Genomic DNA, 227126 nt, shown 5'->3' with positions numbered 1-227126 from the left:
CGGGCTCGATCCTGCTCTACCTGGCCGACAAGTTCGGCGCCTTCCTGCCGAAGGCGGTGGCGGCGCGCACCGAGGCCTTGAACTGGCTGTTCTGGCAAATGGGTTCCGGTCCCCTGCTGGGCGGCGGCTTCGGCCACTTCTACGCCTACGCGCCGGAGAAGCTGGAATACCCGATCGACCGCTATGCGATGGAAGTCAAGCGCCAGCTCGACGTGCTGGACCGCCAGCTGGCGGAGCACCGCTTCGTCGCCGGCGACGAGTACACGATTGCCGACATGGCGATCTGGCCCTGGTACGGCAACCTGGTGCTGGGCGAACTGTACGAGGCGGGCGAGTTCCTGTCGGTGCACGAGTACAAGCACGTGCGGCGCTGGGCCGAGGAAGTGGGTGCGCGTCCGGCCGTGAAGCGCGGGCGCAGGGTCAACAAGGTGCGCGGCAATCCGGAGGAGCAGGTGCCGGAAAGGCACGATGCTTCTGATCTGGACTGAGACGGTGCGTAACGTAGGGGCCTTCGTGGCCAATGGCCACGAAGGCGGGTTCACCGGGCTCCCGAGCCCACGCGTTACGCACGGTCGATAGTCGAGAATTAAACAGCGTCCGAACGCGTGGGCACAAGTGCCCACCCTACGTTACGCGACGGTCTCGATTAGATTGAACCGATGCGGTTTACCCGGTCGACCGGACACAATAGTCCGTCATAGCGGCGAGTACCCCCGGGTCCTCGCCGACGGCACCGGCCACGCTCAAGCGCAGCCCCGGATGCGCGGTCCGCAATCCCTCCGCCAACAGCGGCAGATCCCGCAGCAAATGCCCGCCCTGTCCCAAAAACACCGGCACGATCGTCACCTCGTCCACGCCCTCGGCCACCAGCGCAGCGACCGTCTCCGGCAAGCGCGGCTCCATCAACTCCAGGAAGGCCAGCCGCACCGCGCAATCCGGCAGCCGTGCCGCCGTCAGGTCGCGCAATCTCTCGAAGGGCGCGGCCCAGGACGCGGCGCGCGCGCCGTGGGCAAAGAGGACGAGCGCTTTTTTCGTGTGTGCCATCAGTGTCTTTCTACCCAGCGCAGCGCGCCGATTGCCATCAGCAGCATGAGCAAACTCGGTGCCACGGCGGTGAGGAAGGCCGGCCAGGTCGAGAGCAGCCCGATGTGCGAGAACAGCGAATTGATCAGGATGAAGCCGACGCCGATCATGATGCCGATGAAGATCTTGAGGCTCACGCCGCCGCTCCTCGTATGCAGGTAGGCGAAGGGCAAGGCGAGCGCCATCAGGACGAAGATCGCCAGCGGATCGATGATCTTCTTCCAGAAGGCGATCCGGAAACGCTCGCTCTCCTGGCGGTTCTCCACCAGGTGGCGCGAATACACGGCCAGTTCGTTGGCCGACATGCGCTCCGGATCGCGGCGCGAGACCTGCAGGATCTTCGGCGTGATTTCCGAGACCAGGTCCAGGCTGGCGAGTTTACGGGTGGCGACCGCGCTGGTCTCCTGTCCGTAGGTGCTCTGGATGGTCTGGCCCTTGGGTACGGGCGCGCCCGGATCGGGCAGCGTGCGGCTGTTGGAGAACTGCGTTTCGGTGACGTCGGTAAGGCGCCAGGTGCCGTTGCCGCTGAAGCTGGCGCTGGCGGCCGTGATCAGGGCGCGCATGCGCATCGCGTTGTCGAATTCGTAGAGGCGCACGTCGAGCAGCTGGCCGTCCGGACGGATCTGGCGCGCATTGAAGAAGCGCGAGCCGACGATCGGTCCGCGCACGCCGTTCGGTCCCGGCGCGTGCACGTTATCCTTGGTCCACATCCCCGAGCGGAATTCCGAAGCGAGGGTCGAGCCCTTCGCCGACAGGCGCACCTTTTCCGCCAGCGGCGCGGTGCGCGGCGTGATCAGTTCGCCGAAGATGAAGGTGACGATGACGAACACGATGCCGATCTTGAACAGCATCCAGCCTGCCATGCGGGTCGACATCGAGGACGCCCGCATGATCGTGAATTCCGAGCTTTGCGCGAACTGCGCCATCGCGTAGATGGTGCCGATCAGGGCGGCCACGGGCATCACCTCGTACACGTGCCCCGGCAGCATCAGCAGCACGTACAGCAGCGCGTGCTGGAACATGTAGTTGCCCTTGCCGACCGAAGGCAGTTCGGTGGTCAGGTCCATGAAGGCGATCAGGCCGAGGAAGGCGAACAGCACGAAGACGACTGCCTGCGTGATGTTGATCGCGAAATAGCGCTGTAATACTTTCATGGCTGGACTTTCATCGGGCCTCGACCTGGGCATGCGCGCGGTGCAGGCGGCGGCGCTTCCAGGCATTGATCAGGACCAGCGGGTGGTAATGATGGTTCACGTTCAGGCGCCAGGCGAACAGGCCGAAGACGATCAGCGCGGCGAGCAGATGCAGCGGCCACCAGGCCATCGCGAAATCGATCTTGGCCTGCTTGACGCTGGCCTCGGCCATCTTGACCAGGTTGTTATAGGTGAAGAAGATCAGCAGCGCGAGGATCAGGTTGGCCGAACTGCCGGCACGCGGATTGACGAAGCCGAGCGGGATCGCGAGCAGGATCAGCACCAGGCAGATGATCGGCGCCGAGATGCGCGACAGCAGTTCGGAACGCGTCCACTGGTTTTCCACGGCCAGCAGTGCCGTCATGGGGAGCGCATCGAGCGGCACGTCGGCGCCCAATACCGGGACCTTGGTCGCCACGCGCATGCTGTAGCGCTCGAACTCCATCGACTGGAAATCGGCCTTGCCCGGCACGCCCTGGTAGCGCCGCCCGTTCTTCAGCACCAGGTACTGGCCGCCCTTGCCGTCCGCTTCGACCACGCCTTCACGTGCGACGACGATGGAGCTGCCGTCCTTCTGGTTGGTACTCACGAACACGTTCTTGACCACGGTGGAGCCGTTGGTGCTGCCTTCGACGAAGAACACGCGGTCGCTCGACGAGGACTCGCGGAACTGGCCGGGCGCCACGCGCTTGAGGTCTTCGCGCTTCTCGAAGCGCTGGATGAATTCCGTGCTCTTCATCTTGGCCCAGGGCGCGACCACCATCGACAGCGCGCCCACCAGCAGCACCAGCGGCACGCCGAAGACCAGCACCGGACGAATCCAGGCAAGCAGCGACTGGCCCGAGGCGAACCAGACGACCATTTCGGAATCGCGGTAGCTGCGCGTGACCGCGACCAGCACCGAAATAAAGCTGGTGAGGATCAGGACAGTTGGCAGATAATTCAGTGACTGAAACGCAATCAATGCGACGACGTCGCCCGATGCGACGCGCCCGCCCGCAGCCCGGCCGAGGATGGCAATCAGGGTCCAGGTGACGCACACCGTGAACAATACCGTGAAGCTAGCCCCGGCTGCGCTGGCCAGTTCACGATGCAGGGCGCGTTGGAAAATCATTCGATAGTTATAATTGCAGGTTGAGCGGTCGTCGCACAGCGGTTGCACACTAAGCGCACAAAACGAAACGGAGAATCAAATGGACTTTAGCATAAAAGCATTCGACACCAAGAACACCCTGACCGCGGCCAGGACCGGCTGTGTGGCAGTGGCGGTGTTCGAAAACAAAAAACTGTCGCAGGCTGCGAAGACCCTCGATCAAACGGGTGAAATCACGGCGGCGCTGAAGTCGGGCGACATCACCGGCAAGGCCGGTTCGACCCTGCTGCTGCGCGGCGTGGCCGGTGTGGCCGCACAGCGCGTGCTGCTGGTCGGGATGGGCGCCGACGAGGCGGTGAGCGAAAAGAATTTCATGACCGCGGTCGGCGCGATGCTCAAAGCCTTCGCGTCGCTGGGCGCGGCGGACGCCATTATCGCATTTCCAATGACGGAAGTGAAAGAGCGCACGCCTGAATGGGCCATCCGCGCCATCGTCGTGGCCGCCACCGAGAGCGAATTCCGCACCGACGCGCAAAAGAGCAAGAAGGATCCGGTGCCGGCCGGCGTGCGCAAGGTCACCCTGTCCGTCCCGCTGGCCAGCAGCGAAGCCAAGGCCGCGCTGGCGCGATCGGTCGCGATCGCCAACGGCATGAACCTGACCAAGGAATTGGGCAACCTGTCGCCGAACATCTGCACCCCGACCTACCTCGCCACCATCGCCCGCAAGCTCGCCGACGACCACGGCTTCGACGTCGAAGTCCTCGAGCGCAAGCAGCTCGAAGCCCTCAAGATGGGCTCCTTCCTGTCGGTGGCCAAGGGCAGCGACGAAGCGCCGAAGTTCATCGTCCTGAAGCACATGGGCGGCAACAAGAAGGACGCGCCGGTGGTCCTGGTCGGCAAGGGCATTACCTTCGACACGGGCGGCATCTCGATCAAGCCGGGTCCCGGCATGGACGAAATGAAGTACGACATGTGCGGCGCCGGCTCGGTGCTCGGCACCTTCCGCGCGATCGGCGAGATGGGCCTCAAGTTGAACGTGATCGGCATCGTCGCCGCCTGCGAGAACATGCCGTCGGGCCGCGCAACGAAGCCGGGCGACATCGTCACCGCGATGAACGGCCTGACCATCGAGATCCTGAATACGGACGCCGAAGGCCGCCTGATCCTGTGCGACGCCCTCACCTACGCCGAGCGCTTCAAGCCGGCCGCCGTGGTCGACATCGCAACGCTGACCGGCGCCTGCATCGTCTCGCTGGGCCACCACAACAGCGGCCTGTTCACCCGCCACGACGCCGCCCACGATGCCCTGGCCGACGAACTGCTGGACGCCGGCAAGGAAACAGGCGACGGTGCCTGGCGCCTGCCGATCGGCGAGCAGTACAACGAGCAGCTGAAGTCGAACTTCGCCGACCTGGCCAACATCGGCACGCCGGGCGGCGCCTCGATCACGGCGGCCTGCTTCCTCGAGAACTTCACTCGCAACTACACCTGGGCGCACCTCGATATCGCGGGCACGGCATGGAAGAGCGGCGCAGCAAAGGGCGCGACCGGGCGTCCGGTGCCGCTGCTGACGACCTTCCTGATGAACCGCGTGTAATGCGCTGAGCGGGAATGAAAAATGGGCCGCAGATGCGGCCCATTTTTTTGCCTGAAACGGTCGTGTACCGTTGAAATTGATGTCGGCGCGCCTACGCCACCGGCGCAAAGCGCGGCACCTTCTGCCCGTCGACCTCGACGAGTTCGAAGAACACCGATTTCGGCCGCGCCCAGATCGACCCGTCATGGGCGCGGTAGATGATCATCGGCGAGAGATCGGCCTCGAGCGTGGCCTCGCAGACCAGCTCGTAGAGGCCGCCCTTGTAGTGGCGGTACTGAATCACAGCTGATCCTTCAAGCCTGCTCGCTCAGGCCTGCTCGGCCGTGGCCTTCTGCTTCTTCTTCAGGCTCTGGATGACCTTCAGCACGCCTTCGATGCCGGTGTCTTCGTCGAGGTCGCTGAAGGCGTCGAGCACTTCATTGAGCACGCGGTTGCGTACCGCTGCTTCGTCCGGCTGGACGGCCTTGGCCGCCTGCTCGGCACCGGCGAACTTCGACGGGGCGGCGTCGGCGGTCTTGGCGCCGTGCGCCAAAGCTGCCTGCCAGATCACCCAGCGGCGCTGCGTTTCGTAGACGAGGTATTCCTCGGGCTTGTCTTCACGACGGCGAACGATGTGGCCATCACGCTGGGCCCATGCTTCAAATGCACTGCGCATCTCTGTCCTTTTCATATGGGTACAAATTATCGCTATCGAAACAGCAATATTTCGCCATAGTACCATTCCACCACGCGAAGGCTTGCACGACTGCACGCAATCGTGCGCTGCGGGCGATGCGGGCCGCGAATTGCCGCCCAGCCAAGATATTACAGCGCGAGTTATACAAAAACAACTGGATATTACCTATTAGTAACAATAGGTCTGTCACATTTTATCCGGTAATTGTTACATATTGCTAGAACTAACTGCCATCTGTGCGCAACGACAATATATTTTAAACCACAAACTTGTCGCGGAAGCACTGTATTGACGATTTAAGCAAACAAATACAACGCGACGGTTTTTAGCCGCGCGGGATGGGAAAGTTGCAGGAAATGCCCTGAGCGTCGATACTGCGCGCAGTCGCGGCGGACGGTCCGCTGCGCTTATCACTACGCGCCGACATGAAAATAGCAACCTGGAACGTCAATTCGCTGAAAGTCCGCCTCCCTCACCTGCTGCGCTGGCTGGAGACGAACCCGATCGACGTGCTCTGCATTCAAGAGACCAAACTCACCGACGATAAGTTCCCGGTTTCCGAAATTAATGCGGCGGGTTATCAAGTCGCCTATACCGGCCAGAAAACCTATAACGGCGTCGCCATCCTGTCGCGTTTCCCGATCCAGGACGTGGTCAGGAATAACCCGCGTTTCGAAGACGCACAGCAGCGCATCATCGCCGCCACCATCGAAGGCGTGCGTTTCGTCTGCGCGTATGTCCCGAACGGCCAGGCGGTCGATTCCGACAAATACGTTTATAAAATGGCCTGGCTGAAGGCGCTGCACGAATGGCTGGGCGACGAGCTGCGCGCGCATCCGCAACTGGCCCTGCTGGGCGACTACAACATCGCGCCCGAGGACCGCGACGTGCACGATCCAGTCGAATGGGAAGGCAAGATTCACTGCTCCGAGCGCGAACGCGCGGCCATGGTCGCGCTGGTCGACCTGGGCCTGGTCGATTGCTTCCGCATGTTCGAGCAGCCGGAGAAGCAATACAGCTGGTGGGATTACCGCATGATGGGCTTCCGCCGCAACCGCGGGCTGCGCATCGACCACATCCTGCTGTCGCCGGCGCTGGCGCAGCGCTGCACGGCCTGCACCATCGACCGCGAGCCTCGCCGGTGGGAGCAGCCGTCCGATCACACCCCGGTGATTGCGACTATCGAGTAAGGGCAGCGCCTGCCAACAGGTCCCGGGTCGCCTCCGCATCGAGCGCACGCGCAAACAGCCAGCCCTGCACATACTGGCAGCCGTAGTCGCGCAGCAGCGCCAGCTGCGCTTCGGTCTCGACGCCCTCGGCCACCACCTGCAGTTGCAGGCTGTTCGCCAGCGCCATCACGGCTGCGACGATGGCGCGGTCCTCGCTGCTCGCCTCCAGCTCGCGGATGAAGGCACGGTCGATCTTGATCTTCCTGACCGGGAAGCGCTTCAGGTAAGCCAGGCTGGAATAACCGGTGCCGAAATCGTCGATCGACAGGCGCATGCCCATGCGGTTGATCTGGTCGAGGATCTCGAGCGTCTGCTCGCCGTGCTGCATCAAGGCGGTTTCGGTGATCTCGAATTCGACCAGTGACGGGTCGATCCCGGTCTCGTCGACGATGCGCCTGATCGAGGCCACCAGCGCGCGGTGCATGAACTGGCGCGCCGACAGGTTGATGGCCAGCGGCACCGGCGCCAGGCCCGCGCGCTGCCAGGCCATGCTCTGCTCGCAGGCGCGCCGGATCACCCATTCGCCGACCGGCACGATCATGCCGTTCTCTTCGAGCGTCGGAATGAAATCGTCCGGCAGCACCAGGCCTTGCTGCGGATGGCGCCAGCGCAGCAGCACTTCGAGCGCGGCCACGCGCTGCGTCGCCATGTCCATGATCGGCTGATAGAACGGCTCGAACTCGCCATTGGCGAGCGCCTGGCGCAGCTTCGATTCGAGTTCGCGAATGGCAAATGCGCGCGCCACCGCGCCATCCATGCGCTCGTTGAAGAACTGGTAGTTGTTGCGTCCCGCCGCCTTGGCGCTGTACATCGCGGCGTCGGCATGGCGCATCAGGAGGTCGACGTCGGCGCCGTCGTCCGGATAGACGCAGATCCCGATCGAGGGCGAGATGTGCAGGCTGTGACCTTCGAAGCGCACCGGCGCGCCCAGCACCTCGATGATCTTGTCGCCGACCTGGCTGCATTCCTCCAGCGTGCCCGCGCCGGGCACCAGCACCACGAACTCGTCGCCGCCCAGGCGCGCGACGGTGTCGCTGGCGCGCACCGCATGGCACAGGCGGCTCGCGACTTCCTTCAGCAAAAAATCGCCGGTCGCATGGCCGAGCGAATCGTTGATCGTCTTGAAGCGGTCGAGGTCGAGGAACATCACGGCCAGGCGCGAACCCGCGCGCTGGGCGGCGGCGATCGCCCGCTCCAGGCGGTCGGCCAGCAGCGCGCGGTTCGGCAGGCCGGTCAGGCTGTCGTGGTAGGCCATGTGGTGCACGCGCGCCTCGGCCTGGCGCCGCTCGACGATCTCGTCCTGCAGGAGCGCGTTGGCGCCGGCCAGTTCGGCGGTGCGCGTCGCGACGCGCAGTTCGAGCTCGTCGCGCGCGCGGCGCACGGCGTCGGTCGCCTCGCGCTGCGCCGTCACGTCGTCGACCAGCCACAGGCTGCGCCCGCCGGGGTCGTCCAGGTCGAAGGGGCGTCCCGACAAACGGCCCCAGAAGGTCACGCCGTCGCGCCGGCGCAGCAGACGCTCGCTGACGCTCACGCGTCCGGCCGCGAAGTCGCGCGCCGTGTCCAGGCGCGCCGCCTGCCAGCCCTCGGCTTCCGGATACAGCGCGCGCACCGACAGGCCCGTCATCGAGCCCGGCGCGTGGCCGAACAGCTCTTCCATCTTGCGGTTGGCGTGCAGTGTGTGGCCGTTCTCGACGACCGCGATGCCGAGCACCGCGGTATCGAAGATGGCCTGGTTCTCCAGCAGCGCCAGGCGCAGCGCCTGTTCGTCGCGGCGCTGGCGGGTGCGGTCCTCGGCGATCCAGACATAGCCGTGCGACAGGTCGTCCGGATTGACCGGGTAGCCGATCACCTTGCTCCAGATCGGGGTGCCGTCCTTCTTCACCAGCTCGAGCTCGGCCTGGTAGGTGCGTCCCTGTGCGAACAGCGGGTGGGCTTCGGCGACAAGGCGGTCGAACGCGGCGGGACTCGGATGCAGGCAGGCCACCGGCAAGCCCTCGCATTCCCCCGGCGCGTAGCCGAACATCTCGAAGAAGCCCGCGTTGCCGCGCCGGATGGCCTGCTCGCGCGTAAACATGATCGCCAGCGAGGCATTGTTCAGGAGCGCCCGCAGTTCGCGCCGCGCCTGCCAGGTTTCGCTCACGTCCTCGATGATCCAGATGGTGCCCGCTTCGCGGCGTCCGGGCTGCACGGCGCTGGCACGCACGCGGGCCCAGAACAGCGAGCCGTCGCGGCGGCGGAACTGGCAGCCGCTTTTTTCGTAGATCGTGCCCTGCGCGAGCGCCGCGAAGGCCTCGTCGCGGAATGCGTGGTATTCCTCGATGGAGGCGAACATCTCGCCGGCATCGCGGTCAGCCAGTTCGTCGACGCTGTAGCCGATCATCTCCGCCAGGCGCGGATTGCATTCCTTGAGCAGCCCCGGCTTGGTGAAGACGATGCCGATCGGCGCGTGCGCGAGGATCGCCTGCTGCTCGACCATCGTGATACGCAGCGCCTCCTGGCCGCGCTCGTAGGCGCTGACGTTGGTGAAGACGAAGGTAGCGCCCGGCGCGCCGCCATCGCGCGGAAAGGGCTTCGAGCGCACCTCGACGGCGAGCGGCGCGCCGGCCACCGTCAGCGTGCCGCGCCAGTGGCGGTCGGCGCGCACGGATTTGCGCAGTTCGACCGCGGCCTGGCGCGCCGCGCGTCCCTCGAACAGGTCGAGCAGGGGCCGCCCGACGGGCGATTCGCCCGCCAGTTCGGCCATCGCGGCATTGGCGGCCACGACCAGCCCCGACACGTTGCAGGCGCAGGCCGGCGCGGCGACCAGGTCCAGCGCGGCGGCGACGACTCCAGGTGTGCTCGTTATTCTGTCCATTCAGGCCGATCCTCTCCCACGCGGCCTCGGTACGGACCACTCTTTGTTGCTGAATGATAAACCAGGGTGCATGGAATCTCTACCATGTACTGACAAAAAAAAAGCCCGTCCGCTACGGATGCAGCGGACGGGCCCGGGCCGGCAGGTGGCTTAGAAGCTATCGCCCGGCACCCGTACCCAGCCTTCCATCAGCACACGCGCGCTGCGGCTCATCACGGCCTTGGTGACGCTCCATTCGCCCTCAAGCTGCACCGCTTCGGCGCCGACGCGCAGGGTGCCCGACGGATGGCCGAAGCGCACCGCGTCAGGCTTGCCGCCGCCGGCCGCGATGTTCACCAGGGTGCCGGGAACGGCGGCCGCAGTGCCGATGGCGACCGCCGCCGTGCCCATCATCGCGTGGTGCAGCTTGCCCATCGAGAGCGCACGCACCAGCAGGTCGACGTCGGCGGCGGCCACCTGCTTGCCGCTCGAGGAGGTATAGGCCGCCGGACGCGCGACGAAGGCCACCTTCGGCGTGTGCTGGCGCGCGGCCGCCTCGCCTGTGTCCTTGATCAGGCCCATGCGCACGGCGCCGTGGGCGCGGATGGTCTCGAACATGGCAAGCGCACGTGGGTCGCCGTTGATCGCGTCCTGCAGTTCGGTGCCGGTGTAGCCGACGTCTTCCGCGTTCAGGAAAATGGTCGGGATGCCGGCGTTGATCATCGTCGCCTTCAGGGTGCCCAGGCCCGGCACCTCGAGCTCGTCGACCAGGTTCCCGGTCGGGAACATCGAACCACCGCCGCCCTCTTCCTCGGCCGCCGGGTCCATGAATTCGAGCTGCACCTCGGCCGCCGGGAAGGTCACGCCGTCGAGTTCGAAGTCGCCGGTTTCCTGGACCTCGCCATTCGTCACCGGGACGTGGGCGATGATGGTTTTATTGATGTTGGCCTGCCAGATGCGGACCGTGGCCATGCCGTCGCGCGGCAGGCGTTCAGGATCGACCAGGCCTGCAGTGATCGCGAACGAGCCGACCGCCGAGGACAGGTTGCCGCAGTTGCCGCTCCAGTCCACGAAAGGCTTGTCGATCGAGACCTGGCCGAACAGGTAGTCGACGTCGTGGTTGTCGCGGGTGCTCTTCGAGACGATCACCGTCTTGCTGGTGCTGGAGGTGGCGCCGCCCATGCCGTCGATCTGCTTGCCGTAGGGGTCGGGGCTGCCGATGACGCGCAGCAGGAGCTTGTCGCGCGCCGGGCCGGGGACGCGTGCGGCTTCGGGCAGGTCGTCGAGGCGGAAGAAGACGCCTTTCGAAGTGCCGCCGCGCATGTAGGTGGCGGGGATTTTGATTTGGGGAGTGTGTGCCATATTTCAGTTCCAGTTGGTAGCGCGGGCCGTAGGGTGGGCACCCTGTGCCCACGCGGTACGATGCGTCCGCTTAAGCCGCGACCTTCGACGACGCCAGGAAGTCCTGCGCAAAGCGCTGCAGCACGCCGCCGGCCTCGTAAATCGACACCTCTTCCGCCGTATCGAGACGGCAGATCACCGGCACCTCGACACGCTCGCCCGAGCGGCGGTTGATCACCAGCGTCAGCGTCGCACGCGGCGTGCGCTCACCCAGCACGTCATAGGTCTCGGTGCCGTCCAGCCCCAGCGTCAGGCGGTTCACGCCCGGCTGGAATTCCAGCGGCAGCACGCCCATGCCGACCAGGTTGGTACGGTGGATGCGCTCGAAGCCTTCGGCCACGATCGCCTCCACGCCCGCCAGGCGTACGCCCTTGGCTGCCCAGTCGCGCGACGAGCCCTGGCCGTAGTCGGCGCCGGCGATCACGATCAGCGGCTGCTTGCGCTCCATGTAGGTCTCGATCGCTTCCCACATGCGCGTGACTTGCCCTTCCGGCTCGATGCGCGCCAGCGAGCCAGCACGGACCGAACCGTCCGGATTGCGCACCATCTCGTTCTTCAGGGTCGGATTCGCGAACGTCGCGCGCTGCGCCGTCAGGTGGTCGCCGCGGTGGGTCGCGTAGGAGTTGAAGTCTTCTTCCGGCAGGCCCATCTTGAACAGGTATTCGCCCGCCGCGCTGTCCATCATGATCGCGTTCGACGGCGACAGGTGGTCGGTCGTGATGTTGTCGCCCAGGACCGCCAGCGCGCGCATGCCGGAGAGGCTGCGCTCGCCCGCCAGCGCGCCTTCCCAGTACGGCGGACGGCGGATATAGGTGCTCATCTCGCGCCAGTCGTAGAGCGGCGACACCGCTTCACCGTCGTCGGCCACGCGCGCGAACATCGGCGTGTAGACCTTGCGGAACTGCTCGGGCTTGACGCTCTGTTCGATGACGGCGTCGATCTCGGCGTCGCTCGGCCAGATGTCGGCCAGCCTGATCTCCTTGCCCGCCCTGTCGGTGCCCAGCACGTCCTTCTCGATATCGAAACGGATCGTCCCGGCGATCGCATACGCGATCACCAGCGGCGGCGAAGCCAGGAAGGCCTGCTTCGCATACGGGTGGATGCGGCCGTCGAAATTGCGGTTGCCCGACAGGACGGCGGTCGCGTACAGGTCGCGTTCGATGATCTCCTGCTGGATCACGGGATCGAGCGCGCCGCTCATGCCGTTGCACGTCGTGCAGGCAAAGGCGACGACGCCGAAGCCCAGCTTTTCCAGTTCCGGCATCAGGCCCGCTTCTTCCAGGTAGAGCGAGACCGCCTTCGATCCCGGCGCCAGCGAGGACTTGACCCAGGGCTTGCGCAGCAGGCCGAGCTTGTTGGCATTGCGCGCGATCAGGCCGGCCGCGATCATGTTGCGCGGGTTGTTCGTGTTGGTGCAGCTGGTGATGGCGGCGATGATGACGGCGCCGTCCGGCATCTTGCCCGGCTCGTTTTCGACCACACCGGAAATGCCGCGCGCGGCGAGTTCCGAGGTCGGCACGCGCTTGTGCGGGTTCGACGGACCGGCGATGTTGCGCACGACCGTCGACAGGTCGAAGTGCAGCACGCGCTCGTACTCGGCGTTCGCCAGGGAGTCAGCCCACAGGCCGGTTTCCTTCGCATAGTCCTCGACCAGTTTTACCTGCTCGTCTTCGCGGCCGGTAAGCCGCAAGTACTTGATGGTCTGCTCGTCGATGTAGAACATCGCGGCGGTTGCGCCGAATTCGGGCGCCATGTTGGAGATCGTCGCGCGGTCGCCCAGGGTCAGGTTCGAGGCGCCCTCGCCATAGAATTCCAGCCAGGTCGAGACGACCTTGGCATTGCGCAGGAATTCGGTCAGCGCCAGCACGACGTCGGTCGCGGTGATGCCCGGCTGCGGTTTGCCCGTCAGCTCGACGCCGACGATGTCCGGCAGGCGCATCCAGGAAGCACGGCCCAGCATGACGCTTTCCGCCTCCAGGCCGCCCACGCCGATCGCGATCACGCCGAGCGCGTCGACCATCGGGGTATGCGAGTCGGTGCCGACCAGGGTGTCCGGGAAGGCGATGCCGTCCTTCACCTGCACGACGGGCGACATGCGCTCGAGGTTAATCTGGTGCAGGATGCCGTTCCCCGGCGGGATCACGTCGACATTTTGAAAAGCCTTCTTGGTCCAGTCGATGAAGTGGAAACGGTCTTCGTTGCGGCGGTCCTCGATCGCGCGGTTCTTCTCGAATGCGTCGGGATCGAAGCCGCCGCATTCCACTGCGAGGGAGTGATCGACGACCAGCTGGGTCGGCACCACCGGGTTGACCAGGGCAGGATTGCCGCCCTCTTGCGCGATGGCGTCGCGCAGACCGGCGAGGTCGACCAGGGCCGTCTGGCCCAGGATGTCGTGGCAGACCACGCGCGCCGGGAACCAGGGGAAGTCGAGGTCGCGCTTGCGCTCGATGAGCTGTTTCAGGGACGGTACCAGGGCCATCGGCTCGCAGCGGCGCACGAGATTCTCGGCCAGCACGCGCGAGGTGTAGGGCAGCTTGTCGTACGCGCCGGCTTGAATACTGTCGACCGCTTCGCGCGTGTCGAAGTAGTGCAGGTTCGTGCCGTGCAGGGGTTTGCGGTATGCGTTGTTCATGACGAAGTTAAAGATTCATTATCCAGTGATAGTTGTCGGTGCTGCTTGGCGTAATAGGTGCCGTCGTGCAGGAAAGCGTCGGGCTCCGAGCCGAACTGCCTGAAGCCGAAGCGTTCGTACAGGCGCTCGGCCGCCGTATTGCCGTCATGGACGGTGAGCGTGATCTGGCGAATCCCGCCGAGCGAGCGGGCGAAGTCGACCAGGTAGGCGACCAGCGCCGCGCCGATGCCTTCGCGCTGCCGTTCGGGATCGACGACCAGCGCGTTCAGGCTGGCCGAGTGGCGGATTTTCACGCCTTCCTGCGTGCGCAGGCAGATCGCGCCCACCAGGGGCTTGCCTTCAAGCGCGCCATCGAAGGCGCCGAACCAGTACTCGCCCGCTGTCGACAAGCGCTGTTCGGCCCAGGACAGCGGCTGCGCCAGCGCTTCCTCGACAGCGGGCCGGAAGGCATGCGGAAAGGCGCGCAAGCCCGCCAGCCGCAGCGCACGATAGCGTTCGGCGTCGGCTGGACCGAGCCGGCGCAGCATGAGCGCGGGGGCTGGCGAGTCAGTCATTTACTTGCGATCGGCGATCGGCACGAACTGCAGGTCTTCCGGACCGACATAGTTCGCGCTCGGGCGGATGATCTTGTTGTCGATGCGCTGCTCGATGATGTGGGCAGCCCAGCCGGAAGTGCGCGAGATGACGAACAGCGGCGTGAACATCGCCGTCGGCACACCCATCATGTGGTAGGACACGGCCGAGAACCAGTCGAGGTTCGGGAACATCTTCTTGACTTCCCACATCACCGATTCGAGGCGCTCGGCGATCTCGAACATCTTCATCGAGCCGGCGCTCTGCGACAGCGAACGCGCCACTTCCTTGATGACCACGTTGCGCGGGTCGCTGATCGTGTAGACCGGGTGGCCGAAGCCGATGACGACTTCCTTGTTCGCGACGCGGTTGCGGATGTCCGCTTCGGCTTCGTCGGCGTTCTCGTAGCGCTTCTGGACCTCGAAGGCCGCTTCGTTGGCGCCGCCGTGCTTCGGGCCGCGCAGCGCGCCGATGGCGCCGGTGATCGCCGAGTGCAGGTCGGAACCGGTGCCGGCGATCACGCGCGCCGTAAACGTCGAAGCGTTGAACTCATGCTCGGCGTACAGGATCAGCGAAGTGTGCATCGCACGCACCCACTCTTCCGAGGGTACCGTGCCGTGCAGCAGGTGCAGGAAGTGGCCGCCGATCGAATCGTCGTCGGTCTCGGTCTCGATGCGCTTGCCGTTATGGCTGTAGTGGTACCAGTACAGCAGCATCGAGCCGAAGGAGGCCATCAGGCGGTCCGCGATGTCGCGCGCACCGGCGATATTGTGGTCGTCCTTTTCCGGCAGCGCGCAGCCCAGCGCCGAGACGCCGGTACGCATCACGTCCATCGGATGGCTGCCGGCCGGCAGCGCTTCCAGCGCCAGCTTCACCGCCTGCGGCAGGCCGCGCAGCATCTTGAGCTTGGCTTTATAACCCTTCAGTTCGGCGGCGGTCGGCAGTTTGCCGTGCACCAGCAGGTAGGCGATTTCTTCGAATTCGCAGGTAGTGGCGACATCGAGGATGTCGTAGCCGCGGTAGTGCAGGTCGTTGCCCGACTTGCCGACCGAGCAGAGGGCCGTGTTACCGGCGGCGACACCCGACAGGGCGACGGATTTTTTTGGCTTGAAGGCTGGGGCTTGTTCAGTCATCGTGATCTCCAATTTCGGTGTCGATTATTTTTTCTGGGCAGCGAACAGGGCGTCGAGCTTCTGCTCGAAGTCGTGGTAGCCGATGCGCTCGTACAGTTCGGCGCGGGTCTGCATGGTGTCGACCACTGCCTGCTGGCTGCCGTCGCGGCGAATCGCAGTGTAGACGTTTTCGGCGGCCTTGTTCATGGCGCGGAAGGCCGACAGCGGGTACAGCACGATGCCGACGTCCGCGGTCTTGAGTTCCTCGACCGTGAACAGCGGGGTCGAGCCGAACTCGGTGATGTTGGCGAGGATCGGCACGCCGACCGCTTTCGCGAAACGCGAATACATGGCGAGATCGGTCATCGCTTCCGGGAACACCATGTCGGCGCCGGCTTCGACGCAGGCGACCGCGCGCTCGATGGCGGCGTCGATGCCTTCCACGGCCAGCGCATCGGTGCGCGCCATGATCACGAAGTTCTCGTCGGTGCGGGCGTCGACGGCGGCCTTGATGCGGTCGACCATTTCCTGTTTCGAGACGATCTCCTTGCCCGGACGGTGGCCGCAGCGCTTGGCGCCGACCTGGTCTTCGATGTGCATGGCGGCGGCGCCGAACTTGATCATCGATTTCACGGTGCGCGCGACATTGAAGGCGGACGAGCCGAAGCCGGTGTCGACGTCGACCAGCAGCGGCAGGTCGCACACGTCGGTGATGCGGCGCACGTCGGTCAGCACGTCGTCCAGGTTCGAGATGCCCAGGTCCGGCAGGCCGAGCGAGCCGGCCGCGACGCCGCCGCCCGACAAATAGATGGCCTTGAAGCCGGCGCGCTTGGCCAGCAGCGCGTGGTTCGCATTGATGGCGCCGACGACTTGCAGCGGGGATTCTTCTTGTACGGCACGACGGAACAGCGCGCCTGCGGATTGGATCATGGGGTCTCCTGGTAAATCGTGGTGATGAATACACTGTCTTTCGCAAAGAACGTGCCAGCTCTCCTGTCCGTGTTCGACCTCGTAAAAACGACATCGTTTCAACTACTTAGCCAACTGTTGAGCTCAGCCGTGGAACAAGGCCTGTTCCATTATTCGTTCCAAGTGAAACACATGAAACACCTGTTGCATTAAAATTGCAACATGCGCCCTCTTCCTACTGCCCCGCAAGACCCCGATAAACCAGTCATCTGGACCGTCTCCGTGTCGCGCCTGTCCGCCCTGTTCCGCGACATCACGCTCGAGTACGACCACCTCGCCACGATCGAGCCGATCGACCTCGGCTTCGACGAAGCGGCGCGCCACATCCGCGAACGGATGGCAAGCGAGCGCTGCGACGTCGTGATCGCGGCCGGTTCGAACGGCGCCTACCTGAAAGGGCGGGTATCGGCGCCGGTGATCGTGGCGAAAGCAAGCGGCTACGATGTCATGGGCGCGCTGGCGCGGGCGCGCAAGGTGTCGACCCGCATCGGCGTGATCAGCTACCAGCAGCCCTTGCCGGAACTGGCCGGCTTCAGCGCCACCTTCGGCCTGACGGTTGCGCAGCGCACCTATGCGACGCGCGAAGACGCGCGCGCGACGATGGACGAGATGAAGGCGGCCGGCATCGAGGTCATCGTCGGCGCGGGGATGATCACCGACCTGGCCGAGGAAACGGGACTGACCGGCATCCTGCTGTACTCGGCCGGCTCGATCCGGCAAGCCTTCGACGATGCGCTGGAACTGGCGCGCCTGACGAACCTGGAAGCGAACCGCATCCGGCGCGGCCCGGTGAACGAAACGCGGCGCACGCGGCGCGGCCTGAACGATCTGCGCGGCGAGTCGGAGGCCATGGAGCGCCTGCGCCAGACGGTGGTGCTGTATGCGCGCTCGCCCGCCACGGTCCTGATCGAAGGCGAGACCGGCAGCGGCAAGGAACTCGTGGCGCAGGCGATCCACCGCGAGGGACCGCGCAGCCTGGGCGCGAACCGGCCTTTTGTCGCCGTCAATTGCGGGGCGATCGCGGAGTCCCTGCTCGAATCGGAACTCTTCGGCCACGAGGAAGGCGCGTTCACGGGCGCGCGCCGCGGCGGCCACGCAGGCCTGTTCGAGGCGGCCAACCGCGGCACGCTGTTCCTGGACGAGATCGGGGAAATGCCGCTGGCGCTGCAGACACGCTTGCTGCGGGTGCTGGAGGAACGCGAAGTGATGCGGGTCGGCGGCACGCGGCCGGTGCCGATCGACGTGCGGGTAATCAGCGCCACCCATTGCGACCTCGCCACGCGGGTGCGCGAAGGCCGTTTTCGGGCCGACCTGTTCTACCGGCTGGCGGTGCTGCGCCTGGCGCTGCCGCCGCTGCGTGCACGCCTGCCCGATATCGTGCCGCTGGCCGAATGGTCGCTGAAACAGTCGCTGGCGGCGCTCGGCGCCAGGCCGCATCCGAACCTGCACGCGGAGATCGCGGCCTGCGCGCCGCTGCTGACGGCCTACCCCTGGCCCGGCAATGTGCGCGAACTGCGCAACCTGATGGAGCGGCTGGCCCTGTTCCTGGCGGCCGAGCCGCTGCAGGCGCTGACGCCGAATTTTTTATTGGGGATTGCGCCGGAACTGGCAACGCCCGGCGCTGCCGTGGCGGATGCGGCGCCGGACGCGCCGCCAAGCGCGGAAAGTATCGCCGAGGTGCTGGCCCGCTTCGGCGGACAGCGCGATGCGGCGGCGCGCCACCTCGGCATCAGCCGCACGACCTTGTGGCGGCGGCTGAAGGCCGAAACCTGAGGCGTTCTTACAGGCCCAGGGTGCAGGTGACGTAGAGCTTGTTGTCGCTCATGAGCGAAGCGATCGTACCCGTCGTCGTGTCGACCGCCGAGTGGCTCGTGGCCGTGTCGGCCGTTGCGCTCCAGGTATCGCCCAGGGGCCATTCCTGGCCTGCCAGCGCACCCGAGGTGGCAAGCTCCGTCAGTTCCGAGCGGCCGGGCAGCGCCCAGCCGGTCTTGCCCTGGTAGCTGACGGCCTTGCAGTAGGCATCCGCCTCGGACCAGCTGAGCTTGACAGTCGAGCGGGGCGGCAGCCAGCTCAGGCCATTACGCGTGAGGTCGTGGGCAGTGCTGTCGGGCGGAACGCACAGGCCACTCTTGTTGCGGACCGCGCCCGCGACGCAGGTGCGCTCCTTGACGGTCAGCAGCGCACTGGTCGAGGTCGGGTTGTAGCTGCCCAGGCTGCCCTGGCGCGCCGTGATGGTCGTGAAGCCGGCCGCGAGGACGGTCACGATGTTGCCGTTGATGGTCGCCACTTTCGTGTCGCTGCTCTCGAAAGAAAATGCGGCCGGGCTTTTCGAGGTCGGCGCCTTGAGTTCGAAAGGCGCATCGCCTTCGGTCTTGGTCATGGCCGGAAATTCGCCGAGCGGAACGCCATCGCCGCCGCCGCACGCGGCCAGCAGGGTCAGGGTACAGGCAGCGGCAAGGGCAAACAGGCGTTTGGTCATCATCGGATTGGGAGTAGGGAAATAGTGCTTCAGTATAACATTTACATCTGGAAAATTTGACAAGTTTTAGCGCATCGGGGACGCGTGCCATGCTAGCGCCCTGCTCATCCGCACGCATGACAAAGCGCATATTCATATGCGGTTATCTTATTTTTTAAGCAAGGGCTTCCCGTGCTAAGGTGGCCCGAGGGCGAGGCGCGATCACGATACGCGCGCGTGCAAACCATCGCGCCTGAAACCGCCGTACCATGTCTTTTTCACCAAGGCCGGGTGCCCATCTGTACCCGTTATTCGCGTTCGCGGCGCCCATAAGGCGCTTCTCTGGAGGCAACATGCAACGGCATTTGCAACACGCGTCTCAAGCGGCAACTCAGGCTGCCATCTTCTCCCTGATCGGCAATACCCCGCTGGTGCAGGTCACCCGGATGGATACCGGTCCGTGCCAGCTGTTTTTAAAGCTGGAATCGCAGAACCCCGGCGGCTCGATCAAGGACCGCATCGGCCGCGCCATGATCGAGCAGGCCGAACTCGACGGCAGCCTGCAACCCGGCGGCACCGTGGTCGAGGCCACCGCCGGCAACACCGGCCTCGGCCTGGCGCTGGTGGCGCGCATCAAGGGCTACCGGGTGGTGCTGGTCGTGCCTGATAAAATGGCGGCCGAAAAGATCCTGCACCTGAAAGCCCTGGGCGCCGAGATCCACCTGACCCGCTCGGACGTCGGCAAGGGCCATCCCGAGTACTACCAGGACGTCGCGGCGCGTCTGGCGAGCGAGATCCCCGGCGCCTGGTTCGCCGACCAGTTCAACAACCCCGCCAACCCGCGCGCACACGAAACCACGACCGCCCCCGAGCTGTGGGAACAGACCAGCCACGAACTCGATGCGGTCGTGCTCGGCGTCGGCTCCGGCGGCACGCTCACCGGCCTGTCGCATTATTTTGCGCGCGTCCAGCCCGAGCTCGAATTCGTACTGGCCGACCCGAAGGGCTCGATCCTGGCCGACTACATCAACACCGGGCACCTGGCGAAAGAGGCCGGCTCGTGGGCGGTGGAAGGCATCGGCGAAGATTTCATTCCGGGGATTGCCGACCTGTCGCGGGTGAAGCAGGCCTACATCATCACCGACGAGGAAAGCTTCGGCACCGCACGCGCCCTGCTCCAGCACGAAGGCATCCTGGCCGGTTCCTCGACCGGCACCCTGCTCGCCGCGGCCCTCAAATACTGCCGCGCCCAGACCCGCCCGAAGCGGGTCGCCACCTTCGTCTGCGACACCGGCACGCGCTATTTGACGAAGGTGTACAGCGACGGCTGGATGCTCGACCAGGGCTTGCTGCAGCGCCCGCGGCTGGGCGACCTGCGCGACCTGGTCGGACGCCGTTTCGACGCCGGCGAAGTCGTCACGGTGGCGCCGACCGACACCCTGCTGACGGCCTTCAACCGCATGCGCTCGAGCGATCTGGCCCAGCTGCCGGTGATCGAGAACGGGCGCCTGGTCGGCATCGTCGACGAATCCGATTTGCTGCAGCACGTGACCCTGGAACCCACGCGTTTCAAAACACCCGTTGCGCGCACCATGACCAGGACGCTGCAGACGCTGGCGCCCTCCGCCAGCATGGCCCAGCTGCGCGACATCCTCGATCGCGGCCTGACCGCCGTGATCCAGGACGGCGACCATTTCTACGGCCTGATCACCCGCTTCGACCTTCTCAACCATCTGCGCAGGACCCTATCGTGAGCGACCCGACCTATCACCTGTCCACCCGCGTCATCCATGGCGGCCAGTCGCCCGAACCGGCCACCGGCGCCGTGATGCCGCCGGTCTTCCTCACCTCGACCTTCGCCCAGCAGAGCCCGGGGGTGCACAAGGGGCTCGACTACGGCCGCTCGCACAATCCGACGCGCTGGGCGCTCGAGCGCTGCGTGGCCGACATCGAGAGCGGCAGCGGCGCCTTTGCCTTCGCCTCGGGCCTGGCGGCCATCTCGGCGGTGCTGGAACTGCTGCCCGCCGGCTCCCACGTGGTCGCCGGCGACGACATGTATGGCGGCACCTATCGCCTGTTCGAGCGCGTGCGCCGCAAGAGCGCCGGGCATACCTTTACCTATGTGAACCTGGCCGATCCCGACGCATTGGCCGCCGCGCTCACGCCGGAGACGCGCCTGGTCTGGGTCGAGACGCCGACCAACCCGATGCTGAAACTGGCCGACCTGGCGGCGATCGCGCAGCTGTGCCGCGCGCGCGGCATCCTCACTGTCTGCGACAACACCTTTGCCAGCCCGATCAACCAGCGTCCGCTGGAACTGGGCATCGACATCGTCGTGCACTCGACCACCAAATACATGAACGGCCACTCGGACGTGATCGGCGGCGTGGCGGTGGTCGGCAATGCGCCGCACCATGCCGAACTGCGCGAGCAGCTCGGCTTCATCCAGAATGCGGTGGGGGCGATCCAGGGGCCCTTCGACAGCTTCCTGGTGCTACGCGGGATCAAGACCCTGGCCCTGCGCATCGAGCGCAGCAACGCCAATGCGCTGGCGCTGGCGCAATGGCTGGAGCGCGAGCCGAAGGTGCGCAAGGTGTTTTATCCGGGCCTGGAGACGCATCCCCAACACGCGCTGGCGCGGCGCCAGATGGCGGGTTTCGGCGGCATCGTCTCGATCGAGCTGGCGTCCGACCTGCCGGGCGCACGGCGCTTCCTGGAGAGCTGCCGCGTGTTCACGCTGGCCGAAAGCCTGGGCGGTGTGGAGAGCCTGATCGAGCATCCTGCGCTGATGACGCATGCGACCATCCCGCCGGCGCAGCGTGCGGAGCTGGGGATCAGCGACACCCTGATCCGGCTGTCGGTCGGGATCGAGCATGTCGAGGACCAGCGGGCGGATCTGGCACGGGCATTGGCCGCGGTTTGATCGGGCGGTGAGACGCGTGGGCACAAGTGCCCACCCTACGTTACGCCACTGTCGCGTGAAGCATTCGAGATGGTGGTGCACCGTAGGGTGGGCTCTCGAGCCCACGCGTATGCGGCAGCCGAGCAATCGCGCCATCACCGCATCAGGCCAACGCCGGCACCTCGCTCCTCAACTTGAACGTGGCCACCAGCTGCGACAGCGCCGCCGCCTGTTCGCGCATCGAGGCAGCCGCCGCGGCGGCCTCTTCCACCATCGCCGCGTTCTGCTGGGTCGACAGGTCGATCTCGGCGATCGCCTGTCCGACCCTGGCCACGCCCTGGGCCTGCTGTTCGCTGGCGCCATGGATCGCGCCGAGGATGCTGGCCACCTCGTGCACCTTGCCCAGCACGGCGCGCATGGTGGCGCCGGCGCCGTGGGCGATGCCCGTCCCGGCCTCGATCTCGCCGGCCGACTCGCCAATGAGCTTCTTGATTTCCTTCGCCGCCCCGGCCGAGTGCTGGGCCAGGCTGCGCACTTCGGCCGCGACCACGGCAAAGCCGCGGCCCTCGGCGCCCGCGCGCGCCGCTTCGACTGCCGCGTTCAGGGCAAGGATATTCGTCTGGAAGGCGATGCTGTCGATCATGCCGGTGATGTGGACGATCTTGTCCGCCGAGGCTTTGATCGCGCCCATCCGGTCGACCAGCTGGGCGACCGCCGCCGCACCCTCGCCCGCCACCTCGGAGGCCGACTGCGCCAAGCGGTTGGCGTCGCGCGCGCTGTTGTTGTTGCTGGCGATCGCGGCGGTCAGGTCTTCCATCGCCACCACGGTCTGGCGCAGGGCGCCGGCCTGGCGCTCGGTGCGCTCGGACAGGTCCTGGTTGCCTGCGGCGATCTCGCTCGACGCGGCGTCGATGCCGTGCGCGCCCTGCAGCACCTCGGTCACGGTGGCCGAGACGCCGCTTGTCATCCCGTTCAGGGCATCGAACAGGCGGCCGATTTCGTCGGCGCGTTTGTGGCGGATGCTTGGGCGCAGGTCGCCGCGCGCCACGGCTTCGGCCAGCGTCGCGGCCTGCTGCAGCGGGCCGACGATGCTCTTCGTGAGGATCCATCCGAGTACCGCACCGGCAGCCAGCGCGGCGGCGCCCAGCGCGAGCAGCAACAGGCGGCTGAAGCGCGAGCTTGCTGCCGAGTCGGCGGCCAGCGCGTGCGCCTGGCGCGCCTGGTGCGTCAGCAGCGCCTCCAGGCTGGCCGTGTAGCGCGCAAATGCGGGTTCGAGCGAGCGTGCCAGCAGCTCTTCGGCTTCCTGCGTGCGGCCGATGTCCTTGGCGGCGAAAACGGCTTTCGTGGCGTTCGCGAAGGCCGTCTTGTGTTCGTTCGTGGCGCGCAGCAGCGCCTGTTCCGCTTTCGATGCCGGCAGTGCGCGCATGTCTTTTTCGATGCCGGCCGCGCGCTGTTCCCCCTCGATCAGCTGCGCCTTGTAGAGGTCCGCCAGTTCAAGGCTGTCGCTGCGGGCGACCGACATGATGCGCAGGCCGTTCAGGCGCTCGACGCCGAGCAGGTCGGCGGCCAGCTGCTGCCTGGCCAGCTTGTCGTCGACGAGGTCACGTGTGATCGCATCGGCCGCGTGCATGCGCCAGAGCGAGACAGCGGTAATCAGCACGATCAGGAGGGAGACGATGCAGAAGGAGCCGAGGATCTTGGCGCCGGTCCGGAGTTTGGCGAGGAGCATGCGGGTCACGGTGGGTGGAGGTGGCCGCAGTGTAGGTAGGGATTGTGACAACATCATGAACGGGTGACGCCCCCCACCGGCACGCCACGAATCCATGGCGTGCCGCTCCCACGTGACGCTTACCGCTTGATCGCCGGGATCGCCGCCGGCTTCCACGGCTTGACCGGCTGTTCCTGCATCTTCTTCTCGAGCAGTTCGAGCGCTACCTCGAGCTGGCGGTCGCGTCCCGCGAAGGTCTCGTGCGGCAGGTTGTCGACTTCGACGTCGGGCGTGACGCCGACGCCTTCGATCAGCCAGTCGCCGTCGCTCGAGAACTGGCCGTTCTCGGCGACGCGCGCCATGCCGTTGTCGAGCAGGCCGTTGCCGTCGCTGAGCCAGACGCCGGCGCCGGCGCTGCGCTTGCCGACCAGGGGCCCGAGCTTGAGCGCCTTGACGCCGGCCGCGAAGGTCTCGCCGTCGGAATAGGTCAGCTCGTCCATCAGGACCACCAGGTGGCCGCGGAAGGTGTTCTGCATGTTCGAGTACGGCTGCTTGCCGTTCGAGGCCCAGAAGGCCCAGGAGCGGCGCAGCAGCTTTTCGATGATCCAGCTGTCGATGTTGCCGCCGTTGTTGCGGCGCACGTCGATGATCAGGCCCTCCTTATTGATGTTGGCGTAGAAGTCGCGCGCAAAGGCGTTGATGTCGCGCGCCACCATCGCGCGCAGGTGCAGGTAGCCGATCCTGCCTTTCGACATGGCCTCGACCTGCTGCGCCCTGCCCTGTTCCCAGTCGGCGTAGCGCAGGCTGGCGTGGCGCGCCATCGTGGCCGGGGTGACGATCACCGCGCGCGGCCTGGCGCCGGCGCGCTTCACGTGCAGCAGCACCTGCTTGCCGGCCGTGTCGAGCAGCAGGTCGGCGATGTCGCGGGCTTCGACCAGCGATTTGCCGTTCACCGCCGTGATGATGTCGCCTTCCCGGACGTCGACGTCGGGGGCCGCCAGCGGTCCTGCCTCCGACGGCAGCTCCGGCTCGCTGCGGTAGACCCGGTCGACCCGGTAGCCCTCAGGCACGCGGGTCAGCACGGCGCCCAGGCTGGCCGGCACGCCTTCGCTGGCGGCGCGGCGCACGTCGCCCGGACGGATCTGCGAATGCAGCGCCCCGACTTCGCCCACCATCATGCCCAGCACGTCGTCCAGTTCCGCGCGGTCGGTCACGCGCTCGACCAGGGGCGCGTAGCGCGCGCGCACGCCGTTCCAGTCGATGCCGCGCATCTTCGCGTCGTACAGGAAGTCGCGATGCATGCGCCAGGCGTCGTTGAACATCTGCTTCCACTCCAGGCGCGGATTCGAGCTCACCGCCCAGTCGTCGATCCTGACCCTGGACTTGGTCAGGTCAGCGGGCGCCTTGGCCCCGGCGTCGACGATCAGCATGTCGCCTGGCGCACCCTTGGCCCAGGTACGGTAGAAGATGTGCTTGCGGTCGTTCGACAAGCCGAATTCGCGCACGTTGGCGACAAAGGTTTCGGGCTGCGGCGCGCTGCGCGCGATCGCCAGGGTCTTGAGCGTGCCTTTGCCGGGCTCCTCGCCGGCTTCGAGCAGATACAGGCGCTTGTCGTCGACCGCGAGCGCGCGGTAGTTGCCCGAATCGACAGGCACTTCGTACAGGCGCTCGCGCAGGCCGGCCCAGGCGATGGCCGGCGTCGGCTGCTTGGTCTTGTCGGGGCCTGCATTGCTGGCTGCCGCTGCCGCCGTGGCAGCTGCCACGGCGGCACCCTTGTCCCCATCTTCGGCGCCCGGCGCCTTCACCGCCGCCCTGGCCGCGGCTTCCGGCGACTTCTCTTCCGGTTTGGTCAGCTCGTCCTCGGGCTTGAAGGGGAAGCGGACATCCGGCTGCAGCGCCAACGCATACACGCCGACCCGTTTGTCGAACACGGGCCCCATGTTGCGGTCGCCCCAGGGGCCGCTATTGCTCACGTTGAAATTGCGCGCCGAGAGGAAGTACAGCCACTTCCCGTCCGGCGAGAAGGCCGGCGAGTCCGCCTCGTAGCGGTCGGTCGTGACAAAGCTCATGGCCCTGGTCGCGAGATTGAACAGGCCGATCTGCTCGCGGCGCTCCTTGCTGCCGACGCGGACGAAAGCGAGGTTGCGGCTGTCGGGCGACCAGACCACCTGGTTCGACGGGTCGAGGCCGACCTGGCCGGCGTCGTCGACGATGACATTGGTTTTACTCGCCAGGTCGAGCAGCCAGGTGCGGCCCTTCTTGTCGGTATGGGCCAGCCATTTGCCGTCGGGGGACGGATACAGGTTCAGGCGGTGGCTGGCGCCGTCGCTGGTGAGCCGCTCGCCATGGCCCGAGCCGTCGGCGGCATAGCGCCAGATCTCGTTCTCGCCGCTGGTGTCGACGATGGCGTAGACCGATTTGTCGTCGTGGCTGAAGACGGCGCCGCGCGCACGCGCGCCCTCGGGCACCGCGATCTCGACGCGGCGATGGCTGCCGGTGCCGGCGATGGTGACGCGCCCGCGCGCGGTCAGCACGATGCGCCCGGCCTTGTTCGCCACGTCGATACTGGTCAGGGCCTCGAGCGGCGATTTTACCCGGCGCATGCGCTGCTGGTCGAAGTCCGACACCAGGCTCGCTTTCAAGGGCGTGTCGCTGCCACTGCCGATGTCGAACACGCGCAGGTCGGCGCCAAGCTGGTAGACGATGCGGCCGTCGCCGAGCGAGGCGGTGCGCACATCCCATTCCTTGTGACTGGTGAGGACGCGCCGGTCGCTGCCGTCCGGATTGGCCGTCCAGAGATTGTCGGCGCCGCCAGCATCGCTGATGAAGTACAGCCGTCCCTGCCACCACATGGCGCGCCGGTTGTTGGCGAGGTAACTGGCAGAGTCGCCCTTGAACAGCGGCTCGGCCTCGCCTTTGCCTTGCAAGTCGAAGCGCCACAGCTGGGCATGGGCCCCGCCGCGGTAGGACTTGACGTTATCGTTGGTCATGGACAGGCCCATGCGCGTGAAATAGACGATGCGCCCGGTGTCGTCGAGCGCGGCGTCGTTGGCGTCGGCCAGGGGCAGCACGCGGCGCTTGAGGCTGCCTGGGTCGAGCGCGGCGACCACGCGGTGCTTGGCCGGACCGGTCGTATTCTCGGTGCTGACCAGCACCTCGCCCCGGGCGGTCCAGCCCAGCACCGCCACGCCGCCGTTCTCGAAGGTGATCCGCTTCGGCAAGCCGCCTTCCAGCGGCATCACATAGGCTTCCTGTGCGCCTTCGTAGGAGGCGGCAAAGGCGACGAACTTGCCGTCGTGCGAGATCGCGGCATGGGTTTCAGCGGCCGGATGGGTCGTCAGGCGCATCGCCTTGCCGCCGCTCGTGGTCGTGCGCCAGAGGTCGCCCTCGGCGGTGAAGACCACGGTATCGCCGCGCACGGCCGGGAAGCGGAAATAAGGATCGGCGGCCACGGCCTGATTGCCGATCAGGGCCAGGGACAGCGCGAGGATGGTTCTGGGCACGTTCATGGTGGCGCAGGCAAAGGTTGCAAAAGAGCATGAGTTTGCCACAGTGCACATACGAGTTGATGTGCTTACAAGCAAAAAAAAACCGCGCACGGGGCGCGGTTTGTGTGAGCGGATCGAGGCTTACTCGATCTCGACCGTCTCGGCCGGGGCCGGCGGCGGCAGTGCGTCGCCTTCCGGGAACTCGAGCGTGACGTCGTCCTTCTCGTTCAGGTCGACCGTGACGCGTCCACCGTTGACCAGGCGGCCAAACAGCAGCTCGTCGGCCAGGGCTTTCCTGATCATGTCCTGGATCAGGCGCGACATCGGGCGTGCACCCATCTGCGGATCGAAGCCCTTCGAGGCGAGGAACTTGCGCAGCTTCTCGGTGAAGATGGCTTCCACCTTCTTCTCGTGCAGCTGCTCTTCCAGCTGCATCAGGAACTTGTCCACGACGCGCAGGATGATTTCCTCGTCCAGCGCGCGGAAGCTGATGGTCGCGTCCAGGCGGTTGCGGAACTCCGGCGTGAACATGCGCTTGATGTCGGCCATCTCGTCGCCTGCCGCCTTCGAATCCACGAAGCCCACCGAACGCTTGGTCAGGCTTTCGGCGCCCGCGTTCGTGGTCATGATGATGATCACGTTGCGGAAGTCGGCCTTGCGTCCGTTGTTGTCGGTCAGCGTGCCGTGGTCCATCACCTGCAGCAGGATGTTGAAAATGTCCGGGTGGGCCTTTTCGATCTCGTCCAGCAGCAGCACCGCGTGCGGCTTCTTGGTGATGGCTTCCGTCAGCAGACCACCCTGGTCGAAGCCGACATAGCCCGGCGGCGCACCGATCAGGCGCGACACGGCGTGGCGCTCCATGTACTCCGACATGTCGAAGCGAATCAGCTCGATGCCGAGGATAAAGGCCAGCTGCTTGGCCACCTCGGTCTTGCCGACACCGGTCGGACCGGAGAACAGGAAGGAGCCGATCGGCTTGTCCTGTTTTCCGAGACCCGCGCGCGCCATCTTGATGGCGGACGCCAGCGCGTCGATCGCAGGATCCTGGCCGAAGACGACGTTGCGCAGGTCGCGGTCGATCGTCTGCAGCTTGCTGCGGTCGTCCTGGTTGACCGTTTGCGGTGGGATACGGGCGATCTTGGCGATGATTTCCTCGATCTCGGTCTTGCCGATGGTTTTCTTCTGCTTCGACTTCGGCAGGATGCGCTGGGCTGCACCCGCTTCGTCGATGACGTCGATCGCTTTATCGGGCAGGTGACGGTCGTTGATGAAGCGTGCCGCCAGTTCCGCCGCGGTCGACAGCGCCGACGACGAATACTTCACGCCGTGGTGCTCTTCGAAGCGCGACTTCAGGCCACGCAGGATCTGCACGGTCTGCTCGACCGACGGCTCGTTCACGTCCACCTTCTGGAAGCGGCGGCTGAGGGCATGGTCCTTCTCGAACACGCCGCGGAATTCCGTGAATGTGGTCGCGCCGATGCACTTCAGCTGACCGTTGGCCAGGGCCGGTTTCAGCAGGTTCGAGGCGTCGAGCGTGCCGCCCGAAGCCGAGCCGGCGCCGATGATCGTGTGGATCTCGTCGATGAACAGGATGCCGTTCGGCGTGTCCTTCAATTGCTTGAGGACGGCTTTCAGGCGCTGCTCGAAATCGCCGCGGTACTTGGTGCCGGCCAGCAGCGCACCCATGTCGAGCGAGAACACGACGGCGTTCTGCAGGATCTCGGGCACCTCTTCCTGGACGATGCGCCATGCCAGCCCTTCCGCGATCGCGGTCTTGCCGACACCGGCCTCACCGACGAGCAGCGGATTGTTCTTGCGGCGGCGGCACAGGATCTGGATCACGCGGTCCACTTCCTCTTCGCGACCGATCAGCGGATCGATCTTGCCGTCGGCGGCAGCCTTGTTCAGGTTCTGGGTGAACTGGTCGAGCGGGCTCTCTTTCGTCGCGCCTTCGACTTGCGCCTCTTCCACGCCTTCCGACGCCTTCTGGCTGTCGATCTGCTGGTCCTTGCGCACGCCGTGCGAGATGAAGTTGACCACGTCGAGGCGGGTCACGCCCTGCTGGTGCAGGTAGTAAACGGCGTGCGAGTCCTTCTCGCCGAAGATCGCGACGAGCACGTTGGCGCCCGTGACTTCCTTCTTGCCGTTCGAGGCCGACTGCACGTGCATGATCGCGCGCTGGATCACGCGCTGAAAGCCGAGCGTCGGTTGGGTGTCGACCTCGCCCGTGCCGGGCACGGTCGGGGTGTTGTCACCGATGAAATTGGTCAGGGTCTTGCGCAGGTCGTCGATATTGACCGCGCATGCACGCAGGACTTCAGCGGCCGAGGGATTGTCGAGGAGCGCAAGCAGCAGGTGCTCCACGGTAATGAACTCGTGCCGTGCCTGTCGAGCTTCGACAAAGGCCATGTGTAGGGATACTTCAAGTTCCTGCGCAATCATACTTCCTCCATCACGCACTGCAGGGGATGCCCCGCCTTGCGCGCATGCGTTAAGACAAACTCCACTTTGGTACACGCTATATCTTTGGAAAACACGCCGCACACTCCTTTACCATGACGGTGCACGGAAAGCATGATCTGCGTCGCCGTCTCGCGATCCTTGTTGAAGTACTCCTGAATGATGGCCACCACAAACTCCATCGGTGTGTAGTCATCATTCAGCAACGCCACCTGGTACAGGGGCGGTGGTTTTACGACTTGCCGCTCCAGCAGCTGTTCGGTATCGTGCTTGGTTGCCATGGGCGTATTCTAAAGCGTTCCAGGATGATGCAAAGCGGAAATATCAGATCACGAGTTCAGATCGCGTCACTCAGCTCACTTCGATTCGCTTTCATCTTACTTGTTTTCCGTTGAAAGCGCAGATGGCGATCCGATTGCGGAAATCAAGAGCTGGGTTTGCACCCTGCATGCATGACGTATGAAAAAATTAACAACAGTCGCATCAAAGGGCTTGACTTCAAAATCCAGTGCATCAACAATGCAAACATTGACATGTACTTATGTACTTGTTGATAAGAAGTGAGCAGGCTGAGGAGGGGGCAAGAAGCTTCTTGCTTTTATGGCTCGTGTGATTTGTTTATATTTGAAAGTTCTTTTATGGCAACTGGTACTGTTAAGTGGTTCAATGATTCCAAAGGCTTTGGCTTCATCACTCCAGATGACGGCGGCGAGGATCTGTTCGCGCATTTCTCCGCAATCAACATGAACGGTTTTAAGACCCTCAAAGAAGGTCAGAAAGTCCAATTCGAAGTCACGCAAGGCCCTAAAGGCAAGCAAGCTTCCAACATCCAGGGCATGTAATACCGTCCTCGGAAGCGAGAAACCCCGCAGCATGCGGGGTTTTTTTTCGCCGAATAAAAAAGCCCGCCTCGACGAGACGGGCTTTATAGGCCAGGCCCGGCTTATTGCATCTGCTCGATCATGACCTCGCCAAAGCCCGAGCACGACACTTGCGTCGCGCCTTCCATCAAACGCGCGAAGTCGTAGGTCACGCGCTTCGAGGTGATCGCCTTTTCCATCGACGAGATGATCAGGTCGGCCGCTTCGGTCCAGCCCATGTGGCGCAGCATCATCTCAGCCGACAGGATCAGCGAACCCGGGTTCACGTAATCCTTGCCCGCATACTTGGGCGCGGTGCCGTGGGTCGCCTCGAACATGGCCACCGAGTCCGACATGTTGGCGCCCGGCGCGATGCCGATGCCGCCGACCTGGGCCGCCAGCGCATCCGAGACATAGTCGCCGTTCAGGTTCAGGGTGGCGATCACGCTGTACTCGGCAGGGCGCAGCAGGATCTGCTGGAGGAAGGCGTCGGCGATCGAATCCTTGATGATGATGTCGCGTCCCGTCTTCGGGTTCTTGAAGCGAACCCACGGGCCGCCGTCGATCAGCTCGGCGCCGAATTCCTTCTGGGCCAGCGCATAGGCCCAGTCGCGGAAACCGCCTTCGGTATACTTCATGATGTTGCCCTTGTGGACAATCGTGACCGATGGCTTGTCGTGGTCGACCGCGTACTGGATGGCCTTGCGCACCAGGCGCTCGGTGCCTTCGCGCGAGACGGGCTTGATGCCGATGCCCGAGGTTTCCGGGAAGCGGATTTTCCTGACACCCATTTCGTTAACGAGGAAGTCGATCATCTTCTTCGCGCCTTCCGACTCCGCCGCCCACTCGATGCCGGCATAGATGTCTTCCGAATTCTCGCGGAAGATGACCATGTCGGTCTTTTCCGGCTGCTTCAGCGGCGACGGCACGCCGGCGAAATAGCGCACCGGACGCAGGCAGACGTAGAGGTCGAGCTCCTGGCGCAGCGCCACGTTGAGCGAACGGATGCCGCCGCCGACCGGCGTCGTCAGCGGGCCCTTGATCGAGACCACGTAGTCCTTCACGACCTCCAGGGTCTCGGGCGGCAGCCAGACGTCGGGGCCGTAGATGCCGGTCGACTTCTCGCCGGCAAAAATTTCCATCCAGCTGATCTTGCGCCGGCCGCCATAGGCCTTGGCCACTGCCGCGTCGACCACCTTGAGCATCACCGGCGTGATGTCGATGCCGGTGCCGTCGCCTTCGATATAGGGGATGATTGGGTTGTCCGGCACGGTGAGCGAGAAATCGGCATTGACCGTGATTTTCTGGCCGTCGGCAGGTACAGTGATATGTTGGTACATCGTGTTTCTCCCAGGTGGTCGCAGGCGGGCGGCAGGCGCGCCATGCCAATTCCATTACAATAGCGGCGAAACCTGCCAGTCCTCTATAAGACATAAGATGGCGACTTGCATTATGCACCAGTATTTTGACAGATGCCACGACCCGGCGTCCGACGTTTTCGTTGGCATCCCCGCTTCAGCACCACCTTTTATTCATGCCGCTTATTCTCTTCAATAAACCCTTCCAGGTCCTGTGCCAGTTTTCGCCGCAGGAAGGCCGCGAATCGCTTGCGGATTACCTCTCGATTCCCGGCATCTACCCCGCCGGCCGGCTGGACGCCGACAGCGAGGGCCTGATGCTGCTGACCGACGACGGCGCCCTGCAGCACAAGATCGCGCACCCGGACCACAAGGAAGCCAAGACCTACCTGGTGCAGGTGGACGGCGTGCCGGATGCCGCCGCCCTCGCCCGCCTGCAGGCGCCGCTCGACCTGGGCGATTTCGTGACGAAACCCTGCCGCGCGGTACGCATCGCCGAGCCCGAATGGCTGTGGCCGCGCAATCCGCCGATCCGTACCCGCGCCGACAAGCCGACGGGGTGGATTGCGATCACGCTGGAAGAGGGAAAGAACCGGCAGGTGCGGAGGATGACGGCGGCGGTCGGCTTGCCGACGCTGCGGCTGGTGCGCAGCAGTATCGGGCCGTTCAGTCTGGCGACGCATCCGCTGATGCCGGGCGAGTTCGTCGAGGTGCCGGTGACCGCGATAAGGCGATGATTCGTAGGGGTGGGCGAGGCCAATGGCCTCGCCCACGGTTTCATCGGGCGCCCCGTGCCCACCGGACGCCCGAGTTCACGCGGTTCGAATACAAATAAAAAACCCGCCGGCCCTTTCGGGGCGGCGGGTTTTTCTTTACCGGCTGAGACTGCTTACGCGCCCAGCGACTCCAGTGCAGCGTTGAACGTCTTGCTCGGACGCATGATCGCCTTCACCTTCGCCTCGTCGGCCTTGTAGTAGCCACCGATATCGACCGGCTTGCCCTGCACTTCCAGCAGCTCGGCAACGATCCTGGCTTCGTTCTCGGCCAGGTTCTTCGCCAGCGGCGCGAAGTAAGCGGCCAGTTCGGCATCTTCCTTCTGCGCGGCCAGTTCCTGGGCCCAGTACAGCGACAGGTAGAACTGGCTGCCGCGATTGTCGAGCTCGCCGGTCTTCGGCGAAGGCGACTTGCGGTTGTCCAGCAGCTTGCCGGTTGCGGCGTCGAGCGTTTTCGCCAGGACCTTGGCCTTGTTGCTGCCGGTCTTGATGCCCAGGTCTTCCAGCGACACGGCCAGGGCCAGGAACTCGCCCAGCGAATCCCAGCGCAGGTGGTTCTCTTCGACCAGCTGCTGCACGTGTTTTGGTGCCGAACCGCCGGCGCCGGTTTCGTACATGCCGCCACCGGCCATCAGCGGGACGATCGACAGCATCTTGGCGCTGGTGCCCAGTTCCATGATCGGGAACAGGTCGGTCAGGTAGTCGCGCAGGATGTTGCCGGTCACCGAGATGGTGTCCAGGCCGCGCTTGACGCGTTCCAGCGTGTAGCGCATCGCACGCACCTGCGACATGATCTGGATGTCCAGGCCGGTCGTGTCGTGATCCTTCAGGTAGGTCTTGACCTTCTTGATCAGCTCATTTTCGTGCGGACGGTACGGATCCAGCCAGAACACGGCCGGCATGCCCGAGTTGCGCGCGCGCGTCACGGCCAGCTTGACCCAGTCGCGGATCGGTGCATCCTTGACCTGGCACATGCGCCAGATGTCGCCCTGCTCGACGTTCTGCGACAGCAGGACTTCGCCGGTGGCGATATCGGTGATGTTGGCGACGCCGTCTTCCGGCACTTCGAAGGTCTTGTCGTGCGAACCGTATTCCTCGGCCTGCTGCGCCATCAGGCCCACGTTCGGGACGGTGCCCATGGTCTTCGGATCGAAGGCGCCGTGCCATTTGCAGAAGTTGATGATCTCCTGGTAGATACGGGCGAAGGTCGATTCCGGAATGACTGCCTTGACTTCCTTCAGCTTGCCGTTCGCATCGTACATCTTGCCGCCGGCGCGGATCATCGCAGGCATCGACGCGTCGACGATGACGTCGTTCGGCGAGTGGAAGTTGGTGATACCCTTGGCCGAGTCGACCATGGCCAGCGCCGGGCGGTGTTCCTGGCAGGCGTGCAGGTCGCGCTCGATTTCTTCGCGCTGCGAAGCAGGCAGGTTGGCGATCTTGTTGTACAGATCGGCCATGCCGTTGTTGACGTTGATGCCGAGGCTGTCGAACAGGGCGCCGTGCTTCTCGAAGGCTTCCTTGTAGAACATGCGCACGCAGTGGCCGAAGACGATCGGGTGCGAGACCTTCATCATCGTCGCCTTGACGTGCAGCGAGAACAGGACGCCGGTTTCTTTCGCGTCGTCGATCTGCTGCTGGTAGAACTCGAGCAGGGCCTTGCGGCTCATGAACATCGAATCGATGATCTCGCCATCCTGCAGCGACACCTTTGGTTTCAGGACGATGGTCTGGCCGCTCTTGGTGATCAGTTCCATCTTGACGTCGCGTGCGCGGTCGAGGGTCATCGACTTTTCGCCATGGTAGAAGTCGCCGTGGGTCATGTGCGAGACGTGGGTGCGCGAGGCCGGCGACCATGGCTGCATCGAGTGCGGGTTCTTGCGTGCGTATTCTTTCACGGCGCGCGGTGCGCGGCGGTCCGAGTTACCTTCGCGCAGTACCGGGTTCACGGCGGAGCCGATGCACTTGCCGTAGCGTGCCTTGATGGCTTTTTCTTCGTCGGTCTTCGGGTCGGCCGGGTAGTCGGGCAGCTTATAGCCCTTTTCCTGCAGTTCCTTGATCGCGGCGGTCAGCTGGCCGACCGAGGCGCTGATGTTCGGCAGCTTGATGATGTTCGCGTCCGGCTCGAGCGTCTTCTTGCCCAGCTCGGCCAGCGCGTCAGGCACGCGCTGCTCCGGCGTCAGGGCTTCCGGGAAGGCGGCCAGGATGCGGGCCGCGACCGAAATGTCGCTCGACACGACATCGATGCCGGCGGCCTTGGTGAAGGTGCTGACGACAGGCAGGAAGGCGTGGGTCGCCAGCAGCGGCGCCTCGTCGGTCAGGGTGTAGATGATGGTCGGATTACTGCTCATGCGCTTTTTCCTCGGTTCTCGCGAACGGTCGCGATGGTTCAAACTAATAAGTAAGGCGTGTCTTCGTTCGCGCTGAACGCGACGTCCCAGGCGGTCCGCCGTTCATGCTACTCCTCCTTCACGCGAAGGGGAATGGATCGCGAAGGCGCTGCCGGGAGACCTCTGCCGCGCCTCGAGTCTTCTATAAGACATAAGACGAGCGTTTCACATTATGCACCAGTATTTTACTGTGCGCCACAGCTTTAGCAAGCCACAGGCGGCTGCCCGGCGCGCGGGCGCCTGCGAACGCGCTAGGATAGTGTCCAAAGCCGTGATGATTACGAAGGAGTTGCCATGACCGTCCGCCAGTCCGATGCACGGATGATTCCCGAACTGCGCTCCCTCGGCTGGGCCGGCTATCTGCTGGGCTTCGGCCTGGGCGGCTTTTTTGATGGCATCCTGCTGCACCAGATCCTGCAGTGGCACCACCTGCTCTCGCTCGTCACGCGCCCGCCCTTCCAGGACATCCGCATCCAGATCCTGGCCGATGGCCTGTTTCACCTGCTGATGTACGTGATCGCCTTCATCGGGCTGTGGAAGCTGTGGAAGGCGCGCCACCAGTTCGGCGCCGTGGGCGGCGACCGCCTGCTGCTGGCCAACGCGGCGACCGGCTTCGGCGCCTGGCACATCCTCGATGGGGTGCTGTCGCACTGGCTGCTCGGCATCCATCGCGTCCGGCTCGATTCCGACAAGCTGCTGTTCTGGGACTTGCTGTGGTTCGTCGTGTTCGGCGTGGCGTTTGTCGTGCTCGGCTGGTGGCTGCGGCGATCGAACGCCAGCTTTGGAGGCCGCGGCGGCGTGGCGGCGCTGGTGCTGGCGGTGCTGGTAGGCGGCCCGGTCGCGGCGCTGCCGCCGCCGGGGGTGGATACGGTGATGGTGTTCTACAAGCCGGGCGCCAGGCCGGCGACCGTGTTCGCCGGGATCGAGGCGGTCGACGGGCGCATCCTGTGGTCCTCGCCGGCGGGCGACGTGTGGGCGCTGGATGTCAAGGACAAGGAAAAAACGGCCCTGCTCTACCGCCATGGGGCCTGGATGGTCAGCAATTCGGCGCTCGCGGTCGGGTGCCTGGCCTGGACCTCGGCACGCAGTTGACCGTAGGGTGGGCTCTGCCCACGCGGTGATACGTACCGGCTCCGATTTCGTGCTCGACGATCTCGCCGTCGCGTATCACGCGTGGGCACGAGTGCCCACCCTACGGTGCACAACCGATAACGATGTTCGTCAGCGCGAATAATCGACCGAAAAAGCGGAAAAACCCGCCGGGGCTTGCGCCAGGCGGGTCTTTCTTCCACTGTACTGCCAGCGCGGCTTGGGCCGCGCGCCAACCGGTCTATCAGGCCGACAGGGCTTTCAGGGCAGCAGCCAGGCGGCTCTTGTGGCGAGCGGCCTTGTTCTTGTGGATGATTTTCTTGTCAGCGATGCTGTCGATGGTCGACACGGACGACTGGAAGATGCTGGTTGCAGCAGCTTTGTCGCCAGCCTGGATGGCTTTACGGACGGCCTTGATGGCGGTGCGCAGGGTCGAACGCTGAGCGCTGTTGTGTGCGTTTTGCTTAACTGCTTGACGAGCGCGTTTGCGCGCTTGTGCGGTATTTGCCATGGAATTTCCTAAATCGGGGTCAAGTTGCGTTTGCAAACATTAGCGAGTCAAACTGGCCCATTCCAGTGCCTGCCAAAACATTGTGTCTGCTAACAGAATTCAGTACAGCCCACGATTATAGCGAAACAACCCACTCCTGGCAAACCATTCTTCATTTTTACCACGAGAGAAACCGCGAGCGAGGTGTTGCCCAGCTATAATCTCGCCCCATGAATCTGCTCAAGACCCTCGCTGCCATTTCCAGCATGACGATGCTGTCGCGCGTTACCGGCCTGCTGCGCGAAAGCCTGTTTGCCCGTGCCTTCGGCGCCTCCGCCTATACCGACGCCTTCATCATCGCCTTCCGCATCCCCAACCTGCTGCGCCGCCTGTTCGCGGAAGGAGCTTTCTCGCAGGCCTTCGTGCCGATCCTGTCGGAATACAAAACCCAGTACGGCCAGGACGCGACCAAGGGCCTGGTCGATCATGTCGCCACCTCGCTGGTCTGGGCCACGGTGCTCACCAGCGTGGTCGGCATCATTGGCGCGCCGGTGCTGCTGCTGATGATCGCCGGCGGCCTCGAACGTAATCCGGAAGCCTTCGACGCCTCGGTCCTGATGACGCGCCTGATGTTCCCCTACATCGCCTGCATGTCCTTCGTCGCCCTGGCCGGGGGCGTATTGAATACCTGGCGCCAGTTCAAGATCCCGGCCTTTACGCCGGTGTTGCTGAACCTGTCCTTCATCTTCGCCTCGCTGGTGCTGGTGCATTACCTGGATCAGCCGATCTATGCGATGGCGATTGCCGTCTGCGTCGGCGGCCTGCTGCAGGTCGGGATCCAGATTCCGGCGCTCATCAAAATCGGCATGCTGCCGCGCATCTCCTTCAATCCGTTGTCGGGCCTGCGCGACGCCGGCGTGCGGCGCATGCTGAAAAAGATGGGACCGGCCGTGTTCGCCGTCTCGGCCGCCCAGATCAGCCTCCTGATCAACACCAGCATCGCCGCCAGCCTGGCCGAAGGCGCCGTCTCGGCCCTGCAGTACGCCGACCGCCTGATGGAATTCCCGACCGCGATGCTGGGCGTGGCGCTGGGCACGATCCTGCTGCCAAGCCTGTCGAAAGCCAGCGCCGAGAAAGACACCCACGAGTATTCCTCGCTGCTGAACTGGGGACTGCGCCTGACCTTCCTGCTGGCCCTGCCTTCCGCGGTCGGGATGGCGGCGATGGCCGAGCCGCTGATCGCCACCCTCTTCCACTACGGTAAATTCACCGCCGCGGCCATCACCTCCTCGGCCATGCCCTTGATGGCCTACAGCGCGGGCCTGGTCGGCATCATCCTGGTCAAAACCCTGGCGCCCGCCTTTTATGCGCGCCAGGACATCCGCACCCCGGTGCGCATCGCCGTCGGCGTGCTGGTCGCCACCCAGCTGATGAACCTGGTCTTCGTGCCGCTGTTCGGCGTGGCCGGCCTGGCCCTGTCGATCGGCCTGGGCGCCTGCATCAATGCGGCCTTTTTGTATTCGGGCCTGCGCCGGCGCGGCATCTACACGCCGCAAGCGGGCTGGGCGGTCTTCTTCCTGAAGCTGGCCGTCGCGGTCAGCGTGATGGGCGCGGTCGCCTGGTTCAGCCAGGCGCAGTTCGACTGGGCCGCACTGCGCGCCCGGCCGCTGCTGCGTATGGCGGCGCTGTTCGGCATCATCGCCCTCTCCGGCATCACCTATTTCGGCGTGCTGGCCGGCCTGGGTTTCCGTCCGCGCGACTTCAAGCGCCGCGCCAAGTAATCAGGCGCCCGAAGCGGTAGCGGGCGGAGGTGGCGGCGGTTCGTCCGGTTCGGCCGGCTCCTGTGCCGGTTCCGCGGGCGGCGGCTCGGTCGGCGGCGGTTCAGCCGGAGGTGGCTCAGCCGGTGACGCGGGCGGCGGGTCGGCCGGCGACGGCGGCGGCACCGGGGTCAACGGCGGCACCGGCGCCGGCGGCGGTTTCACCGGTGCCGGCGGCGGCGGAGGTACGGGGACGCCCTGCCCCGCCGTAAACTTCCACTCCGACAGATGCTCCTTGTTCTCGAAACCCTGGAAACGCGCGTCGAAGTTCGCCATTTTCAGCGGCTGCGCCTGCGACAGGCTGTAAATCGCCAGCACCCCGACCTTGTCGCCCTGGTACTGGATGCCCCACTCGGTGCCGCCCGTCACCGGGTCCACGAAGATCTTGCGCAGGTGGCGCCGGGTGCCGGGAAAGCGCGGATCCTTCAATAAGTCGTGCAGGGCCGGCGGCACCGGATTGGCCCCCTGGGGCGTGGCGGCGGCATAACTGCGCAGGGCCGCGCTGAAGGCGGCGCCGATCTCGAGCAGCTCCTGCTCGGCGGCCGCGCGCCGCAACAGGCCGTCGACCTTCAGCGTCGCCGCGCCGACCATCCCCAGGATCGCGACGAACACCACCAGCCCGACATAGGTGAAGCCGGCCTCGCGATGGACCGGTTTCGCTACCATTCGGCGTAGGGGCGGCCGTCGCGGCCGTTCCCCGGCGCGCCGCTGCGGATGTTGTAGACGGCGCCCGGCGTGCCCTCTTCTTCCGGCGGCGTGACGATCCAGCCGCTGTCGCTTTCCAGGATCGGATCCATCGGCAGGCGCGCCAGGTATTTTTTCTCGACCAGCTGCTCGAGCGAATCCGGATAGCGTCCGGTATCGGAATGAAACTGATCGATCACCGCGCGCGTGCTGCGCAGGTTATCCATCAGGATGGTTTCCTTTGCACTGTCCACGCTCGGGAAAAAGCGCGGCACGGCCAGCGTCAGCAGCAGCGCGACGATGGCCAGCACGACCAGCAGTTCGATCAGGGTGAAGCCGTTTCTGGAGCGTGGGGTTCGCATCGTCACCACCGCCGGTAAGGTATGCCGCTCAGGCCGACGCGGGTCGACGTCGAATACACGTCGTAGACGTCATCGCCCTCCTTCGGTTCTTCCGCTTCGCTGGCGTAGCTGCGCTTGCCCCAGGTCTGGGCGTCGCCCAGTCCGGGATCGGGATTGAACGGGTCGCGCGGCAGGCGGCGCAGGAAGTAGATCTTCGCGCCCTTGGGACTGCGCAGGTCGCGCACGCCGTCGACCAGCAGCTCGAGCTTTTCCGGATAGCCGCTGGCACCGGCCGCTTTCGCGATGCGGCCTTCATCGGCGGCGCGTTTATAGGCGTCGAGCGCGCCGCGGATCTCGCGCAGGGACTGGCGCAGGACCTGTTCGTTGCGGCGCTGGACGACCGTCTGGCCGACCGGGATGACCAGGGTGGCCAGCAGGGCCAGGATGGCGAGGGTGACGAGGAGTTCGATCAGGGTGAAGCCGCGCAGCCCGGCGCGTGGACGCGGGCGTGCGTTGAACACCTGTGCGGCGAGATTCATTTGGCGGGCGGCGGCGCCGGAACCGGCGTGACCTGGACACCCGGGGGCACCGTGTACGGCGCCGCTGCGGTGCCGACGGGCTGCGAGAGCGGCACGCCGGTCACCGGCGCCGGCGCGGCGGGAACGGGCGGCTGGCTGGCCGGCGCCGCGACGGCAGGCCGTACCGCCGGCTGCGGGACCGGCTGCGGCACCGGCAGGCGCACTGCGGCATCCGGACGGCGGCGGAAGCTCGCTTCGGTGCCGGCGCCGAATTCCGACGCCGTGGCCGGCGGCCTCTGGATCGTGCGCACCAGGTGCGGCGTGATCGACAACACGATCTCGGTCTTGTCGTTGGCATCGTGCGTGCTGCCGAACAGGCGCCCCAGGATCGGCAGGCTGCCGACGCCCGGCACCTTGTTGCCGCTGCTGCGCTCCTCGCTGTTGAGCAGGCCCGCCAGCACCTGGTTCTCGCCATCCTTCAGTTGCAGCATGGTCGTGGCCGAGCGGGTACCGATGCGGTAGGCGATCGAGCCGGTGTCGGTCTTGACCTCGCTGATCAGATTGCTCACTTCGAGCGAGATGCGGATGCCGACTTCGTTGTTCAGGTAGATGGTCGGCTCGACGTTGAGGGTCAGGCCGACGTCGACATAATTGATCGCCTGCGACAGGAAGTTGCCGGTCGTGCCGGGCGAGACCGTGCTGGTGATGTTCGGTACCTTCTCGCCGATGACGACCTTGGCCTTTTCCTTGTTGCGCACGCGGATGCGCGGATTGGCCAGCGTGTTCGAATCGGCGTCGGTCTTGTTGGCGTTGACGGTGGCGCGCACCCCGGCGACACCGATCACGCTGCTGTTCAAGCCGCGCAGTTCGTCGATCGACACCCGGGCGCCGCTGGCCGCGATCAAGGGCGAGAACTCGAGGCTCTGCGGCCAGGCCACGCCCAGGTCCATGATGCGCGAGCGCTTGATCTCGAGCACCTCGACGTCGAGCATGACTTCCGGCTCGGGCACGTCCTGCAATGCCACCAGCTGGGTTGCCAGCTTGACCGCCTCCGGACTGTCGCGCAGGATCACCAGGTTCAGCTTTTCGTCGACCACGACATCGCGCGATTTCAGGATGGTCTTGAAGGTATTCGCGATGCTCTTCGCATCCGCGTTCGCCAGGTAGAAGGTCTTGACCGTCAGCTCCTGGTATTCCTTGAGCTTGGCGGCGCTGTTCGGATAGATCAGGATCGTGTTGCCGTCCATGACCTGGCGTTCGAGCTGGTTGGTCACCAGCAGGAAGTGCACGGCCGCCTCCACCGTGCTGTTCTTCAGGAAGATCGAGGTGCGCATGTCCGAGCGCACGTCCTTGTCGAAGACGAAATTCAGGCCGGAGTGGCGCGCGATGATCTCGAAGACCTGGCGCAAGGGCGCGTCGCGGAATTCGAGGCTGATCGGCTTGCGGAAGCTCGCCGCCAAAGTCGCCTCCGCGGCCGGTGCGGCCGCCTTTTCGTCGAGCTCCGCCAGCATCAGGCGCGCGCCCTCGTGGCCGGGGCGCTCGGTGAGGATGGCGGCCAGCTTCAGGCGCGCCGCCTCGACGTCCTTCTTCTCAAGGTCGGCGCGCGCGCCGTCGAACAGGGCGCTGTGGCGGCGGTCCGCCTCGATCTGGCGCAGGCCGGCGCGGCCACGCTCGTTGGCCGGGTCGATCTCGAGCGCCTCCAGATAAGCCGCGCGCGCCGCGTCGGCCCGGCCGGCGGCCAGCTCGCGCTCGGCCTGTTCCACCAGCCGCGTCGTGCTGGCATCGCGGGCGCGCAGCAGGGCCGCGCGGTAGACGGCATTGCCCGGGTCGGCGGCCACCGCCTCGCGGTACTTGACGAGACCGGCCCCCACCTGCTGCTGCGCGACGAGCGCATTGCCTTCCTGGTAGGCGCGCTGCGCCGTGCAGCCCAGCAGCAGAGCGGTAACACACAGTGCGCTGCCGAGGGCGCGAATCCGGGAAAGAACCATTACTCGAATACTCCAATGTTGAGCTGCTGGACCTGGTTCAGCGGCAGGTAGGTCAGGGTCATCAGGGGCGGCGCGATGCGCTCGATGCGCCAGGCGCCATCGAGCACGGCGCCCTCGTGCGCGATATGCGTGCGCTCGCCGCTGGCGAGATACACCTCCCACTTGCCGTCTTCGAGCGACTTGCCGATGACGGTAAAAGGCAGGGGCGGCGCGCTCGGCGGCGGGGGTGGCGCGGGTTTCGGCGGCGGCGGAGGCGGCGGGGTCCAGTCCTGGCGGCCGAACAGCGCACCCTCGGCACCCTCGGCCGCATTGAAACTGTCCTTGCCGTCGCCGATCAGGGTCGCGCGCGGCACCAGGCGCGCGATCGGCGGCACCGGCTTCGACGCGGCCGAAGTCGCCGAATTCGCCGTCCTGGCAGCCACGGCGCGCGCCGACAGCGGACGCTCGACCGCCTCGGCCACCTCCCCTTGCGGACTGCGGTCGCCGAAGACCAGCAGCCCGGCGGCCACCAGCAGCGCGGCGCCCATCGCGATGTGACGCGGCTTCATCGCGGCGCTCCCGGCGCATCGAGCAGGTAGAGGGTCAGGCGCAGGCGCGCTTCGATCGCGGTCGCGCCGATGCTGTCGCGCTTGAAGCTGACGTCGTCGAGCGAGGCATAGGGCAGCGCGCGCAGGGCCAGCAGCGCGAATCGCCAGACTTGGGCATAGCTGCCCTTCACCGGCAGGTCGATCTGGTAAGTGTGCAGATTGGCGTTGCGGTCGACGCCGCGCTTGTACTCGCCCTGGCGCAGCACCAGGCCGCTCTTCGCCGCCAGCGCAAACAGGGTCTTCAAGCCCGGCTCGACGTCGCGCTGGCGCCCGAGCGCACTGCGGAACAGCGCCAGGTTCTCGAGCGCGCCGCTTTCCGGCGCGAGCGGCACCACCACCACCGGCGGCGGCAGCGCGGCCGCGCGCCGGGCGCGCGCCCTTTCCTGTTCCAGCGCCTCGCGCGCCGGCAGCACCCAGGCCAGGGCGGCCAGGCCGGCGCCGCACAGCAGGAGCGCGGCGATCGTCACCGGGTTCGTCGCGCGCAGCGCCAGGCGCACACGGAGCCACACAGTCGTGAACCTCATGGCGCCTCCCATGCGGCGTCGAGCTGGAAGCGCAGCGGGCGGTTCGGATCCTGCTCGACGACTTCGTGGCGCACCAGCGTGACCGAGCCGAACCACTCCTCGCGCTCGAGCAGGTTCACATAGGCCAGCATGTCGTTGCTGTTCTTCGCTTCGGCGGTAATGCGCAGCACGCGTTTGCGCGCGTCCGGCTCGAGCGCCAGCAGCGCGACGGTCGGCGGCGTGGCCGCGCGCACGGCGTCGTGCAGCGCGCGCCACGGAAGGTTCAATTTCGCGATCGCGGCGTTCACGGCCACCGCTTCCTGCTCGCCGACGGGCGCACGCAGGGCCGCCGGTGCGGGCGCGGCGGACGGCGCCGGCATCGCGGCGCGCGCGCGCAGCGCCGCCAGCTGGGCGTCCACCTCTTCGCGCGCTTCGCGGTAGTCCAGCACCTGCACCAGCGCGAACGCGCACAGCGCCAGCGCGGCGATCGCCGCGACGCGGGCAGCCAGGGGGGCGCGCAGCAGCGTGCGGCGCAGGCCGGACGGCGCGAAATCCAGGCGCACGCGCTTCATGCGGCGCTCCCGGTGCAGGCCAGGCGCACCGCACCGGCTTCGCCCGCCGTGCCATCGTCGAGCAGAATGCAGGCGAACTGTTTTCCCGCGCCTGCCCAGACGCGCGGTGCGGCGCCGCACAGCTGCAGCAGCTTTGGTGCGGCCAGCCCGAGGCGCAAGGCATCGCGCCCGACGTGGCCGTCCAGCCAGGCGCGGTCGGCTCCCGGCGGCACCACGGCCGTGCGCAGCGCGACCAGCACGCGCCCGTCGTAGGCGGCCAGGGTCAGGACCTGGCCGTGCACCAGGCCGAACCAGGCGCCCGGCCGGCGCAGCCGGCGCCAGCCGTTCATCGCGGCGACGAATTGCGGCACCACTTCGACCAGCGGGCAGCGCGCCTCGCGTGCGGCCAGCGCCAGGCTCTCCAGCAGCGGCGCCGGCAGGGCTGCGGCCAGGAAGGGCTGGCTGGCCTGCCAGTCGGCGGCCAGCGTCCATCCGGCCGGCGCGACCCCGAACAGGCTCGTAAAACGCATCGCGGCCGCGGCCTCGAGATCGGCGGGACTGGCGGCCTGCGGCGGCGGTGTCACCTGCCACATGCGGGCCAGTTCGTCGGCCAGCACCACGCTCAGGGGCCAGCCCGCGCATCCGGCGCCGCCCAGCAGCGTGCGCAGGCCGTGCGCCAGCGCGGCCGGCTGGTGGACGTCGACGCGCGCCTCGGCCACGAGCTCGCGCCGCGCGCCGAACAGGCGGCTGGTGCGCACCAGGGCCAGGCTGTCGTCACCGACGCCCAGGCGCAATGCCTGCCCTGGCAAGCGTGCCTTCAATTCAGGCATGCTGGGTCACCCTCCGGATTTCGTCGAGGGTGGTGGCGCCGCGCCGCACCAGGTCGAGCGCGGCCAGGCGCAGGCTGCGGGTGCCGTTGGCCTGCGCGGCGGCCTTGATGCGCCGGATCGGCTGCTTGTCGACGATCAGTTCGCGGATCTCGTCGTTCAGGGTCAGGATCTCGGCGATCGAGCGCCGCCCCTTGTAGCCGGTGCCGCGGCAGTCGCCGCAGCCCTTGCCGCGCATGAAGACATAATCGCCCACCTCTTGCCGTTCGAGCCGCGCCGCCGCCAGCTCGGCGTCATCCGGATCGTACTGCACCGCGCAGTGCGGACAGTTCATGCGCACCAGGCGCTGGGCCCAGATGCCGTTCAGGGCCGAGACGAACGCATACGGGTCGATCCCCATGTGCGTAAAACGGCCGAATACGTCGAACACGTTGTTCGCGTGGACGGTGGTCAGCACCAGGTGGCCGGTCAGCGCCGACTGCACCGCGATTTCGGCAGTCTCGCGGTCACGGATCTCGCCGACCATGATCTTGTCGGGGTCGTGGCGCAGGATCGAGCGCAGGCCTTTTGCGAAGGTCAGCCCCTTCTTCTCGTTGACCGGGATCTGCAGGATGCCGGGCAGCTGGTATTCGACCGGGTCTTCGATGGTGATGATTTTTTCGCGCCCGTTGTGGATTTCGGTAAGCGCGGCGTACAGGGTCGTGGTCTTGCCCGAGCCGGTGGGCCCGGTCACCAGCAGCATGCCGTAGGCTTCCTGGGCCAGCTGGCGCAGGGTCGCCAGCGAAGGCGCGTCGAAACCAAGGGCTTCGAGCGTCAGCGCGCCATAGGCCTCCACCATGGCGCGCTTGTCCAGGATACGGATGACCGCGTCCTCGCCGTGGATGCTCGGCATGATCGACACCCGCAGGTCGATCTCGCGCCCGCCCGACTCGACCCGGAAGCTGCCGTCCTGCGGGACGCGGCGTTCGGCGATATCGAGTTCGGCCAGCACTTTCAGGCGCGAGATGATGTGCTCGGCCAGCTCGATGCCGCCGACGCTGGTGGCGTGATCGAGCACGCCGTCGACCCGGTATTTCACCGCCAGCCCCGTTGCCGTGCTCTCGAGGTGGATGTCGGACGCGCCCGCCTTCAGGGCGTCGTACAGGGTCGAGTTGACCAGTTTGACCGCCGGGCTTCCCGCTTCCGAGACCGAGGCAAACGAGAGCACGGCGGCCATCTTGCCGTCGCGCCGGGCGTTGTCGTTACTCGGCGCAAGCGTGTCGACCGCGCGCGCCGAGGCTTCCTGGCGCGACAGATAGGCCTGGATGTCGGAGGCCAGCGCCAGGCGCAGGTGCAGCGGCGCGCGCGGCGAACTGCCGGCCTGCGCCGCGAGCCAGGTCTGCTGGTCGAGGTCGAAGGGGTCGGCAATCACGCCGGTCAGCTGGCCGCCGGCGCCGCGCAACAGCAGGCAGTGGCGCGCCATGGCCTGGGCCAGCGGCAGCAGGTCGAAGGCCGGCTGCTGGCTCAGCATCTCGCTGGTCTCCATCACGGTGAGGCCGAAGGGTTCGGCCAGCGCCGCAACCAGCTGGCGCGGCTCGAGGCCCGTGAGCGCTTCGAGTTCGGCCACCAGGGTGCGCTGCGACGCGCGGCTCTGGATGCGGGCGCGCGCCAGCAATTCGGCGTCGATCTTCGTCATCAGGACATCGCCTTTCAAGACATATCTCCGGCCAGGTCGAAGATCGGCATGTACAGCAGCACCACGATCGCCCCGACCACGAGGCCGATGGCCGCCATCAGCAGCGGCTCGAAGGTGCGCGTGAAGCGGTCGATCCAGCGGCTGATTTCGCCGTCATAGAAGGCGGCCGATTGCGTCAGCATCGGGCCCATGTCGCCGGTGCGCTCGCCGACCCGCAGCATGCGCAGCGAGATCGGCGTGGTGAGGCCGTTCGTTTCGAATGCATCCGACAGCGGCCGCCCCGATTCGATGGCGGCGCGCGCATTCGCGAGCGCGGTCCGCAAGGTATTCGACACCATCGGCTGCACCGTCTCGATCGCGCTCACGATCGTGATCCCGCCTTCGGTCAGCATGCCGAGCGTGAGATAGAGGCGCGACAGTTCGTAGATGCGGGCGCGTTCGCCGATGCCGGGCAGGCGCCCCACCAGGCGCGCAATGCCACCGCTGCGCAGCAGGCGCCGCACCCCACCGATGGCCAGCGCCAGCAGCGCGACCGCGCACAGCAGGATCGCGCTGCCGTGATTCGACGCGAATTGCCCCCATTCGAGCAGGAGTTGGCTCATCCACGGCAGGTTGCGCCCTGCTCCCTGGTAGACCTCGGCGAAACGCGGCACCACGTAGCCGATCAGGAAGCTGGAGACGCCGCCGCCCACGCACAGCAGGATCACCGGATAGATCGAGGCGCTGACGATTTTCGAGCGCACGGTATCAATGCGCTGCTGGTAGTCGATGTAGCGCGAGAGCGCGCGCGGCAGGTCGCTGGTGCCTTCGGCGGCGCGCACGATGCCGACATACAGCGGCGGGAACAGGGCCGGCTGGGCGGCCAGCACGCTGGAGAAGCGCTGGCCCTCGCGCAGGCCGGCCAGCAGGCGTTCGAGCACGCCGCGCGCGGCCGGATTGGCTTCCTTTTCCAGCAGGGCCTCCAGGCCTTCGACGATGCCGAGTCCCGCGCTCAGCAAGGCCAGCAATTCCTGGCTGAACAGGACGAGCGAGAGTTTCGGTCCGCGCGCGCGCGCCAGGCGCACGCCGCCGCTGGGCTCGACCGCGCTGACGAACAGGCCGCGCGCCTCTGCCTGGCGGCGCGCGTCGGCTTCGTCGAACGCGTCGACCAGGATGTGCGAGATCGACAGGTCGGGCGCGAGGGTGCGAACTGCAAACTGCATGAAGACGTGCCCGGGTGTGTTAGGTGAAGAGTGAAATCAGAGCGAGGAAATGTCGGCGTTGTCGCCGGCGCCGCCGGGCTGGCCGTCACGGCCGAACGACACGATCTCGTATTCTCCCTTGGCGGCGGGCGAACGGTATTGATATGGGTGTCCCCATGGGTCGGGCGGTACGCCTTTTTTCAGGTAGGGACCATTCCACTTGGCGCCGGCGCTCGCGGGCGCCGTCATCAGGGCGGCCAGGCCCTCTTCGCCGCTCGGGTAGCGTCCGACGTCGAGCCGATAGGTGTCGAGCGACTTTTCGAAGGCCTCGATTTGCGCCTTGGCGATCGTCACTTCCGACTTGCCGAGCTGGGAAAAATACTTGGGACCGACATAGGCCGCGAGCAGGCCGATGATAACGATAACGACCAGCAGTTCAAGCAGCGTAAAACCACCCGCGCGCGTACGCGACGACCGGGCATTGCGGGTTACGACATTCATCCAGACACTCCAGAGTTGACCGTTTGATCAAACCCGTGAAGCGTATCACGGCAATATACTTCAGGCAACCAAGATCAGGGCGGGACGGCCCTGCCCGTCTCTGCATGGCGCGGCGCGGCCGGCCAGAGACTAACGGGTCGCCGCAGCCTCCGTCAGTTGGCAGGTATTCGCCCGGCAGGCCGCAACCGGTGTCGGCATCACCTGGCAATTCGAGATCATGCCGGAGCGCTGGTTGCTCGCCTGCTGCTCGCCATGGTAACGCTCGGCCAGTGCTTTGAGTTCGGCGGCGTCCGTACTGGCCGTCGAGTAGGCGAGATGGCTGGCGGGGCCGCCGCAGGGCTTGGCGCCGATCGGCAGCACCTGGCACTGGCTGTCGCTCGTGCACCCGGCTTTGCCGACGAGCGCGTGAATCCGCTCCAGTGTGCCGGATGCCGCGGACCCAAGGCCGGGTGCGGGCGCCTGGACGGCAGCCGCCGGCGCAGCTGGCGTGGAAGGCGGGCCGTCGGCCCGGGTGGCGCAGGCCGTACAGGCCAGCAATAAGAGAATGGCAAGTTGTCGCATGAGCTCATCATACCCGTGCGCTCCCGCGGGTCAAGCGTGCGCTGCCTGGAGCGCCGACATGCGGGAAAGGCGGCTACCGATCCGACCGTTGTGCAGCTGTGGCGAGCACCATGCGCGGGTGGAGTCCGGGTTGCACCTCAGCCGTTCAAGAAGATTCCACACTTAACGCGAACAGCGCAAAAAAAAAGGCACACCTGGCCGCCGCCGGTGTGCCTGTTTGCTGCCTGCGGACTTAGCGCATGCGGCGTTGGCGTGCCATCCCGGTCATGATCGCCAGGCCGAACACCAGCAGGGCCAGGGCCGCCGGCTCCGGCACTTCGGCGACGTTCACGGCTGCCGCATCGAAGGAGACGGCAACTGGCGTGTCCGGCATCAGGTCGAAGGTGGCCAGGTTGCCCGACGCGAGCAGGTATTCGCCGAAGCCCGGGCTGTACAGGGCTACTCCGAGCGTGGTCCCGTCGCCGGCCGGGCCGAGGTCGCCAAAGCGTACGTCGAAGCCGAAGCTGCCCCCGAGATTGACTTCCTGCGTGAACGCATTCAAGCCGGTGCCGTTGCCCAGCACGACACCCGAGGCGAGATCGCCGGCGGCATCGCCCTCGAACATGCTGCCGGCAGCGAAATCGCCGACAAAATTACTCAGCATCGCGCTGGCGGCCGCCGACGAATCGAGCCCGAGGAAGCTGAAGTCGAGCAAGCCCTTGCCTGCCAGCGGCGAGGTATCGACGGTGACGTGGTACATCGGTCCGGCAAGGGCCGAGCCCATCCCGCTAACGAGCATCAGCGCCAGCAGTGCGCGGGAGAACAGGTTTTTCAGGTTGATCATGTTTTTATTCCTTAGAAAGTGCCGCTGAACAGCGTCGGGGTGTAGCCGATGCTCGTTTTCGATGGGTTGGTGAAGGTGGTCGTGACGGTCACCGAGGCGCCGGCTGCCAGCGAGGCGTTCGGCAGGGTCAGGTAAGGGGCGCCGCCCTGGTCGCCGCTCTTGCCGTCGAGCGTGACGCCGGCCGTCAAGCCTTGCAGCACCAGTTGCAGCGGACCGTTCAGTGCCGCGGCGCTCTTGTTGGTGATGGTCACGGTGCCGGTGTACTTGCCGCTGACACGGTTCAGGGTAATGCCCGAACGAGCGATCGTGGTCGAGGCGGTCACGTCGGCATAGGTCGCTGCCAGGTTCAGGCTGACGACCACCGGATCGTGGTCCGATGCGCGGTAAGGGTTGGCCACGTACGGATCCTGGCCGGTCGCCTCGATGTTGTAGTCAATCGCTTCCGGCTCGTCCGCATTGTTGTGCCACTCGGTCACGCCGGCAACCTGGGCAGCCAGGCTGGTGCTCGCCAGTGCATGGTCGAGGTAGCCGCTCTCGCCGCCGAAGACATACGAATACGGGGTGCCGTTCGGACGCACGAAGCGCTCGATCTGGTTCTCGTACCCGGCGGCGTTCAGCACACGGATCGGGTCTTCCATGCCGTAGGCGTTCATGTCGCCCACGATCAGCACGTCGGCATCGTTGGCAGCCGCCTTCACCTGCGGCAGGAAGGTGTCGCGCAGGCGCTCGACCTGTGTCACGCGCGTCGCGTTCCAGCAGCCCTGGCCGTCGCCGCTGTCGGCGTCGCCGCCGCTCGAGCCGCCGCAGCCGCCCTTCGACTTCAGGTGGTTGACCACCAGCGAGAACTTGCCGCCGTTGCCCGCCTTGAAGGTCTGGGCGATAGGGGCGCGGTTGTTGATGGCGTTGCCATCCGACAGCGCGCTGCCGACCAGGCTGACCGCGTTCGGCTTGTAGATCATCGCCACGCGGATCGCGTCGGTGCCGGTTGCGGCCGGCTTCGGCACGACGGCATAGGTACCGGCGCCCATCTTGCCGTTGAGCTGATCGACCAGGTAGCCGACGGCGATGTCGTCGTTGTTCTGGATTTCCATCAGGCCGACGACGTCGGCGTTGATCGCGGCCAGCGAGTTGACGATCTTGTCGCGCTGGCGCACGAATTCCGCCATGTTGTCGGCGCCGCGGCAGTTCGATTTGCTGGTCGTGCTGCCGATCTTGCAGCCCTGGCCGGTGCGGCCCCAGGCATCGCTGCCGTCGGTGAAGGTGGTGAAGAAATTCAGCACGTTGGCGCTGGCGACCCGCACGTTACCCGCTGCCACTTGCGGTGCCGGCAGGCGCTCGTTGGTGCGCGAGAAGCGCGGCGTTGCCGTCGGCTGCAGCTTGAAGGCCGCGCCGCCACCGCCGATGGCGCCGAAATCGAGCACGCCGGTCAGGTCGTCGACGGTGTCGCCGCTACGCACGGTGCCGTCGGCGAACAGGTAAGGAATCGTGGTTGGCGTGGTGAAGATGCCGTCGTCGAGGACGACGATGTTGGCCGCATTTGCCGCCGCCTGGGCGCGCGCCTCGGCGGAACCCGGCACGTAGCGGTTGGTCGGGATCTCGCGGCGGCCGGCGGACAGGGTCAGCTCGCCGCGTTCGCCCAGGTAGGCGTTGCCGTTGACGGTCAGCGGCGTCGTGAAGCGCACCAGCATGCCCTCGAAACGGGCCAGGTCGGTCGGCATCTCGACATTGGTCGGGGCGATGCTGATGCCGCTGCCCAGTTTCGTGAGCGCGCCGATGTCCTTGAACTCGGTGTAGGAACGGGTCGCGCCGCTCGGCGTGTATTCGGTGACGGTGCCGGTGACGCGCACCAGGTCGCCGACGGCGACGCCGGCGCTCGAGCCGAACACGAAGATGCCGTCCGAGGTGGCCGGGTTGCCGTCGCCGTTCTGGTCCTGGATGAAGAAGCCGCTGCCGACCAGGGCCGTGACCACGCCCTGGGTGGTCTGGACCGTGTTGTTGTAGGTCGACTTCGGCTCCGAACCCTGGATCTGCGGAATCGTCAGCTGGCCGGCGACGCGCACGGCGATGCTGCAGCTGGCGCTCTGGCCGTCGTTGTTGCCGAAACCGATCCTGAGGGCATAGCTGCCGGCGGCGACGCTCGCGCCCACGCGCAGGGTGGCGCTGGCGTCCGCGCCGGCGCCGCTGGCGGCGACGACGTTTTCCAGGCCGATGCCCGCCACGCCGCCGGACTCGATGACGATGCTGTTGACGCTGCTGTCGCCGTCACGCGCCGACAGCAGCGCCGTGGTGCCCACGCCCTGCTCGGCCTGCAGGCTGGTCGGACACGTGGCGACGATTTCCTGGACGACCGGGCCGCTCGGCTTGCAGGCGTTCAGCGGCGTGTCCGAGCGGCGCGGCAGGAACACCGCGGCGGCCGTGAAGTCCGCCGCGTTGTTGTCGGTATCGGTGCAGCCGGCCGCCAGGCGCTGGACCGAGGTCGTCGTCGAGGGTGCAGGGGCCGGGGCGGTTTCGCTGCGGTTGGCGGCGCCATAGCCGACCAGGTCGATGATCGTGTTTTCGGTCGCGTCGGTCAGCTTGCTCGTGGTGTTGGCCAGGGCGACCCTGCCGGCCGTCGCCGCCAGCGACATCGCCCAGTTGTGGTCGATGGCGCCGATGTCGGCGCCCGCGGACTGGACATTGCCGGCCACCAGGAAATACTGGCCCGGTTTCAGGGTCACGGTCTCCGGCAAGACGCCGAACGAGGACCAGGTCGTGCCCGTTGCCGACGCATACTGCAGGCTCTTGCCCTTCAGGCTGATGTCCTCGCTGCCGCGGTTGAACAGTTCGATGAAGTCGCGGTTGTAGGTTGCGCCTGCGCTGGCGCCGCCCCCATAGACATGACTGATGACGAGATCGGCTGGCGCGGCGAGCGCGCTTCCCGACAGTCCGGCCAATAAGGCGGCCAGGACCGCGAGGCGGCCTGCCGGTGTGTTCATTGCAACGTGCATGTTCATGGGCTTCCTAGAGAGATGGGAGGGCATATTGTGTTGTCGATGCGGATAGGCATTTTATTATTAGAAATAATTTTATTGTGGAAATTTGACACGCTGATGACGCGCCGTGTTGCGCGACGGGCAACAGATGAGGTAAGGCGACAACATATTGATTCCACTCGGCAATATCAATCCAGGGCGTTCTCATTGTGACGTGGCAAACGGTTCACCAGCTTGTTCAAATCTGACCAAACCGCGCGAGACGACAGGCAAAAAAAAACGAGCGTCGCCGCTCGTTTTTCTTTGTTGCCAACGCGTCTCAGGAACGCTTGTAGATGTCCTCGAAGCGCACGATGTCGTCCTCGCCGAGATAGCTGCCCGACTGCACTTCAATGATGTGCAGCGGCAGTTTGCCCGGGTTCTCGAGGCGGTGGTTCATGCCGATCGGGATATAGGTCGATTCGTTTTCCGATAGCAGGCTGACCTTCTCGCCGCAGGTGACGCGTGCCGTGCCCGACACCACGACCCAGTGCTCGGCGCGGTGGTGGTGCATCTGCAGCGACAGCTTTTCGCCCGGCTTGACGGTGATGCGCTTGACCTGGAAGCGGTCGCCGGCATCGATGCCCTCGTAGTGGCCCCAGGGACGATAGACCTTGGTGTGGTGCAGGTGCTCGGTGCGCTCCTTCGACTTCAGGTGGTCGACCACCTGCTTGACGCGCTGCACCGCGCTCTTGTGCGCCACCAGCACGGCGTCGTTGGTCTCGACGACAACGATGTCGTCCAGGCCGACCACGGCCACGATGCGGCTCTCGGCGCGCACCAGCGAATTCTTCACGCCGTCCAGGTAGACGTCGCCGCGCTGGGCATTGCCGTTCTCGTCCTTCGGCTGCACTTCCCACAAGGCCGACCAAGAACCGACATCGCTCCAGCCGATATCGGCCGGCACGACCACGGCGTTGGCCGTGTGTTCCATGACGGCATAGTCGATCGAGTCCGACGGGCAGCTGGCAAAGGCTTCCTCGTCGAGGCGGCAGAAATCGAGGTCGCGGTAGCCGGTGGTCATGGCCTTCTCGGCCGCAGCGGCGATTTCCGGCGCAAACCTGCCCAGTTCGGCCAGGTATTGCTCAGCCGCGAACATGAACATGCCGCTGTTCCAGTAATAGCCGCCATCGGCGACGAAGGCCTGGGCGGTCGCCAGGTCCGGCTTCTCGACGAAGCGCTCGACCTGGTAGCAGCCTTCGCAGGCAGCCAGGGCGGCGCCGCGGCGGATGTAGCCGTAGCCGGTTTCCGGCGACTGCGGCACGATGCCAAAGGTGGCCAGACCGCCGTCTTTCACCAGGCTCGCGGCGCGGATCACGGCATCCTTGAATGCTTCCGTGTTTTCGATCACGTGGTCGGCCGGCAGCACCAGCATGACCGCCTCCGGATCGATCGACTTCAGGAAGTGCGCGGCCGCGGCCACCGCCGGAGCGGTATTCCGGCCGGCCGGCTCGAGCAGGATCCCCAGCGGCGTGATGCCGGCCTCGCGCAGCTGCTCGGCCACCATGAAGCGGTGGTCGTTGCCGCACACGACCAGCGGCGCCTGCAGACCCGGCAGGCCGGCGACGCGCAGCGCAGTGTCCTGGAGCATGGTCTTGTCGGCCACGATCGGCAGCAGCTGCTTCGGCAGCACGGCGCGCGACAATGGCCACAGACGGGTGCCGGCACCGCCAGAGAGGATCACTGGATAAATTTTCATGCGTTCGCTTTCTTCTATCGACTATTACTTTTCTGGCCTGCGTTTTCTCTGCGGCTGCTGCGGCGGCGATCGCGTGCGTTCAACCACTCCTCGGAACTGTATTCGGAGGCGTGCTTCATTTCCCCTGCGCGGTCCACACTATATTCTTTGAACACGATCATTTCGTTAAGTGTTACATCGTGCAACACACGAGTATATTCAAACAACACGCTGCGGACAACCTCGGCGCCTTCGCAGATGTGGCTGCCGTGGCCGATCCACGTCGGTCCGACGATGTGCACGCCCGCTTCGATTCGTACGCCCGAGCCGATATAGACCGGACCTTCGATCGTGGTGCCGTTCCAGTCGATGCTCGTGTTCAGGCCGACCCACAGGCCCGGCTCGATCTGGGTGCCGGGCACGTCCATGTGGCTGACTTCGCCGGTCAGCACGGTCTGCAGCACTTCCCAGTAGTCGGACATGGTGCCGATATCGAGCCAGTTGAACGGACGGCCCTGGGCGTAGAACGGCAGGCCGCGCTCGGCCAGCAGCGGGAACAACTCGGAGCCGATGTCGAAGGACACGCCGGACGGGATCAGGTCGATCACTTCGGGTTCGAAGATATAGATGCCGGTACTGATGAAGTTCGACTTCGCTTCTTCCTGGCTCGGCTTTTCCTGGAATTCTGTGATGCGCCCTTCTTCGTCGGTGACCACCACGCCATACGAGGACACTTTGTCCCACGGCACTTCCTTGGTGATGACCGAGGCCATTGCACCCTTGCGGCGGTGTTCGAGCAGGGCGGCCTTCAGGTCGAGGTCGATCAGCGCGTCGCCGCACATCACGATCGTGGTGTCGTCGAAGAACTGGCCGAATTCCTGGATCTTCTTCATGCCGCCGGCCGAGCCGATCGGCTCGGGCACGATGGTGCCGTCATCGGTCGTATAGCCTTCGAAGGAATAGCCGATCTGGACGCCGAACTGCTCGCCCTCGCCGAAATACTCTTCGATCTTTTCGTGCAGCCAGCTGACGTTGACCATGATTTCGGTCACGCCGTGTTTCTTCAGATGTTCGACCAGGTAAGCCATCACCGGTTTACCCAGCAGGGGAATCATCGGTTTCGGGAGGTCGTACGTGAGCGGGCGAACGCGCGTGCCCTTGCCTGCCGCGAGAATCATAGCTTTCATTTAACCCATCCTTTGGTGGGGCCTTGATAAAACCTACTGCGCGTCGGTTTCTCAAGGCCCTGTTACGTTAGTGATTGGAAGTCTGGTAGCGCCAGGTGTCGGCGCACATCTGCGCCACGTCGCGCGTGGCAACCCAGCCCAGTTCGTCGCGCGCACGCGCCGGATCGGCATAGCACTTGGCGATGTCGCCCGGACGGCGGTCGACGATCTGGTACGGGACCGGGCGGCCGCTGGCCTTCTCGAAGGCGCGCACCATTTCCAGCACGCTGTTGCCATGGCCGGTGCCGAGATTGTAGGTGACCAGGCCAGGGCCTTGCGCCAGCTTGTCAAGGGTCTTCACGTGGCCGATCGACAGGTCGACGACGTGGATGTAGTCGCGCATGCCGGTGCCGTCCGGGGTCGGATAGTCGCCGCCATAGACCGACAGTTTCTCGCGCTGGCCAGTGGCGACCTGGGCGATGTAGGGCACCAGGTTGTTCGGGATGCCGGACGGCGATTCTCCGATCAGGCCGCTTTCATGGGCGCCCACCGGGTTGAAATAGCGCAGCAGCGCGATGCGCCAGTCCGGCGCGGCCTTGATCAGGTCACGCAGGATGTCTTCGATCATCAGCTTGCTGCGGCCGTAGGGATTGGTGGCCGACAGCGGGAAGTCCTCGGTGATCGGCACCGAGGCCGGGTCGCCATAGACCGTGGCCGAGGAGCTGAACACGAGCGTCTTGACGCCGAATTTCGCCATCGTCTCGAACAGCACCACGCTGCCGGAAACGTTGTTGTCGTAATAGCGCAGCGGCTGCGCCACCGATTCGCCGACGGCTTTCAGGCCGGCGAAGTGGATCACGGCGTCGACCTTGTGGGCGGCAAAGGCCGCTTCCATGGCCGCGCGGTCGCGGATGTCGGCTTCGACGAAGTCGAAGGCCTTGCCCGTGATCTTTTGCACCTGGTCCTGGACCGAGCGCTGGGCGTTGGAGAGATTGTCGACCACGACCACGTCGTACCCGGCATTTTGCAACTCGACGACGGTGTGGGAACCAATGTAGCCCACGCCGCCCGTAACCAGAATCTTCATTGTCGTCACTCTCTTAAACAGTTGATGCGCACCTGTTTCGGCGCTCCAGAACGGCGTTCATCGCCGTCCCCCTCTTGTCCTTTGGCAGCGGTTCTATGACCGCGTCTTCCCTAATTCGGCGCGTCCCGCAAGACGCTCCGCAATTCTTTACTGCCGGCGCATCTGCGCCGCTTCCTTGATCAGCACCCAGATAAACGCCATGTCCTCGATGAAGTAGCGCCGGAACATGCGGCGCGGCTCCTGCAGGAAGCGATAAAACCATTCCAGGCCGGCCCGCTGCATCCAGCGGGGGGCACGCTTGACGCGGCCAACCGCCACGTCGAAGGTGCCGCCCACGCCCATCGCAAACGGATACGCATCGTTTCCTGCCTCCGCCTCGCCCTGCCAGTAGCCGTCGCGCCAGCCGCGCTCGCTCGAGCGGCGCATCGGCGCCTCGAACAGGTCGACCCCGGCGACGCGCTCCCTGAGCGGCTTGCCTGATAAACGCGAAGCCCATACCACCGGCATGCCGTCGACATTGACCAGGGCGCGGTCGTTGATGATGCGCCGCAGTCCTTCGTCACGGCTGGCCTTGACCAGCTTGTCCACGTTCACCACCACGTGCTGATGGGGCTTGCCGGAACGGATGAATTCCCCGATACGTCCAAGGGTTTCCTCCATCGACAGGTTGTCGATCCTGCAGCCCATCATCGTGATGGAAGGGCTCATTTCCTAGGCCCTGGCCAACTCGCGTGCCAGTACTTCCACGATGCGTTCGGCGGCCTTGCCATCCCACAGGTGCGGGCGGCGGCCCTGCTTGCCCTCGCCGCGCAGGACCTTGCGCGCTTCCAGCATGATTTTTTCCGGGTCAGTGCCGGCCAACACGTTCGAACCCTCTTCGACCGTGACCGGACGCTCGGTGTTTTCGCGGATCGTGACGCAAGGCACGCCGAGCGCCGTCGTTTCTTCCTGCAGGCCGCCGCTGTCGGTCAGCACCACGGCCGCGTCCTTCCACAGGTTGAGGAAGGCCATGTAGGCTTGCGGACCGGCCAGGGTCACGTTCGGACCGAGGTCGATGCCGAATTTTTCAATATTGGCGCGGGTGCGCGGGTGCACCGGGAAGATCAGCGGCAGCTCATTCGCGATTTCCTTCAGCGCGCCGGCGATGCGGGCGAACATGACCGGGTCGTCGACATTGCTTGGACGGTGCATGGTGACGACGCCGTATTGACCGCCATTCTTCTGCGCCGCGGCTTTGAAAGCGGCGGTCTCGAAATCGGAGGTATCGGCGCGGGTCAGCTTGTCGGCCTGGAACAGGACGTTGTCGACCATCACGTGGCCGACATAGTGCACGGCCGAGTCCGGCTTGCCTTCGCGCTTCAGGTGTTCGACGGCCGCCGGTTCGGTGGCGAAGAACCAGTCCGAAATGCTGTCGGTGACGAGGCGGTTGATTTCCTCGGGCATCGACATGTCGCCGCTGCGCAGGCCGGCCTCGACGTGGGCGACCGGGATGTTCAGCTTTTTCGCGACGATCGAGCAGGCCAGCGTGGAGTTCACGTCGCCCACGACCAGCACGGCCGCCGGACGCTCGGCCATGCACAGTTCCTCGAAACCGACCATGATCTTGGCGGTCTGCTGGGCATGGCTGCCGCCGCCGGCGGCCATGAAGACGTCCGGTTGCGGAATGCCGAGTTCCTCGAAGAATACGTCGTTCATTTCGCGGTCGTAGTGCTGACCGGTGTGGATGATCTTGAACGACAGCGCCTGTTGTGCCTGCAGTGCACGCACGATGGGGGCGATCTTCATGAAATTGGGCCTTGCGCCCGCGACCAGATAAATGAGCATTTTCAGACTTCCCTAAACAGCTATAGTAATTATGGCTACTTGTTAAAAAAACGTTATTGTAAACTTACATTCGACCGGAACGGCGGACGATACGGTCGAGATACGAAGCACGTCGCTCGGCTCCTTCGACTGGTAGCAGCGCGAATACCAGCCCAGGGGCGGGTTTTCGGCGCCGCGCACGAGTTCGAGCTTGAGGTCGGGCCCGGTCGTGTGCATCTGCAGCGCGAAGCGCTTGCCGCGTACGTGCAGGCCGGTGCTGGTGAGCCGGACGTTCAGTTCTGGAGCGAAATGCCAGAACAGCTCGATCGCATGGGACTTCTTCGCAGCAACTTCGTCGCGCACGACCAGGGTACTGGTGGCGGCGTCGTAACGTACGCTGCGCAGGTGGCGCACCGGGTCCGACAGGCGGCTGTAGCCGTCGTGCGAGCCGCGGAAATCGAATTCATGGGGAGAAGCAGGCATGCGTTCGATGCTGGCGCGGGCCTTGCGCAGCCACATGAAACGTCCGCCCGAGACCGACTGGTCGCGCCCGTCCACGCGCACCGTGTTGTGGGCCGAGGTGCCGCGGAAGTAATCGCGCCACTTCTGCCCCTGCCAATAGGAATAGGTGCCGGAATCGACCAGCACCTGTTCGCCCGCCACCGACAGCGTCAGGGACAGGGCGTCGGCATGGCCGTGGGCGGCGATGCCGAGGTAGCCGAGCGGGCCGCAGTCGAGCATGCCCTTGATCTCGTTTTCCTCGCCGAACTGGGAACCGAACAGCAGGTAGCCTCCGTCCGGGAAGGCCCAGCCGGTGTCGGACTCGTGGGGATCGGCGTCGGGCCGTCTGCCGGGCAGCGCATGCAGCAGCCAGCGCACGCCCGGGTGGCTGGCCGGCTGGGCGCCGAACACGCTCTCGCCCAGCGCCAGCAATTGCGCCGCGCGGTCACTGCCGGCCGCGTCCAGGCGGAACACGCTGCCGTCGTCGCTGTCGCCCACGTTCGGCACATGGCCGTTGATGTCGCGCACGGAACGCAGGAAACGCAAGGCGCGCTGCAGCACGCTCCAGTAGGTGCGCGAAAAACCCACGTCGCAGGCCTGGCCTACCAGTCCTGCGACAAACAGGAACTCGGCCGAAAACACATGGTAGCCGAAGGCCTGCTCGCGGTTCACGCCGTCGAGCGAATACTGCAGGCGCGCCTGCTGCTCGAGTTCGCGCCTGGCCTGCTCCATCCAGGCGCTCGATGCTTTCCAGCAGGGCCAGACCGAGCTGGCCACGAACAGGCCGGTCAGTTCGCCGATCAGGTGGTTGTTGGCCGAGGAGTGGCGCGACAGGTTGCGCGAAATCGTGCGGCAGTGGGCGTGGATGCTATCCAACCAGTCGGCGCGCAGGCGCTGGCCCGATTCGCCGGCGAAGAGCAGGCTCGCCTCGCCGCCCACCAGTTGCCACAGCAAGGCCCAGTTGACCAGGCGGATACCCAGCTCCATCGGGCTGGTCCAGTTGGGACCCAGCAGCGGCGGGCACTGGTCGAGCCAGCTGCGCAGCTGCTGCTCGAGCGCGTGCAGCCAGCGCACGTCGCCGCTCACGCTCCAGGCCTGGGCCAGGCGCACGAGGTGCAGGTGGCGGTTCAGTTCCCAGACGTGCTTGATGTCGCCGACCAGCTCGGGATTGTCGATGGCGATGTTGTCGGAGAATATGGAAGGGCCGGTCACGCCGCTGTACGGATCGCGGTTCCAGACGGTCGGCACGCCGACGTCGAAACTGCGGTCGGCGAACAGGACTACGTGGCCGGCGCAGATGCGGTCGGCTTCGGCCAGCAGGGCATCGACCTCGCCCGGATGCATGGTGGGGGCGCCCTGGACGTTGAAGGTGCGTGCCCGCGGCAAAGGCGCCGAGGTCGGTGCGGATACCGCGCGCAAGGTGGCCCCGCGCGCCATTTTCGCGCGTGCCGCCCGGCGCACGCGGTAGCCGATTTCGGCCACCGACATGCAGCGCAGACGATTCACCCACCACACCATGCGTACTGTTGCGTTCATCAAGCCCCCGCCAAATCGTTATAGATCGCGGCCAGGCGGCCGCAGATCGCTTCTGTTGAATAGTGTTGCACCACCGTGTCGCGTGCCCGCGTCCCGAGCCACACGCAAGTTCGCATCGTCCAGCATCCGCGCCGGCGCCGGCGTAGGGCGCGGCAGCGCCGCCACGCCGCGCGCGTCGTCTCCTGGCGCCTCGGGAATCCGGCCGACACGGCTGGCGAATCCCGCCTTGCCGGCCGCTGGCGCGTCGAGCGGCTCGGCCATGTCTGTTGCTTGTGCCAAGGGGCCGGGGAGCACGCCACGTCCGGGCTGGCATGGTCGATGATGACTTGCGGCAGCGGCGCCACATTCGGCACCACCGCGCGCACGCCGGCCGCGCAGCCGCGCACGAAAGCGGCCCAGCCGTCGGTAAGGGCGACCAGGAGCGAACTGCGCTCGAGGATGCGGGCAATGACCTGCCGGAATCCGCGCGCCGCCCCTCCCAGGCTGGCAAGGACCTTCCCTTGGCAGTGGACGCCGACATGACGCACACGCTTCTGTTCGGACAGCTCGCCGGCCCGCAGGATCGCCACCAGCGCCGCCACCCCGTCGTACCCTTCCACGGCGATACCATGCATCGTGACGCGCGGCGCGCGCGCTGTCATGCACGCACTCCGGCGCTCGGGAGCACAGCCAATCTGTTGGAGAGGAAGGGTTTCACTATTCTTGATAAAGGCACAATATTTCGATCATACATCAACTGTTGCTGCTTCCGCGCACGGTTCAGCCTTCGCGCGCGATAAATTCGAACTTGCAGTTAGCGCGCCAATCCCGGCACCCGCTCCACTGCGACTTCTACGCCCGGTACGCCCAGCAGGATGGCCTGACCCTGTGCGGCCTCCTCAATCGCCTGCCGGGGGAGCGCGGGACACGACGACCCGCTATCGGCAACTGCCGTCGCTCGAATACAACACCGGATGCGGCTATGGCAGCAGGAGCAGGGAGTGCGGCGTGGGTCTTCAGCGCCTACGTCCCCATGGTGCCAGCATACGGTGGTAGGACAGCGCGACCTCGCGCGCCAGGATGTCGTAGGTGCGGTTTTTCCGGACCCAGGGCGGCCCCCGTTCGGCGCAGTGCGCGGCAAGGCCCGGATCGCGCAGCAGGCGCAGCGTAGCGTCGGCGAAGGCGCCCGCCTCCATCGGCACGCACATGCCGGCGCCACTCTCTTCGATGATCCGCTGCTGGTCGGGAATGTCGTTGGCCACGCCCGGGATGCCGAGCGCCAGGTATTCGACCAGCCTGGTCGGCGACGAGACGTCGTGCAGCCTGCCGCGTGGAATCGGCGACAGGCCGACCTCGGCCCGCACCGCATAACCCAGCGCCGCCGCCTGCTCCAGCCAGCCGGTGAGCAGCACGTGGTGCCCGAGGCCGCGCGCCGCAATTGCATTACGCATCCACACCATCTCGTCGACCGAGGGCGCTTCGCCGGCGATCACCAGCAGCACCTCGGGGATCTGTTCGCGCAGGCGCAGGACGACGTCGAGCAGGAAGTCGGAACGGCGCGAGCGGGCCACGCGGCCCAGGTACAGCACGACCCGGCGCCCCGCCAGGCGCGGATCATGGCTGGGCGCGATGGTGCGGCGATCGAAGAGGGTGGCGTCGACGCCCATCGGCACCGGCGTCATGCGTTCGGGCGCGATGCCGAGGCCTGCCAGCCAATCGCGCATGGCCTCGCTCTGTACGAAGACATGGTCGGCGCGCGGCAGCACCAGCCGGTAGACGACACGGCGCGAGAGGAAGGCACGCAGCGCATGCGCCAGCCAGGCCGGCCAGCGGCCCTGGCGCGCCAGCGCATCGCGCCGCGCCTCGAAGCCTTCCACGATCGGGAAGGACATCCAGTAGACAAAGGGAATCCGCAACAGGCGTGCCGCCAGCAGGGCCAGCAGCGCGCTGGCGACCTTGTCGCGCACCTGGATGCAGTCCGGCCGTGCACTGCGCCAGGCGCACAGCAGCCCGAACGCATCCCAGAGAGGCGCGAGCAGGCTGGCGAAGCGGCTGCGCAGGCTGCCCACGACATGCATGCCGCCGGCGCGCCAGGGCCCGGCGCCGGTGCCGCCGCCCTGCCCCACCAGCTCGGTATGCACGCCGTAAGCGGGCATCTCGACGCCGAACAGGGTCGCGACGTCGGCGCGCTGCGGCGGCAGCGGGTCGCGAACGATGAAAGCAATCGAAAAGGGCCGGGTACGCATGGGAGTCTGGTCGAGGTGTCGCTGTCGATACTAGCGCAGCCAATGCGGCAGGAGACCCGCGGCGGCCCAAGCGCGCCGGGGCGCCCGATTGAGGGCAATCAAGGTGCCATGGCCGCGTGTGGGCGCCTTGGAGCGCCGAACAAAACAGTCAGGGCAAGGCGCGGCGCCGCATCGGCGGACCGCGAAGACAGTACGAGGGTACGGCGAGGCGCTGCAACGCGGCCATGGCTGTTTTGTCAGGCGCTCTTGGTCTGCCCGGTCGAGGCCGTCCCTGGCCGTGGCGCAGGCGTCCAGCCGCGCGCGCAGCGCCGCGCTGCGCACGCCTTCGAGCTTGCGGCAAAAATGGGCGCCCGAGGCGCGGATGCGCTCGACATCGGCCTCGGCCAGCACCTGCGCGTTGCGCGAACTGCCCGCAGGCCATTGCACGTAGCGGTAGCTGGACGCCAGGGCCCGGTGCGCGAAGGGAGAAGCCATTACCAGCGTCTGGAAAAACATCTCGTCGTGGCCTGCAGATCCCGGCCGTTATCGTCGAGCCTCGCCGATGCGCATGAGTTCCGGCGGCGCGTTTGACGCAAAAGGACAAACGCACCGATGCCGATGCTAATGTTCGACGGGCCGGACGATATCAGGGATTGGAGTGAGGCTGGTCGTGCACTGAGGCACAGTGCGGTGGCGGGACGCAGGGCGCGTCCGCCGTCGGGAGGCGCCACAGGCAGGCAGCCCGTGGCGCAAGTGTGGCAGGAGCCTCAGGCGTCGCCGCGCGAACGCGCTTCGATCTTTTCCCAGCGCTCGAGGGCATCGAGCAACAGGTCGTCGATCTCGGCGTAGCGGGCGTTGATGCGGCGCGCATCGGCCGGGTTGGTCTTGTAGAAGTCGGGCGCGTTGAGCTGGGCGGTGATGGCCGACTGCTCGTCCTCGAGCGAGGCGATGAGCTTCGGCAGTTCGTCCAGTTCGCGCTGTTCCTTGTAGCTGAGCTTGACCTTCTTCGCGGCGGTGTCGGGCGCGGCGGCCTCGGCTGCCTTGGCCGGCGCCGGCTTGGCGGCCGCGGCGGCGGGCTGGGGTGCGGTTGCCTTGACGCGCTCCCAGTCGGTGTAGCCGCCGACATATTCGCGCCACAGGCCCTGGCCTTCGGCGACGATGACCTGGGTCACGACGTTGTCGAGGAAGGTGCGGTCGTGGCTGACGAGGAAGACGGTACCCGTGTATTCCTCGAGCAGCTCTTCGAGCAGCTCCAGGGTGTCGATGTCGAGGTCGTTGGTCGGCTCGTCGAGCACCAGGCAGTTGGCCGGCTTGGCGAACAGGCGCGCCAGCAGCAGGCGGTTGCGCTCGCCGCCCGAGAGCGACTTGACCGGCGACCGGGCGCGCTCGGGTGCGAACAGGAAGTCGTTCAGGTAGGTCATGACGTGCTTGCGCTGGCCGTTGACTTCCACCCAGTCGCTGCCCGGGGCGATGGTGTCGGCCAGGCTCGCCTCTTCGTTGAGCTGGGTGCGCATCTGGTCGAAATAGGCGACGTTGAGCTTGGTGCCCAGGCGGGTGGTGCCGCTGTCCGCGGTTTCCTCGCCGAGGATCATCTTCAACAGCGTGGTCTTGCCGGCGCCGTTCGGGCCGATCAGGCCGACTTTATCGCCACGCAGGATGGTGCCGCTGAAGTTCGACACGATCACCTTGTCGCCGTAGGACTTCGAGACATTCTCGAGTTCGGCGACGATCTTGCCGGAACGCTCGCCCATGCCGACGTCGAGCTTGATCTGGCCTTGGGTGTCGCGGCGCGCCACGCGTTGCAGGCGCAGCGCCTCGAGACGGCGCACGCGGCCTTCGTCGCGCGTGCGGCGGGCCTGCACGCCCTTGCGGATCCAGATTTCTTCCTGGGCCAGGAATTTGTCGAACTTGGCGTTCTCGACTTCTTCGTTGGCGAGCAGTTCGCGCTTGCGTTCCTGGTAGGTCGTGAAATTGCCGGGGAAGGACAAGAGCTTGCCGCGGTCGAGTTCGATGATGCGGGTGGCGACGTTGTCGAGGAAACTGCGGTCGTGGGTGATGAACAGGACCGAGCCGCGGAATTCGCGCAGCAGGCCCTCGAGCCACATGATCGACTTGAAGTCGAGGTGGTTGGTCGGTTCGTCGAGCAGCAGCACGTCCGGCGCCGACACCAGGGCCACTGCCAGGGCGACGCGCTTCTGCATACCGCCGGACAACGTATTCATTTTTGCTTCGGCAGCCAGGCCGAGGCGGTCGAGCGTGGTGTCGACCTTGTTGTTCAGGTTCCAGCCGTCGGTCGCGTCGAGTTTTACCTGGATGACGTGCATGCGTTCCATCAGCGCCTCGTCGTCCCCCTGGCCGAACTGGCCGGTCAGGGCTTCGTATTCGGCCAGCATGCCCTGCAGCTCGCCCATACCGGCGGCGACGGCGTCGAACACGGTCGACTCCGGATCGAAGGTCGGCTCCTGCTCGACATAGGCGATCTTGATACCCTGCTGCATGACGAGCAGGCCGTCGTCGAGTTTGAAACGCCCGGCAATGGTTTTCAGCAGCGAGGATTTACCCGTGCCGTTACGCCCGATCAGACCGACGCGCTCGCCGGTTTCAAGGGAAAAATCCGCGTGGTCGAGCAGCGCGACGTGACCGAACGCGAGTTGCGCGGACGAGAGAGAAATGACAGCCATAATCTTGTGAGCAGGCCACCCGCGGTGGTCTCACGAAGCTCGTTGAGATGGCGCGGTACGGCGGAGGAAGGTGAAAGAAGCCGCCATTGTACCGATTGCGGCGGCGACACTTCCAATAGTCTTCCAAATAAGCTGCTTTCGTCGGCTGTCATTGCACTCGGTTCAAGAATCTGGAATGGATAGTGCACATGCCTGCTATCAAAAACCTGCGCAAAAGTGCGCAGCGTTCTCTTCCTGCCCCGAACCGTCGTGTCGACCATGTTCGTGCCTGACAGGCGTGACTTCCCCGCCTGCTGCCGGAACCATTCCGACAACAGTGCCCGGCCTTGCCGCCGGACTCGCCACGGGTAGCGCAGTGCGCGCCGCAAGGGCGCCGGTTGCGAGCCGCTGCAAATTGATGGCCGCGTTGATATCGCGGTCGTGACGGACGCCGCAACGACAGGTCCACGCGCGTTCGGCCAGCGCCAGCGTACCGTTTTTCTGTCCGCACGCGGAGCACAGCCTGCTGGAGGGATACCAGCGGTCGGCCAGCACGATGACCGTGCGGTAGCGGCGCGCTTTGTACTGCAGTTGGCGCCGAATCTCATGAAAGCCAACATCGGCAATGCTGCGCGCCAGGCGCGCATTGGCCAGCATTCCTTTAACGTGCAGATCCTCGATCGCCACCGCTTGATTTTCGCGGCACAGGCGCGTCGTGAGCTTGTGGGTAAAATCCGCCCGCACCCGGGCGATGCGCGCATGCAGGCGCGCCAGGCGACGCGCACACTTGATCTGGTTGACTGACCGCGGCAGCCGCACGCCTTTCGGGATACTGCCAGAGATCCCGGCTGCGGCCTTGGCCGCTCGCGTCTTCCTCGACAGGCGACGCGAACGGATGCGCAAGCGACGCAGCGCGGAACGTAGCGGGCGCGGCGCCGCGATCTTTTCGCCCGTACCAAGCGTAGCAGCTGCCGAGATACCCAGGTCGACACCGACCACGCTGTCGCCAGTACGGCGCCGCAGCGCGGCCCCGGCGGGCACCTCGACCTGGACGGCGAGGAACCAGCAATCGGCCTCGCGCGTGACACTGGCACCCATGATCTTGCCCGGGAAACGCAGCGCCTCGGCCAGCGCCACCCGCCCGACCTTCGGCAGGACGGCGCTCCTGCCCTCGAGGCGAAACTTGTCGTTGGCAACATAAAAACTGTCGCGGCAGCGGCCCTTCCGTTTGAAATGCGGCGGCAGCGCCGGCTGGCCGGCGCGTCGAGCGTCAACGTAGCGCGCCCACGCCTTCGCCAGATGCGCGAATGGCTGGGCATGGGCGTCGCGGTGGATGGTGCGCAACCAGGGCCGGCCTTGGGCGTCAAGCCAGTCGGGGTGGGCGTACTTGATCGCGTTGAACTGCTTTTTCAGCGCCATCGCGCTCGGGCGCCGACCCAGCTCCGCCTGCCGCTGCCACTCGGCGAGGGCCCAGTTCCAGACCCGGCGCGCGGTCCCTGCCGCACGTGCGAAGTAATCGCACTGTGCGGAGGTAGCGTTGAGGCGAATGCTATGGGCCAACAACATGGGAGCTGTCCTGCTTGTGCGTTGCGAAGTGTGAGACAAAGCATCCACCGGTACATCCCGTCCAGGATTGCACACGTTTAGATACTAGTCATCCGGCAGCGTTCAACTCTCCAGCGCGAAAGTCCCACTCGACGGAAAAAGTCTGTAGGCCGGACACTCGCGCCGTCTTAATGCCGCCAGACTCATTCACCTGTCAAAGATTGTCTGAACGTTTGTACCGAATTTAATAGATGGGTTGCCGGGCGAGCAAGTGGGGAAAACCTACAAGGATTTTTTGAGGCAGGACGGAACAGTGGTATCGCCAGCGGGAATCGAACCCACATCTAAGTCTTAGGAGGACCTTGTACTATCCATTGTACGATGGCGACACACAGCCTCGAATTATACAGGGATGGCAACTATCGTGGAATGCAGGCAGCTCGAGTAGGTGCGCATACGGTTGCGTACCCAAGCAACATCGCGCCTTTCCTGACGTTCCCCCCCGGTCGCCTGCGCCCCGCTCCGCAGACTGTTTCGTCCTTGCATCGATAACAGCGCCAGTGCCCCATGTTTTCCCGCCTGGCCGACCGGCCCCGGCCGTGCGTGGCCTTTTCCTCATCCGCGCTATCATCCCCACTCCCGAGCCCGCCTGGAGTGTCCGATGTTCGAGTTCATCACCAATTTCCTGGAACACAGCGGCTACCTGGGCGTGTTCGCCCTGATGGCGCTGGAGAACATCTTCCCGCCGATCCCCTCCGAAATGATCATGCCCTTTGCCGGCTTCGTCGTCGCGCGTGGCGAGCTGAACCTGGTGGGCGTGCTGTTGGCAGGCACGGCCGGCTCGGTGGCGGGCGCCCTGCCCTGGTACTACGCGGCGAGAATATATGGCTGCGAGCGCCTCAAGCGCCTCGCCGCGCGCCATGGACGCTGGCTGACGGTGGCCGCCGACGATATCGATACCGCGCTCGCGGCGTTTCGCAAGCACGGCCGCAAGGCGGTGCTGTTCGGGCGCCTGATTCCCGCCGTGCGCACCCTGATTTCCGTCCCTGCAGGCCTCGGCAACATGTCGCTCGGGCAGTTCCTGCTGTATTCGGGCATCGGCTCGCTGGCCTGGACCGGGCTGCTGACGGCGGCCGGATTTCTGCTCGAAAGCAAATACCAGCAAGTGTCGACGTATGTCGACCCGGTGTCGAAGGTGGTGCTGGGCGTGCTGCTGGCCTGGTATCTGTACCGGGTGATCACCTACCGCGCGCCGGCCCGGGCCGACAGCCGCAAGAAGGAACACGAACCGGGCTGATGCCGCCGTGGCGGCGGCTCAGGCGGGGCTGCCGCCCGCGCGCAGGGATGTCGCCTGGCGCGCGACTGCGGCCGACGCGGCCACCAGCGCCTGCGCAGCCGTGGCCGCCTGGGGCGCCGCCTCCGCCCGCGCCAGCGCCGTGGCCGCGCCGTGCAGGCCGAGCATGACGCAGCCTTCGCGCAGGCGCCGCAAACGCTCCATTGCCGCAGCCGTGTCGCCCTGCGCCAGCGCGGTCTCGATCATGCCGGCGGCTTCGGCCAGTTGCCGCTCCAGGCCGCCCAGGTAGAGCGCGAGGCGCGCCGCGTCGATCCCCAGACGTCCCAGGCTGGCCGCCGGCGTCTCGTCGGGCGCGAGCGCCATCAGGTGCGGGCGCAGGCTCTCGACCCGGAACGGCTTGACGACATAGCCGGTCGCGCCGAGGGCATCGGCCTCGCCGATCGTGGCGCCGTCGTTGGCGGCCGAGACCAGCACGAAGGGCAGCCCAGCCAGTTCCGGCTGCGCCCTTACCCGCGTCAGCAACTCGGTGCCCGACAGCCTGGGCATGCGCAGGTCGCAGAACACGATGCCCGGACGCAGCCCGGCTTCCAGCTGGCGCCAGGCATCGGCGCCATCCTCGGCTTCGAGAATCTCGTATTTGCCGCAGCTGTCGACCAGATGCATCAGCATCATGCGCGATACCACGTCGTCGTCCACCACCAGCACCTTCATCCCGCCCCCGCCAAATTTGTTGCTTTGAAGAACATTATACGATCTGCCCCCGGATCAGGCCGAGAGCCGTTCAAACGTGCCGAGCATCGCCTCGAGCGCCGGCAGCGCGTCCCGGATCTCGGCCTGCAGCCCGCGGTCGGCCGCCTCTTCCAGCCCTGTGCACAGCGCCACGAGCTCGCCCGCCCCGAGGTGGGCGGCACTGCCGCGCAGCCCGTGCAGCACGCGCGCACAGGCCTCCAGGTCCCCGCCTTCCAAGGCCGCGCGCAGTTCGGCGCGGCGGCGCGGCAAGTCGGCGGCGAAGGCGGCGCGCATGCGCGCATGCAGGGCTGCCGCCCGCATTTCGGGTGACTGCGCCGGCGGCGCTGCGGGCGGCACGTCGGCGATGCCGAACATTGCGTCCAGTTCGGCCACGCTCGGTCCGGCGGGCGGCATCGGCGCCAGCTCGATGCCGCGCTGCAGCTGGCGCTCGATGGCCCGGCTCAATTGATAGTGCAGTGCCGCCTCGTCGATCGGCTTGGCCAGGAACCCGTCCATGCCGCAGGCAAGATACCGGTCGCGGTCCTCGTCGCTGGCATTCGCCGTGAGCGCGACGATCATCACGTGCTGGTCGAGCACCGGTGCGTCGAGCGTACCGCCGGCACGGATCAGGCGCGTGGCGGTGGCGCCGTCGATTTCCGGCATGCGTCCGTCCATCAGGACGATGTCGAAGCGCGTGTGGGCGCAAGCTGCCACCGCCAGCGCCCCGTTCTCGACCACTTCGATCTGGTGCCCCATTTCCTCGACCATCATGCGGGCGATGATCTGGTTGGTGGCAAAGTCCTCGGCGCACAGCACGCGCAGGCGGTGGGTGTGCGGCATGCGCGGTACGTGCTCGACCGTTGGCGGCTCGACGCCGTCGCTAAGGGGCAGCACGAAGCTGAAGGTACTGCCCCTTCCCTGCACGCTCGTCACGCCGATCGTGCCACCCATCAATTCGACCAGCTGGCGGCAGATCGCCAGGCCAAGTCCGGTGCCGCCGTAGCGGCGCGTGGTGGTCGTGTCGGCCTGCTCGAATTTCTGGAACAGGCGCGGCAGCGCGCCGGGCGCGATGCCGATGCCGGTGTCCTGCACCGAAAACCGGATCATGTGTCCCGTTGAATCGTCCGTTCCCGGCGCCTGGTCGACGGGTCGCCGTTCCACGCGCAGGGTGACTTGTCCGCTCGGCGTGAACTTGAAGGCATTTCCGACCAGGTTGATCAGCACCTGGCGCAGGCGCGTCGGGTCGCCCACCACAAAGCGCGGCAGGTTGTCGGCGAGCTCGATTGAGAAGCCGACGCTGTGCGCGGCGGCCTGCTCGGCGAACAGGCCGACCACGTTCTGGATCGCGGCGTCAAGCGCGAAGTCGATGTTTTCGATGGTCAGCTTGCCCGCTTCGATCTTCGAAAAATCGAGCAGGTCGTTGATGATCGCCAGCAGCGACTGGGCATTCGCCTGGCCGCGCTCGATCTGTTCGCGCGTGCTCGGGCGCACGGCGTTGTCGCGCAGCGCGAACCCGAGCATGCCGATCACGCCGGCCAGCGGCGTGCGCATCTCGTGGCTCATGTTGGCCAGGAATTCCGATTTCTGGCGCGCCGCGTCCTCGGCGCGCTGCTTGGCCAGCTGCAGGCGCTGCTCGTTCTCGTACAGGGCGCGGTTGGCTTCCGCTAGTTCGCTGGTGTTGCGGCTCACTTCGCGCTCGCGCTCGCGCAATTCCTCGGTCTGGCGCTCGAGGAGGCTGTTCTGCTGCGCGATTTCGCGGGTACGGGTGCTGACCAGGCCCTCGAGGCGCTCCTTCTGGCGGCGCAGGCCGCGCACGCGCAGGGCGTAGCCGGCATACGAGCCGCCGAGCAGGAGGAAGGCGACCGCGCCGCGGAACCACCAGGTGCCCCAGACCGGCGGCTCGACCGTGATGTCGAGGGTCGCCGGGGTCTCGCTCCATACCCCGTCCTTGTTGGCGGCGCGCACCCGGAACACGTAGTGGCCCGGCTCGAGATTCGTATAGGTTGCGAAGCGTTTGCCGGCGTCCGTGTACACCCATCCCTGGTCGAAGCCCTCGAGTTTATAAGCGAAGCGGTTGCGCTTGGGCGCCGCGTAGTGCAATGCCGAGAATTCGAGCGAGAACACCGAGTGCTGGAACGAGAGCGTGATCGCGCGCGTGTTCTCGACCGGGCCCGTGAGCAGCCACGGATAGGCTTGCTGTACCGGCCGGTTGAAGATCTGGATGCCGGTGATGACGGCAGGCGGCGCGATGCCGTTGTAGCGCAGAGCGCGCGGGTCAAACGCGGTCATGCCGTTGAAGCCACCGAAATACAGGGTGCCGTCCGACGCACGCAGGGCCGCGCCGTCGAAATAGGCGCCGTCGATGGTGCCGTCGGCCGCCGTGTAGCTGCGCCAGCTGTTGTTGGCCGGATCGAAGCGCGACAGGCCGTTGTTGGTGCTGACCCAGATCACGCCGGCGGCGTCTTCCAGCATCGCCGCCACCGAATCGTCGACCAGGCCGTCGCGCGTCGTGTAGCGCACGAAGCTGACGGAACCGTCGGCGGCCGTGACCATCTTGTTCAGGCCGCCGGCGGTGCCGACCCAGACGTTGCCGGCGTGGTCTTCGAGCAGCGCGTGCACCTCGTTGTGGCTCAGGCTACTCGCCTGGTAGGGATCGTGGCGGAAATGGCGGAAGCGTTTATTGACGCGGTCGAGCAGGTCGAGGCCGTTGAACGAGCCGACCCAGAGCCGGCCGCGCCGGTCTTCCAGCACCGGGCGCACCATGTCGTCGGCCAGGCTGGCCTGGCGGTTGGGGTCGTGCCGGTAGGACTCGAGCGCGCCGCTACGCGGGTCGAGCCGGTGCAGGCCGCCGCGGGTGGCGATCCAGACCGCACCGTCGCGCCCGAGCGTCATCTTGCGGACGTTGTTGGCGTCGGCGTCTTCCGGCACCAGTACCCGGCGCGTGAAGCGGCCGCGTGCCGGGTCGAAGCGGGTGATGCCGGTGCGGCCGCCGATCCAGACGATGCCGTCGTGGTCGCGCACCAGGGCATTGACCGCGGTGTCGATCAGGCTGTTCGGATTGCCGGGGTCGTGGCGCCAGATACGGTAGGCGCCGGGTCCGCTCTTGGCCGGATCATAGTGCTGCAGCGTGGCGGCGCTGGCCACCCAGAGCTTGCCGGCGCCATCGTCCTCGATGGCACGTACCCGGTTGTCGGCGGAAATGCCGAGGCCGTCATTCTCGCGCACGATGCGCGCGAAGCCGCCACTGCTCAGGTCGACCCGCGAGACGCCGCCATACCAGGTGCCGACCCAGAAGGTACCGACGCGGTCGCGGAACAAGGCGGAAATATAGTTGTCGGCCAGGCTGTGCTTGTCGGTGACGACCCGGCGGTGCGCCTCGAAGCGGTCGTGCGCCTTGTCCCAGCGAAACACACCATCGTCGTGGCTGCCCACCCAGACCTGGCCCTGGCCATCGTCGTACAGGGTGGAGATCCAGGTGCGCGGGATGCCGTCCTCGGGGCCGTAGCGGCGCGGGGCAGCCGCGCCGCTCCCCAGCGGCCTGCGTTCCAGCCCGGTCAGCAGGCCGATCCAGAGGTTATCCCCGGCGTCGAGCAGCAGCGACTGCACCTTCTCCTGGGGGCCCGAAGCAGGCCGGTGATGTTCGAAGCGCAGCCCCGCGCCGTCCAGGCTGTCGAGGCCGGCGCCAGTGGCGATCCAGAGGCGGCCGCGCTTGTCGAGGGCCAGCGCGTTGATGCCGTCGTCGGCCAGGCTGTCGGGGTCGCCGTCGACGTGGTGCCAGGTCGTAAAACGTCCGCTGGCGATGTCGACGTGCTGCAGGCCGTCGGCGGTACCGAGCCACAAACCGTCCTTGCCGTCGTCGACGATGGCGCGCACGTGGATGTCGCCATTGCCGCGCCGTCCCGAACCACCGGTAGGCAGGTACGGGCGGAATGTCTGGGCCGTCGGGTCGTACAGCGCCAGGCCGCCGTCGGTGCCGACCCACAAGCGTCCCTTGCGGTCCGCGTGCAGCACCCTGACCCAGTTGCTGGCCAGCGTAGTGGGGTCGCCGACGGCGTTACGGAAATTGACGAAGCGGTAACCGTCGAAACGCGACAGGCCGTTCTGGGTGCCGAACCACATGAAGCCGTCGCGGTCCTGCGCCATGGCCAGCACCGATTCCTGGGCCAGGCCATCCTCGACGCTCAGGTGCTCGAAGCGCAGGGTCGGCGCCGGCCCGGCCAGGGCCGGGCCGAGCATGCCGAGACAGCCGGCCAGCGCCAGCAGCCATCCGGACAGCAGCGCCCTCATGCGGTGAAAAAACAAACAGGAAATGTCCTGCCCGCGGCTACGAGGCAGCAGCAGGAACGGACTGCCGCGCACGGCCGGAATGCATGCTGTCCGGCGCCGGCGGCGAAGAGGAAATGATCAGGTTGGCGGTCCACTCCGCAAGGTTAGCAAACAATTCCGGACATGAGTGGAATTATTGCCCATAAGCTACTCTTAGTTGCCCATTCATCGCCCATTAATCGCCTTTTGCAACCCCTTCGCGTCGCGGATCCGCACCACCGAACCACCAGGGCTCGCCATGGATCTGCAAGCGCATGATGCCGTGCAGGCCGGAATTCTGTTCAGTCTGGCGCACCGTGTGGCCGCGCGCCGTCAGCGCATCGACCGTCGCTTGCGGGAAACGCCCTGCTTCCAGCTCGGTCGGACCGTTGCGGCTGCCGAAATTCGGCAGCGCAATCGCCTGCTGCACGTTCAGGCCCCAGTCGAGGGTGCCGACCAGTACTTTCGCCACATAATTGATGATCGCCGGACCGCCGGGTGAACCGACCGCCAGCACCAGCTTCCCGGTTTGCTTGTCGAACACGACGGTCGGCGACATGGCGCTGCGCGGACGCTTGCCGGCCTGCACCCGGTTCGCGATCGGGCCGTCGGCGTCAACCGAATCGAAAGAAAAATCGGTCAGCTGGTTGTTCAGAATAAAGCCGTCGACCATCTGGCGCGAACCGAACGCGTCCTCGACCGTCGTCGTCATCGACAGGCCGGCGCCGTGGCTGTCGACCACCACCAGGTGCGAGGTGGACGGCGTTTCGATGGCGTTGTCCTTGCCCCAGGCCACCTCCATGCCGGGCGGATTGCCGGCCGGCGCTTCGCCCATCGAGCGTTCGCCGATCAGGGAAGCGCGCCTGGCGAGATAGGCCTTGTCGATCAGGCTCGGCAGGCCGCGGCCCGGCAGCGGCACGAAATCGGTGTCGGCCGCGTAGCGGTTGCGGTCGGCATAGGCCAGGCGTCCGACTTCGGAAAACAGGTGCACGGCGTCCGGCCCCGGCACGCCATCGATCGGGGCCAGCTTCGCCAGGTCACGCGTCTCGAAGATGCCGAGCATTTGCGCGACGGCGATGCCGCCCGAGGATGGCGGCGGCATGCCGCAGACGGTGTAGACGCGGTAATCGCTGCAAACCGGTTCGCGCACCCGCGGCCGGTAATCGGCGATATCTTTCGCGGTCAGCAAGCCCGGATTGGTCGGGTGCGCATGGACCTTGGCCGCGATGTCGCGTGCGATATGGCCTTTATAAAAAGCGTCGGCCCCGCCCTGCGCGATCTCACGCAGGGATTTCGCCAGCGCCGGGTTTTTCAGGATGTGCCCGACCGGCCAGGCATTGCCGTCCGGGTCGTAGAAATAGGCGGCCGCGGTCGGATCCTTGCGGATGTGGGCGTCCCAGGTCAGCAGGCCGTTCAGGCGCGGGCTGACGGCGAAGCCGCGTTCGGACAGGCGGATGGCGGGCGCAAACAGGGTTTTCCAGGGCAGTTTGCCATGCTGCTTGTGGGCCAGTTCCAGCATGCGCAGCACGCCCGGCGCGCCGACCGAGCGGCCGCCGACCACGCCGGCCGTGCGCGAGAGCGGCGTGCCGTCGGGATTCTGGAACAGGTGCTCGTTGGCCGCCATCGGCGCGGTTTCGCGGCCGTCGAAGGCCTGCACCTTCTTGCCGTCGTAATGCACCAGGAAGGCGCCGCCGCCGATGCCCGAACTTTGCGGCTCGACCAGGGTCAGCACCAGCTGGGTGGCGATCGCGGCATCGATGGCCGTGCCGCCCTTTTTCAGCATCTCGTAGCCGGCCTCGACTGCGAGCGGATTGGCGGCGGCCACCATGTATTTGCGTGCGGCCCAGCCGGCCTTGTCGGCATAGCCGGTCGCGATTTCGGGGGCGCGCTGGGCGGTGTCCTGTGCCAGTGCAATCGTAGGGGGCGCGGACAGCGCCAGCAGGGCCGCCGCGCAGGCGAGCATCTTGAATTTGATGGTCATGGAGTCCTTGAAAGTAACAAGGGCGTGCCCGGCCAGCCGCCGCGCACGCCCAACATTCCTGGCATCCTACCTCAAATTGTCAGATGCAACATTCGCCGCTTACTTCGGTTGCATGCGGATGGCACCGTCCAGGCGGATCGTCTCGCCATTGAGCATCACGTTTTCGATGATGGCCTTGGCCAGGTGCGCGTATTCCTTCGGCATGCCCAGGCGCGGCGGGAACGGCACCATCTTGCCGAGCGAGTCGCGCACTTCCTGCGGCATGCCCATCAGCATCGGCGTCTCGAAGATGCCCGGGGCGATCGTCATCACGCGGATGCCGCTGCGCGCCAGGTCGCGTGCCATCGGCAGCGTCATGCCGGCCACGGCCGCTTTCGAGGAACCGTAGGCGGCTTGCCCGATCTGGCCGTCGAAGGCCGCGACCGAGGCGGTGTTGATGATGATGCCGCGCTCGCCGTATTCGGCGCCTTCGGTATTGCCCATCGCTTCGGCCGCCAGGCGCGCCATGTTGAAGGTGCCGACCAGGTTGATGTTCACCGCGCGCTGGAACACGTCCAGCGGATGCGGACCGTCCTTGCCGACGGTCTTCACGGCCGGCGCCACGCCGGCGCAGTTGACCAGGCCGCGCAGCGTGCCCAGGGCCACCGCTGCGGCCACGACCGCCTTGCCGTCTTCTTCCGAGGTGACGTCGCACTTGACGAACTGGCCGCCGAGTTCAGCGGCGAGCGCCGCGCCCGCTTCCGCCTGCACGTCGGCGATCACGACCTTGCCGCCCGCTTCCGTGATCATGCGCGCAGTAGCTGCTCCCAGGCCCGACGCGCCGCCGGTGATGATGAACACATTGTTCTGAATTTGCATGGTTTTCCCTTTTTGCGTTCTTTTTGACGTTTACGTTAACGTCAACCCACAAGATTGTAGCGAATTTTTGGGGGAAAAAACCACGTTCGCGTTAAAAGCCTGCGCCGCGCTGCCGTCCTGCTCAGAAGCATTGCATCGTGTCGCCGTTGCGGGTGCACAGGCGGCCCTGGCCGTTCACGGCAGCGTTGCCGACACCGGTGTTGTAGGTGGCGCCGCCGGTATCACGGCAGATGCCGCCGGTGCAACTGTTGATCTGGGCAGGACCTGGCACCACCGCCACTGGTTGCACAGGCGGCGGCGCGGCCAGCGGCTGGAAGGGACCGGGCGCGGCCGGCGGCACGATGTCGACCCGTTGCGCGGGCGACAGGCGCGCGCTGCGCTTGACGCCCTTCTTCTGCTCCTTGCGGGTATCGGTTTTCGCCGGGTCTTTTGCTTGCGGGCCGGGCCGGGCCGACGGATCGACCTCGGTCGTGTGGCCGGGCGGCACGGCGCCGGCCTTTTCTTCCTGCGCCTGCGGGGTTTGCTCGGGCTGGGCGCCCGGCTCGGATTTCAGCGGCTGCGGGTGCAGGACCGGGCCGTAGCTGGGACCGGGCGCGGCCGGCGTCACCTGTGCGGCACCGGATGGCGGGGTGCGCGGCTGTCCTGCAGCGGATTGCCCAGTCGTCTGCCCGGCCGCCGTGCCTGCCGCGAGTATGGCGAGAATGACGAGCGCAATCCGGGCGGCGCGTAGCGGCTTCGAATGTTTCGCGTGCTTCATGTTCGCCTCCATGGGATCGATGGGAGAATTATCTGCCGCCATGACGCCGCATGGCGCGCGCGTGCTGCCCTGGCGGGCTGTCATGTCCGCGTCAGTTTCGCAGGTTACGCTGGAGATTGATCCGCCCAGCGAGGCGACGACATCAAACATGGAGACGGCAATGGAGACGGTACAGGAACTCTACCAAGCCAGACGCGGCAGCGCCCTGGATGCCCTGGCGCACTTGCGCGACGACGACATGATCATCGTGCCGACCGGCGTCGGCGAACCGCCCACACTGCTGACAGCGCTGTCGGATCAGCGCACCCGCTGGCACGGCGTGCGGGTGGCGCAGATCCTGGCGATGCGCAAATACGGCTATTTTGACCAGGACACGGCCCAGCACGTGCGCCACGCCGCCCTGTTCTTCGGCGGCGCCTCGCGCGCCAGCGGCCAGGGCGGCTGGTGCGATTTCATCCCGAACTATTTTTCGGAAATCCCGACCCTGATCGAACGCGAGCTGATGCCGGCCGACGTCGTCTTCGCAATGGCCTCCAGCATGAACGCCCAGGGCTATTTTGCGCTGAGCCTGGGTGCCGACTACACGATGGCGGCCGTCGCCAAGGCGCGCGTCGTCGTGCTCGAGGTGAATCCCAACGTGCCCTTCGCGCACGGACACTGCCACGTCCACATTTCCCAGGTCACGAGCCTGGTCGAAAGTAGCGACCCCATCCTGGAGGTCGGCCTGCCAGCGATCGGGCCGGTGCAGGAAGCAATCGGCAAGTACGTGGCCGACATGATCGAGGACGGCTCGACCCTGCAGATCGGCTACGGCGGGATTCCGGACGCCGTCGTGATGCAACTGACCCACAAGCACGATCTCGGCGTGCACACCGAGATGATCGGGGACGGCATCCTGAAGCTGGTCGAATGCGGCGCGGTGACCAACCGGAAGAAGACCCTGCTGCCAGGGAAGATGGTCGCTACCTTCGCCCTCGGCTCGCGCCGCCTGTACGAGTTCATGCACCACAATCCGATGCTGGAGATGCATCCCTCGAATTTCACCAACGATCCGTATATCGCCGGGCAGAACGACAAGCTCATCTCGATCAATGCCAGCCTGCAGGTCGACCTGCTCGGCCAGTGCGGCAGCGAAAGCATCGCCCACCTGCCCTATTCCGGCACCGGCGGGCAGGTCGACTTCGTGCGCGCGGCGAACCGTTCGCGCGGCGGCAAATCCTTCATCGTGCTGCCCGCCACCGCGAAGGACGGTACCATCTCGCGCATCGTGCCGATGCTGACGCCGGGCACCCATGCGACCACCAGCAAGAACGACGTCAACTATGTCGTCACCGAATTCGGTGTGGCCCAGCTGCGCGGCAAGTCGGCCAAGCAGCGGGCGCAGGCGCTGATTGCGATCGCACACCCGGATTTTCGTGGCTGGCTGCGCGAGGAGGCGAACCGGATGTGCGTGTTCTGAGGCGCCCCCTCCTGCGGCGCGGCCTGCCCGCGCATCATTCCGGCGGGCGGCCCTCGTGCATGGTTGCGCGCAGTTGGTCGCGGAAGGCCGGCGTGTCCTGGTGCCCATGCACGCTGACCGCATGCTGGACCGCGACCTCCATCAACTCCTGCTCGCTGTCGGCGGCGATGGTGACAGAACAGTTCTTTTCGCTCGGAAACTCGCGGCAATCGATGTATTTGCGTGCCATGATGACCTCCTCAGCGGGGTGTCCGCTCCTTCAGTGTAAGCGCGGCCGGCCCCGATTCAAGCAAACTCGACTATTGGAGCAACGATGAGCGACAGCATCAGGATCGAAGAACATGACCATGTGCGCGGCGGGCCCGAGGCCCGGGTTACCCTGGTCGAATACGGCGACTTCCAGTGCCCCTACTGCGCCCGCGCCCATACGGCGCTGACCGAACTGATGCAAGAGCACGGCGAGCACGTGCGCCTGGTCTACCGCCACCTGCCCCTGGTCGACCTGCACCCCTTCGCCGCGCCGGCGGCCGAAGCGGCCGAGGCGGCCGGCGCCCAGGGCAAATTCTGGGAGATGCACGACGCCCTGTTCGAAAACCAGGACATGCTCGATGAGGATGCCCTGCCCGCGCTGGCCTCGAACCTGGCCATCGATGCCCAGCGCTTCGCGCGCGAACTGGACGACGGCAAGCACCGTGCCCGGGTCGAGGCCGACGCCGAACAGGCCCAGTCGCTCGGCGCGCGCGGGACGCCGACCTTCTTCATCAACGGCGAGCGCTATCACGGGGATTCGGATCACGCGTCGCTGGCGTCGGCGCTGAAGAAGGCGCTGGACGAGGCTTGAACGGCAACGGCGGGAGCGGGCTATCGCAACAGTAACGCAGGGTGGGCTCTCGAGCCCACGCGGTCGCTGCATCCGGACAGTGTTGCAAATAATCCTGGATAGCCGTCCAAAGATACAGCGCTGTTGTTCAAGCGGTGATGCCGCGTGGGCACAAGTGCCCACGCTACGAGCCACCTCAGTGCTGCGCGCGGGGCTCCTGCGCCACCGTGGTTGGTGTTGCCTTGCTCGCCGGCTGGACGCCACTCCGTTCGACCGGCTTGGCCGACCACTTCAGTTGCGCGATCTCCGGCGCGGAGACGGCGACCCAGCCCGCGGCCGGCAATAGCGGCACCATCAGCAGCGCGACGATGTTGATGATCTTGATGAGGGGATTGACGGCCGGGCCGGCGGTGTCCTTGTACGGGTCGCCGACGGTGTCGCCCGTCACCGCCGCCTTGTGCGTGTCCGAGCCCTTGCCGCCGTAATTGCCGTCCTCGATGTATTTCTTGGCATTGTCCCAGGCGCCGCCGCCGGTCGTCATCGAAATGGCGACGAACAGGCCGGTGATGATGGTGCCCATCAGCAGGCCGCCGAGCGCGGCGGGTCCCAGCAGCATGCCGACCGCGACCGGCACCACCACCGGCAGCAACGAGGGAATGATCATCTCGCGGATCGCGGAAGCGGTCAGCATGTCGACCGCCTTGTGGTATTCGGGTTTGCCGGTGCCGGCCATGATGCCCGGGATGTCGCGGAACTGGCGCCGCACCTCGACCACGACCGCGCCCGCAGCCCGCCCCACTGCTTCCATCGCCATCGCCCCGAACAGGTAGGGAATCAGGCCGCCGATGAACAGGCCGACGATCACCATCGGATTCGACAGTTCGAAGGCCATCGACATCCCGGCCGTGTCGAGCGCGTGGCTGTAGTCGGCAAACAGGACCAATGCCGCGAGACCGGCCGAGCCGATCGCATAGCCCTTGGTCACGGCCTTGGTCGTGTTGCCCACGGCGTCGAGCGGGTCGGTAATCGCGCGCACGGACTCCGGCATGCCGCTCATTTCGGCGATGCCGCCGGCGTTGTCGGTGATCGGGCCGTAGGCGTCGAGGGCGACGATGATGCCGGCCATCGACAGCATCGAGGTCGCCGCGATCGCGATCCCGTACAGCTGGCCCAGCTGGTAGGCCACCAGGATCGCGACGCAGACCACCAGCACCGGGTAGGCGGTCGACTTCATCGACACGCCGAGGCCGGCGATGATGTTGGTGCCGTGGCCGGTGGTGGAGGCTTCCGCGATGTGGCGTACCGGCTTGAAATCGGTGCCGGTGTAGTACTCGGTGATGTAGACCATCAGGCCGGTCAGCACGATGCCGACGATGGCGCAGCCCAGCATGCTGGCGCGCATGGCCGGGTCTTCCCAGACCATCCAGGTGACGACGATGAAGCCGAGCAGCGACAGCCCGGCGGCCCACCACAGGCCGGTGTAGAGGGCCGACATGATCTTGTGTCCTGGACGGGCGCGCACCATCGAGCAGCCGACGATGGAACCGAGGATGGACACCGCGCCCAGCAGCAGCGGGTAGATGACGGCGGCGCCGTTCTCGCCGCCGACCAGCAGCGCGCCGAGCAGCATGGTCGCGATCAGGGTGACGACATAGGTTTCGAACAGGTCGGCCGCCATGCCGGCGCAGTCGCCGACGTTGTCGCCCACGTTGTCGGCAATCACCGCCGGGTTGCGCGGGTCGTCTTCCGGAATGCCGGCTTCGACCTTGCCGACCAGGTCGGCGCCGACGTCGGCGCCCTTGGTGAAGATGCCGCCGCCCAGGCGCGCGAAGATCGAGATCAGCGAAGCGCCGAAGGCCAGGCCGATCAGCGGCGCGATGATGTCATGGCGGGTGCGGCCGCTGCCTTCGCCCATGCTGGTGAGGAACCAGTAGAACAGCGTGACGCCCAGCAAGCCCAGCCCGACGACCAGCATGCCGGTGATGGCGCCGCCCTTGAAGGCGACGGCGAGCGCTTCCTTCATGCCGGTTGCGGCGGCCTGCGCGGTGCGCACGTTGGCGCGCACCGAGACGTTCATGCCGATGAAGCCGCAGGCGCCGGAGAGCACGGCGCCCGAGAAGAAGCCGAGCGCGGTCCAGGGACCGAGCAGCGCGTAGATGGCGACCAGCAAGACCAGCCCGACGATGCCGATGGTGCGGTACTGGCGCCCGAGGTAGGCCGAGGCGCCCTCCTGGATGGCCTGGGCGATGAGGCCCATGCGTTCGTTGCCGGCGTCCTGCCGGAGGATCCAGGTACGGGCCCAGAGCCCGTAGACAACCGCGATGACGCCGCATGCCACGGCAAACGCGAGATAGTTTGCAGCCATATCGTCCCCTTTGGTTTTCGATCAAGTCACAACCACACATTGAAGAATGCCCAGCCTTCCGGCGAAGCAGTCTGACTCACTGCGTACTGCACAACTTTGATAAAAAATTATGGTGCGACGGATGGCGGCGGGGTCACCCGGGGCAAAAAAAAACGGACGTTGCCGTCCGCTTCGTGTCTTACTCGGAAAGTGCGGCGAAGGCCGCGTCCCGTACTTGTTCGACTGGTCCCACACCCGCGATCTTGCGGTACTTCGGGGCGCCCGGCAGGCCCGACTGGGCCCAGTTGTTGTAATAGCCGAGCAGCACTTCGGTCTGGTTATGGTAGACCGCGAGGCGCTTCTTGACGGTTTCTTCCTTGTCGTCGTCGCGCTGGACCAGCGGCTCGCCGGTGACGTCGTCGAGGTCGTCCACTTTCGGCGGGTTGAACTTGGTGTGGTACACGCGGCCAGAGGCCGGGTGCGAGCGGCGACCGCTCATGCGTTCGACGATCAGTTCGTCCGGCACGTCGATTTCCAGCACGTAGTCGACGTTGATGCCGTTGTCCTTCATGGCGTCGGCCTGGGCGATCGTGCGCGGGAAGCCGTCGAACAGGTAGCCGTTGGCGCAATCGGCTTCCTGCAGGCGGTCCTTGACCAGCCCGATCATGATGTCGTCCGAGACCAGTCCGCCTGCGTCCATCACCTTTTTCGCCGCCAGGCCCAGCTCGGTACCAGCCTTGATCGCCGCGCGCAGCATGTCGCCGGTGGAGATCTGCGGGATATTGTATTTTTCCTTGATGAAGTTAGCCTGGGTACCCTTACCGGCGCCAGGGGCTCCTAACAGAATGAGACGCATGAAAAATTCCTAAAACGGATGTTGAAATGTTGAAAGCTGTTATCGTGTTGGCAATGAATCGCGATTGATGCATATCTGACTACCTTGGTACGAAACTTACCACAAAAGTAAGCCCCAGCGCCAATCCCGGCGGTTGAGACCGCGGTTTTATTGAGGTAGCGCAGTTAGCCCGAGAATCAATTTCCACACCGATCAAGACGCATACTGCAGGCGTACCCGTGCCAGGTCTTCCGGCGTGTCGACGCCGGCTGGCGGGGCGCTGTCGGTGACGTGGACCGCGATCGGATAACCGTGCCAGAGCACGCGCAATTGTTCGAGCGCCTCGATCTGTTCCAGGGGCGCCGGTTCCAGCCCCGGATAGGCCTGCAGGAAAGCGTTGCTGTAGGCATACAGGCCGATGTGGCGTAGCGGTGCATAGCCGGCCGGCAAAACGTCGCGGGTGGCGGCAAAAGCGTCGCGGTGCCAGGGAATGGTGGCGCGCGAGAAATACAGGGCCCTGCCCGCCTTGTCGAGCACGACCTTGACGACGTTCGGATTGAAAACCTCGGCCACGTCGCTCAATGGATGGGCGCAGGTCGCCATTGGCACCCCGGCACTGATGCGGCCGGCGCAGGCTGCCAGCAGCGCAGGGTCGATCAGGGGCTCGTCGCCCTGCAGGTTGACGACGACTTCATCATCGGCCAGTCCCAGCGCCAGCGCCACTTCGGCGATGCGGTCGGTGCCGGACGGGTGGTCGCTGCGGGTCATGCGCGCCTCGACGCCGTGCGCCGCGCAGGCGGCCAGGATGTCGGCGTGGTCGGTGGCGACGACGATGCGGGACGCCCCGGACGCGCGGGCGCGCTCGGCGACGCGCACGACCATCGGTTTGCCGCCGAGGTCGGCCAGCGGCTTATTCGGCAGGCGGGTCGAAGCGAGGCGGGCAGGAATAATAACGGTAAAGTTCATCTTCAACGCGTCATACCGGCTCGATCTTGCGCGCCTGGTCGGCCCACATGATCGGGATGCCGTCGCGGATCGGATATGCCAGGCGGTCCGGGCGGCAAGTCAGTTCCTGGGCCTTCTTATCGTATTCGAGCGGTCCCTTGCACAACGGGCAGACCAGGATATCAAACAGGCGAGCGTCCACGACATTTCTCCACAATGAGTTCGGCCAGGGCGGCGTCGATGCGCGCCGTGACCGGGACCACCCACAGCCGTGGATCGTCCTTCAGGTTTTCAAGTTGCCCACATTTTACTGCATCCTTCTCGGTGATCAGGATGACATCGGCGTCGACGCCGGCAAATGGGTTCTCGCGGAAATCGTAGTGGTCGGGCAAGGGCAGCTCGGCAAAGTCGAGCCCGGCGCCGCGCAGCAGGCTGAAGAAGCGGCCCGGGTTGCCGATTCCGGCGGCGGCCAGCAGGCGCTGTCCGGCAAACGAGGCCAGCGGACGGCTCTGGCGTGGGTCGGCCAGGCGCTCGGCGCTATCGCCCACCAGCTGCATCCGGAATGGCGTGCCGCCGACGCTGGCCGCCAGTCGCGGGCTGATCTCGGGTGCGTTCACGACGGTGACGTCGCGCCGGCGCGAAGGCGCTTCGCGCAAGGGCCCGGCCGGCAGCAGCCAGCCGTTGCCGGCGCCGCGGCCGTCGAACAGCAGCACCTCGACGTCGCGCGCCAGGGCGTAATGCTGCAGGCCGTCGTCGGTGAGGACGAGGTCGACCTCGGGATGCGCCGCCAGCAGCGCCCTGCCCGCTTCGACTCGCTTCCTGCCGACAAACACGGGCACCCCGGCGCGGCGCGCGATCAGCACCGGCTCGTCGCCGACGTCAAGCGTGCTCGAATCCGGCGTCACCGCGCGCGGCGCCTCGCCGTCGGCGCCGTGGCCGCGCGAAATCACGCCGGGACGAAAGCCGGCCTCGCGCAGGGCCTGCGCCAGCCAGATCGTCAGCGGCGTCTTGCCGGTGCCGCCAATAAAGATATTACCGACGACGACGACCGGCACCGGCAGCCGTCCCGCCTTCAGGATACCTGCACGGTAGAGGCCGGCACGCAGGCTTGAAACCGCGCGAAACAGCTGCGAGAGCGGCCACAGCGCGCAGGCGAGCGGGCCGCGGCGCAGCCAGGCGCGCGTCAGGGTCGATTCGAGGGAATTGTTTTTCGGCATAGGGAATGGACGCAGCACCAGGCCGGCACTGCGCCCGCCTGATGCCGAGGATTATTTCTTGCCGCCGGTCTGGGCGGCGAAGGTCAGCTTGTCGTAGCCGGCCATGCGCGCCGCTTCCAGCACGTTGATCACCATCTGGTGCATCGCGAACTGGTCGGCGTTGACGATGATGACCGGATCCTTCACCGGCTGGCCGTTCGGCCCGGAGCGCGCGGCTGCCCGCAAATCGTCGGCGAGGCCGGCGACGCCGTGGAAGGACACCGGCGTGCCGTTCACCGTGTAATTGCCCTTGGCATCGACCGTGACATTGATCTCGAAGGGTTTCTCGGCGACCTTGTCGGCGTCGGCGGTCGGCAGCGTGATCTGCAGCTCGGTGAATTTACTGTAGGTGGTCGAGACCATCAGGAAGATGAGCACGACCAGCAGCACGTCGATGAAGGGGATCAGGTTGATCTCCGGATCCTCGCGCTTGCGGCCGCGGCGGAAATCCATCATTTGCGCGCCCCGTGGACGACATCGACGAATTTCACGGCCTGCAGTTCCATGTCGATGATGAAGCTGTCGACCAGGGCGCGGAAATGGCGGTAGGCGACCAGGGCCGGCATGGCGATGGCCAGGCCGAAGCCGGTGTTGTACAGCGCCACCGAAATACCGTGGGCGAGCTGGGCCGGATTGGCGCCGCTGGCGTTCTGCGAGCCGAAGATCTCGATCATGCCGACCACCGTGCCGAACAGGCCCATCAGCGGGGCGAGCGAGGCAATGGTGCCGAGGGTGGTGAGGAAGCGTTCCAGCACGTGGGCGACGCCGCGGCCGGCTTCCTCGATCGATTCCTTCATCACGTCGCGCGGGGCGTCGACATTGCGCAGCGCGGCCGCCAGCACGGTGCCGAGCGGCGAATTCTGCTCGAGCGTGTTGATGATGTCGGGGGTCGCCTTCTTGTTGCGATAGACCTGGATGACTTCGCCGAGCAATTGCTTCGGCAAGATTTTTTCACGACGCAGGTAAATCAGGCGTTCGATGATCAAGGCCAGGGCGACGATCGATGCAATCAGCAATGGCCAGATGGGCCAGCCTGCGGCTTGAAGAATGGCGAACAAGTGAACTCCTGGGGCGAAAGGATGAATGAAGAAATTGATGAGAAGCGAATGCGGCAATGTAGCAAGTTGCCAGCGATGCGGCAAGTGCAGTTCTGCACAAGTTCTGTGGATAAAATTGTGCGCAAGGCTTTGTTCCAGATCAAAGAACCTTGATTCTTAAGGGAATTTTTCCTCTGCGCAATTATGTGGCAGCGGGGAAACTCCGCTGTTTCACCCGTCAGGTCCAGCCAACATGGACACACCCGTGGTGCTACTTGTAAACATTTTCTGTGGATAAAATTGTGCGCAATAGGCATCCGCACGCGTTAAGTCATTGATTCAAATCAATATTGTTCTGCCGATGAAAAATGCAGCACGTTAACTTTGTTGATGAGGCTTGCGATTCGCCCGCGATGTTTCCCACATTTTTTGTGGACAAAATTGTGAGCAATGGCCTCCGCTTTCGCCCAAGTCCTTGATTTGAAAGCGCAAAGAGTTGCTGGTGCTAAATTGAGCACCCGGACTTATGCACACCGGCTGGGCTGTATAGCAGACTTTGACGGGCACATCTTGTCGGCCGCCTCGTCTTTGCACACTTTCTGTGGAAAAGAATGTGCGCAAGCCCGCTTGTGCTGCCTTAAGTGCTTGATTCGATTCAGATTAAGATGGGTGCATATTTTTGTAGCAGCCCCGGCGCTGTAATGCTTGCCGGGCCCTTCTCAGGTTCTGCACACTTTCTGTGGACAAAATTGTGAGGAAGCGTCTTGAGTTAGCACAAGCTCCTTGATTCTAAAGAGAAAAATCATGGTGCACAAAAACATCGCACGCGCGCGCGGCGACCAGGGAAATGCTGCAAGGCAGGTCCGGCCGGCTCGTTGGAGGCGTCCATCGGCCTCGCGCACAGGCGCATTCGACCTCCTGTGCACATAAACTGTGGAAAACAATGTGCGCAAGCTCAGCATCCAACACCTAAGCGTTTGATTCAAAACAGGAAAACCCTGCCTGCCCGCTTTTACGGCAGGGCCGCGGTCTTATGCATGACTTCCCCACATTTTTTGTGGATAACATTGTGTCCAAGTGCATCACGCAATCCATAAGCTTTTGATTTAAAACAATTTAATGCTCTATGCCAGCAAAAAAGGCGGTGCACAACTCTCTGCAATTCCCTACAAAAAGCCCTTGTCGTCCTGCTGCGCTTATGCCATAAGCTTTCCGCTCCACTCTCCGTCACCATGCCATGCTGAACAATCCAGATTCCGACACCACCTACGCCGCCCCACCTGTCCTCACCGTCAGCGCCCTGAATGCGCAGGTGGCGCGCCTGCTCGAGCGTTCCTTTCCCCTGACCTGGATCGGCGGCGAAATCTCGAACTTCACGCGTGCCAGTTCCGGCCACTGGTATTTCACGCTGAAGGACGACGCGGCCCAGGTGCGCGCGGTGATGTTCCGCGGCCGCGCCCAGTACGCCGGCTTCGTGCCGCGCGAAGGCGACAAGGTCGAGGTGCGCGCCCTGGTCACCCTGTACGGCGCGCGCGGCGACTACCAGATCAATGTCGAGGCGATCCGCCGCGCCGGCGTGGGCCAGTTGTATGAAGCCTTCCTGCGCCTGAAGGAAAAGCTCGGCAGCCAGGGCCTGTTCGACCAGGACCGCAAGCGCGCCCTGCCCTTGTTTACGCGCAGCATCGGTATCGTCACCAGCCCGCAGGCAGCGGCCCTGCGCGATATCCTGACCGCCCTGAAACGCCGGGCGCCGCATGTGAACATCGTGCTCTACCCGGCGCCGGTGCAAGGCCAGGGCGCGGCCGGCAAAATTGCCGAGGCGATCATGACTGCATCGGAGCGGGCGGAAGTCGACGTGCTGCTGGTCTGCCGCGGCGGCGGCTCGATCGAGGACCTGTGGAGTTTCAACGAGGAAGTCGTGGCGCGCGCGATCGCGTCCTGCAGCATGCCCGTCATTGCCGGCGTCGGCCACGAGACCGACGTCACCATTGCCGACTTCGCCGCCGACATGCGCGCGGCCACCCCGACCGCCGCCGCGGAACTGGCGGCCACGCCACGCGACGACTGGATGGGCTCGCTGGCGGCGGACGCCACCGACCTGCGCCGCGCGATGCGGCGCCAGCTGTCGGAAGCGAACCAGGGCCTCGACAACCTCAGCCGCCGCCTGCTCAGCCCGACCGCCCAGATTGCCCACCAGCGCCTGAAACTGCGCGCCATGGCGTCCAGCCTGACCCACGTGGTACGCGCGCCGCTGAACCGCGGCGGCGTGCTGCTGGCGCAGCTCCAGCAGCGCTGGGCCCGCCACCGTCCGGATGTGCGCTCGCTGCGTGCCCAGCTCATTTCCGAGGGCCGCCATCTGAACGCAAGCCTGTGCAGCGCGGTCAAACAGCGGCGCGACGCCCTCGAGGCCCTGTCCGCCCAGCTGGAACTGCTCAATCCGCAGCGCACGCTCGAGCGCGGCTATGCGATCGTCAGCAATGCCGAGGGCCAGGCACTGCGCTCGCCCGGCCAGATCAAGGCGCGCCAGGTGCTGACCGTGCGCCTGGCCGAAGGCAGCGCGGAAGTGAAGGTGTCGAGCGTGCAAAACCGGCTGGAATGAAGGTCGGACTGACTGCGGGCTTGTCCTTTCTGCAGCAAACATGCAGCGTCGGCCCATCCGGTTTAAAATATGCGCCGTTTCCGAAGAATTAATTCGTTTCCAACCAATCAAGGAATAAGACATGGAACATACTCTGCCACCGCTGCCGTACGCGAAAGACGCTCTCCAGCCGCACATCTCCGCTGAGACGCTGGAATACCACTACGGCAAGCACCACGCCACCTATGTGACGAACCTGAACAACCTGATCAAGGGCACCGAGTTCGAAAACATGTCGCTGGAAGAAATCGTCAAGAAGTCCTCGGGCGGCGTCTTCAACAATTCGGCCCAGGTCTGGAACCACACCTTCTTCTGGAACTGCATGGCGCCGAACGCCGGCGGCGCGCCAACCGGCAAGGTCGCTGACGCGATCAACGCCAAGTGGGGTTCGTTCGACAAGTTCAAGGAAGAGTTCTCGAAGTCGGCCATCGGCAACTTCGGTTCGGGCTGGACCTGGCTGGTGCAAAAGGCCGACGGCGGCGTCGACATCGTCAACACCTCGAACGCCCACACCCCGCTGGCATCGGACGACAAGGCCCTGCTGACCTGCGACGTCTGGGAGCACGCCTACTACATCGACTACCGCAACGCCCGCGCCAAGTTCGTGGAAGCGTTCTGGAACCTGGTCAACTGGGAATTCGTCAACAAAAACCTGGCGTAATACCCTGCTCTTTCCGGCACGCGCCGGGAACGACGCACTCCAGCGGCCCGCTTCAAGCGGGCCGTTTGTTTTTATATCCATTCCCCTCTCCAGCGCTGTGTCATGCGCCCCGCATGCTGCTGCCGTACGGCGCTGCAATCCGACAACGCTTTCTGCCAGTCAAAGTTGACCCAAAGCAAGCCGTGACGCCAATGCGCCATTCCGGTGCGTATTCGCGCGTTTAATGGGTCCCGGAACATTTCCTGACATTCAGCAAACGTTTCCGAAACAACTGACGAGGAGAACGCGTGAACATCAACAAACTGATCGCTGCCGCATGGGTCGTGGCCGGCGCCTGCCTGACCAGCGGCTGCGCCACGCCCGACGGCGGCGGCAAGGTCGTGCTGTCGACCGACAAGATCTATCCCGCCATCGGGCCGTACTCGCAAATGATCGGGCACGGCAAGCTGATCTATTTCTCGGGCGTGATTGCCCTGAACCAGGCCGGCACCGCGATCGAGGGGACGACGATCGAGGAGCAGACGCACAAGGTGCTCGGCTACATCGGCGCCGAGCTGGCTTCGCAGGGGCTGGGCTTCGAGGATGCGTTGTCGAGCACGGTCTACATGCAGGACCTGAACGAGTTCGCCGCCATGAACCGCGTGTATGGCGAGTATTTCAAGAAAGATCCGCCGGCCCGCGCGACGCTCCAGGTAGCGCGGCTGCCGCGCGACGCAAAAATCGAAATCACCATCATCGCGGCGCGCCGCTGACCGCAGCACACAAGAGGAGACCAGGATGCGCAATCCCACCGAAGGACAGAGTCAATCGGCTGCGGCCGACATCGTTACGGCGCCACAGCACGGGAGCCCGCATTGGACCCAGAATCGGCGCGATTTCCTGCGCATCCTCAGCTCGGGCGCACTGGCGGCCACGCTGGGGCCGCTGGCCGGCTGCAGCAGCAGCCATGCCGCGAGCCGCGCCGAGGAACTGCGCGCGCTGCTGCTGGCCGACGAACGGTTCTGGGCCGACGTCAACGCGATGTTCCCCCTGAATCCGGCCAGGCGCTTCATGAACATCGGCACCGCCGGCGCGATGCCGAAGATCGCGCTCGACCTGTTCGACAGCGAAAACCGGGCCAAGACCTTCGATTCCCTGAGCGGCTATACCAACCTGCTGACCGAACGGACCGAGGTCGCACCGGGCTTAGGCATCGATCCCGACGAGCTGGCCTTCTCGGCGAATACCTCCTCCGGCATGTGCCACGCGATTCTGGGCATCGGGTGGAACCCGGGCGACGTCGTCGTCACCACCAACCACGAGCACCCCGGCGGCAATGTCCCGCTGGCGATCGCCGAGGCGCGCTACGGCATCCAGATCGAGCGCGTTGCGCTCCCGGTCGGCAACAACCAGACCGCGCAGACCTATGTCACGCTGTTCGACGACCGCATCCGTGCATTGCGCACCCAGGGCAAGCGCGTGCGCGCGATGATGTTCTCGGCGCCGACCTACAAGACGGGTACCATGCTGCCGATCGCGGACCTGATGGAAGTGGCCAAGCGCCACGAGCTGATCAGCATCGTCGACGGCGCCCACCTGCCGGGCATGATGGCCTACCACTACGCCGATCTCGGCATGGACTTCATGTCCGGCGCCGGCCACAAATGGCAGTGCGGACCCGGCTCGACCGGCATCCTGGTGGTACGCAACAAGATCCGGGCCTCGAATCCGCTGCCGCTGCCGAACTGGTACCCGATCCACACCAGCAGCTGGACGCCGCAGGCGCGCACCACGAACGGCACGGCCACCTACGACATCGGCTCGGTCATCACCTCCTGCGGCAGCCTGCACACCCCGATGTTCCACTCGCTGGTGTCCGCCTGCAAGTTGTGGGACCAGGTCGGCCGCAAGAAGATCGAGACCTACGACCTGACCCTGTCGGCCTACCTGAAGGAGCGCATCTGCGAAGTGTGGGGCACCGACCGCCTGTATTCGCCGAAGGACGATCCGAAGCTGGTCTCGGCGCTGACCTCGTTCAATCCATTCGTCAAGGCGGGCGACGTCGTCAACAGCGCCAAGTCGAACGAATTCGTCGCGCGCCTGCTGAGCGACTACAGCCCGGGCTTCGTGATCCGCAACGTCAACGTGCCGGTGGTCGGCGCGCCGAGCGACCATTACGTGGTGCGGATTTCGACCCACCTGTGGAGCAGCGTGGACGATATCGACAAGCTGGTGGCCGCCATGTTCGACCTCAGTAAAAAGATGGGTTAAGTTTTCTCATTCTCCCAAAGAGCCGCCGCGTGCGGCTTTTTTTGCGTCCGGCCAAATCTTCCTGCTTCTATTTGTCCCGAAAATGTATTCAACTGTCGCCAGAGTGTCCCTGTCTGTGCTTCCGAGCGATTGCTTCTATACAATATCGGAGGAGGAGAACAGCATGTACCGAGTATTACTGGTGGAAGACGATGCGCGCCTGGCCGAGCTCGTTACTGAATATTTGTCCGGCTATGAATTCGCGGTCGAGCAGGTGGCGCGCGGCGACGAGGCGCTGGCACGCTTCCAGGCCTTCGCGCCCGATGTGGTCGTGCTTGACCTGATGCTGCCGGGACTGGACGGCATGGTCGTTTGCCGCCAGATCCGCGAGATCTCCGAGGTGCCGATCCTGATCCTCACCGCGCGCGAAGATTCCTACGACGAAGTGTCGGGCCTGGAGCAAGGCGCAGACGATTTCGTGAACAAGCCGGTGCAGCCGCGCGTGCTGCTGGCGCGCCTGCGCGCCCTGCTGCGCCGCACGCAGCCGAAGGCGGCGCCAGAGAGCGGCGAACTGCTGTTCGGGGCCTTGCGCATCGTCGGCGCCGACCGCACCGTGTACTGGCGCGACGAACTTTGTGTGCTCAGCAATACCGAATACAAGCTGCTGCTTGTGCTGGCCGAGGCCGCCGGGCGCGTGCTGTCGCGCGACGAACTGCTCAAAAAGATGCGCGGCATCGAGTTCGACGGACTGGACCGCAGCATCGACAACTGCATCTCGAAACTGCGCCGCAAGTTCGACGACGCCAAGTCGGAAAAGATCAAGACGGTATGGGGCGAAGGATATCTATTCTCCCCTTCGGCCTGGGGCTAAGAGGAACGGGCCTGGTAGGGTGGGCTCTCCGAGCCCACGCGTGATACGGACCGGCTCCGATGTCGTGCTCGACGATCTTGAGGGCGCGGATCACCGCGTGGGCTCTCCGAGCCCACCCTACGGTACGCGGCTATTACGGCTTGATTGACTGGCACGGGGCCACCGGCCCCTGCGGATCGCCAGACACAAGTTGCCCGGCGTATTCATGCGATTGCCTACAGCAGGCCCAGCGCCTGCAGGCTGGCCTTGCCCAGCGGTACGCGCCTGGCGCCGGTCGCCTCGTCCGGGATGTCGAGATTGAGCGCGAAGGTATAGAGCTTGCCGTCCTTTTTGACCCAGCCCACCCACCAGCCGATTTCCTTGCCGTCGGGCGGCACGCCCCAGCCGGTCTTCGCGTACAGCTCGGCACTGCCCTCCTGGCGCAGGATCTCGCGCACCGCGGCCATCGCCGCTTTCGGCACCGGCAACTTGTCCTGCACCAGCTTGTCGAGGAAGACGGTCTGCTCGACGGCGCTGATTTTCAAGGGTCCCTCGAGCCAGAAGGTATCGACCACGGTGCCCGGGTCCATGTTGCCGTAGTCGAATTGGCGCAGGCTCGATCGCATGCGCTCGAGGCCGATTCGGCGCGCCAGGCCCTGGTAGACCGGCACGTTCGAGATGCGGATTGCATCGCGCAGCGACATGTCGTGCGCCCATTCGGGACGGCGCGTAGGCCCGCCGCCGTAGGGCAGCACCTGGTCGACGTTCGCCACCACGCCGGTCGCCAGGCCAATCAAACTGTTCGGGATCTTGTAGGTCGAGGCCGGGATATAGCGCGTTTCCGCGCGCCGGCGGTCGTGCACCGTGTAGCTGTCCTGGGCAAGGTCGTGCACGATGAAGGTGCCGGATACGTTTTCCTGCCTGAACAGCCGGGCCAGTTCGGGACTTTCCTTCCATTCGGCAGCCTGGCCGATCAGGCAGGCGGGCAGGAGGACCAGGGCGAGAAGGCGACGCATAGTGAATCCTTATTCGAAGAGCGGCACGATCGCCAGCGGTGGATAGGCCGTCACCACCTGCACCCGCTCGTTGCCGGCAAAGCGGTACAGCACGGTCGGGAAACTGTCGTCGGCATCGCCCGGAAACGCGACCGCCGGGGCGATCGGCAGGCTCGCATCGGAGCCGTCGGGACGGTGTACGCGCACGCCGGCCTCGGCTGCCCGCTTGGCGAACACGAAGCGCACGCCCCCGCACTGGCGCGTGCGCAGCGAACCATCGCCGTAGCGGGCAAAACCGAGCGCCTGTTCGCAGGCGGCGCGCAGCTCGCCATCCTCGTAGACGCCGTCGGACTGGGGCGCGATCGAGACCCGCGGACGCACCGCGAAGCTGCCGATCTTGCGGCTCAGCAGCAGGGCAACGTTTTCGTCGTAGGCGCCCTTCAGCAGGGGGAAGGGTGTGCGGCCAAGCGGATCGAGCGGCAGGTTGACCTGGTTGGTCTTGCCGGCCAGCGTCAGCTGCAAGCCATCGATCGAGGCGCTGCGGTCCTGGGGCGCGACCTGTAAGTGGCTTTGCAGGAAGTTCTTCGGCCCGCCATATTTCTCGAACACCACCATGGCGCGGTAGGCGTCGCGGTAGCTGACCCAGTCGCCGGCGCACGCGGGCGCTGCCGACAGCGCGACCAGCGACAGGGTACAACAGGCAGTGAGATGGCGGGCCAGGGGCATCGTCAGAAGCGGTAGGCGATGGCGGTGGAAACCGTCAGGTTGGTGGGCCGCTCGACGAGCGGGCTCAGGCGGGCACTGCCCAGCAGGCGGGTGGCCTGCAGGCTGGAAGTCAGCATCCAGGACGGCGACCAGGCCCAGTTCCAGCGCGCACCCAGGCGCGCATCCTTGAGGCCGCCGGCCGCATCGAACATGGGCAGGCCGCTGGCATACGAATCGTCCTCGCTCACGCCGAAGAACGCCATGTTGTAGCGCCGGTTGGCAAAGCTCACGCCGGCGTCGAGGGCGATCCGGTGGTGGGAGCCGAGTGCCAGCGCCAGCCGCTGCACGCCGAGTTCGAGCTTCATGCCGTCGCGCGCGTTGCCGGCGCCGTACAGCAGGCTGCTCGTCAGGCGCCAGGCGGGCGTCAGGTAATAGTTCAGGAAGCCCCCGCCCTGCATGCGGCCGTGGATGACGGGCATGCCGGACAGCCGGTTGCCGCTGGAGGCGGCCAGCGGCATGGCGACCAGGCTGAAGCGAGCGTTGCCGATGCCGCCGAGCTGCGCGCCCTCGCCTCCCGCATCGCGCCGCGGCTGCCATTCCAGCAAAGGGCCGAATTCAAGCTGCGGACTGCGCGCCAGGTGGACGCCGGCGCGCATGCCGGACACGAACAAGCCGTTGCTCAGCTGGACCTGCAGCACCGGCAGCGCCTTGCGTTCGGTCTCGTGTGAACCCTGGTAGCGCGCGCCCGATATCACGCCCAGCCCGACATACATGTCGCGGCTGCCGTCGGGCATCGGGTTGGTCGCCGGCGTCTGCGCACAGGCTGTGCTCGTGACAGCGGCAAGCGCCAGGGCGAAAAACTTGGTCATGGTCGGGAGATCGGAAGCTCAGGTGCCGGTATTTTACGTTGAGGCAAGCCCAGCTCCCAAGTGTCGTGTTTTGCCTGTGTGCAAAATCGTTACAAGCGGCCGCGCCGGTGGACCGGAGCGGCGGCGATCGGCGCGGCGCGGCGCCGGCATCGCCCTGTCGGCCACGCGCCGGACCGGCGGCGGCCTGAATAAAAAAGCCCACCGACACTCGCATGTCGAGTGGGCAAACGGAAAACCTGATACGAAACATCTTAACGGGTAAAAACTTTCCGAAGTCTCATGAACTGTCGATCAATTGTCGCGAATTTGTAAGCTGGCAAGGTCATGTGTGCTCCGTTACAATGCCGATGGGAGAAAACCAATGTTTCTGAAACGAGAAGGCAACCGGCAGACAGCGGGAGTGCCCGGGTGAACCGGATCTTTTTCCGTTTCTTCATGCTGGTCATGCTGTCGATCACGGCGGCGACCTTCGTCATCTATTTCGCCATGAGCCGGCTGTTCGGCGACCCGCTGGAAGACATCGCGCGGCGCCAGTCCTCGGCCCAGATTTTCCTGATCGAACAATATGTCGACGCCGCGCCCGCCGACGAATGGCTGGCGCGCCTGAACCGGGTACGCGAGGTGTCCGGCACCCGCTTCGACCTGATCCCCCTGCCGAAGGCGCGCTCCTTCCTCCCTGCCGTCGATCTCGGCGCCCTCGACCGCGGCGAGGTCGTGCTCGATGTCGAGGGCAAGTCCTTCTACCGCCGCGTCGACCTCAAGGGCGAGCGCTATATCGGCAGCGAAGACGATGTCATCCACGTGCAGGACTTGCCGATCGACGTCAGCCTGGCCTTGCAGATGGAAGCCGTGCGCTATGTGATCGTGGCCCTGGCCCTGCTGGTGCCGATCGCCCTGTGGTCGCGCTCGCACTGGCAGGGCCTGCAGTCGCTGTCGCGCGTGGCCGACGAATTCGGCGCCGGCAAGCTGTCGGCGCGGGCGCACATGCAAGCCTCGGCCAGTATCTATCCGCTGGCCGAACGGATCGACCACATGGCCGACCGCATCGAGGCGCTGCTGGTGTCGCAAAAAAACCTGCTGCACTCGGTCTCGCACGAACTGCGCACGCCGATCGCACGCCTCGAATTCGCGCTCGAACTGCTCGACGCCAGGGCCCTCGACCCCGCCCTCAAGAAACGCATCGCCGCGATGGAGGGCGACGTGCTGGAACTGAACAGCCTGGTCAACGAATTGCTGGGCATGGCGCGGCTCGACAGCGAGCAGGCGCTCTACCTCGACACCGTGGACGTGGCCGCGCTGTTACGGTCGGCGGAGGCGGCGCTGCCGCCCGGGCAGCCTGTTGTCGGCGTCGACGCCACTCCGGATGCGGGCACGGTCGAGGCCGATGCGCGGCTGCTCGAGCGGGCGCTGTCGAACCTGCTCAGGAATGCGCAGAAATATGCGGCCTCGACGATCCGGATGACGGCGCGGCGCGAAGCCGGGCGCGTGGTGCTTGCGGTGGAGGATGACGGGCCCGGGATTCCGGTCGAGGAGCGCGAGCGGATCTTCGAGCCGTTTTATCGGCTCGATCGCAGCAGGGACCGGGCGACCGGGGGATTCGGGCTGGGGTTGTCGATTGCGCGCAAGGCGGTAGTGCGGCATGGGGGGAGCTTGACGGTGGAAGCGTCGGAGCTCGGGGGAGCAAGGTTTGTGGTGGTGTTGCCGCAGGGTTGATGCGTTTCGATGTGCCGGCGTTCGAACGCGTGGGCTCGGGAGCCCACCCTACGTTACGCGACGGCTAACGATACGTAGGGTGGGCTCCCGAGCCCACGCGGTACAGAGCCCGCATATCGAAACGCAAGTAACTATTTGCTCTCCGGCTTGACGTGCGTAAAGCCGTACCACAGGTGCTCCCACCAGTGCGCGCGCGAGCGGACGGTGTAGAGGCAGGCTTTGTCGACGCCGCTCTTGAAGACCGGGTCCTGGCACTTGTTCGTCATCAGGGCGTAGCGCTGGTTCTCCGCATTGACGAGGGCAATGCAGAGCCAGATGACGAGGCCGAACAGGATGACGGCCAGCGACCAGGCCACGTGGTTCACGTGGCTGATCTCGAACAAGTCCTCTTCGCGAGGGCGGGCGCCCTCGTACATTTCCAGGACTTTGCGTTCACCGTCGCTCATTTCGTGGCAGCTGCTTTCGCGACCAGCGCATCGAGGACCTGGAAGCTTGCCTGCAGCATCTGGTTACGGTCATTGATCTTGAGCTTCTCGGCCACTTGGCCCGGCGAGGTCTGGTACTTGCCGTCGACGATCAGGGTCGGGGTGCCGCTGACCTGGTAGCTGGTGGCGGTCTGCCCCAGGCGGCGCAGCTTGGTCATGACGCCGAAGGAATTCCAGGTTTCCATGAACTTGGCCTTGTCGACGCCGTTCTTGGTCACCCAGTCGATGATCTGGTCGTCCTTCATCAGGCGGATACGCTGGACGTGGACCGCGTTCAGGATCTTCGGATGCAATTCGGCTTCCTTGCCCATCGCTTCGAGCGTCAGGAACAGGTGCGCTTCCGGATCGGCCACGCCCTGGAACGGCAGGTGGATGCGGCGGAAGTTGACCTTGTCGGCGTTCTTCTTCGCCCAGTCGACCATGCTCGCTTCCAGCGCGTAGCAGGCCGGGCAGTGGTAGGCGAAGAACTCGATGACTTCGACCTTCTTGCCGACAGCCTGGACCGGCTGCGGCGACGACAGCGTCGTGTATTCGACCCCGTTCTGCGGATTGGTGGGCGAAGCGAAAGCGGTGCTGGCGACCAGGCTGGCGGCAACGAGGGCGAAACGCAGGGAACGGCGCATAGTGAAGATCCTTCTTGTTTGGAATTGAAGAAAACGACGCGAGATTACCACTTTTTAGCCCCCGCCTAGAAGGAGCGCGCCGTTTTTTGCATTTGCTTACCGCTGTAACGCGCGCTTACCTGCGTGCGCGCGCCTCTTCCAGGCGCGTGCAGAGCACCGCCGCGCCATCGACCACCCGCGGTCCGGGCCGCGTGATCATTTCCTCGTCCAGCGTGAACAGGTTGTTGCGGCGCACGGCCGTCATGCCGCGGTAGGGCTGCCAGATCGACAGCCCGCGGTCCTGCGGCGTGTAGAGTTTGCCGCCGACGATGGCTTCCGGGTCCGCCTGCACGACCGCCTCGAGGCTGACCTGGGGGGCGATCGTTTTCAGGTCCCCGAAAATATTCCGGCCGCCGCAGAGGCGGATCGCGTCGCTGGCGATCTGCTCGCCGTTGAGCGTGAACAGGGGGTTGTCCCAGGCCTGGTAGAACACGGTGACTGGCGGGCGGCTCGCATAGCGCGTGCGCAGGCCGTTCACTTTGGCGCGGAACTGGGCGGCGGCGGCGGCGGCCGTCGGTTCGGTGCCGAGCAGGCGGCCGAAGCGCAGCAGGCTGCTCTCGACCGTCTCGAAACTGTGCGGCTCGCTGTAAAAGACCGGAATGCCGAGGCTCGCCAACTGGGCGATCTGGCGCGCCGTGTTCCCGCTCTGCCAGACGATGAGCAGGTCCGGTTTCAGCGCGATCACGCGCTCGAGGTCGATCTGGCTGTCCGAGCCGATCAGCGGAATCTTGCGTGCTTCAGCCGGGTAATCGCTGTAGTTCATGGCGCCGATGATGCGCGCCCCGCCGCCGGCCGCGAACAGCAGTTCGGTCACGTGCGGCGCCATCGAGATCACGCGCTGCGCCGGCCGCGCCAGCACGACCTGTTTGCCGCTGTCGTCGACCACGCTGAGCGCCGCCTGCGCGAGCGTGCTGCACAGCGCCAGCAGCGCAAACAGGATGGTTTTCATTGGGCTCTCCGTACCGGAATGGTGTTGCTCGCCGCCGGCGCGTCGGGCAGGAAGATGGTGCGTCCGCCATGTTCGATGACGGCGATCGGATGGCCGAGGCAGGCGCCGAGCAGGTCGGCGCGCATGACCTCGGCAACCGGTCCCGCGCGCCACTGGCCGTCGCCGTGCAGCAGCAGCGCGTGGGTCGCGCCGCTCCAGGCCTGGTTCAGGTCATGGCCGACGCTGACCACCGCCCTGCCCTGCTCGCGGCACAGGCGCGCCAGCAGGTCGGTCATCGCCACCTGGTGGGCGAGGTCGAGCGCATTGGCCGGCTCGTCGAGCAGCAGCAGCGGCGTGTCCTGGGCCAGCAGCGCGGCAATCGCGACGCGCTGACGCTCGCCGCCCGAGAGCGTGCGCACGTCGCGCTGGGCCAGGTGCAGCACGTCGAGCGTGCGCAGGGCCTGTTCGGCGGCGGCGTGATCATCGCTGCCTTCCCAGTAGCGGTCGTCGTGATAGGGGTGGCGCGCCATCAGCACGGTCTCGATGACGCGGTAGGCAAAGGCGTCGCCGCGCGACTGCGCCAGGTAGGCGCGCTCGCGTGCCAGCGCCGGCAGCGGCCACCCCGCGAGCGGCTTGCCGGCGAGAAGAATGCTGCCCCAGTCCGGCGCGCGCAGGCCGGCCAGCGTGCGCAGCAGCGTGCTCTTGCCGGCGCCGTTGGGGCCGATCACGCACCAGTTTTCGCCCGCGGCCACGCGCCAGTCCAGGCGCTTGACCAGCAGGCGCGCGTTCATGCGCAACGTGAGGTCGGTCGTTTCGATCATCGCGCGCGCAGGTGAAGTTGGTGCAGCTGGAACAGGAACACGGGCACGCCGATCAGCGAGGTCAGCACACCCACCGGCAGCTGCTGGGGCGCGAGCACGGTGCGCGCCAGCGTGTCTGCCAGCACGAGGAAGCCGCCGCCGGCCAGGGCGGCAGCGGGCAACAGGGTCCGGTGATCGGGGCCGAAGGCATGGCGGCAGGCGTGCGGCACCACCAGGCCGACGAAGCCGATGCTGCCGCCGGTCGTGACCGCGCAGGCCGTCAGCAGCCCGGAGCAGATGAAGAGAAAACGGCGCAGGCCGGCCACGTTCACGCCCAGGGTGACGGCGGCGTCGGCATGCAGGGCCATCACGTTCAGGGCACGCGCGCGGCGCATGGCCAGCAGCAAGGCAGCCAGCAGCACGATCCAGGGCAGCAGGCGCCAGGAGGTGCCCGCCAGGTCGCCGATCATCCAGAACACCATGCCGCGCAGGCGCGACTCGGGCGCCACCGACAGCATCAGGGTCACCAGCGCCATGCAGGCCGAGGCCAGCACGACGCCGGTCAGCAGCAGCACGCCAGGTTCACCCCCAAGCGCGCCGCCGGGCGCGCCGCCACGGCCGCCACCAAGGTCGCGCCGCGCCAGCAGATACAGTAGCAGCGAGATGAGCACCGCCCCGGCCAGCGCGCCGATGTCCACCAGCCACAAGGCCGCCCCGAACAGCAAGGCGGCCAGCGCGCCGACTGCGGCGCCGGCCGACACGCCCAGCACGTAAGGGTCGGCCAGGGGATTCCTCACCAGCGCCTGCATCATGACGCCGGCCAGCGCCAGCGCGGCGCCGGTGACGAAGGCGCTGCTCGCGCGGCCGAGGCGCAGGTCGAGCAGGGTCGCGGCCATGCCGTCGGGAGTTCCGGCAAGCAGGCTCGCGAGCGCATGCGGCAGTTCCGAAACGGGAACTGCCACCGAACCCGCCACCCCTGCCCCGACGAGCGCCAGCAGCGCGCACGCGGCCAGCAGGCCGAGCGTGGCGCGCCGGCGTGTGGGAGAGGTGGCGGCCAGGGTCGTCATGACATCAGGTCAGGCGTCAGAAGTCGTAACGGGCCGACAGCTTGATCTGGCGTCCGTCGCTCGGATAGATGCCGCTGCGGCAGCCATAGGCCTGGCTGAAGTACTGGCGGTCCGCCAGGTTCAGGCCATGCACGGCGAACTCCCAGGCGCCGGCCTTGATCGCGTAGCGTGCGTCAATCGTCGTGTACGAAGGAATGCGCGCGCCGCAATCGTTGCCGAAGTCGCTGCCGTAGCGCTGGCTCGACGCGTACTGGGCACCCACGTCGAAGCTCTGGCCGTTGCCTGGGATCCAGGCCAGGCGTGCGGTGAGCACGTTCTTCGGCACCAGCACCATCTCGCGGCCGGCGTTCGGGCCGTCCGTGAACTCGGCCTGCACGTGCTGCAGGTGGCCGGAGAGGCGCAGCTTGGCCGGCAGGTCGGCGTGGGCGTCGAGCTCGATGCCCTGGCGGCGGGTCGGATCGAGGTTGGTGTTGGCACCGAAGCCGCCGCCCAGGGTCGGATCGAAGAAGATCTCGTTTTCCAGGCGATGGCGGAAGACCCGTGCCGAGACCTGGCGCGCGCTGCCGCCGACGGTCACGCCCAGCTCGAGGTCGCGCGAGGTTTGCGGTGCGAGCAGGCCGAGCGAGGAGCGGTAACCGTTTTCGTCGGCGTTCGGGATGCGGTAGCTCTGCCCTGCCTTGGCGTGCACGGTGACGCCGGGAACCGGGTCGATGCTGCCCTCCACGCTCCAGCCGTTTTGCGACTGCTCGCCGTTCGGCACGAACAGCGCGGCGTTCGCTTCTTTCTTGTCGAAGCGTTCATGGCGCGCGCCCAGCGCCAGGCGTGCATTGCGGACGCCGCCGAAACGCATCTCGTCACGCAGGTACAGGGCTTTGGAATCCTGGCTCGTGTCCGAGCCGAAGCTGGTGCTGCGCTCCCAGTCGATCAGGTCGACACCGGCGACGAATTCGTTGAGCAGGCCATTCCAGGTCGACAGCTGGCGCAGGCGCGGCGAGAACTGGGTCTGGCGGCTGCGGTACAGGCCTTCCGAGAGGAAGCCGCCGAAATCGTACACGGACAGCACCTCGCGTTCGCGGTGCGACAGCTCGGCCGCCAGCTCGACGCTGCCGATGCGGTGCTCGGCAAAGGCGACGACGCGGTCGCTGGCCAGGGTGCCATGGTCGTTCGGCTTGTTCGACTGGTGCGGATCCTGCTCGAATTCGGCCAGGGTCAGCGCACCCGGGAAGCGCGATTTCTGGCGCGCGCTCTCGACGCGCAGGCCGAGGCGGGTCGCGTCCTGCGCCCACTGTACGCCGCCGCTGATGGTCTTCTGGCGGAAGCTGCTGTTGGCGCGGTCGTTGTCGGTCGCCTGGTGGTTGGCCGCCAGGTCGAAGGAGAGCGGACCTTCGCCATGGCGCAGCGTGGCGCGCGCGTCGTGCTGGTCGAACTGGCCGCCTTCCAGCGCCAGCGAGCCGTGGTAGCCCTGTTCGGTGCCGCGCCTGGTGATGATGTTGATCACGCCGCCGGTCGCGCCTTCGCCATACAGCACGCTGCTGCCGCCGCGCGTGATCTCGATGCGCTCGACGGTATCGACCGGGATGGTCGACAGCACGGCGCCGGCCAGTTCGTTTTCGTTGAGGCGCACGCCGTCGACCAGGATCACCATGTTCTGGCTGCTGTTGGTGCCGAAGCCGCGCAGGTCGAGACCGAAGTCGGGCGAGCCGTCCAGGCTCTGGCGGCCGTAGACGCCGCCGATCTTGCGGATGGCGGCGTTGACGTCGTTGACGCCGGCAGTCCTGATCTCGTCGGCGGTAATCACCGTTGCGCCCACCGGCGGCAAGGCGGCATCGCTTGGGAAGCGGGCGCCCGTTACGTGGACGGTGGCGATGGCCTTATCGTCGGCAACTTCGTCAGCGTGGACGGCGGAGGCGAACAGGGAAAAGGAAACGGCGCAGGCCAGCGCGAGCGGCTTCAAAGCCGGCGCGCTGTTCGAAACAGCAGCAAAAGTCATGTTGTGGTTCTTCGATAAAGTGCATCCGGCCTGCGTCCCCGCAGTTCGGATTCAACGGACGTCATCGCGACGATGCGTCCACCTGTCCTGGCCGGTATCCGGGCTAGCAAGTCGGACCGCCTCACCTTCCCATGCCGGAGCACGGTGGTGTACGAGGCGGCCAGTCGCCGAAGCGACGCTTGTTTTACCGTTGCGGGGGCAGCACACGTTGGCCGGACGCCGGAGGCGTCTTGGCTTCGTGTTTCCCGTTTAACTGCGCATGCAGATTGCGTGCGCGGGCACCAGAACGAGCGTGATTATATCGTGACAAGACTATTGTTGCGGTGTCGGTGTTCAAACGGTGATACGCGTGGGCTCGAGAGCCCACGCGTTATCGAACCGGCGAGCAATCGAAACCTGCTTACGTCCCGCGCTTGCCGCGCGCCGCCTCTTCGGCTTTCGCCGCCGCCTTCTCGGCCGCGATGCGCTCCTTCTCTTCCTTCTCGATCCGGTGCGCTTCGAGACGCGCGGCACGCGACTCGGGCGTCTCCAGGCTGATGCGCCCGATGGCGCCGCTGCGGTAGTCGTGCAGCAGCACGTGGGCCGCCTTTTCGACGTCGAACTCGCCGCCGCGCACGCGGAAGCCGCGGCGCGCCGCCACCTGCTCGACCACGCCGATGCCGTCCAGGCCCTCGGTCTTGAAGCCGTAGCGGGCGGTGAGCAGCTGCGGGTAGCGCTCCAGCAGAATGTCGCCCAGGAAGAAGGCGACCTCCTCCTCGATCAGGGCATTGGTGCCGATCGCATGGCTGGCGGCCAGCATCAGGCCGTCGCTCGGCATCTCGATCTTCGGCCACATCAGGCCCGGCGTGTCGACCAGCACCGTGTGCTTGTCGAGATACAGCTTTTGCTGGGTCTTGGTGACCGCCGGCTCGTCGCCGACCTTGGCCACCCGCTTCTTCAGCAGCGCGTTCATCAGCGTCGATTTGCCGACGTTCGGGATGCCCATGATCATGATGCGCAGCGGCTTGGTCGGCACGCCGCGGTGCGGGGCGAGCGACAGCGCCAGCGCCGGGATGCGCGCGACGTCGGCCGGCTTCTTGGTCGTCATCGGGTAGGCCGTGACGCCGGGCCTGGCGTCGTAATAGGCCTTCCAGGCGGCGGTGGCCGCCGGGTCGGCCAGGTCGATCTTGTTCAGGATTTTCAGAACCGGGCGCTGGCGGAACTGGCGCATGCGGTCGACCAGCGGATTGCAGCTCGCCTCGGGCAGGCGCGCGTCGAGTACCTCGATCACGAGATCGATGAATTCCATCTGCTCCTCCGCCTGCTTCTTGGCGGAGTTCATGTGGCCCGGGAACCATTGTATCGACATGCTGTGCTTTCAAATTCTGCGAACGAGGCGGTATTTTACGCTGGCGCCGGGCACGGCGTCCGTGCAGCTTGTCGTTCTGTTTCCACTAGGAATGATTTTGGCTTGATTCGTTGCAATATCGAGTCATCGCGGACGGGCACGATGACAGGACGGCCGCTCCTGGCCGTGCAGGTAAAACGTCACGGAGAACGTCATGAAGAATATCAAGGGTATGGCACGCAACGTCGAGGTGTGGATCTTCGGCGCTTTCGGTGGGCTGGTTCTGGCGGCCTGCCTCGACAATCCGTCCGACCGGGCGGCGCCGGCGAGCCAGGTGAGTGCGGTGCAGGAAGTGGAACTGGCCCAGCCGGCAGCACCGATGTATGCGGGCGAGCCGGCGTATGTGGTGTACGTGGTTGGCAAGCGGCCGAGCGCCGCCGCGAAGCGCACGCGGCGCGAGGGTGCGGGATAGCTGCCGCGGGGATGTAGGGTGGGCACGCTGTGCCCACGCGAAACGATGCACAGTGTTAGCCAATATAGTTTGCAGTTCCGCGTGGGCACGGAGTGCCCACCCTACCGCGCCAGCATCTCCATGTCGCGCCGCACCAGCGACGTGATCCCGCCCCAGTTACCTCTCGTGTAGTGCCCGTAGTCCTCCCCATCGTCGCGGAACACGACCGAGTGGAAATTCCACTTGGCGCGCCCGCCCTGGTTCGGTCCCGAGCCGTAGGTCAGGTCGTTGCAGAACCAGTCGCCCGGATTGCACAGCGTCGTGCCGCCGCTGCCCGAAGCGCCACCGGAACTGTGGTAGGCCACCACCTCGTCGTCCTGGCCCGGCAGGGCCCACGAGTACAGGGTGCCGGCCGCCCCGGCATAGCGGTAGAACCAGACATTGCCCGTCTCGTTATGGTTGTAGAGGGCGCGCGAGGTCGACACCCGCTGCTGGTTGGCCAGCGGCTCACTCGTGGTCCAGGCGCCGATGTCGGCCAGTTCGCTGCCGCCGGAGGAGCCCGCCGCGGTGCGCACCCAGCGGATATTCCAGCCGGTCTGGGTGGCGCCGCTGCCGGCTGTGCACGCCCCCGCCGCATTCGGCTGGGCGTTCGTCACGGGACGCGGGGTGACGCTGTAGTTGGCCAGCGTATAGCCGACCAGCAGCTCGCCGGCGCTGTGGACGGCGACATAGCACCAGTTCTGGCCGGTGCAGAAGCAGTCGAGCGCATTGCGGATGATGCCGCTTTGCGAACCGACCTCGCTGCGGCCGTCCCAGTTGACCGACTTCTTGTTCACGCCCGCCGGCGTGTCGTTCGGACCGAAATAGCGGAAGTCGTTGTAGTTCCCGATCGCCCCGCCGCCGGTGCGGCCGTTGACCCAGAGGCTGTAGTTGGTGGCGCCGGCCACCCCGGCGGCGAGCAGGCCGGGCAGGCACAGCAGATAAGGAAAGCGGGCAAAGCGCGCGGATCGTCCCATGTCATCCTCCATCGTTCTGGTTGCGGTGGGACGTGGCGACGGCCAACCGCGAGCGACCATTCTTGCGACAGGAAGAACGGCGCGTCAATCACGGCGACGAAAACGTTGTTAGAACAATACTGAACAGTGGGAAGGCCCGGCCACTACTTCACAGGCCCGCAGGCGCTGGCCGGCAACGGCTGCGAGGGATCGAATTTCGCCAGTTCCTCGGCCGCGCTCTTGCGGTCCCGGGCGAATTCCGTCAGGTGGCGCCGGCGCTCCTCGCTGTCCCATTCGGCATCCGAGACGCCCTCGAGCGTGCGCTTGCGGCTGGTCAGCACCGGTCCTTCCAGGCGCGGCATCAGCTCGCGGTCCGGGTCGGTGTTTTCCTTGAGCAGATAGCCGTCGACGTCGCGCAGGGTCAGCGGCAGCACCGCCCCGCCATCGATCATGAGTTTGCCGAACACGCTCAATTTGATGTCGTTCGGCCCTGGTCCCAGCACCTCGTTGAAGGTTGCCAGCGCGTAGGGCCGGCCCCTGGCGTCGTCGATGCGGCCGGTGACGATATAGCGGCCCGGCTGGCGCACGTCGGCGCGCAGGATGAAGGTCAGCGAACCGTTCTCCATCGCCTCGCGCGGCGGCCCGGCCCAGACCGCCGGCACCCTGGGAGAATAGATGACGTCGAAGATGACCACGCCGTTCTTGCCGCCCGCCGTGTAGCGCACCTCGGTGCGGATGGTGCCGTGGAAGCTCGCCAGGCCCGTCTGCGCCGGGGTCAGCACGCCGGCAAAGGCGCCGTCGCCGGCCGCCGCATCGGCGCCGCTGCCGTCGTCGGCAAAGGCGAGCGGCACCTGGGTGGTGGCGCGCCCGCCGACGGTGACGATGCCGGCGGCGAGCGCGCGCGTGACGACCAGCGGCACGGTGGCGCCGTTCGGTTCGACCGCGCGCAGCGAGAACGCGACCGATTCGCCGGCCGCGAGAAAGACGCGCGACTGCGAGGTCTGGAGCAGGATGTTCGGGTTGGCGCTGCGGTCGTCGCCGCGCATCGGCTTGGTCTCGACGACCGGCTGGTTCGGATAGACCTGGTCGGGATTACGCGACATCGGCTGCGAGCTGGCCGGGTACATGCTGCCCTCGCGGTAGCTGCAATAGGTGGTGTCGGTCAGCGTGAAGTTGTCGACCAGCAGCTGGCGCTGGCGGGCGCGTTCGCCGGGCAGCGGCGCGGCCCCCTGGCTGGCGACCTGGCCGAAGAACTGCGGGCCCCGGGGGGAACCGCCGCCGGCCGCCGCGACGGCCGTGCCGGCGGCCGGCGGCGCGTCGCCGCGCAGCGCCAGCCAGGCGATGGCCGCCAGCAGTGCAAGGACCAGCGCCAGGGGCAGCCAGCGCTTCACTTTACGCTCAGAGGGCACTGTTCACCACGGCGCTGCGCACGACACCGACGATGCCTTGCCAGTTGCCGTTCGCATAGTGGTTATAGGCTTCGGCGTCGTCGCGGAAGCTCACCGAGTGGTAGCTCCACTTCAGCGTTCCTCCCTCGTTGGCCGCGGTGCCCAGGGTCAGGTCGTTGCAGAACCAGTCGCTCGGATTGCAGTAGGAGCCTCCCCCGCTGCCCGAGACGCCGCCGGTGCTGTGGTAGGCGACGGCTTCGTCGTCCTGGCCCGGCAGGATGCCGGAATAGGCCGTGCCCTTGGCGCCGGCATACATGTAGAACCAGACGTTGCGCGTCGTGTTGTGGTTGTACATGGCGCGCGCGGTGGTGGTTTTCAGGTCCTGCACCAGCGGTTCGGAAGTGGTCCAGGAGCCGGCGTCCGACAGTTCGGAGCCGCCGCCGGCGCCGGAGGCGGCGCGTACCCACTTGATGTTCCAGCCGGTCTGCGCGCTGCCGTCGCTGTTGCCGCACACGCCGGAGCTGTTGGCCACGGCGTTCTTCTTGGTGCGCGCCGAGCCGCCGTAGTTGGCCATCGTATAGCCCATCATCAGGTCGCCGGCGCTGTGGGTGACGACATAGCACCAGTTGTTGCCGGTGCAGAAGCAGTCGAGGGCGTTGCGGATATAGCCGCTCTGCGAGGCGATGCTGCTGCGGCCATCCCAGTTGACCGATTTCTTGTTGACGCCGGCGGCCGTGGTGCCGGGGCCCCAGTAGGTCCAGCTGTCGTAGTTGCCGATTACCCCGCCGCCGGTGCGGCCGTTGATCCAGAGCGTGTAATTTGTTGCGGCAGCGAAGCTTGACGCGGCCATGAGACAGACCGCCATTACGAGTTGTAATGCTTTCTTCACAATCTCCTCCTTTTTAGTGTGGACGCCTGTATCGGTGCCATCGCTGCCGGCTGAGCCAGGCGCTGCCGCTTCCTGCGGCTCAGCCGAATGTATGCCCGAGCTAGAAGAGAGTCAATTGAACATGCGTAAGAAGGAGATCGCGTTGTTTTGCTGCTAAAGTAAAGGATGTTTGCCTTTAATCAAGTTCCGCCAGAACTTTCAGGTGTGCGACCACGCTGCGGCCAAGTGCCGACAAGGCGTAGCCGCCCTCCAGGCAGCTGACGATGCGTCCGCCCGCGTGCTCGCGCGCGACCGTCATGATCTGGCGCGTGAGCCAGGCGTAATCCGCCTCGACCAGGGCCATGCCGCCCATGTCGTCGTCGCGGTGGGCGTCGAAGCCGGCGGAAACGAAAATCATCTGCGGCTTGAATGCGTGCAGCGCCGGCAGCCAGTATTCCTGCACGATCTGGCGCACGGCGTCGCCACCGGAGCGCGCCGGCAGCGGAATGTTGACGTTCGTCCCGGTGACCGGTTCCGGTTCCGAAAAAGGATAGAAGGGGTGCTGGAAGAAGCTCGCCATCAGCACCCGCGGGTCGTCGCGGAAGGATTCGGCGGTGCCGTTGCCATGGTGGACGTCGAAGTCGACGATGGCGACCCGCTCCAGCCCGTGCGCCTCGAGCGCGTGGCGCGCCGCGATCGCGACATTGTTGAACAGGCAGAAGCCCATCGGTTCCGACGGCGTCGCGTGGTGGCCGGGCGGGCGGATCGAGCAGAAGGCGTTGGCGATGTCGCCGGCGATGACGGCGTCGGTCGCGGCCAGGGCTGCGCCGGCCGCGCGCAGGGCGGCGTCATAGCTGGCGTGGCACAGCAGGGTGTCGGCATCGAGTGGATAGGTGTCGCCGGGCGTGCTCGGAATGTGGTCGCGCACCAGCGCCAGCGCGCCCTCGGTATGGTTGCGCAGGATGGCCGGGATCTCGGCCAGCGGCGCCAGGCGGCGCTCGATCAGGCCGTCGAGCCGGGCCAGGATCAGCTGGTCTTCGATGGCTTGCAGGCGGTCCGGGGATTCCGGGTGCCAGGCGCCCATGTCGTGCTTTAAACAGTCGGGATGGCTGAAGATTGCTGTGCTCATGTTGGTACCAGGTTGACCATTCGCCTCTTGCTGCTCAGCCATACACCGGAAACGTCCGTTCTCGCATAGAATCGTCCGGAGGTGTGCCGCTGCATGGAAAGACGTGTTGCTGATAGCGTTAATCTACCATGCCGCCTGCTGCCTCGCCTATTTGACTTATTGGAAGCCACGCATGTTCGATAAATTGCACGCGGCCGCACGCCAGGTCGGCCAGATCGTGGTCGGCAAGGACCAGCAGGTGCGTCTCGCCTTTACCTGCCTGCTGGCGGGCGGCCACTTGCTGATCGAGGACGTGCCGGGCGTCGGCAAGACCACCCTTGCCCATGCGCTGGCCCTGTCGCTGGGCCTGAAATTCAACCGCGTCCAGTTCACCAGCGACCTGCTGCCGGCCGACGTGGCGGGCATTTCCGTCTACGAGCGCGAAAAGAACGGCTTCGCCTTCCACCCCGGGCCGATTTTTACCCAGGTGCTGCTGGCCGACGAAATCAACCGCGCCACGCCGAAAACCCAATCCGGCCTGCTGGAGGCGATGGAAGAGCACCAGGTCAGCATCGACGGCATGACCCGCCCCCTGCCCGAGCCCTTCTTCGTGATCGCCACGCAAAACCCGGCGCACCAGGTGGGCACTTTCCCGCTGCCGGAATCGCAGCTCGACCGCTTCCTGATGTGCCTGTCGCTGGGCTACCCGGACGCCGCCGCCGAACGGGCCTTGCTGATGGGCGAAGACCGGCGCGAGCTGCTGCGCACGATCGAAGCCGCGATGAATCCGGAAGAACTGATCGAGGCCCGGCGCGCGCTGCGCGCGATTCACGCATCCAGTGCGTTGATCGACTACGTGCAGGCGCTGGCCCAGGCTTCGCGCGCCGGTACCCTGTTCGCCGAGGGCCTGTCGCCGCGCGCCGCGATCGCCCTGCTGCAGGCCGGCCGTGCCTGGGCTGCATTGGAGGGACGCGACCACGTGCTGCCGGAAGACATCCAGGCGGTGCTGGTGCCGGTCTGCGCGCACCGCCTGCGGCCCGTCAAATCGGCGCAGGGCATGGCGCAAGCCAGCCGCGACCTGGTGCTGCAGCTGCAGAAGTCGGTGCCGGTGTAAGCGATGGAGAGTAGCGGCCAGACCGGCGTGCAGGAAGGCGCATGGCGCACGCGCCGTGAAGCGCGCGCGACGAGCGAGCTGTTTCTCGGCCAGCGCCGCATCTATATCCTGCCCAGCGGACCGGGCCTGGGTTTCGGCGCGCTGCTGCTGGTGCTGCTGATCGGATCGATCAACTATAACCTCGGCCTGGGCTACGCCCTGACCTTTCTGGCCCTGTCCTGCGCCCTGGTCGACATGCTGCTCACCTGGCGCAACCTGGCCCACCTGCGCCTGAAGGCCGGACGCACGCCGGCCGTGTTCGCCGGCCAGGAGGCCAGCTTCGAACTCCAGCTGGTGAATGCGAGCCGGCGTCCGCGCTACGCCATCTGGATCGATAGCGCCGGCGCCGGCGAGCCGCGCCACGCGGCCGATGTGCCGGCCGGCGGCCAGGCCACGGTGCGCCTGGCGGTTCCGACCGAACGCCGCGGCTGGCTGGCCGCGCCGCGCCTGGTGCTGAGCACGCGCTTTCCGCTCGGCCTGTTCCGCGCCTGGAGCTACTGGCAGCCGGACCTGAATGCCCTGGTCTATCCGTTCCCGGAAGAAGATGCGCCGCCGCTGCCGCGCGGCACGGGCACGGCCGCGACCGGGACCGGCGGCGGCGGTGAAGACGATTTCGCCGGCGTGCGCCCTTACCAGCCGGGCGACCCGCTGCGCCGGCTGGCCTGGCGCCAGATCGCGCGCCTCGATCCGGAGGACGGCGGCCAGCTCGCCACCAAGCATTTCGAGGGCGGCGCGCGCGACGAACTCGTGTTCGACCTGGCCAGCCTGCCGCCCGCGCTCGATCTCGAACTGCGCCTGTCGCGCATGGCCCGCTGGGTGCTCGAGGCCGAGAGCCGCGCCCTGCCCTACGCCTTCCGCCTGGACGCCACCTCCTTCGAGGCCGCCAGCGGTGCGCCCCATGCGGCGCTCTGCCTGCGCGCGCTGGCGCTGTATGGCCTGGGAGGCGCGCGGTGAAGGCGCTCCCGGCAAGCCCTTTGGCAACCCACCTTGCACGCCTGCAGGCCCTGCCGCGCGACAAGGCCGACACCCTGCTGTTGCTGGCCAGCGCCCTGCTGGTGCTGGCACCGCACGTGGCGCACCTGCCGGCCTGGGTCTCGGCGCTGTGCGCGCTGACCTTGTTGTGGCGCGGCGCGATCACGCTGCTGGGCAAGCGCATGCCGCCCAGCCTGCTGCTGCTGCCTCTGGCGGCGGCTGCCATGTTCGGCGTCGCCCAGAGCTACCAGACCCTGCTCGGGCGCGATGCCGGGGTCGCGATGCTGGTACTGCTGGTCACCTTCAAAATGCTGGAGATGCATGCGCGGCGCGACCTCTTTGTGGTCGTGTTCCTGTGCCTGTTCCTGGTGCTGACGAATTTCTTCTACGAGCAGGGCATCGGTACCGCGCTGCTGATGGCGCTCTCGGTGCTGGCCCTGCTCACTGCCCAGCTGAGCTTCCAGTTCACGGGCGCGGTGCCGCCGCTGCGCCGGCGCTTCCTGATGAGCGCGAAGCTGCTGGGCCTGGCCGCGCCGCTGGCGCTGCTGCTGTTCTTCCTGTTCCCGCGCATCGAGGGACCGCTGTGGGGCCTGCCTGGCGACGCCATCGGCGCGCGCTCCGGCATGTCCGAGACGATGGCGCCGGGGACCATGGCCAACCTGGCGCAGTCGGGCGAGCCGGCCTTCCGCGTGCGTTTCGAGGGCCGCCCGCCGCCGCAGGAACAGCTGTACTGGCGTGGCCCGGTGCTGGGCGCCTACGACGGCCGCACCTGGACCCGGATCGACCAGCGCCTGCGCCGGCGCTCGGCGCAGCAGCCGCTCTCGCTCAGCGTCGGCGGCAAGCCGGTCACCTACGACATCACGCTCGAGCCCTCGTCGACCCGCTGGCTGTTCGCGCTCGAGATGCCGCGGCGCCTGCCGGAACTGGACGGGAACAGCGCCAACGTCTCCGGCGAATTCGAGCTGACGGCGAGCGCCCCGGTGGAGTCGCGCCTGCGCTACCGGATGAGCTCTTACCTGGACTACCGGTTGCAACCGGGCGGCCTGCCCGAGGACGCCGACCAGTGGCTGCAGCTGCCCGCCGACAGCAACCCGCGCGCCTTGCTTGCCGGCCTCGCGCTGCGCGCCGAGCCCGACCCGCGCCGACGCGTGGACGCGGTGCTGGGGCGCTTCCGGCGCGAGAACTACGTCTATACGCTCAATCCCCCGCTGCTCGGGCGCGATGCCGTCGACGACTTCCTGTACGGCAGCCGCGCCGGCTTTTGCGAACATTATTCCGGCGCCTTCGTCTTCCTGATGCGCGCCGCCGGCGTGCCGGCGCGGGTCGTCACCGGCTACCAGGGAGGAGAATTGAATCCGCTGGACGGCTACGTCACGGTGCGCCAGTCCGACGCCCACGCCTGGGCCGAAGTCTGGCTTCCAGGGCGTGGTTGGGTGCGCGTCGATCCGACCGCCGCCGTCGCGCCGGAACGGGTGCGGCGCGGCCTGGACGGCGCGATCCCGCCGCGCGCGCCCTTCGGCATCGAGGGCCTGGGGCGCTTCATGCAACTGGACGGCGCGAGCAATCCGTGGATCGCGCAGCTGCGCTACGCCGCCGGCGCGGTCAACAACGGCTGGAACCAGTGGGTGCTGAACTACACGCCGCAGCGCCAGCGCGGCGTGGTCGAGCGCGTGCAGTCGTCGCTGCTCGACTGGCGCATGCCAGTCTTGCTAGCCTCCCTGACAAGTGTGTTGTTGCTGTGGAGATTCTTGCTTCGGCGCAGGTCAAGCGATCCGATCGATGCGCTATACTCCGCCCTGTGTTCGCGCCTGGCTCGCCTGGGTCTGGCGCGTTCGGCAGATGAAGGCCCGCGCGCCTATTGCGCGCGGATCAGCGCCGCGGCGACACTGGCGCCGCCCGCGCAAGCCGCGGCCGCCGAGTTCCTCGGCCGTTACAGCGACTGGCGCTATGCGCCGCGCCGCAACGACGCCCATCTGGCCGCGACCCTGAAGCGCTTACTTTCGCAAGTTAGATGAAATCCTTCGTATCAGCAATCGCAGCAGTCGCTGCACTCATTCTCGCAGCAGCCCCGACCATCGATGCCAACGCCGCCGCGAAGCATCCGCCCTCGAAGACCGGGATCGTGAAGGCCAAGGCGGCCAAGGCCGGCAAGGCCAAGGCCGCCTCCTCGAAGACCTCCTCCAGGGCCCCCATGGCCCGCAAGGCGCTGGCCGTGGCCGCCGCCGTGGCAGCGGTCTCCACGATCGATTACAGCGGCGAACCGATCAATTTCGGCGAATGGCAGGCAGTGAGCGCCTTCGTCGACGAGATGGTCGCCAAGCACGGCTTCGACCGCACGGAACTGGAGGCGCAGATGCGCCAGGTGCGTTTCGTCGACTCGGCGGTCCAGCTGGTGAAACCGGCGCCGCCGGGCAAGCCGAAGAACTGGCAAGCCTACAGCGCGCGCTTCATCGAGCCGATCCGCATCAATGCCGGCCTGCGCTTCTGGAACGAGAACGCCCAGGCGCTGGCGCGCGCCGAAGCGGTCTACGGCGTGCCGGCCGAAATCCTGGTCGGCATCATCGGCGTGGAAACCGTGTATGGGCGCGACACCGGACGCTTCCGCGTGCTCGACACCCTGACCACGCTCGCCTTTGCCTACCCCGACGCGCCGAACAAGGCCGCGCGTGCCGACTTCTTCCGCAGCGAACTCGAGAACGCCCTGCTGCTCGCGCGCCACGAGAAGATCGATCCTTTCACCCTGCTCGGTTCCTTTGCGGGCGCCGTCGGCCTGCCGCAATTCATGCCGGGGAATATCCTGAAATACGGCGTCGATTTCGACGGCGACGGCCACATCGACCTGCGCAACTCGACGTCGGATGCGATCGGCAGCGTCGCCAACTTCTTGATCGAACACGGCTGGAAGCCGAGCGACCCTGCGCCGGCCGTGATGCCGGTGGACGTCGCCGCGCACCGCGCCTGGGAGCCGCTCCTCAGCCGCGGCCTGGCTGCGACCCTGCGCCCGGACGAACTGGAAGCGGCCGGTGTCATCCCTCCCGCAGCGCTGGTGCCGGGCCGGCTGTATGGCCTGATCGACCTGCAAAACGGCGCCGAGGCGACCGAGTACTGGCTGGCGACCGATAACTTCTTTGCCATCACCAAGTACAACCGCAGTTATTTCTACGCCATGTCGGTCATCGACCTCGGCCGTGCGGTGCGCGAGGCACGGATGAGCCAGGCAATGTGAGTCCTGTAGGCTGTGTGGCAAGTTTGTAACAGGTTGTAACAGCGCGACGGCCGTTTTTCCCTCCGCGTAGCGCTTCCCAAGCCGGGGTACTCCCCCGGTGTATCCTCACCCGCCCATTTTCTGTACTCTATGGAAACATTCATGGGCGCGGCATACCCCCTCCGATGTTGTTAATCATGCATATCATTTTGAAACGTGCGGCGCGCAACTTCTGTTTCCTCTAAACTTAAATTTGATCAAAAAACAATTATTTTTTTCGTGAGTTTGTGAGAGAATTGCATTGCGGCTATTGTTGCGACTAGACAACAAAGCCGAGGCTTCGCACCGAATTCTATTGCTCATAAGTACTAGAGCCTAAATTAGTTGTACAATTGAGTAGATTTTTTCGAAAGAACTTCCGGAACCGAAACGCCGCAAGACTTTCCGTAACCCACAATAGGAATTTTTGAATCATGACAAACCAAGTCGGCATTGATATGAGCAGCGATGCGGAGTCGGACGAACTGTTGCAATACAACCCGAACCGTCTGCTGGACACCCTGATCGAGAACCTGCGCCTGAAGAACGACGCAGCCCTGTCGCGCGCCCTGGAAGTAGCGCCGCCGGTGATCTCGAAGATTCGCCACCACCGCCTGCCGGTCGGCGCATCGCTCCTGATCCGCATGCACGAAGTCAGCGACCTGTCGATCCGCGACCTGCGTTACCTGATGGGCGATCGCCGCAACAAGTTCCGCATCAGCGACAAGCAGTTCAAGCCAAAAGAAGGCGCGGCACCATCGGCCTCCAGCGGCGAGTAATCCTCACGCATTCTCGCGCGGCCGGCTGATCCAGGCGGCCGTGACGGGAACGACGGACGAAAAAAAGGGGCGATGCGATCGCCCCTTTTGTCATGCCTGCCGCGCTCTTCAAGCAGGGAACACGCCCGTGGACAGATAGCGGTCGCCGCGATCGCAGACGATGAACACGATCGTCGCGTTCTCCACGGTCTGCGAAATGCGCAGCGCCACTTCGCAGGCGCCGGCGGCCGAGATGCCGCAGAAAATCCCCTCTTCCGCCGCCAGCCGGCGCGCCATCTGCTCGGCTGCCGCCTGGCTGACGTTTTCCACCTGGTCGACACGCGACTTGTCGAAGATTTTCGGCAGGTAGGCTTGCGGCCACTTGCGGATGCCCGGAATCGAGGAGCCCTCTTCCGGCTGGGCGCCGACGATGCGCACCGCCTCGTTCTGTTCCTTCAGGTAGCGCGACACGCCCATGATGGTGCCGGTGGTGCCCATCGCGCTGACGAAATGCGTGATGCGGCCGTCGGTATCGCGCCAGATTTCCGGACCGGTCGTCTCGTAGTGGGCGAGCGGATTGTCCTGGTTGGCGAACTGGTCGAGGATGATGCCCTTGCCGTCCTTTTGCATCTGGTCGGCCATGTCGCGGGCGTATTCCATGCCGCCCGTCTTCGGGGTCAGCACGATCTCGGCGCCGTAGGCGGCCATGCTCTGGCGCCGTTCGATCGACAGGTTGTCCGGCATCAGCAGGATCATCTTGTAGCCGCGGATCGAGGCCGCCATGGCCAGCGCGATGCCGGTATTGCCTGAGGTTGCCTCGATGATGGTGTCGCCCGGCTTGATCTGGCCGCGCGCCTCGGCGTTCTTCAGCATCGACATCGCCGCGCGGTCTTTCACCGATCCGGCCGGGTTGTTGCCTTCGAGCTTGCCCAGGATGATGTTATTGCGCGCGGCGGCATCCGCGCCCGGCAGACGCATCAGCTGCACCAGCGGGGTATTGCCGATCGTATCTTCGATGGTTTTATAGGGCATGCTTGCTCTCTTGCTGTTCCTCAAAACACCATTCTAAACCGGGACGCAAGAGTGCGTATGGCGATGGCCTGGTCGAGACGCCGACGTACCGTAGGGTGGGCTCTCGAGCCCACGCGGTGCGGCCCATGCGGGTCGATCAAATGTTTCGACACGCAGCCGTGCCATGACGCGTGGGCACGAGTGCCCACCCTACGTTACACAGCCTTGGCAGGCAGGAATCAGCGCAGCGGGGCCGGATACGTCGCCGGGCTGACGTTGCCGTCCTTGTCGACCGCCTGCACGCCGAAGAAGTAATTGTCCTTCGACAGATTCACGGTCGCCTCGGTCACATTGCCGACGAACTTCGAGCCCTGCCAGCCGGCGGCAGTCGTTTCGCGCCAGACGATGCGGTAGCCTGCGACATCCGGTTCCGGATTCGCCTGCCAGACCAGCGTCGAATCGTTCACCAGCTTGTCGGTGCGCACCTTGACGCCCTGGGGCGCGGCCGGGGCCAGGGCCAGCGAAGCCAGTGCGGCGGCGTTCACCCTGGCCACCTTGGCCGTGTAGTCGTAGTCGACGAAGTCGGTCAGGTCGCCATAGACCTTGCCGTTCTCGGTGCGCAGGTTCTGGTGCTGGTGCGAGAAGTCCTCGTTCGGCTCGGTGAAGCGCAGCGCGGCATAGCCCTGCTCGAGGAAAGGCATGTGGTCGCCGCCGCGCAGGTAGCGGTCGTGGCGCTGGATGACGTTGACCTTGAAGCCCTTCACGTAGCGCTCGCCCTGCTCTTTCACATGGCGCGCGAGCTGGCGCGAAGGCGAGTCGTTCTCGCCGCCGGTGGCAACCAGCTGGCGCACGGCTTCGCTCATCTCTTTCGTTGCCGGAATGCTCTGCGCGAACAGGCGCACCTGCTTGTTGTCGATGCGGCCGTCGTCGGCGCGCGAGCTGCCGATGATGTCGTTGGTGAACATGCCGGCCACGTTCAGGTTTTTCTCGCGTGCCGTCTTCGCCCAGTGGCCGGCGCCGAGCAGGCCCTGCTCTTCGGCGGCGACCGCCATGAACACCAGGGTCGCGTCGAACTTGTACCTGGCCATCACGCAGGCCATCTCCATCACGGCGGCCGTACCCGAGGCGTCGTCGTTCGCGCCCGGCGCCTTGCCGGTCGCATCCATCACGTCGGTGTTGCGCGAGTCGTAGTGGCCGCTGACCACGTACACGCGGTCCTTCGAGGCCTCCTGGGTGCCCGGCAGCGTGGCGACGACGTTGACGATCTCGGTCGGACGCGAGATGCGTGCCGACACCGGTGCGATGTGGCTGTCGAAGTCGACGCTCAAGCCGGTGCCGGCACCGCAGCGCTCGAGTTCGGCCCTGATCCAGCGGCGTGCGGCGCCGATGCCGGTCGTGTCCGAAGTCGTGTCCGACATCGTGTGGCGGGTTTCAAAGCTGACCAGTTTGCGCACGTAGTTCTCGATGCGCTTGGGCGAGATCTCGGCGACGATCTTGTCGATCTGGGCCTGGTGGCGGGAGACATCGGGAGCGGAGGATGCGGCGTGGGCGCTGATGGCGAACAGTCCGGCGATGAGGCCGGCGGCGATGCGGAGGCGAGGCATGAGGATCCTTGAAATCGTTGCTTTCGATTTCGTATCTTCTCATGCCTCCTTTACTTCTTGCAGTATTTACATGCAGAAATACCGGTGCGAAACCGAAGGCGTGGCCAGGGCAGCGCCCCGGCCGCGCCGCAATTACATGCTCTTGGACTCGGCAGGCTTGGTCTTGCTGTCCTTGGCGGACTTAGCATCCATCTTGGCTTCAGACTTGGTGTCGGTCTTGGCCGCCTTGGCGTCCATCTTCGTATCCGTCTTGGCAGTCTTGGCATCCATCTTCGCGTCCGCCTTGGCAGCCTTGGCATCGGTTTTGGCAGCCTTGGCGTCGGTTTTGGCGGCCATCGGTGCGCCTTCCTTGGCCTTGCCGTTCACCTGCAGGCCCGCTTCGGACAGCTTGATCGCCGTCTTGTCGCCCACACCCTTGACGCGCTTCTGGAAGTCGGCCCAGTCCTTGAATTCGCCCTTGCTGCGCTCGGTCAGGATGGTTTTCGACATGCTCGGTCCCACGCCCTTGACGGAGTCGAGGGCGGCGGCGTCGGCCTTGTTGACGTCGACCTGGGCAAACGCGAAGCCGGTCGAGGCGACCAGCATGGCAACGGCAAGCATCAGTTTCTTGATCATCGGGTGTCTCCATTCAGGAATGTGGCCGGCGGGTGCCGTCCGTCCCGTGTTAACGCGCATGCGCGGAAACTGTTGACGTGTTTGGTTAATCCGGATCAGAAACGTCGCGCCCAGGGTGGGCCTGGATACCCACCCTATGATTCAACCGGGGAAGAGCTCGGCCCGCGTGACCGTTGCGGTGCCCAGCTTGCCGACGACAATGCCACCCGCCCGGTTCGCCGTCGCCAGCGCCACATCCAGCGGCGCACCGGCCCCCAGCATCGCCGCCATGGTCGCAATCACCGTGTCGCCGGCACCCGATACGTCGAACACCTCGCGCGCATCCGCGTGCACGTGCAGCACTTCCTTCTCCGTGTACAGGCTCATCCCCTCCTCCGATCGCGTCAGCAGCAGGGATTCGATCCCCAGCTCGGCGCGCAGCGCCTGGGCCTTGGCGGTCAGCTGCTCCTCGGTCTTCCAGTTGCCGACGATGCGCCTGAGTTCGGATTTGTTGGGCGTCAGCATGCTGGCGCCCGCATACGGCGAGAAATCGTCGCCCTTCGGGTCGACCATCACGATCTTGCCGGCTTCACGCGCGGCGCGGATCATTTCGGCGACGTTGACCAGGCTACCCTTGTTGTAGTCCGAGAAGATCAGTACATCGTAGTCCGGCAGCAGCGCCTTGAACTGGGTCAGCTTGTCGCGCAGCACGTTTTCGGTCGGCGCATCCTCGAAGTCGATGCGCACCATCTGCTGCTGGCGGCCGATGACGCGCAGCTTGATGATGGTGGAGATCGCTTCGTCGCGTTTCAGGTAGCTGTGGATGCTTGATTCGCGCAGCAGGGTCTCGACCTGGGTGCCGGCTTCGTCGGCCCCGACCACGCCCAGCAGGCCGCTGTGGGCGCCCAATGCGGCCGCGTTGCGGGCGACGTTGGCGGCGCCGCCGAGGCGCTCCTCGCGGCGCTCGATGCGCACCACCGGCACCGGCGCTTCCGGAGAGATGCGCGAGACGTCGCCGAACCAGTAGCGGTCGAGCATGACGTCGCCGACGACGAGCATGCGCACGTTGTCCAGCCGCGGGGCGGCGGTGTGGAGGTAGTCTGCGCCGTCGAGTACGCGGCGTGCGGTATCGGTCGTCATGCTTCCTGCTTCAATTCATCACGTTGAGTTCTTCGGTGCGGCGCGGCGGGTAGGTTTCCCAGCGGCTGCAACCCGGGCATTGCCAGTAATACTGGCGCGCCTTGAAGCCGCAGTGGCCGCACTGGTAGCGCGCCAGCTTGGCCGTGTAGCCGTGGATCAGGTTCTTCACCATCGACAGCTCTTCCCAGATATGGGCCGGGGCGTCCATCAGGCGCGCCTCCAGCAGTTTATCCAGGCCGAGCAGGGTCGGATTGCGGCGCAATTCGTCGAGCACCAGCTGTTTGGCAGCCTCGACGCCGTCGAGTTCAATCACGGCCTTGAAGACGACCTCGATCAGGTCGATCGAGGACGCTTCGGCCAGGTAGGAACGCAGCAGGTTGACGCCTTCCTGCGGGCGGCCGACGCGGCGGTAGCCGTCCATCAGGCGTCCGGCCACCAGGGCCACGTGCGGCACGCTTTGCTGCTCGACGCGCTTCCAGGTGGCGATGGCCGCCTCGACGTCGCCCTGGGCCAGCAGCACGTCTCCCAGCAGCATGGTCGCGCGCACGCTGTTGCGGTCGGCATGCAGGGCTTTATCCAGCAGCGACATCGCGTCGGGCAGGTCGCTGCGCACCAGCGCATCCTGGGCCAGCTCGCAATAGAACTGGGCGATTTCCTTCTGGCGCGCACCGGCACCCGACAGCTGCAGGCCGGTCGCGGCATCGATGGCGCGGCTCCATTCCTTTTCGCGCTGGTAGATTTCCAGCAGCGCCTTGCTGGCCTGGACGCTGTACCCGCCGTCGACCAGGCCGTTGAAGGTCTCTTCGGCGCGGTCGAGCAGGCCGGCCTTCAGGTAGTCCATGCCGAGTTCGTACTGGGCTTGCATGCGCTGTTCGGGCGGCAGGTCGGGCCGCGCCAGCAGGTTCTGGTGGACGCGGATCGCGCGTTCGATCTCGCCGCGCCGGCGGAACAGGTTGCCGAGCGCGAAGTGCATGTCGGCCGTTTCCGGGTCGAGCGTGACGATCTCGATGAAGGCGTCGATCGCTTTATCCGGCTGGTCGTTCAGCAGCAGGTTCAAGCCCTTGAAATAGGCCCGCGGCAAGGTGCGCGATTCGGACAGGATCTGTTTGATGTCGACCCGGGCGGCGATCCAGCCGAGGCCAAAGAAGACGGGGACGGCGAGCAGCCACCAGGTTTCAAATTCCATGGATTGTTATTCTTGATTGATGATCGGAGCAATTACCGAGGTGCGACCGCATCCGCGGCGGGCTGGGCGCTACCGGTGCCGGCAGCGCTTTGCAGGGCCTGCACGGTGTTCTTGTGCTGCGAGGATTCGCGGCGGTGGCGGAACACGGTCGGCGACATGGCCAGGATGCCGAGTGCGGCGCCGGCGATGAAAAAGGCGAGCAGCATCAGCACCAGCGGGCCGCGCAGTTCATAGCCGAGGAAAAAGTTCAGGTCGACTTCCTGCGTGTTCTTCAGCGCGAAGCCGAAAAACAGGACGAACAGGACAAATCCTGCGAGGGTGGAGACGAATTTCATCGGGTGGGCCTGGCGGTGGGGGATGCAAAGGCGCAGTGTCGCATATCTGCACATTTATTTCAAAGTTGAGGTCCGTTTGGCGGGTGCCGGAATCGGTGGGCACGGGGGTGCCCACGCGGACATAAGCTTTCGTAGGGTGGGCGCCCCGTGCCCACCATTCGACGCAGGCAAAAAAAACGGCGCCCGAGGGCGCCGTTCTTGTTGCCTGCACGTAGCAGACGACTTCAGTCTTCGATGATCGGTTGCCCGACCATCGCGTCGACCCGCTCGCGCAACTGCTTGCCGGGCTTGAAATGGGGCACCCGTTTTTCGGGCACCATCACCTTGTCGCCCGACTTCGGATTGCGGCCGATGCGGGGTGGACGGCTGTTGAGTGCAAAGCTGCCGAAACCACGGATTTCGATGCGCTGCCCGGTCGCCAGGGCGTTGGTCATCGCATCGAGGATGGTCTTGACTGCGTACTCGGCATCCTTGGCGACCAGCTGAGAATAACGCTCAGCCAGTCGTGCAATCAACTCGGACTTGGTCATCTGGTCGCCTCAAGCAGGGTCAATTAACCCTTGTTATCGAACTTGGCCTTCAGCAGCGCGCCCAGGCTGGTCGTGCCCGATGCGGCATTGCTGTCGCTCGAGTTCGACAGCTTGCTCATCGCTTCCTGGGTCTCGACATTGTCTTTCGCCTTGATCGACAGCTGGATGCTGCGCGCTTTGCGATCGATGTTGATGACCAGGGCTTCGACCTTGTCGCCGACCTTCAGGTGGGTACCGGCATCTTCAACGCGGTCACGCGAGATTTCCGAAGCGCGCAGGTAGCCTTCGACTTCTTCGTTCAGGCCGATGACGGCGCCTTTCGGCTCAACCGACTTGACCGTACCGGTGACCAGGGAACCCTTGTCGTTCAGTGCAGCGAAGTTGTTGAACGGGTCGCCTTCCAGCTGCTTGACGCCCAGCGAAACACGCTCGCGCTCGACGTCGATGGCCAGAACGACGGCTTCCAGCTCGTCGCCCTTCTTGAAGCGGCGCACTGCCTCTTCGCCGGCTTCGGTCCACGACAGGTCCGACAGGTGCACCAGACCATCGATGTTGCCTGGCAGGCCGATGAAGACGCCGAAGTCGGTGATCGACTTGATCGAACCCTTGACCTTGTCGCCCTTCTTGTGGGTCATGCCGAAGTCGTCCCATGGGTTCGCCTTGCACTGCTTCATGCCCAGCGAGATACGGCGACGCTCTTCGTCGATTTCCAGGACCATGACTTCGACTTCGTCGCCCAGCTGCACGACTTTGTTCGGAGCCACGTTCTTGTTGGTCCAGTCCATCTCCGACACGTGCACCAGGCCTTCGATGCCCTGCTCGACTTCGACGAACGCGCCGTAGTCGGTGAGGTTCGTGACTTTACCGAACAGGCGGGTGCCTTGCGGGTAACGACGCGACAGGCCGGTCCAGGGATCGTCGCCCAGCTGCTTGACGCCCAGCGAGACGCGGTTCTTTTCCTGATCGTACTTGAGGACCTTGGCGGTGATTTCCTGGCCAACCGACAGCACTTCCGACGGGTGACGCACGCGACGCCATGCCAGGTCGGTGATGTGCAGCAGGCCGTCGATGCCACCCAGGTCCACGAACGCGCCGTAGTCGGTGATGTTCTTGACGACGCCGGTCACGACCGTGCCTTCTTTCAGCGTTTCCATCAGTTTCTGGCGCTCTTCGCCCATCGATGCTTCGATGACGGCGCGGCGCGACAGGACGACGTTGTTACGCTTGCGGTCCAGCTTGATGACCTTGAACTCGAGGGTCTTGCCTTCGAATGGGGTGGTGTCCTTGACCGGACGGGTGTCGACCAGCGAACCCGGCAGGAATGCGCGGATGCCGTTGGTCAGGACGGTCAGGCCGCCCTTGACTTTACCGTTGACGGTACCGGTGACGATCTCGCCCGATTCCATTGCTTTTTCCAGGGCCAGCCACGATGCCAGGCGCTTGGCCTTGTCGCGCGACAGGATGGTATCGCCAAAACCGTTTTCCAGCGATTCGATGGCCACGGAAACGAAGTCGCCAATCTGGACTTCCAGTTCGCCCTGGTCATTCTTGAATTCTTCGACCGGAATGAAAGCTTCCGACTTCAGGCCTGCGTTGACGATCACGAAGTTGTGATCCAGACGCACGACTTCAGCGGAGATGACTTCGCCCGAGCGCATATCTTGACGCGACAGCGATTCCTCGAAGAGGGCTGCGAAGCTTTCCATACCGGAATCTTGGGTGGTTGCAGTAGACATAGGTGATTTACATGTTAGCCAGCAGGACCGGCGATGGTGCGGTTCTGAACTGGGTCAGGTTAAAACAACACCTGCGGGGCAAAAGGCCGTCGCAGGCACCAAACAAACAACTGAGCAAACTACAGCAGCGTGTGCCAGTGGAGCACTTGCTCCACCGCTTCATCCACCGACATATCCGACGTATCGAGGATGTACGCGCCTTCCGCAGGGACCAGCGGGGCGACGGTGCGATGGGTATCGCGGTCGTCGCGCGCCTGCAAATCCGCCAGCAGATCGTCCATATTAGCAGAAAACCCTTTGCCAATCAATTGCTTATATCGGCGTTCGGCACGGGCTTCGACGCTGGCCGTCAGAAACACCTTCAGGCGTGCATTCGGGAAAATGACGGTGCCCATGTCGCGCCCGTCGGCCACCAGGCCCGGCGCCTTGCGAAAGCCCAGTTGCAGGGCGTAGAGGGCCTGGCGCACGCTTGGGAAGGCCGCGATTTTCGAGGCGTTGTTGCCCACTTCCTCGGCCCGGATCAGCGCTCCCACCTCTTCGCCGGCGAGGAAAATATCGCCATTGGAGAAGCTTGCCGGCAGCACCTGTGCCAGCTGGGCCACACCCTGCTCGTCGTCGAGGGCGACGCCGGCCCGCATGGCGGACAGTGCCGTCAAGCGGTAGAGGGCGCCCGAATCGAGCAGGTGGTAACCGAGCCGGTCGGCGACGCGGGCGGCGACGGTGCCTTTGCCGGAGGCCGTCGGGCCGTCGATCGTGATCACGGGAATATGGGAGTTGGGCATTGTGTTGATGACTTCTTGTTGTTGGCGACGGGGCGCAGTTTAAAACACTTGATCAGAACAGTTCACTGCGCGCAATGCTCGCGAACGCTTCGAAATAGTCGGGGAAGGTCTTGGCGACGCATTTCGGATCGTTGATGCGCATCGCGTTGCCGCGGCGCGCCTTGCCGTCCAGGGCGGCCAGCGAGAAGCACATCGCCATCCGGTGGTCGTCATAGGTGTCGATGGTCGCCGGCAGCAGTTCCTCGGGCGGGGTGATCGTGATGTAGTCCGCGCCCTCTTCCACGATGGCGCCGACCTTGCGCAGTTCGGTCGCCATCGCCGCCAGGCGGTCGGTTTCCTTCACGCGCCAGCTGGCGATGTTGCGCAGGGTACTGGTGCCGTCCGCATACAGCGCGGCGACGGCGATCGTCATCGCGGCATCCGGGATATGGTTGAAGTCGGCGTCGATGGCTTTCAGTACGCCGTTCCCGCGCGCTTCGATCCAGTTCTCGCCGCGGGTGACGATTGCGCCCATGCGTTCCAATGCGTCGGCAAAGCGCACGTCGCCCTGGATGCTGTCCTGCCCCACCCCTTCGACCCGCACCGGTCCGCCGCCGATCGCGCCGGCCGCCAGGAAGTAGGAGGCCGAGGAAGCGTCGCCTTCGACGTGGATACTGCCCGGCGAGACGTATTTCTGGCCCGGCTGCACCGTGAACGAGGCCCAGCCGTTCTGCTCGACCGTCACGCCGAAGCGGCGCATCAGGTTCAGCGTGATCTCGATGTAAGGCTTGGAGATCAGCTCGCCGACGACGTCGATCGTCACCGCATGCCCGCGCGCCATCAGCGGCGCGGCCATCAACAGCGCGGTCAGGAACTGGCTCGACACATTGCCGCGCACCGACATGCGGTTTGCATGGATGTGGCCACGGCGAATGCGCAGCGGCGGAAAGCCCTGCTCCCCGGTGTACTCGATTTGCGCGCCGATCTCGTTGAGGGCGTCGACCAGGTCGCCGATCGGACGCTCGTGCATGCGCGAGACGCCGTGCAGGGTGTAGTCGCCGCCGATCACGGCCAGGGCCGCGGTCAGCGGGCGGATCGCGGTGCCTGCGTTGCCCATGAAGAGGTCGGCCTCGCCAATGGGCAGCACGCCGCCGTTGCCATGCACGACGACGGTGCGCTCGTCGACTTCGTCCCACTGGATGCCGAGCGAGCGCAGCGCGCCCAGCATCACCATGGTGTCGTCGGAAGCGAGCAGGTCGTGGATCGTGGTCGTGCCTTCGCTGAGCGCCGCGAGCAGCAGCGTGCGATTCGAGATGCTTTTCGAACCCGGCAGGCGCACCGTGCCCTCGACGTGCATGACGGGCTCGAGGTCGATGTGCTGCGGGTAGTGTTTTTGCTGCGTCATTCGGGTTCCTGATTCTTGAGTGGCGCGGGCTCGGCCGTTTCGATGGCCTCGCTCCAGGCGCGGCGGGCGCGCTGCGCATTCGTGTAGATGAGCTCCAGCCCTGCCCCATCCCTGGCGGCCAGGTGCCCGCGCAATACTGTCAATTGTGCCAGATATGCATCGAGCTCGGTGAGGAGCGCATCGCGGTTGGCGAGGCTGATGTCGCGCCACATTTCGGGAGAAGAGCCGGCGATCCGGGTGAAGTCGCGAAAGCCGCTGGCCGCGTACTGGAACAGCTGGTCCGCATGCGGTTTTTTCGCGATGTCGTCCACCAGCCCGAACGCCAGCAAATGCGGCAGGTGGCTGACGGCGGCGAACACGCGGTCGTGCTCTTCGGGCGTGAGGGTGTGGATGATCGCGCCGCACAGGCGCCAGGCGGCCGCCACCAGGCCGACGTCGCCGGCCGCGTTTTCCGGCAGCGGCGTGATGATTGTCTTCTTGCCCTGGTAGAGCCCGGCCAGTGCCGCGTCCGGACCGTTCGACTCGCGTCCGGCGATCGGATGCGCAGGCACGAACTGCTTTGCCTTGTCGCCCAGCGCTTCGCGGGCAGAAGCGACGACGTCCGACTTGGTGCTGCCGGCGTCGGTGATCACGGTGCCGATGTCCAGGTAGGGCAGCAACTGTTTCAGGATCGGCCCGGTCTGGGCGACCGGAGCGGCCAGCAGTACGAGATCCGCGCCGGCCATCGCCACTTCCGGCGAATCCGTGATGCTGTCGACGATGCCCAGTTCCAGCGCGCGCGCCAGGGCTTCCTGCGAGCGCCCCATGCCCACGATTTCCCGCGCGGCGCCGGCCTGCCTCAAAGCCAGCGCGAACGAGCCACCGATCAGCCCGACGCCGACGACAACGACCTTGCCCAGCATTAGCTCAGCGCCTTCTTGAGTGCTTCGATGAAGGTCGCGTTCTCCTGCGGCAGGCCGATCGAGATGCGCAGCCACTGCGGCAAGCCGTAGGCGCCGACCGGACGCACGATCACGCCCTGTTTCAGGAGCGCCAGGTTGACGCGCGCACCGGCCCCGTCGTCGTCGCCGACGCGCACCAGCACGAAATTGCCGAAGGAAGGAACGTATTCCAGGCCGAGTTCCTCGAAGGCGGCAGTCATCTGCCTATAGCCCGCGGCGTTGTTCTCGGCGCCCTTCTTGAGGAACTCCTTGTCGTTCAGCGCCGCGATCGCCGCCGCCTGGGCCAGCGAATTGACGTTGAAAGGCTGGCGGATGCGGTTCATCAGGTCGGTGACTTCCGGCTGGGCGATCGCAAAGCCCACGCGCAGGCCGGCCAGGCCATAGGCCTTGGAGAAGGTGCGCGAGACGATCAGGTTCGGGTACTTGCGCACCCAGTCGGCGGATTCGAACTGGTGTTCGGCGGCCAGGTATTCGTTATAGGCTTCGTCCAGCACGACGACCACGTTCGCCGGCACCTGCTTCAGGAAGGCTTCGATCTCTTGCGCGCCGATAAACGTGCCGGTCGGGTTGTTCGGGTTGGCGACATACACCAGGCGCGTGTCCGCTTCGATCGCGGCTGCCATGCCTTGCAGGTCGTGGCCGTAGTTCACGGCCGGGACGACGATCGCGCGCCCGCCCACGCCCTGCGTGGCCAGTGCATACACCGCGAACGAGTACTGCGCGAACACGACCGACTCGCCCTTCTGGACGAAGGCATGGGCGGCGATTTCGAGGATGTCGTTGCTGCCGTTGCCGAGCGTGATCCAGTCGGCCGGCACGTCGTAGCGCGCGCTGAGGGCGGCTTTCAGTTCGAAGCCGTTGGCATCCGGGTAGCGGCCGAGGTCGGCGGCGGCCTGCGCCATCGCGGCCTTGCTCGACTCGGGCACGCCGAACGGATTCTCGTTGGAGGCGAGCTTGACGATGCTGGCCTCATCTAAACCGAATTCGCGGGCGACTTCAGCGATGGGTTTGCCGGCCTGGTAAGGGGCGATGGCGCGGACGTATTCTGGACCGAATTTCGACATGGGCTAGACTCAAAAAGTAGATATTAGAGGCCGACCGGGTAGGAACCCAGCAGCTTGAAAAAGGCGGCGTTGTCGTGCAGTTCCTCGAGGGCGCGCGCGACGGCTTCGTCCTGGCGGTGACCCTCGACGTCGACATAGAAGTAATACTCCCAGGTGCCGATGCGTGCCGGACGCGATTCGAAGCGCGTCATCGACACGCCATGCGTCGCCAGCGGCGCCAGCAGTTTATACACGGCGCCCGCCTTGTTCGGCACGGCCAGCACCAGCGAGGTGCGGTCGCGTCCCGACGGGCTGGTCTGCAGCGAGCCGATCACGGAAAAGCGGGTGCGGTTGTGCGGATCGTCCTGGATGTGGGCCTGGACCACGCCCAGCTGGTACTGCTCGCCCGCCATCTCGCTGGCGATCGCCGCCACGGTCGGGTCGCGGCTCGCCAGGACCGCCGCTTCCGCGTTGGAGGCCACGGCGCGGCGTTCGATGTTCGGGTGGTGCAGGTTCAGCCAGACCTGGCACTGCGCCAGGGCCTGGGAATGCGCGCAGACGACGGTGACGCCGTCCATGCTGCCGGTCTTCGTCATCAGGCTGTGGTGCACGGGGATCGAGACTTCGCCCGAAATCGCGGTGGTCGTCGCCAGCATCAGGTCGAGCGTGCGGTTGATGGCGCCCTCGGACGAGTTCTCGACAGGGACCACGCCGAAGTCGGCGGTGCCGGCTTCCGTTGCGCGGAACACCTCGTCGATCGAGGCGCAAGGCAGGCCTTCGACGGCGTGGCCGAAATGTTGGTAGACGGCCTGCTCGCTGAAGGTGCCGGCCGGTCCCAGGTAGGCGACGGTGACGCGCTTTTCCAGCGCGCGGCAGGCCGACATCACCTCGCGGAAGATGGTCTGTACGTCCTGGTTTTTCAGCGGGCCCGGATTGCGGTCGGCGACGCCGCGCAGCACCTGCGCTTCGCGCTCGGGGCGGAATACGGGGGCGTCGGTTTCGGCTTTCACGTGGCCGACTTCCTGGGCGATGCGGCCGCGCTGGCTGAGCAGGTCCAGGATTTGCGCGTCGATCGCGTCGATCTGCTGGCGCAGTGGGGTGAGTTTGTCTGTCATGGTGTGCTGATAAATGGCTGCTGTTTTATTTGTTGGCCGTTGCGTAACGTAGGGTGGGCACTCGTGCCCACGCGGTCACCGGCTGAACTGTTGCGGCTCGTCCGTGGCCCGTTACCGGGTGCAGGTGGTAAGCACCGGCACGTACGCGTGGGCTCGAGAGCCCACCCTATGGCGCACAACCGCCGCGGATTGGAAATCCACCGCCGGGTTTTACCGCCCCGCAAACTCGTTCAAATAATCGACCAGGGCCTGCACCCCTTCGATCGGCATCGCATTGTAAATGGATGCCCGCATGCCCCCGACGGACTTGTGGCCCTTCAGCTGCAGTAGCCCGCGCGCCTTCGCGCCGGCCAGGAATTGGTCGTTCAGTGATTCGTCGCGCAGATAGAACGGAATATTCATGCGCGAGCGGCACGACTCCTCCACGCGGTTGCTGTAGAAATCGTCGCGATCCAGCGCCTCGTACAGCAGGCGCGCTTTCTCGATATTACGCGCTTCCATCGCCGCCACGCCACCCTGGCGCTTGAGATGGGCGAATACCAGGCCGGCGATATAGATCGCATAGGTCGGCGGCGTATTGAACATCGACTCGTGCTCGGCCACGTTCTTCCAGTGGAAGGCGGACGGACAGGCCGGCAGCGCGTACTCCAGCAAATCCTCGCGCACGATCACCAGCGTCAGGCCCGCCGGGCCGATGTTCTTCTGGGCGCCGGCGAAAATCACGCCATATTTCGACACGTCGATGACACGCGACAGGATGTGCGAGGACATGTCCGCCACCAGCGGCACGCCGTCCAGGGGCTGCGGCACGAAGTTGTACTCGACGCCATCGATCGTTTCGTTGGTGCAGACGTGCAGGTAGGCCGCGCCGTCGGTGAGTTTCCAGGTAGCTGGATCTGGTACGCGCGTAAAACCCTCGGCCTGGCTCGAGGCGGCGACGTTCACCTGCGCATAGCGCGCCGCTTCCTTGATCGATTTGCCGGACCACGAACCCGTGTGCACGAAATCGATGGTGCCCGGCTGGGCTACGCGTCCCAGCAGGTTCAGCGGGATCACCGCATTCTGGCCCAGTCCCCCGCCCTGCATGAACAGGATCTTGTAGTTCGCAGGGACGGCCAGCAGCTCACGCAGGTCGGCTTCCGCCTGCTTATAAATCGAGATGAATTCAGGGCCGCGATGGCTCATCTCCATCACCGACATGCCGCTGCCGTGCCAGTCGAGCATTTCGCTGGCGGCTTGTTGCAATACTTCCTTGGGGAGGACGGCAGGTCCTGCCGAAAAATTGAATACGTGGGTCATGCGGTCCTTTCGCCCTGGTTTGATTGGTTCTAAAAAAAACGCCACCCGCGCAGGGTGGCGTTCGCTGGCTTATTCCGGCGCCGCTTCGAGCTCGACCTCTTCCAGGTCCGTCTCGACGATACGTTGCAGGCCCGACAGCTTGGTGCCGTCCTCGACCGCGATGAGCGTGACGCCCTGGGTCGCACGGCCCATCTCGCGGATCTCGGACACGCGGGTGCGGATCAGCACGCCGCCGGTCGTGATCAGCATGATCTCGTCCGTGGTGTCGACCAGGGTCGCGGCCACGACCTTGCCGTTACGTTCGGAGGTCTGGATCGCGATCATGCCCTTGGTGCCGCGGCCGTGGCGGGTGTACTCCGTGATCGGGGTACGCTTGCCGAAGCCGTTCTCGGTGGCGGTGAGCACCGACTGCTGCTCGTTCTCGGCCACCAGCAGCGCGATGACCTGCTGGCCCTCTTCCAGGTTCATGCCGCGCACGCCGCGCGCGGTACGGCCCATCGGGCGCACGTCGTTCTCGTCGAAACGCACGGCCTTGCCGCCATCCGAGAACAGCATCACGTCGTGCTGGCCGTCGGTCAGCGCCGCGCCGATCAGGAAGTCGCCTTCGTCCAGGTCGACCGCGATGATGCCGGCCTTGCGTGGATTGCTGAAGTCCTTCAGCGGCGTCTTCTTCACGGTGCCGAGCGAGGTCGACATGAAGACGTAATGGTCTTCCGGGAAGGTGCGGTTGATGCCCGACAGCGGCAGGATGACCGTGATCTTCTCGTTGTCCTGCAGCGGGAACATGTTGACGATCGGCTTGCCGCGCGAATTGCGCGAACCCTGCGGCACTTCCCAGACCTTCAGCCAGTACATCCGGCCGCGGTTCGAGAAGCACAGCATGTAGTCGTGCGTATTCGCGATGAACAGCTGGTCGATCCAGTCCTCGTCCTTCGTTGCCATCGCCTGCTTGCCGCGGCCGCCGCGCTTCTGCGCACGGTATTCGGCGATCGGCTGCGACTTCATGTAGCCGGTGTGCGACAGGGTCACGACCATGTCCTGCGGCGTGATCAGGTCTTCGGTATCGAGGTCGCTGGCGTTGTGCTCGATGGCCGAACGGCGCGCATCCTTGCCGTTTTCGGTGTAGTCGTTCTTGATCTGGACCATCTCGTCGCTGATGATGGTCGTCACGCGTTCCGGACGCGACAGGATGTCGAGCAGGTCGGCGATGTGGGCCATCACCTCTTTGTACTCGTTGACGATCTTGTCCTGCTCCAGGCCCGTCAGGCGCTGCAGGCGCATCTGCAGGATTTCCTGGGCCTGCTCGTCCGACAGTTTATACAGGCCGTCGGCCTGCATGCCGTAGTGCTTCGGCAGGTGCTCCGGACGGAAGGCCTCGATGCCGCCGATCGTGCTGCCCTCGGCGGTACGCAGCAGCATCTCGCGCACCAGGGACGAATCCCAGGCGCGCTGCATCAGTTCCATCTTCGCCACCGGCGGCGTCGGCGCGGCCTTGATGATGGCAATAAAATCGTCGATGTTGGCCAGCGCGACGGCGAGACCTTCGAGCATGTGCCCGCGCTCGCGCGCCTTGCGCAGTTCGAACACGGTACGGCGCGTGACGACTTCGCGGCGGTGCGACAGGAAGCACTCGAGCATCTGCTTGAGGTTCAGCAGCTTCGGCTGGCCGTTGACCAGCGCCACCATGTTCATGCCGAAGGTGTCCTGCAGCTGGGTCTGCTTGTACAGGTTGTTCAGCACCACTTCCGGCACTTCGCCACGCTTGAGCTCGATGACGACGCGCATGCCCGACTTGTCGGACTCGTCGCGGATGTCGCTGATGCCCTCGAGCTTTTTGTCGCGCACGTTCTCGGCGATACGCTCGAGCAGCGATTTTTTATTTACCTGGTAGGGCAGTTCGTCGATGATGATCGCAATGCGGCCGCCATCCTTGCCATACTCTTCGAAGTGGGTCTTGGCGCGCATCACCACGCGGCCGCGGCCGGTGCGATAACCGTCGCGCACGCCCGAGACGCCGTAGATGATGCCGGCGGTCGGGAAGTCCGGCGCCGGGATCAGCTCGATCAGCTCGTCGATCGTGCAGTCCGGGTTGCGCAGCAGGTGCTGGGCGCCGTTGATGACTTCCGACAGGTTGTGCGGCGGGATGTTCGTCGCCATGCCGACCGCGATGCCCGAGGAGCCGTTGATCAGCAGGTTCGGGATCTTGGTCGGCAGGACGGTCGGTTCCTTCTCCTTGCCGTCATAGTTCGGCTGGAAGTCGACCGTGTCCTTGTCGATGTCGGCCAGCAGCTCGGCGGCGATCTTGTCGAGGCGGCACTCGGTATAACGCATTGCCGCGGCGCTGTCGCCGTCGATCGAGCCAAAATTGCCCTGCCCGTCGACCAGCGTGTAGCGCAGCGAGAAGTCCTGGGCCATCCGCACCAGCGTGTCGTAGATCGACGAGTCGCCGTGCGGGTGGTATTTACCCATGGTGTCGCCGACCACGCGCGCGCACTTCACGTAAGGACGATTGAAGTTGTAATTACTCTCGTGCATGGAGAAGAGCACGCGCCGGTGCACCGGCTTCAGGCCATCACGCACATCCGGCAACGCACGGCCCACGATCACGCTCATGGCGTAATCGAGGTAGCTCTTGCGCATCTCTTCTTCGAGGGAAATAGGGACTGTTTCTTTTGCGAATTGATCCATTGTGCGGGTCGACTGCTTTCAGGCTAATGGTTATGAGTTCCAACGGATGATTCTACCATGCACCTATACAGTGAGCGACATTTGCCGAAGAGACAATCCACCCTTGTTTCATGCACAATTGTTGAGCTGACACATGCACGTCATAAACATTCGTCAAGCTGTCGTACACTACAGGGACGTTGTTGCGCAGAAACAACGCGCACCACGCCATGCACCGTGATTGCGCAGGCGCCGGTCGTACGGATATGGCGAATGTGGCAAAATGGCCGAGAAGTTAATTGCTTGTTTCATAATGCGAAACGAACATATCCGGAAATGATGTTAATATTCTGCCTACGTTGTCGCAAATAATGAAATTTCGCAGCGAAAAGATTTAAAACCGAAAGGAACGAAAAATATGAAGAAGATTGCAACCCTCATGCTCGCGGCTACGGCAGCGATGGCTGGCAGTGCGTTCGCTCAGAGCGCTCCGCCGTACGCGCCGCTGACCACCGACATCCAGGCGAACAAGCCGTACAGCGCGTACGTCCAGGACAGCCGCGGCGTGATCGCGCGCGATCCTTTCGGCCTGTGCTGGCGTACCGGCTACTGGACCCCGGCCGACGCGGTCCCAGGCTGCGATGCGCCGCTGTGCGTCCCGCCTGAAAAGCTCGAAAACGGCAAGTGCGTGGCCCCACCGCCACCACCGGTCGAAGCCGCACCGGCGCCTGCCCCGGCACCTGCACCAGCACCGGCACCAGTGCCGACCTCGGAAAAGGTGAGCTACTCGGCTGACGCCTTCTTCGATTTCGACAAGGCCGTCCTGAAGCCTGAAGGCAAGAAGTCGCTCGACGAGCTGACCTCGAAGCTGGGCGACATGAACCTGGAAGTCATCATCGCCGTCGGCCACACCGACTCGATCGGCACCGATGCCTACAACCAGAAGCTGTCGATCCGCCGCGCCGAATCGGTCAAGGCTTACCTGCAGAGCAAGGGCATCGACGCCAACCGCGTCTACACCGAAGGCAAGGGCGAGAAGCAGCCTGTCGCTGACAACAAGAGCTCGGCTGGCCGCGCGAAGAACCGCCGCGTCGAGATCGAAGTCGTCGGTACCCGTACCCGCCAGCAGTAATTTGCCTGGTGGTACGAAGAACCCCGCCCTGGCGGGGTTTTTTTTCGCCCCTATATTTTTGTCGCCATGCGTCCGTCGCAGGCCAATATTTCCCGCTATTATTCCGACCTATGACTACGAACGCCGATCCTTTAGAAATCAACAAATTCAGCGAGCTGGCCCACCGCTGGTGGGACCCTACTTCCGAGTTCCGCCCGCTGCACGAAATCAACCCGCTGCGCCTGGAGTGGATCAACGCGCGCGCACCCCTGGCCGGCAAGAAGGTGATCGACATCGGTTGCGGCGGCGGCGTGCTGTCCGAATCGATGGCGCGCAAGGGCGCGAAAGTCACCGGCATCGACCTGTCGAAAAAGGCACTGAAGGTCGCCGACCTGCACAGCCTGGAAGCCGGCATCGAGGTGCGCTACAAACTCATCGCCGCCGAAGACATGGCGGCGGAAGAGCCGGGCCAGTACGACGTCGTGACCTGCATGGAAATGCTGGAACACGTGCCGGACCCCGCCTCGATCGTGCGCGCCGCGGCTGCGCTCGTAAAACCGGGCGGCCACCTGTTCTTCTCGACCATCAACCGCAACCCGAAAGCCTATCTGCTGGCCGTGATCGGCGCCGAATACGTGCTGCGCATGCTGCCGCGCGGCACCCATGACTACGGCAAATTCCTGACCCCGGCTGAACTGTCGCAATTCATGCGCGCTGCCGGCCTGCAGGTCGAAGGCATGAAGGGCCTGACCTACAATCCGCTGACCAAGATCTACTCGCTCAACAACGACACCGATGTGAACTACATGGTGGCTTGCACCAAGCCTGTGTAACCAAGCCTGTTTGATCAAGCCTCTTTCATTTCCCTGCCCTGATGACTTCCCCTGCCCTGACCCCGGCACCGCGTGCCGTCCTGTTCGACCTCGACGGCACCCTGGCCGACACCGCGCCCGATCTCGCCGCCGCCGTCAACTGGCTGCGCACCGAGCGCGGCCTCGCGCCCACGCCCTACAGCGTGCTGCGTCCAACCGCCTCGGCGGGGGCGCGCGGCATGATCGGCGCCGCCTTCGGCCTGGCGCCGGGGGACGAAGGCTACGAAGAATTGCGCCTGCAATGGTTCGACCGCTACCAGTCGAACATGGCCAATGAGAGCGGCCTGTTCGAGGGCATCGATGCACTCCTGCAGGGCATCGAGGAAGCCGGCATGGCCTGGGGCGTCGTCACCAACAAGCCGGCGCGCTTCACCGACCCGCTGATCCCGCAGATCGGCCTGGCGCACGCCGGCTGCATCGTCTCCGGCGACACCATGCCGCACGCCAAACCGCATCCGGCACCCTTGCTGGAAGGCGCGCGCCGGCTCGCTATCGCACCGGAGCATTGCTGGTATGTCGGCGACGACCTGCGCGACGTCGAGGCCGGCCGCGCGGCCGGGATGCTGACGGTGGCCTGCGCCTGGGGATACTGTGGCGCGATCGAGCCGCAGACCTGGGGCGCCGATTTCCTGTGCGCGACGCCGCTCGACCTGCTGGACCTGCTGCGCAGCTACGTCCGCATGCCTGTTGCGGCAAGGGCGTGAATACTTACATCTGATTACGATTGATACCGGTTTCTGTCTACCGTGTAACTGTCTTAATCCGTAATCTGCATCCATCGACAACGCAACAACAGATGGAGCAGACCATGAACACCACCGCAACCGCCACCCGTATTCATCCCCTGATGGCCGCAGCAGCCGCTTCGGTGATCATCGTCAGCCTGACCGGCGCCGCCGCCATCTCCGGCATGCTGCCGAGCTCGCGCAGCGCACCGGAGCCGCAAGCGGCCGTGCTGGCACCGACCGCCGCCGTGCCGCTGGCCGCACCAGGCGCGCCAAACCAGTATCAAGCCGCACTGCAAACCCAGGCGCAGTACGCCGCTCCGCAGGCCGCCGGCCAGGTGCAGGCAGGCGCCTTGAACCAGTACCCACAGGCCGCACCGACGGTCGTGAGCGCCGCTCCGGGCACGACGACTTACGTGCAAAGCCCGAACGCACCGACCGTGATCGTCAAGCAGGAAGCGGCGCCAGCGGCGAAGCCGCGTGTGGTCGAGCGTGTCGTCGAGCGCCGCGTCGTCGAGCACCGTCCGGTCCGCCACGTCGAGCGTTACGAGCAGCCGACCTACCGCCAGGCACCCGCCCCGGCACCGGCCCAGCCGAGCTATGTCGGCATCGGTACCGGCGCCGTCATCGGCGGCCTGATCGGCAACCAGGTCGGCGGCGGCAACGGCAAGAAACTGGCCACGCTGGCCGGCATCATCGGCGGCGGCTACATCGGCAACGAAGTCGCCAAGCGCAACGGCCAGTAACAACTTGGCTACAGACGGTCGCGTAACGTAGGGTGGGCTCTCGAGCCCACGCGTTACGTGCCATCGCACACCCGACCGTTCTCATTTTCGCATCAACGACACCTCACTTTGAAGCAGATCGTAACGCCACCCGGCAAGCGTCCCGACGTACTGCACACGGTCCGCGATTGGAGTACAATGGAGTTTCGTTGGGGGCGACCTGGTTTCGACGTGGGTTGCAAAGCAGTGCAGGGCATACCGAGGACTGGTTACCTCGTAAATACATCCAGAAATCAATAACTGCAAACGATAACTCGTACGCACTCGCAGCTTAATTGCTGCTAGCTCTACACTACCTCGCCTCTGGGGTGGGCCGCAAGGCAAGTAGAGTCATTTACAGAGGCTAGGACTCAACCGGGTTACTTGGTTGCTTCCGAAATTTAAGGTAACTCGCTGGTACACAGGGTGCACATCCTCGTTGTACTGGTTAAATTAAATGATAGTGCTAAGTATGTAGAACTGTCTGTAGAGTGCTTGCGGACGCGGGTTCGATTCCCGCCGCCTCCACCAACGCTTTTTTTACCTGTTTGTCCGAAGTCATCCAAAGCCGTCCACGTGACGGCTTTTTCTTTGCCCCTCCCTCTGCACGATACCCCGCCGGTGTCAAGCCTGCTCATCCATACCAGTCCAAAGTCATCCATATGCAGCCGAGTACTTCGGGGGTATCATTTGTGGTATTGCGCAGATCACAACCGGGAGACATATCATGGCTGGGGGTATCGGGAAGTTGACGGACAAAGCAATCAAGGCGTGCATGGCCAAGGCCGTGCCCAACACCAAGCTGACGGATGGTGGGGGTTTGCACCTGTTCATCACGCGCGCAGGCAATCCGACATGGCGCATCAAGTATCGCTTCGGCGGCGCGGAAAAAACCTACTCCCCAGGGCCCTACCCCGAGATCTCGTTGGCAGCCGCTCGCGCTGAGCTGGAACAGGTCAAGGCGCAGCTCCGCCAGCACAAGGATCCCGTGAGCGAGCGCCGCCTGCGCCGAGCCGAAGGCGCGGCCGCCGTGGCCCAGACGTTCGGGGTCGTGGCCGGCGAATGGCTGGGCAGGAAGAAGAAGGAATGGGGCGCCCAACACTACGTCAAGTCGGCTCGTGCTTTCGAGCGCGACGTTATGCCCCATCTCGGCCACCTACCCGTCGCCGACATCAGCACCGCGATGGTCGCGGCCGTGATCGAGAAGATCGCTGCACGCGATGCCGTCGAGACCGCCAAGCGTGTGCTGACGCAGGTCAACGGCGTGTTTCGTTTTGCAATGGCCAAGGGCTGGTGCAGCGTGAATCCCGCGCCCGAGGCCGCTGCTGTCCTGCCCCGCAAGAGCACGCCGGGCCGCATGAAGGGGTTGATTGCCTGGCAAGACCTCGGCGATATCCTCAGACGCGCCCGCGCGTCCCGCCTGACGCGCTCCGTCTACATGGCCCACCGTCTGGTCGCCTTCACTGCGATGCGCATCAAAAATGTCGCTAACGCACAATGGTCGGAGTTCGACCTCGACAGCGCGACACCCGTCTGGGTGATCCCTCGGGAGCAGATGAAAAAGACGGACGGCCGCTTCCCCGCGCACCGGGTACCACTGGCGCCGGAAATTGCGGCCGAACTGCGCGACTGGCGCAAAATCGCGCCCAAGAGCCGCTTCGTTTTCCCGTCGCCCAACAACACATCCGGCCCGATCTCACGGGAGTCGGTCGAGAAAGCCTACCGAGAGACGCTGAAGCTCGCCGGTCGCCATTCCCCACATGGCTGGCGCACTTCCCTCGCCACCCAGGCGCTCGACAACGGCTTCAACCGCGACGTCGTGCACCTCGCCTGCGACCGCAATCACGATTCCGAGGTCGCCCTCGCCTACGATCGGGGCGAGCGCTTCGATCAACGCATCGCGCTGTTCACCTGGTGGGAGCAGCGGCTGCTGGCGGCCGAGGGCGTGGTGCCCCGCGTCGCTGCAAGCGAAAGCAATTTAACGAGAATGGTCGCCCTGACCTGACCGAAATTGCCTCTCGGGCACAAATCAAAAAGTTGTCCTTGTATCTTTTAATCTGGACGGTATAGGATCGTCACAATAGCCGATGGACGGTGGTTGCAAAACTGCCGCTTCATCAGATTTCGTCCCTTCTCTGGAACATCGAGTAATGCCTTGAAGTGCTGAGGTGCGGCGAATAAGGAGCTTTTTTTTTTCTTATTCGCTTTTCCACTTAGCAATTTTTGGAGACAACTCGATGCCGCCACTCAGAACGCTCCTGCGCTGCGCAGACGTAACCGCCCACATCGGCGAATCGCGCAGCACCCTCTACGCCCGTATCGCCGACGGCCTCTTCACGCCACCAGTGTCCCTCGGGGGGCAATCGGTAGGCTGGCCCGCAGACGAAGTGGCGTCGATCATCAATGCGCGCATCGCCGGCAAGCCCGACACCGAGATCAAAGTGCTGGTCCAGAGATTGGTCGACGCACGTATTACGGCCACCTTGCATGTGGACGACGCTGCCGCAGTGACCAAGGCCCGCCTCGCCGGAAAGTCCGACGCCCAAATCCAGGCCCTGGTCAAGGACCTGGAACAGGCCCGCTTCGTCCACAACTGAGCGAGGCGCCCATGAACCCACACAACGACGGCCAGCGCGTCGAAGACTTCGAGGCGAGCCCTGGCACCTTTCGCATCGGTGTCAAGTCGCTGAACATCAACAGCGTCGCGGCGGCGTACAACAACTCCCAACGCGTCCTTCTGGCGGTTGCACGCCACCTGATGCGCGAGATCCCTGCTGAGAAGGACGTAGCTGGCGGACGCATCATGTCGCACCTGTCGCCCAACAACTACGTTCTGGCTGGTCGCTCCGGCGCTGACGAAATCGCTGCCGAGGCCGAGCAGCGTATGGTCGAGGCTTGCGTGCGCTTCCCGGTGCGCCGCGACTGCATCATGGGTATCGAGTTGATTTTTTCCGTCCACGCAACGGCTTCGATCGACCAGCACGCGTTCTTCAACGCGAGCCTGGAGTGGGCGCGCGAGGAGTTCGCGCCCGCACCTATCATCAGCGCGGTCGTTCACCTCGACGAACGACACCCCCACTTGCATGTGATCGTACTGCCGCTGATCGGTTCCTCCATGCAAGGCGGTGCGCTGCTGGGCTTCCAAAGCAAGTTCAAGCAACGCCAGCGCGATTTCTACTTGCGCGTCGGAAAGCCGTTTGGCCTTGCTGAGCCGGTCGCAAAGCTCGCCGTCAGCAAGATCGACCGCGAAACCCATGCGAACGCGGTGGTCGACCGTCTTCTTGCAGATTCGCCCGTGCAAACGATGAAATTGGTCCGTGAGGAGCTGCTGAAACTGGTCGCGCCAGATCCATACGCGCTGGGCCGTGCCCTGGGCGTCCCCGTGGCCCAACACGCTCGCAGCAGCCCCGTAGCCGATGAGTTGACGGCGGCGGGCATCAGTGCGCGCACCTCGGACCTGCGTTCCATGATGAGCAATGTCGAGACCCAGGCCACTTCGACATCATCCCTGTGTTATGACGTCGGCCGAGCAGCAGCACTCGAAGAAGAACACGTAACGCCACTGCACGGCACTTCGGGCCAGCCGATCTACATCGCCAACGACGGCGAGGCAGTACTCGCCAACTTCGCCTACAGCCATGTCGAGTCCATGCCCGGAGCCAAGTTGACCAACGTTGTGCGGGAGCGCGACGGCGACCAGCTGGCCTCGAACCTGGATTGCGAAACGGGCGAGTTCGTCCGCCCTCCCCGTCGCATGAAATCGCACAAGGCTGAAGCCGATGCGGTGGTAAGCCAAGCCCTCGCGTCCTTGGGACGTGTTCGCAACTTCACCTCGAAAAAAGAGAGCAACCATGACTGAGATCATCAAGAGCCCCTGCCTCGACGTGTCCTTGGACCCGACCCGTGCGGGATCCAAGTTTCCTGCAGCCATGGACGAGGCGTATGCCGACCAGCGGTACATGGAAACCATGGACGCAGCAGCCGCAAACTCGGCAATCAAAACCGCGACAGCAGCGGAGCGCAACGGTCTCATGGATGTCGCAGGGCCGGCACGCGGTGATGGACCGCCCGCGAATGGTGAGCAAGGACGCCAACAATCGGCCCCGCAACACTCGACGGAGGATCGCACTGTTCTTGGCGCAAACACCGCCGAACAGGCTGTGCCTGTCGCCCAGATCCGCTTGGACGCTATCCGCATCGACGGCGGCACCCAAGCGCGCACCGAGATCGACGAGGCCGTCGTCGCCGAGTACGCCGAGGCGATCGGCGAGGGCGCAATCATGCCGCCGGTGGTCCTGTTCTTCGACGGCGCCGACTTCTGGCTGGCTGACGGTTTCCACCGCTACCACGCCAGCCTGAAGGCCGGCCTGGCACAGGTGCGTGCCGAGGTCTATACCGGCCTGCGCGACGACGGCGTACTGTACGCGGCCGGTGCAAACCGCGGCCACGGCCTGCGCCGCACCAACGCCGATAAGCGCAACGCGGTGACGATGGTTCTGGCGGTGCCCAAGTGCGTGCAGTGGAGCGACCGCGAAATCGCGCGCCAGGTCGGCGTGTCGAACACCTTCGTCGGCGAGGTGCGCAAAGTTATCAGTCAGTCGATGACAGATAGCCCGGCCCCGGCTGCCCGCACCGTTACCCGCAACGGCAAGACCTACGAGCAGAAGGCTAAGGCCAAGCCGGCCACGCCCACGAAGGCCGCCGACGGGGATGCCAAGCCGGCACCGGAAGTGGCCCCCCCGCGCCTGCCCCCGGAGCAGGGCGCCGTCGCCGTGGTCGACGTGGAGGCCCTGGTCGTCGAGAACGTCGCCCTCAAGGCCGAGCTGGCCGAGGTCCGCGAAGAACTCGACGACATCAAGAACGACATGGCCGAGACGCTGGCCGACAACGAAATGATGACGCGCGTGTTCGACGCCAACGACCAGGTAAAGGCGTCGATGGCCGAGGTGGAGCGCTACCGCGCAGTCGCCGAGCAGGCCAAGCGCACCCTGGCCGGCCGCGCGCAGGAGTACAACGAACGCGCCCGCCTCGTCGAATACTGGAGGCGCCGCGCCGAGAAGGCCGAAGCGCAGCTCGCTAAGGCTAAGGTCACCTGCGACACGAGTGCATTGCTCGCGGAGAACGCGCAACTGTGCGTCGAAAAGGGCATTATGCTCGCGCAATTGCAGGACGAAGCCGACGCGAGAAACTCGTTGACCGGCCGTATGACGGACTTGGCCTTGCGATTCCAAACCGCGTTGGACTATTACGACGAAATGAACGTAATCCTCAATGCCGCCGTGCCGCTGACCGAGGCGCCACGTCAGTTGCAGCAGGCCTTAGAGCTAACCCAAGGGCTGCCGAACCGCATGGCGGACGCGGCACAATGCTCCTATGAGGCACAGCGCACCCAAGACCACCACACGCCACCCACCGATGGCTAACTAGCCGAACAGGTCGAGAAATTCGACGAGCTGACCAAGGTCGAGACATTCAAACCCTGTCCGCCCGCCAACGACGTAGAACAAGCAGCGGTTGTTCTCAGCTAAGACACGGGACGAGTTGCGTTTCGCCAGTGTGCGGGCGGTTCTTTGGGAGGCAAAGTGAAAGACAAAATGAGGCGCGCGGTCTTGCAGCAACAGGAAGCTCTCATGGCCCAGAAGGCTGCTACTGCCGCCGATGCTGACGGATACCCGGAACAAGCGTCAACGTTTCAGATCGAGGCAACGTATCACGCCGCTGCTGGCTTGGCACAGCTACAAGCTGCCGCGCTGCCGCCGATTGTCGCGGGCGAAGCCGTGCCGGACGAGGCACAGCTCCCCTCGAACCGCGGTGGCTGGTCGGTACGTGACACGCTTGCGACGCCAGACACGCCTGCTTTGGCTGCCTCGCTTGCACGTACTGAACTGCTTGTGCAAAGCTCCCTTGACGTCCTGGCACTCGGAATCGACGCCGCCGCCGCAACAACGTCCAGCGATCCGCTGACGAAGATGCTCGCGCACCAAGCTGGCCTTGCGCACGCGGCTGCATTCAAACTGATGGACCGCGCCATGGAGCAGGACAATCCGGTCGAGACCGCGCGACTGGTGAACTCCGCGGGTCGCATGATGAGCGTTTTCCAGCAAGCGTTGGTGACACTGCACCGGCTGCAGAATGGTGGCCAGCAGACGGTGACGGTGCAACACATCAATGTGAACGCAGATCAGGCCGTCGTGACCGGCTCGGTGCAAACCGGCGGGCCGTCCTGCATCGACGGGGGGCAACGATGAAAACTGAAATCAACCCTATGCAGCCGAACCAAGCCCCCTGCTGTGGCGCCAAAACGCGATCTGGTCTGCCATGCCAGTCTGCGCCTGTCCGCGGCAAGAAGCGCTGCCGCATGCACGGCGGGACCAGTCCAGGTGCGCCTCGCGGCAATCAAAACGCGCTCAAGGCAGGGAACTATACCGGCGAGGCCTTGGCGCAAAAGCGCGAAGCGAGGGCAATCCTGAAGGCGTTGAGGGGCCTCTTGAGCTAATATGACCTCGGCCAGGTATAGCACCACATGACCGGAACCGCGTCCCTCAGTTGCAGTTCTTCGGGCCTTCTAGTGAGCGGCGTTCGGTAGCACGGCAGCTTTCTATTTCACCAAGGTGATGACGTAGCTACCGCCCTGCTCTTCGAACTCGACTTGAACATACTGGCCGACGCGAAGTTTGTTCAACAAGGCCTTGTCCTTGACGCCGAAGGTCATCGTCATTGCCGGCCAGTTCAGGGTCTTGACCGGCCCATGTTCCAGCGTCACCTTGCCGTTGCCCGCGTCGACGTTTTTAACGATGCCGGTAGCCTGGTGCACCACCGCCTTCGTTCCCTTGGCAGGCTGCCCCATCGCCATTCCTTCCATCTGGGTCGCCTGTGCGAAGGCGGCAGTCGGGACGACCAGCGAGAGAGTGATGATCGCAATGTTCAGAGTTTTCATGATGGTTTCCGTGTAGTTCTTGTGGTTGAAATAGTTGTGCTGCGGGCAGTTAGCCGATGTGCCGCTCTTCTTCTCGCCTAGCCTCGATGGCGCGGGGGCCGGCACCCCGTCTCCGTGTGTGCAGGAGCAGGTAGGCCGCCGGCACCACGAACATCGACAACAGTGGCGCGGTGATCATGCCGCCGACCATGGGCGCGGCGATACGCTGCATCACCTCGGACCCCGTGCCAGCCCCGAACATGATTGGCGCCAGGCCGGCAATGATCACCGCCACCGTCATGGCCTTCGGGCGCACCCGCATGACGGCCCCTTCCCGGATCGCGTCGAGCAGGTCGGCCTGGCTGGTGCGCCCCGCGTTCAGACGCGACTCCCACGCCGTCTTCAGGTACAGCAGCATGATCACCCCGAACTCGGCGGACAGGCCTGCCAGCGCAATGAAGCCGACACCACTGGCGACCGACAGGTGGTAGCCGAGCACCCACAGCAGCCAGATGCCGCCGGCGATGGCGAACGGCAGCGTCGCCATGATCAGCGCGGCTTCAGCCACGCGGCGGAAGGTCAGGTACAACAGGACGAAGATGATCATCAAGGTCGCGGGCACGACAATCTTCAGCTTGGCGGCTGCGCGCTCCAGGTACTCGAACTGGCCCGACCACGAGATCGAATAACCCGGCGGCAGCTTCACCTCCTTTGCCACCACCTGCTGCATGTCGCGCACGGCCGAACCCAGGTCGCGCCCCCGGATGTCGACGTAGACCCAGCCGGACAGGCGCGCATTCTCGGACTTGAGCATTGGCGGGCCGCCGGCGATGCGTACCGCCGCCACATCACCGAGGCGAATGTTGGCGCCGCGCTCGGTCAGCACGGGCAGCTGCCTCAGTTGTTCGAGCGAATCGCGGACCTCACGCGGATAGCGCAGGTTGATCGGGAAGCGCTGCAGGCCCTCGACAGCTTCGCCGATGTTGTCGCCGCCGATTGCCGCCGACACCACGCTTTGCACGTCCGCGATGTTCATGCCGTAGCGCGCCGCCGCTGCCCGGTCGATCTGGACATCGACATAACGCCCGCCAGTGAGCCTCTCGGCCAGTGCGGACGACACCCCCGGCACCTTCTTCACGGCGTGCTCAATGGCCGTCGTGATACGGTCGATCACGTCGAGACTGGCGCCCGCCACCTTGACGCCGACCGGACTCTTGATGCCGGTCGCCAGCATGTCGATCCGGTTGCGGATCGGCTGCACCCAAACGTTCGACAATCCCGGCACCTTCACCACCCGGTCCAGTTCCGCCTCTAGCTTCTCTGGCGTCATGTCGGCCCGCCACTGTTCGCGTGGCTTGAACTGGATCGTAGTCTCGAACATCTCCAGGGGTGCCGGATCGGTGGCCGACTCTGCGCGTCCGGCTTTTCCGAACACGGTCTGCACTTCGGGTACGGTCTTGATCAGCGCGTTGGTCTGCTGCAGCAGCTGGGCGGCCTTGCCGGCGGACAGGCCCGGCAGGGCCGAAGGCATGTAGAGTAGGTCCCCTTCGTTCATCGGCGGCAGGAATTCACCGCCCAGGCGGTACAAGGGCCAGACCGTCACGATGGCGATCACGACGGCCGCCAGGAGGGTCGTCTTCGGTCGGCGCAGCACCCGTTCGAGCAGAGGGCGGTAGGCCGCGATCAGCCAGCGGTTGAGCGGGTTGCTTTGCTCGGCCGGGATCCGGCCGCGGATCAGGTAGCCCATCAGCACCGGCACCAGCGTCACGGCCAGCACCGCCGCCGCTGCCATCGCGTAGGACTTGGTGAATGCCAGCGGCGCGAACAGGCGCCCTTCCTGGGCTTCGAGCGTGAACACCGGGACGAAGGACAGCACGATGATCAGGAGCGACAGGAACAGCGCCGGGCCGACCTCCGCAGCCGCATCGCTCACCACCCGCCAGCGCTCGGCGCCGGCCAGTTCCCGGTCCGGGTGGGCATGGTCCCATGCCTCGATATGCTTGTGCGCGTTCTCGATCATGACCACTGCCGCATCGACCATCGCCCCGATCGCTATCGCAATGCCGCCGAGCGACATGATGTTCGCGTTCACGCCCTGGTAATACATCACGATGTACGCCGCCAGCACGCCCAGCGGGAGCGACACGATCGCCACCAGCGCGGACCGGGCATGGAACAGGAATAGTGCGCAAACCACGGCGACGACGATGAACTCCTCGATCAGCTTGTGCTCCAGGTTGGCCACCGCACGCTTGATCAGCGCGGAACGGTCGTAGGTAGGCACGATCTCGACTCCGGCCGGCAGGCTTGCCTTCAACTGCGCGAGCTTGGCCTTCACGGCGTCGATCGTCTGCAGCGCATTCTTACCGGATCGCATGACGATCACACCGCCTGCCACTTCCCCCTCCCCGTTCAGGTCCGCGATCCCGCGGCGTGTTTCCGGCCCGAGCTGGACGCGGGCGACGTCGCCCAGCAGCACAGGGACGCCACCAGTGGCCGTCTTCAACGGGATCTTGCGAAAATCGTCCAGCGACTGCAGGTAGCCGGAGGCGCGCACCATGTACTCGGCTTCCCCCATCTCAAGCACCGACCCGCCGGCTTCCTGGTTAGCCTTCTGTACGGCCTCGATGACCCTGGCGTGCGGGATGCTGTAGGCGCGCAGCTTGTCGGGGTCGAGCACGATCTGGTACTGCTTCACCATGCCGCCGATGCTGGCCACTTCGGAAACGTTCGGCACGGTCTTCAGCTCATACTTGAGGAACCAGTCCTGCAGGGCGCGCAGCTGCGACAGGTCGTGCCGTCCGCTGCGGTCCACCAACGCATATTCGTAGATCCAGCCGACGCCGGTCGCATCCGGCCCGAGCGAGGTCTTCGCCTGGGCCGGCAGGCGCGAGGCCACCTGGTTCAGGTATTCGAGCACGCGCGAGCGTGCCCAGTAGGGGTCCGTGCCGTCCTCGAACAGCACGTAGACGAAGGAGTCGCCGAAGAACGAGTAGCCGCGCACGGTTCGGGCGCCGGGCACCGAAAGCATGGTCGTGGTCAGCGCATAGGTGACCTGGTTCTCGACGATCTGGGGCGCCTGGCCGGGATAGCTGGTACGGATGATGACCTGCACGTCGGACAAGTCCGGCAAGGCGTCAACGGGTGTCCGCGCCAGCGCCCAGACGCCCCAGCCTGTCAGCATGGCTGTCGCCAGCAGCACTAGGAAGCGGTTCGTGATCGACCAGCGGATCAGGCGCGCGATCATTTCGCCGCTCCTGCATCCGGGACAATGCGCACGATCTGATAGCTGCCGCCCTCGGTCGGCCGGATGTCGAAGGACACGCTGGAGCCGACCCTGACGACGCCCGGCAACCCTGCTGGCGGAGGCTTGAAGCCCATCGTCATTGACGGCCACTGCAGCGACCGAATCGGTCCATGCGAGATGGTCACTTCGTCCTTGGTGATGGCCTCGACCTTGCCGACGCCATGGTGCGTCTGGACCGCTGCAGCGCCTGGGGCAGGCCCAGCGCCCCCCGCTTGCTCTGCGCCTGACATACGGGCTTCCAGACCCTTCAGGCTGGCTTCCGAGTCGAGCAGGAACTGCCCGGACGCGACGACTTTCTGCCCGGCCTCCAGGCCCTTGCGAATCTCAGTTTGCCCTTTGCCTTCCACACCGGGTTCGACCTCGACCGGCTTGAAGTGCCCATCGCCCTGCTCGACGATGACAAGGCTGCGCTTTCCGGTCTGGATCACGGCTTCGCTGGGCACCAGCAGCACCTCACCGCTCGCCGCCGGCCGCAGGCTGACGGTGGCAAACATGCCCGGCACCAAGGCACCAGACGGATTCGACAGCTCGATGCGCGCCTTGATCGTCCGGGTGTCGGCGTTGATCTCAGGCAGGAGCGCCCCGACCTTCCCGCTGAAGACCATGCCTGGCAGGGCCGGCGTGCTGGCCTGCACCGCGGTGCCCGGCCGTACTTGCGCCGCAACGTTCTCGGGCAGTTCCGCGTTGACCCAGACAGTGCGCAGTCCGTTAATGCGGAACAGCTGCGCGCCATTCGCCACGGTCATGCCCTCGCGCGCGCCGAGTTCGCTGACGAAGCCGTCGATCGGCGCCGTCACGGTCAGCCGCGGATGGGTCCTGCCGGTGGTTTCGACCAGGCGGATCTGGTCTTCGCTCATTCCCGCCAGGCGCATGCGCTGGCGCGCCGCGTCGAGCAGATCGGCTGCGCCCACCTCCTGCTTCATGCGCTTCACCGACAGGTACTCCTCCTGCGCGGCGACCCAGTCCGGCACGTACAGTTCGGCCAGCCGCTGCCCCTTCTTCACGGGGTCGAGCGGAGCGCGCACATACAGTTTCTCGACAAAGCCATTGCCTCGGGCCTGCACCAGCACGACATCGCGTTCGTTGTAGGCGATATTCCCGACCGCTTCGACGGTCGTGCCCAGTCTCCCTTTCCGTACCTCGGCCGTGCGGATGCCCAGGTTCTGGCGCATGCCTGGGCTGATGCTGACGCCGCCACTGTCGGCGGCGGCGTCGGCGTAGACGGGGACCAGCTGCATGTCCATGAACGGCGATTTGCCCGGTTTGTCGAAGCGATGGCCAGGGACCATCGGATCATGCCAGTACAGCACCTTGCGGCCGGCGCCAGGATCGGGCTTTGCGGCGGTTCCGGCGGGCCCTGTCGTGGCCATCGACTGCCCCTTGTTCAACCCGGCCTGATACAGGCCATAGCCGCCCGCTCCCACGACGCCAGCGACGAAGAGCGCAACAATCATTCTCGTGCTGTTCATTTGCGCTCCGTGGACGCCGTCGCGGGCATCGATTTGGTCGATGGGTAGAGAAAGTTGAGGTAGGCCCAGCGCTGCGCGGCTGATGCCTCCAGCTGCAGCGCCTGCAGGCGCAGGTCAATCTCGTCGCGGCGCGCGGACAGCACATCGCCGATGCCGGCCTTGCCGCCCCGGTAGGCGGCCAGCGCCGCGGAGCCGCGCTGCACGGCAAGCGGGATCAGCTCGCGCTCGTAACGCTGACGGCGCTCCCGATCGTTCTGCCACTCATTGATTAGCGTGCGTGTTTCGCCAAGATGCTGGCGCAGCATCTCCTCGCGTTCGTCCTTCGCCTGCTCCACCGCGACCAGCTTCGCGGACAGCTCGCGGTCCTGTCGGTTCCTGCGGTCCCATTGCAGCGGCACCGACACGCCGACGGAGACCATGTCGGAGAACGCCGCTCCCCGGTGCAGGTAGTTCACCTCGACCGTCCAGTCGGACTTTTCGTTGGCCTTAGCGAGGTCGGCTTCGGCCTGCGCGATCTGCTCCTGCCTACCCAGCACTGCGATCTCTGGATGATGCGCGAGATGGGCGCCGAGACTGGTGGTGTCGAGCGCAGCGAGGTCGAACCGGAGCTTGTCGATGTCCGGCCGGCCGAACAGCGGCTGCCGCGCTGCCGGCCCGACCCAGCGTTCGAGGCGCACGGTCGCGTTCTGCAACTTGCGATCGAGTTCGCTCACGCGGTCGTCGATCACGCCGAGCGCCACGCGCGCGGCCAGCACGTCGGCCTGTGAGCCGCGCCCTCCGCGGTATGTACCTTCGGCCGCCTCGATCGCAAGCTTCGCCTGGGCGCGCTGCCCGGCGAGCACGGCCATCATCGCCTCGGTGTAATAACGGTCAAGCCATGCGAGGGCGGTGTCGCGCTCGATCGCGGCGCTCAGCCTGTCCTTTTCGGCCAAGGCTTTGTCCGCTTCCCGCTCGAAGCGTTCCGCGCGCAGGCGGCGCTTGTCGGAGCGCGTCAGTTCCTGCATCAGGCCGATCCGGCGCATGGTCATGAAATCGCTGGAGAGACTGTAGCGGTCCGTGCCCGTCACCGGCAGGTTGTCCACGCCGGCACTCAGGACCGGGTCGGGTAACTGCCGGGCCGCTACGGCGAGATCTTGCGAGGCGGCGGCGCCAGCATCCTGGGCGACGAGGTGGCGCGAACGCGCAATTGCAAGGCGCTGTGCCTCGGCCAGTGACAACGGTGCATCAACAGCGAATGCGCCCTGTGTCCAGACCGTCAGGATGAGAGTAACGGCAGCTATGGGCAGACGTCGCCCTCGCCCAGCTGCCAGACAGGATTGAGTATGCCCAGCGTCGGGCACATGAAAAAATGAGAACACGATACCTCCAGAAAGCATTGAACCGAACCGCGTGCGCGCGAGGCGTCACGACGGCGAACAAGGCAATCTGGTGTCAAATACGGAAGCAGCAGTTGCGGATAGCGAGGGGCGGCGCGGTCGTTCGCGCCAGCGATACGTTGTGGGCGGGCGCGCCGGCATCAGCGGCCACCACGTCGGCAAAACGCAAGGAGATGACCAGGCCGACCGCGGTGAAGGGCTGGACTGGCGGAGGCTCAGGCTTGTCGAGCGATTGCTTGCCGGTCTGTCCATGTGCATGACACAGGGCCGGTTGTTCCGGGTCCGGCGTATCGCAGCACGACATCTCGTGACCTTGAGCCATCACCATGGTCTGGCCCGGCCCCATTGAAGCTTCAGGCGCCAGTTGCGGGCACACGTAGGCGGCCACAGCAAGCTGCATAGACAGCAAGCTGATCAACGCGATCACCGCGGCGCACCAACGGGAGAAGCGGGTCAGTTTCATGATTCGTCGCAAAGTACGTCAATCAGAACCTGTTGTCAACGCTGTTCCGTATGGCTGAGCTGTTTCAGGATCTCGCAGGCGGCCGCAGGGCGCGTCGAATCGCATTTCGCTCGTAGTTGCGAAAGCTCGGCACGCAGCGTGCCTAGTTCGACGATTTGTCGTTCGATCTGGTCGATATGCTGATCGACCAGTTCGTTCACGCCGCCGCAAGGACGATCTGGATGGTCGTGGAAATCGAGCAAGATTTGCACTTCGTCCAGCGAGATACCCAATGCCCGGCAGCGCCGGATGAAGTGTAGTCGGTCGGCATGGGCGACATCGTAGAGCCTGTAGTTCGCATCCGATCGGACTGGGGGCGGCAACAATCCCTTCTGCTCATAGAACCGGATCGTCTCCGGCAGGCACCCCGTCAGCTTCGCCAGCTCGCCAATTCGCATATTCATTCGTATCTCCGCTTGACCTTGTAGCAGCTAGAAGGATTTTAATACGTGCATGGCTTTTGAGGTTCCTATGTCTACTTGCTGCTCAGGATCGTGTAGTTCCCAAAACCCGCCGCCCGACAATCGCTACCGAAAGGTTCTTTGGGTGGCCCTGCTGGTCAACACGTTGATGTTTGGCGTCGAGCTGGTGAGCAGTCTCAGATCCGGGTCGGTTTCCCTGATGGCGGATTCAGTCGACTTTCTGAGCGACGCCGGCAACTACGCCGTGTCCTTGTTCGTGCTGGGGATGGCCGCGATCTGGCGGTCGCGCGCCGCCTACGCCAAAGGCGTCGTCATGGGAGTATTCGGGGTGCTCGTGCTTTGCCGGGCACTGTGGACCGGCCTGGGAAGCCATGTGCCGGAAGCGGAAACGATGGGAGTCATCAGCATCGTCGCTTTCGCTGCCAATGGCTTGGTCGCGTTACTGCTGTACGCCTTCCGCAATGGCGACGCCAACATGCGCTCGGTGTGGCTGTGCACACGCAACGACATGATCGCCAACCTGGCGGTGCTGCTGGCCGCCATTGGCGTGTTTGGCACGAAGGCAGGCTGGCCCGACATTGCCGTCGCAAGTATCATGGCGCTTCTTGGCCTCTCTGCGGCGCGCGACATCATCGGCCGCGCCCGTGCGGAAATACGTGGCCTTGGCACTTCAACAAACTGATCCTATGCGCCGCTGAGGCGGCCAACCAAGTCCCCTCCCTTGGGATTCCTGCCGATGGCCCTGGCGACGAGTACTGGTGCTGAGGTGCAGCGGCCGTTGGCGACGGTGGTCATTGGCGGCATCCTGTCGTCGACGGCACTGACGCTGCTGATCTTGCCTGCTCTCTATACTTGGGCGCATCGAAGCAGAAAACCGTGAATTGGCGCTAGCCCCGTGCCGCCACAGCATGGGGCTGCACCAACGGACGCTGCCTCACCTACATGTACCTTGGTTCCTTTCATAGATTTGTGCGATCCATTGTGACAAGTCTGTAAACGGACCAAATGCCAGCTTATGAGGCATCATACGGCGTACCTCCTCCGCATCCTCCGTAAAGCTGGAGGTCGTCACAATGATGCCTCGATTAGCGCGATGTTGGTCAACGACCCCAGCCAACCGTTGAACGACTCCGATTCCTACCTTATTGGCAGGGGCGTAGCGTTTGCACTCCACAAGGTGCAGCAGGTCGCCGCCAAAAACATTCTTTTGAACAGCAAAGATATCGATGCCGCCATCCCGTGTCTCTGGTGTCAGAGTGACTTCGAACCCGTTGTTCCTGAATATTGCGGCCACAAGCTCCTCAAATTTCCGGGGTGGTATGAGCCGCATCTGGTCTGGGTGACGAGCGAAATAAGCGAACATCTCGCGCTCGATGTCGACCAGGTGTATCGCCGACAAATTCCCCGGAGCGCTATACAGCGGCGTATTACTTTGCAAGAACTGCGGATATTGCACACTCTCCTGAACGTAGTCGGACTCGAACAGTGCCGCGACCTCGGCATCGGTAAGTTCTTCGCCTAATGTCAGCTTCCGCATTGCCGAGTCGGATAATTCGAGCATGTCGAAGACCTGTGCGGCACTCTTAAATCTCTGTCCGGGACGCCGGAGTTTCGACTTTTTCTTCCCCCTGGGCATATCGCGCCTTTACCAATGAAAGCTACGTCTCAGAAAGTGAACAAAAGGTCGGCGACGGGCCGCCGGCACTACAGCGTCCCAATCGCCAGCTTCAGCTGCTGCAAGCGCTCCTGGTTGACGCAGTAGCAGACCCGCTGCACGTCCGACGATCCTTCGATCAGGCCGGCTTCCTTCAGAATCGAGACGTGATTGGAGATCGTCGACGGCGCCAAGGGGAGCACGTCGGCCAAGCTCCCGAAGTAGCAATCGCCGTAGTCGATCAGGTGCCGCAGCAGCTGCAGGCGGGCAGGATGCGAGATGGCCTTGCACATCTTCGCAAGGTCTTCGACATCAATCTCCGTGGTGCGAGTGCAAGGGTTAGGCGGGGGGCAGCAGGACTTGGACATGAAGTTCATTCGTTGTTTGACGAACAGAGAATAGACACTACGCGGCGGTCTTGTCAAAGTCTTCGACACCTGGTGTCCGATGTCTGCCAGTCACCGCCCTCAGGTAGAACCCGAACGAGGCGATGGACATGGCCAGCAGGACGAACAAGAGTACCTCTGGACCACCGGACATACGCAAGATGGCTGCCGCGGCCAGCGGACCGGCCGCCTTCGAGAGCAGCGAGGGTCCCGCCATGGCGCCGGCGATGGCGCCATAGTTCTGGCGGCCGAACAGCGCCTGCGGGATCGAGCCGCGCACGATCGTCAGGATGCCGTTGCTCAGCCCGTACAGCACGCAGAACAGGGCGGCCGCCCAAGACCGCGAACCAAAGAATACAAGGACCAGCAGGGCCACCGGGAGCATGGCGAAGGTCAGCTTGCCGACCGTTTGCGGTGGCGTGTCCCGTGCGAGCGTCCTCTCCCCTACCCGCCCCAGCACCTGCATCGGGCCGATCAGCGCGGCCAGCAGGACCGCCGTTGCTGCGGACTGGCCCAGGCGTTCGAGCAAGGGAATCAGGTGGACCGCCATCGCCGAGAAGATGAACGTGTTGGCGGAGAACGCCAGTGCCAGCGCCCAAAAGGCGGGATGCCGCAGGGCTTCGGCCAGGGTATGGTCGCGGCTGGCCCCGGCGGAAACGCTTCGGCTGTCGCGGACGGGGTCGGCGCCCAGCCAGAGGTGCAGCGGCATGCACAGCACCACCTGCACGACCCCGTACAGCAGGTAGGTATCGCGCCAGCCGAGGGTCGCATGGAGCTTCGCCGTCAGCGGCCAGAACAAGGTGCTGGCGAAGCCGCCGAACAGGGTCAGGGTGGAAATCGCCTGCCTGGAACCGACCTCGAACTTGCGGTTGATCGTGGCGAAGGCAGCCTCGTACAAGGTCAAGGCCATGCCCAGGCCGATCAGGGTCCAGGCAAGGTAATAGGGCGCGGCGCCATTGGAGCGGCTGACCCAGGCCAGCCCAAGGAAGCACAGGAGCGAGCCGGTGGCCATGACATAGCGGCCGCCATAGCGGTCCAGCAGGACGCCGACCGGGGTTGCTGCAAGTCCGGCGACAAGCAGCGCCCAGGAAAAGGCGCCGAACACGGCTTCAGGCGCGAGTGCGAGGTCGCGCTGGATGTCGGGTGCGAGGATGGTGAAGGCGTAGTAGAGCGATCCCCACGAGACGATCTGGGTGATGGCGAGAATGCCGATGGTTTTCGACGACTGGCGCACAGGAAGCTCCGAAACAGTGACCGCCGGCTCAAGCCGGCGGCAGATCATCCACGTCAGGCGCAGCAGTTCGCGCCCGACCGGGACAGGGTGTGCAACCACCGCATCAGGCGATTTTTCCATGGCGCGTCACTCGACGTCGCGCAACCTGAAGGCTTGCACTCGCGGCGAGAGAACACAAGAGAGAAGAACCGCAGGGCAGAAGCTCCGTTAGGCGACACCGAGTGGAAGCCCAAAGTCGATGCGCTCGCAGCAGCTGCCGGCTTGGTGCTGCCGCAGCAACCCGCGGAACGAGCCGCCTCCGCCTCGCCGAGCGGTGCAGCACTGCCGCAGCAACCGGAAGACTTGCTCTCCCCCTTGCCGCAGTCGGAACTGGTGCTGCCGCAACTCTCTGAGGAAGGTTCCGTCCTCGGGTGATCGTCCGACTCGCCACCGTCGCAGCACCCGGAGGACTGGCCGGCCACGGAATCGTCACAGGCGAAGCGCGTGTTGCACACGCCCGTTTCTGGCAGTTCGAGCTGTACATCGTCGGCTGCACGCATGTCGCCGGCGAGCACGGCGACCACGGAGCGCACTTGCTCGTATCCGGTCGCCATCAGGAAGTTCGGCGCGCGGCCGTAGCTCTTGGCGCCAACGGCGTAGTAGCCCGCTTCCGGGTGCGCCAGTTCGCGGTGCCCGTGTGGACGAACCGTGCCGCAGCTATGCTCGTTCGGGTCGATCAGGGGCGCCAGCGCGTCGGTACTTTCCAGCCACGGGTCATGGCGCACGCGCAGCTCCCGCGTCAGCGTGAGGTCTGGCCGTGCACCTGCCGCGCAGACGATCCGGTCGATCCCGTCGATGACCGGCACCACGCCGTCGACCGGCTCGCCGCTCACACGAACCCGCCCACCGACCTCGGTCAGCGCCTCGATGCGGAAGTCCTGGCGCAGTTCCAGGCCGCCCGAATCACGTAAGGCTTTGAGGCGCATGCCCAAATGCCCACGCGCCTGGAGACCGTCCGCTTCGCCGCCGCCGAACACCCGTGCCAGCTGGCTGCCACGGGTCGCCCATACGATGCTGGTTTCCGGGTTCTCCTGGGCCAGCTGGGCCAGCGCCAACAAGGTGCCAGCTGCCGAGTGCCCTGCACCCACGACCAGCACCCGCCGTCCCGCAAAGCGCTGACGAGCGGTGCCCAGCACGTCGGGCATGCCATAGTCGATCCGCCAGGCCAAGGTCGCTTCGCCAAGGGCTGGAATCCCATCCGCGCCCAGTGGGTTCGGATGCGACCAGGTGCCGGTGGCGTCGATCACTGCACTGGTAAGGTACTGGCGGGGGCCGTCAGCGGTTTCAGCCCGGATGAGGAAGGGTGCGCCCTCCCGGCCCTTGGTCTTCACTTTGTCGAAGCCGACGCGCGTGATGGCAGCGACACGGTGACCGAGCAGCAAGTTGGACGCGATCTCCGGTGTCCCGGCCAGCGGGACAAGGTAGTCGTCGAGCAGTTCGCCAGCGGTCGGCAGCCCGTCGTCGGCTGGCGCGCTCCATCCATGACCCTCTAGCAGGTGTCGGGCCGCCTTGTCGATGTTGTACTGCCATGGCGAAAAGAGTCGGACATGACGATAAGTCGCCAGGTTGGCGCCCACGGTTGCCCCGGCCTCGAGAATCAGTGGCGTCAGTCCACGTTCGATCAAATGCGCTGCTGCGGCAAGTCCTATCGGCCCGGCGCCAAGTACCATGACCGGCAGCGTTTGTTTATCACTCGTGCTCATTGTTGTTCTCCTGGTCTAACCCGGCGTCTGCCGGTCATTGATCATCGACCGCGATACGCAGTCATTCCCTATTCGTCGAATGCCGAACATCACAACGTGGCGAGTGTTTGCAAAGTCGCATCAGACCTGTAATTCGTAATTCGACGAACACAGAATATTGCCACTTGAGCAGGCCTGTCAAGACGTTTCGATAAATATCGAAGTGTCAGAACCGGACCCCGCAGATGATCAAGACCGTGCTTGTGGATGACACGACATTTCGACTATACTGGAAATATGGAATAACTCGATGGAGTGCTCATGGAAAATAAAGATGCAGTAGCAGCCTTGGGCGCCCTTGCTCAGGAATCCCGGCTGGCGACCTTCCGGCTCCTGGTGCAGGCCGGCCCCGCGGGACTCGCCGCCAGCAAAATCGCGGAAGCACTCGGCTTGCCTTCGTCGTCGCTGTCCTTCCACCTGAAGGAACTGACCAACGCGAACCTCATCGTGCCGCGCCAGGAAGGCCGGTTCATCATCTACGCCGCGAAGTTCGACACGATGAACGCCTTGCTCGGCTTCCTCACCGAGAACTGCTGCGGCGGCAATCCTTGCTCTCCGCTCGGCAGCGAAGCCTGCGAACCCGGCACAAGCAGCTGCGCGGTCTGAGCTGCCGCCGATCGATTAGAACCTCAACCGGAACCTGACGTGAACATACTCTTCCTCTGCACCGGCAACTCGTGCCGCTCGCTCATCAGCGAGGCTGTCTTCAATCACTTAGCGCCGGCCGGCTGGCACGCCATCAGCGCCGGCAGCCAGCCCACCGGCAAGCTGAACGAACGCGCTCTGACCCTGCTGACCAGCAAAGGCATCCCGACCGCGGGCTACTACAGCAAGTCTTGGGACGACCTTCCGGTGACGCCGGACATCGTGGTCACCGTCTGCGCCAGCGCCGCCGGCGAAACCTGCCCGGCCTATCTCGGCCCGGTCCTGCGCACGCATTGGGGCGTGGACGACCCGAGCCATGTGGTCGGCACCGAGGAAGAGATCGATGCTGCTTTCGAGACCGCCTACGCGATCCTGCGCGCGCGGATCGAGGCCTTCCTGGCCCTGCCACTTGATAAACTGGTGAACGACAAAGCGCGTCTGAAGGCGGAGCTGGACCGCATCGGGACCCGGCAGCCGGCAGCGGCTTGAAGACGACCGGAGGATGCAAACGATGACATTTGTCAGACGAATCGTCGCCGAGGGTCTCGGCACCGCGCTCCTGCTGGCCGTGGTGGTGGGCTCGGGCATCATGGCGGAGCGGCTGGCCGACGGCAACGTGGCCATTGCCCTGCTGGCCAACGCAATTGCCACCGGCGCTGGCCTGGTGGCCCTGATCCTGATGTTCGGGACGATCTCGGGTGCGCACTTCAACCCGGTCGTCACGCTGTCGGAAGCGTGGCAGAAGAACCTGCCAACCTCTGAAGTCATCCCCTACATCGCCGTCCAGGTCGTCGGCGCCTTCGCCGGGGTGGCTGCCGCGCACCTAATGTTCGACGTCCCCGTGTTCGTCGCGTCGGAACATGTGCGCACCGGCGTCGCGCAATGGTGGAGCGAGTTCGTCGCCACCTTCGGCCTGATCGCCGTCATCATCGGCTGCTCGCGCAGCCGGCCCAGCGTGACGCCGTTCGCGGTCGCGGCCTACATCACGGCCGCCTACTGGTTCACCTCGTCGACCTCTTTCGCCAACCCAGCGGTGACCTTGGCGCGCAGCGCTACCGATACCTTCGCCGGCATTCGGCCCGCCGATGCGTTCGGGTTCATCGTAGCGCAGCTGCTGGGTGCAGCTACCGCGACGCCGCTGTTCTGCTGGCTGTACCCGGCGGCGCACCGCGAGGCCTCGGTGGCCGGCACGGTGGCGCACAGCGACTTCGCCGGCGCGGAGCAGCCGCGGGAGGCCAAACATGGCTGAGCGGCTGCCCGACCTCCCCAACATCAAGACGGAGCTGCTGGACCTGCCGACGGTCGAGAAGCTTGCACCGGCCGGCGACATGAGCCATCCGCCGCGTATCCTGATGCTCTACGGCTCGCTGCGCGAACGTTCCTTCAGCCGCTTCCTGACCGAGGAAGCGGCACGTATCCTCGAACACTTCGGCGCCGAGGTGAAGATCTTCGACCCGATGGAACTGCCAATGGCCGGCAGCATTGCCGAGACACACCCGAAGGTGGTCGAGCTGCGCGAGCTGTGCCTGTGGTCGGAAGGCCAGGTGTGGTGTAGTCCAGAGCGCCATGGCGCGGTGACTGCGGTGATGAAGAACCAGATCGACTGGATTCCGCTGGAAATGGGCGCTATTCGGCCGAGCCAGGGCCGCACGCTTGCGGTGATGCAGGTCTGCGGTGGCTCACAGTCCTTCAACGTCGTCAACACCCTGCGCCTGCTGGGCCGGTGGATGCGCATGTTCACGATCCCCAACCAGTCCTCGGTGCCGATGGCCTACAAGGAGTTCGACGAGGCCGGCCGCATGCGGCCCTCGACCTACTACGACCGTGTGGTTGACGTGATGGAAGAATTGTTCAAATTCACTTTGCTCATGCGCGGACGCATCGATTACCTGACCGACCGCTACAGTGAACGGAATGAGCGATCTATCAAGGCAATCAATCAACAAATCGAAAAGTTATAAACCACTTCTAGTACCGTTTTCGACTCGGAGCAGCTATGCACATCCCCGCTGTGTGCGGTGCAGGCTGACCTGTCTGTGAATTAAGTTAGGGCCCGTCCTAGTCTGCTCTCGACCAAATCTTTCCTGCAAAGGCTGGCAATGCCTCGCGTGCCCGTTCGAGAAACTCATCATGGACGACCACCCCAACCACGTCTTCCGGCTCGAACTTCATGTTCCCGAATTTCCTCCATTCCCGCTCGGCGTAGAAATAGTCCTCATGGTCATCATTGAGCATGGAGTTATAGGGCTTAATAAAAGCCAACACAACCTGCTCAAGCGTTCTTTGCAAATGACGAATAGCTTCATCGGAGGATTCAGGAACCTTGCTCGGCTTTAAGCCGCCGCTTCGGTCTCCCGCGTCGGGAACGAGGTGGTTGACAAGCCCACGATAGGTGGCCTCTAAGGCAGTAAGGACGCTTGTCCCGGCGTGTGGTCCATTTCGCCAGTCGTCGGTACGCATGGGTATATAGGTGACCGGACGAGCACCGTGCTGGATGAGGTGGTGACGGGACAACGAGAAGCCAAACTCGCCGTATTTTCGTGTGTGGATGTGAAGAGCTGCTTTCGGAATGTCGCAATAACAAGTCACGGTTGGTACGATCAGACCTTCAGAGCGCATCATCTCGGACAAATCAACCTTATAGGACGTTTGGCCCCAGGTACCATCATGCGGGGGATGGGAAACGGTACCTCCATCGAGCACACGGCACAAGATGTCGAAGTTGGAATCATGGTCATCGGGATGAGCGTGTCCAACGAAGTGAAAAAGTTCGTCCGAGATACATGTGCTCATACTGTTTCCTTCCCGGAATCTGGTGAGTCGACACATAGAAGTCAATAAGGACCGAGCTGATCAACAGCGCCTTCATCGTAGCATGGCTGACAAGATCTGCCGAAACGCCTTTGGCTCTTTGTTTCTAATCGATCAGTGCAACGCCGATGAAGAGCGGCTTGGCTTTACGCTTGAAAGACCCTTTGCGCCAGATGCTTTTGACGTCAAAGAACCGTCTTTGAAGCTCTAGCTTCGCGCTCCGCTGCATAAGCCCGGACACGCACGGCGAGCCCGTAAACCACAGCAAGGGCGAGCAAAGAGTAATGAACAGCAGCAAAACGATCAGTTTCGACGACAAGGGCTAACTGGTTTATGTTGCCCACTTCGACCAGTAACATGATGGACGCAAGCACCACCGTGACCAAGGCACCGATAAATCCGAAAAAGGGAAGCGAAGAGCGTCGGATCAAAAAGGCGAAGCCCCGGGTGCGCGACCAACCCTCAGCGAAAATCACTGAAGCGCTTAAAATGAGATCGGTGCGGTGGAAAAGGGTGTCCAAGCGTCCCACGAGCGCCAAGACGAACACAACAATTAACACCGGAAAGAAGGTCCAGAACAGATCCGCGATCGCGCGTGGAAGAGGCAAAAAATGCATTTGTCGTCACCCTTCGTATAAATAGGTGCTGCTGGATACTGTTTTCTACGTGCAATCTAAACAATACACGTAACACGGTCCGCTGTCTTCTTCGGCCTGTCAGACGAAAACTAGCCGTTGAGAACACGCAGTGTCGTCGAGATCATCCAAGGGGTATTAATGGGGGTATTGGATCACCATAGGCATGAATTTCAGGTGAAATTTCATTCTATAGCGGCGCCTTCGTTCGGTAGACGCCGCCTCCACCAACGCACAAAAAAACACATCCCTGAGGGCTCGCCCTCAGGGGTGTGTTTTTTTGTGCGTGGTGTTCGCCGTCGGCAATCGAATCCGCAGAAGATTCCATCTGCGGGCCCGCGGGGAAACAAACTCCAACTGTTTTGATCCCTAACCGGTGCCGGGAGTTTCCGAATGCTTCCCATCCGACACCCGGACAAAAGTGCAGGCAAGACGATCACGCACGGAAGGCGAATCCACAGGCACGTTCACGGCGACGGCACTCAAGCCTGGGCCGATAGATTCTTTTCCTCTTTCTGAAAGGCATTTTTCCGATGCAAACGTAATAGAATCCCATTAGCTAACGTCCACCCGCGAGAACATTCACGATGAACTTCGAATCCGCAAAATCCCTCTGCCGCACCTTCCCCGGCGTCACCGAAGACACCAAATGGGACAACGACCTGGTCTTCTCCGTCGGCGCCAAGATGTTCGCGGTCACCAACCTCGGCGAGGCGACCGGCATCAGCTTCAAGGTCGAGGACGAGCGTTTCCTCGAGCTGACGGATAGAAAAGGCATTATTCCGGCGCCCTACCTGGCGCGGGCAAAGTGGGTGCATGTGGAGGACGCGGACGCGCTGGGCGACGAGGAGGCGGCGCAGTTGCTGCGCAGGTCGTATGAGCTGGTGTTCGGGAAGTTGACGAAGAAGTTGCAGCGGGAGATTAGCGGGGCGTAGCACAGGCGGCGGCGTGCGTGAGGAGTCAGCGCCGTCGCCCATGCCGTTAGCTGCGGCTTGAATCCGCGTGGGCACGGCGTGCCCACCCTACGGGAATACGGCGCTGCTTACGACGACGCCCCCATATCTGCCATATCCGGCGAAATCAGCATCGCCTTCAACAAGGCATCGTTAAACGCCGGAATATCGTCCGGCTTGCGGCTCGTGATCAGCTTCTCGTCGATGACCACTTCCTGGTCGATCCACTCGGCGCCGGCCTTTTTCATGTCGTCCTGGATGTCCGGCCAGCTGGTGAGATTCTTCGATTCCGCGATCCCGGCGTCGATCAGGACCCACGGCGCATGGCAGATTGCTGCGATCGGCTTGTCGGTCTCGTAGAAATCGCGGATGAAGGCGATCGACTCGGGGCTCTTGCGCAATTCCAGCGGATTCTTTTCACCGCCCGGCAGCACCAGGGCGTCGAAATCTGCCGGCTTCGCATCGCTGACGTTCATCTCGACAGGGAAGGTGTCCCCTTTCTCGTCATGGTTCATTCCCTGCACGCCCTGCCCGACGCCCTTCGGCGAAATCAGGATTACCTGCGCCCCCTGCTGCTCGAGGAAACCGCGCGGCCCCGTGTACTCGACCTGTTCCACGCCATCCGTCATCAGGACCGCCACCCGCTTGCCGTCGAGCGGCCCGCGCGCCGCGTTCTCCGGCTCGGTCTGCTGCACTTGTACCTGATCCATATAACCTCCTCGATATCGATGTGATTGTTGGTGATTCCTTTGACATCGATTCTAGGAGGACCCCAGCGACCACGGCGCGCGCTTCAGGACTCCTTGAGGCCGAGCGCGCGCAGGCGGGCACGCAAGCGGCGCACCTCATCGGCCAGGTCGATCACGAGCGCCGCCAGCTCCTCGTCGGCATCGAAATGCCGCTCCAGTTCGAGCAGGCGCCGCGCCCGCGCCAGGTCGCTGCTGCGAAAGCGCAGCTCGGTCACCTGCAGCATCTCCCCGCCGAGCACGCCCGCCTGCACATGGCGCACCACCCACTCGGGTTCGACCTGGACGGCACGCGCCAGCTCGTCCAGGTCCAGGGCGACCTCGTCGATGAGGACCCCGGTCACGGTCTGATTTCCAAACATCGCCCTCTCCTTCTCAAGCAGTCCGTGGATTGAAAGCCAGGTCGCGCGCCATCGCCTGGTACAGGGCGCGTGCCTTGTCGTTGTTGGCTGGAGGAAGCACGACGTCCAGGATCAGATACAGGTCACCCGGCGTACTTGCCGGGATGCCCTTGCCTTTCAGGCGCAGCTTGCGCCCGCTTTGCGAGCCGGCCGGGATCGTCACCTCGACCGTACCCGAAGGCGTCGGCACCGCCACGCTGCCGCCCAGCGCCGCTTCCCAGGGCGTGACCGGCACGTTCTCGTACACGTGCGCACCCTCGACGCGGTAGCGCGGATCGGGCGCGAACTGAATTTCGAGATACAGGTCGCCCGGCCCGGCGCCGCCATGGCCCTCGTGGCCCTGCCCTGCCAGGCGCAGTTGCTGGCCGGGCGTCACGCCGCGCGGGATGTTCACGCTGAGCGTCTTTTCCTGCATCGTGGCGCGGCCCGGCCCCTCGGCCTTCGGCACGCGCAGGCTGACGGTACGCGTCGCGCCGCGGTAGGCGTCGACCAGGTCGATCGTGATGGTGGCATGGATGTCGTCGCCGCGCATCTGGAAACCGCCGCCGCGGCGCCCGCGTCCGGCCTGGGCGAACAGGTCGGCGAAGAAATCGTCGGCGCCGGCGCCGCCGAAATCGAAATGCTCGCTCCAGTCCGGCGGCGGCTGGAACTGCTCGCCGGCATGATGGCCGCGCCCGAGCGCGTCGTAGGCGGCGCGTTTTTCGGCGTCGCCCAGCACATCATAGGCCTCGTTGATTTCTTTGGTTTTCGCGTCCGCGTCCGCGTGCTTGCTGACATCGGGGTGGTATTTGCGCACCATTTTACGGTACGCCTTCTTGATGTCGCCCGCGCTCGCGCCCCTGTCGAGGCCAAGGGTCTGGTAGTAGTCCTTGTATTCCACAGTGCACTCCCGGAAGGTTGAGATGGCAGCCATGCCATGCGCGCAATGGCTGCTATCTCTCCCAGATGGGGATCCACAACATAATTAAAAGTTCCGCGCCTACCCTCTTTACATCGCAGTGAATGATGATAAATTGAACAGGATAACCAATCGTCACTGCGGAGGCGTCGATGGGAAAGCGGATGAGATGGACGGTCTCTATCCTGGGGGGCCTTGTATTGCTTGCCCTGCTCATCGGCGCGGCGGCGCACCTGCTCAGCGCCCGCAAATTGCAGCGGACAATTCAGGTCCAGGTCGCGCCAATCGCGCTGCCCAACGACCCGGCCCGGATCGCGCGTGGCCGCTACCTGTTCAACACCCGCGGCTGCACCGAGTGCCACGGCACGAACGGAGCCGGCAAGACCGTGGTGGACAGCGACGGCATGCTGGTGGTTGCCCCGAACATCACGCGGGGAGCCAACAGTGCGACGAGCCGCTACACCGTCACGGACTGGGTGCGGACGATCCGCCATGGGGTCAAGCCGAACGGCCAGCCGGTCCTCATCATGCCCAGCGAGGATTATGCCCGCCTCACCGATGAGGACACGGGGGCGCTGGTTGCCTACCTCCAGCAACTGCCCCCACAACAGGGCGAGCGCAGGCGTATCGAACTCCCGCTTCCAGTCAAGTTGCTCTACGCCGTAGGGGCGATCAAGGACGCGGCCGAGAAAATCGATCACACGCTTGCGCCGCCGCGCGCGCAGCGCGCCGCGATGACGGCAGAGTACGGCGCTTATGTGGCGCAAGCCTGTGTCGGCTGCCATGGTGCGCAATTCAGTGGCGGCGCCATTCCCGGCGCGCCACCCTCATGGCCGCACGCGGCCAACCTGACACCCGGTCCTGGCAGTGCGATGGCGCGTTATCCCTCGGCCGACAGCTTCGTCACCATGTTGCGTAGCGGCAAGCGGCCGGATGGCAGCCCCATCAGCCCGGTCATGCCCTTCGACTCGTTCAGCCAGATGAACGACGTCGACGCGCGCGCGCTGCACGCCTACCTGGTCACGCTTCCACCAAGGCCGGCTGGTCAGCACTGACAAACCCGGCAGGGGAAAAAATAAAAGCCCTGCGATGTGCGCATCGCAGGGCTGTTGACAGCGGCAAGCTCGTTTGCTTACTTATAGTGGGCCTTCAAGTCCGCCATTGCCGTTTTTTCTTTCGCCTCAGCATCCTTCTTGCAAGCCGATTCTTCAGCGCCCTTCATTTTCTTGCAGGCTGCCTTCGCCGTTTTCTCGTCGGCCTCGATCTGCTTTTTCGCGGCCTTGTACTGCGCACGCGTCATTTTCTCCGTGGTCGTCGTCGTGGTCGCGGTCGCGGTCGCCGGCATCGTCGTGGTGCTCTGGACGGTCGTCGTCTTGGCGGTTGCAGGGGTGGCAGGGGTCGCAGTCGTGGCCGTCTGGCCGGCGGCGAAAGCGGCGCCGGAGATGAGCAACAGCGTGGCGCTTGCAATCTTGAACATCGATTTCATGATTTATCTCCGAATAGTTTTTAAAGGGGCGAGCAAGTGCTCCCTGCCTTAACGCAATTGTTCGCGGCCGCGTTGACACTCAGGCCAAACAAGCCACAACATTGGCAATTCAACAGTAAAATCATGGGTTTCGCCCCTTACCCTGCCCATGACTGTCGCCACCCATCAGCCCGCGCCCTCGCCCGTCCGCACCGAAATCGCCACCCTCTGGAGGCTCTCGTGGCCGATGCTGGTCGGCCAGCTGGCGACCGTCGGCATGGGCGTGGCAGACGTGGCGATGACCGGGCACGTCAGCGCGGCCGAGCTGGCGGCCGTGTCGCTGGGTGCCTCGGTGTGGTCGATCGTGCTGGTGACGGTGATGGGCATCATGATGTCGATAAATACCGTCGTGGCACACGAAATCGGCGGCGGGCGCTACGACAGGATTCCGCATTCGGTGCGCCAGGCACTGTGGAAAGGCGCGGGCGTCGGCCTGGTCGCCTGCCTGGCGACCAACCTGTGCACGCTGCTGTTCGACCATATCGGCATGGACCAGCTTGTCGCCGACCGGGCGTCGATGTTCCTGCATGTCATCAGCCTCGGCATGCCGGCCTTTGCCTGCTACCGCGCGCTGTACGGCTACACGACCAGCATCAACGAAACGAAGCCGATCATGGTGATCGCGATCCTGGGCCTGCTGTTCAATGTCGCCAGCAACTGGCTGCTGGTGTTCGGCAAGGGGGGCTTTCCCCAGCTGGGCGCGGTCGGCTGTGCGGTGTCGACCTCCGTCGGCATGTGGCTGATGCTGATCGCCATGCTGGTGTGGGTGAAAGTGTCTCCCGTCTACCGCATGACCTATCCGTTCACGGGCTGGGAAGGCCCGGACTGGAAGGAGATCCGCACGATGCTGCGCCTGGGCATCCCGATCGGCGTCACGTATTTTGCCGAGGTCAGCGCTTTCGGTTTGATCAGCCTGCTCGTCGCGCGTTTCGGCGTGATCCAGGTCTCGGCACACCAGATCGCGCTGAACTTCGCCTCGCTCGTGTTTATGGTGCCATTGAGCTTCGGCATAGGTTTGCTGACCCGCGTCGGCCAGGCGATGGGCGAAGGCAATCCGGTACGGGCGCAGTTCGTCGCGCGCGTCGGGGTCGGCATGTCGGTCGCCTTCGGCGTGCTGTCGGCGGCCTGCATCGCCCTCTTCCGCTGGGAAATCGCGCGCGCCTACACTTCGGACCCGGCGGTGCAGCAAGCCTGCGTGCACCTGTTGCTGTTCGCGGCCCTGTTCCAGCTGTCGGATGCGACCCAGGTCGCCACCGCCTCGGCGATTCGCGGCTACCAGGTGACGCGTCCGCCGATGATCATCCAGCTGGTCGCTTTCTGGGGCTTCAGCCTGCCGCTGGGCTATATCCTCGGGATCGCGCCAAGCTGGTTCGCCTGGTCGCCCGCCGCGCCGATGGAGACGACAGGCTTCTGGATCGGCCTCGTGCTGGGACTGACGATTGCCGCCGTCCTGCTGAGCTGGTCGATGGAGCGCCTGTCGCGCCAGAGAGTATTGGCGGCATCCCGCTGATACTGTGGTTTTCCCAGGGCGAAGTCAGTGGTATGTACAGCTTTTACCCTGGGACTCTGGTATCGTCTCGTCCGTTGCATAAAGCTAACTTTCAACGAGACAAACAATGCGCCTTCTCCTCTGCCTCCTGGCCGCGTTTGCGGCCGCGCCCGCTTCCGCGGAACGCCTGACGCTCGACCGCATTCACGCGGACCCGTCGCTTGCCGGTCCCGGCGTGAAAAACCTGCGCGTGTCGCCTGACGGCGAGCGTGTGACCTTCCTGCGCGGCCGCGAGGACAACCAGTTCCAGCAGGACCTGTGGGAATACAACATGAAGGACAAGACCACGCACCGCCTGGTCGACTCCAAAAAGCTGGTGCCGAGCGAGAACCTGTCGCTCGAGGAAAAGGCGCGCCGCGAGCGGGCCCGGACCGCCAGCCTGTCCGGCATCCTGACTTACAGCTGGTCGCCCGACGGCAAGCAGCTGCTGGTGCCGATCGCCGGCGATCTCTACCTGGTCGACGTGGCGAAGCCGGATGCGGCGCGCAAGGTGGCATCGGGTAACGTGCTCGATCCGAAGATTTCGCCGAAGGGCCGTTACGTCTCCTTCGTGCGCGACCAGAACCTGGTCGTGATCGACCTGAAAACCGGCGCCGAGCGCCAGCTGACCCAGGACGGCAAGGGTACCGTGCACAACGGCGAAGCCGAGTTCGTGGCGCAGGAAGAAATGGACCAGACGACCGGTTACTACTGGGCGCCGGACGATTCGAGCATTGCTTATAAACGCTACGACGAAGCGCCGGTGCCGGTGGCGCGCCGCTTCGAGATCTTTGCCGACCGCACCGAAGTGATCGACCAGCACTACCCTGCCGCGGGCGACCCGAACGTGCTGGTGGACCTGTTCATCGTGTCTCCGGAAACGGGCGTCTCGCGCAAGGTCGACATCGGCGCAGAGAAAGATATTTACCTGGTGCGCGCCGACTGGAGCGCGGACAGCAAGACCCTGGTCTACCAGCGCCAGACGCGCGACCAGAAGCGCCTCGACCTGGTCGCCGTGAACGCCGCCACCCTGGCCCAGCGTCCGCTGCTTACCGAGACCTCGAAAACCTGGGTCAGCATCCACAACGACCTGCACTTCCTGAAGAACCGCCAGGCCTTCATCTGGGCGTCCGAGCGCAGCGGCCGCAACCACCTGTATCTCTACGACCTGAACGGCAAGCTGCTGAACCCGATCTCGAGCGGCGAATGGGGCATCGACGACGTGCTGGCCGTGGACGAGGCCGCCGGCAAGGTGTATGTGTCGTCGAACAAGGATGCCGTCATCGACAAGCAAACCTATGCACTGGCGCTGAACGGCAGCACGGCCGGCAAGCCTGCACGCATCACCGCCGGCGACGGCTGGCACGAGGCGAAGTTCGCCAACAACGGCAAGATTTTCGTCGACACGTATTCGAGCCCGACGACCCCGCCGCAAGTGTCGATCCGCAAGGCCGACGGCGCGATGGTGCAATGGCTCGAGCACAATGAACTGAACGCCAGCCACCCGTTCGCAAAGTACATGCCCGACCTGCTGCCGACCGAATTCGGCACCATCAAGGCCAAGGATGGCCAGACCCTGTACTACTCGATGATCAAGCCGGCCGGTTTCGATGCGACGAAGAAATATCCGGTCTTCCTGTTCACCTACGGCGGCCCGCACTCGCAGCGTGTGACCCGTACCTGGGGCAATTATTTTGACCAGTACATGGCGCAGCAGGGCTTCGTGGTGTTCCGCCTCGATAACCGCGGTTCGAGCCGCCGCGAACGCGCGTTCACCGACGTCATCTATAACAACCTGGGCAAGAACGAAGTCGAAGACCAGGTCACCGGCATCGACTGGCTGGGCCAGCAAAGCTTCGTCGATCCGAAGCGCGTGGGCGTGTTCGGCTGGAGCTATGGCGGCTTCATGACCCTGCGCCTGCTGGCGGCAGCCTCGGACAAGATCGCAATGGGCGTGTCGGTGGCGCCGGTCACCGACTGGGCGCTGTACGACACCCACTACACCGAGCAGTTCGTCGGCGGCACGCCGAAGTCGGACCCGGACGCCTACGCCCGCAGCGGCGTGTTCGCGCACCTGGACGGCCTGAAGTCGCCGCTGCTGCTGGTGCACGGCATGGCCGACGACAACGTCCTGTTCAGCAATACGACGCGCCTGATCGACGAACTGGTCAAGCGCAACGTGCAGTTCGAGCTGATGACCTATCCGGGCGCCAAGCACGGGATCTCGGGCCGCAGCAGCCAGCGCCACGTGTATGGCCTGATCGAATCCTTCTTCAAGAAAAACCTGGGCGGTACCGCGGCGAAGTAAGCCGACATCAACCGAAACAGGCCGGACACCGCAGTGGTGCCCGGCCTTTTTTGCGTCTTGTTAGCTCAACAGTTGCTTCTGAATCCACACAATTTCTGACAACTCAACAAAAAGTCAACTAAATTGTTGCAGATAAGAGACATTTAAAAAAATATTTTTGGCGATACATTTGCCCTCAAATGCATTGTTTTCCTAGGAGAATTGTGAATTCTGTACTCGACAGTACAGGATCTTGTAACAATTTATGTCCCCCCGGAATTAATTCCTCAAGGTATTCTCCGTGTTCCTGATCTAGCGACACGCTTTGAAGCGACACCGCTCCACCTGAGGACACACTAATGCAAGCCAACCGTAACAGCTCCACCCGTCTCTCCCTCGCCCTCACCGCCGTCGTCCTGGGTGCCGCCATCGCGGCCCCGGCCTCGGCCGCTACCCGCAGCGTCGGCTATGGCAAGACCTACGCGACGCCGTGCAAGGCCTTTGCCGCCGCCGCCGCAGGCGACGTTATCGAAATCCAGGCCGGCACCTACACTGGCGACGTCTGCTATATCGCGCCAAGCAACCTGACCATCCGCGGCGTCAATGGCCGTCCAAAGATCGCGGCTGGCGGCAAGAGCGCCGGCGGCAAGGCGATCTGGGTCGTCAGCGGCAACAACATCACGATCGACAACGTCGAAATGTATGGCGCCAAAGTGGTGGACAAGAACGGCGCCGCGCTGCGCCTGGAAGGCACCAACTTCACGATGCGTAACTCGTTCCTGCACGACAACGAGAACGGCATCCTGAGCGGCGTGAACACCGCCAGCACCATCGTCCTCGAGAACAACGAGTTCGGCCACAACGGCTACGGCGACGGCTACAGCCACAACGTGTACATCGGCAAGGCCGGCAAGCTGACCTTCCGCTACAACTACTCGCACGACGCCAACGTCGGCCACAACCTGAAGACGCGCGCGCTGTACAACACCATCGCCTACAACCGCTTCTCGAGCCTGCGTAGCGGCGAAACCGGCAGCACTGCCGCCGGCAAGCCGAGCTACGAGATCGACGTGCCAAACGGCGGAACGACCTTCATCATCGGCAACGTGATCATGCAGCCAGTCGGCGGCAACAATCCGAACATCGTTGCTTACGGCGAAGAAGGCGTGAGCGGTTATGCAACCGACCTCTACGTTGTGAACAATACCTTCATCAACGACGAAAGTTCGCGCGGCTATTTCGTGATGGTGGGCGGCGGCGTGACCACCCCGGCTAAACTGATCAATAACCTGTTCAGCGGCTATGGCCCGATGAGCACGCAGGCATCCTCGATCAAGACGGCGAACTACCAGGCACTGTCGGTGGGCTTCGTCAACAAGGCCGCCTACGACCTGCGTCCGCTGGCGAACTCGCTGATCGTCAACGCCGGTGTGGCGCCTGGCAACTCGACAAACGGCTCGTCGCTCAACGCCGCCGCCAGCTACAAGCACAGCGCGTCGGGCATCAACCGTACCATGCTCGGTACGAAGAACGACATCGGCGCCTACGAAGTTCAGTAAGCACCATTCGGTATCGCTATAAAAAAGGCCCCGGCGTGAAAACGCCGGGGCCTTTTTTCGTTCGCTGCCTGCCGCGCGAAGGCGGCCACGGCATCAGTTGGTGGCGTCTTTCAGGTTTTCCTTGACGTCACCATACTTCTCTTGCGTCTTGCCTTCGACCTGGTTCTTCAGGCCCTTGACCTGCTGCTCGGGATTGCCGACCAGCTTGCCGGCTTCTTCCTGAATCTTGCCACCGATGTCTTGCAGTTTGCCTTCGACTTGGTCCTTGTTCATGATGATCTCCTTGCTGGTGAGTTAAGGCGCGGTCGGATGACGGCGCGATGGGTTCAGATTACGCTCCCGTACGGCTGCCTTCCGTGCGTGCCTTCACATAGCTCGGCAATATCTTGTGCCGCTGAGGGCGCACGCCCTGCCCTTCAAAAAATAAAGGCGCTGTTCGCGTTAAGTGTGGAATATGCCGATTGCCGCTCGCAGCAAAGCCTCCGGCGTCTTGACGCGAGCGCCGTCGAGCGCCCAGCGCCAGCCGAGATAGTTGCCGAGGTAACGGCTGGCAATCCCGCGAAATGGCTGCAGCCAGCCGCGCAGGCGGCTGTGATAGGCGTTCACGTTCTGGACGTGGATCGCGCCGCGCACCCGGATTCCCGCCTGCAAGTTCACCGTTTGGTGGGTGATACCGGCTTCGCGTGCGAAATGCCGGTAGGCCGCATGGGCGTCCGTCACCAGCAACACGTCCGGCTCCAGTCGCACTTTCAAATGATCGTGCAATTGCGCCCGCGTCACCGGCCCCTTGCCGGGGACCCAGTCGAGCGTCTGGCCGGTCCGGTCGCGTGCGACCAGGATGCACATCTGCTCGTTCGAAATGCCGCGTTTTGTCGCTTTGCCGCCGCGCTTGCGTGGAGGTCGATCGAGCGAGCGGGAACCTTTGTGTGATTCGAGCACATACATCTCGTCGGCCTCGGCGATCCCGGCCAGGCGCTGGGGCCGGTCGTTTTGAGTGAGCGCGAGAAAGCGGTGGCGCCAGCGAAAGCTGGTGGCGCTGGCAACGCCGAGCTGGGCGGCGCTGCGCCGGATGCTGTGCGAGTCGAGCATGCCGCCCAGGTAATCGAGCCAGCGCCCTTTGTGGCGCAGGCGCGCCAGCGGCGTGCCCGTGAGCGCGTTGCAGGTCCTCCCGCAAGCGCGGCAACGAAAGCGTTGAAGGCCGTTGGCGCGGCCGTGCTTGTGAAACTGCTGCGCGCCGCAACCGGGACAGGCAAGTCGGGGCGCGCTCGCCTGCTCGATGACGTCCACCGTCCGATCGCGCTTGACCGTTGGCAGCAGCAGGCCGAGCAAACGTTCGCGCTGGCGCCGGGTCAGCGCGGCCAGGTTCTTCAGGAAATGCTCGAACTTGCGTGCCTGCATCCGAACCTCCTCTCAGGTGAAGTCTCATTTGGACCTCAGCCGTTCAAGAAAATTCCACACTTAACGCGAACAGCGCCAAAATAAAAGCCGCGACGAATCGCGGCTTGTTTTCCAAAGACCGGGAAATCAGCGGTTACCCTTGACGATATCCTTCACGTCGCCCACTTTTTCCTGCACCTTGCCTTCGGCCTGGTTAGACAATCCCTCGGACTGCTGCTGGCGGCTGCCGACAGCTTCACCGACCTTTTCCTGAATCTTGCCGCCGATGTCCTTGGCCTTGCCTTTGATCTGGTCCTGGTTCATGGTAATCCTCTTCGGTTGAAAGCGAAGCCCCACCTTATGCCTGATTGTCACGCATCTCTGTTCGCTGGTTAACATTTGGCTTACGCCACAAACTCGCCAGCCAGGACTGCTGTTCGCGCGGCAGGCCCGGCGGACGGTAGTAATGATGCAGTGGAGTAAATCCCGCCGCCACCAGGAAGCCTTCCCAGGTCGGGTAATCGTAATAGCTGCCGTAGCGCGCCCCGTTCCACCCCTCCTCGTTGTGCCCGCGCGGGTTCGAGCTGAACAGCACGCCGCCCGGTTTCAGGCCGACGTACAGCGCCGCCAGCACCTCGGGCAATGCCGCGCTCGGCACGTGGAAGAGCGAGGCGTTGGCGAAGATGCCGTCGAAGAAGGCAGGCGGCAAGTCCAGGTGCAGGAAATCCTGGCGCCAGACCTCGCACCCGCTGTACCCGGCCGCCATGGCGACGAATTCGGCCGAGCCGTCGAGCCCTATCGCGCGGTGCCCGCGCTCCCTGAAGGTTTTTAAATCGCGCCCCGGGCCGCAGCCCAGGTCGAGCAGCGTATAGGGCGCCGGCGCCTCGATCGCGTCCAGCAGCGCGCCGATGTTCTGGCTGACGTCGTGGCCGATGGTGCCGGCAAAGAACCCGCGCGCATTGCGTTCGTAATGCGCGAGGGTGCGTCGGGAGATGTCGTCGAGGCTATCGGTCATGGCTTACCAGATCTTCACACGCTCCTGCGGCGCCAGGTAGAGCTCCTGCCCCGGCTTGACGTCGAAGGCCTTGTACCAGGCGTCCAGGTTGCGCACGATATAGGTACGGTACTGGGCCGGTGCATGGCCGTCGGTCAGCACGCCGCGGCGCAGCGAGGCTTCGCGCGCCTTGCTGCGCCAGCCCTGGGCAAAGCCGCGGAAGAAGTCCTTGTCCGCCTCAGAACTCTTGCCCGAGGCCGTGGTCTTGAAGGCGTCGTAGGCCGCCTCCAGCCCGGCCAGGTCGGCCAGGTTTTCGCTCAGCGTCAGCTGGCCGTTGACGGCCAGGTCCGGGAAGGGTTTATAGGCGTTATATTGCGCGACCAGCTTGGCCGACGCAGTCTTGAAATGCTCCAGGTCCTCTTTCGTCCACCAGTCGCGCAGGCGGCCCTGGGCGTCGAACTGGGCGCCCTGGTCGTCGAAGCTGTGGCTGATCTCGTGGCCGATGATCGAGCCGATCGCGCCGTAGTTGGCGGCGTCGGACGCCTTCGGGTCGAAGAACGGCGGCTGCAGGATGGCGGCCGGGAAGTTCAGTGCATTCTGCAGCGGCAAGTTCACGGCATTCACCAGTTGCGGCGGCATCGCCCATTCGGTGCGGTCCGGCTTGCGCTTGAGTTTCGCCAGTTCCTGCCGGTAGTGGTATTCCTCGGCGCGGATCGCATTGCCGAAGGCGTCGCCGGCGACGATGCGCAGGCCGTCATACGATTTCCACTTCTCCGGATAGCCGATGCCGACATACAGGGACTTCACTTTTGCCTGGGCCTGGGCGCGGGTGGCCGGCGCCATCCAGTCGAGCTTGTCGATGCGGCGGCTGAAGGCGTCGATGATGTTCCCCACCATTTGCTGCACGCGTGCCTTGTTTTCGGCCGGGAAATAACGGGCGACATACACCTTGCCCACGGCTTCGTCCATCGCGGCATTGGTGGCGCCCAGTGCGCGTTTCCAGCGTGCCGACTGCTGCGGTGTGCCGGACAAGGTCTTGCCGTTGAATTCGAAACGCTGGTCGGCGAAGGCCTTCGGCAGCAGGCTGGCGTACTGGTTCAGCTTGTGGAAAGCGAGATAGTCGCGCCAGGTGGCGACGTCGGCATCGGCCAGCAGCTTGGCCGCGCCCGTGATCGCAGTCGGGTGGTAGACCTGGAAGCGGTCCTGGCCGGACATGCCGGCCGCCTTGAAGAAGGCGCTCCAGTCGATGCCCGGGGCCTTGGCCGCGAAGTCCTTCAGGGTCCAGACATTGTTCGACTTCTGGATGTTCGCCGAATCCTCGCGCGTGGCATGGGTCTGCGCCAGCGCCAGCTCGAGTTCGAACACGCGCGCGGCGCGCTCGTCGGTCCTGTCCATTCCGGCCAGTTTCAGCATGGCGGCGATGTGCTGCTGGTACTTGGTACGCAGCTCGGCCATGCGCGCATTGTTTTCCAGGTAGTAGGCACGGTCCGGCAGGCCGAGGCCGCCCTGCAGCACATACGGCAGGTTGCGCGAGGAATCGGTCAGGCCCTGCGCGATCCACAGGCCGAACAGGTTTTCGGTGAAGAAATTGGTGGCGTTTAGCGGGTCGACGTCGGCGCGGATCGAGCCGCCGAGGGCGCGCACCAGGGCCGCCTTGTCCTTGATGCCGGCGATCGCACCCAGCATCGGCTTGATCGGCGCCAGGCCGCGCTTCTCGATGCCGGCCTCGTCCATGTAGGCGGCGTAGAAGTCGGCCACCTTGCGCGCTTCGCCGCTCGTCTTCTTGTCGGCGCCCAATTCCTCGATCAACTTCGCGATGCGGGTATTCGTATCCTCGGCCAGGGCGCCCATTGCGCTCCAGGAACCGCGGTCGGCCGGGATCTCGGTCTTCGCCAGCCAGTCGCCATTGGCCCAGGTAAAGAAATCGTCGCCGGGCAGCACGGTCATGTTCGCGCTCTTGGCGGGCGCGGGTTTTTCGATCGGCGCCTTGACTTGCGCTTCCTGGGCGGCGGCAAGGCCGTGTGCGAAGCTGCCGCCACAGAGGGCGAGGACGACGGCGGTCTTGGTGAGGGTCCAACGAGTCTTCATGCTTTTCCTTTGCTTATCAACGATATCTGCAACAATCATTATTGGGCTGCCTGGAGCGCAACCCCCACTTGCGGCAGCAGGCGCGCCTTTTGCGCGGCGCGCACGCGGATGCCATTGCCCACCCGACGGGCTTCGACCAGCGCGTCCGGGCCGAAGTTCTGGCCGATATACTGCTCCATCATATCCGCATGACGCGGGTCGGACGATCCGGCGACCACCGAAGCGAGCGCGCGGTTGCGGCCGACGGCGTCGGCACTCTTGAGCAAGGCGTCGCGGTGGGCCAGGGCGAACTCCCAGGCCTGGTCCGGATGCTCGCGTCCGACGCCGGCCACGATGAGGGTGGACAGGTTGGCCGGCACCTGCGGCGACACCGCCATGTTCAGCGCGTTCGCGGCCAGGGCCGGATCCTGCACCAGGGTCAGCGCACGGCCGAAGCGGTTGCGTTCCTCGTCGGTACCGGCGGTGGCCGCGAGCCTGGCCAGCGCAGCATAGGTGGCGGGATCGGCGTAGCGGCCCACGGTGACGACGACGAAATCGAGCATGTCGGGGCTGATCGAGGCCGGGTCCGCCTGGAACCGGGCGAAGCGCTGGCGCGCCTCCCGGATCGCGCGCTCGTCGCCGGCGCGCGCCAGGGTCGTTGCCAGCAGCACGCGCAATTGCCGGTCTTCACTCGATTCGCCGGGTTTTGGTTCCCAGCCCAGTTTGTCGAACTTCGGCTGCACCAGGCTGCGAATGAAGCCGCGAATCAGCGCCTGCTCGGGCGCACCGCGGGCGAGCCTGTCCAGCGAGCCAAGGTTCGACAGGATCGATTCCCAGACGGCCAGGCGCGGCTCGTCGCGGTATTGCGCCGCCAGGCGCGTATAGTTGTCGAGCGGCATGCGTCCGGCCGACACCAGACTCCAGGCATCGAGCAGCAGCTTCAAACGCGTCGGATCGGGCAGGCGCGCGGCATTGTTCGCCAATGCATCGAAGCTGGCGCGGTCGTACTGGATGCGGAAGAAGCCGACGCTGTAGGGATCGACCACCAGCGTACCCTCGCAGCCGCCCTGCGTGAAGGTGGTGCTGCGGTTCGCCAGCAGCGTGTACCAGGCCTTGCCGTTGACGGTGCCGACTTGCAGCGGCACGCTCCACAGCCGCCCTTCCGGCGCAGGCTCATCCAGGCGGAACTGTTCCTGCGACAAGGTCACCTGGCGCTTGCCGTCGACGCAGGCCTGGCTCACCGAGACCAGGGGGTAGCCCGGCTGAGCGGTCCAGTCGGCCGCGAGCTTGCTCACCGGCTTGCCGGAGGCCTTTTCGATCGCCGCCCACAGGTCGGCGCTCGTGGTATTCGAATAGGCGTGCCTGGCCATGTAAGCACGGATGCCCTTGCGGAACTGGTCTTCGCCGACATAGGCTTCCAGCATGCGCAGGAAGCCCTGGCCTTTGACATAGGTAATGGAATCGAAGGCGCTCGCGGCCTGCTCTTCGTTGTCGATGCGGGTCTGGATCGGGTGCGTGGTCTTGCGCGCATCCAGGTTGAGCACGCCCTCGCGCTCGGCGATGCCGTCGAGGTAAGGACGCCATTCCGGGTGGAAGTGTTCGGTGGCCTTGGCAGCCATCCAGGAGGCGAAGCCTTCGTTCAGCCACAGGTTGTCCCACCAGGCCATGGTGACGAGGTTGCCGAACCACTGGTGCGCCACTTCGTGGGCGTTCACCCCGAAAGTCAGCTTCTTCGTGTCTTCCGTGCTCTTTTTCGGATCGTAGAGGAGCGTGGCTTCGTTGTAGACGATGCCACCCCAGTTTTCCATTGCACCATTGAAGCCGCCTGGAATCGCGATCTGGTCGAGCTTGGCGAGCGGATACGGCACGCCGAAGTAATTGTTGTAGTAGCGCAGCAGATCCTGCGTGGCCTGCAGGGGGAAAGCTGTCGAGCCGAGCTTGCCGGCGGTGGTCACCACGCCGATCTCGACGCCGTCCTGGCGCGCCGCCACGCGTTCCATTTCGCCCGCCACCAGCACCACCAGGTAGCTCGGCATTTTCGGCGTCGGCGCAAACGCGATGCGCTGCAGGCCGTTGCCCAACTTTTCCTGCTTCTCGACCGCGGTATTCGAATACGCCTTGAAGCTGGCCGGGACGTCGACCGTCAGCTTGAAGCGCGCGCGGAATGCAGGTTCGTCCCAGGTCGGCAGCATGCGCCGGGCGTCGGACGGTTCCATCGTGGTGGCGATCAGTTTTTTATCGAGCCCGCCGGCCTTGTAGCCGACCTGGAACAGGCCGCGTCCTTCGCGATTGATCTGCCCGGAAAAGCGCAGGCCGAGCAGGTAGCGTCCCGGTGCCAGCGGCGCGTCGAGTTCGAAGGCCAGGGTTTCCTGTTTCTCGTCGAGGATGGGCGCAAGGATGCGTTCGGGCAGGCCGCGGCCAGTCAGCGTGGCGCCCTCGATTTGCAAATTCGCGGCATTCAGGACGATGCGTTTCGTCGGTCGCAGGACCTCGATTTCGACGCGCTGCTCGCCCTTGAAGGTGTCGGCTGCGATGTCGGGCACCAGATGGGCGTCGTACAGCAGCGGGATCACGTCCTTCGGCAGCTTGCCGGGGGTGTCCGCGAACGCAAACGGGGCTTCGGCGCGGGCCGCGGTGACGGCCAGCGCCAGCGCAACGGCGCCAAATGCTCGGTGATGTCTCATCATTTCCTCTCTTGCTCTCTTATTATGTTGGTGGCGCGCCTGGCGCAGCAACCCAGCACGCACTCTAAGGGAAGCGGAAAAACGGAGACTGCGGAATGCGACAGACGGCGAAAACAGGCGCTGGAATGCAAAAACCCGGCAATACGGCGCGCCCTTGTCGAAGCGGTGAAAAAAAATTCAATTCTTTTTGCAAACAGCCCTAAAGTTCCGGCCTGCTCTGCCGTAAAAGGAGGACAACCGGTAATCCGGCCGAAAAAAATTGTCGCGGTGTCCACATGACCTCCAACGAAGTCCTCGCTATGTACGAAAATATTGCTGGCCTGACGGGCAAGATGGCCGCGGCGGCGCAATCGGGTGACTGGACGGGTTTCGACAGCCTGCAGGTGCAATGCGCCGTACAGGCGAGCGCGACGGCAAGCGGTGTGCCGGCCCTGGATGGCGCCAAGCGCCTGCGCAAGATCGACCTGCTGAAGCAGATCATGGCCAACGACCGCGCCGTGCGCGACGTGACCGAACCCTGGATGGGCCAGCTGGACCGCGCGATGCGCGCGCACTGAGCCGCCCTCCCCCGTCTTCAAAAAAGCGCCTGCGGGCGCTTTTTTCATGCCCGGCATAACAACACGCACAAACAAAAAGGCGCCCGAAGGCGCCTTTTGCTACGGACGGGGTCCGTATGAATTCGGAGAGCAACACCAGGAAACCCGGTGCTGCCTCTTTTGCCGGTTGCATCCGGCGTCCGCTGCCGCTGTTGGCAGGCTGACCGCTTCCGAAACAGGCGCCTTGCGGCGTACTTCCGTGTCTCGCGCCACGCTATCGGTGGTGGCTGCGCGGACTCCGTTTCGTTTTGTGGTTTTGATAACCAACGAGCCCAGTATAGCGCAAATATGCCGCTTGTGTAGACCAATTGTGCGCGGCTTATTCTGGCCGGGAAACTACCTCGGTCAGGACGGGTTCGTCGCCCGCTGCGGCGGCATCGGGGGCCGCGTCCTTCCCGCGATTCGGCATCAGGCGCGCCTTCACGGCCGCCATGAAATGCGGCTTCGGTTCGCCCGCAACTGCGCTCTCCTTGCCCGCTTTCGGCAACCTGGCCGGCTTGTGCGCGGCCGGGATCTTGCCGAAGCCGGCACGCTTGCGGCGCGCCAGCAGGGCCAGCACCAGCCCGGCAAGCGCGGCAATGCCCGCGACCGCGCCGCCGATCAGCAGCCACGGGGTCTCGGGCTCCGGCGGTTCGACCTTCTTCGGCTTGCGCTGGATGCGGGGCGCGCCCTTCGGTGCGTCCTTCTCGGCCTCCTTCGCCGCCGGGGCGGGAACAGGCTGGTGGACCGCGGCAGGCGTCCCGGCGCTGTGCGCCTTGGCGGGCGCGCCCTGCAGTGTTTTGACTTTGTCCTCGAGCCTGGCCAGGTCATGGCGCAGCGCGGCGTTTTTTTCGCCAAGCGCCACGCAGGCATCCAGGTGTTCGGTCGACGGCTGCGGCGCGCAGCTCGGCGCCTGCGCAGCCGCCTCAGGAACCGGCTTCGGCGCAGCGACCGGTTTTTTGGTGGGCGCCACCTTTGCCACCAGCTTCGCAGCTGCCTTGCGCCGGACCGGCGCCGCTTCCACGTATTCCTCGCCCGTCTGCAGGGCCGCGGCCGGACGCGCAACGGCAGCCGGCGTGCGTGCCGGAACAGGAAGTGGCGCCGGCTCGGCCTGCGCTTTCGGTGCCTCAGGCACGGGCGGCGGCGCCGGACTCGGGTCCGGCGTCAGCCACAGGGTCACCAGGCGCACGTTGCGCTGGCCGCCATCGAGCAGTTCCAGGTAGATGTGCAGGTGGCGGCTCTCTACCGGCTTGAGCGAGGTCAGATGCAGGAACTGGCGGCCGTCGCGGCGCATCACAGTCATGTTGAGGCTGGAGAGCACAGCCGGCATGGCGATGTTCGCGCCCCGGTAGACGTCCGGGTTGGCCACTCGTACCGCTACCTGCCTGCCCGGGTCGTCGAGCAGGGTCAGCTCGACGTCGGCGACGAGCGCCTGCCCGAGATGCGAACGCACCTGGGCCTCGCCCAGTTCGGCCGCATGGCCGGCGCCCGCCGTCACAGCGGCGGCAAGCAGGAATGTCGACAGGATGGTGTGTGTGCGCAGCGCCATGGCAGGAAGAATTTGTAGCCTAAGCGTAATTAACGGGTGTTCGGATACACTCTTTAGCTCCAGCCCGCAAATAACAGGAAACCCTATGGAAAACCGGATAGAAAAAGACAGTTTCGGCCCGATCGAGGTTCCGGCCGGCCATCTCTGGGGCGCGCAGACCCAGCGTTCCCTGCACCACTTCCACATTTCGACCGAACGCATGGCGCCGGAACTGGTGGCTGCGCTGGCCCAGGTCAAGCGCGCCGCCGCAGCGGTGAACCGCTCGCTCGGCAAGCTGCCGCGCGACAAGGCCGACGCCATCATCGCCGCCGCCGACGAAGTGCTCGCGGGGCGCTATCCGGACGAGTTTCCGCTGGCCGTCTGGCAGACCGGTTCCGGCACCCAGAGCAACATGAACATGAACGAGGTGCTGGCCAACCGCGCCTCCGAGATCATGGGCGGCGAACGCGGCGAAGCGCGCCTGCTGCACCCGAACGACCACGTCAACATGGGCCAGTCCTCGAACGACATCTTCCCGACCGCGATGCACGTGGCGGCCGCGCTGGCGGTCTCGAAAGAGGTGCTGCCTGCGCTGGCGCGCCTGCGCGGCACGCTGACGGTCAAGTCGCGCGACTTCGCCGACATCGTCAAGATCGGCCGCACCCACTTGCAGGACGCCACGCCCCTGACCCTCGGCCAGGAATTTTCCGGCTATGTCGCCCAGCTCGAGTTCGCCGAGCAGGCCATCCGCGCTTCCCTGCCCGGCCTGCTGTTGCTGGCGGCCGGGGGGACGGCGGTCGGCACCGGCCTCAACGCTCATCCCGAGTTCGCCCCGCGCATCGCCGCCGAACTCGGTTCGCGCACCGGCCTGGCATTCAAGACGGCGCCCAACAAGTTCATGGCCCTGGCCGGGCACGACGCACTGGTGTCAAGCCACGGCGCCTTCAAAACCCTGGCCACCGCCCTCATGAAGATCGCCAACGACGTGCGCTGGATGGCCTCCGGTCCGCGCTCGGGCCTGGGGGAAATCACGATTCCGGAAAACGAGCCGGGCAGCTCGATCATGCCGGGCAAGGTCAATCCGACCCAGTGCGAAGCGCTGACGATGTTGTGCTGCCAGGTGTTCGGCAACGACGTTGCGCTGACGATCGGCGCCTCGCAGGGCAATTTCGAGCTGAACGTGTTCAAGCCGATGATCGCCCACAATTTCCTGCAGAGCGCGCGGCTGCTGGCGGACGGCATGCGCTCGTTCGAGGAGCACTGTGCCAAGGGCATCGAACCGAACCGCGCCCGGATCGGCGAACTGATGGAACGCTCGCTGATGCTGGTGACCGCGCTGGCGCCCCACATCGGGTATGATGCCGCCGCGCAGATCGCCAAGCACGCGCAGCACGAGGGCATCACGCTGCGCGAGGCGGCCCGGCAATCGGGTCATGTCAGCGAGGAACAGTTCGACCAGTGGATCGTTCCGATCGACATGACGCGTCCTGATCCGGAATAAGCACTCCCTGCGGCTGAAGCTGGGCTTGCTGCGACCCTGTCGAGGCAAGCCCAAGCGTGCGCCCCACAATTTAACCCAAGTATATTATGCAAAACACAACTTTCGAACTGACATCCGAGTTCGTCGAACTCAACCAGCTGCTGAAACTGGTCGGCCTGTGCGATAGCGGCGGCGCCGGCAAGAACATCGTGGCCAGTGGCGTGGTGTCGGTCGACGGCAAGAAAGAACTGCGCAAGACCGCAAAGATCCGCACCGGCCAGACCGTGACCGTGGGCGACGTGCGGATCGCGGTTCGGTAGGCGGGACTGCCGGCCTCTACGGCACACGTTTGCGCGCAGACAAACGCGACCGGTAGTCCTTGTTTATATTTTAAGTGCGCCTGACTTCCCTACGGGGCAAGGCGCACTGAAACGTGATCAATCGGCTTGAGGTGAATGCCATGGAAACCCCGGAAAAAAATCCGCAAACGCAGGAACGGCTGATCGGCGATCTGCGCCTCGTCATCGAGAATGCGGAAGAACTGCTGAAGAACACGGATCAATACACGAGCGTCCTCTATCAGAACGCGCGCGCCAAGCTGGCCATGGCCCTGAACGCGGCCAACGAAGAACTCGAGCGCTTCGAAGACGCGCAGCTCAATCGCATGATGGAAGCGACGCGCCAGGCCACCGAGCGCTGCGGCAGCCTGAGCGGCGAAGAGCGGATCCTGCGCGCTTTCCATTGAATGCACGGCGGCGCCAGGCTGGCGCCGCTGCCGACATGCGGTGCGAGATCTCTACGGTTGCACCGCGTGGGCGCGAGAGCCGTTCGTGGCCCGGCCCACCCTACAAACCCATCAGGCAGTGGTATTGATCTTGTTGCCGAGGTGAGCCGGCAGGTTCTGCGGCGGCTGGATGCCGTCGAGGATCTGGGTCATGGTCGACTTCTGCATGTCCTGCTGCTTCTTGAGCATGGTCATGCCGACGTCCTCCTTGGTGCCGGTCTCGGCGATGGTGGTAGATAGCCTGGCGATGGCGAGGACGTCCATATCGGTCTCCTGTTGAGGGTTATCCTTCCTTAACGGCTTGTTCTATGGAAACTTTAGCCCTGGCCGCCATCCATCCGGTGAGCCAGCACAAGACATCCCCGGGCGCATTCAGGTCCAGCCAGGCCCGGCCCGCGTCGGCGGGCGCCGGACCGTCGGAGGCCACGGCCACCACCAGCGCATCGTCCGGATACAGCGGCGCGCGCCCGAGCGCGGGACGCCAGACCTCGAGCTTCGGCAGCGGCTCCCATTTATAACCTTCGACCAGGGTCAGGTCGGCTGGCGCCAGGCGCGCCAACTGTTCGGCCAGCGGCGGTTCGGCCTCCCCGCGCAGTTCGCGCAGGATGGCATAGCGGTAGGGAGAGGCGATCATCACCTCGGCCGCGCCCGCCATGCGCAGGCGCGCGCTGTCCTTGTGCGGCGGCTCGAGTTCGATGTCGTGGTGGCTGTGCTTGACCACGTTCACGCGCAAGCCGCGCGCGGCCAGCTGGGCAACGAGGAATTCGAGCAGCGTGGTCTTGCCGCTGCCCGACCAGCCGACCACGGCCAGCACGACGGGCGCCGCGCCGGAATCAATAAGCGACACGGTAGCGGGTGCCCCGGTAATTCATGACGGCATATTTCGGCATCAGGCGCTCGAGGACCAGGCCGGGGGCCAGCTCTTCTCCTTCGCGGCGCAGCATTTTATCGACCAGCAGCAGGCGATCGGCCGGGTTGGGCGAGTAGATGTAGCCGCCCACCGCCACCTTCGGCACTTCGCGCTGGATGGCCTCGGGCAGCTGCTGCAGCGTACGCAGGTTTTCTTCCTGAATCGGATCGGGCGCACGGGTGGGCGGCGGTGCAGGCGGCGTCGGTGCCGGCAGGTAGACCGCCTCGGGCGCCGGATCACGCGCGGCGGCCGGAGCCGGAGCCGGCGCCCGGCGTGGTTTGGTGTCTGCCGGCGGTGGCGCCGCCGGCGTGGCAGCGGCAACCGGCTCGCTCCTCCGCCTGGCAGGCTGCACGGCCGGCGCCGGGACCGGAACCGCACTCGCAGGCAGTGCTTCCGGCACAGGCGCAGGCGCGGCAACCGGTGCCGCGGCCGGCTCCTTCGAGGCCGCCGGCGCGGCGGCTGGCGCAGGCGCCGCCGGCCCCGCCTCGTTACGCGCCAGCACGGCAGGCTGTCCCGCCGGCGTCTTCGCCCGCCACACGAGCCCGGCCGCGATACCCGCGACCAGCACGCCCACGCCCAGGCCGATCAGCAGCGGCTTGCGGTTCACCGCGGCGGACGCGGCCGGAACCGGAACCGGCGCCGGCGTATGGATGTCGGGCGCATTGCCCAGCTGGCGTTCGGCTTGCGCCTTTTTGAGTGCTTCGAGAATGTACGACATTTAGTGTCCCGTCCCGGCGGCGAGCAGGCGTGGCTCGGCGACCCCGGTCAGCTGGTTGAGGCGCATGTAGGTGCGGGGGCCGGCCACGCCGTCCGCCTTCAGGTTCTGCTTCGACTGGAATGCACGCAATAACTGCCCGATGCGTGCATCGAAGGGCTGCTGCGCGGCCGGCGCCGTGACGCCGCCGAGCTGGGCCAGGCGCGCAGCGAGCCAGTCCACGTCCGTCCCCTGGTCCCCGGGCGCCAGGTTGTCGCGGAAGGCGCGCGGCATTTTCCAGAAGGTCGTGTACTCGCCGGTGAAGCGCGCCACCAGGGCGGCGAGCTCGACTTTTTCGCGCTTGCCGTCGGCGAGCAGGGTCACGCTGCGCTCGTCCATCCCGGCCAGCACGGCATAGCTGGTGCTACGTCCGTCGCGCAGGGTAATGACGGCCGGACGGTCGAGCTGGCGCAATTCGTAGATGCCGCCGCGGCCCGTATGGCAGCGCAGGTCGAGGCGGAACGCGACCTGGCAGGGTTCGCCCGCTGGAAGCGTTGCGCCCCACAGGCTCGCCAGGCTGCGCAGGGCCGGGGCTTCGTCGGCGTGCCCCTGGGGCAAGGCGGCTGCGGGCGCAGGCGCAGGCGCAGATGCAGGCGCAGGTGCAGGCAAGGCCTGCGCAATCCTTCCCTTCTTGCCGGCAGTCGGCGCCGCGACTGGCGCCGTCGTATGCGGCAATACCTGCCACGCGGCCGCACTGAGCGCCGCGCCCGCCAGCAGCCCGCCCGCCACCAGCGGCCAGCGCGCCTTGCGCGCCGGGGCCGTGGTTTCGCCCGTAAACACTTCCTCGGCCGCCTTGCGCAGGATGGTGCGCGTCACCTCGCGGCTGTTTTCGACATAGGCACCCAGCAGCGCGCGGTCGCACAGCAGGTTGATGCGGCGCGGCACGCCCTGCGTGATGCGGTGGATCGCCGGCACGATCGATGCGGGGAACACCGGCCCGCCCTGCGCGCCCGCGACCGCCATCCGGTGCGCGATATAGGCACCCGTCTCGGGCTCGGACAGCGGCCCCAGGTGGTAGCGCGCGATCACGCGCTGCGCCAGTTGTTCCAGCTCGGGACGCGCCAGCATCGTGCGCAGCTCCGGCTGGCCGATCAGGATGATTTGCAGCAGCTTGCGCTCGCTCGTCTCCAGGTTCGTCAGCAGGCGCAATTGTTCGAGAACCTCGGGCGCCAGGTTCTGGGCTTCGTCGATGACGAGCACGTTGTTCATGCCCTGCGCGTGCGAGGCCAGCAGATAGGCGTTGATCGCGTCGACATAGCCCTTCACGCCCTGTCCGCTGCCCGGCGCAGCGATGCGGAACTCTTCGCAGACCGATTGCAGCAGTTCGCCCACGGTCAGTTTCGGGTTGAAGATATAGGCGAGCCGGCAGTTCTCCGGGATCTGCTCGATGAAGCAGCGGCAGACCGTGGTCTTGCCGGCGCCGATCTCGCCGGTCAGCAGCACGAAGCCGCCGCCGCTGTTGATGCCGTACAGCAGGTGGGCCAGCGCTTCGCGGTGGCGCTCGCTCATGAACAGGTAGCGCGGGTCGGGGGCGATCGAGAACGGCGCCTGCTTCAGGTTGAAGAAATTGGTGTACATCAGAACTGGCGGCCTGGCGGGAGAGGTTTATATCTCGCGCAGTATATTTTGGATTTGCCTTTGTGATAAGCGATGACGCTGCCCGGGTTCGATACCCGCAATGGATATTGCGACATATCGGCCGTTTTATGGCGTATGCCGACGGCCGCGTGGATGGCCTCTTCCAGCTCTTCCGGCTTGCTGTCGACCACGGCCGCGATGAAGGCCATCGGATTGCTGTCGTCGCTGACCATGATGTCCTGCACCTGCTTGCCCCATAAGCTGGCCTCGCCCTTGAACCAGAAGGCGCCGCCCTCGTGCTTGTAGGAAGGACCGAGGGCGGTGCTCAGCCAGGAATGGAAATACTTGTTGTCGAGCTGGCTGCGGCACAGCAGCGCATTCCCGATCACGGGGCCGAAGGTCGAGGGCAGCGCCTGGGCCGCACTCATACTCACACTGCAGGCGAGCGCCAGCAGCACGCCTGCAGTGTGAGCGTAAGTGCGGCGCGTGCGCGTCACAGCTTCGACAGCCAGGCGCGATTGGCGGCGATTTTCGCCTTGGCCGATGCCGGCAAGGCCTCATAGCAGCCGGGATGCTGCTTCAGGGCCCCCTCGCGCACCTCTTTCTCGAGGCCATTCACGATAAACACATAAACGGTGGCGCCCTCGCTGTTCTTGCGCGTGCCCATGTAACGAATCACTTGTTTCTCCTTACTCGACCCGCCCATTATGACACCTGCCGCCGCGGGCGGCTGTGCTGGAATGCGTCAGGCCGCTTTTGGGCGCACCGGCCGCCAGGCTGAACTGTTGTGATCGAGCCACGATTCGATCAGCTGCCGATTGTCGTGCTGCCACGGATGAAAGGAGCGCGAAAAATACTGCAGCCCCGGCCTCAGCAGGTGCCCCGCCAGTCCATTGCGCCCGAACCAGATGTTAATCGCACTGCCCCAGGTGCGCGGCTTGAACAGCTCGCCGTCGCGGCGCAGGTTGAAACAAGTCTGGAGAAAAGTCTCGAAGGCAAACATGAAACTGACGTGCACATACCAGAGCACGCGCCGCCAGTATCCTCCTCCGGCGGCGCGGTAGGCATCGAAGGCCACGCCCTTGTGCTCGGTTTCCTCGACCGCGTGCCAGGACCAGACGGTCCGCATCCGCGGCTCGGCGCCTTCCAGCCATCCGGGATGGCGCAGCACGCCGTCGGCCAGCATCGCCGTGTAATGCTCGAGCGCGCAGGTGATCGCCAGCCGGCTCAGCACACTCATGCGGTCGATGCGCCGGATCCGCTTGCGGATTGCGGCCTCGCGCGTATAGGGCAGGCCCTGGCGCTCGAGCTCCTTGTTGTACTGCACGTGCACATGCCGGTGGGTCGCCTCCTGGCCGATGAAATCCCTGACTTCTTCGCGCAGCTGCGGGTCGGCCAGGCATTCCGGCGGCACGGCGCGCACGGCATCGATGAACAATTGCTCGCCGAGGGGAAAACTCATCGACAACGCGTTGAACAGCTGGGTGCGGTAGGCGTCGCCGCCATTCCAGCGGCGCCCGAAACCTTGCGCGAGGTCGACCTCGATTTTCCGGACTGTCAGGGTAGACATGGGTTTCCTTTCGTCTGCCGATGGTGAACAGGACGCAGTTCGGCGCCCGACTTCGACCGTTGATACCGTGATTTTGCACGTCCATCGGTTCGGCTGCATGCACCGCTGCCGTTTGCCCTATCGTGCATGCTCTGCCCCCACAAAAACAACAAGGACACCGAATGAACATCAAGCACACCGCCCTCGCCGCCCTCGTCCTCTGCAGCGGCCTGGCCAGCATGCAGGGCGTTTCCGCCGACGACAGGCGCGCGCCCGTGACCGTCGACAAGCGCGCCGTCGGCGCATTTACCGCCATCGAACTGGCCGGCCCCTTCCGCGTCATCGTGACCGAGGGCGCGCCGCGCCTTGAATTATCGGGCGAAGCGAAGCAGCTGGCCGAGATCGAGACGGAAGTGCGCAATGGCACCCTGATCGTGCGCCAGCGTTCCTCGCGCTCGAGCTTCGGCTTCCACTGGGGCAAGCGCGAGCATGAGGAAGTCGTCGTGCGCATCGGCGCATCAAGCCTGAAGTCGCTCGCCAGCAGCGGAAGCGGCGACGTCGAGCTCGACACGGTCGGCGGCGAGCGTTTCACCTTGTCCTCGAGCGGGCCGGGCGATATCCGCGCACGGGGCGCCGCGCGCACGTTTGAAGTAAGCAGCAGCGGCAGCGGCGACCTCGACCTGCGCCAGGTGAAAGCGGGCAACGTCGCGCTGTCGATGTCCGGTCCCGGCGACGTGCAGCTGGGCAGCGTCGGCAACGAACTGACGGCGCGCGTCAGCGGCTCGGGCGACCTTGATGCGGACGAGCTGCGCCTGGCGCGCGCCGTGGCGCTGGTATCGGGTCCGGGCGGCGCCAGGTTACGCGGCACGGCGCGCGAGTTGCGGGTTGAAGTCAACGGCTCGGGCGACCTCGATGCCTGCGGCCTGCAGGTCGAAAAGCTCAACAGCGTCCAGCGCGGACCGGGCAATGCCTGCGTCGCCGGCACCATCCGCCAGTTCGAGGCCGAAGTCAACGGATCGGGCGACCTCGAAGCGCGCGGCCTGCAGGCCGGACGCGCGGTCCTGCGCATGACCGGCCCCGGCAGCGCAAGGCTCTCCGGCAGCGCCGACGAACTGCGCGCGGACCTGAGCGGCTCGGGCGAACTCGACGCTGAAAAACTCACCGTGCGCAGCGCGATGATCGACAGCGGCGGCCCCGGCGACATCAAACTGGCGCGCGTCACCGATACCCTCGACGCTTCGCTGCACGGCTCGGGCGACCTGAGCGCCTCGATCGAAGGCAAGCGCGTCATGCTGAAGCTGCGCGGCCCCGGCAACGCCCAGCTGCAAGGCCACGCCGAGCGCATCACCGCCGAACTGAGCGGCTCCGGCAGCCTGCAGGCGCGCCGTCTGACGGTGCGCCAGACGGACATCAACGTGCGTGGGCCGGGCACCGCTTCGGTGAACCAGGTGCGCGAAGGCGACGGGCGCGAGCAGCTGGTGCAGGTCGAGCGCGGTGGACGGCGTCAGGTGGACTGAACCTGGGCGTAGCGCTTGAGATGCCTGGTTCGCCCAGGGCAGGCATGCGTCTGGACGACTATCGGAATGATTCCTGAAAAGTAACATCAGGCGCCGAACAAGCGTTATGCTTGTCCTTGAAGCGACGCGCCGAAGCCTTGCCAGGTTCCCGGCATCCCGATTCGAAGGACAATCCAAATGACTAGCCTCGACCGGCCCGTGTGGGCCTCACTTGTCTCTGCACCGCAGCTCGCGGAAGGTGGTGATCTTGCCAAGCGTTTCCGGCGCGACGTCAACGTTTTCGCTGCCGCGTCCGACGATAGCCCCGCGAGTCTTGCGGCACTTGCCGGGCTCGTCTGCGATGACGAATCCATCTTTTTGCTCCAGGTCCCGACCATCCGCCTGCCCGACGGCCTTGTCGCGGTGCGCGAGGCCCAGGGAGTGCAGTTGCTGGCGGCCCGGCCCATCGCGCCCGGGACAGGCAAGGATCCGATCCTTGTCCTTGGCGATGCGGATGCGGAGGAAATGCTCGCTTTGGCGACACTGACCGAGCCGGGACCCTTTTTGTCACACACACATACGATGGGCCGCTTCGTCGGCATCCGCGTCGACGGGCGTCTGGTCGCCATGGCGGGGGAGCGCATGCGTTTTCCGGGTTTCACGGAAGTCAGCGGCGTATGTACCCATCCTGACTTTCGCGGGCGTGGCCTGGGCAGAAGACTTTCTTCCGTCGTCGCGCATGCCATCCAACAACGCGGCGAGCAGCCATTCCTTCACGCTTGGGCGTCCAACACTGCGGCAATCGCGCTGTACGAACAACTGGGATTTACCTACCGAACGGCAGTACGGGTGGCCGTCGTGAAAAAACGGGCCTGAATGCACACTGCCCGAAGCAAGCCACGAATCGACCCGAAACCATGTTAACCGGACTAAATCACCTGACCCTTGCGGTGCGCAATATCGAACGAAGCGTGGATTTCTATCGACAACTGCTCGGCTTCCGCCTGCTCGCGAGCTGGAATGCAGGCGCTTACTTATCGCTTGGGGACTTGTGGCTGTGTCTGTCGCTGGATCCCCTGAGGCCGGAAGGACCCACGCCCGAGTACACGCACTACGCGTTCAGCATCACGCAGGACAATCTCGACACCTTGCGTCGGCACCTGCGCGATCACGGCGTCACCGAGTGGCGACAGAACCGCAGCGAAGGGGACTCCGTTTACTTTCTCGACCCTGACGGACATAAGCTTGAAGCGCACGTTGGCGACGTGCGCAGCCGGCTCGCCCAATGCCGCATCCAGCCTTACTCAGGCATGCGCTTCTTTGAATGAGTTCGGCAATCGTGCGCGGGCCGGGCAGCGCCGCGGTCAACCAGGTAGTCGAGGGCGGCGGGGCGCGAGCAGTTGGTGCAGGTCGAGCGGGGTGGAAGGCGTCAGGTGGAGTAAGTTTTCGGCAGCTTGCTGGCGGTTCCGCATCTCCGCATTCGGCCTTATAGCGGACCTGTGCTGTTGGGATAAGCGGCGAATCAACGATGCTGCAGCTCTGAAGGCGCATCTTCGCAGTTCATCAGCATCGCGTACTTCCCCCAATGTGCATAAGGTTTGCTCCATGATGCGTTGACCGGTTGAACGCGCAGCCGATAGCGCCCCTAAGCCATTCGCTTCCTGTCCGCCAAGCGCCAGCGCAGCAAGCCCGACGCACCCACCAGGTAATAACCGGCAACCACGCCCATGATCCCCATCGTCAGCGGACTGCTGCCGAACGCCGGCACCTGCTGCGGCCCCAGGGTAAACATTTCGAACATGCGATACAGCACGCGCGCAATGAAGAGCATGGCGACGACCATGCCGATCGGGGCGTACGGAATATAGAAATAATCGCTGCCGACGCGCTCGAAACCCATGCGGCGCCAGGCGGCGAAGCCGAGCGCGGTACCGACCGCGGCGCCGCCGAGCAGCGCGCCAAGCACGGCAGGCTTGGCGAACAGCATGACGATCATGGCCAGCAAAAAGGTCGGCAGGAAGGTCACGCCGAACCAGTGGCGCCACATGCGCGATTTCTGGCGGACGGTCAGGCGCTGCACGCGCTTGTAGACGCGCCACATGATGAGGGGCGTGGCGGCGAACATGATCAAGTGCGTCTGGGTCATGGTGTAGATGATAATTTCGATGGGCTGGCGCCGAGTATCACCCATTTTTTCCATTTTGGAAATAATGGCATTGCGGCTTGTCCGGCTTCCGCCTCCTGCGCGGCGCCCAGGATATGGCGCTCAACCATACCAGTTTGCATACCAGCACCTGCTCCCGCTTTTCATAGGGTGGCATCCCCTCCGGAGCACGCCGGCCGGGCCGGCATTCAATACCAATTAAATACCTGTTGACAAGCTCAACCCGCCTCCCTATAGTGCCCTGACCTCCCCGGCACTCATTTCCCCATGATCGAATACCTCATCGGCGTCGATGGCGGCGGCACCGGCACCCGCGTGCGCCTGGCCAGCTCCGCCTCCAGCGGCGAAGAACTGGCGCAAACCAGCGCCGGCCCCTCCGGCCTGTCCCACGGCATCGACAATGCCTGGATCACCATCCTGGCCGCCATCGGCGAAGCCTGCGCGGTGGCCGATATCGGCTCCCCTCCCCTGTCCTCGATGGCGATCGGCCTCGGCCTCGCCGGCGTGCACAACAAGGACTGGGCGGCGCAATTCGTGGCCGCCGATCCCGGCTTTGGCGCCCTCGTGCTCGACACCGACGGCTTCACTACCCTGATGGGCGCCCACGGCGGCGCGCCGGGCGCGATCGTGGCGATCGGCACGGGCAGCGTCGGCGAAGCGATGCTGGTCGACGGCACCAAGGTCGAAGTCGGCGGCTGGGGCTTCCCGGCCGGCGACGAAGCGAGCGGCGCCTGGATGGGCCTGCGCGCGCTGAACCATATCGAACAGGTGCTCGACGGCCGCGTGCGCGGCGGCGACTTTGCGCGCGAGGTGATCGCAGCCTGCGGCGGCAACCGCGACGCGGTGCAGATCTGGCTCGGGCGCGCCAACCAGACGGCCTACGCCAGCCTGGCACGCTTCGTCGTGATCCATGGCGAGACCGATCCGGTGGCGCGCGCCATCCTCGAACACGCGGGGCGCGAAGTAGCAAGCATCGCCGACGCCCTCGACCCGTCCCACACGCTGCCGCTGGCCTTGTGCGGCGGCCTGGGCGACGTGCTGCTGGCCTGGCTGCCGCCGGAAACGCGCGCCCGCTGCCTGCCGGCCCAGGGCGACTCCGCGCGCGGCGCCCTGTTGATGATCGAACGCTATCTGAAAGAACGCCCATGAAAGGCAATATCCTCACTCCCGACGGCTGGGTCCATGGCGAATTGCGCTTCGGTGCCCGCATCGACGCCATCGAGGGCAATCCGGTCGACATCGAGAGCAATGGCGACGACCTCATCCTGCCCGGCTTCATCGACGTCCACGTGCACGGTGGCGCCGGCCGCGACATGATGGAAGGCGGCGACGCGCCGCACGTGATCGCGGCCCTGCACGCAAAGCACGGCACCACCAGCCTGCTCGCCACCACGATGACCGCCCCGCCGGAAGACATCGAGCGCGCATTGAAGGCCATCGGCGCGGCCTGCAAGGAGCGCGGCAGCAAGGAGGCGCGCATCCTCGGCGTGCACCTGGAAGGCCCCTACATCAATGCCGCCAGGCTGGGCGCCCAGCCGCCGTTCGCCAAGGAAGCCACGCTCGCCGAGATCGAAGCCTATGAAGCCCTGGCGCCGATGCGCGTGATCACGGTGGCGCCCGAAATCCACGGCCACCTCGAACTGGTGCGGCTGCTGGCGGACCAGGGCGTGCGTGTCCAGATCGGCCACACCAGCGGTTCCTACGAAGACGGCGTCGCCGCACTGGAGCACGGCGCCGCCGGTTTTACCCACCTGTTCAATGCGATGCCGGGCCTGCACCACCGCGAGCCGGGCATGGTCGGCGCAGCGCTGGCCCATGCGCAGTACGCCGAGATCATCCCCGACCTGCTGCACGTGCATCCGGGTGCGATCAAGGTGGCATTGCGATCGATTCCGCAGCTGTTCTGCGTGACCGATTCGACCGCCGCCGCCGGCATGCCCGACGGCGAATACATGCTGGGCCGCCAGGTGGTCCACAAATGCATGGGCGGCGTGCGCCTGGCCGACGGCACCCTCGCCGGCTCGACGCTGACGATGATTGGTGCGCTGCGCAATCTGGTGAAAATCGGACTGTCGCTGGCGGAAGCCTCGCGCCGCGTCTCGACCAACGCCGCCGACTATCTCGGCGAAACCCAGCGCGGCCGCATCCAACCCGGATGCCATGCCGACTTCGTCGTGCTCGACCGCGACCTGAACATCAAAGCTGTCTATATCGAAGGAGAAGCCGTATGACCGTCCCTGCAACCTCGCTGATGCTGCAGGAGGCCATGTCGGCCGGCGACTGCGTCGCCCTGCAACTGTCCCAGGACACCGAACGCTACGCCGAACTCGGACGTACGCTGAGGTCGACCAATTTCCACAGCGCCGTCACCGTGGCGCGCGGCAGCTCGGACCACGCGTCGAGCTATGTCGCCTACCTGATCATGTCGCGCATGGGGCGCCTCGTCACCTCGCTGCCGATGTCGCTCGTCACGCTGTATAAATCGCCGCTCGTCACGCAGGGCACGCTGGCGATCTCGATCTCGCAATCGGGCCAGAGCCCGGACGTGGTCGAGCCGATCCAGTACTTCCGCGACGGCGGCGCCACTACCGTGGCACTGGTGAACGACGCCGAATCGCCGCTGGCAAAGGCCGCCGCCTGGACCATGCCTCTGCACGCCGGCAAGGAGCAGAGCGTGGCCGCAACCAAGAGTTTTATTACGAGCCTGGTGGCGGGCGCGCGCCTGGTCGCCGAATGGCAGGACGACGCCGAACTGAAAGCGGGCCTCGCCGCACTGCCGGACGACCTGCGCGCAGCGTCCCGGGTCGACTGGTCGGCCGCCATCGAGGTGCTGGCGCCGGCCCGCAACATCATGGTGGTCGGACGCGGCATCAGCTTCCCGATCGCCCTGGAGGCGGCCCTGAAATTCAAGGAAACCTCGGCCCTGCAGGCGGAGGCCTTCTCGGGCGCCGAGATCAAGCACGGCCCGATGGCCCTGATCGAGGACGGCTATCCGCTGCTGATCTTCGCCACGCGCGGCCCGGCCCAGGCCGGCCTGGTTGCGCTGGCGACCGAGATGCGCGGGCGCGGCGCGCGCGTGCTGCTGGCGGCGCCGGAAGACATCGCCGAGCGCGACCTGACGCTGCCGGTGGCGGCCACGCCCGACCTCGACCCGATCGTCGCGATCCAGGCCTTCTATGTAATGGCCGCCCAGCTCTCGAAGGCGCGCGGGCTCGATCCGGACCGGCCGCGCCACCTGAGCAAAGTCACCAGAACAAACTGAGCCACAAGCCATGGACGACCTGAAAAAAATCGCCGGCCAGCTGATCATGGTGCGCCTGTTCGGCACCGAGCTGGATGAAGACACGGCCCGCTTCCTGGCGGCGAATCGCGTGCGCGGCGCCTGCCTGTTCCGCCAGAACATGACGGACGCGGCGCAGCTGACGCGCCTGACCGGCGCCCTGCGCGCGGTGATGGGGCCGGAAGCGCTGATCGCACTCGACCAGGAAGGCGGCGCCGTGGTGCGTTCGACCTGGGTGCCGGCGCCGCCCTCGGCGATGGCCATCGGTGCGGCCAACGATCCGATTCTCGCGCGCGAGGTCGGTGCAGCCGTGGCGCGCGCCGTGCGTTCGCTCGGCTTCAACTGGAACTTCGCGCCCGTCCTCGACCTGAACAACAATCCGCACAACCCGGTGATCGCGGAACGCTCCTTCGGCGCCGATCCCGAGACCGCCACCCGGATTGCCCTGGCCTGGATGGAAGGCAGCGAAGCGGAGGGCGTGGCCTGCTGCGTCAAGCACTTCCCCGGCCACGGCGACACCCACGTCGACTCGCACCGCGCGCTGCCGACCGTCGACAAGCCGCTGGCGGAACTGGAGCGCTTCGAGTTCGCGCCGTTCAGGATGGCGGCTCCGTTCGCCCCCGCGATGATGACGGCCCACATCGTCTACCCCGCGCTCGACCCGGACTATCCGGCCACGATGTCGCGCCCCATCCTGACCGGCATCCTGCGCGAAGGCTGGAACTACGGGGGCGTGATCATCACCGACGGCATGGACATGCACGCGATCGCGCACCGCTACGGTGTCGGCCAGGCCGCCGTGCGCGCGCTGGTGGCCGGGGCCGACATGGTGATGGCGATCGGCTCGCGCGAGACGCAGGAAGAGACGATCGAAGCGATTGCCGCGGCCATCGCCTCGGGCGAGCTGCCGATGGCGGAAGTCGAGGCCCGCCTGGCGCGCCTGGCGAAGCTGGCGGCCGCGCATCCGGCCGGCGGCATTGCGCGTCCGGCGGCGGCCGTCACGGCAGCAAACGCGCCCGAAGTCATGGGCAGCGAAGCGCCGGGCGCCGACGAAGCGCCGATCTACACGACCGATATCGAGGACCGCGCCCTGATGGCGCGCGCCTGGCAGCGCGGCCTGAGCAGCCGTGGCGCCGTGGTGCGGCCGTCCGTGGGCGCGCGCGTGCGCCTGGTCGCGCGCCAGGACGTGGTCAGCGACGGCGTCTCGGAAGCGGGCGTGCCGGCCGCCGCCATCGCCGCTTCGCTGGCGCAGCTGTTCGAGGTCGAGCTGGTGACCTTTGCGGACGCCGATACCTTCGACTGGAGCGCCCTGCCCCAGGACGGCCGCTTCACGATCCTGGCCTCGACCTCGCGCCGCCGCTACGGTCCGCATGTGCGCGCGACCTGGCGTCCCGACCTGCACCTGGCGCTCTGGAACCCCTACCAGGCGCTCGACGTCGAGGCCCCGGCCCTGATGACCTATGGCTTCGCCGCGCCCGCACTGGCGGCGGTCAACGCCTGGCTGGCGGGCGAGATCGAGGCCACGGGCCAGTGCCCGGTGCCGGGCTTCTGAGACCGTAAGCGTTACTGTGCGCCAAACACGGTAACGCAATGTAACGACATCCCCATCCCCTTCACACGTGCGGCACAATTGCGGCGCATTGTCGGACCTGTTTATGGGACAATGCGCGTTTTGCTCAAGCTTGGCAAAAATGCCATCTTGCCGCGGGATTGCACCGCTCATCTTTTTAGAAGGATCATTCATGTCCCATTTCCGCCTCGCTCGCCTCTGCCTGCTGCTGGCTGCCGTCGGCCTGAACACCGCGCCCGCCCTGATGACGAGCGCCCACGCCCAGAAGGGCGACGCCCCTGCGGCCGCGCCGGCCAACAACGTGCGCCCGGAACTGTACAAGCTGCTCGATCCGGCCCAACTGCAACCGCTGATCGCATCCAAGAACGCTGCCGAACTGCAGAACCGCGTCACCCAGGCCGAAGCGATCCCGAACAAGACGCCGTACGAAGCCTATGTTGTGAACCGTGCCAAGATGGTGCAGGCCTCCCTCGCCGGCAACGATGCGGGTGTGGCGGCCGCGGCCGAGGAAGTCCTGAAATCGGGCTTCGAGCCGAAGGATTCGCAGCCGAAGCTGGTGCTGGCCATCGCCGACATCCAGTACAAGGCCAAGAACTACCCTGCCACCGTCGAACAGCTCAAGCGCTATGAAGCGATGGGCGGCGACATGACCACGGCCCGTCCGCTGCTGGTGCGTGCGCAGTACCTGAGCAAGGACTACGCCAGCGCCAAGCCGCAGCTGGTGCAGATCATCAGCGAGGCCGAAAAGGCGGGCAAGGCGCCGTCGCAGGAAGACCTCAAGCTCCTGCTGAGCGCCGCGAACGAGACCAAGGACACCGCCGTCTACGAGAGCACCGTCCAGAAGCTGGTGACCTACTACCCGAGCGATGAAATGTGGGGCGAAATCATCCGCGTGGGCGTGATCAAGAAGCCTGGCTTCGACCAGAACAACTTCATGCCGGTGCTGCGCCTGTACTTCGGCACCATGAAGACGCTGCGCGAGGAAGACTATGTCGACCTGGCCGAAACCGCCCTGCGGGACGGCTTCCCGACCGAAGCGAAGAACGCGCTGGACGCCGGCTACGCCGCGGGCGTGCTGGGCAAGGGTGCCAACGCCAAGGCGCACAACGCGCTGCGCGCGCGCGCCGACAAGGGCGCCGCCGACGACGCGAAGAACATCGCCGCCGGCGAAGCCTCGGCAACGAAGTCGAAGACCGGCGCCGGCCTGGTCAACCTCGGCTGGGCCTACGCGACGATGGGCCAGTACGACAAAGGCATCGGCTTCATCCAGCAAGGTATCGCCAAGGGTGGCCTGAAGCAGCCCGACGAAGCCAAGCTGCGCCTGGGTGCGGCCCAGGCCAAGGCCGGCCGCAAGGACGACGCCATCAAGACCTTCGAAAGCGTCAAGGCGGGCGGCGGCCTGTCGGACGTGGCCCGCATCTGGGTCATGACGCTCAAGCAGCCGGCCGGTGCGGCGACTGCGTCGACGGCACCTGCCGCAGGCAAATAAGCAGCAAGGCTGCATTGAAAAGCGGGCGGACGCCACTGGCGCCGCCCGCTTTTTTATTGCCGCCACAGTTCGCCAGCGAACATCGCCGCCCCCATCCTTTGCGCATAATCGGGTTTTCTTCACGGAGCGTGCCATGACGACGGTTCGCAAGGGACAGGCGCCCGCTCGGCTCGAGCGCGACGAATTCCGCCGCAAATTCTTCGACGGCTTTTTCGATCCGGCCTACGAGACGGTCGCGCACGAACTGGCGAAGGTCGAGGAAGTGGCCTGGCAGGCCTACCAGGACAAGCGCAAGGCGCCGCGTACGCTCAAGGCCGGCGCCGGCTTCGCCGATCCCGATTACGACCTGTCGATCGAATGGAAGGCCGCGCGCGACCGCCTGCTGGCCGCCGAGATCCACCAGAAGAAGCCCGACACCCCGAGCCGCATCCTCCTGATCAACGCCTCGGCGCGCAACGACGGCAGCTGTCCCGGCGAGATGTCGAAGTCCTGGCGCCTCACGAAAATCGCGCGCGACGCGCTGTCCGCATGCGGGATGGAAGCCGACCTGCTCGACCTGTCGCGCCTGACCTCCGACTACGACCGCCACATCCATCCCTGCAAGGGCTGCGCCTCGACCGCCATGCCGCTCTGCCACTGGCCCTGCAGCTGCTACCCGAACCACGCCGAGCGCCAGACCGGCGACTGGATGAACGAGATCTACGAACGCTGGGTCGCCGCCCACGGCGTCATCATCCTGACGCCGGTCTACTGGTACCAGACGCCTTCCACGCTGAAACTCATGATCGACCGCCTGGTGTGCGCCGACGGCGGCAACCCGGACCCGAGTTCCACCCACGGCAAGGATGCGATGAAAGCCAAGGAAATGGAGCTGGCCGGCTGGGACTATCCGAAGCACCTGGCCGGCCGTGCCTTCGGCGTCGTCGTGCACGGCGACGTCGCCGGCATCGAAGGCACGCGCCGTTCGCTGACGGACTGGCTGAACTGGATGGGTTTGGTCGACGCGGGCAGCTTCGGCACGCTCGACCGCTTCATCGGCTATTACGAATCGTATGCCGAGAGCCATGAGGTGCTCGACCGCGACACGGACGTGCAGGAAGAAGTGCGCAACGTGGCGCGCGCGGTGGCGCTGACGGTGCAGGATTTACGTTCGGGACGCGTGGTGCCGCAGTCGGCGAAATTGAAGGCACCGCGTCCCAAGTAAGACGGGCGCCTGCACATCAGATTGCCGTGAACCCGCCATCCACCGACAACTCGTGCCCGGTCACGAACGAGGCCTGCTCGGAACACAGCCACAGCACCGCGTTCGCGATCTCCGCCGGCTCGGCAAAGCGTCCCATCGGATGCGCGGCGCGCAGCTTCTTTTCCATGGCCGGTTCGCGCCCGATGGCGCGCGCCAGCATCGGCGTGCGCACGGCGCCGGGGCACAGCGCGTTGATGCGGATGCCCTCTTTCGCGTGCTCGAGCGCGGCGCTCTTGGTGAGTCCGGCCAGCGCGTGCTTGCTGGCGGCGTAGACGCCCTGGGCCGGCGCCCCGACCAGTCCCAAAGCCGAGGACAGGTTGACGATCGCGCCGCTGCCCTGGCTCGTCATCTGGCGCAGCTGGTATTTCATCGACAGCCAGACGCCCTTGACGTTGACGTCCATGATGCGGTCGTAGACCTCTTCATCAAGCTCGGCCAGGATCGTCCCTTCTTCGGACAGGCCCGCGCTGTTGACCGCGCAGTCGAGGCGCCCGTAGTGGTGCACGGTCTTTTCGACCAGGGCCGCGACCTCCTGCGCGCGCGTCACGTTGGCCGCAACGAACAGCGCCTTGCCGCCATTCTCGACGATCATCGCCGCCGTCGAATGGCCGCCGTCAATGGCGATATCGGCCACGACCACCGATGCGCCGGCACGCCCGAAGGCCAGGGCCACCGCCCGGCCGATGCCGCTGGCGGCGCCCGTCACCAGCACGACCTTGCCGGCAAACGAGATCCCCGCCTGCACTTGCCCCTGCTCTTTCTTGCCCTTCATGACACTACTCCCACCGCTCAATGATGCCGAAAGGCAACATTCTACCTTCCCGGCGCGGATTCACCAAATGGGTGCAGCGGCGCAGGCTCAGGGAGCGGGGTTAGCCTTTGCGCCGGCCTTGGCTTTGTCCTGGTCGCCGGCCATCACGACCGACAGTTTCGACGGGTCGATCGCCTTGCGGAAGGCGGCGTTCAGCTGGGGCAGCGTGACGGCCATCAGCTTCGCCTCGAACTGGCGCGACCACTCGTAGGTGCGGTCGCGGTACAGGTAGGAGGTCCAGCCGGCGGCCAGGGCGCCGTCGTCGGAGCGGGTCTGCTGGCGCTGCTGCATCAGGCCGGATTTGGCGCCGGCCAGCTCGGCGGCGGTGAAGCCGTCCTTCACCGCGCGCGCCAGTTCGGCGCGGATCGCCGCGTCCAGGCGTTGCAGGTTCTGCGGCGCGGCGATGGCGCTGATGCCGAAGGCGCCTGCCCGGTCGAGGTCACCGGCCTCGAGCTGCGAGCCGCCGCCATACGACAGGCCGTCCTTCTGGCGGATGCGGTCCATCAGGCGCGAACGCAGGCCGCCCTCGCCGAAGATGTAATTGGCGAGCGTGAGGGCCGGATAGTCGGGGTCGTCGATGTTCAGGTCGAGGTTCAGGCGCGCCGTATAAAACCCGTTTTCCTTGTCCGGGGTGTCGAGCGTGGTTTTCAAAGGCGCGACGTCGGCATGACGGCGCAGGATCGGCGCCACGTTCGCTTGCGGCTTCCATGCGCCGAACAGCTCGTCCACCAGCGGCGCGATGGCCGCGGCGTCGAAGTCGCCGACGATCGCCATCTCGGCCGGCACCGTGCCGTAGAACTCGCGGTGGAAGGCGCGCAGGTCTTCCAGGCGCGCACCGTTCAGTTCGGCCAGGTCTTCGTCGAAGCTGTTCGCGTGGCGCACGTCGCCCTTCGGATACTGGTCGAAATGGTGCGACAGCGCGCGCGCCGCCACGGCTTGCGGTTCGGCGCGGCTGCCCTCGAGGGCGACCAGCGACTGGCGCCGCAACTGCTCGAATTCGGCCTGCGGGAAGGCCGGTTCCTTCATCACGTGCGCGACCAGGCGCAGTGCGTCGGCCAGGTGTTCGCGCGTGGTCTGGAAATGGGTCGGGCTGCCGGCAATCCTGAGGCGGTCGAATTCGTCGGCCAGCTGCTCGCGCGTGTAGCGGCTGGTGCCGCGCATCAGCATGGCGCCGGTCAGCTCGGGCACGGCGCCCTTGCCGAACAGGTTCTTCTCGTCGCCGATGTGCTGGCGCAGGTCGACCGTGACGGCCTCGCCGCGGTTCTTCTTCGGCAGCAGCGCCAGCTTGACGCCGCCTTTCGTTACCAACTGGGTGCGTTTCAGGATGTTGTCCTGGGTCGGCTCGAAGTCTTCCGACACCCGCGTCGAGGCCTGCGGCTTGAACTCCTTCAGGATGCTCTCGACGCTCGGCGCCGGCGGGATCACGGCGCGCTGCGGCGCATCCTCGGGGAGGAAGGTGCCGGTCACGCGGTTGTCGCGCTTGAAATAGCGCTTCGCCACGGCCGCCACCTCGGCCGCCGTGATGGTCTTGATGCGCTCGCGGCCGGTGAAGAACAGGCGCCAGTCGCCGAGCGCGATGGTCTCCGACAGCGCCACGCCGACCCGCTGCGGATCGTTCAGGCTGCGCTCCATCTCGTTTTCGTACATGCGGCGGATACGCGCCATCTCGTCGTTCGTCGGCGGCTTGTCGCCGAAGCTCTCCACCGCCTCGGTCAGGGCCGCGCGCACGGGCTCGACCGGTTCGCCCTTCTTGACGACCGCGCCGACATACTGCAGGCCCGGCGCATAGCCCGTCTCGCCGAAGCTGAACACCTGGCTCGCCTTGCCCGTTTCGACCAGCTGTTTGTGCAGCCGTCCGGTCGGCACGTCGCCCAGGATGGCCGAGGCGAAGGCCATCACGTCGCTGTCGTCATGCAGGCTGGACGGCACCTTGTAGCCCAGCATGACGATCTGGACATCGCCCTGGCGCCGCACGGCGAAACTGCGCTCGCCGTCCTGGGTCGGCTCGACCGTCCAGAACGCGGGGAGCGTGCGCTTCGGTTTCGGGATCGTGCCGAACAGGCGCGCGATCTTCGCCAGCGTGGCATTCGTGTCGAACTTGCCGGCCACCAGCAGCACGGCGTTGTCGGGCTGGTAGTACATGCGATAGAAGGCCTGCAGGTTGCCGATCCTGACATTCTCGATATCGCTGCGGTTGCCGATCGTCGAGCGGCCGTAGCTGTGCCAGTCGTAGGCGATGCTCTGCATGCGCTTCATGAGGACGCCGGAGGGCGAATTCTCGCCGCTCTCGAACTCGTTGCGCACCACCGTCATCTCCGAATCGAGGTCCTTCTGCGCGATGAAGGAACCGGTCATGCGGTCCGCTTCCATCTGCAGCGCCCAGTCCAGGTTGGCCTGCGAGGCCTGGAACACCTCGTAGTAATTCGTGCGGTCGAGCGAGGTGGTGCCGTTGAAGTCCATGCCGCGGTCGGCGAACTGGCGCGTGATGTCGGGATTCTTCTTCGCGCCCTTGAACAGCAGGTGCTCGAGCAGGTGGGCCATGCCGGTCTCGCCGTAGTTCTCGTGGCGCGAGCCGACCAGATAGGTCACGTTGACGGTGACGGTGGGACGCGAGGTGTCCGGGAACAGCAGCACTTTCAGGCCGTTGGGGAGGCGGTATTCGGTAATGCCCTCCACGGAGGGGCCGAGCGTGACGCCGGTTGGAAGGGGCGCTTTCGGCGCGCTGAGCGCCGAGCCGGCGGCGAGGAAGGCAAAGGCGCCCGCGATCAGGTGCGCGGGCAAGCCGCGGCGGTACAGCGTCGAATTCATGTCATCCCGTCAGGTTCGTGCGCCGGCTACCGCGGCGCGCCAACGGCGATGGTAACAGATGGTCGGTTTCGATGATGCCGCCGCGCACTAGTTCGGTGCGCGGGTGTCTACAACGGAAAGCGTGGGCTATTAATGCCGGGCGCGTTTCTCATGGGCTTGCTGACTGCCGCTGATGCGCGACAGGTCTCCCATTTCCTCTGCCAGGAATTCGAGCAGGTCGTCGGCGCTGACGATGCCGGCGAGGCCGCCCTTGCGGTTCACCACCGGCACCCGGCGGATGCCCCGTACGCGCATGTGCTCGATGGTCTGGTAGACGTCGTCGTCTTCGCGGCAGGTCAGCAGGTCGTCGCTCATGATGTCGCCGACCAGCAGGCTTTCCGGATCGAGCCCGAGCGCGACGATGGAAACGACGATGTCGCGGTCGGTGACGATGCCGGCGGGAATGGCTTCACCGTTGGCGCCGTCGACGACGATCAGGTCGCCCACGTGGTGCTTGCGCATCAGGAGCGCGGCCCCCTGCACGGTTTCGTCGCGCGTGCAGCTGATGGTCTGGACGGTGCAGATGTCGCTGATGTTCATGGTAATTCTCCCTGCTGATCCTCAGGCTTGCGCCAGCACGATGCAGCGTTCCGCGTGGGCACGGAGTGCCCACCCTACGAACCTCAAACTAATGCGGAAATTTGAAAGGCGCTTGATTTAGCTCAAACGCTTTGGGGAACTTAAAGCTTCTTGTCGCCCGGCAGCTCGACGAAGCAGGCATCCACAACTTGCAGGTCGTTGTCTTTAGCAAAGTTGACAACAAAGTGGAAGGCCAGTGGTTCGGCTTTCTTGAGCGCGTTGTTGACGACCACGGCCTTCACGCCGTTGACCACGGTCGGATGGACGTAGGGCGAAAACTGGAGGTGGGCGTGGCGCCCGCCGCTGCCTTCGGGACGAAAACAGGACATGACCCCGCACAGGCGCTCCGCCCAGTCGCTGGGGCGGAACTGCTTGCCATTGCTTGTGAGGCCCAGGATGAAGAATTCGCCGACGGCGCCTTCGGTCCCGGTATGCGGTAACTCGGCCATAGTGCTGCTTGCTGATACAAGAATGCTGCGTGGAGGAGAGCCAGTATTATATCTTATAGAAGACTTGAGGACGAAGCTTGTCTCGACAACTTTCGGGCAGCACCAAAACCACCACCTTGATTTGCGCTCTCAGTTGCGTTTACGCTGCTCAACGGGGCCTCGAGAAACCGTAGCGAGCGGAAGGAGTGTTGGTCGAGGAGCGGAGCTGTACAAGCGTACAGCGAGCACCGCAGACCGACAATCCGACGCGCAGTAGGTTTATCGAGGCCCCCTCACATCAGCCGAGCCACACCATACTGGAGAGCAGGAGCAGGAGAATCATCCATAGTATCAGGGCGCGCCACACAAGTCCTACCGTGCTTTGCAGTGCGCGCAGGCTCGGTTCTTCGCCGGGCAGCACTTCGGTGTCGGCCTCGCTCAGGTCGACCAGGGCGGCGTCGACCGGCAGCAGTTGCGGTGCGTTCTCGTTCGGGGTACCCAGGCGCACGCCCATCGCGCCGCCGCCGGCGGCCAGGATGATGCCGCGCGACTCGTCGGCCCAGCGATTGGCGAAATTGCGCCAGGCGTAGATCGCATCCTCGAAATTGCCGACCACGGCAAAGGCGATCGCCGTCAGGCGCACCGGAATCCAGTCGATCCAGTAAAAGGCGCGTGCCGCGAACTGGCCGAAGGCTTCGTTGCGCATGTGCTCGGGTTCGTTCCAGGCGCGCGCCAGGTATTCGGAAACACGGTACAGCACGGCGCACGCGGGCCCGGCCGGCATGAGGAACCAGAAGAACACCCCGAACACGCTGCGGTGGGTGGTGATGAGCGATTTTTCGACGGCGATGCGCGCGATCTCGGTGGCGTCCATGCCCACCGTGTCGATGCGCGCCCATTCGGCCAGCAGCACGCGCGCCGTGGTTTCGTCGCCGCTGTTCAGGGCCAGCTGGATCGAGGTGAAATAATGGCTGTAGTGGCGGAAACCGAGCGTCAGGTAGACGATGGCGACATTCCAGGCAAAGGCCAGGAAGACAAGGCCGAAGTATTGCAGCACCCAGTAGACGAGCGCGACCGGCACGACCAGCACTGCCATCATCAGGAACCAGCCCATGCGGCCGTTCTTCGGTTCGCCGGCATTGAACCAGCCTTCGATACGCATCGCCAGGCCCTTGATGCCGCCATAGACCTGGTTATCTGCGCGCAGCGGCTTCAGTTGCTCGATGATCAGTGCGCACAGAATGGAAAAAAATGTCATGCAAGTCCTTCTTTTGTTATGGCAATACCACGCTGCCCGCTACGATAGCGCAGGTGCCGGCCATAATCAAATCGGGACTTGTAAGTATTATTAAGCTCGCAAGTAATGGAACAGATTGCGCAGCATGCCGGCCGTTGCCCCCCAGATGAAGAAACGTTCATACGGCATGGCATAGAAATGGCGCTTGCCCTCCCCGCCCGGCAGCTCGAAGGAGAGGCGCTGGTGGTGCATGCCGTTCATCAGGAAGGCGAGCGGCACCTCGAAGATTTCGGCCACCTCGTTCGGATCGGCCCTCAGCTCGAACGGCGGTTTCACGAGGGCGACCACGGGCGCGACGCGGTAGGCGCTGCCGGTGACGTAGTCGGGCAGGACGCCGACGATGGAGATATGACGGCGGTGCAGTCCGATTTCCTCTTCCGACTCGCGCAGCGCGGTTTCGATCGGCGAGGAATCGAGTTCCTCGGCGCGGCCGCCGGGAAAGGCGATCTGGCCGGCATGGCTGCTCAGGTGGTCGGTGCGCAGGGTGAGCAGCACCGTCAGGCCCTCGGGACGCATCACCAGCGGCACCAGCACGGCGGCGCGGCGCAGCTTGAAGCCCGGCGACATCCAGGACTCGTCCGGCGTTTCCGGCTCCCAGGCCAGGCGCGAGCGGGCGAAGCGGGCGCGCAGGTTTTCTACCGTCAGCAATGCGGGGTCGATGGCGGGCTCGCCGGCAATGGCGTCGACCGGCAGTTGGGTTGGATCCAGATGAATCTTAGCCAAAAGCATTTCTCCTGGTCACTACAATGAGCGGATAAAGAAAAAGGCATCCCGGGGGATGCCTTTTTCCATTCCACAGACGCGATTACTGAGCGGCTGGGGCGGTTGCGACTTTGCGCTGTGGCAGCTTTTCTTTGATACGTGCCGACTTGCCCGAACGCTCACGCAGATAGTACAGCTTGGCGCGACGGACATCACCGCGGCGTTTCACTTCGATCGAAGCGATCAGCGGCGAGTACAGCTGGAACGTACGCTCGACACCTTCACCCGACGAGATCTTGCGAACGATGAAGTTCGAGTTCAGGCCGCGGTTACGACGCGAGATGACGACGCCTTCGTATGCCTGGGCGCGCTTGCGGGTGCCTTCGACGACGTTGACGTTGACGATCACGGTGTCGCCAGGTGCGAAATCAGGAATGGCGCGGCCGAGGCGCGCGATTTCTTCCTGCTCGAGTTGCTGAATCAGATTCATTTCTTATGACTCCATAAACCATCTTGCTGGCGCGCATTGAGACTGCTTGTCTCGCCCAGTAGAGGATGGGGTTGAACATACGAGCAACATGCCCGCATGTCTCGCACCAACTGGTGCATTTTCCGACCTTACTCCGCAGGACGGAGCGAGGTCAAAAACTTTTCGTCGGCATTTGTCAGCTGGCCCGCTGCGCGCGCCTTGTCCAACAGTTCCGGCCGTTTCTTCATGGTCGCTTCCAGCATGCGCTGGCGGCGCCATTTCGTAATCTCTGCGTGGTTCCCGCCCATCAGGACCGGCGGTACCGGTACGCCCTCATAGACATCGGGGCGGGTATAGTGCGGCGAATCGAGCAGGCCGTTGACGAAACTGTCTTCGACCGCCGAGGCATCATCGCCCAGTACACCGGGCAAGAGCCGCACCACTGCATCCATCAGGGCCATCGCCGGCAATTCGCCGCCGGAGAGCACGAAGTCGCCGAGCGAAATTTCCTCGTCGACCATGCGGTCCAGCAGGCGCTGGTCGACCGCTTCGTAGCGGCCGCAGAGGACGACCAGGCCCGGCTCGTCCTTCAGCGCCATGACGCGTTCGTGCGTCAGCGGTTTGCCCTGCGGCGACATGAACACCACGCGCGGCGGCGGCAAGCCTTGTTCGACCTGGCGCGCCTTGGCCGCATTGATCGTCGCCTCGAGCGGCCTGGCCAGCATCACCATTCCGGGGCCGCCGCCATACGGGCGGTCATCCACGGTGCGGTGGCGGTCCGTCGTGAAATCGCGTGGATTCCACAAGGTCAGGCCCCAGCGTTCCTGCTCGAAGGCGCGGCGGGTCACGCCCGACTGCGTCAACGCGGTAAACATCTCGGGAAACAAGCTCACGACGTCAAATTGCATCGGGACCTCGTCTCGACAAGACCGGGTTAATAATCCAGACCCCAGTCCAAAGTAATCTTGTTTGCCTTGAGTTCGACATGCTTGACGAACTGGTCCACAAACGGAACGAGGCGCTCGGGCGCCTTTTCCTTGCTGTCCTGCTCCGGCACGGGCTCGATACGCAGAATCGACTGCGGACCGTTGCTCATCATGTCGATGACCTTGCCGAGGGCTTCGCCCTGCAGGTTCACGACATCCATGCCGATCAGGTCGGACCAGTAATACTCGTCTTCCTCAAGCGCGGGAAATTCAGCCCGCGATACCTGCACGGCGGCGCCCTTCAGCGCCTCCGCCGCATCGCGGCCCGCCATCCCGACGAGGGTGGCGACGACGTCGCCGCCATGCATCTTCGCGGTCCGCACGGTCACGGAACGCAGGCCCGGTTTGTCGAGCCACCAGGTTTTCACATTCATCAGCGCATCGGCATCCGTCGAGAACGGCGTGACGCGGATGGCGCCGGCGATGCCATAGGCACCGGCCACATACCCGACCTGGGTCAGGTCGTCAGGGGCTTGCACCCCGCTTGCAGCTGAATCGGTCAAACCTGGAACCTTGCTTTAGGCAGCTGCGACTGGGGTCTGCTGAGCGACCAGGCGAGCGACGGTTGGCGACAGTTGTGCGCCAACGCCTTGCCAGTAGGCCAGACGGTCAGCGGTGATACGCAGGCCCACTTCGGCGCCCGAGGCCATCGGGTTGTAGAAACCGATGCGCTCGATGAAACGGCCATCGCGACGGTTACGCGAATCGGTTGCAACGATGTTGAAGAACGGGCGCTTTTTTGCGCCGCCACGTGCCAAACGGATAACGACCATAATAATTCCAAAAAGTTGTACTGGACGGAGAAAGCCGACGATTATAGCGCGCAATGCCAAAGAGCAGCAAGCGATAATGGCAAGAGCGGACAACGAGCGCGCAATCCCGGCCGAATCGGGCATTATCCGCTATTTTTCGCCCGGCCGCCACCTGCCTGCCCGGCTCGGTCAACGCCAGCAACAAGTTGATACATGGCATTTACATAAATTATGATGCTTTTGTCACGTTTATCAACGATACTCTGCCATTCGTGTAACACATCCGTTCATTCAACCGGCTTCGCATGGCACACAAGAACAAGACGCTCGCCACCGCGCTGGCGCTTTCCCTCGGCACGCTGGGGGCGCATCGCTTCTACCTGCATGGCGGCGTCGATCGCCTCGGCCTGCTGCACATCAGCAGCCTGCCGATTGCAGGGCTCATCTTCAGCCAGGCGAACGGGAGCAATCCCTTCTACGCGCTGCTGCCGCTCCTGATCTCCGCCATCGCCGCCTGTATCGAAGCGCTCGTCATCGGCCTCACGCCCGACGAGAAGTGGGACGCGCACTTCAATGCCGCAGCAAACACCCGTTCGAACTCGAACTGGATCCTCGCCGTGCTGCTGGTAGCCACCCTGTTCATCGGCGTGACGGTGCTGATCGCCACGATTTCGCGCCTGTTCGACCTGATGTACACCGGCGGCGCCTACGGCTGAACGGGCCGCCATGAAAAAAGCGGCCCGCAGGCCGCTTCGTCGAACGGAAACCGTCAGGCTCAGAACTGCTCGATGTCCAGCGCCAGCACGCCGGCGCTGCCGTCGACGATGGCCGAGCGCAGGCCGCCTGCACCGGACAGGATGTGATCGGCGAAGAAGCGCGCGGTGGCGATTTTTGCGCGCAGGAAGGATGCATCGCCCTGCCCTGCATCGAGTTTCTGCTGCGCGACCAGGGCCGCGCGCGCCATTTGCCAGCCGCCGAGAACGATGCCGGCCAGCTTCAGGTACAGCACGGAACCCGCGAACACGCCCTTGATGTCAGACTTCACGTTCGCCACGACGAAGTCGACGACTTCTTCCAGCGCCGCCGAGCCAAGCGCCAGCTGCGCGCGTATGGCAGCAAAATCGGCGCCCTGCACTTCCGCCAGCGCCGCCTCGGTCGCGCGCACCTGGGCGATGATCGATTTCGCCACCGCGCCGCCGTCGCGCACGGTCTTGCGGCCGACCAGGTCGTTCGCCTGGATCGCGGTCGTGCCTTCGTAGATGGTCAGGATCTTGGCGTCGCGGTAGTGCTGGGCGGCGCCGGTCTCTTCGATGAAGCCCATGCCGCCATGCACCTGCACGCCGTCGCGCGCGACGTTCTCGCTCATCTCGGTCGACCAGCCCTTGATGACCGGGACCAGGTATTCGTACACCGCGAGATTGGCTTTGCGGGTCGCTTCATCGGCGTGGTAGTGGGCGATGTCCGAGATGCCGGCGCCGACATAGGCCAGCGCACGTGCAGCCTCGGTCTGGGCGCGCATCGACATCAGCATGCGGCGCACGTCCGGGTGGTGGATGATGGCGACGGGACCGGCCGAACCGGCCAGGTCGCGCGACTGGATGCGGTCCTTGGCGAAGGCGACGGCCTGCTGGTAGGCGCGCTCGGCCAGGCCGATGCCCTGCATGCCGACGCCGAAACGGGCCGCGTTCATCATGATGAACATGTATTCCAGGCCGCGGTTTTCTTCGCCGACCAGGGTGCCGATGGCGCCGCCGTTGTCGCCGAACTGCAGCACGGCGGTCGGGCTGGCCTTGATGCCGAGTTTATGTTCGATCGAAACGCAGTGCGCGTCGTTGCGCGCGCCCGGAGTGCCGTCTTCGTTGATCAGGAACTTCGGCACGATGAACAGCGAGATCCCCTTCACGCCCGGCGGCGCGTCCGGCGTACGCGCCAGCACCAGGTGGATGATGTTCTCGGCCATGTCGTGCTCACCATAGGTGATGAAGATCTTGGTGCCGAAGATTTTATAGGTGCCGTCGCCCTGCGGCACGGCGCGCGTGCGCACGGCGGCCAGGTCCGAACCGGCTTGCGGCTCGGTCAGGTTCATGGTGCCGGTCCATTTGCCGGTGATGAGCGGCTCGAGGTACAGGGCTTTCTGTTCGTCGGAGCCTGCCGTCAGCAGCGCTTCGATGGCGCCGTCGGTCAGCAGCGCGACCAGTGCGAACGAAATCGAGGCGGCGTTCAGCATCTCGGTGCACGGGGTGGCGACGAGCTTCGGCAAGCCCTGGCCGCCGAATTCCTGCGGGTGCTGCACGCCCTGCCAGCCGGATTCGCCGAAGGCCTGGAAGGCGACCTTGAAGCCGGCGGAGGTCGTGACCTGGCCGTCGTGCCAGAAGCTCGGCTCCTTGTCGCTCGGATGATTCAGCGGGGCGACGACTTCGCCGCAGAACTTCGCATTCTCTTCCAGCACCGCTTCGACGGTGTCGACGGTCGCGTCTTCGCAGCCTGGCAGCTGGCTGACCTGCTGCAGGTTCGCCAGTTCGTTCAGGACGAACAGCATGTCTTTGATCGGGGCTTGGTAGCTCACGATATCTCCTCAGATTTGGATGTAAAACAGGCCACGGCAGCCTGGCGTGATGCCGGACCAGCGTGGCCTGTGTGTTCTTCTTGATTGGCTCCGGCCAAACGGATCGAATCGCATACGGTGAAACGCGTGGGCTCGAGAGCCCACCCTTCCTTACACGACCGTCGTTGACAGCCGATGCGCACCGTAGGGTGGGCACTTGTGCCCACGCGGTGATACGCAGCGGCCAACAATCAAATTCAGCCCAATTCCTTGACCAGCTCAGGGATGACTTCGAACAGGTCGCCCACCAGGCCATAGTCTGCCACCGAGAAGATCGGCGCTTCCGGATCCTTGTTGATGGCGACGATGGTCTTCGAGTCCTTCATGCCGGCCAGGTGCTGGATCGCGCCCGAAATGCCGACGGCGATGTACAGCGACGGTGCGACGATCTTGCCGGTCTGGCCGACCTGCCAGTCGTTCGGCACGTAGCCGGCGTCGACGGCCGCGCGCGAGGCGCCCATTGCCGCGCCCAGCTTGTCGGCCAGGGGTTCGAGCAGCTTGAAGTTGTCGCCCGAGCCCATGCCGCGCCCGCCCGAGACGATGATCTTCGCGGCGGTCAGTTCCGGACGGTCCGACTTGGCCAGCTCGCGGCCGACGAAAGCCGACTTGCCGAAATCGGCTGCTGCAGCGATCGATTCGACGGCAGCCGAACCACCGGTAGCGGCGGCAGCATCGAAGCCGGTGCCGCGCACGGTGATGACTTTTACCGCGTCGCTCGACTGCACGGTGGCGATGGCGTTGCCGGCGTAGATCGGACGCTCGAAGGTGTCAGGGGAGTCGACCTTGGTAATTTCCGAGATCTGGGCCACGTCCAGCTTGGCGGCGACGCGCGGCAGGATGTTCTTGCCGTAGGCGGTGGCCGGCGCCAGGATGTGCGAGTACGAACCGGCGATGGCCAGGATCTGCTCGGCCACGTTTTCGGCCAGGCCGTCGGCGAAATACGGCGCGTCGGCGACCAGCACTTTCGAGACGCCGGCGATCTGCGCGGCGGCTTCGGCGGCGGCGCCGCAGTTGGAACCGGCGACCAGCACGTGGACGTCGCCGCCGCACTGGGCGGCCGCGGTCACGGTGTGGTGGGTGCTGCCCTTGAGGGAGCCATTGTCGTGTTCAGCAATAACGAGTGCGACCATGATGTTTCCTTATTAGATGACTTTGGCTTCGGTGCGCAGCTTCTGCACCAGCGTGGCGACGTCCGGCACCTTGATGCCCGCCGAGCGCTTGGCCGGCTCGACGACCTTCAGGGTCTTCAGGCGGTTCGCGACGTCGACGCCCAGGTCTTCCGGCTTGATCGTTTCCAGCGGCTTTTTCTTGGCCTTCATGATGTTCGGCAGCGTGACGTAGCGCGGCTCGTTCAGACGCAGGTCGGTGGTGACGATGGCCGGCAGGGTCAAGGAAACGGTTTCCAGGCCGCCGTCGACTTCGCGCGTCACGGTGACCTTGCCGTCTTCCAGCACGACCTTGGAGGCGAAGGTCGCTTGCGGCCAGCCCAGCAGGGCCGCCAGCATCTGGCCGGTCTGGTTCGAATCGTCGTCGATCGCCTGCTTGCCCAGGATGATCAGCTGCGGCTGCTCTTTATCTGCCAGCGCCTTCATGATCTTGGCCACGGCCAGCGGCTCGGTTTCGCCGTTGGTTTCGACCAGGATGCCGCGGTCGGCGCCGATCGCCATGCCGGTGCGCAGGGTTTCCTGGCACTGCGGCACACCGACGGAGACGGCCACGACTTCGGTGACCTTGCCGGCTTCCTTCAAACGGGTCGCTTCCTCGAGCGCGATTTCGTCGAACGGGTTCATCGACATCTTGACGTTGGCGATATCCACGCCGCTGCCGTCGGACTTGACGCGGACCTTGACGTTATAGTCGACCACGCGTTTGACGGGTACCAGGACTTTCATAGGTGTGCCTTTGAAAAAATGAAAAGGTAGACGGGGCTAAAGTGGCCTAGATTATAAGAGATAAACAGAATCAAGGCTGAATTAAAGCACGATCGTGCGATTTTTGGCTAGAGGGATGCTTCCAAAACGTGCGTTCGTATAACAAAAGGGGAAGCTGGCGGGGGGCACAGCAAGCACCCCGCCGGGACGGCGCTTACTTGCGGCGCATCAGGAAGACGAACTCGCCATTGCTGTGCGAGTGGGACAGCAGCGCGTTGCCGGTCTGCTTGGCAAAAGCCTGGAAGTCACGCACGGAACCGGTGTCGGTGGCCGTGATGCGCAGCACCTCGCCGGTGGCCATTTCGGCCAGCGCCTTCTTGGCTTTCAGGATAGGAAGCGGGCAGTTCAGGCCGCGCGCGTCCAGGTCCTTCTGGAATTGAATCGTATCGGTGTCGAGAATCGTGTCGCTCATCGCATGCCTGCTTAGGTGGTGATACTAGGTTCGGAGTCTACTCCAATTCCCGGATTATGACGCGCCGCACCAAAATAGTCACGAATTGTTGCATTGCCACAACCGTAATAGATGTGCTGAGGAAAGCTTGACTGAGGAATAATTGACGAGGCGGAGGGGATTCTGCAGGATGGATGCCCCGGGTACACACACGGTGCGATGCGGAATGTGGCAACGGCGCCAAGGTTTTCCGGCACTTCTGGAATGTTAATTCAGGTGCGATCGAGCGATCGTTTTTGCACCGTTCCAGCACAGTGACGCACCGGAACGATGCCGATCAAACCTGGGTGGACGGAAAAACCGTCCACCCAGGCGTTGCTTAAGCGCGTTCGCCGACCCAGCCCGCGACTGCGGCCAGCGCGTTTGGCAGCCCCGACGGATCGGTACCACCGGCCTGCGCCATGTCCGGACGCCCGCCACCCTTGCCGCCCACCTGCTGGGCGACGAAGTTGACCAGCTCGCCGGCTTTGACTTTGCCGGTCGCATCCTTGGTCACGCCGGCGATCAGGCTGACCTTGCCATCAAGCACGCTGGCCAGCACGATAGCGGCCGTGCCCAGCTTGTCCTTGAGCTTGTCCATGGTCTCGCGCAGGCCCGTGACGTCGGCGCCGTCCATCGTCGCCGCCAGCACCTTGATGCCGTTGACGTCGACCGCCTGGTTCACCAGCTCGTCGCCCTGGCCCGACGCCAGCTTCGACTTCAGCGCTGCGACTTCCTTCTCCAGCAGTTTGACCTGATCCTGCACCTGGGCGATGCGCGAAGGCAGTTCGTCCGGGCCGGTCTTCAGGGCCGAGGCGGCGGCCAGCAGCCTGGCGTTGGTTTGTTGTACCCACGCCAGCGCGCCCTCGCCCGTCACCGCCTCGATACGGCGGATGCCGGCGGCGACGCCGCTCTCGGAGACGATCTTGAACAGGCCGATGTCGCCGGTGCGGGTCACGTGCACGCCGCCGCACAGCTCTTTCGAAGAGCCGATGTCGAGCACGCGCACTTCGTCGCCGTACTTCTCGCCGAACAGCGCCATCGCGCCGTGCTTCACCGCGTCGTCGAAGGACATCAGGTGCGCCTGGGTCGGATGGTTTTCGAGGATCTCGCGGTTCACGATCTGCTCGACCTGGGCGATCTGCTCGGGTGTCACCGGTGCATTGTGGCTGAAGTCGAAACGGGTTTTATCCGGATCGACCAGCGAACCCTTTTGCTGGACGTGCGAACCGAGGACTTCGCGCAGCGCCTTGTGCATCAGGTGGGTCGCCGAGTGATTGCGGATGGTGCGCGCACGCTTGGCCTGGTCGACCTGGGCGTCCACGGTGTCGCCGATCTTCAGCGAACCACTGCGCAGCACGCCGTGGTGGCCGAAGACGTCGGCCTGGATTTTCAGGGTGTCTTCGACTTCGAACTCACCGCCAGTTGCGCGGATCAAACCGTGGTCGCCCACCTGGCCGCCCGATTCGGCGTAGAACGGCGTCGTGTCGAGCACGACGATGCCTTCCTGGCCGGCCTTCAGTTCCTGCACCGAGACGCCCTCCGAATACAGCGCCAGCACGTGGGTGTTGTGCACCAGCGATTCGTAGCCGACGAACTTCGTCTTCTCGCCTGCGTATTCGACCTTGGCGGCCATCTTGAACTTGCCGGCGGCGCGCGCGGTCTTCTTCTGCTGCTCCATGGCGGCGGTGAAGCCGGCTTCGTCGAGCGTCACGCCGCGTTCGCGGCAGATGTCGGCCGTCAGGTCGAGCGGGAAGCCGTAGGTGTCGTACAGGGTAAAGGCGGTGGCGCCGTCCAGGTTCTTCGCATCTTTCGCCAGCTGCGCTTCCAGGATCTTCATGCCGTTTTCGAGCGTCTCGCCGAAGCGCTCTTCCTCGGCCTTCAGCACCTGGGCGACGCGCTCTTTTGCGTCCGTCAGTTCCGGATAGGCGCCGCCCATCTCGGCGTCGAGGTCGGCGACCAGCTTGTGGAAGAACGGACGGGTCTGGCCCAGCTTGTGGCCGTGGCGCAGGGCGCGGCGGATGATGCGGCGCAGGACATAGCCATGGCCTTCGCTGCTCGGGATGATGCCGTCGACGATCATGAAGGAGGCCGCGCGGATGTGGTCAGCGATCACCTTCAGCGAATTGTTTTCCAGGTCGGTCGCGCCGGTTTCGCGCGCCGATGCCTTGATCAGCGCCTGGAACAGGTCGATCTCGTAGTTGCTGTGCACGTGCTGCAGCACGGCGGCCAGGCGCTCCAGGCCCATGCCGGTGTCGATCGACGGCTTCGGCAGCGGGGTCAGCACGCCCGCTTCGTCGCGGTTGAACTGCATGAACACCAGGTTCCAGATCTCGATGAAGCGGTCGCCGTCTTCCTCGGGCGAGCCCGGAGGACCGCCCCAGATGTCGGCGCCGTGGTCGTAGAACACTTCGGTGCATGGACCGCAAGGGCCGGTGTCGGCCATCTGCCAGAAGTTGTCCGACGCGTAGCGCGCGCCCTTGTTGTCGCCGATGCGGATGATGCGCTCTTTCGGCACGCCGATTTCGTTGGCCCAGATGTCGTAGGCTTCGTCGTCTTCGAAATAGACGGTGACAGTCAGCTTCTCGGCCGGCAGCATGTAGACCTTGGTCAGCAGCTCCCAGCAGTAGTTGATGGCGTCGCGCTTGAAGTAATCGCCGAAGCTGAAGTTACCCAGCATCTCGAAGAAAGTGTGGTGGCGCGCGGTGTAGCCGACGTTTTCCAGGTCATTGTGCTTGCCGCCGGCGCGCACGCAGCGCTGCACGCTGGTCGCGCGCGAGTACGGACGCGAATCGAGACCGAGGAAGACGTCCTTGAACTGCACCATTCCGCTGTTGGTCAACAACATGGTCGGATCGTTGCCCGGCACGAGGGGGCTGGACCGTACGATCGTATGGCCCTTGGACTCAAAAAACTTGAGGAACTTTTCGCGAATTTCGGAAGATTTCATGTTGGTGGGTGCGGAAAGAGCGCAGTACGGTAGATAAAGCAACGATTATATCAGTCAGCGCTGACTTTATTTACACGCTCGCGGAACGTCCCACCGAGGGGGATTTCAGGCGAAATCCGGCTTGATCAGGTCGATGCGGTCGGTGCAAAACGCCTCGACTCCCCAGGACAGCAATTCGCGCGCGCGCACAGGATCGTTGACCGTATAGCAAAACAGCCCGTAGCCGGCCGCCCTCACCTCGCGCGCCAGCTCCGGCGTCAGGTGCTTGTGGTTGGTGTGGATGGCGATCGCCTCCACCGATTGCGCGCGGCGCTCCCAGTCCGGCGCCAATTCGCTCATCAGGCAGGCGCGCGGCACCTCGGGCGCCACCTCGCGCGCTGACGCCAAAGCCAGGTGGCTGAACGACGACAGCAGCGGCACCGCCGCCAGGTCGCCGGCCGCGATCTCGTCGGCGAACAGGGCAGCGGCGATGCGCGCCACCGTGCCGCCGGTCTCGATGTCGTACCCGGGTGCCGGCTTGATCTCCATGTTCATCCAGATCCCATGCGCCTTGCAGAACTGCGCGAACTCGACGAACAGCGGCACCGGCTCGCCTTCGTGTTCACGGGCGAACCAGCTGCCGGCATCCATCGTCGCCAGTTCAAACGCGTCGTAGTCGAAGACATTCCCGGTGCCCAGCACGGTGCGTCCAAGATAAGGGTCGTGCATCACCACCGGCACGCCGTCGCGCGCGAGCATGATGTCGTATTCGATGGCGCGGTAGCCGCGGCGCATGCCTTCAACCAGCCCGGCCAGCGTGTTTTCCGGCGCCAGCACGCCGCCGCCGCGGTGGGCCAGCACGTGCGGGTAGCGCCAGGAGCCGGGCAGCGTCGTCATGTCAGGCCATACCCGGGCACGGCGGACAGCTGCCGGGACAGCAGGGCCGCTGCATACGTCAGGGCAACAAAAAAGAGGGGCAAATAAGGCATCTCGTCAGCTTAGCCTTGGCGCGGCGCTCGTGCAATTGCTAGTCGGCACCGATGTGGCTGTTTTATGGCCACTCGGTTCGATACCGTACCGAATCGCGCAAGCATGCGCCCTACCCTCGACCTTCATCTTGTCTCTCAGTAGTTAAAACCAAGCAGGAGGTTGTCATGGCTTTTGATTTAGGAAACCTGTTGAACCAATACATGGGCGGCGCCGCCGGTGCCGACAGCGCCCGTACCGAAGAGGACTTCGACCGTGTTGCCCAGGCCGCTCCGCGCGAAACGGTGGCCCAGGGGGTGACCCAGGCGCTGCGCTCGGACCAGACCCCGCCCTTCCCGCAGATGGTCGGCCAGATGTTCGGCCAGAGTAATCCGAACCAGCAGGCCGGCATGCTGAACCAGCTGATCGCGGCCGCCGGCCCTTCCCTGCTCGGCATGCTTGCCGGGCGCGGCGGTGCGGGCGGCGGCATGGGCGGCGGCCTCGGCGGCATCGGCGGCATGCTGGGCAACCTGCTCGGCGGCGCCACTGGCGGCCAGCCGCAGATCACGCCGGAACAGGCTTCGCAGCTCTCGCCGGAACAGGTGCAAGAGATCGCCCAAAAGGCGGAACAGGAGAACCCTGGCGTGGTCGAGCGCATGGGCGATTTCTACGCCCAGCATCCGAACGTCGTCAAAGGCCTCGGTGCGGCCGCGCTCGCCATCGCGCTCGGCCACATGGCGCAAGGCATCCAGCGTCGCTAATTACGGTTCCAACACCACCCTCAACAACAAAAGGAGCATCACATGGGCATTCTGAGCAATATCTTCAGCAAGATCTTCCCGTCCTCGCACGCGGCCAACAAGCAGCCACAGGCGCAACCGCAAGCCCAGCCCCAGGCACAGGCCCCGCAGGCCCAGCCTCAAGCTGCACCGCAGGCAGCGCCCGCCCCCGCGGCAATGGACCAGGTCGACGTCGAAGCCATCCTGACCCAGAAGCAGCAGGCGTCGGGCCAGCAGCTGAACTGGCGCACCTCGATCGTCGACCTGCTCAAATTGCTCGACCTCGACAGCAGCCTACAATCGCGCAAGGAACTCGCCGCCGAACTGCACTACACCGGCGACACTTCCGATTCGGCCTCGATGAATATCTGGCTGCACAAGCAGGTGATGAACAAGCTGGCCGCCAACGGCGGCAAGGTGCCGGCCGACCTGAAAGACTGATCGATGACGCGCCGGCCCGACGGGCCGGCAATCAGTCAGCCAGGGACGTGTTCGCGGCGGTTCCGCACGCAAAGCAGAACCGTCCGAAGGCATTCTTGCGCGCCGCGCAGCCGCCGCACCGGTCGAACAGGCCGATGCCGCAGTGCGGGCAGTAATCCGTTTTCCCGTCTTTCAGGTCGACCGGCCGCTCGCAGCCCGGGCACACGCTCTTCCCGAGCCTGGCCAGCGCCGTGTCGTAGCGCAGCGTCCGGCGCCGCTGCACATCCGGCAAGGCTTCGCTTTCCTTCTGGCGCGCCAGGTAGCGCTGCAGGGCGGCGATCGCATAGCGCCCCGCCACCACAGTGACGATGATTCCCACGATATAGCGCACATAGCCGCCGTAACTCGGCAGGTAGGGCACCAGCTCGAAGAAGAAGGCAAACAGGGCGAAAAAAATAAAACCCCAGGCGAAAGGCCAGGAAGGACTCTTTCTCTTGTGCTTGAACAGCCAGCCGGCGGCAACCAGCAGCGGCAGGGTCAGCGCCAGGCGGTAGCCGAAGATGCGCAGGGTCAGCGACTGCAGCGCCTTGTCGCGCCTGAACTCGGCCGGCAGCTCGAGCTCGTGCCGGCGCCTTGTGGCGCGCTCGCCTTGCTGGGTCGCGTCGAGCAGGGCCTGGCGCTGCGCTTCCACCGCAGCCAGGGCGCGCCGCTCGTCGGCTTCCAGCGTTTCGAGCGCCTTGGTCCGGGCAATCAGTTCGGCATCCTGGTCGGGTCGCGCGGTCACGCTGCGCGTGGCGACCCAGTTGTCGAAGCCGGCACGGGCCGACTTCGTGTTCGCCTGCGCCACGCCGTGTTTTTCGACGGCTTGCGCATAACGTTCGCTGGCGAGTGTCTGCCGCCGGTCCGCCTCTTCCTCGTCCCGGCGCACGGCGGCAAGCTGGGCCGGTTCCATGAACTGTTCCAGGGTGGGCGACCGTTCCACATCGGCCAGGTTGTCGACGATTTTGCCGCCCAGGCCGATGAGAAAGCTGGCGAACGCAAACGCCACCAGCCACAGGGCGCGCTGCAGCCATTTCTCGGTCAGCCGCAATCCTTTGCTCATATTTTCCTCCCGTTACGATAAACGCGCGATGAGCGGCGATCTCAGGCAAAGCCGCGGGACGCAGCTTGTCATGGCTCAAAACAGGAAGCCAGCGCGAAACGTGGAGGGAGCGTGGGGCGATACCGGAGGGGGCGTTGAACGGCACGCCCCGAAGTCCTGCGCGTCCCTTACCGCAAGGACGCGCAGTGTCAAAACAATCAGAAGTAGGACAGTCCCAGCGCGCGGCGTACTTCGTCGACCGTACCGGCCGCCACTTCACGCGCCTTCATTGTGCCTTCCTTGAGCATCTGCAGCACCTGCCCCTTGTCCTGCGCGAACTCTTCGCGGCGGGCGCGGATCGGGGCCAGCATCTCCTGCAACACCAGGTCCAGGCGTTTCTTGACGATGCTGTCGCCCAGGCCGCCGCGCGTGTAGTGCGCCTTCATCTCTTCCAGCGCCGCCTTGTCGGTATCGAAAGCGTCCAGGTAGAGGAAGGCGACGTTGCCCTCGACGTGGCCCGGGTCCGAAACCTTCAGGTGCAGCGGATCCGTGTAGACCTGTTTCACCGCGGCGCGGATCTGGTCTTCGCTGTCGCCCAGGTTGATGGTATTGCCCAGCGACTTGCTCATCTTGGCCTTGCCGTCGATGCCGGGCAGGCGGCCGATTTCCGGCACCAGGGCCTTGCACTCGACCAGGATGTCTTTATTGACCAGGCGGTTGAAGCGGCGCACGATCTCGTTGCACTGCTCGATCATCGGGATCTGGTCCTCGCCCACCGGCACCAGGGTCGCCTTGAAGGCGCTGATGTCGGAGGCCTGGCTGACCGGGTAAGTCAGGAAGCCGGCCGGGATGTCGCGCTCGAAATTGCGCAGCGCGATTTCCGTCTTGACAGTCGGGTTGCGCTCCAAACGGGCGACGGTGACGAGATTAAGATAATAGAATGTCAACTCGGCCAGTTCCGGAACCTGGGACTGGATGAAGATCGTCGACTGGCTCGGGTCGATCCCGACGGCGAGGTAATCGAGCGCCACTTCGACTACATTCCGGTGTACCTTGCCGGTGTCATCCATGTTGTCGGTGAGCGCCTGGGCGTCGGCCAGCATGATGAACTGGCGGTACTCGTTCTGGTAGGCAACACGGTTGCGCAGGCTGCCCACGAAGTGGCCGAGGTGCAGCGGGCCGGTCGGACGGTCGCCGGTCAGGATGACAGGTGCGGGGGTCTTGGTCTCTGGGGAATTCATCGGTTTTCCTTGTGTGTGCCCCGATCCCGCCGCGCCAAAAAAAACGCCACCTGAATCGAGGCGGCGTTCATTTGAGTCACATCTTCTCGTCTGGGCCGCGCGTCGTCAGCGGCGCCACCAGGTGACAAACGAGGAATGTGGGTTGAGAAATTTCATGGATGGCATGTTTGCAGGTTGACGGCGCAATGTCAACCGGAAGTCGAGCCGGACGCGACGAGGGGGAAGCGTCATCGGCCAACCATGAAGGTGCCGGACGCGCTTATCTTTTTTCATGAGCGGCGGCGAAATCAGACAGTCGATTATTCCGAACTTTATCTTTTCGGCGACCGTCTAAAAGTTTTTTGTTGTTAAAATTCTAATAAGTGGTGAAATCATGAATAACACGAGCCCGAACAGCCAATCCCGCCCACTCGAAGAGCGTGTGAAAAAAACTCCAGGGCAAGGCGCATCGTCGAAGACAGTACAGTCGTACGGCGAGACGATGCAACGCAGCCATGGAGAATTTTTTCACGCGCTCGAACTCTGGGGCGGCCTTGAATGCACGGTAAATCGCGTGCAAGACGAGTACTTCAGCCAATTGGACCGTAACGGCCACGCCCTGCGCAACTGCGACATCGGGCGCTTCGCATCGACCGGCATCCGCGCCATCCGCTATCCGATCCTGTGGGAACGCACCGCCCCGGACGGCATCGACAAGGCCGACTGGAGCTGGCCCGACGAGCGCCTCCCGCTCCTGCGCGAAGCCGGCGTGACCCCGATCGCAGGCCTGATCCACCACGGCAGCGGCCCGCGCGATACCAGCCTGCTCGACCCCGCCTTCCCGGAACGCCTGGCCGAGTACGCGGGCGCGGTGGCCGCCCGTTATCCCTGGCTCGAGTACTACACACCCGTCAACGAACCCTGCACCACCGCGCGCTTCGCCGGCCTGTACGGCGTCTGGTACCCGCATGCGCGCGACGACAAAAGTTTCATCCAGGCCCTGCTGATCCAGTGCCGCGCCGTCGTGCTCTGCATGCGCGCCATCCGCAAGGTAAATCCGAACGCCAGGCTGGTCCAGACCGACGACCTCGGCAAGACCTACAGCACGCCCGAGCTGAGCCATGTCGCCGAGTTCTACAATGAGCGCCGCTGGCTGGCCTGGGACCTGCTATGCGGCACCGTCGGCCCGGAACACCCACTATGGAAATACCTGACGGGCACCGGCGTCGATGTCGCCGACCTGCTCTGGTTCCGCGACAACACCTGCCCGCCGGATATCATCGGCGTGAACTATTACGTGACCAGCGAGCGCTGGCTCGACCACCGTCCGGAGCGCTATCCGCAGCACCACCGCGGCATGGCCGACGGCATCCCCTGCGCCGACATCGAAGCTTCGCGCGCGCTGGCCACGCCGACGGCCGGCATCGGCCCTCTGCTCACCGAAATCTGGGAGCGCTATCGCCTGCCGCTGGCGATCACCGAAGCCCATATCGACGCCAACCGCGAAGATCAGCTGCGCTGGCTGCTGGAGATCTGGCAGGCGGCGCAAACGGCGCGCACCAACGGCGTCGACCTGCGCGCCGTCACCGTCTGGTCGCTGCTCGGTTCCTTCGACTGGAACAGCCTGGTCACGCAGAACCGCGGCTATTACGAGCCGGGCCCCTTCGACGTCCGTTCGCCGCTGCCGCGCCCGACCGCGCTGGCTGCCATGATGCGCGAACTGGCACATGGCCAGCCGCTGTCGAACCCGGTCCTGCGCGGCCAGGGCTGGTGGCGCCGTCCGGACCGCTTCCTGTGCACCCCGGTCGCTACCCCGGCGGCCCTGACCTCGATCCCTGCCCCCGCCCAGCGCCTGGCCGGCATCCGCGCCGCGCCGATCCTGATCACGGGCGCTACCGGCACCCTGGGCCGCGCCTTCGCCCGCATCTGCCAGAAGCGCAACCTCGCCTACAAACTGCTGTCGCGCCACGACATGGACATCGCCGACCCGGCCTCGGTCGAGCGCGCGCTGGCCCACCACAAGCCCTGGGCCCTGATCAATACCAGCGGCTATGTGCGCGTCGACGATGCCGAGAGCGATGTCGAGCGCTGCATGCGCGACAACACACACGGCGCCGCGATCCTGGCCGAGGCCTGCGCCCGCCACGGCGTGCACCTGACTACCTTCTCGAGCGACCTGGTGTTCGATGGCCGCAAGGAAGCCCCATACGTCGAGAGCGATCCGGTTACGCCGCTGAACGTCTATGGCCGCAGCAAGGCCGAATCGGAAGCCGCCGTGCTCGATCAACACCCGGGCGCCCTGGTGGTGCGTACCAGCGCCTTCTTCGGTCCCTGGGACAAGCACAATTTCGTCACGCTGGCGCTGAACGCGCTGGAGCGCGGCGAGACTTTTGTTGCGGCCGACGACATGACCGTCTCGCCGACCTACGTGCCGGACCTGGTGCATACCTGCCTCGATCTCGCCATCGACCGCGAATCCGGCGTCTGGCACCTGAACAACGGCGGCTCGGTCACCTGGTTCGAGCTGGCGAAGCTGGCGGCGCAAAAGGCCGGCATCGATGCCGGCACGCTGGTCGCGCAATCTTCAGGCACGATGGGCCTGACCGCGGCGCGTCCGAACTACAGCGTCATGCACAGCGAGCGCGGCGTCCTGCTGCCGAAGCTGGAGAACGCGCTCGACCGCTATCTCGAGCTGCGCAATGTCCACGATCCGGAGTACGAGGAACTGGTCAAGACCGCGGAAACGCGGGTGCCTGTGGCCAGCGGCCATCGCCAGCAGGAAGAGACGCCGGCCGAAGCGGTGCGCGGCGGGTTCTGAGCGTCAGGTGAACGCTCACGGGCGCAGGTCCGCCTGCGCCCCGAAGGTGTTCCGGTATTCCTGCGGGACCGTGTAGGGAATGAGCCGGCTCATCAAGGCCGCCACCACCAGGACCGACACGACCGCTCCCACGCACAGGGGCACGCCGACGGCGGCCGCGCGCTTGCGCGGCGACGGACCCGCGCGGCGCGCAAGCGCACAGCCGAGGTGAACGAACACCGCCAGCACGGCCAGGAAATAATAGGGGACGAAAAACAGGCTGTAGGGCCAGGCCTGCAGTCCCGCCGCGGCAAAGTGGACATTCGTGTCCAGCCCGAGCACCGTACGCCCGGCCAGCACCGCCGACACGTGAATCAGCAGGAACAGCGCCAGATAAGCGCCCGACCCGGCCTGCAACCAGGCGAGCCATCCCCGCCGCCTCTTCCAGCCCGACGCCGCCAGGCGCAGGCCGCTGCCCGCCTGCAGCACGACACCAGACAACAGCAAACTTTCGACGACCGGCTGGCGATAGACCAGCCGCGCCGTTTCCATGAAGCGCAGGTGCGCGGCGATGCCGCCCAGCGCCGCCAGGTGGTTGGCCAGGTGCGCCAGCACGAAGATCGAAACGAGGACGGCGCCGAAGCGGTGGAATGTGCGTTCGGTCTTCATGGCGCCCGCCTCGCCAGCAGCAGCTTGAGCGACTCGCGCGGGCGCAGCGTGATGTGGAACTCGGGTTCGGGCGGCGCCATCCCTTCCGGCGCCGCCACTTCGAAGCGCTGCAGGAACATCGCCGCGACCACCGTCATCTCGGCCAGCGCCAGGTGCTGGCCGATGCACACGCGCGGCCCCGCACCAAAGGGCAGATAGGCGCCGCGGACTTGTTTCCCGGCGTCGTCGGCGAAGCGCTCGGGCCGGAACGCGTCCGGCTCAGGAAACCAGCACGCGTCGCGCTGCATCAGGCCGACCGGCACCGTGAACATGGTCCGCGCCGGAAAGCGCCAGCCGCCGAGCGCGATCGCTCCCGTCGAACGGCGGCTGAGGAGCACCGGCGCGGCCGGATACAGGCGCAGGGTTTCCTGCAAGGTGCGCTTCAGGCAGGCGAGTGCGGGCAGGTCTTCGGCGGCCGGGTCCCGTCCTCGGAGGACGGCGTCGACCTCGGCGCGCGCGGCCGCCTGCGCCGCCGGGTTGGCGGCCATGCACCAGGACCACCAGGTCAGCGTGGCGGCCGCGGTCTCGTGGCCCGCAAGGAAGGCCGTCATGCATTCGTCGCGCACCGCCTGCAAGGACCAGGCGTCAGGATCGTCCAGGTGCAGGATTAGAAGCCGCGTCAGCAAATCGCCGGGCCACAGATCGCGCGCCAGCGCCAGCCGCGTGGTCACATGGCGTTCGATCAGGCCGCGCAGCATCTTCATGGCGCGCCGTTTGGACGCCTTCCACGGCATCCAGTCGGGCCAGCTCGCCGGCCAGTACATTTCGGCGTTGCCCGCGACCGAGACTTCGTGCACGGCACGCTCGGCCAGGCGCGCGTCGGCATCGATTTCGCTGGAAAACATCGTGCGCAGGATGATGTCCATGCCGAGCGACGTAAAGGCCTGTTCGATCGGCCAGGCCGCGCCGTCCGCGCGCCATCCTGCCAGCGCCTTGCCGCTTGCTGCCGCGATGTCGGGCACGAAGGACTGCACCGCCTTCGGCGTGAAGCTGGGCTGCAGGGCCTGGCGCCTGGCGCGCCAGGGCTGGCCTTCGGCCGTCAGCACGCTGTGCCCATGCAGCTGCGCCATGACCTGGACGCCGCGCTCCCAGCGCACCAGCCCCTCGTGCTGGGCGACCAGCAGTTCGCGCACCAGGGCGGGATCGGTGAGCACGACCTGGTGCTCGGGCCGGATCCGCAGGTGCACGACGTCGCCGTGGGCGCGCCGCCACCCTTCGAGCGTGCCGAGCAGGTCGCGCGACATCGCGCGCAGCAGGCCCCAGCCGGTGAGGCCGGACGCCGGACCCGGCGGCCAGCTGCCCGCCGGCTGCGGCGCAGGTTCGGAAGACGCCGCGCGCAGGGCGGCGTGATGGGGGCACTCGAAGGGTGTGGAAGGTTTCATGCCATCGATTCTCGGCCTTCCCCTGACACGGGTCTTGTACGAAAGCGACATCAGCGGCATGACAATTTGACAGCATTTTGTTGTTATACTTGGTTTCCATGGCTGCCCGCCCCCTCACCTCACCAATCTGCCCCTCCCCGCTCGAGCGCGCTCCCCGCGCCGCGCGCGCGGGTGGCGTCCCTTGCGAATCGCTGCGCCTGGCGCCCGCGTCCCTGCAGGGCGCACTGCTCGCACTGGTCGCGCGCGACACCAGCGCTCTGCTCCTGGACGATGCCCAGCGCCTGACCCATTTCCCGGCCTCGCCCTTCGTCACCATTTCCTGGTTCCGGGATGCGGAGGTGGGCCTGGTGACGCCCGGTCCGCACGGTCCGGCCTGGGCGCCCTTCGGCGCATCGGTCGTCGTCTCCGGCACCCAGGCGCATCCGACGGTGAGCTGGTCGCCGACGACGGGACGCGGCCATGTCGCCTGCTTCACGGCCGACGCCGCGCAAGCGCTGTTCGGCCTCGACCTGGCGGCGATCCAGGACCGTTTCGCGCCTGTCGGCGAGGTGATCGGCCCGGAATTCGCCGCGCTGTGGGACGCGCTGCTGGCGAGTGAGGACGCGGAAGTTCCGGGGGTACTGGAGCGCCACCTGGCACGCCGCTGGCAGGCCGTGCAAGGCCGCGATTCGGAACGTCCGTCGCTGCGGCAGCTGGGACGGCACTGGGTCGAACGCCTGGGCTGGCAGGCGAGCCAGTGGGCGCGCGTGCACAGCCCGCGCCACGTCGAGCGCCGGGTGAAATCCTTCAGCGGCAGGTCGCTGCGCGAATGGCAATCGATCGTGCGCACCGAAGGCCTGTTCTTCGCGGCGCGCGAGCGCTACGAGGCCGGCCTGCCTTTCGACTGGGCAGGGCTGGCGCAGGACCAGGGCTTCACCGACCAGGCGCACATGATCCGCAGCGCGAAGCGCATCACCGGTTTTGCGCCGACCGAATTCGCCCAGCGCTTCGCCGAGGACGAATCCTTCTGGATGTACCGGCTCTGGGTATAACGGGGCTGATACGCGCCGCGTTATAAAATGGCAAGGTCACCCGACAACCGCAAAGGCAGTTACCCGTGCAAGAGCAACACGCTTTCCCGTTTTTCCGGGAAATCATCCTTTTCCTGATCCTCGCCGGCATCCTCATCCCCACCCTGCAGCGCCTGCGCATCAACCAGGTGCTGGGCTTCCTGGCGGTCGGCGCCCTGGTCGGTCCGTTCGGGCTCGGCCTGCATGCGGCCGAATTCCCCTGGCTCGCCTGGCTGACCTTCCCCAGCGGCCAGGGCATCTCGATGCTGGCCGAAATCGGCGTGCTGTTCCTGATGTTCATGATCGGCCTCGAACTCTCGGCCGCGCGCCTGTGGGCGATGCGCGCCTGGGTCTTCGGCGGCGGCACGGTGCAGGTGCTGGCCAGCGCGGCGCTGATCGGCGGCGCGCTTCATTTCCTCGGCCAGCCCTTCGCCACGGCCGCCATCCTCGGTCTCGTACTCTCGCTTTCCTCGACCGCCGTCGTGATGCAGCTGATGAGCGCACAAGACAGCACCGGTAGCCGCCTCGGCCAGGCCGCGTTTTCGGTGCTGATGCTGCAGGACCTGGCCGTGGTGCCGATCCTGGTCCTGATCGGCGTGCTGGCACGCGGCGGCGGCGACGGCGCCGCGACACTGGCGATGCTGACGATGGCGAAAGCGGCCGGCGCGATCGCCCTGATCTATCTCGTCGGCGGGCGCGTCATCCATCCCCTGTTCAAAGCCTTTGCGCGTCACCGCCAGCCGGACGTGTTCATGGCGCTGATCCTGCTGAGCACCTTCGGCATCGCCGGCCTGTCGAACGCCGCCGGCCTGTCGATGGCGCTCGGCGCCCTGATCGCCGGCCTGCTGCTGGCCGAGACCGAGTTCCGGCACGAGGTCGAGCTGATGGTCGAGCCCTTCAAGGGCCTGCTCATGGGCCTGTTCTTCATGACGGTCGGGATGGGCATGGACCTGCGCCAGCTGGTCGACGCGCCGCTGTGGCTGGCCGGCGCCGTCTGCGGGCTGGTGCTGATCAAGGCTTTCGTGGTCACGCTGCTGCTGCGCGCCGGACGCTTTTCGTGGACGCGCGCGGCCGAGGGCGGCCTGCTGCTGGCCCAGGGCGGCGAGTTTGCCTTCATCGTACTGGGCGACGCGGTGGCGGCCAAACTGCTCGACCCCGGCCTCGGCGCGCGCGTGATGCTGGCCGTCGGCCTGTCGATGTTCATCACGCCGCTGCTGGCGCGCCTGGGACGGATGATCGGCGAGCGCGGCGAACGTGCCGCCCGCGAGAGCGCGGCCCAGCACGACGAAACGGCGCTGGCCGAGGCGCGCGGCAAGATCGTCATCGCCGGCTTCGGCCGGGTCGGGCAGCAGCTGGCCAAGCTGCTCGACGCCCAGCACATCCCGTATGTCGCTTTCGAAAACAACGCCACCATGGTCTCGAAGCTGCATGCGCAGGGCGTCCCGGTCTTCTTCGGCAACGCGGCGCGCCCGGAACTGCTGCGCCTCGTGAAGGCCGACCAGGCGCCGGCGATCGTGCTGACGATGGACAATCCGTCTTCGGCCCTGCAGGCGGTGCGCGGGATCCGCCGCGAATTCGCCGAGGTGCCGCTGTTCGTGCGCTCGCGCGACGAGCGGCATGCACGTTCGCTCAAGCGCGCAGGCGCGACGGTCGTGGTGCCGGAAACGCTGGAAGCGAGCCTGCAGCTGTCGGCCTTCGTGCTCGAAGCGATGGGGCTGGACGAGCGTACGGTGGACGACATCGTCGACCGCGAGCGCGACCTGTTTGCCGAGCAGCTCAACGATGCGGGTTTACGGGAGCCGGGGCACCGCGGGTGACGCCATCCCACCCGCGGGCTGTCGAGCGGGGCAGCTATAATCGCGGCTCGACAAACTTGTTCAGACCATCATGATCGATTCCGGCAATCTCAAGGGCGCGCCCAGGGCGCTGGGCCATATCCGCGTGCTCGATTTGTCGCGCGTGCTGGCCGGCCCCTGGTGTTCGCAAAACCTGGCCGACCTCGGCGCCGATGTGATCAAGATCGAGCGCCCCGGCTGCGGCGACGACACGCGCGCCTGGGGCCCGCCCTACGCGAAGGATGCGGACGGCAAGGACACGGGAGAGGCGGCCTATTACCTGTCGGCCAACCGCGGCAAGCGCTCGGTGACGGTCGATATCGCCAGCAGCGAAGGCCAGGCCCTGATCCGCGAACTGGCGCGCGAGGCCGACGTGGTCCTCGAAAACTACAAGGTCGGGCAACTGAAGCGCTATGGGCTGGACTACGCGTCGCTGAAGGCCGTCAAGCCGGACCTCGTCTACTGCTCGATCACCGGATTCGGCCAGGACGGACCCTATGCGCACCGCGCCGGCTACGACTTCCTGATCCAGGGCATGGGCGGCCTGATGTCGGTGACCGGAGAGCGCGACGAGCTGCCGGGCGGCGGTCCGCAAAAGGCCGGCGTGGCGCTGACCGACCTGATGACCGGGATGTACGCCACGATCGCGGTGCTGGCTGCGCTGACCCACCGCGACCGCACGGGAGAGGGTCAGTACATCGACATGGCCCTGCTCGATACGCAAGTGGCGATGCTGGCCAATGTCGGCAGCAACTACCTCACCAGCGGCAAGGCGCCCAAGCGCTGGGGCAATGCGCACGCCAATATCGTGCCTTATCAAACCTTTGCCTGTTCCGATGGGCACATCATCGTCGCGGCCGGGAACGACGGCCAGTACCAGAAGTTCGTCGAAGCCGGCGGCCGTCCCGAGCTGGCGGCCGACCCGCGCTTCGCGACCAATCCGCAGCGGGTGGCCAATCGCGACGTGCTGGTGCCGCTGCTGGCGGAGATGGTGGCGACGCGCGGCCGCAACGAGTGGATTGCAATGCTCGAAGCGGTCGGCGTGCCCTGCGGGCCGATCAACGATGTGGGTGAAGTGTTCGCCAACGAGCAGGTACGGGCGCGCGGCATGGCGGTCGAGCTGGCGCACCCGAGCGCCGGCAAGGTGACGCTGGTGCGCAGCCCGATGAAGATGTCCTCGACGCCGGCGACGAGCGACAAGGCGCCGCCGCTGCTGGGCCAGCACACCGACGAAGTGCTGCGCGATGTGCTGAAACGGAGCGGCGACGAGATTGCGGCGCTGCGCGCGCGCGGAGTGGTGTAAGCAGTACTGCCGCTTGGTACGCGGCCTTGGCGCCGCGTGATGGATTGCTCCCGCGCCGCCGGCCGCGTGCCTCGGCCGGCCTTGCGGGTGTTCGTGCTTAGTGCAGCTTGTGCTTGAAGTCCGACAGCTCGGCGTGCACGCGGGTGACGACCGCTTCCAGGTGCGCCGGCATCTGCGGTGACGACCGGCTGATGCGCTTGGCTTCGTCGCCCATGTCTTCCAGACTATCGACGCATTGCACGATGCGTGCCTCATCGTTCGACTGCATCACATCGCGCGCCTGCTTCACCTCCCTCGAAATGCGCTCGATACAGGCGCGCATCTCAGGCGGCGTATCCTGCGACGACTTGCAGGCCTGCTCGGCTTCGCCGATGGTCTGCTGCAGGTGGCTGTAGCGTTGCTGGATTTCGTTGGCTTGCAGCATGATGACCTCCTCAACATAAAGTGAGCAGATCATTTTAGCGCTGGATCAAAAAGGCGTGCGCGCGGTGTACGCTGGCTTGCAGATAGACGAAGTCGCAGCTGCCGCACGGCTACGAGACCTGATTGTTATCCCATTGCCAAATCGTACGGCCGTAGTCGGTGTCTAAGCTCGGCATTATCTCGCCCTTGTGGAATAGGCGTCGAGATTCCGTTTTGGCAGGCGTGAAGTAAAAACCGGTCTCGGGACAGGCCTCACCGGCCGGGACCTGAGCATGCTGCGTAGCTGGCGTAGGATTATCCCGCGCCCCCCCTCCTCATCCGAAACGCGTTCAACCAGGTACCAGGTACAGTCTCGATTCTCGAATATCGGTTCCTCGGCATATTGCTCACCCGTTGTCGGGTCCAGGAGCGGTCGCATGCCAACATGCACCTTTGCGGCGGGGGCCGTTTCATATCCGATGTACAGAAATTCCGCACAGCTTGATACTACGTCGGGCACATAAATTCCGTTGCGCTCAAGCTTTTGTCCGGTTGCAACAAATATCCCCCTTTGTATTCGATAACTCGGCCACTGTGCCGGCGGATTCAAAGGTCCCCACTGCTCGTCGTAAGTTACAAGGTCGAATGGCCCCCAACCAGCCCGTTCGGTTCGACAAATATTGCTGGCAAGTGTGACCGCTTTATGCAGAAATTCCCCATACACGTTCTCATCCGCACGCTCCATCCATCCCGCCCAGAAATCCATTTGGCCCTTGAAATCAGATTTGGGTCCCCATGCATAGCTGAGCCCCCGAAGGTCCCCATGCGTCAATAGGATATAGCCAGTGTACAGTCCCTGTAGCGTGTTCCGAAAATTTGGCAATACTCGATTACCCCAAACCGCATCTGGCTGCTCTGGCAAGGGTTTGGCACGGTAATTTTTCGGGAGCCTCTGCATGAACCGTCCGAGGCATGACTCCAAGTGCTTAACCATTTCTTCCCAAGTATCGCGAAGCTCGCAAAAGTACTCGACGGATGTGTAGCGTTCGAGAAGGTAGATTTCCTGCGGATTTAGATTCTGTTGCATAAATGATTCCCTTAACGGACTTGTTTACGCTGGACTGACACCCCGACAAGACTATTAATTTTCCGAATCTCCCCATCCAGCTATTTGCGAGCGCATAGCATCCGCAAATAGCTGGCAGTTGGCAACGCAACGGAACGGGGCGGCCTAAGACAAGGAAATGATCGTTGACGTCCATTGTTTCCTTGAGAGCGGATCATGTAGATGAGCGCAGTAGTGCGTTGGTTTGCTCCTGCTCAGCCGGTTAGCGATGGAAGGCCTTACTTATTTTGATCCTGATCCCACTGCCATATCGTCTTTCCATATTCGGATCGCAGCAATGGAAATTGTTCGCCGTGCTGAAAGTG

204 protein-coding genes, 1 tRNA gene, 1 other RNA gene, 1 pseudogene and 1 riboswitch (2 of these 208 cut by a window edge) are annotated in these 227126 nt (G+C 65.0%); of the genes and pseudogenes, 67 read left to right on the top strand and 140 right to left on the bottom strand.

Annotated features, from left to right (window positions below; genetic code table 11):
• Nucleotides 1–488 carry the 3' portion of a glutathione-dependent disulfide-bond oxidoreductase gene (yghU, locus tag ACI48I_RS12755; RefSeq protein ID WP_498574387.1) on the top strand. 355 nt of this gene lie to the left of the window's left edge, so only the last 488 of its 843 coding nucleotides appear in the window; its start codon lies beyond the left edge, outside the window; it ends in the stop codon at nt 486–488.
• A 178-nt stretch (nt 489–666) separates the two neighbouring features.
• Here the strand turns inward: yghU and ACI48I_RS12750 are convergent, their stop codons facing one another.
• From ACI48I_RS12750 to lptF, 3 genes are read right to left on the bottom strand one after another with little or no spacing between them, the layout of a single operon-like run.
• Nucleotides 667–1044 carry a sirohydrochlorin chelatase gene (locus tag ACI48I_RS12750; protein WP_498574386.1) on the bottom strand — a complete coding sequence of 126 codons (378 nt, stop codon included), beginning with the start codon at nt 1042–1044 and terminating at the stop codon, nt 667–669.
• On the bottom strand, nt 1044–2237 hold the full coding sequence (lptG, locus tag ACI48I_RS12745; protein ID WP_193686561.1) for an LPS export ABC transporter permease LptG: 1194 nt from the start codon (nt 2235–2237) through the stop codon (nt 1044–1046). Before lptG ends, ACI48I_RS12750 begins: the two co-directional genes overlap by 1 nt.
• Nucleotides 2238–2247: 10 nt before the next feature.
• Nucleotides 2248–3390: an LPS export ABC transporter permease LptF gene (lptF, locus tag ACI48I_RS12740; RefSeq protein ID WP_193686562.1), complete on the bottom strand. Its 1143-nt coding sequence runs from the start codon at nt 3388–3390 to the stop codon at nt 2248–2250.
• A gap of 79 nt (nt 3391–3469) precedes the next feature.
• Here lptF and ACI48I_RS12735 point away from each other — a divergent pair, with 79 nt between their 5' ends.
• Nucleotides 3470–4966, top strand: coding sequence for a leucyl aminopeptidase (locus tag ACI48I_RS12735; protein WP_193686563.1), 1497 nt, complete (start codon nt 3470–3472; stop codon nt 4964–4966).
• A gap of 91 nt (nt 4967–5057) precedes the next feature.
• Here ACI48I_RS12735 and ACI48I_RS12730 read toward each other — a convergent pair whose 3' ends face one another.
• Nucleotides 5058–5246: a DUF1653 domain-containing protein gene (locus ACI48I_RS12730; RefSeq protein WP_193689146.1), complete on the bottom strand. Its 189-nt coding sequence runs from the start codon at nt 5244–5246 to the stop codon at nt 5058–5060.
• Between the two features lie 27 nt (nt 5247–5273).
• Nucleotides 5274–5621 (bottom strand): phiTE_015 family protein, encoded by a 348-nt coding sequence (locus ACI48I_RS12725; protein WP_193686564.1) that lies wholly within the window; start codon nt 5619–5621, stop codon nt 5274–5276.
• Nucleotides 5622–6067: 446 nt separating this feature from the next.
• Here ACI48I_RS12725 and xth point away from each other — a divergent pair, with 446 nt between their 5' ends.
• Complete coding sequence (gene xth / locus ACI48I_RS12720) at nt 6068–6832, top strand: exodeoxyribonuclease III (protein ID WP_498574385.1); 765 nt, start codon at nt 6068–6070, stop codon at nt 6830–6832.
• On the opposite strand, the gene ACI48I_RS12715 is transcribed toward xth, so the two are convergent.
• The 6 genes from ACI48I_RS12715 to prpB all read right to left on the bottom strand — a co-directional run bounded on the left by ACI48I_RS12715 (nt 6822) and on the right by prpB (nt 16352).
• Nucleotides 6822–9725 carry a sensor domain-containing protein gene (locus tag ACI48I_RS12715; protein ID WP_498574384.1) on the bottom strand — a complete coding sequence of 968 codons (2904 nt, stop codon included), beginning with the start codon at nt 9723–9725 and terminating at the stop codon, nt 6822–6824. The genes xth and ACI48I_RS12715 overlap by 11 nt on opposite strands.
• Before the next feature lie 150 nt (nt 9726–9875).
• Complete coding sequence (prpF, locus tag ACI48I_RS12710; RefSeq protein ID WP_193686567.1) at nt 9876–11066, bottom strand: 2-methylaconitate cis-trans isomerase PrpF; 1191 nt, start codon at nt 11064–11066, stop codon at nt 9876–9878.
• A gap of 70 nt (nt 11067–11136) precedes the next feature.
• Entirely contained in the window at nt 11137–13737 is a 2601-nt protein-coding gene (gene acnD / locus ACI48I_RS12705) for a Fe/S-dependent 2-methylisocitrate dehydratase AcnD (protein WP_498574383.1), read from the bottom strand.
• Nucleotides 13734–14291, bottom strand: a complete 558-nt coding sequence (locus tag ACI48I_RS12700; protein ID WP_498574382.1) for a GNAT family N-acetyltransferase — start codon at nt 14289–14291, stop codon at nt 13734–13736. Before ACI48I_RS12700 ends, acnD begins: the two co-directional genes overlap by 4 nt.
• Nucleotides 14292–15443 carry a bifunctional 2-methylcitrate synthase/citrate synthase gene (gene prpC, locus ACI48I_RS12695; protein WP_193686570.1) on the bottom strand — a complete coding sequence of 384 codons (1152 nt, stop codon included), beginning with the start codon at nt 15441–15443 and terminating at the stop codon, nt 14292–14294.
• A gap of 24 nt (nt 15444–15467) precedes the next feature.
• Nucleotides 15468–16352, bottom strand: coding sequence for a methylisocitrate lyase (prpB, locus tag ACI48I_RS12690; protein ID WP_193686571.1), 885 nt, complete (start codon nt 16350–16352; stop codon nt 15468–15470).
• A 201-nt stretch (nt 16353–16553) separates the two neighbouring features.
• Between prpB and prpR the strand changes: the two genes are divergently transcribed.
• Complete coding sequence (gene prpR, locus ACI48I_RS12685; RefSeq protein ID WP_498574381.1) at nt 16554–18164, top strand: propionate catabolism operon regulatory protein PrpR; 1611 nt, start codon at nt 16554–16556, stop codon at nt 18162–18164.
• 7 nt (nt 18165–18171) lie between these two features.
• Here the strand turns inward: prpR and ACI48I_RS12680 are convergent, their stop codons facing one another.
• Nucleotides 18172–18873, bottom strand: a complete 702-nt coding sequence (locus ACI48I_RS12680) for an Lcl C-terminal domain-containing protein (RefSeq protein WP_498574380.1) — start codon at nt 18871–18873, stop codon at nt 18172–18174.
• A 329-nt stretch (nt 18874–19202) separates the two neighbouring features.
• Between ACI48I_RS12680 and ACI48I_RS12675 the strand changes: the two genes are divergently transcribed.
• A complete protein-coding gene (locus ACI48I_RS12675) occupies nt 19203–20603 on the top strand; it encodes a pyridoxal-phosphate dependent enzyme (protein ID WP_498574379.1) in 1401 nt (466 codons plus the stop codon).
• Nucleotides 20600–21772 (top strand): trans-sulfuration enzyme family protein, encoded by a 1173-nt coding sequence (locus ACI48I_RS12670; RefSeq protein WP_498574378.1) that lies wholly within the window; start codon nt 20600–20602, stop codon nt 21770–21772. Before ACI48I_RS12675 ends, ACI48I_RS12670 begins: the two co-directional genes overlap by 4 nt.
• Before the next feature lie 142 nt (nt 21773–21914).
• On the opposite strand, the gene ACI48I_RS12665 is transcribed toward ACI48I_RS12670, so the two are convergent.
• The 4 genes from ACI48I_RS12665 to clpS all read right to left on the bottom strand — a co-directional run bounded on the left by ACI48I_RS12665 (nt 21915) and on the right by clpS (nt 29688).
• Entirely contained in the window at nt 21915–23480 is a 1566-nt protein-coding gene (locus ACI48I_RS12665) for a methyl-accepting chemotaxis protein (RefSeq protein WP_498574377.1), read from the bottom strand.
• 119 nt (nt 23481–23599) lie between these two features.
• Nucleotides 23600–26968, bottom strand: coding sequence for a S41 family peptidase (locus ACI48I_RS12660; protein WP_498574376.1), 3369 nt, complete (start codon nt 26966–26968; stop codon nt 23600–23602).
• 120 nt (nt 26969–27088) lie between these two features.
• On the bottom strand, nt 27089–29389 hold the full coding sequence (gene clpA, locus ACI48I_RS12655; RefSeq protein WP_193686578.1) for an ATP-dependent Clp protease ATP-binding subunit ClpA: 2301 nt from the start codon (nt 29387–29389) through the stop codon (nt 27089–27091).
• Nucleotides 29386–29688 carry an ATP-dependent Clp protease adapter ClpS gene (clpS, locus tag ACI48I_RS12650; RefSeq protein ID WP_056339252.1) on the bottom strand — a complete coding sequence of 101 codons (303 nt, stop codon included), beginning with the start codon at nt 29686–29688 and terminating at the stop codon, nt 29386–29388. The genes clpA and clpS overlap by 4 nt, the downstream gene beginning before the upstream one ends.
• A gap of 357 nt (nt 29689–30045) precedes the next feature.
• Here clpS and cspE point away from each other — a divergent pair, with 357 nt between their 5' ends.
• Nucleotides 30046–30249: a transcription antiterminator/RNA stability regulator CspE gene (cspE, locus tag ACI48I_RS12645; RefSeq protein ID WP_020653506.1), complete on the top strand. Its 204-nt coding sequence runs from the start codon at nt 30046–30048 to the stop codon at nt 30247–30249.
• A gap of 101 nt (nt 30250–30350) precedes the next feature.
• Here cspE and icd read toward each other — a convergent pair whose 3' ends face one another.
• Nucleotides 30351–31607, bottom strand: coding sequence for an NADP-dependent isocitrate dehydrogenase (gene icd / locus ACI48I_RS12640; RefSeq protein ID WP_193686579.1), 1257 nt, complete (start codon nt 31605–31607; stop codon nt 30351–30353).
• A gap of 194 nt (nt 31608–31801) precedes the next feature.
• Between icd and ACI48I_RS12635 the strand changes: the two genes are divergently transcribed.
• The gene (locus tag ACI48I_RS12635; RefSeq protein WP_193686580.1) at nt 31802–32362 is read left to right on the top strand and encodes a pseudouridine synthase; all 561 of its coding nucleotides are present in this window, start codon (nt 31802–31804) and stop codon (nt 32360–32362) included.
• A 152-nt stretch (nt 32363–32514) separates the two neighbouring features.
• Here the strand turns inward: ACI48I_RS12635 and ACI48I_RS12630 are convergent, their stop codons facing one another.
• Nucleotides 32515–34749 carry an NADP-dependent isocitrate dehydrogenase gene (locus ACI48I_RS12630; protein WP_193686581.1) on the bottom strand — a complete coding sequence of 745 codons (2235 nt, stop codon included), beginning with the start codon at nt 34747–34749 and terminating at the stop codon, nt 32515–32517.
• A gap of 333 nt (nt 34750–35082) precedes the next feature.
• Between ACI48I_RS12630 and ACI48I_RS12625 the strand changes: the two genes are divergently transcribed.
• Nucleotides 35083–35880, top strand: a complete 798-nt coding sequence (locus ACI48I_RS12625) for a DUF2243 domain-containing protein (protein ID WP_498574375.1) — start codon at nt 35083–35085, stop codon at nt 35878–35880.
• Between the two features lie 241 nt (nt 35881–36121).
• Here ACI48I_RS12625 and rpsT read toward each other — a convergent pair whose 3' ends face one another.
• Nucleotides 36122–36388, bottom strand: a complete 267-nt coding sequence (gene rpsT, locus ACI48I_RS12620) for a 30S ribosomal protein S20 (protein ID WP_056339242.1) — start codon at nt 36386–36388, stop codon at nt 36122–36124.
• Between the two features lie 209 nt (nt 36389–36597).
• On the opposite strand from rpsT, the gene murJ reads away from it, so the two are divergent.
• Nucleotides 36598–38148, top strand: a complete 1551-nt coding sequence (gene murJ / locus ACI48I_RS12615; RefSeq protein WP_498574374.1) for a murein biosynthesis integral membrane protein MurJ — start codon at nt 36598–36600, stop codon at nt 38146–38148.
• Here murJ and ACI48I_RS12610 read toward each other — a convergent pair whose 3' ends face one another.
• The 26 genes from ACI48I_RS12610 to ACI48I_RS12485 all read right to left on the bottom strand — a co-directional run bounded on the left by ACI48I_RS12610 (nt 38149) and on the right by ACI48I_RS12485 (nt 66504).
• Nucleotides 38149–38850 carry a type II secretion system protein gene (locus ACI48I_RS12610; RefSeq protein ID WP_498574373.1) on the bottom strand — a complete coding sequence of 234 codons (702 nt, stop codon included), beginning with the start codon at nt 38848–38850 and terminating at the stop codon, nt 38149–38151.
• Nucleotides 38844–39230 (bottom strand): type II secretion system protein, encoded by a 387-nt coding sequence (locus ACI48I_RS12605; RefSeq protein ID WP_498574372.1) that lies wholly within the window; start codon nt 39228–39230, stop codon nt 38844–38846. The genes ACI48I_RS12610 and ACI48I_RS12605 overlap by 7 nt, the downstream gene beginning before the upstream one ends.
• Nucleotides 39231–39232: 2 nt before the next feature.
• Complete coding sequence (locus tag ACI48I_RS12600; RefSeq protein ID WP_193686585.1) at nt 39233–39748, bottom strand: prepilin-type N-terminal cleavage/methylation domain-containing protein; 516 nt, start codon at nt 39746–39748, stop codon at nt 39233–39235.
• Nucleotides 39745–41715 carry a secretin GspD/PilQ domain-containing protein gene (locus ACI48I_RS12595; protein WP_498574371.1) on the bottom strand — a complete coding sequence of 657 codons (1971 nt, stop codon included), beginning with the start codon at nt 41713–41715 and terminating at the stop codon, nt 39745–39747. The genes ACI48I_RS12600 and ACI48I_RS12595 overlap by 4 nt, the downstream gene beginning before the upstream one ends.
• A complete protein-coding gene (locus ACI48I_RS12590; RefSeq protein ID WP_193686587.1) occupies nt 41715–42263 on the bottom strand; it encodes a hypothetical protein in 549 nt (182 codons plus the stop codon). The genes ACI48I_RS12595 and ACI48I_RS12590 overlap by 1 nt, the downstream gene beginning before the upstream one ends.
• A complete protein-coding gene (locus ACI48I_RS12585; protein ID WP_498574370.1) occupies nt 42260–42826 on the bottom strand; it encodes a hypothetical protein in 567 nt (188 codons plus the stop codon). The genes ACI48I_RS12590 and ACI48I_RS12585 overlap by 4 nt, the downstream gene beginning before the upstream one ends.
• On the bottom strand, nt 42823–43377 hold the full coding sequence (locus ACI48I_RS12580; RefSeq protein WP_498574369.1) for a PilN domain-containing protein: 555 nt from the start codon (nt 43375–43377) through the stop codon (nt 42823–42825). Before ACI48I_RS12580 ends, ACI48I_RS12585 begins: the two co-directional genes overlap by 4 nt.
• Nucleotides 43374–44186, bottom strand: a complete 813-nt coding sequence (locus ACI48I_RS12575) for a hypothetical protein (protein ID WP_498574368.1) — start codon at nt 44184–44186, stop codon at nt 43374–43376. Before ACI48I_RS12575 ends, ACI48I_RS12580 begins: the two co-directional genes overlap by 4 nt.
• A complete protein-coding gene (locus ACI48I_RS12570) occupies nt 44179–45858 on the bottom strand; it encodes a GspE/PulE family protein (RefSeq protein ID WP_498574367.1) in 1680 nt (559 codons plus the stop codon). The genes ACI48I_RS12575 and ACI48I_RS12570 overlap by 8 nt, the downstream gene beginning before the upstream one ends.
• A gap of 14 nt (nt 45859–45872) precedes the next feature.
• The gene (locus ACI48I_RS12565; RefSeq protein ID WP_498574366.1) at nt 45873–47060 is read right to left on the bottom strand and encodes a type II secretion system F family protein; all 1188 of its coding nucleotides are present in this window, start codon (nt 47058–47060) and stop codon (nt 45873–45875) included.
• A 36-nt stretch (nt 47061–47096) separates the two neighbouring features.
• A complete protein-coding gene (gspG, locus tag ACI48I_RS12560) occupies nt 47097–47540 on the bottom strand; it encodes a type II secretion system major pseudopilin GspG (RefSeq protein ID WP_498574365.1) in 444 nt (147 codons plus the stop codon).
• Between the two features lie 129 nt (nt 47541–47669).
• Complete coding sequence (locus ACI48I_RS12555; protein WP_498574364.1) at nt 47670–48101, bottom strand: hypothetical protein; 432 nt, start codon at nt 48099–48101, stop codon at nt 47670–47672.
• 232 nt (nt 48102–48333) lie between these two features.
• A complete protein-coding gene (locus ACI48I_RS12550; RefSeq protein ID WP_193686594.1) occupies nt 48334–48924 on the bottom strand; it encodes an NF038129 family PEP-CTERM protein in 591 nt (196 codons plus the stop codon).
• 11 nt (nt 48925–48935) lie between these two features.
• The gene (locus tag ACI48I_RS12545) at nt 48936–51917 is read right to left on the bottom strand and encodes an ExeM/NucH family extracellular endonuclease (RefSeq protein ID WP_498574363.1); all 2982 of its coding nucleotides are present in this window, start codon (nt 51915–51917) and stop codon (nt 48936–48938) included.
• Nucleotides 51918–52215: 298 nt separating this feature from the next.
• Nucleotides 52216–53634: a mannose-1-phosphate guanylyltransferase/mannose-6-phosphate isomerase gene (locus ACI48I_RS12540; RefSeq protein WP_193686595.1), complete on the bottom strand. Its 1419-nt coding sequence runs from the start codon at nt 53632–53634 to the stop codon at nt 52216–52218.
• A 14-nt stretch (nt 53635–53648) separates the two neighbouring features.
• Complete coding sequence (locus ACI48I_RS12535) at nt 53649–54800, bottom strand: nucleotidyltransferase family protein (RefSeq protein ID WP_193686596.1); 1152 nt, start codon at nt 54798–54800, stop codon at nt 53649–53651.
• A 67-nt stretch (nt 54801–54867) separates the two neighbouring features.
• Nucleotides 54868–55866 carry a UDP-glucose 4-epimerase GalE gene (gene galE, locus ACI48I_RS12530; protein ID WP_193686597.1) on the bottom strand — a complete coding sequence of 333 codons (999 nt, stop codon included), beginning with the start codon at nt 55864–55866 and terminating at the stop codon, nt 54868–54870.
• Between the two features lie 147 nt (nt 55867–56013).
• A complete protein-coding gene (locus ACI48I_RS12525; protein ID WP_498574362.1) occupies nt 56014–56574 on the bottom strand; it encodes a WecB/TagA/CpsF family glycosyltransferase in 561 nt (186 codons plus the stop codon).
• A gap of 3 nt (nt 56575–56577) precedes the next feature.
• Nucleotides 56578–57690 carry a non-hydrolyzing UDP-N-acetylglucosamine 2-epimerase gene (gene wecB, locus ACI48I_RS12520; RefSeq protein ID WP_498574361.1) on the bottom strand — a complete coding sequence of 371 codons (1113 nt, stop codon included), beginning with the start codon at nt 57688–57690 and terminating at the stop codon, nt 56578–56580.
• 42 nt (nt 57691–57732) lie between these two features.
• A complete protein-coding gene (locus tag ACI48I_RS12515) occupies nt 57733–59706 on the bottom strand; it encodes a heparinase II/III family protein (protein WP_498574360.1) in 1974 nt (657 codons plus the stop codon).
• Complete coding sequence (locus ACI48I_RS12510; RefSeq protein WP_498574359.1) at nt 59706–60347, bottom strand: hypothetical protein; 642 nt, start codon at nt 60345–60347, stop codon at nt 59706–59708. The genes ACI48I_RS12515 and ACI48I_RS12510 overlap by 1 nt, the downstream gene beginning before the upstream one ends.
• Nucleotides 60348–60701: 354 nt before the next feature.
• Nucleotides 60702–61931, bottom strand: coding sequence for a glycosyltransferase (locus ACI48I_RS12505; RefSeq protein ID WP_498574358.1), 1230 nt, complete (start codon nt 61929–61931; stop codon nt 60702–60704).
• 30 nt (nt 61932–61961) lie between these two features.
• Nucleotides 61962–62426: a hypothetical protein gene (locus ACI48I_RS12500; RefSeq protein ID WP_498574357.1), complete on the bottom strand. Its 465-nt coding sequence runs from the start codon at nt 62424–62426 to the stop codon at nt 61962–61964.
• A 251-nt stretch (nt 62427–62677) separates the two neighbouring features.
• Entirely contained in the window at nt 62678–64591 is a 1914-nt protein-coding gene (locus ACI48I_RS12495) for an ATP-binding cassette domain-containing protein (RefSeq protein WP_498574356.1), read from the bottom strand.
• A gap of 198 nt (nt 64592–64789) precedes the next feature.
• A complete protein-coding gene (locus ACI48I_RS12490) occupies nt 64790–66136 on the bottom strand; it encodes an RNA-guided endonuclease InsQ/TnpB family protein (protein WP_498574355.1) in 1347 nt (448 codons plus the stop codon).
• Nucleotides 66137–66429: 293 nt separating this feature from the next.
• Nucleotides 66430–66504, bottom strand: a tRNA-Arg gene (locus ACI48I_RS12485).
• A gap of 272 nt (nt 66505–66776) precedes the next feature.
• Between ACI48I_RS12485 and ACI48I_RS12480 the strand changes: the two genes are divergently transcribed.
• Nucleotides 66777–67412: a DedA family protein gene (locus ACI48I_RS12480; protein WP_498574354.1), complete on the top strand. Its 636-nt coding sequence runs from the start codon at nt 66777–66779 to the stop codon at nt 67410–67412.
• 18 nt (nt 67413–67430) lie between these two features.
• Here ACI48I_RS12480 and ACI48I_RS12475 read toward each other — a convergent pair whose 3' ends face one another.
• The 5 genes from ACI48I_RS12475 to ACI48I_RS12455 all read right to left on the bottom strand — a co-directional run bounded on the left by ACI48I_RS12475 (nt 67431) and on the right by ACI48I_RS12455 (nt 76039).
• Nucleotides 67431–68120, bottom strand: coding sequence for a response regulator (locus ACI48I_RS12475; protein ID WP_193686603.1), 690 nt, complete (start codon nt 68118–68120; stop codon nt 67431–67433).
• Nucleotides 68121–68174: 54 nt separating this feature from the next.
• A complete protein-coding gene (locus ACI48I_RS12470; RefSeq protein ID WP_498574353.1) occupies nt 68175–72440 on the bottom strand; it encodes a hybrid sensor histidine kinase/response regulator in 4266 nt (1421 codons plus the stop codon).
• Nucleotides 72441–72639: 199 nt separating this feature from the next.
• Nucleotides 72640–74424 carry a gamma-glutamyltransferase gene (ggt, locus tag ACI48I_RS12465; protein WP_498574352.1) on the bottom strand — a complete coding sequence of 595 codons (1785 nt, stop codon included), beginning with the start codon at nt 74422–74424 and terminating at the stop codon, nt 72640–72642.
• 99 nt (nt 74425–74523) lie between these two features.
• Nucleotides 74524–75282 carry a 3-hydroxyacyl-CoA dehydrogenase gene (locus ACI48I_RS12460; RefSeq protein ID WP_193686605.1) on the bottom strand — a complete coding sequence of 253 codons (759 nt, stop codon included), beginning with the start codon at nt 75280–75282 and terminating at the stop codon, nt 74524–74526.
• Nucleotides 75283–75403: 121 nt separating this feature from the next.
• The gene (locus ACI48I_RS12455; protein WP_498574351.1) at nt 75404–76039 is read right to left on the bottom strand and encodes a hypothetical protein; all 636 of its coding nucleotides are present in this window, start codon (nt 76037–76039) and stop codon (nt 75404–75406) included.
• A gap of 160 nt (nt 76040–76199) precedes the next feature.
• On the opposite strand from ACI48I_RS12455, the gene ACI48I_RS12450 reads away from it, so the two are divergent.
• The gene (locus tag ACI48I_RS12450; protein ID WP_498574350.1) at nt 76200–77498 is read left to right on the top strand and encodes an acetyl-CoA hydrolase/transferase family protein; all 1299 of its coding nucleotides are present in this window, start codon (nt 76200–76202) and stop codon (nt 77496–77498) included.
• 34 nt (nt 77499–77532) lie between these two features.
• Here the strand turns inward: ACI48I_RS12450 and ACI48I_RS12445 are convergent, their stop codons facing one another.
• Nucleotides 77533–77727, bottom strand: coding sequence for a DUF1059 domain-containing protein (locus tag ACI48I_RS12445; RefSeq protein WP_498574349.1), 195 nt, complete (start codon nt 77725–77727; stop codon nt 77533–77535).
• 84 nt (nt 77728–77811) lie between these two features.
• On the opposite strand from ACI48I_RS12445, the gene ACI48I_RS12440 reads away from it, so the two are divergent.
• Nucleotides 77812–78339, top strand: coding sequence for a DsbA family protein (locus ACI48I_RS12440; protein ID WP_193686609.1), 528 nt, complete (start codon nt 77812–77814; stop codon nt 78337–78339).
• Nucleotides 78340–78514: 175 nt separating this feature from the next.
• Here ACI48I_RS12440 and ACI48I_RS12435 read toward each other — a convergent pair whose 3' ends face one another.
• From ACI48I_RS12435 to ACI48I_RS12405, 7 genes are all read right to left on the bottom strand, one after another.
• Nucleotides 78515–80683 carry a sodium-translocating pyrophosphatase gene (locus ACI48I_RS12435; RefSeq protein ID WP_193686610.1) on the bottom strand — a complete coding sequence of 723 codons (2169 nt, stop codon included), beginning with the start codon at nt 80681–80683 and terminating at the stop codon, nt 78515–78517.
• Nucleotides 80684–80861: 178 nt separating this feature from the next.
• On the bottom strand, nt 80862–81518 hold the full coding sequence (gene adk, locus ACI48I_RS12430) for an adenylate kinase (RefSeq protein ID WP_193686611.1): 657 nt from the start codon (nt 81516–81518) through the stop codon (nt 80862–80864).
• A gap of 192 nt (nt 81519–81710) precedes the next feature.
• Nucleotides 81711–82463 carry a 3-deoxy-manno-octulosonate cytidylyltransferase gene (gene kdsB / locus ACI48I_RS12425; protein ID WP_193686612.1) on the bottom strand — a complete coding sequence of 251 codons (753 nt, stop codon included), beginning with the start codon at nt 82461–82463 and terminating at the stop codon, nt 81711–81713.
• Nucleotides 82464–82473: 10 nt separating this feature from the next.
• The gene (locus tag ACI48I_RS12420; RefSeq protein WP_193686613.1) at nt 82474–82644 is read right to left on the bottom strand and encodes a Trm112 family protein; all 171 of its coding nucleotides are present in this window, start codon (nt 82642–82644) and stop codon (nt 82474–82476) included.
• Nucleotides 82625–83659, bottom strand: coding sequence for a tetraacyldisaccharide 4'-kinase (gene lpxK / locus ACI48I_RS12415; RefSeq protein ID WP_498574348.1), 1035 nt, complete (start codon nt 83657–83659; stop codon nt 82625–82627). The genes ACI48I_RS12420 and lpxK overlap by 20 nt, the downstream gene beginning before the upstream one ends.
• A 51-nt stretch (nt 83660–83710) precedes the next feature.
• Nucleotides 83711–84151 carry an ExbD/TolR family protein gene (locus tag ACI48I_RS12410; protein ID WP_193689152.1) on the bottom strand — a complete coding sequence of 147 codons (441 nt, stop codon included), beginning with the start codon at nt 84149–84151 and terminating at the stop codon, nt 83711–83713.
• Entirely contained in the window at nt 84151–84756 is a 606-nt protein-coding gene (locus ACI48I_RS12405) for a MotA/TolQ/ExbB proton channel family protein (protein WP_193686615.1), read from the bottom strand. The genes ACI48I_RS12410 and ACI48I_RS12405 overlap by 1 nt, the downstream gene beginning before the upstream one ends.
• Nucleotides 84757–85972: 1216 nt before the next feature.
• Between ACI48I_RS12405 and xseA the strand changes: the two genes are divergently transcribed.
• The 5 genes from xseA (at nt 85973) to ACI48I_RS12380 (ending at nt 91134) form a co-directional block, all read left to right on the top strand.
• Nucleotides 85973–87334 (top strand): exodeoxyribonuclease VII large subunit, encoded by a 1362-nt coding sequence (gene xseA / locus ACI48I_RS12400; RefSeq protein WP_498574347.1) that lies wholly within the window; start codon nt 85973–85975, stop codon nt 87332–87334.
• A 121-nt stretch (nt 87335–87455) separates the two neighbouring features.
• Nucleotides 87456–88034: a superoxide dismutase gene (locus ACI48I_RS12395; RefSeq protein ID WP_498574346.1), complete on the top strand. Its 579-nt coding sequence runs from the start codon at nt 87456–87458 to the stop codon at nt 88032–88034.
• A gap of 287 nt (nt 88035–88321) precedes the next feature.
• Nucleotides 88322–88786 (top strand): Rid family detoxifying hydrolase, encoded by a 465-nt coding sequence (locus tag ACI48I_RS12390; RefSeq protein WP_498574345.1) that lies wholly within the window; start codon nt 88322–88324, stop codon nt 88784–88786.
• A 25-nt stretch (nt 88787–88811) separates the two neighbouring features.
• Nucleotides 88812–90284 carry an aminotransferase class V-fold PLP-dependent enzyme gene (locus ACI48I_RS12385; RefSeq protein ID WP_498574344.1) on the top strand — a complete coding sequence of 491 codons (1473 nt, stop codon included), beginning with the start codon at nt 88812–88814 and terminating at the stop codon, nt 90282–90284.
• Between the two features lie 163 nt (nt 90285–90447).
• Entirely contained in the window at nt 90448–91134 is a 687-nt protein-coding gene (locus ACI48I_RS12380; RefSeq protein WP_193686620.1) for a response regulator, read from the top strand.
• A 215-nt stretch (nt 91135–91349) separates the two neighbouring features.
• Here the strand turns inward: ACI48I_RS12380 and blaOXA are convergent, their stop codons facing one another.
• Genes blaOXA through ACI48I_RS12365 form a run of 3 tightly spaced genes read right to left on the bottom strand, consistent with a single transcriptional unit; the run spans nt 91350 to nt 93682 of the window.
• Nucleotides 91350–92129 (bottom strand): class D beta-lactamase, encoded by a 780-nt coding sequence (blaOXA, locus tag ACI48I_RS12375; RefSeq protein WP_498574343.1) that lies wholly within the window; start codon nt 92127–92129, stop codon nt 91350–91352.
• Between the two features lie 9 nt (nt 92130–92138).
• Nucleotides 92139–92834: a hypothetical protein gene (locus ACI48I_RS12370; RefSeq protein WP_227496539.1), complete on the bottom strand. Its 696-nt coding sequence runs from the start codon at nt 92832–92834 to the stop codon at nt 92139–92141.
• Nucleotides 92835–92836: 2 nt separating this feature from the next.
• Nucleotides 92837–93682, bottom strand: a complete 846-nt coding sequence (locus tag ACI48I_RS12365) for a MipA/OmpV family protein (protein WP_498574342.1) — start codon at nt 93680–93682, stop codon at nt 92837–92839.
• Between the two features lie 408 nt (nt 93683–94090).
• Here ACI48I_RS12365 and ACI48I_RS12360 point away from each other — a divergent pair, with 408 nt between their 5' ends.
• Nucleotides 94091–95395, top strand: a complete 1305-nt coding sequence (locus ACI48I_RS12360; RefSeq protein WP_498574341.1) for an ATP-binding protein — start codon at nt 94091–94093, stop codon at nt 95393–95395.
• 131 nt (nt 95396–95526) lie between these two features.
• Here ACI48I_RS12360 and ACI48I_RS12355 read toward each other — a convergent pair whose 3' ends face one another.
• The 7 genes from ACI48I_RS12355 to ylqF form a co-directional block, all read right to left on the bottom strand.
• Complete coding sequence (locus tag ACI48I_RS12355) at nt 95527–95841, bottom strand: hypothetical protein (protein WP_193686624.1); 315 nt, start codon at nt 95839–95841, stop codon at nt 95527–95529.
• Complete coding sequence (locus ACI48I_RS12350) at nt 95838–96503, bottom strand: thiol:disulfide interchange protein DsbA/DsbL (protein ID WP_193686625.1); 666 nt, start codon at nt 96501–96503, stop codon at nt 95838–95840. Before ACI48I_RS12350 ends, ACI48I_RS12355 begins: the two co-directional genes overlap by 4 nt.
• Nucleotides 96504–96618: 115 nt before the next feature.
• Entirely contained in the window at nt 96619–97491 is an 873-nt protein-coding gene (locus ACI48I_RS12345; protein ID WP_498574340.1) for a cobalamin-binding protein, read from the bottom strand.
• Entirely contained in the window at nt 97488–98291 is an 804-nt protein-coding gene (locus ACI48I_RS12340; protein WP_498574339.1) for an ABC transporter ATP-binding protein, read from the bottom strand. The genes ACI48I_RS12345 and ACI48I_RS12340 overlap by 4 nt, the downstream gene beginning before the upstream one ends.
• A complete protein-coding gene (locus tag ACI48I_RS12335; RefSeq protein ID WP_498574338.1) occupies nt 98288–99337 on the bottom strand; it encodes a FecCD family ABC transporter permease in 1050 nt (349 codons plus the stop codon). Before ACI48I_RS12335 ends, ACI48I_RS12340 begins: the two co-directional genes overlap by 4 nt.
• A gap of 16 nt (nt 99338–99353) precedes the next feature.
• A complete protein-coding gene (locus ACI48I_RS12330) occupies nt 99354–101327 on the bottom strand; it encodes a TonB-dependent receptor family protein (RefSeq protein WP_498574337.1) in 1974 nt (657 codons plus the stop codon).
• Between the two features lie 72 nt (nt 101328–101399).
• A riboswitch (cobalamin riboswitch) is annotated at nt 101400–101628 on the bottom strand.
• A 99-nt stretch (nt 101629–101727) separates the two neighbouring features.
• Complete coding sequence (gene ylqF, locus ACI48I_RS12325; protein ID WP_229514991.1) at nt 101728–102648, bottom strand: ribosome biogenesis GTPase YlqF; 921 nt, start codon at nt 102646–102648, stop codon at nt 101728–101730.
• 220 nt (nt 102649–102868) lie between these two features.
• Here ylqF and ACI48I_RS12320 point away from each other — a divergent pair, with 220 nt between their 5' ends.
• Nucleotides 102869–103126 carry a hypothetical protein gene (locus tag ACI48I_RS12320; protein ID WP_193686631.1) on the top strand — a complete coding sequence of 86 codons (258 nt, stop codon included), beginning with the start codon at nt 102869–102871 and terminating at the stop codon, nt 103124–103126.
• Between the two features lie 101 nt (nt 103127–103227).
• On the opposite strand, the gene ACI48I_RS12315 is transcribed toward ACI48I_RS12320, so the two are convergent.
• The 4 genes from ACI48I_RS12315 to ACI48I_RS12300 all read right to left on the bottom strand — a co-directional run bounded on the left by ACI48I_RS12315 (nt 103228) and on the right by ACI48I_RS12300 (nt 107485).
• The gene (locus tag ACI48I_RS12315) at nt 103228–104121 is read right to left on the bottom strand and encodes a hypothetical protein (RefSeq protein ID WP_227496540.1); all 894 of its coding nucleotides are present in this window, start codon (nt 104119–104121) and stop codon (nt 103228–103230) included.
• Between the two features lie 143 nt (nt 104122–104264).
• Complete coding sequence (locus tag ACI48I_RS12310; RefSeq protein WP_498574336.1) at nt 104265–105491, bottom strand: choice-of-anchor X domain-containing protein; 1227 nt, start codon at nt 105489–105491, stop codon at nt 104265–104267.
• A 7-nt stretch (nt 105492–105498) separates the two neighbouring features.
• Complete coding sequence (locus ACI48I_RS12305; protein WP_498574335.1) at nt 105499–106377, bottom strand: hypothetical protein; 879 nt, start codon at nt 106375–106377, stop codon at nt 105499–105501.
• 175 nt (nt 106378–106552) lie between these two features.
• A complete protein-coding gene (locus tag ACI48I_RS12300; RefSeq protein WP_498574334.1) occupies nt 106553–107485 on the bottom strand; it encodes a histone deacetylase family protein in 933 nt (310 codons plus the stop codon).
• A 172-nt stretch (nt 107486–107657) separates the two neighbouring features.
• On the opposite strand from ACI48I_RS12300, the gene ACI48I_RS12295 reads away from it, so the two are divergent.
• The 5 genes from ACI48I_RS12295 (at nt 107658) to ACI48I_RS12275 (ending at nt 113612) form a co-directional block, all read left to right on the top strand.
• Nucleotides 107658–108578 (top strand): AAA family ATPase, encoded by a 921-nt coding sequence (locus tag ACI48I_RS12295; RefSeq protein WP_498574333.1) that lies wholly within the window; start codon nt 107658–107660, stop codon nt 108576–108578.
• Nucleotides 108579–108581: 3 nt separating this feature from the next.
• A complete protein-coding gene (locus tag ACI48I_RS12290) occupies nt 108582–109571 on the top strand; it encodes a DUF58 domain-containing protein (RefSeq protein WP_193686635.1) in 990 nt (329 codons plus the stop codon).
• A gap of 20 nt (nt 109572–109591) precedes the next feature.
• On the top strand, nt 109592–111604 hold the full coding sequence (locus ACI48I_RS12285) for a transglutaminase TgpA family protein (RefSeq protein WP_498574332.1): 2013 nt from the start codon (nt 109592–109594) through the stop codon (nt 111602–111604).
• Nucleotides 111601–112815 (top strand): lytic murein transglycosylase B, encoded by a 1215-nt coding sequence (gene mltB / locus ACI48I_RS12280; RefSeq protein WP_498574331.1) that lies wholly within the window; start codon nt 111601–111603, stop codon nt 112813–112815. Before ACI48I_RS12285 ends, mltB begins: the two co-directional genes overlap by 4 nt.
• A gap of 452 nt (nt 112816–113267) precedes the next feature.
• Nucleotides 113268–113612, top strand: a complete 345-nt coding sequence (locus ACI48I_RS12275; protein ID WP_136219512.1) for a hypothetical protein — start codon at nt 113268–113270, stop codon at nt 113610–113612.
• Nucleotides 113613–113720: 108 nt separating this feature from the next.
• On the opposite strand, the gene cysM is transcribed toward ACI48I_RS12275, so the two are convergent.
• From cysM to gyrA, 15 genes are all read right to left on the bottom strand, one after another.
• Entirely contained in the window at nt 113721–114623 is a 903-nt protein-coding gene (gene cysM / locus ACI48I_RS12270; protein ID WP_193686638.1) for a cysteine synthase CysM, read from the bottom strand.
• Nucleotides 114624–114841: 218 nt separating this feature from the next.
• Nucleotides 114842–116206 carry a M20/M25/M40 family metallo-hydrolase gene (locus ACI48I_RS12265; RefSeq protein WP_498574330.1) on the bottom strand — a complete coding sequence of 455 codons (1365 nt, stop codon included), beginning with the start codon at nt 116204–116206 and terminating at the stop codon, nt 114842–114844.
• 132 nt (nt 116207–116338) lie between these two features.
• On the bottom strand, nt 116339–116821 hold the full coding sequence (locus tag ACI48I_RS12260) for a ComEA family DNA-binding protein (protein ID WP_498574329.1): 483 nt from the start codon (nt 116819–116821) through the stop codon (nt 116339–116341).
• Nucleotides 116822–116962: 141 nt separating this feature from the next.
• Nucleotides 116963–117940, bottom strand: a complete 978-nt coding sequence (gene rfaE1, locus ACI48I_RS12255; RefSeq protein WP_193686641.1) for a D-glycero-beta-D-manno-heptose-7-phosphate kinase — start codon at nt 117938–117940, stop codon at nt 116963–116965.
• Between the two features lie 10 nt (nt 117941–117950).
• A complete protein-coding gene (gene lapB / locus ACI48I_RS12250) occupies nt 117951–119126 on the bottom strand; it encodes a lipopolysaccharide assembly protein LapB (protein WP_498574328.1) in 1176 nt (391 codons plus the stop codon).
• A 32-nt stretch (nt 119127–119158) separates the two neighbouring features.
• The gene (locus ACI48I_RS12245) at nt 119159–119461 is read right to left on the bottom strand and encodes a LapA family protein (RefSeq protein WP_193686643.1); all 303 of its coding nucleotides are present in this window, start codon (nt 119459–119461) and stop codon (nt 119159–119161) included.
• Nucleotides 119462–119685: 224 nt separating this feature from the next.
• On the bottom strand, nt 119686–119991 hold the full coding sequence (locus ACI48I_RS12240; protein WP_056344442.1) for an integration host factor subunit beta: 306 nt from the start codon (nt 119989–119991) through the stop codon (nt 119686–119688).
• 23 nt (nt 119992–120014) lie between these two features.
• Nucleotides 120015–121727 (bottom strand): 30S ribosomal protein S1, encoded by a 1713-nt coding sequence (gene rpsA, locus ACI48I_RS12235; protein WP_193686644.1) that lies wholly within the window; start codon nt 121725–121727, stop codon nt 120015–120017.
• A gap of 119 nt (nt 121728–121846) precedes the next feature.
• Nucleotides 121847–122509, bottom strand: coding sequence for a (d)CMP kinase (gene cmk, locus ACI48I_RS12230; protein WP_193686645.1), 663 nt, complete (start codon nt 122507–122509; stop codon nt 121847–121849).
• 52 nt (nt 122510–122561) lie between these two features.
• Nucleotides 122562–123893 (bottom strand): 3-phosphoshikimate 1-carboxyvinyltransferase, encoded by a 1332-nt coding sequence (aroA, locus tag ACI48I_RS12225; RefSeq protein ID WP_498574327.1) that lies wholly within the window; start codon nt 123891–123893, stop codon nt 122562–122564.
• Nucleotides 123890–124795 (bottom strand): prephenate dehydrogenase, encoded by a 906-nt coding sequence (locus ACI48I_RS12220; RefSeq protein ID WP_498574326.1) that lies wholly within the window; start codon nt 124793–124795, stop codon nt 123890–123892. The genes aroA and ACI48I_RS12220 overlap by 4 nt, the downstream gene beginning before the upstream one ends.
• The gene (hisC, locus tag ACI48I_RS12215) at nt 124795–125898 is read right to left on the bottom strand and encodes a histidinol-phosphate transaminase (RefSeq protein ID WP_498574325.1); all 1104 of its coding nucleotides are present in this window, start codon (nt 125896–125898) and stop codon (nt 124795–124797) included. Before hisC ends, ACI48I_RS12220 begins: the two co-directional genes overlap by 1 nt.
• A 23-nt stretch (nt 125899–125921) precedes the next feature.
• The gene (pheA, locus tag ACI48I_RS12210; RefSeq protein ID WP_498574324.1) at nt 125922–126992 is read right to left on the bottom strand and encodes a prephenate dehydratase; all 1071 of its coding nucleotides are present in this window, start codon (nt 126990–126992) and stop codon (nt 125922–125924) included.
• Between the two features lie 210 nt (nt 126993–127202).
• Nucleotides 127203–128291, bottom strand: coding sequence for a 3-phosphoserine/phosphohydroxythreonine transaminase (gene serC, locus ACI48I_RS12205; RefSeq protein ID WP_193686650.1), 1089 nt, complete (start codon nt 128289–128291; stop codon nt 127203–127205).
• Between the two features lie 69 nt (nt 128292–128360).
• A complete protein-coding gene (gene gyrA, locus ACI48I_RS12200) occupies nt 128361–130979 on the bottom strand; it encodes a DNA gyrase subunit A (RefSeq protein WP_193686651.1) in 2619 nt (872 codons plus the stop codon).
• 397 nt (nt 130980–131376) lie between these two features.
• On the opposite strand from gyrA, the gene ompA reads away from it, so the two are divergent.
• The 11 genes from ompA to ACI48I_RS12145 all read left to right on the top strand — a co-directional run bounded on the left by ompA (nt 131377) and on the right by ACI48I_RS12145 (nt 140926).
• Entirely contained in the window at nt 131377–132090 is a 714-nt protein-coding gene (gene ompA / locus ACI48I_RS12195; RefSeq protein WP_193686652.1) for an outer membrane protein OmpA, read from the top strand.
• 110 nt (nt 132091–132200) lie between these two features.
• Nucleotides 132201–132902, top strand: coding sequence for a bifunctional 2-polyprenyl-6-hydroxyphenol methylase/3-demethylubiquinol 3-O-methyltransferase UbiG (ubiG, locus tag ACI48I_RS12190; RefSeq protein ID WP_193686653.1), 702 nt, complete (start codon nt 132201–132203; stop codon nt 132900–132902).
• Between the two features lie 41 nt (nt 132903–132943).
• Nucleotides 132944–133645 carry an HAD family hydrolase gene (locus ACI48I_RS12185; protein ID WP_193686654.1) on the top strand — a complete coding sequence of 234 codons (702 nt, stop codon included), beginning with the start codon at nt 132944–132946 and terminating at the stop codon, nt 133643–133645.
• Nucleotides 133646–133749: 104 nt separating this feature from the next.
• A complete protein-coding gene (locus tag ACI48I_RS12180; RefSeq protein WP_193686655.1) occupies nt 133750–134412 on the top strand; it encodes a hypothetical protein in 663 nt (220 codons plus the stop codon).
• Between the two features lie 190 nt (nt 134413–134602).
• Nucleotides 134603–134961: a transfer-messenger RNA gene (ssrA, locus tag ACI48I_RS12175) on the top strand.
• Nucleotides 134962–135157: 196 nt separating this feature from the next.
• A complete protein-coding gene (locus ACI48I_RS12170) occupies nt 135158–136435 on the top strand; it encodes a tyrosine-type recombinase/integrase (protein WP_498574323.1) in 1278 nt (425 codons plus the stop codon).
• 232 nt (nt 136436–136667) lie between these two features.
• Nucleotides 136668–137027, top strand: a complete 360-nt coding sequence (locus ACI48I_RS12165) for a helix-turn-helix transcriptional regulator (RefSeq protein ID WP_498574322.1) — start codon at nt 136668–136670, stop codon at nt 137025–137027.
• 11 nt (nt 137028–137038) lie between these two features.
• On the top strand, nt 137039–138289 hold the full coding sequence (locus ACI48I_RS12160; RefSeq protein WP_498574321.1) for a plasmid recombination protein: 1251 nt from the start codon (nt 137039–137041) through the stop codon (nt 138287–138289).
• Nucleotides 138282–139853, top strand: a complete 1572-nt coding sequence (locus tag ACI48I_RS12155; RefSeq protein ID WP_498574320.1) for a ParB N-terminal domain-containing protein — start codon at nt 138282–138284, stop codon at nt 139851–139853. The genes ACI48I_RS12160 and ACI48I_RS12155 overlap by 8 nt, the downstream gene beginning before the upstream one ends.
• Nucleotides 139854–140060: 207 nt before the next feature.
• Complete coding sequence (locus tag ACI48I_RS12150) at nt 140061–140678, top strand: hypothetical protein (protein WP_498574319.1); 618 nt, start codon at nt 140061–140063, stop codon at nt 140676–140678.
• On the top strand, nt 140675–140926 hold the full coding sequence (locus ACI48I_RS12145; RefSeq protein ID WP_498574318.1) for an HGGxSTG domain-containing protein: 252 nt from the start codon (nt 140675–140677) through the stop codon (nt 140924–140926). The genes ACI48I_RS12150 and ACI48I_RS12145 overlap by 4 nt, the downstream gene beginning before the upstream one ends.
• Nucleotides 140927–141028: 102 nt before the next feature.
• Here the strand turns inward: ACI48I_RS12145 and ACI48I_RS12140 are convergent, their stop codons facing one another.
• The 6 genes from ACI48I_RS12140 to cadR form a co-directional block, all read right to left on the bottom strand.
• Nucleotides 141029–141367, bottom strand: coding sequence for a copper-binding protein (locus tag ACI48I_RS12140; protein ID WP_498574317.1), 339 nt, complete (start codon nt 141365–141367; stop codon nt 141029–141031).
• A gap of 49 nt (nt 141368–141416) precedes the next feature.
• A complete protein-coding gene (locus ACI48I_RS12135) occupies nt 141417–144593 on the bottom strand; it encodes an efflux RND transporter permease subunit (protein ID WP_498574316.1) in 3177 nt (1058 codons plus the stop codon).
• Nucleotides 144590–146122 carry an efflux RND transporter periplasmic adaptor subunit gene (locus ACI48I_RS12130; RefSeq protein WP_498574315.1) on the bottom strand — a complete coding sequence of 511 codons (1533 nt, stop codon included), beginning with the start codon at nt 146120–146122 and terminating at the stop codon, nt 144590–144592. Before ACI48I_RS12130 ends, ACI48I_RS12135 begins: the two co-directional genes overlap by 4 nt.
• Nucleotides 146119–147339, bottom strand: a complete 1221-nt coding sequence (locus ACI48I_RS12125; protein ID WP_498574314.1) for a TolC family protein — start codon at nt 147337–147339, stop codon at nt 146119–146121. The genes ACI48I_RS12130 and ACI48I_RS12125 overlap by 4 nt, the downstream gene beginning before the upstream one ends.
• Before the next feature lie 214 nt (nt 147340–147553).
• Nucleotides 147554–147961 carry a hypothetical protein gene (locus tag ACI48I_RS12120; RefSeq protein WP_498574313.1) on the bottom strand — a complete coding sequence of 136 codons (408 nt, stop codon included), beginning with the start codon at nt 147959–147961 and terminating at the stop codon, nt 147554–147556.
• A 35-nt stretch (nt 147962–147996) separates the two neighbouring features.
• Nucleotides 147997–148404, bottom strand: coding sequence for a Cd(II)/Pb(II)-responsive transcriptional regulator (cadR, locus tag ACI48I_RS12115; protein ID WP_498574312.1), 408 nt, complete (start codon nt 148402–148404; stop codon nt 147997–147999).
• A 142-nt stretch (nt 148405–148546) separates the two neighbouring features.
• On the opposite strand from cadR, the gene ACI48I_RS12110 reads away from it, so the two are divergent.
• Together ACI48I_RS12110 and ACI48I_RS12105 are read left to right on the top strand one after the other, a co-directional pair.
• On the top strand, nt 148547–149104 hold the full coding sequence (locus ACI48I_RS12110) for a cation efflux transmembrane domain-containing protein (RefSeq protein ID WP_498574311.1): 558 nt from the start codon (nt 148547–148549) through the stop codon (nt 149102–149104).
• Between the two features lie 39 nt (nt 149105–149143).
• Nucleotides 149144–149302: pseudogene (locus tag ACI48I_RS12105) on the top strand (efflux RND transporter permease subunit); the annotation flags it as partial.
• Between the two features lie 54 nt (nt 149303–149356).
• Here ACI48I_RS12105 and ACI48I_RS12100 read toward each other — a convergent pair.
• From ACI48I_RS12100 to ACI48I_RS12085, 4 genes are all read right to left on the bottom strand, one after another.
• Entirely contained in the window at nt 149357–149983 is a 627-nt protein-coding gene (locus tag ACI48I_RS12100) for a restriction endonuclease (RefSeq protein WP_498574310.1), read from the bottom strand.
• Between the two features lie 143 nt (nt 149984–150126).
• The gene (locus ACI48I_RS12095) at nt 150127–150369 is read right to left on the bottom strand and encodes an ArsR/SmtB family transcription factor (protein WP_498574309.1); all 243 of its coding nucleotides are present in this window, start codon (nt 150367–150369) and stop codon (nt 150127–150129) included.
• A gap of 112 nt (nt 150370–150481) precedes the next feature.
• Nucleotides 150482–151816 (bottom strand): MFS transporter, encoded by a 1335-nt coding sequence (locus ACI48I_RS12090; RefSeq protein WP_498574308.1) that lies wholly within the window; start codon nt 151814–151816, stop codon nt 150482–150484.
• Nucleotides 151750–153438, bottom strand: coding sequence for an NAD(P)-binding protein (locus ACI48I_RS12085; protein ID WP_498574307.1), 1689 nt, complete (start codon nt 153436–153438; stop codon nt 151750–151752). Before ACI48I_RS12085 ends, ACI48I_RS12090 begins: the two co-directional genes overlap by 67 nt.
• A 300-nt stretch (nt 153439–153738) precedes the next feature.
• Here ACI48I_RS12085 and ACI48I_RS12080 point away from each other — a divergent pair, with 300 nt between their 5' ends.
• The 4 genes from ACI48I_RS12080 to arsH are packed head-to-tail and all read left to right on the top strand — an operon-like array spanning nt 153739 to nt 156083.
• Complete coding sequence (locus ACI48I_RS12080) at nt 153739–154083, top strand: ArsR/SmtB family transcription factor (RefSeq protein WP_498574306.1); 345 nt, start codon at nt 153739–153741, stop codon at nt 154081–154083.
• Between the two features lie 39 nt (nt 154084–154122).
• Nucleotides 154123–154611: an arsenate reductase ArsC gene (locus ACI48I_RS12075; protein ID WP_498574305.1), complete on the top strand. Its 489-nt coding sequence runs from the start codon at nt 154123–154125 to the stop codon at nt 154609–154611.
• 22 nt (nt 154612–154633) lie between these two features.
• Nucleotides 154634–155371, top strand: coding sequence for an aquaporin (locus ACI48I_RS12070; RefSeq protein ID WP_498574304.1), 738 nt, complete (start codon nt 154634–154636; stop codon nt 155369–155371).
• Entirely contained in the window at nt 155364–156083 is a 720-nt protein-coding gene (arsH, locus tag ACI48I_RS12065; RefSeq protein WP_498574303.1) for an arsenical resistance protein ArsH, read from the top strand. Before ACI48I_RS12070 ends, arsH begins: the two co-directional genes overlap by 8 nt.
• Nucleotides 156084–156180: 97 nt before the next feature.
• Here the strand turns inward: arsH and ACI48I_RS12060 are convergent, their stop codons facing one another.
• Nucleotides 156181–156915, bottom strand: coding sequence for an abortive infection system antitoxin AbiGi family protein (locus ACI48I_RS12060; RefSeq protein ID WP_498574302.1), 735 nt, complete (start codon nt 156913–156915; stop codon nt 156181–156183).
• A gap of 203 nt (nt 156916–157118) precedes the next feature.
• Nucleotides 157119–157550: a hypothetical protein gene (locus tag ACI48I_RS12055; protein ID WP_498574301.1), complete on the bottom strand. Its 432-nt coding sequence runs from the start codon at nt 157548–157550 to the stop codon at nt 157119–157121.
• A 605-nt stretch (nt 157551–158155) separates the two neighbouring features.
• Between ACI48I_RS12055 and ACI48I_RS12050 the strand changes: the two genes are divergently transcribed.
• Entirely contained in the window at nt 158156–158503 is a 348-nt protein-coding gene (locus tag ACI48I_RS12050; protein WP_193686657.1) for an MmcQ/YjbR family DNA-binding protein, read from the top strand.
• 107 nt (nt 158504–158610) lie between these two features.
• Here ACI48I_RS12050 and ACI48I_RS12045 read toward each other — a convergent pair whose 3' ends face one another.
• The 3 genes from ACI48I_RS12045 to ACI48I_RS12035 all read right to left on the bottom strand — a co-directional run bounded on the left by ACI48I_RS12045 (nt 158611) and on the right by ACI48I_RS12035 (nt 160548).
• Entirely contained in the window at nt 158611–159231 is a 621-nt protein-coding gene (locus tag ACI48I_RS12045; RefSeq protein ID WP_498574300.1) for a type 1 glutamine amidotransferase domain-containing protein, read from the bottom strand.
• 83 nt (nt 159232–159314) lie between these two features.
• Nucleotides 159315–159629 (bottom strand): MerR family transcriptional regulator, encoded by a 315-nt coding sequence (locus ACI48I_RS12040; RefSeq protein ID WP_193686659.1) that lies wholly within the window; start codon nt 159627–159629, stop codon nt 159315–159317.
• Nucleotides 159630–159642: 13 nt separating this feature from the next.
• Complete coding sequence (locus ACI48I_RS12035) at nt 159643–160548, bottom strand: DnaJ C-terminal domain-containing protein (protein WP_193686660.1); 906 nt, start codon at nt 160546–160548, stop codon at nt 159643–159645.
• 218 nt (nt 160549–160766) lie between these two features.
• Between ACI48I_RS12035 and ACI48I_RS12030 the strand changes: the two genes are divergently transcribed.
• Nucleotides 160767–161621 (top strand): c-type cytochrome, encoded by an 855-nt coding sequence (locus ACI48I_RS12030; protein ID WP_227496543.1) that lies wholly within the window; start codon nt 160767–160769, stop codon nt 161619–161621.
• A gap of 77 nt (nt 161622–161698) precedes the next feature.
• Here ACI48I_RS12030 and ACI48I_RS12025 read toward each other — a convergent pair whose 3' ends face one another.
• Complete coding sequence (locus tag ACI48I_RS12025; RefSeq protein ID WP_193686662.1) at nt 161699–162052, bottom strand: hypothetical protein; 354 nt, start codon at nt 162050–162052, stop codon at nt 161699–161701.
• Nucleotides 162053–162200: 148 nt separating this feature from the next.
• Between ACI48I_RS12025 and ACI48I_RS12020 the strand changes: the two genes are divergently transcribed.
• From ACI48I_RS12020 to ACI48I_RS12010, 3 genes are all read left to right on the top strand, one after another.
• Nucleotides 162201–163601 (top strand): MATE family efflux transporter, encoded by a 1401-nt coding sequence (locus tag ACI48I_RS12020; protein ID WP_498574299.1) that lies wholly within the window; start codon nt 162201–162203, stop codon nt 163599–163601.
• 106 nt (nt 163602–163707) lie between these two features.
• Complete coding sequence (locus ACI48I_RS12015; RefSeq protein ID WP_498574298.1) at nt 163708–165927, top strand: S9 family peptidase; 2220 nt, start codon at nt 163708–163710, stop codon at nt 165925–165927.
• Between the two features lie 338 nt (nt 165928–166265).
• Nucleotides 166266–167465, top strand: a complete 1200-nt coding sequence (locus tag ACI48I_RS12010) for a right-handed parallel beta-helix repeat-containing protein (protein WP_227496544.1) — start codon at nt 166266–166268, stop codon at nt 167463–167465.
• 93 nt (nt 167466–167558) lie between these two features.
• Here ACI48I_RS12010 and ACI48I_RS12005 read toward each other — a convergent pair whose 3' ends face one another.
• The 6 genes from ACI48I_RS12005 to ACI48I_RS11980 form a co-directional block, all read right to left on the bottom strand.
• Nucleotides 167559–167738 (bottom strand): CsbD family protein, encoded by a 180-nt coding sequence (locus ACI48I_RS12005; RefSeq protein WP_193686665.1) that lies wholly within the window; start codon nt 167736–167738, stop codon nt 167559–167561.
• 168 nt (nt 167739–167906) lie between these two features.
• Complete coding sequence (locus ACI48I_RS12000; RefSeq protein WP_193686666.1) at nt 167907–168863, bottom strand: IS1595 family transposase; 957 nt, start codon at nt 168861–168863, stop codon at nt 167907–167909.
• A 126-nt stretch (nt 168864–168989) separates the two neighbouring features.
• Nucleotides 168990–169166 carry a CsbD family protein gene (locus ACI48I_RS11995; protein WP_193686668.1) on the bottom strand — a complete coding sequence of 59 codons (177 nt, stop codon included), beginning with the start codon at nt 169164–169166 and terminating at the stop codon, nt 168990–168992.
• Between the two features lie 34 nt (nt 169167–169200).
• Nucleotides 169201–169857, bottom strand: a complete 657-nt coding sequence (locus tag ACI48I_RS11990; protein WP_498574297.1) for a class I SAM-dependent methyltransferase — start codon at nt 169855–169857, stop codon at nt 169201–169203.
• A 3-nt stretch (nt 169858–169860) separates the two neighbouring features.
• Nucleotides 169861–171924, bottom strand: a complete 2064-nt coding sequence (locus ACI48I_RS11985; RefSeq protein ID WP_498574296.1) for a M13 family metallopeptidase — start codon at nt 171922–171924, stop codon at nt 169861–169863.
• A gap of 38 nt (nt 171925–171962) precedes the next feature.
• On the bottom strand, nt 171963–174590 hold the full coding sequence (locus tag ACI48I_RS11980) for a M1 family metallopeptidase (RefSeq protein WP_498574295.1): 2628 nt from the start codon (nt 174588–174590) through the stop codon (nt 171963–171965).
• 272 nt (nt 174591–174862) lie between these two features.
• On the opposite strand from ACI48I_RS11980, the gene ACI48I_RS11975 reads away from it, so the two are divergent.
• Nucleotides 174863–175144, top strand: a complete 282-nt coding sequence (locus tag ACI48I_RS11975) for a flagellar protein FliT (RefSeq protein ID WP_193686672.1) — start codon at nt 174863–174865, stop codon at nt 175142–175144.
• Between the two features lie 358 nt (nt 175145–175502).
• Here ACI48I_RS11975 and ACI48I_RS11970 read toward each other — a convergent pair whose 3' ends face one another.
• A complete protein-coding gene (locus ACI48I_RS11970) occupies nt 175503–176711 on the bottom strand; it encodes a FimV/HubP-related protein (RefSeq protein WP_498574294.1) in 1209 nt (402 codons plus the stop codon).
• An 85-nt stretch (nt 176712–176796) separates the two neighbouring features.
• Between ACI48I_RS11970 and fumC the strand changes: the two genes are divergently transcribed.
• The 3 genes from fumC (at nt 176797) to ACI48I_RS11955 (ending at nt 178915) form a co-directional block, all read left to right on the top strand.
• Nucleotides 176797–178191 (top strand): class II fumarate hydratase, encoded by a 1395-nt coding sequence (gene fumC, locus ACI48I_RS11965; protein ID WP_193686674.1) that lies wholly within the window; start codon nt 176797–176799, stop codon nt 178189–178191.
• An 86-nt stretch (nt 178192–178277) separates the two neighbouring features.
• On the top strand, nt 178278–178490 hold the full coding sequence (locus ACI48I_RS11960; protein WP_193686675.1) for an RNA-binding S4 domain-containing protein: 213 nt from the start codon (nt 178278–178280) through the stop codon (nt 178488–178490).
• A 140-nt stretch (nt 178491–178630) separates the two neighbouring features.
• On the top strand, nt 178631–178915 hold the full coding sequence (locus tag ACI48I_RS11955) for a DUF883 domain-containing protein (protein ID WP_193686676.1): 285 nt from the start codon (nt 178631–178633) through the stop codon (nt 178913–178915).
• 111 nt (nt 178916–179026) lie between these two features.
• On the opposite strand, the gene ACI48I_RS11950 is transcribed toward ACI48I_RS11955, so the two are convergent.
• From ACI48I_RS11950 to ACI48I_RS11920, 7 genes are all read right to left on the bottom strand, one after another.
• Nucleotides 179027–179218: a YjfB family protein gene (locus ACI48I_RS11950; protein WP_498574293.1), complete on the bottom strand. Its 192-nt coding sequence runs from the start codon at nt 179216–179218 to the stop codon at nt 179027–179029.
• Nucleotides 179219–179237: 19 nt separating this feature from the next.
• Nucleotides 179238–179801: a molybdopterin-guanine dinucleotide biosynthesis protein B gene (gene mobB / locus ACI48I_RS11945; RefSeq protein ID WP_498574292.1), complete on the bottom strand. Its 564-nt coding sequence runs from the start codon at nt 179799–179801 to the stop codon at nt 179238–179240.
• Complete coding sequence (locus ACI48I_RS11940; RefSeq protein WP_193686678.1) at nt 179788–180582, bottom strand: general secretion pathway protein GspB; 795 nt, start codon at nt 180580–180582, stop codon at nt 179788–179790. Before ACI48I_RS11940 ends, mobB begins: the two co-directional genes overlap by 14 nt.
• Complete coding sequence (locus tag ACI48I_RS11935) at nt 180583–182196, bottom strand: ExeA family protein (RefSeq protein WP_498574291.1); 1614 nt, start codon at nt 182194–182196, stop codon at nt 180583–180585.
• A complete protein-coding gene (locus ACI48I_RS11930) occupies nt 182196–182624 on the bottom strand; it encodes a hypothetical protein (protein ID WP_498574290.1) in 429 nt (142 codons plus the stop codon). The genes ACI48I_RS11935 and ACI48I_RS11930 overlap by 1 nt, the downstream gene beginning before the upstream one ends.
• Before the next feature lie 65 nt (nt 182625–182689).
• Nucleotides 182690–182875, bottom strand: a complete 186-nt coding sequence (locus ACI48I_RS11925; RefSeq protein WP_498574289.1) for a hypothetical protein — start codon at nt 182873–182875, stop codon at nt 182690–182692.
• Between the two features lie 66 nt (nt 182876–182941).
• Entirely contained in the window at nt 182942–183766 is an 825-nt protein-coding gene (locus tag ACI48I_RS11920) for a metal-dependent hydrolase (RefSeq protein ID WP_498574288.1), read from the bottom strand.
• Between the two features lie 161 nt (nt 183767–183927).
• Here ACI48I_RS11920 and ACI48I_RS11915 point away from each other — a divergent pair, with 161 nt between their 5' ends.
• The 3 genes from ACI48I_RS11915 to fos all read left to right on the top strand — a co-directional run bounded on the left by ACI48I_RS11915 (nt 183928) and on the right by fos (nt 186569).
• Nucleotides 183928–185262 (top strand): GIN domain-containing protein, encoded by a 1335-nt coding sequence (locus ACI48I_RS11915; RefSeq protein WP_498574287.1) that lies wholly within the window; start codon nt 183928–183930, stop codon nt 185260–185262.
• 177 nt (nt 185263–185439) lie between these two features.
• Complete coding sequence (locus ACI48I_RS11910; RefSeq protein ID WP_498574286.1) at nt 185440–186117, top strand: GNAT family N-acetyltransferase; 678 nt, start codon at nt 185440–185442, stop codon at nt 186115–186117.
• A gap of 41 nt (nt 186118–186158) precedes the next feature.
• Nucleotides 186159–186569, top strand: a complete 411-nt coding sequence (gene fos / locus ACI48I_RS11905; protein ID WP_498574285.1) for a fosfomycin resistance glutathione transferase — start codon at nt 186159–186161, stop codon at nt 186567–186569.
• 317 nt (nt 186570–186886) lie between these two features.
• Here the strand turns inward: fos and ACI48I_RS11900 are convergent, their stop codons facing one another.
• Nucleotides 186887–187432 (bottom strand): CcdC protein domain-containing protein, encoded by a 546-nt coding sequence (locus ACI48I_RS11900; protein ID WP_498574284.1) that lies wholly within the window; start codon nt 187430–187432, stop codon nt 186887–186889.
• A gap of 240 nt (nt 187433–187672) precedes the next feature.
• Here ACI48I_RS11900 and ACI48I_RS11895 point away from each other — a divergent pair, with 240 nt between their 5' ends.
• From ACI48I_RS11895 to ACI48I_RS11870, 6 genes are all read left to right on the top strand, one after another.
• Nucleotides 187673–188554: a glucosamine kinase nucleotide-binding domain-containing protein gene (locus ACI48I_RS11895; RefSeq protein WP_498574283.1), complete on the top strand. Its 882-nt coding sequence runs from the start codon at nt 187673–187675 to the stop codon at nt 188552–188554.
• The gene (gene nagA, locus ACI48I_RS11890) at nt 188551–189636 is read left to right on the top strand and encodes an N-acetylglucosamine-6-phosphate deacetylase (protein ID WP_498574282.1); all 1086 of its coding nucleotides are present in this window, start codon (nt 188551–188553) and stop codon (nt 189634–189636) included. Before ACI48I_RS11895 ends, nagA begins: the two co-directional genes overlap by 4 nt.
• Nucleotides 189633–190667, top strand: coding sequence for an SIS domain-containing protein (locus ACI48I_RS11885; RefSeq protein ID WP_227496547.1), 1035 nt, complete (start codon nt 189633–189635; stop codon nt 190665–190667). The genes nagA and ACI48I_RS11885 overlap by 4 nt, the downstream gene beginning before the upstream one ends.
• A 10-nt stretch (nt 190668–190677) precedes the next feature.
• The gene (locus tag ACI48I_RS11880) at nt 190678–192237 is read left to right on the top strand and encodes a glycoside hydrolase family 3 protein (RefSeq protein ID WP_498574281.1); all 1560 of its coding nucleotides are present in this window, start codon (nt 190678–190680) and stop codon (nt 192235–192237) included.
• Between the two features lie 190 nt (nt 192238–192427).
• A complete protein-coding gene (locus ACI48I_RS11875; protein ID WP_498574280.1) occupies nt 192428–193744 on the top strand; it encodes a tetratricopeptide repeat protein in 1317 nt (438 codons plus the stop codon).
• A gap of 133 nt (nt 193745–193877) precedes the next feature.
• Entirely contained in the window at nt 193878–194948 is a 1071-nt protein-coding gene (locus ACI48I_RS11870; RefSeq protein ID WP_498574279.1) for a flavodoxin family protein, read from the top strand.
• 16 nt (nt 194949–194964) lie between these two features.
• Here ACI48I_RS11870 and ACI48I_RS11865 read toward each other — a convergent pair whose 3' ends face one another.
• From ACI48I_RS11865 to rpsP, 10 genes are all read right to left on the bottom strand, one after another.
• Nucleotides 194965–195759 carry an SDR family oxidoreductase gene (locus tag ACI48I_RS11865; protein WP_193686692.1) on the bottom strand — a complete coding sequence of 265 codons (795 nt, stop codon included), beginning with the start codon at nt 195757–195759 and terminating at the stop codon, nt 194965–194967.
• An 87-nt stretch (nt 195760–195846) separates the two neighbouring features.
• The gene (locus tag ACI48I_RS11860; RefSeq protein WP_498574278.1) at nt 195847–198606 is read right to left on the bottom strand and encodes a M16 family metallopeptidase; all 2760 of its coding nucleotides are present in this window, start codon (nt 198604–198606) and stop codon (nt 195847–195849) included.
• 129 nt (nt 198607–198735) lie between these two features.
• Nucleotides 198736–199185, bottom strand: a complete 450-nt coding sequence (locus ACI48I_RS11855; protein ID WP_193686694.1) for a CBS domain-containing protein — start codon at nt 199183–199185, stop codon at nt 198736–198738.
• A 140-nt stretch (nt 199186–199325) separates the two neighbouring features.
• Nucleotides 199326–199673, bottom strand: coding sequence for a DUF3579 domain-containing protein (locus tag ACI48I_RS11850; RefSeq protein ID WP_193686695.1), 348 nt, complete (start codon nt 199671–199673; stop codon nt 199326–199328).
• A gap of 277 nt (nt 199674–199950) precedes the next feature.
• On the bottom strand, nt 199951–200910 hold the full coding sequence (locus ACI48I_RS11845) for a CobD/CbiB family protein (protein WP_193686696.1): 960 nt from the start codon (nt 200908–200910) through the stop codon (nt 199951–199953).
• A 90-nt stretch (nt 200911–201000) separates the two neighbouring features.
• Nucleotides 201001–201678: a CoA pyrophosphatase gene (locus ACI48I_RS11840; RefSeq protein WP_193686697.1), complete on the bottom strand. Its 678-nt coding sequence runs from the start codon at nt 201676–201678 to the stop codon at nt 201001–201003.
• A 76-nt stretch (nt 201679–201754) separates the two neighbouring features.
• Nucleotides 201755–202141 (bottom strand): 50S ribosomal protein L19, encoded by a 387-nt coding sequence (rplS, locus tag ACI48I_RS11835; protein ID WP_193686698.1) that lies wholly within the window; start codon nt 202139–202141, stop codon nt 201755–201757.
• A 128-nt stretch (nt 202142–202269) separates the two neighbouring features.
• A complete protein-coding gene (trmD, locus tag ACI48I_RS11830) occupies nt 202270–203028 on the bottom strand; it encodes a tRNA (guanosine(37)-N1)-methyltransferase TrmD (protein WP_193686699.1) in 759 nt (252 codons plus the stop codon).
• Nucleotides 203029–203054: 26 nt separating this feature from the next.
• A complete protein-coding gene (gene rimM, locus ACI48I_RS11825; protein WP_498574277.1) occupies nt 203055–203609 on the bottom strand; it encodes a ribosome maturation factor RimM in 555 nt (184 codons plus the stop codon).
• Between the two features lie 15 nt (nt 203610–203624).
• The gene (rpsP, locus tag ACI48I_RS11820) at nt 203625–203879 is read right to left on the bottom strand and encodes a 30S ribosomal protein S16 (protein ID WP_192054370.1); all 255 of its coding nucleotides are present in this window, start codon (nt 203877–203879) and stop codon (nt 203625–203627) included.
• 284 nt (nt 203880–204163) lie between these two features.
• On the opposite strand from rpsP, the gene ACI48I_RS11815 reads away from it, so the two are divergent.
• Complete coding sequence (locus ACI48I_RS11815; protein WP_193686701.1) at nt 204164–204574, top strand: NINE protein; 411 nt, start codon at nt 204164–204166, stop codon at nt 204572–204574.
• Between the two features lie 59 nt (nt 204575–204633).
• On the opposite strand, the gene ACI48I_RS11810 is transcribed toward ACI48I_RS11815, so the two are convergent.
• The 6 genes from ACI48I_RS11810 to ugpQ form a co-directional block, all read right to left on the bottom strand.
• The gene (locus ACI48I_RS11810; protein ID WP_498574276.1) at nt 204634–206424 is read right to left on the bottom strand and encodes an acyl-CoA dehydrogenase; all 1791 of its coding nucleotides are present in this window, start codon (nt 206422–206424) and stop codon (nt 204634–204636) included.
• A 236-nt stretch (nt 206425–206660) separates the two neighbouring features.
• Nucleotides 206661–207593, bottom strand: a complete 933-nt coding sequence (locus ACI48I_RS11805; protein WP_498574275.1) for an electron transfer flavoprotein subunit alpha/FixB family protein — start codon at nt 207591–207593, stop codon at nt 206661–206663.
• Between the two features lie 12 nt (nt 207594–207605).
• Complete coding sequence (locus ACI48I_RS11800; protein WP_193686704.1) at nt 207606–208355, bottom strand: electron transfer flavoprotein subunit beta/FixA family protein; 750 nt, start codon at nt 208353–208355, stop codon at nt 207606–207608.
• A 193-nt stretch (nt 208356–208548) separates the two neighbouring features.
• Nucleotides 208549–208806, bottom strand: a complete 258-nt coding sequence (locus ACI48I_RS11795) for a sulfurtransferase TusA family protein (protein WP_193686705.1) — start codon at nt 208804–208806, stop codon at nt 208549–208551.
• 358 nt (nt 208807–209164) lie between these two features.
• Entirely contained in the window at nt 209165–211774 is a 2610-nt protein-coding gene (alaS, locus tag ACI48I_RS11790; protein ID WP_498574274.1) for an alanine--tRNA ligase, read from the bottom strand.
• A gap of 105 nt (nt 211775–211879) precedes the next feature.
• On the bottom strand, nt 211880–212650 hold the full coding sequence (ugpQ, locus tag ACI48I_RS11785) for a glycerophosphodiester phosphodiesterase (RefSeq protein WP_498574273.1): 771 nt from the start codon (nt 212648–212650) through the stop codon (nt 211880–211882).
• A gap of 257 nt (nt 212651–212907) precedes the next feature.
• Between ugpQ and ACI48I_RS11780 the strand changes: the two genes are divergently transcribed.
• Together ACI48I_RS11780 and ACI48I_RS11775 are read left to right on the top strand one after the other, a co-directional pair.
• Entirely contained in the window at nt 212908–213480 is a 573-nt protein-coding gene (locus tag ACI48I_RS11780) for a hypothetical protein (RefSeq protein ID WP_227496548.1), read from the top strand.
• A gap of 42 nt (nt 213481–213522) precedes the next feature.
• Nucleotides 213523–213939 carry a DUF3597 domain-containing protein gene (locus ACI48I_RS11775; RefSeq protein WP_498574272.1) on the top strand — a complete coding sequence of 139 codons (417 nt, stop codon included), beginning with the start codon at nt 213523–213525 and terminating at the stop codon, nt 213937–213939.
• Nucleotides 213940–213970: 31 nt separating this feature from the next.
• Here the strand turns inward: ACI48I_RS11775 and ACI48I_RS11770 are convergent, their stop codons facing one another.
• Both ACI48I_RS11770 and trpS read right to left on the bottom strand, forming a co-directional pair.
• Nucleotides 213971–215020, bottom strand: a complete 1050-nt coding sequence (locus ACI48I_RS11770) for a serine endopeptidase (RefSeq protein WP_498574271.1) — start codon at nt 215018–215020, stop codon at nt 213971–213973.
• A 197-nt stretch (nt 215021–215217) separates the two neighbouring features.
• Nucleotides 215218–216240 carry a tryptophan--tRNA ligase gene (gene trpS / locus ACI48I_RS11765; RefSeq protein ID WP_193686710.1) on the bottom strand — a complete coding sequence of 341 codons (1023 nt, stop codon included), beginning with the start codon at nt 216238–216240 and terminating at the stop codon, nt 215218–215220.
• 481 nt (nt 216241–216721) lie between these two features.
• On the opposite strand from trpS, the gene ACI48I_RS11760 reads away from it, so the two are divergent.
• Nucleotides 216722–219037: a family 1 glycosylhydrolase gene (locus ACI48I_RS11760; RefSeq protein WP_498574270.1), complete on the top strand. Its 2316-nt coding sequence runs from the start codon at nt 216722–216724 to the stop codon at nt 219035–219037.
• A 15-nt stretch (nt 219038–219052) separates the two neighbouring features.
• Here ACI48I_RS11760 and ACI48I_RS11755 read toward each other — a convergent pair whose 3' ends face one another.
• Both ACI48I_RS11755 and ACI48I_RS11750 read right to left on the bottom strand, forming a co-directional pair.
• Complete coding sequence (locus ACI48I_RS11755; protein ID WP_498574269.1) at nt 219053–219685, bottom strand: hypothetical protein; 633 nt, start codon at nt 219683–219685, stop codon at nt 219053–219055.
• Complete coding sequence (locus ACI48I_RS11750; RefSeq protein ID WP_498574268.1) at nt 219682–221106, bottom strand: cytochrome P450; 1425 nt, start codon at nt 221104–221106, stop codon at nt 219682–219684. Before ACI48I_RS11750 ends, ACI48I_RS11755 begins: the two co-directional genes overlap by 4 nt.
• Nucleotides 221107–221204: 98 nt before the next feature.
• On the opposite strand from ACI48I_RS11750, the gene ACI48I_RS11745 reads away from it, so the two are divergent.
• The 3 genes from ACI48I_RS11745 (at nt 221205) to ACI48I_RS11735 (ending at nt 225293) form a co-directional block, all read left to right on the top strand.
• Nucleotides 221205–222137 (top strand): AraC family transcriptional regulator, encoded by a 933-nt coding sequence (locus ACI48I_RS11745; protein ID WP_193686714.1) that lies wholly within the window; start codon nt 221205–221207, stop codon nt 222135–222137.
• A 65-nt stretch (nt 222138–222202) separates the two neighbouring features.
• A complete protein-coding gene (locus tag ACI48I_RS11740; protein ID WP_193686715.1) occupies nt 222203–223972 on the top strand; it encodes a cation:proton antiporter domain-containing protein in 1770 nt (589 codons plus the stop codon).
• Between the two features lie 70 nt (nt 223973–224042).
• The gene (locus ACI48I_RS11735; protein ID WP_498574267.1) at nt 224043–225293 is read left to right on the top strand and encodes a CaiB/BaiF CoA transferase family protein; all 1251 of its coding nucleotides are present in this window, start codon (nt 224043–224045) and stop codon (nt 225291–225293) included.
• Nucleotides 225294–225390: 97 nt separating this feature from the next.
• On the opposite strand, the gene ACI48I_RS11730 is transcribed toward ACI48I_RS11735, so the two are convergent.
• On the bottom strand, nt 225391–225717 hold the full coding sequence (locus tag ACI48I_RS11730; RefSeq protein WP_193686717.1) for a hypothetical protein: 327 nt from the start codon (nt 225715–225717) through the stop codon (nt 225391–225393).
• A 1322-nt stretch (nt 225718–227039) separates the two neighbouring features.
• Nucleotides 227040–227126 carry the 3' portion of a hypothetical protein gene (locus tag ACI48I_RS11725; protein WP_193686719.1) on the bottom strand. It continues 1017 nt past the right edge of the window, so 87 of the gene's 1104 nt are visible here — the last part of the coding sequence; its start codon lies off the right edge, out of view; it ends in the stop codon at nt 227040–227042.

The organism is Massilia sp. LXY-5 (assembly GCF_059801075.1).
This window is presented reverse-complemented; position numbering and strand designations above follow the sequence as displayed.

Bases quoted from the DNA above. Each gene is read 5' to 3' on its own strand.
- ACI48I_RS12750 (WP_498574386.1), bottom strand. From the start codon at position 1,044: ATGGCACACACGAAAAAAGCGCTCGTCCTCTTTGCCCACGGCGCGCGC.
- lptG (WP_193686561.1), bottom strand. From the start codon at position 2,237: ATGAAAGTATTACAGCGCTATTTCGCGATCAACATCACGCAGGCAGTC.
- lptF (WP_193686562.1), bottom strand. From the start codon at position 3,390: ATGATTTTCCAACGCGCCCTGCATCGTGAACTGGCCAGCGCAGCCGGG.
- ACI48I_RS12735 (WP_193686563.1), top strand. From the start codon at position 3,470: ATGGACTTTAGCATAAAAGCATTCGACACCAAGAACACCCTGACCGCG.
- ACI48I_RS12725 (WP_193686564.1), bottom strand. From the start codon at position 5,621: ATGCGCAGTGCATTTGAAGCATGGGCCCAGCGTGATGGCCACATCGTT.
- xth (WP_498574385.1), top strand. From the start codon at position 6,068: ATGAAAATAGCAACCTGGAACGTCAATTCGCTGAAAGTCCGCCTCCCT.
- ACI48I_RS12715 (WP_498574384.1), bottom strand. From the start codon at position 9,725: ATGGACAGAATAACGAGCACACCTGGAGTCGTCGCCGCCGCGCTGGAC.
- prpF (WP_193686567.1), bottom strand. From the start codon at position 11,066: ATGGCACACACTCCCCAAATCAAAATCCCCGCCACCTACATGCGCGGC.
- acnD (WP_498574383.1), bottom strand. From the start codon at position 13,737: ATGAACAACGCATACCGCAAACCCCTGCACGGCACGAACCTGCACTAC.
- ACI48I_RS12700 (WP_498574382.1), bottom strand. From the start codon at position 14,291: ATGACTGACTCGCCAGCCCCCGCGCTCATGCTGCGCCGGCTCGGTCCA.
- prpC (WP_193686570.1), bottom strand. From the start codon at position 15,443: ATGACTGAACAAGCCCCAGCCTTCAAGCCAAAAAAATCCGTCGCCCTG.
- prpB (WP_193686571.1), bottom strand. From the start codon at position 16,352: ATGATCCAATCCGCAGGCGCGCTGTTCCGTCGTGCCGTACAAGAAGAA.
- prpR (WP_498574381.1), top strand. From the start codon at position 16,554: ATGCGCCCTCTTCCTACTGCCCCGCAAGACCCCGATAAACCAGTCATC.
- ACI48I_RS12680 (WP_498574380.1), bottom strand. From the start codon at position 18,873: ATGATGACCAAACGCCTGTTTGCCCTTGCCGCTGCCTGTACCCTGACC.
- ACI48I_RS12675 (WP_498574379.1), top strand. From the start codon at position 19,203: ATGCAACGGCATTTGCAACACGCGTCTCAAGCGGCAACTCAGGCTGCC.
- ACI48I_RS12665 (WP_498574377.1), bottom strand. From the start codon at position 23,480: ATGCTCCTCGCCAAACTCCGGACCGGCGCCAAGATCCTCGGCTCCTTC.
- ACI48I_RS12660 (WP_498574376.1), bottom strand. From the start codon at position 26,968: ATGAACGTGCCCAGAACCATCCTCGCGCTGTCCCTGGCCCTGATCGGC.
- clpA (WP_193686578.1), bottom strand. From the start codon at position 29,389: ATGATTGCGCAGGAACTTGAAGTATCCCTACACATGGCCTTTGTCGAA.
- clpS (WP_056339252.1), bottom strand. From the start codon at position 29,688: ATGGCAACCAAGCACGATACCGAACAGCTGCTGGAGCGGCAAGTCGTA.
- cspE (WP_020653506.1), top strand. From the start codon at position 30,046: ATGGCAACTGGTACTGTTAAGTGGTTCAATGATTCCAAAGGCTTTGGC.
- icd (WP_193686579.1), bottom strand. From the start codon at position 31,607: ATGTACCAACATATCACTGTACCTGCCGACGGCCAGAAAATCACGGTC.
- ACI48I_RS12635 (WP_193686580.1), top strand. From the start codon at position 31,802: ATGCCGCTTATTCTCTTCAATAAACCCTTCCAGGTCCTGTGCCAGTTT.
- ACI48I_RS12630 (WP_193686581.1), bottom strand. From the start codon at position 34,749: ATGAGCAGTAATCCGACCATCATCTACACCCTGACCGACGAGGCGCCG.
- ACI48I_RS12625 (WP_498574375.1), top strand. From the start codon at position 35,083: ATGACCGTCCGCCAGTCCGATGCACGGATGATTCCCGAACTGCGCTCC.
- rpsT (WP_056339242.1), bottom strand. From the start codon at position 36,388: ATGGCAAATACCGCACAAGCGCGCAAACGCGCTCGTCAAGCAGTTAAG.
- murJ (WP_498574374.1), top strand. From the start codon at position 36,598: ATGAATCTGCTCAAGACCCTCGCTGCCATTTCCAGCATGACGATGCTG.
- ACI48I_RS12610 (WP_498574373.1), bottom strand. From the start codon at position 38,850: ATGGTAGCGAAACCGGTCCATCGCGAGGCCGGCTTCACCTATGTCGGG.
- ACI48I_RS12605 (WP_498574372.1), bottom strand. From the start codon at position 39,230: ATGCGAACCCCACGCTCCAGAAACGGCTTCACCCTGATCGAACTGCTG.
- ACI48I_RS12600 (WP_193686585.1), bottom strand. From the start codon at position 39,748: ATGAATCTCGCCGCACAGGTGTTCAACGCACGCCCGCGTCCACGCGCC.
- ACI48I_RS12595 (WP_498574371.1), bottom strand. From the start codon at position 41,715: ATGGTTCTTTCCCGGATTCGCGCCCTCGGCAGCGCACTGTGTGTTACC.
- ACI48I_RS12590 (WP_193686587.1), bottom strand. From the start codon at position 42,263: ATGAAGCCGCGTCACATCGCGATGGGCGCCGCGCTGCTGGTGGCCGCC.
- ACI48I_RS12585 (WP_498574370.1), bottom strand. From the start codon at position 42,826: ATGAGGTTCACGACTGTGTGGCTCCGTGTGCGCCTGGCGCTGCGCGCG.
- ACI48I_RS12580 (WP_498574369.1), bottom strand. From the start codon at position 43,377: ATGAAGCGCGTGCGCCTGGATTTCGCGCCGTCCGGCCTGCGCCGCACG.
- ACI48I_RS12575 (WP_498574368.1), bottom strand. From the start codon at position 44,186: ATGCCTGAATTGAAGGCACGCTTGCCAGGGCAGGCATTGCGCCTGGGC.
- ACI48I_RS12570 (WP_498574367.1), bottom strand. From the start codon at position 45,858: ATGACGAAGATCGACGCCGAATTGCTGGCGCGCGCCCGCATCCAGAGC.
- ACI48I_RS12565 (WP_498574366.1), bottom strand. From the start codon at position 47,060: ATGCAGTTTGCAGTTCGCACCCTCGCGCCCGACCTGTCGATCTCGCAC.
- gspG (WP_498574365.1), bottom strand. From the start codon at position 47,540: ATGAATGTCGTAACCCGCAATGCCCGGTCGTCGCGTACGCGCGCGGGT.
- ACI48I_RS12555 (WP_498574364.1), bottom strand. From the start codon at position 48,101: ATGCGACAACTTGCCATTCTCTTATTGCTGGCCTGTACGGCCTGCGCC.
- ACI48I_RS12550 (WP_193686594.1), bottom strand. From the start codon at position 48,924: ATGATCAACCTGAAAAACCTGTTCTCCCGCGCACTGCTGGCGCTGATG.
- ACI48I_RS12545 (WP_498574363.1), bottom strand. From the start codon at position 51,917: ATGAACATGCACGTTGCAATGAACACACCGGCAGGCCGCCTCGCGGTC.
- ACI48I_RS12540 (WP_193686595.1), bottom strand. From the start codon at position 53,634: ATGAAAATTTATCCAGTGATCCTCTCTGGCGGTGCCGGCACCCGTCTG.
- ACI48I_RS12535 (WP_193686596.1), bottom strand. From the start codon at position 54,800: ATGAAAGCTATGATTCTCGCGGCAGGCAAGGGCACGCGCGTTCGCCCG.
- galE (WP_193686597.1), bottom strand. From the start codon at position 55,866: ATGAAGATTCTGGTTACGGGCGGCGTGGGCTACATTGGTTCCCACACC.
- ACI48I_RS12525 (WP_498574362.1), bottom strand. From the start codon at position 56,574: ATGAGCCCTTCCATCACGATGATGGGCTGCAGGATCGACAACCTGTCG.
- wecB (WP_498574361.1), bottom strand. From the start codon at position 57,690: ATGCTCATTTATCTGGTCGCGGGCGCAAGGCCCAATTTCATGAAGATC.
- ACI48I_RS12515 (WP_498574360.1), bottom strand. From the start codon at position 59,706: ATGAACGCAACAGTACGCATGGTGTGGTGGGTGAATCGTCTGCGCTGC.
- ACI48I_RS12510 (WP_498574359.1), bottom strand. From the start codon at position 60,347: ATGACAGCGCGCGCGCCGCGCGTCACGATGCATGGTATCGCCGTGGAA.
- ACI48I_RS12505 (WP_498574358.1), bottom strand. From the start codon at position 61,931: ATGCGTACCCGGCCCTTTTCGATTGCTTTCATCGTTCGCGACCCGCTG.
- ACI48I_RS12500 (WP_498574357.1), bottom strand. From the start codon at position 62,426: ATGTTTTTCCAGACGCTGGTAATGGCTTCTCCCTTCGCGCACCGGGCC.
- ACI48I_RS12495 (WP_498574356.1), bottom strand. From the start codon at position 64,591: ATGGCTGTCATTTCTCTCTCGTCCGCGCAACTCGCGTTCGGTCACGTC.
- ACI48I_RS12490 (WP_498574355.1), bottom strand. From the start codon at position 66,136: ATGTTGTTGGCCCATAGCATTCGCCTCAACGCTACCTCCGCACAGTGC.
- ACI48I_RS12480 (WP_498574354.1), top strand. From the start codon at position 66,777: ATGTTCGAGTTCATCACCAATTTCCTGGAACACAGCGGCTACCTGGGC.
- ACI48I_RS12475 (WP_193686603.1), bottom strand. From the start codon at position 68,120: ATGAAGGTGCTGGTGGTGGACGACGACGTGGTATCGCGCATGATGCTG.
- ggt (WP_498574352.1), bottom strand. From the start codon at position 74,424: ATGACCATCAAATTCAAGATGCTCGCCTGCGCGGCGGCCCTGCTGGCG.
- ACI48I_RS12460 (WP_193686605.1), bottom strand. From the start codon at position 75,282: ATGCAAATTCAGAACAATGTGTTCATCATCACCGGCGGCGCGTCGGGC.
- ACI48I_RS12455 (WP_498574351.1), bottom strand. From the start codon at position 76,039: ATGAAGCACGCGAAACATTCGAAGCCGCTACGCGCCGCCCGGATTGCG.
- ACI48I_RS12450 (WP_498574350.1), top strand. From the start codon at position 76,200: ATGGAGACGGTACAGGAACTCTACCAAGCCAGACGCGGCAGCGCCCTG.
- ACI48I_RS12445 (WP_498574349.1), bottom strand. From the start codon at position 77,727: ATGGCACGCAAATACATCGATTGCCGCGAGTTTCCGAGCGAAAAGAAC.
- ACI48I_RS12440 (WP_193686609.1), top strand. From the start codon at position 77,812: ATGAGCGACAGCATCAGGATCGAAGAACATGACCATGTGCGCGGCGGG.
- ACI48I_RS12435 (WP_193686610.1), bottom strand. From the start codon at position 80,683: ATGGCTGCAAACTATCTCGCGTTTGCCGTGGCATGCGGCGTCATCGCG.
- adk (WP_193686611.1), bottom strand. From the start codon at position 81,518: ATGCGTCTCATTCTGTTAGGAGCCCCTGGCGCCGGTAAGGGTACCCAG.
- kdsB (WP_193686612.1), bottom strand. From the start codon at position 82,463: ATGAACTTTACCGTTATTATTCCTGCCCGCCTCGCTTCGACCCGCCTG.
- lpxK (WP_498574348.1), bottom strand. From the start codon at position 83,659: ATGCCGAAAAACAATTCCCTCGAATCGACCCTGACGCGCGCCTGGCTG.
- ACI48I_RS12410 (WP_193689152.1), bottom strand. From the start codon at position 84,151: ATGGATTTCCGCCGCGGCCGCAAGCGCGAGGATCCGGAGATCAACCTG.
- xseA (WP_498574347.1), top strand. From the start codon at position 85,973: ATGCTGAACAATCCAGATTCCGACACCACCTACGCCGCCCCACCTGTC.
- ACI48I_RS12395 (WP_498574346.1), top strand. From the start codon at position 87,456: ATGGAACATACTCTGCCACCGCTGCCGTACGCGAAAGACGCTCTCCAG.
- ACI48I_RS12385 (WP_498574344.1), top strand. From the start codon at position 88,812: ATGCGCAATCCCACCGAAGGACAGAGTCAATCGGCTGCGGCCGACATC.
- ACI48I_RS12380 (WP_193686620.1), top strand. From the start codon at position 90,448: ATGTACCGAGTATTACTGGTGGAAGACGATGCGCGCCTGGCCGAGCTC.
- blaOXA (WP_498574343.1), bottom strand. From the start codon at position 92,129: ATGCGTCGCCTTCTCGCCCTGGTCCTCCTGCCCGCCTGCCTGATCGGC.
- ACI48I_RS12370 (WP_227496539.1), bottom strand. From the start codon at position 92,834: ATGCCCCTGGCCCGCCATCTCACTGCCTGTTGTACCCTGTCGCTGGTC.
- ACI48I_RS12365 (WP_498574342.1), bottom strand. From the start codon at position 93,682: ATGACCAAGTTTTTCGCCCTGGCGCTTGCCGCTGTCACGAGCACAGCC.
- ACI48I_RS12355 (WP_193686624.1), bottom strand. From the start codon at position 95,841: ATGAGCGACGGTGAACGCAAAGTCCTGGAAATGTACGAGGGCGCCCGC.
- ACI48I_RS12350 (WP_193686625.1), bottom strand. From the start codon at position 96,503: ATGCGCCGTTCCCTGCGTTTCGCCCTCGTTGCCGCCAGCCTGGTCGCC.
- ACI48I_RS12345 (WP_498574340.1), bottom strand. From the start codon at position 97,491: ATGAAAACCATCCTGTTTGCGCTGCTGGCGCTGTGCAGCACGCTCGCG.
- ACI48I_RS12340 (WP_498574339.1), bottom strand. From the start codon at position 98,291: ATGATCGAAACGACCGACCTCACGTTGCGCATGAACGCGCGCCTGCTG.
- ACI48I_RS12335 (WP_498574338.1), bottom strand. From the start codon at position 99,337: ATGACGACCCTGGCCGCCACCTCTCCCACACGCCGGCGCGCCACGCTC.
- ACI48I_RS12330 (WP_498574337.1), bottom strand. From the start codon at position 101,327: ATGACTTTTGCTGCTGTTTCGAACAGCGCGCCGGCTTTGAAGCCGCTC.
- ylqF (WP_229514991.1), bottom strand. From the start codon at position 102,648: ATGAACTCCGCCAAGAAGCAGGCGGAGGAGCAGATGGAATTCATCGAT.
- ACI48I_RS12320 (WP_193686631.1), top strand. From the start codon at position 102,869: ATGAAGAATATCAAGGGTATGGCACGCAACGTCGAGGTGTGGATCTTC.
- ACI48I_RS12315 (WP_227496540.1), bottom strand. From the start codon at position 104,121: ATGGGACGATCCGCGCGCTTTGCCCGCTTTCCTTATCTGCTGTGCCTG.
- ACI48I_RS12300 (WP_498574334.1), bottom strand. From the start codon at position 107,485: ATGAGCACAGCAATCTTCAGCCATCCCGACTGTTTAAAGCACGACATG.
- ACI48I_RS12295 (WP_498574333.1), top strand. From the start codon at position 107,658: ATGTTCGATAAATTGCACGCGGCCGCACGCCAGGTCGGCCAGATCGTG.
- ACI48I_RS12290 (WP_193686635.1), top strand. From the start codon at position 108,582: ATGGAGAGTAGCGGCCAGACCGGCGTGCAGGAAGGCGCATGGCGCACG.
- mltB (WP_498574331.1), top strand. From the start codon at position 111,601: ATGAAATCCTTCGTATCAGCAATCGCAGCAGTCGCTGCACTCATTCTC.
- ACI48I_RS12275 (WP_136219512.1), top strand. From the start codon at position 113,268: ATGACAAACCAAGTCGGCATTGATATGAGCAGCGATGCGGAGTCGGAC.
- cysM (WP_193686638.1), bottom strand. From the start codon at position 114,623: ATGCCCTATAAAACCATCGAAGATACGATCGGCAATACCCCGCTGGTG.
- ACI48I_RS12265 (WP_498574330.1), bottom strand. From the start codon at position 116,206: ATGCCTCGCCTCCGCATCGCCGCCGGCCTCATCGCCGGACTGTTCGCC.
- ACI48I_RS12260 (WP_498574329.1), bottom strand. From the start codon at position 116,821: ATGATCAAGAAACTGATGCTTGCCGTTGCCATGCTGGTCGCCTCGACC.
- rfaE1 (WP_193686641.1), bottom strand. From the start codon at position 117,940: ATGACGACCGATACCGCACGCCGCGTACTCGACGGCGCAGACTACCTC.
- lapB (WP_498574328.1), bottom strand. From the start codon at position 119,126: ATGGAATTTGAAACCTGGTGGCTGCTCGCCGTCCCCGTCTTCTTTGGC.
- ACI48I_RS12245 (WP_193686643.1), bottom strand. From the start codon at position 119,461: ATGAAATTCGTCTCCACCCTCGCAGGATTTGTCCTGTTCGTCCTGTTT.
- ACI48I_RS12240 (WP_056344442.1), bottom strand. From the start codon at position 119,991: ATGACCAAGTCCGAGTTGATTGCACGACTGGCTGAGCGTTATTCTCAG.
- rpsA (WP_193686644.1), bottom strand. From the start codon at position 121,727: ATGTCTACTGCAACCACCCAAGATTCCGGTATGGAAAGCTTCGCAGCC.
- cmk (WP_193686645.1), bottom strand. From the start codon at position 122,509: ATGCCCAACTCCCATATTCCCGTGATCACGATCGACGGCCCGACGGCC.
- aroA (WP_498574327.1), bottom strand. From the start codon at position 123,893: ATGACGCAGCAAAAACACTACCCGCAGCACATCGACCTCGAGCCCGTC.
- ACI48I_RS12220 (WP_498574326.1), bottom strand. From the start codon at position 124,795: ATGCTGGGCAAGGTCGTTGTCGTCGGCGTCGGGCTGATCGGTGGCTCG.
- hisC (WP_498574325.1), bottom strand. From the start codon at position 125,898: ATGTCGAAATTCGGTCCAGAATACGTCCGCGCCATCGCCCCTTACCAG.
- pheA (WP_498574324.1), bottom strand. From the start codon at position 126,992: ATGACAGACAAACTCACCCCACTGCGCCAGCAGATCGACGCGATCGAC.
- serC (WP_193686650.1), bottom strand. From the start codon at position 128,291: ATGACCCACGTATTCAATTTTTCGGCAGGACCTGCCGTCCTCCCCAAG.
- gyrA (WP_193686651.1), bottom strand. From the start codon at position 130,979: ATGGATCAATTCGCAAAAGAAACAGTCCCTATTTCCCTCGAAGAAGAG.
- ompA (WP_193686652.1), top strand. From the start codon at position 131,377: ATGAAGAAGATTGCAACCCTCATGCTCGCGGCTACGGCAGCGATGGCT.
- ubiG (WP_193686653.1), top strand. From the start codon at position 132,201: ATGACTACGAACGCCGATCCTTTAGAAATCAACAAATTCAGCGAGCTG.
- ACI48I_RS12185 (WP_193686654.1), top strand. From the start codon at position 132,944: ATGACTTCCCCTGCCCTGACCCCGGCACCGCGTGCCGTCCTGTTCGAC.
- ACI48I_RS12180 (WP_193686655.1), top strand. From the start codon at position 133,750: ATGAACACCACCGCAACCGCCACCCGTATTCATCCCCTGATGGCCGCA.
- ACI48I_RS12170 (WP_498574323.1), top strand. From the start codon at position 135,158: ATGGCTGGGGGTATCGGGAAGTTGACGGACAAAGCAATCAAGGCGTGC.
- ACI48I_RS12165 (WP_498574322.1), top strand. From the start codon at position 136,668: ATGCCGCCACTCAGAACGCTCCTGCGCTGCGCAGACGTAACCGCCCAC.
- ACI48I_RS12160 (WP_498574321.1), top strand. From the start codon at position 137,039: ATGAACCCACACAACGACGGCCAGCGCGTCGAAGACTTCGAGGCGAGC.
- ACI48I_RS12155 (WP_498574320.1), top strand. From the start codon at position 138,282: ATGACTGAGATCATCAAGAGCCCCTGCCTCGACGTGTCCTTGGACCCG.
- ACI48I_RS12150 (WP_498574319.1), top strand. From the start codon at position 140,061: ATGGCCCAGAAGGCTGCTACTGCCGCCGATGCTGACGGATACCCGGAA.
- ACI48I_RS12145 (WP_498574318.1), top strand. From the start codon at position 140,675: ATGAAAACTGAAATCAACCCTATGCAGCCGAACCAAGCCCCCTGCTGT.
- ACI48I_RS12140 (WP_498574317.1), bottom strand. From the start codon at position 141,367: ATGAAAACTCTGAACATTGCGATCATCACTCTCTCGCTGGTCGTCCCG.
- ACI48I_RS12135 (WP_498574316.1), bottom strand. From the start codon at position 144,593: ATGATCGCGCGCCTGATCCGCTGGTCGATCACGAACCGCTTCCTAGTG.
- ACI48I_RS12130 (WP_498574315.1), bottom strand. From the start codon at position 146,122: ATGAACAGCACGAGAATGATTGTTGCGCTCTTCGTCGCTGGCGTCGTG.
- ACI48I_RS12120 (WP_498574313.1), bottom strand. From the start codon at position 147,961: ATGAAACTGACCCGCTTCTCCCGTTGGTGCGCCGCGGTGATCGCGTTG.
- cadR (WP_498574312.1), bottom strand. From the start codon at position 148,404: ATGAATATGCGAATTGGCGAGCTGGCGAAGCTGACGGGGTGCCTGCCG.
- ACI48I_RS12100 (WP_498574310.1), bottom strand. From the start codon at position 149,983: ATGCTCGAATTATCCGACTCGGCAATGCGGAAGCTGACATTAGGCGAA.
- ACI48I_RS12095 (WP_498574309.1), bottom strand. From the start codon at position 150,369: ATGTGCAAGGCCATCTCGCATCCTGCCCGCCTGCAGCTGCTGCGGCAC.
- ACI48I_RS12090 (WP_498574308.1), bottom strand. From the start codon at position 151,816: ATGGAAAAATCGCCTGATGCGGTGGTTGCACACCCTGTCCCGGTCGGG.
- ACI48I_RS12085 (WP_498574307.1), bottom strand. From the start codon at position 153,438: ATGAGCACGAGTGATAAACAAACGCTGCCGGTCATGGTACTTGGCGCC.
- ACI48I_RS12080 (WP_498574306.1), top strand. From the start codon at position 153,739: ATGGAAAATAAAGATGCAGTAGCAGCCTTGGGCGCCCTTGCTCAGGAA.
- ACI48I_RS12070 (WP_498574304.1), top strand. From the start codon at position 154,634: ATGACATTTGTCAGACGAATCGTCGCCGAGGGTCTCGGCACCGCGCTC.
- arsH (WP_498574303.1), top strand. From the start codon at position 155,364: ATGGCTGAGCGGCTGCCCGACCTCCCCAACATCAAGACGGAGCTGCTG.
- ACI48I_RS12060 (WP_498574302.1), bottom strand. From the start codon at position 156,915: ATGAGCACATGTATCTCGGACGAACTTTTTCACTTCGTTGGACACGCT.
- ACI48I_RS12055 (WP_498574301.1), bottom strand. From the start codon at position 157,550: ATGCATTTTTTGCCTCTTCCACGCGCGATCGCGGATCTGTTCTGGACC.
- ACI48I_RS12050 (WP_193686657.1), top strand. From the start codon at position 158,156: ATGAACTTCGAATCCGCAAAATCCCTCTGCCGCACCTTCCCCGGCGTC.
- ACI48I_RS12045 (WP_498574300.1), bottom strand. From the start codon at position 159,231: ATGGATCAGGTACAAGTGCAGCAGACCGAGCCGGAGAACGCGGCGCGC.
- ACI48I_RS12040 (WP_193686659.1), bottom strand. From the start codon at position 159,629: ATGTTTGGAAATCAGACCGTGACCGGGGTCCTCATCGACGAGGTCGCC.
- ACI48I_RS12025 (WP_193686662.1), bottom strand. From the start codon at position 162,052: ATGAAATCGATGTTCAAGATTGCAAGCGCCACGCTGTTGCTCATCTCC.
- ACI48I_RS12020 (WP_498574299.1), top strand. From the start codon at position 162,201: ATGACTGTCGCCACCCATCAGCCCGCGCCCTCGCCCGTCCGCACCGAA.
- ACI48I_RS12015 (WP_498574298.1), top strand. From the start codon at position 163,708: ATGCGCCTTCTCCTCTGCCTCCTGGCCGCGTTTGCGGCCGCGCCCGCT.
- ACI48I_RS12010 (WP_227496544.1), top strand. From the start codon at position 166,266: ATGCAAGCCAACCGTAACAGCTCCACCCGTCTCTCCCTCGCCCTCACC.
- ACI48I_RS12005 (WP_193686665.1), bottom strand. From the start codon at position 167,738: ATGAACAAGGACCAAGTCGAAGGCAAACTGCAAGACATCGGTGGCAAG.
- ACI48I_RS12000 (WP_193686666.1), bottom strand. From the start codon at position 168,863: ATGCAGGCACGCAAGTTCGAGCATTTCCTGAAGAACCTGGCCGCGCTG.
- ACI48I_RS11995 (WP_193686668.1), bottom strand. From the start codon at position 169,166: ATGAACCAGGACCAGATCAAAGGCAAGGCCAAGGACATCGGCGGCAAG.
- ACI48I_RS11990 (WP_498574297.1), bottom strand. From the start codon at position 169,857: ATGACCGATAGCCTCGACGACATCTCCCGACGCACCCTCGCGCATTAC.
- ACI48I_RS11985 (WP_498574296.1), bottom strand. From the start codon at position 171,924: ATGAAGACTCGTTGGACCCTCACCAAGACCGCCGTCGTCCTCGCCCTC.
- ACI48I_RS11980 (WP_498574295.1), bottom strand. From the start codon at position 174,590: ATGATGAGACATCACCGAGCATTTGGCGCCGTTGCGCTGGCGCTGGCC.
- ACI48I_RS11975 (WP_193686672.1), top strand. From the start codon at position 174,863: ATGACCTCCAACGAAGTCCTCGCTATGTACGAAAATATTGCTGGCCTG.
- ACI48I_RS11970 (WP_498574294.1), bottom strand. From the start codon at position 176,711: ATGGCGCTGCGCACACACACCATCCTGTCGACATTCCTGCTTGCCGCC.
- fumC (WP_193686674.1), top strand. From the start codon at position 176,797: ATGGAAAACCGGATAGAAAAAGACAGTTTCGGCCCGATCGAGGTTCCG.
- ACI48I_RS11960 (WP_193686675.1), top strand. From the start codon at position 178,278: ATGCAAAACACAACTTTCGAACTGACATCCGAGTTCGTCGAACTCAAC.
- ACI48I_RS11955 (WP_193686676.1), top strand. From the start codon at position 178,631: ATGGAAACCCCGGAAAAAAATCCGCAAACGCAGGAACGGCTGATCGGC.
- ACI48I_RS11950 (WP_498574293.1), bottom strand. From the start codon at position 179,218: ATGGACGTCCTCGCCATCGCCAGGCTATCTACCACCATCGCCGAGACC.
- ACI48I_RS11940 (WP_193686678.1), bottom strand. From the start codon at position 180,582: ATGTCGTACATTCTCGAAGCACTCAAAAAGGCGCAAGCCGAACGCCAG.
- ACI48I_RS11935 (WP_498574291.1), bottom strand. From the start codon at position 182,196: ATGTACACCAATTTCTTCAACCTGAAGCAGGCGCCGTTCTCGATCGCC.
- ACI48I_RS11930 (WP_498574290.1), bottom strand. From the start codon at position 182,624: ATGAGTGCGGCCCAGGCGCTGCCCTCGACCTTCGGCCCCGTGATCGGG.
- ACI48I_RS11920 (WP_498574288.1), bottom strand. From the start codon at position 183,766: ATGTCTACCCTGACAGTCCGGAAAATCGAGGTCGACCTCGCGCAAGGT.
- ACI48I_RS11915 (WP_498574287.1), top strand. From the start codon at position 183,928: ATGAACATCAAGCACACCGCCCTCGCCGCCCTCGTCCTCTGCAGCGGC.
- ACI48I_RS11910 (WP_498574286.1), top strand. From the start codon at position 185,440: ATGACTAGCCTCGACCGGCCCGTGTGGGCCTCACTTGTCTCTGCACCG.
- fos (WP_498574285.1), top strand. From the start codon at position 186,159: ATGTTAACCGGACTAAATCACCTGACCCTTGCGGTGCGCAATATCGAA.
- ACI48I_RS11900 (WP_498574284.1), bottom strand. From the start codon at position 187,432: ATGGGTGATACTCGGCGCCAGCCCATCGAAATTATCATCTACACCATG.
- ACI48I_RS11895 (WP_498574283.1), top strand. From the start codon at position 187,673: ATGATCGAATACCTCATCGGCGTCGATGGCGGCGGCACCGGCACCCGC.
- nagA (WP_498574282.1), top strand. From the start codon at position 188,551: ATGAAAGGCAATATCCTCACTCCCGACGGCTGGGTCCATGGCGAATTG.
- ACI48I_RS11885 (WP_227496547.1), top strand. From the start codon at position 189,633: ATGACCGTCCCTGCAACCTCGCTGATGCTGCAGGAGGCCATGTCGGCC.
- ACI48I_RS11880 (WP_498574281.1), top strand. From the start codon at position 190,678: ATGGACGACCTGAAAAAAATCGCCGGCCAGCTGATCATGGTGCGCCTG.
- ACI48I_RS11875 (WP_498574280.1), top strand. From the start codon at position 192,428: ATGTCCCATTTCCGCCTCGCTCGCCTCTGCCTGCTGCTGGCTGCCGTC.
- ACI48I_RS11870 (WP_498574279.1), top strand. From the start codon at position 193,878: ATGACGACGGTTCGCAAGGGACAGGCGCCCGCTCGGCTCGAGCGCGAC.
- ACI48I_RS11865 (WP_193686692.1), bottom strand. From the start codon at position 195,759: ATGAAGGGCAAGAAAGAGCAGGGGCAAGTGCAGGCGGGGATCTCGTTT.
- ACI48I_RS11860 (WP_498574278.1), bottom strand. From the start codon at position 198,606: ATGAATTCGACGCTGTACCGCCGCGGCTTGCCCGCGCACCTGATCGCG.
- ACI48I_RS11855 (WP_193686694.1), bottom strand. From the start codon at position 199,185: ATGAACATCAGCGACATCTGCACCGTCCAGACCATCAGCTGCACGCGC.
- ACI48I_RS11850 (WP_193686695.1), bottom strand. From the start codon at position 199,673: ATGGCCGAGTTACCGCATACCGGGACCGAAGGCGCCGTCGGCGAATTC.
- ACI48I_RS11845 (WP_193686696.1), bottom strand. From the start codon at position 200,910: ATGACATTTTTTTCCATTCTGTGCGCACTGATCATCGAGCAACTGAAG.
- ACI48I_RS11840 (WP_193686697.1), bottom strand. From the start codon at position 201,678: ATGCTTTTGGCTAAGATTCATCTGGATCCAACCCAACTGCCGGTCGAC.
- rplS (WP_193686698.1), bottom strand. From the start codon at position 202,141: ATGAATCTGATTCAGCAACTCGAGCAGGAAGAAATCGCGCGCCTCGGC.
- trmD (WP_193686699.1), bottom strand. From the start codon at position 203,028: ATGCAATTTGACGTCGTGAGCTTGTTTCCCGAGATGTTTACCGCGTTG.
- rpsP (WP_192054370.1), bottom strand. From the start codon at position 203,879: ATGGTCGTTATCCGTTTGGCACGTGGCGGCGCAAAAAAGCGCCCGTTC.
- ACI48I_RS11815 (WP_193686701.1), top strand. From the start codon at position 204,164: ATGGCACACAAGAACAAGACGCTCGCCACCGCGCTGGCGCTTTCCCTC.
- ACI48I_RS11805 (WP_498574275.1), bottom strand. From the start codon at position 207,593: ATGGTCGCACTCGTTATTGCTGAACACGACAATGGCTCCCTCAAGGGC.
- ACI48I_RS11800 (WP_193686704.1), bottom strand. From the start codon at position 208,355: ATGAAAGTCCTGGTACCCGTCAAACGCGTGGTCGACTATAACGTCAAG.
- ACI48I_RS11795 (WP_193686705.1), bottom strand. From the start codon at position 208,806: ATGAGCGACACGATTCTCGACACCGATACGATTCAATTCCAGAAGGAC.
- alaS (WP_498574274.1), bottom strand. From the start codon at position 211,774: ATGAAATCTTCCGAAATTCGCGAAAAGTTCCTCAAGTTTTTTGAGTCC.
- ugpQ (WP_498574273.1), bottom strand. From the start codon at position 212,650: ATGACGACGCTGCCCGGCTCCTGGCGCTACCCGCACGTGCTGGCCCAC.
- ACI48I_RS11780 (WP_227496548.1), top strand. From the start codon at position 212,908: ATGGCTTTTGATTTAGGAAACCTGTTGAACCAATACATGGGCGGCGCC.
- ACI48I_RS11775 (WP_498574272.1), top strand. From the start codon at position 213,523: ATGGGCATTCTGAGCAATATCTTCAGCAAGATCTTCCCGTCCTCGCAC.
- ACI48I_RS11770 (WP_498574271.1), bottom strand. From the start codon at position 215,020: ATGAGCAAAGGATTGCGGCTGACCGAGAAATGGCTGCAGCGCGCCCTG.
- trpS (WP_193686710.1), bottom strand. From the start codon at position 216,240: ATGAATTCCCCAGAGACCAAGACCCCCGCACCTGTCATCCTGACCGGC.
- ACI48I_RS11760 (WP_498574270.1), top strand. From the start codon at position 216,722: ATGCAACGCAGCCATGGAGAATTTTTTCACGCGCTCGAACTCTGGGGC.
- ACI48I_RS11755 (WP_498574269.1), bottom strand. From the start codon at position 219,685: ATGAAGACCGAACGCACATTCCACCGCTTCGGCGCCGTCCTCGTTTCG.
- ACI48I_RS11750 (WP_498574268.1), bottom strand. From the start codon at position 221,106: ATGAAACCTTCCACACCCTTCGAGTGCCCCCATCACGCCGCCCTGCGC.
- ACI48I_RS11745 (WP_193686714.1), top strand. From the start codon at position 221,205: ATGGCTGCCCGCCCCCTCACCTCACCAATCTGCCCCTCCCCGCTCGAG.
- ACI48I_RS11735 (WP_498574267.1), top strand. From the start codon at position 224,043: ATGATCGATTCCGGCAATCTCAAGGGCGCGCCCAGGGCGCTGGGCCAT.
- ACI48I_RS11730 (WP_193686717.1), bottom strand. From the start codon at position 225,717: ATGCTGCAAGCCAACGAAATCCAGCAACGCTACAGCCACCTGCAGCAG.